Source organism: Bradyrhizobium sp. 155, assembly GCF_023101105.1.
Lineage (GTDB): Bacteria > Pseudomonadota > Alphaproteobacteria > Rhizobiales > Xanthobacteraceae > Bradyrhizobium > Bradyrhizobium canariense_D.
On record NZ_CP064704.1, the window covers coordinates 1 to 224,365 of the forward strand.

Here is a 224,365-nt window from a genome sequence, read left to right on the forward strand (position 1 = left end):
ATGAGCGTGATTGACGAACCGCAGCAAGAACAGACCGCCGCCGTCCCGCAGGGCCATCCGCGCATCCTGGCGCTGGCGAATCAGAAGGGCGGCGTGGGAAAAACAACCACGGCGATCAATCTCGGCACGGCGCTCGCTGCGATCGGCGAGCGCGTCCTGATCGTCGATCTCGATCCGCAGGGCAATGCCTCGACCGGACTCGGCATCGATCGCCGCAACCGCTCCTGCTCGACCTATGACGTTCTGATCGGCGAGGCGAGCCTGCGGGAAGCGGTGGTGTCGACGGCAGTGCCGCGGCTGCATATCGCGCCCTCGACCATGGATCTCTCCGGCCTTGAGCTCGAGCTCGGCACCACGCCGGGTCGTGCGTACAAGCTGCGCGATGCGATCAGCGCGCTCAACAACAACGTCTCGCCCGACGCCGATTACACTTACGTGCTGATCGACTGTCCGCCCTCGCTCAACTTGATCACCGTGAACGCGATGGCGGCTTCCGACGCAATCCTGGTGCCGCTCCAGTGCGAGTTCTTCGCGCTCGAAGGTCTGTCGCAATTGCTGCAGACGGTGGAGCAGGTGCGCTCGACGCTCAATCCGAGCCTGTCGATCCACGGCATCGTGCTGACCATGTTCGACTCGCGCAACAATCTCTCGAACCAGGTCGTTGCCGACGTCCGGCAGTTCATGGGCGAGAAGGTCTACAAGACCATGATCCCGCGCAACGTGCGCATCTCGGAGGCGCCGTCCTACGGCAAGCCGGTGCTCGTCTACGATCTCAAATGCGTCGGCAGCGAAGCTTATCTGCGGCTCGCCACCGAAGTGATCCAGCGCGAGCGCGAGCTGCGGACGACGCATTGAAGCGGCGTTGATGCTACGAGTTACGAGTTTCGACAATTCAGTTCTGGAGTGCAGCGTGAATCCAAGGGAGCTGGCGATGGCCGACGAAGCGCGTTCGCGACTGGGCCGGGGTCTTGCGAGTCTGATCGGTGACGTCGGCGGCGAGGCTCAGCATGTCGATCGGCCGCGCGCGCAACGCAAGGTGCCGATCGAGTTCATCAAGCCCAATCCGCGCAACCCGCGCCGCACCTTTTCGGAGAGCGAGCTCAGGGAGCTCAGCGATTCGATCAGGCAGCATGGCGTGATCCAGCCGATCGTGGTGCGCCCGGTGAAGGGTGCGCAGGACCGCTTCGAGATCATCGCCGGCGAACGGCGCTGGCGCGCCTCGCAAATGGCCGGCCTGCACGAAGTGCCGATCGTCCCCGTCGACATCAGCGACAGCGATGCGCTGGAGTTCGCGATCGTCGAGAACGTGCAACGCGAAGACCTCAACCCGATGGAAGAGGCGCTTGGGTATCACGCGCTCGCCAACGAGTTCAAACGCAGCCAGGACGACATCGCCAAAGTCGTCGGCAAGAGCCGCAGCCACATCGCCAACATGATGCGGCTGACGAAGCTTCCCGCCGAGGTGCAAACCCTGATCACGACCGGCGAGCTGACCGCGGGTCATGCCCGCGCGCTGATCGGCGTGCCTGATCCGCTCGCTGCCGCCAAGCGCATCGTCGAGGAGGGCCTCAACGTCCGCCAGGCCGAGGCGTTGGCGCATGAAGAGGGCGTGCCGGAGCGCAAGCCGCAGAAGGCGCGCACGGGGGCGAAGGAAAAGGACCCTGACACGGTCGACCTCGAAAAGCGCGTCAGCGACGCGCTCGGGCTCAAGGTCACGGTGAGCCACCGCGACCCCGGCGGCTCGGTCCAGATCAACTACCGCAACCTCGATCAGCTCGACGAGGTGATGCGGCGGCTGGCGAAGGGCGCGCTGTAGCCGCTTGGTGTCGTCCTGGCGAAAGCCAGGACCTCATGCCGATCCACACGTCATTGCGAGCGCAGCGAAGCCATCCAGAATCTTTCCGCGGAGAGATTCTGGATTGCTTCGTCGCAAGGGCTCCTCGCAATGACGAGGGGACAGTGCGGGAAGCTCAGCTCCGCCGCTTCGCGTTTGCGGCGATCGCCATCAGCGTGCGCTGGGCGATGGCGGCGGCGAGGGTGGATTGCTTGCGGGTATCGAGCGCGGCGGTCGCGAGCTGCTCGATGATGACGGCGAGCCGCGCCACGCTGAAATTGCGCAATGCGGTTTCGACCGCGGGCTTCCGCGAAAAATGCAGGCGCGGATAGCCGCTGTCGAGCACCGCGGATGCGGGCGTGCCGTCGGCGATTGCGAGCGCCGATTTGTGCAGCCACGCCGCCTGACGCTGCGCCGCGGAGATGATCACGCCGGGGTAGGTGCCGGCGATCATGGCTTTGGCAAACTCGTTCTCGACGATCTCGGGCCGGCCGGCGAAGGCGCCATCGACGATCGGATCGAGTTTCAGTTCCGACGCATCGGCGACGACAGCCATCACGTCATCCAGCGTGATCTCGCCCTTGCCATGGGCATAGAGCGTGAGCTTGCGCAGCTCGTTGCGGGAGGCCTGGCGATCGCCGCCGAGGAACGACATCAGCGCCGCGCGGGCATCTTGCGCGATGCGCAAATTGGCGATGCGGAGCTCGTCTTCCATGAGCTTGGCGAGATCGCGCTCGGTATCGGGATAGCAGGCGATCGCGACGGCCGTCTTGGCGCGTTCGCAGGCCTTGCGCAGTGGCGATTCCGGACGCAGCTCGCCGGCCTCGATCACGATGCGGCAATCCCTGACGCCCATTTCCGCCAGCGTGTCGATAGCACTGGCAAAGCTGCGCGAGCCGGCGCGCACGCGGATGGCGCGGCGGCCGCCGAACAGCGGCACCGTCATGGCCTCGTCGACGAGGCGCGACGGCTCGGCGGAGAGCTCGTCGCCATCGACCTTGACCAGCGAGAAGGGATCATTGGGATCGTCGACGGACGAGGCGATCAGCGCATCCGCGCGTTCGCGGACCAGGCCGGCGTCGGGACCATAGAGCAGGATGATCGGACGGCCCGCATCGGGGCGGGCGAGAAAGGCGTCGATCTCTTTTCCGCGCAGCGCGACCATGTTGCCTGGGACTCGTCATTCCGGGCGAACCGGGGTGACGGGATGAATTAAGTGCCCGCGGTGAAGAACGAGGCGAGTCGAGTCGTGATGTTCTCGGCGATCTCGTTGGCAGCACGATCCTCGGCATCACGTACCGCGCGGTTGCGGCTGAAACGCTGATAGGAGCCGGGCATGTCGTAGGACACGCGGGAGAACGTGGTGCCTGTCATCACCGACTTGCCGCTGACGACCTCGATCAGATTGTACTGGGCGTCGAGGCCGTAGTTTTCGCTGCTGGGCAGGCCGGTGTTGGGATCGACGATCAGCGACGTCTTGCTGCTTGCGAAGCGGATCTCGAGGCGGTGGGTTGGCGGCATGCCAGTGGCGCTGCCATAGAGCTTGAAGGCCAGCGCGTTGCGGACCTCGACGCCGACCCGGGCCTCGCGTGAGGCATTGGCTTTGGCGATCGGGGGTAGATCGACCCCCATCAGCTTCTCGCGCAGACCGGGGGTGCCGTCGGTGTGCTCGGCATACATCGGGTGGAAGCAGCCGGCCGTCATGGCCGCCAGTGCGGCGACCGCCAGCAAGCGGGCTGCGATGCGGATCCTAGCCGACAACATTCACGATCCTCTTGGGGACGATAATCACCTTGCGGACGGGTTTGCCATCCAAGGCCAGTTTTACCGCATCGAGGGCCAAAACGGCAGCCTCGATTTCCGGATTCTCGGCCGCTGTTGCAACTGTGACCTCGCCCCGCTTCTTACCGTTGACCTGGACCACCAGGGTCACACTGTCTTCAACCAGCAAATCGCGTTCGATTTGGGGCCAATTGGCCTCGGAAACCAGCCCGCTATGGCCCAGAACCTGCCAACACTCCTCGGCCAAATGCGGCATCATCGGGGAGAACAGCTGGACCAGGATCTGGCTGGCCTCCCGGATCGCCCAGGCCAAATCTGGAGCCGGCTGGCCGGGACGTTGCAAGATCTCCGCAAACGCATTGGTGAATTCGCGGATATGGGCGAGGCAGACGTTGAAGTGCAGTCGCTCGATTCCGGTGGTGACCTTGTCCAGCGCGCCATGGGCAGCCTTGCGCAAGGCGGTGGCGTCCGGGCCGAAGCTGGCCGGCCGGGCCGTCGGCGCGCCCTTGCCGGGTTCCACAGAATCGTTCACCAGCCGCCACAGCCGCTGCACGAAGCGCGAGGCGCCCTGGACGCGCTCGTCGCTCCAGATCACGTCGCGCTCGGGCGGGGAGTCCGACAGCATGAACCAGCGGGCGACGTCGGCGCCATAGGTCTCGATGATGTCGTCGGGATCGACCGTGTTCTTCTTCGACTTCGACATCTTCTCGATCGGGCCGATCTGGATGTCTTCGCCTGACGTTAGCAGCGTGGCGCGGCGGCCGTTGGCGCCGGTCTCGACCTTCACCTCGACCGGCTGGACGTAGGTGCCGTCGGCCTTCTGGTAGGTCTCGTGCACTACCATGCCCTGCGTGAACATGCCCGCGAACGGCTCGTCCAGGGCGATGTGCCCGGTCGCCTTCATCGCGCGGGTGAAGAAGCGGCTGTAGAGCAGATGCAGGATCGCGTGCTCGACGCCGCCGATATACTGGTCGACCGGCAGCATCCGGTTGGCGACCTCTGGCGTCGTCGGAGCGTTCTCGTTCCAGGGATCGGTGAAACGCGCAAAGTACCAGGACGAATCGACGAAGGTGTCCATGGTGTCAGTTTCGCGGCTAGCCTTGCCGCCGCATTGCGGACAGGTGACGTGCTTCCAGGTCGGATGATGATCGAGCGCGTTGCCCGGCTTGTCGAAGGTCGCATCGTCCGGCAGTTCGACGGGCAGATCGGCATCCGGCACCGGCACGACGTCGCATTTCGGGCAATGGATGACGGGGATCGGGCAGCCCCAATAGCGCTGGCGCGAAATGCCCCAGTCGCGCAGGCGGAAATTGACCTGGCGCTCGCCGACCGGCGCGTTGCCGCGCAGCTCGCTCTCGAGACGCTTCGCCACCTCGTCCTTGGCCTGATCGATGGTCATGCCGTCAAGGAAACGCGAATTGATCATGCGGCCGTCACCGTCATAGGCGGTATCGGTGATGACGAATGATTTCGGATCCTGGCCCTCGGGGCACACCACCGGCGTGTTGCCGAGAGCGTACTTGTTGACGAAGTCGAGGTCGCGCTGGTCGTGTGCGGGACAGCCGAAAATGGCGCCGGTGCCGTATTCCATCAGCACGAAGTTGGCGACATAGACCGGCAGCTTCCAGCTCGGATCGAACGGGTGGACCGCGCGGATGCCGGTATCGAATCCCTGCTTCTCGGCGGTGTCGATGATCTCCTGCGCCGTGCCCATCCGCTTGATCTCGCCGATGAACTCGGCAAGCTTCGGATTCTTAGCCGCGGCTGCCTGCGCCAACGGATGATCGGCCGAGATCGCCATGAACTTCGCGCCGAACAGCGTGTCGGGGCGTGTCGTAAAAATCTTCAGCTCGCTCTCGCCGGCCGGCGTCGTCGTCGCGTCGAGCGCGAAGCGGATCAGCAGGCCCTCGGACCGGCCGATCCAGTTGCGCTGCATCAGCCGCACCTTGTCGGGCCAGCGGTCCAGCGTATCCAGTGCAGACAGCAGCTCCTGCGAGTACTTCGTGATCTTGAAGACCCACTGGTTCATTTCCCGTTGCTCGACAACGGCACCCGAACGCCAGCCCTTCCCGTCGATCACCTGCTCGTTGGCGAGCACGGTCATGTCGACGGGGTCCCAGTTCACCTTGCGCTTCTCGCGCTCGGCGAGGCCTTCGCGCAGGAAGTCCAGAAACATCTTCTGCTGGTGCTTGTAATAGGAGGGATCGCAGGTCGCGATCTCGCGGCTCCAGTCCAGCGACAGTCCGATCGAACGGAGCTGCTTCTTCATCGCGGCGATGTTGGCGTAGGTCCAGGCCTTCGGTGCGACCTTGCGCTCGATCGCGGCGTTCTCGGCCGGCAGGCCGAAAGCGTCCCAGCCCATCGGGTGCAGCACGTTGAAACCCTTGGCTCGCATGAAGCGGGCCAGTACGTCGCCAAGCGTGTAATTGCGGACATGGCCGATATGGATGCGCCCCGACGGGTAGGGGAACATCTCAAGCACATAGTATTTCGGCCGCGGATCGTCGTTTTTGGAGACGAAGATCGCCTGTTGGTCCCAGGCGGCTTGCCAGCGCGGTTCGGCGTCGCGGGCGTTGTAGCGTTCGGAGGTCATGGAATCGTTGGGTTTTCGTGGATCTGGCCGTCTAAAGACGGCGGACTAGGCCATAGAAGTCCTCGGGGGGTCAATGGGTTGCCGCTGGCGGCGCGGCGCCGCAAGGCTGCTCCGCAAAAATACGGAGAGTCCTGTTCGGCTCGCCGGGCCTGGTCACCGAGAGCGAGGTCGATCGCGTCCGGGCTGCGGGTTAGCCCTCAGCCCGCCATCATCATTTCCGCCGCGCCGTTGTCGATCACCGTGATGCCATGCTCGACGACGTTGTTGCGACCGCGGTGCTTGGCGGCGTAGAGCGCGGCGTCGGCGGCTTCGATCAAATCGCCCGGACGCAAGCTCTCGTTGGGCTTGGTCGCGGCAACGCCGATCGAGACGGTGACGATCATGTGGTCGGAGGTGATGTGCGGCAGGCCCAGCTTCAGCACGGCCGCACGCGCCTGTTCGCCAATTTCGACGGCGCGCGCCACGTCGGTGTTCGGCAGCAACAGGCAGAATTCCTCGCCGCCGTAGCGGGCCGCGAAGCCCATCGTGTCGGCGGCGATGCCGGACAGCGATTCGCCGAGCCTGGTCAGGCAAGAATCGCCTTCGAGATGGCCGTAGGTGTCGTTGAACAGCTTGAAATGGTCGACGTCGATCATCAACAGCGCGAGGTCGCTGCCATATTGCTGCGCGCGCATCCATTCGAAATCGAGGCGGCTCTGGAAGCCGCGGCGGTTGGCAAGCCCCGACAACATGTCGATCGAGGCCATCACCGTGAGTCGGTCATTGCTCGCCATCAGCTCGCGTTCGCGCTGGCTGAGCTGTGCGGCCATCGCGTTGAACGCGCGGGCGAGCGGCACGAACTCGGCCGGCAGGCGATTGCGCGCGGCACGCGCCGACAGATCGCCCTCGCCCAGACGCTTGGCCATGTCGGCGAGCATCCTGATCGGCTTGATCACCAGTTTCTCGGCTGCGATCAGCGCGCCGAGCAGCACGAATACGACGACGAAACCGAGCTGGAGATAGGCGGTGCGGATGTCGCGGCTCACGGCCGCGGACACCTTGTCCTCGTCGATGCTGGCGATCAGGCGGGCATTGGTTCCGGCGATGCGGATATAGCTGACCGCGCGGCGGGAGCCGTCGGCAGCGAGGAAAGAGAGTGAACCTTCGTCCTGGTCAGACCTCAGCGCCTTGTCGGCGATCGCGGACATCAGCGGCATGTTGTCGAGCGGACGGCCGATCGCACTATGCTGGTCGGCCGGTGCCGCCAGCACGGTGCCGGTGCTGTCGACCAGCACGGCCGTGATGCCGGCGCGCCCCCCCAGATTGCTCATGACCTTCGACATCCAGTCGAGGTTGACGGTGGCGAGCACGACGGCATCCGCTACGCCGCTGAAGGCGGACACCGGGTAAACCGCCATGACGGTCGGTGTCAGCACCGGGCGCGACAGGATGAAGTCGCTCAGGACGAAGCGGCCGGTTTCCTGCGCCTGCTGGAAATACGGCCGGTCACTGAGGTCCAGGCCGACATACATGTTGTTGGTGGCGCACTGGATGCGCCCGTCCTGGCCGGCGATCAGAAGCGTGCGGATCCAGGGAAGGTTCGACGGCAGGCTCGCGCGCAGCACGTCACAGCTCTTGCTGATGCCGCCGGCGGAGGCGCGGATGAAAGCTTCCGATTTCAGGATGGTCTCGACCGACGAGATCACCTCGCGCTGCGCATCGGCGCTGTGTCTTGCAACGGTGGTGAATTCGGCTGTGGCCTGTGCGATCTGCCGTGTGCGCGTGTCTTCCAGCGATCGGATGCGTTCGAACATCAAAGGCGTCACCAGAATCACCGCGAGCAACGCAAGCCGCGCCCGGATTCCGAGAACCTGCTTGAGTTTCGCTCGTTTGCGGTTGAAACTGACGTTTGACATCTTCGCTGCCCACCCCGCGGCTAAGGTAAAGCGAGGGGTTCAAAAACTCTTTCTTGAACTCGGTAAAATTAGAACTAGCTCCGCAACAACCAGCTCCGATGCGACATCATGACTGAAGCCAACGCCGCGCCGCTAACCGGCCATTCACCAAACGCGCTCGCCGCGGTCGAAGCCGAAATCGCGCGCGCCTGCAAGGATGCGCGGCGCGAGCGTGCCTCCGTGACGCTGATCGCGGTGTCGAAAACTTTCGCCGCGGATGCAATTACCCCGGTCATCGGCGCCGGGCAGCGCGTATTCGGGGAGAATCGCGTGCAGGAGGCCAAAGGCAAGTGGCCCGCGTTAACTTCTGTTTACCCCGATATCGCGCTGCATCTGATCGGCCCGCTGCAATCCAACAAGGCGAAAGAGGCAGTCGCGCTGTTCGATGCCATCCATTCGGTCGATCGCCCGAGCATTTGCCAGGCGTTAGCCAAGGAAATCGAATCCCAGAACAAGCACCCGGAATTGTTCGTGCAGATCAATATCGGTGAGGAGCCGCAGAAGGCGGGCATCGCGCCCGGCGAGGCCGATGCTTTCATCGCGAGCTGCCGCGACACCTACGGGCTGACGATCTCGGGGTTGATGTGCATCCCGCCGGTAGACGAGCCGCCGGCGGCGCATTTCGCGCTGACCGCCAAGGTCGCCGCGCGCAATGGATTGAAGAAGCTCTCGATGGGCATGAGCGCGGATTATGCGACCGCGATCATGCTCGGCGCCACCCATGTGCGCGTGGGCAGTGCGATCTTCGGGCGCCGGTGAGAGCCGTTAGCGACGGCAGAGCGCCATACGAACTCTCGATTTCGTCATTGCGAGCACAGCGAAGCAATCCAGAGTCCCTCCGCGGAAAGATTCTGGATTGCTTCGCTGCGCTCGCAATGACGGTGGTGTATGTGGGGCCTATTCAAACCCCACTGCCACCTTCCCCAGCGCGCCAAAGTCCGCGACAAACCGATCACCCGCCTGGATCGGAAGCGGCGGATGGCACGTGCCCGTGGTCACTACCTCCCCTGCCCGCAAGATGATGCCGAGGCCACGCAGCTCGTTGGCCAGCCAGGCCAGGGCAATGCGGGGATCGCCGAGCACGTTCTTGCCGTGGCCGAGATAGCGCTGGCCGCGTAGCGTGATCTGCGGCCGCTCTTCGACGAGATCCATGGCACGCCAGTTCGCATTCGTCGCTGCGCCCAGCACGAACAGATGCGCACAGGCGTTGTCGGCGATGAGCTGCGCCTCGCCGGCGCTGGCGAAATCGGCAAAGCGCGAATCGGGAATCTCGATCGCGGGATGCAAGCTGTCCACGGCGGCGAGCACCTCGTCGACAGTATATGGCGCCGCGCGCGGCGGCAGATCGCGCCCCATGCCGAAAGCGAACTCCGGTTCGCCGACGCGCATCGCGTTGCCCTTCATCGAGGCGGTGCCGCCATCGGCGATCACGGTGTCGCTCATGATCCGACCGGCCAACGGTCCCGCGACATTGATGTGCTTCTGTCCGGACTCGCTCGTTGCCGCGATCTTCCAGCCGAACAAAGTCCCGCTGAGCGCAGCCTGCACGGCGTAAGCCTCGGTGCGGTTCTGAGGCCGCAACTCTGGCTCCAGCGCGTCAAGCTTGGTGCCGTCGCGCCAATGTTTAACCAGGACCTGCGAAGCGGCGGCGATCTGATCCTTGTCGAGCATGTGTCCTCATCCGATGATGATTTTTGTTTTTGGTCCAAGCCGCCGCAGCAATTGTCGCATCGCCGCTTCGGTCATCGAGACGCAGCCTGCGGTGGGGCCGAAATTGTCGCGGGCCAGATGCAAGAACACCGCGCTGCCCCGGCCGGCGATCCGCGGCCTCGTATTGTGGTCGATTTCGATGATGAAGTCATAGAGATGGTCGGCCCGCTTGAGCCGGTCGCCGCCCTGCCCCTGGCGGAGGCGGATTCCCTGATTGTAATGACGGTCCTTGGGATCCTCGCACCAGGCGTCCTCGCCGGTGATGATCCGGGCCGGCAGGAAGGTCTGCGGGCGGCTGTGCCGGTCGCCCCGCCACCACAATCGCCTCGGACGGAAGCTGCCCCGCGGGGTGCCGCCATCGCCCTCGCGCTTGTTCGCCAGAATGCCGCCGCGTCCGAGCGCCACCGGAATCGTCAGCGCTCCGGCGGTCAGCCAGCCCCGGCGCGGCTTCCCGGCGGCAGGCTTAACGCGGATCACCGAGAGCGGCCCGGCGCTCCGGTTCATGGTGTAACTAGCTGAAGCAGCTTTATTTTTCATGTGAACGTGCGATGTCGAATTCATTACAGGACATTCATCAAAACGGCCTGCTATTCTAGGTTAGAGTGGTTCTGGCTTGTGAATCGGTAACAGCCCACTACTTCAAGACGAACAACAATAATAACGGCGACCCCTAAACTTCCCTCTCGGCTGGGTGCAGCATGGATGCGCGCCGCGCCGGACCCCAAAAGGATGACCCCCTATGGCCAATGCCCGCAAGATCCTGATCGTGGATGACGATACCGATCTGCGCGATACGTTGGTGGAGCAATTGTCGCTGCACGAAGAATTTGAAGCCTCCGCGGTCGATACCGGCGCCAAGGGCGCGAGCGCCGCGAAGGCCAATGCCCCCGATCTCGTCCTGATGGATGTTGGCCTGCCCGACACCGATGGCCGCGAAGTGGTCCGTTCCTTACGCAAGGGCGGGTTCAAGGCTCCGATCATCATGCTCACCGGGCATGACACCGATTCCGACACGATTTTGGGGCTGGAATCCGGCGCCAACGACTATGTCGCAAAACCCTTCCGCTTCGCCGTACTGCTGGCGCGCATCCGCGCCCAGCTCCGGCAGCACGAAGCCAGCGAGGACGCAGTGTTCTCGGTCGGCCCCTACTCTTTCCGGCCCGGCTCCAAGATGCTGACCGCCGCCAATGCGCGCAAGGTCCGGCTGACGGAGAAGGAAACCGCCATCCTCCGCTTCCTCTACCGGGCCGGCCAGATGCCGGTCTCGCGCGAGACCCTGCTCCAGGAGGTCTGGGGCTACAATTCCGGCGTCACCACCCACACGCTGGAAACCCACATTTACCGGCTTCGCCAGAAGATCGAGAAGGACGCCGCGAACCCGGAAATCCTGGTCACGGAAGCCGGTGGCTACAAGCTGGTGCCGTGATACGCTTCAGGGGCGTGCGAATCGTTTTAGATTGCGTGCCCTTGAGCCCCGGACCTGAATGTCAATCGACGATGATGTAGCGCTTCTCGAGCGTGTCCCGACACTGCGCCTGTTGGGAGACGCTTCGTTGCGCATGCTGGCGATCGGCTCCGAGCAGCGTGACTTCGTCCGCGGCGACGTCTTGTTCAATCTCGGCGACGATGCCGATGCCGGCTTCGTGGTCCAGCGCGGCGCCTTCCGGGTCGACGACGGCGCCGGTGCGGAGATGATCGCAAGTCCCGGTGCGTTGATCGGCGAGCTCGCGCTGATCGTGCCGATGAAGCGGCCGTCGAGCGCGATCGCGATCGAGCACGCCTCCGTCATCCGCGTCGCGCGCAGCCTGTTTCAGCGTGTGCTCGAAAGCGACCCCGCCGCCGCCGTCCGCCTGCGCGACGAATTCGCGGTGCGCTCCAGCCAGATCGCCAGCGATATATTGATGGCGGGTGCGAAGCTGACGTCGTGATGTCGTCCTGGCGAAGGCCAGGACCCGTCATCCCAAATGTTTCTGGCTTGGTGCGATTGCCGATGTCCTCGCGCAACAACGAAGATTGGTGTAATGGGCCTGGCTTTCGCCAGAGCGACATTAAACCTCGAGCGTCACCGTCACCGGCACATGATCCGACGGACGCTCCCAGCTCCGCGCATCGCGCAAAATCTTGAAATCACTCACCGCATCTTTCAGCGCGCGCGAGACCCAGATGTGGTCGAGCCTGCGGCCGCGGTCGCCGACAGTCCAATCGGCGGAGCGGTAGCTCCACCACGTGTAGACCTTTTCCGACATCGGAATGCGATCGCGCGCGACATCGACCCATTCGCCGGCGGCGAGCGCGGCTTGCAGCTTCTCGGTTTCGATGGGCGTGTGCGACACCACTTTCAGAAGCTGCTTGTGCGACCAGACGTCATTCTCATGCGGGGCAACGTTGAGATCGCCGACCAGGATGTGGCGATCCTCGCCGCGCGGATGCAACGGCTCGCACGCCTTCATCTCGTCGAGGAAGCGGAGCTTGTGATCGAATTTCTCGTTCAGCGCGGGATCGGGAATGTCGCCGCCGGCGGGCACGTAGAAATTATGCACCACCAGGGGTTTCGCGATCCCGGCCCTCTCACCGAACGACACCGAGATGTGGCGTGAATCCACCTTGTCGCAGAAGGTGCGGATGTCCTTCGACTCGAACGGAATCTTCGAGACGATGGCGACGCCGTGATAACCCTTCTGGCCGTTCAACGCGACATGCTCGTAGCCGAGCCGCTTGAAGCGCTTCAGCGGAAAAGCGTCGTCGATGCACTTGGTCTCCTGGAGACACAGCACGTCCGGCCGCGCGCTCTTGAGAAATTTTGCGACCAGATCGATGCGCAGCCGCACCGAATTGATGTTCCAGGTTGTCAGGGAAAAACGCATGAGATTGATCTAACAAACTCCATCCGTCATGGCCGGGCTTGACCCGGCCATCCACGCCTTTTTGTAGGTCCAGATTGTAGGTCCAGAACGTGGATGCCCGGGACAAGCCCGGGCATGTCGATCATCGCAGCAGCGAGTAAGTCTCAGCCCGGCGACGGGCCGTAATTGGTAAAATCGATCTTGAACATGCCGGGATCGAGCTTCTTGCTCGTATCCAGATTATAGACCGCGATCGTGGTGTCGTAGCCCTGCGGGTCGGTGACGGTCCACTGCTTCAACTGGCCGTCCTTGGCGCCGAACATCAGCAAGAGGCGACTGGTGCCGACCAGCGCCTGCTTCTCCTCGATGGTGACGCTGACGAAGACGTCGTCGGCCGAGACGTTGACGACGTTGGTGTCCTTCATCAGGTCGATGCGGTCGGACAGCAGGAAACGCAGCGGTGTCTGTGACAGCGGATAGACGTCCTGCGTCGCGAGCTTGCGGTCGCGCACCACCAGCGACGATCCGTCGGCGACGATGTCGATCGGGCTCGGCGCGTCATATTCGAAGCGCACCTTGCCCGGCTTCTGGATGTAGAAGTCGCCTTGCGTCTTGCTGCCGTCGGGGCCGACCTGGACGAAATTCCCGACCAGCGTCGACAATGACGACAAATAGGCGCTGACCTTGGCGGCCTGGGCCTTCTGGTTCGCATCGAAGGTCTGGAAGATGCTGCTCGGCACGTTGCGGCGTGGATCCGGAATCACCGGATTGGGCGGCGTCTGGGTCGCGCCGGTGACCGCGGGCCCTCCAACGGCCGGACCGCCGTCGCGGCCCTTCGGTGCAGGCTTCGGCACGGGAACGGTCTGCGCGAACGACGCCGTGATCACCATCGCGGCGGTGACGAGAATTACGCCGGCCATGCGCGCGCTCCGCGCGGCGACAATGGCAGCGAATCGAATGTCCGGATGTCTGATCAACGCGTCGTCCTGTGTGGCTGGGCGCCCTTTTAGCGTGATTTCGGCCAAAAGCAGATAACGTTTTTGCGTGAATGATGGTTTGAGGCGGCTCGCCTCACATATGGCTGTCTTCTTCCTCGACCAGGATCTCGCGCTTGCCGGCGTGGTTGGCGGGTCCGACGATGCCCTCCAGTTCCATGCGCTCCATCAGCGATGCGGCGCGGTTATAGCCGATCTGCAGGCGGCGCTGGATATAGCTGGTAGAGGCCTTACGGTCGCGTTTGACGATCGCAACAGCCTGCGAGAACAAATCGCCGCCGCCATCCGCGCCCATGGCGGACGCGTCGAACACCGCGCCGTCCTCGTCTTCGCTGGGTTCTTCGGCCGTGACGGCTTCGAGATATTCCGGCTGTCCCTGCGTCTTGAGGTGGCGCACCACCTTCTCGACTTCCTCGTCCGACGCGAAAGGTCCGTGCACGCGGCTGATGCGACCGCCCCCGGCCATGTAGAGCATGTCGCCCTGGCCGAGCAGCTGCTCGGCACCCATCTCGCCGAGAATCGTGCGGCTGTCGATCTTGGACGTCACCTGGAAGGCGATGCGGGTTGGGAAGTTCGCCTTGATGGTACCGGTGATGACGTCGACCGATGGACGCTGCGTTGCGAGGATCACGTGCAGGCCGGCGGCGCGCGCCATCTGCGCGAGGCGCTGCACCGCGCCTTCGATGTCCTTGCCGGCAACCATCATCAGGTCGGCCATTTCGTCGACGATGATGACGATGTAGGGCAGCGGGTCGAGCGAGAGCTTCTCTTCCTCGTAGATCGCCTTGCCGGTTTCCTTGTCGAAGCCGGTGTGCACCGTGCGCGTCGGCTCTTCGCCCTTGGCCTTCAATTCGAGCAAGCGCGTGTTGTAACCGTCGATGTTGCGCACACCGAGCTTGGCCATGTTCTTGTAGCGCTCTTCCATCTCGCGCACGGCCCATTTCAGCGCGACCACCGCCTTCTTCGGGTCGGTCACGACGGGCGTGAGCAGATGGGGAATGCCGTCATAGACGGAGAGTTCGAGCATCTTCGGATCGACCATGATCAGGCGGCACTGGTCCGGGCGCAGCCGATAGACCAAGCTGAGGATCATGGTGTTGATGGCGACCGACTTGCCGGAGCCGGTGGTACCGGCGATCAGCATGTGCGGCGTGCGTGCGAGGTCGATGATGACGGGATCACCGCCGATGGTCTTGCCGAGGCAGAGCGGCAGTTTCGCAACCGAATCGACAGTCTCCTTGGCGACCAGCAGCTCGCGCAGATAGACCTTTTCGCGATGCGCGTTCGGCAGCTCGATGCCGATGGCGTTGCGGCCCGGCACGACGGCGACGCGCGCCGAGAGCGCGCTCATCGAACGGGCGATGTCGTCGGAAAGTCCGATCACGCGCGACGATTTGATCCCCGGCGCCGGCTCCAGCTCGTACAGCGTGACCACGGGACCCGGATGGGCCTTCACGATCTCGCCGCGAACGCCGAAATCCTGCAGCACGCCTTCGAGCGCGCGCGAATTGGTTTCCAGCTCGGCCTTGCTGAGCGGCTGGCGATCGCCGGCCTTGGGCGCGGCCAGCACCGACACGGACGGAAGCTCGAACTTGTCGGAAGATTTCTTGGAAGCAGCCTTTGGAGCAGCCTTCTTGCGCGGCGCGCGCGCGGCGGGCTCCTCCTCCTCTTCCTCCTCGTGGTCTTCTTCGTGCTCGTCCTCGTCGTGCTCGTCTTCGGACTGCGGCGAGATCGGCGGCGCGGCGCGGCCGCCACCGAGCTTCGGCTCCTGACGGCTGAAGGCAACGGCCTTGGTCTTCGGTCCGCTCGAGACCAGCGAGCGGTAGGCCGCGCCAAGCAACCAGATCAGTCGTGCCTTCGTGCTCATCAAGGCGTGGAACAGCCAGCCCAGCGATACCGAACCGCGATCGCTCTCCTCGTCCAGGTCGAGCGGCTTGTCATCGTCCTCGATCTCAGCGAGTTCGTCGTCATGCTCGCGTGCGCCGAGGCCGCAGGCGATCAGGAAGGTCGCCGCCATCGCGGCGAACAGGATCGTGCCGAGCACGATGCGATAGATCATGCCCGGCGGTCCGAAGATCACCGCGGGCGCGCGAACCAGGGCATCGCCGACCACGCCGCCGAGGCCTGTCGGCAGCGGCCAGGCGCCGCCATGTGGCCAGCAGCTGACGAAGCCCGCCGCGATCACCGTGCAGAGAATCCAGCAGCCGAGCCGCAGCGCCTCGCGGTCGAACGGGCGATGGGTCAGCATGCGCCAGCCCCAGACCGCGACGGTCAGGACCAGCATGATCGCGCCGAGCCCGAGGATCTGCATCGCAAGGTCGGCGCCGATCGCGCCGGCATAGCCGAGAATATTGCGGATCGGCCGCGACGTTGCGTGGCTGAGGCTGGGATCCTGCACTGACCAGGTCATCAGCGCCGCCGAGGCGGCGCCCGACAATGCGATCAGGCCGAGACCGCTGAGCTCGCGCACGCGCCGCGCCAGCCCCTCGCGGATCGAGGGCGGCAGATGGCTGACCAAGGGAATGACACGTTCGATTGTCGACATGCTCATGGGCCCCGCCTAACCCAGAGTCTCGACCAGGCGGTGCAGCGCCTGCGCCGTGGTCTCGCCATCCTGCACAAGCGCAAGGCGAATGTAGCCTGCGCCGGGATTGAAGCCGTCGGGCTGGAGCCGCGCCAGATAGCTGCCGGGCACCACGCGCACGCCTGCTTCCTTGAAGAGTTTCAGGCACACAGACACATCGTCGCCGATTTCGGACGTGTTGAGCCAGACGCAGAAGCCGGCATCGGGCCGGCGATAGCCGTAACGATTGCCGATGATCTGGTCGGCGAGATCGAACTTGATGCGGTAGAGCCTGCGGTTCTCCTCGACATGCGCCTCGTCGCCGTAAGCAACGGTCGCGACATGCTGCAACGGGACCGGCACCTGCGGCGCCGCGATGTTGCGCAATTCGAGGAACATGCCGATGAGTTTTTTGTCGCCGGCGGCGAAGCCGACGCGCAGGCCCGGCAGGTTCGAGCGCTTGGACAGCGACTGGAACGCGACCACGCGGGTGAAATCAGGGCCAGCGCATTCGAGCGCGCTGCCGGGCGCTTCGCGGGTGTAGATCTCCGAATAGCACTCGTCGCTGAGGATCACGAAGCCGTAGCGGTCGGCGAGCTGCTTCAGGCGAATGAAATAATCGCGCGAGGCCACCGATCCCTGCGGGTTGGCGGGCGAGGCCAGATAGAACGCCACCGTGCGCGCCAGCGTCGCCTCGTCGATGGCGTCGAGATCGGGCAGGAAGCCGTTCTCGGCGGTGGTCGGCAGGTAGACCGGCTCGCAAGCAGCGGCGCGGGCGCCGGCGCCATAGACCGGATAGAACGGGTTCGGCATCAGGATCGCGGGCTTGCCGGGACGCGGGCCGACATAGCGCGCAGCCGCGATGGCGGCGAGGAACAGCCCCTCTCGGCTGCCATTGAGGACGAGAATCTCGCTCTCGGGATTGAGCGGTCGCGGCAGCTTGAAACGCGACGACAGCCAGGCGCCCGCGGCCAAGCGGAACGGGTCGGTGCCCTTGTTCGCGGGGTAACGGCCGAAATCGGCGATGTGCTTGGCCAGTACCGGGCCGACGAAATCAGGCACCGGATGCTGCGGCTCGCCGACGGCAAGCGAAATCAAAGGCTTGCCGGGCTGATGCGGTGCCAGCAGCTCGTTCAGCCGGACGAAGGGAGAGCGTTCGCTATCGGAGCTTCCACTGTCCTGCGGCGCACGGGATGAAGCGGTCATAGCCATTCTGGACGCCAGCACTCTTGGAACAGCCGGTCGCAGCACGGCGCCGACGGGAAGCGGTTCAGTTCACCATAGATAGGGCGAGGTTAAGACGCGATTAACCATCGGTCGCCGCCTCGGTCCAGAGCAGGAATAATGAGGCCACGGGCGGCTCTCGGAGCTGGTCATGCCATTGCGAGGGGGTGGACGTCTTGGCGATGTCATGGCCGGGCCTGTCCCGGCCACCCACGGCCTTTCCGACGGCGTCCAAGAACGTGGATGCCGGGACAAGCCCGGGCATGACGGCTTATGACGGCTTTGGCGGATAGGCGCCCTAATGCCCCGGCAGCTTCTCGAATGTCGCCATGCCCGCGGGGATCGCGTGGAAGTCCTGCTTGTCGCAGGTGTAGATCGCCATCTGCGGATGGAACTGCGCAGGTTCGTCCAGCGTGCCGACCTTCAGGATCGCCGCCGGCAGGCCGGGAACCTTGGTCACCAGATGGGTCCCGCATTGAGCGCAGAATTCGCGCGTGACGGCGCGTTCGAGGTCCTTGCGCGCGAATTGCTTGGGTTGCCCGGTGATGTAGCTGAAGCCAGCCGCCGGCATCGCGATGAAGGTGTTGGGCGCGCCGCCCGAGATGTACTGGCACTCGCGGCAATGACACTGCGCCTGCATCATCGGGTCGCCCTCGGCGACATAGCGCACTTCGCCGCAATAGCATCCGCCTTCCAAACGCATGACGACCTCCCGATTGTTGTTTCTTGTGGTCGATATTTCTGCGCGGGCGGTGTGGAATGGCAATCTTTTTCTTTCGCCTGGACGGACCAAGACAGACCTCCTGCAGCCGGTTCGTGCATCTATCTCTTGGCAAGTCCGCAGCCGTTGAATCCCCGGCCGCGCCAGCACCCGCTGCTCATGCACTCGGCTTCCAGCCGTGGACAAGCGGTTGAAGCGCAATCCGCGCGGCCACCCATACCGACGCATGCCGTGGCGCACCTGCTTCGCATGAACGAACAGCTCATGCCGCTTCCGGTCTGCCGCGGTTGCCCTGCTCCGGCCTGATCTGGCGGCAGCACGGCCGTCTTGTCCTCGCGCTTGGGCGCCCGCTTCGAATCAGGTTGGCCCGGACTTGCAGCGGGGCTCTGTGTCGTCAGCTTGGAGAGTTCCATCCGACACGGTCGGCTGGTATCGGTGCGGACGCCGGCGCCGGTGGTTCCTTTCAGCTCGAGTGCGAGCTTGTACTGATAGGGCGCGCCGGCTGTGCGGCGCAGCGGATCCTTCTCGCCAATCAGCCCGTTGACGGTGACAGTCGCGCTGCCATCCGCTTCGATCTTCCCGTCATAGATTGTGGCACCGGGCTTGCCCTCTTCCCCGGAGAGAGTGTGCAGCACGCCATCCTTGACGCGCAGGGCATACTGGAAATAGGCCTCGGGAAATGGGGGCTTGTTCTCGCAAGTCTCCTTCGCGATCCAGGTTCCATCGAATGCGGTTACGCGCTTGGCGGTGTCTGATGGTTTCGCCAAGGTCTCGACGCGCGATTTCGCCAGATCTGCGAACGCGCAGGCCGGGAAGCGTGCGAGGTGATCCTTGAATGCCGCGAGCGTTCCCAGCGCTTCCGCGCTACGCCAATGGTCTCCGGCCTCCGCGCAGGGATCGACCTGAGGCGTCGCAGGCGACAACGCCGCCGTCTCGGGCTTGCCGTTCAGGTAGAACTCGCCGAAGAACGACAGCGACAGCTCCGGTACTTGCGAGCCTTTGGAGCGCTGGTAGACGCCGGCGCTGATCGTCTGAAATACCGTGTTGACGTTGCCCTTGTCGCCGATGTGCTCCAGGAACGCGCTGGTGTAGGGGCTGTTGCGGCCGCTGCCGTCGTCGGCGGTCCGGCCGGCCTGTGTCGCGTAGGAAATGATGGTGCCCTCGGGACTTTCCATCTTGGCAAGGCCGCGTGAGACGGTGACGCCACGGCCCTGTCCGACGTTTCGCCGCAACTCGTCGGCAAATGGATTGTCGCGGCAGGCGTCGAGCACGAGGATGCGCAGGTTCTTGGCCTGCTGCAGATCCGCCAGGATCTCGTCGGCGCGCACCAGACGGCGCAGATCGACCTCGTCGCGAACGACGGCATCGACAGGCACCAGATAGTTGACGCCGGCGAACTGGAGCGCGTGCCCACTGTAATAGAACAGGGCGACATCGGCGCCGCGGGCCTCACGCGCGAAGCGAAGAATGGTGTCCTGCATGGCGGACTGGTCGAGGTCGGTCGTGACAACAGGATCGAACCCCGATCGCTTGAGGGCCGCGCCGACATCGGCCGCATCGTTGGTCGGATTGGCGAGCGGGGGAACGTTTCGGTAAGCGCCGTTGCCAATCACCAGCGCGACGCGCTTGTCCGCGCGGGCATCGAGGCTCGACAAAGCGAGCAACAGGAAACACCAGACTAGGCAATAGGGCAGACGCATGAAATCCTGCTCCAAACGGGGAGCATGATATTCAGCAAGCTCGCAGCAATGCAATTTAACTTATGACGGCCCAGCGGCACGGGACCAAAAAGAAAGGGGCTCCAACTTGCGCTGGAGCCCCTCAACGGTCGGGACATTGCCGGGTATGTGCCCCAAACCGTAGTTGTGAGCGCGACCTCCGAGGAGGCCGCGCCCGGGAGGAGACTTACATGTTGTAGGCGCGCTCTGTGTGCTCGGTGATGTCGAGGCCTTCACGCTCGCTCTCGACATTGGCGCGGAGGCCAACGATCACATCGACGACCTTGTAGAGAATCGCCGAACCGATGCCCGACCACACCAGCGTGGTGCCGACGCCCCAGACCTGGGAGATCATCTGCGCCGCGAAGTCGTAATCGGCAACCTTCGGCGGGATCGCGGTGTAGTCGATGATGCCCGCACCACCCAGCGCCGGATTGACGAGGATGCCGGTGCCGAGGGCGCCGATGATGCCGCCGACGCAGTGCACGCCGAACACATCGAGGGAGTCGTCGTAGCCGAGCGCGTTCTTCACGACGGTGCAGAAGAACAGGCAGACCACGCCGACCACGAGGCCGAGGACGATCGCACCCATCACGCCGGAGAAGCCGGCGGCAGGCGTGACGGCCACGAGGCCCGCGACAGCGCCGGAGATGACGCCGAGCACCGACGGGTGACCCTTGATGATCCACTCCGCGAACATCCACGACAGCGCGGCGGCTGCGGTGGCGACGAAGGAGTTGGTCATGGCGAGGGCTGCGCCGCCGTTGGCTTCGAGGTTGGAGCCGGCGTTGAAGCCGAACCAGCCGACCCAGAGCAGCGAGGCGCCGATCATCGACATCGTCAGCGAGTGCGGAGCCATCAGCTCCTTGCCGTAGCCGACGCGCTTGCCGATCAGCAGGGCGCCGACGAGGCCTGCGATGCCGGCGTTGATGTGCACCACGGTGCCGCCCGCAAAGTCGATCGCGCCCTTCTTGAAGATCCAGCCTGCGTCGGCGTTGATCTCATCGAGCTTGGCCTGCGCTGCGGTCTTCGCCGCGCCATCAGCCGCAGCAGCCAGAGCCTTGGCTGCGTCCTGGATCATGTCCGGGCCGGGCCAGTACCAGACCATGTGCGCGATCGGGAAGTAGATCAGCGTGACCCAGAGCGGGACGAAGAGCGCGAGCGCCGCGAACTTCATGCGTTCGGCGAAGGCGCCGACGATGAGGGCGGGCGTGATCGCCGCGAAGGTCATCTGGAAGCACATATAGATGAGCTCCGAGATGTTGGCGTCGACCGAGAAGGTCGCGGCCTTCGAGTCGGTGGTGACGCCCATCATGAAGGCCTTGGAGAAGCCGCCGATGAAGTCGGAACCGCCGGTGAAGGTGAGGCTGTAGCCGTACACGGCCCAGATCACGGTGACGACGCAGACGGTGTAGAACACCTGCATCAGGACGGAGAGCATGTTCTTGGAACGGACGAGGCCGCCGTAGAACAGCGCGAGGCCGGGGATCGTCATCAACAGCACGAGCACTGTCGATGTCAGCATCCAGGCGTTGTCTCCCTTGTTGACCGTTGGCTCGGCGTAGGCTGCGGTCGCAGCGAACAGGCCGACTGCGAGAGCCGCCAATCCCGCGCCATAGGGACGCTTAAACGTCATTTCATTTACTCCTGATTGAATTTTGATTGAGCGCGAAATCAAAGGGCCGCAGCATCGGCCTCGCCGGTGCGGATGCGAACCGCATGGTCGAGATTGATGACGAAGATCTTGCCGTCGCCGATCTGTCCGGTTTTCGCGGCGGTCGTGATGGCGTCGATGGTCTTGTCGACCTGGTCGGAGGCGACAGCGACCTCGATCTTGATCTTGGGCAGGAAGCTCACGGCATATTCGGCGCCGCGATAGATTTCCGTATGGCCCTTCTGGCGGCCATATCCCTTGACTTCCGTCACCGTGAGACCGTGAACGCCGATGGCGGTCAGGGCGTCACGGACTTCTTCCAGCTTGAATGGCTTAATAATCGCCATAACAATTTTCATGGGTCCTATCCCCGCTTGGGCCCGGTCCGGACGTGGCCGGGCGCTTCTCGACTGGTTCGCCACGAGGGAGAAAGTTCACTACGCGGGCACAGCCAGGACCCTTAGAATCAAATGCCGTGCCAGATCGGGCGTGTTGCCTAACGGACTATGAAAACGGGTGTTTTCGCGTTTGACGCGTAGTGCCGTGCAGTGCGCCATTACGCCGCGCTCAATACCTGACCATGCCTGATTAAAATACAGGCACGACAGGCTGTCGACACATTGGTGCTCACACGTAGGGCAGCAGAAAGGTATTTCCGTAAGGCGCGCGCCTATTGCAGGGCTTGTCGTGCCGCGAAATATCGGGCCCGTCGCACTTGTGCTCACGGAATGCGCGCAACCGGCCAACCTGCTTGAGCGGGCGAGGCTTGCCGGACGGGTCCCCGGCAGGGACCGTCAGGCGGCGCTGCGTTCCGCGAAGACCCGGTCGATCAGGCCCCAGTCGACCGCCTGCTGCGCGGTCATGAAATGGTCGCGGTCCAAGGTCCGTTCCACGTCCGGTTCGGGGCGCCCGCAATGCTGGGCATAGAGCCGGATGATGCGCCGCTTGGTTTCCTGCATTTCGGTGGCGTGGATCAGGATGTCGGACGCCTGGCCCTGAAAGCCGCCGAGCGGCTGATGCACGTGAAGGCTCGCATTGGGCAGGGCGGCGCGGTGACCGGGCTCGCCGGCCATCAGCAGAAACGAGCCCATCGAGCGCGCGGTGCCCATGCACAGCGTATGCACCGGCGCCTTGATGAATTGCATGGTGTCGTACATCGCAAGGCCGCTGGTGACCACGCCGCCATAGGAATTGATGTAGAGATTGATCGGCTTGTTCGGATTCTCCGCCTCCAGAAACAGGAGCTGCGCGCAGACCAGTCCGGACATCGCATCATTGACCTCGCCATTGAGGAAGATGATGCGCTCGCGCAACAGGCGCGAATAGATGTCGAAGGATCGCTCGCCGCGGGCGGATTGTTCGACGACCATAGGGACGAGCTGAAGCATGTCGCGCATCGGCGACCTCCATTTTCTGCGGGTGATGAAGTGGTGTTGGTGTCAGGCGGCCGCGCGCATCAGGCAGCCATTGCTGTTGGCCGGCTGCGGCAGCTTCATACGGATCTCGCAGGCTTGCTGGATGATGCGAAAGCGGGTGCCGCCATCCTCGTTCGGCTCGATCCGGAAGATGACATGGCTTTCGCGAAACGGCGGTTCGGAATCGCGCAGCCGGTAGCGCACCTCCTGGCCCGGGATCGCTGATTCCGGCTCGGCGCCCGCAAGATCGCAATCCGGCAACCAGCGCTCGCGCAAAGCCGGAATGGTCACCGCGCGCCAGACCTTGGCCGGCGGCGCATCGAATTCATATTCGAGCACCAGGTCTGTTTTGAGCGCCAAGTCTGCGTCGGAGGGATCAGGCTTCACGGCGTCGCTCATTGATCCATCTCCTTCAAGAGATCGGCGAGGGCATCCATGCGTTTCGGCCAATAGGCGCGGTAGCGCGCAAGCCAGGCCCCGATCGCGGAGATTCCTTCGGGATCGACTTCGTAATTCACAAAGCGGCCCTGCCGCTGTTCGCGCACCAGGCCCGCGCCGCGCAGCACCGCGAGATGCTGCGACATCGCCGGTTGGCTGATCTCCAATCCGTCGCGCAAGGCGCTGGCATTCAGGCTTCCGCCGGCAAGCTTCTCAAAGACCTTGCGGCGGGTCGGGTCGGCCAGCGCTTTGAAGATGTCGGCTTCGATCATGGCGACACATAAGCATACGCTTATGTGTTGCGCAAGCCCAATTACTGCAGCGCCTCGCCGTGCTGCGAAATATCCAGCCCCTCGAGTTCGTGCTCGCGGGAGACCCGCAACGGCACGAACAGACCGACCAGCTTGAGCAGGACGAAGCTCATGCCTGCCGACCAGACGAAGGTGACGGCGACCCCGTAGAGCTGGATAAGAAGCTGCTGCGGATGGCCTTCGAGCAGGCCGGCGGTGCCGCCGATCGCGCTCGTTGCGAACACGCCGGCCAGCAGGGTCCCGGTCATCCCGCCGATGCCGTGGACGCCGAACACGTCGAGCGAATCGTCATAGTCGAAGCGGTGCTTCAGCCAGGTGCAGGCCCAGTAGCAGACGAGGCCTGCGATCACGCCGATGACGATGCCGTGCCAGGGCGCCACGAATCCCGAGGCCGGCGTGATGGTGCCGAGGCCGGCCACCGCGCCGGAGATCATGCCGAGCACGGACGGCTTGCGCCGCGTCGACCATTCGATCGCGCCCCAGGTCAGCGCGCCGGAGCAGGCTGCGAGATGGGTCGCGATGATCGCCATCACCGCGCGAGAATTGGCTGCGCCCGCCGAGCCGCCGTTGAAGCCGAACCAGCCGACCCACAACAGGCCGGTGCCCATCACCGCGAGCGACAGATCGAATGGCGAGAGATTTTCCGTGCCGTAGCCATGACGGCGTCCCATCACCTTCGCCGCGACGAGGCCGGCGGTGCCGGCCGACAGATGCACCACGAGGCCGCCGGCGAAATCCAGCACGCCCATTCCGGCGAGGAAGCCGCCGCCCCACACCCAATGCGCGAGTGGAATGTAGACGAAGATGAACCAGGCCACGGAAAAGAGGAGATAAGCGGAGAACCGCATCCGGTCGGCCACCGCGCCCGCGACCAGCGCCACCGTGATGATCGCAAACGTCATCTGGTACAGCATGAACAGCGCTTCCGGGATCGTCTTCGCCGCCGGGTTGACGCTGTCCATGGTCATACCGGAGAGAAACCAGCGGTCGAGCGTGCCGATCCACGGGCCGTCGCCGACGAAGCACAACGAATAGCCGAACGCGACCCAGAGAATGGAGATGATCGTCACTGCGGCGAGGCTCTGCGCCATGGTGGCGAGGACGTTCTTCTTGCGCACCATGCCGGAATAGAACAGCGCGAGCCCCGGGATCGTCATCATCAGCACCAGCGCGGTGGCGACGATCATCCAGGCGGTGTCGGCAGTGTTGATCTCGGAGCCCGCGGCACGCGCCGGCGAAGCCATGATCGACCCAAGCCCGATCGGCGCGGCGATAGCAGCCGCGCGGCGCAACAATCCCGCCATGTCGTTTCCCCCAGCTATTGATTGTGTCGCACGCCGTGGCGCCGTTGCCCGGTGCGATCGAAGAAGAGCGTTGTCGAGCGAAGCGGTTACCGGTTCGCGAAAAGAAAACGCGTCAAAGCAAAAATCTAGAGCGCGTCGCTGTCGGTCTCGCCGGTGCGAATGCGGGTCGCGTGATCGATCGGCGTGACGAAGATCTTGCCGTCGCCGATCTGGCCGGTGCGCGCGGTCGCGGTGATGACCGCGACGGCCTTCTCGGCGATATCGGAGGCAACCGCGATCTCGATCCGCAGCTTCGGCAGGAAATTCACGACATATTCGGCGCCGCGATAGATCTCGGTGTGGCCCTTTTGGCGGCCATAGCCCTTCACTTCGGTCACGGTCATGCCGTGGACGCCGATCGCCGTCAGGGCCTGACGGACCTCATCGAGCTTGAAGGGTTTGATGATCGCGACGACGAGTTTCATGGTCAGGCCTATTCCCCCGGGATGCGCCGCGCCGTATGTCCCCGGCGCAGCGTCAATCTGGCATCTTTCCGGGCAAATGGCATAAAAAACTTGCAGATTGAAGCGGAAAATCGTTGGGCCATGTGAACGGCCGCCTCTGTACAGGGCAGCCGTTCATCCTCCACAATGCGTTTTTGGCATGGATGCGATGAACCCAAGCGTCGCGGCCGGTACAAAACTATGTTCGAGGGGGACGCTTCATGGCGAGTTGGTTCTACGCATCCGAGGGCAAGCAGCAGGGGCCCTATCCGGAAGGGCAATTCCGTGACCTCGTCGACCAGGGAGTCGTGCGTCCGGATACGCTGGTGTGGTCGGACGGCATGGCCGGCTGGCAGAAGGCGGCCGAAATCCCCGGCCTGATCGGCGGGGGCGGTGCGCCCCCGATGATGCCGGCTGGCGGCCCGCCGATGATGGGCTCCGGGGGCTACGGCGGCGGTGGCGCCGGAGGATCGCTGGCGGTCGATTTCGGCATCCTCGAGTTCACCTGGCGCAGCATCGTGATGCTGATCGGCATGTGCTTCATCATCCCGGTGCCGTGGGTGTTCGTCTGGTACACGAAATGGATCGTGTCCTGCGTGAAGGTCCCCGGGCGGCCCAATCTCAGCTTCACCGGCAATGCGATGGCGCTGGTGCCCTGGTATTTCGGCTTCATCGTTCTGGCGGTCGTGATCGGCTACATCGGCGTTCCCTTGCTGAGCAATTTGCTGTTCATCGCCCAGCTCGTTCTGTACTGGCTCCTGATCAAATGGATGGTCGCGAATCTCGCCTCCAATGGGCAGCCGCTCGGCCTGAGCTTCACCGGCACGGTTTGGGCCTATGTCGGCTGGAGCCTGCTGTTCGCGATTTCCATCATCACCATCATCGGCTGGGCCTGGGTCGCCGCGGCTCAGATGCGCTGGTTCTGCCGCAGCATCGAAGGCACGCGGCGCGAGATCGTGTTCAACGGCAGCGGTCTCGGGATTCTCTGGCGGGGCATCGTGGCCGCATTCCTGTGCGGCTTCATCATCCCGATCCCGTGGGTCTATCGCTGGATCATGAACTGGTTCGCGTCGGAGACGGTTCTGGCTCCGCGGGGATCGCTCCGGGCCTGACCTCGAAAGGCACAAGCGCGATCGATCGTGCTTGTGCCTCTTAGGCTCTCCGTTCGCGCACCGAGCCTTCCTGCGCGACGGAGGCCACCAGCGTGCCGTCAGGCTTGAAGATCGAGCCGCGGGTCAAGCCGCGGCCGCTTCGCGCGCTCGGCGAATCCTGTGCGTAGAGCAGCCATTCGTCGGCGCGGAACGGGCGGTGAAACCACATCGCGTGGTCGAGGCTCGCGGGCATCATGCGCTTGTCGAACAGGGTGCGGCCGTAGCGCGCCATAATCGCATCGAGCAGCGAGAAGTCCGACGCATAGGCCAGCGCGCACATGTGCAGCGCCGGATCGTCCGGCAGCGTTGCCGCGGTCTTGATCCAGACATGGATGCGGCCGTCCTCGATCCTCTCACCGAAATAACGGCCGAGCTCGACCGGGCGCAGCTCGATCGGACGGTCGGATTCATAATAGCGGCGGATGAACTCCGGCATCTCCTTGAACATCGGCTGCTTCGCGACTTCCTCCGCCGTCAGCTTTTCCGGCGGCGGCACGTCGGGCATCTTGTCCTGATGATCGAACGCGCTCTCTTCCTCCGCGTGGAACGACACCATGATCGAGAAGATCGCGTTGCCATGCTGGATCGCGGTGACGCGTCGCGTCGAGTAGCTCTTGCCGTCGCGCAGGCGCTCGACCTGATAGATGATCGGGATCTGCGGATCGCCCGGCAGGATGAAATAGCAATGCAGCGAATGCGGCAGCCTGCCCTCGACGGTGCGGCACGCTGCAACCATCGCCTGTCCGATCACCTGGCCGCCGAACACCCGCTGCCAGCTGGTCTTCGGACTGTTGCCGCGGAACAGATTCACCTCGAGTTGTTCGAGGTCGAGGATCGAGATGAGGTCGATCAGGCTCTTGGACATGGATTTCAGCTTTCGCCTTGCCGCCCCGGGGTTCGCTGCTCCGGATCGACACAATGGGGGCTATCCGCCCTTGTTTCACCGCACTGTTTCGCCCACCTCAAGTCTGCTAGCAAGGCCAGGATTTAGCCGGGAATTGGGTATGTCGGTACAGGGTAGCATTGTCATCGGTGGCGGCGCGTTTGCGGGCCTGGCGCTGGCCCTGGCGCTGCGCCAGGGGCTCGGCCCCGAGATCCCCGTCATCGTCGCCGACCCCGCGCTCTCCACACGTCCGAGCCGGGACCCGCGCGCGACCGCGATCGTGGCCGCCTGCCGCCGCCTGTTCGAGGCGATCGGCGCCTGGGACGACGTCAGGGGCGAGGCGCAGCCGATCCTCGACATGATTGTCACCGATTCCAAGCTGGAAGACGCCACCCGTCCGGCGTTCCTCAACTTTGCCGGCGACGTCGCGCCGGGTGAGCCCTTCGCGCATATGGTCGAGAACCGCCGCCTCATTGATGCGCTGGTGGTGCGCGCCGAGGCCGAGGGCATCGATCTCCGCGCGACCACAGTGTCGTCTTACGACGCGCGGGCCGAAGGTATCGACGTGACGCTCGGTGATGGCAGCGTGATTGCAGCGAGCCTCCTGGTTGCGGCCGACGGTGCGAAGTCGAAACTGCGCGAGCGCGCCGGCATCGCCACCCACGGCTGGGAATATGATCAATCCGGCATCGTCGTCACTGTCGGCCATGAGCGCGATCACGAAGGCCGCGCCGAAGAGCATTTTCTGCCGGCGGGTCCGTTTGCTATCCTGCCGCTTTCGGGCAAGCGCTCCTCGCTGGTATGGACCGAGGGCCGCAGCGAAGCCGCGCGTATCGTTGCGTTGAGCGATGGGGAATTTCACGGCGAGCTCGAGCAGCGCTTCGGCCTGCATCTCGGCGAGGTGAAGGCGCTCGACAAGCCGCGCGCGTTTCCGCTGTCCTATTTCGTCGCACGCTCCTTCATTGCCCAGCGCCTCGCGCTGGTCGGCGATTCCGCCCACGTCATCCACCCAATCGCGGGCCAGGGTCTCAACATGGGGCTGAAGGACGTCGCCGCGCTGGCCGAGGTCGTGGTCGATGCCGCGCGGCTCGGCATGGATATCGGCGGCGTCGACGTGCTCGAACGTTATCAGCGCTGGCGCCGCTTCGACACCATGGCCATGGGCGTTGCCACCAACTCGCTGAACTTCCTGTTCTCCAACCAGTCCACCTTGCTGCGCACCGTCCGCGACATCGGCCTCGGCCTCGTCGATCGCGCCCCGCCGCTGAAGAATCTTTTTATCCGCCAAGCCGCGGGTTTGACCGGTGAGATACCGCGGCTGTTGAAGGGCGAGGCGCTGTAGGATTTTCGGTAGCCCGGATGGAGCGCAGCGTATTCCGGGGCCGCTGCGTCATACGAGGAACCCCGGATTTCGCTGCGCTCCATCCGGGCTACAAGTCTCTCATCGGGCCACAAGTCCCTCAATCGATCTTGCGGGCCTCTTCCGGCAGCATGATCGGGATGCCATCGCGGATCGGATAGGCGAGCTTGGCGCTGCGCGAAATCAGCTCCTGCTTTGCAGCATCGAACTCCAGCGGACCCTTGGTCAGCGGGCAGACCAGAATCTCCAGCAATTTGGGATCGACGCTGGCTTCGGGGCGTTCGGTGGGCGCGTTCATGGGGGTCTCCGACGGTCGGTTGCCTCTAGCATAAAAAATCGTAGCAGCCCATCGCGTCGCCTCAAGCGGCAACCATCCGCAGAATCTCGTCGAGCAGGCCCTCAAGCCGCGCGGCCGGCGCTGGCGGGCCCGACAGGGCGAAGCCGAGAAACGTCCAGTACAGGATTTGCGCGCGGGCTCGCGCTGTCGCCGCCTCGAACCCGCGCTTCCTCAGCAGCTCCTCGATATAGTCGAGCCTGCGCCGGTCGATGGCACGCACCGCCGTTTGTGCCGCCGCATCGAAGGCCGCCCAGTTCCGCACCGCGCGCTCGAGGTCGAGCCGCGCGCCAAAAGTCCTGCGCAGCAGCGCTTTCAGCGGCTCGTCGCTGTCCGCCTCGACATCGGCGATGATCTGCTCGGCCGCGATCTCGCGCCAGCGCTTCAAGAGAGCAGCATGGAATGCGCCGAGATCGGCGAAATGCCAATAGAAGCTGCCGCGCGAGACCCCCATGGCTTTTGCCAGCGGATCGGCCTTCAGCGCGGTGAAGCCGTCTCGCGCGAGCGCCTTCAGTCCCTGTTTGATCCAGTCGTCGGCGGTCAGCTGTTCGGCCATGTCGGGTTCCGGATGCAAACATACACTAGTGTATTGACAGCCGGCAGGCCAGCGCCTATCCCACCATACATAACTGTATGGACCATATTTGCAGGGAGCTTTGACGATGCGTGATCTCTTGCTCCAGTGCGCCGGGGTCTTGACCATTGCCGTGGCCCTCATTCATGGCATTCTCGGCGAGACCAAGGTCTTTGCCCGCGCCCGCATCGAGCCGGAGCGGCTCCGCACCCTGATCCGCCTGGTCTGGCAGGCCTCGACCGTCGCCTGGATCGGCGGCGGTGTGCTCCTGATCGCGGCGCCCTGGATGCAATCGGAGCCAGCGCGTCACTGGATCGTCGTCACCATGGCCGGTGTGTTCGGCTTCTCCGCTCTCGCCAACGCATGGGCCACAAGCGGCCGGCATTTTGGATGGATGGCGCTCACCGCCGTCGTCGTCATGGCGGTTGCTGGCTACTGAGCTTGCGCGTCGGGATCAGCCTGCTGTCAAACCGTGAGACGTAAGGCCGCAGTGTCGTCTCAAATGCGCGCTGCATACGGAGAGCGCTGAACTTTTTCGGATCGTTAGAATAACTCTAAAGCGAACTGGCCGCGAACCGCATTGACTTCATCATGTGCTTTGCTTCCTTCGGTCCCGCTTCGCCTGCCGGCGCAGCGCCCACGACAGAAGAGGAGACGTTCGTGAAGGTTATTCGTGTTGTTGCCGTTGCATTGACGATCGGGATTGGCATGGGATCGGCAGCCTTGGCCGATGGTTTCAAGGACTGCACCAAGCTCGACAAGGCGTCGTGGAAGCCGGCGAGCGACGCCGAAGCCAAGGCCAAGGCGCTCGGCTACGAGGTGCGGCGCTCCAAGATCGAAGGCTCGTGCTACGAGGTCTACGGCGTCAAGGAAGGCAAGCTTTACGAGCTGTTCTACAGCCCAGAAGATCTCAGCCTGAAGCACACGATTGCGAAGTAGACCGCGCGAAGTGTCTGCGCAATGCTACGCCTGAGGGTGGTCCTCGCTTGATCGAAGAAACGGTGCCGCACGCTCGCGGGGGGTCCGACCGGACCCCCGCGGATCGAACCGCCGCGCGGACAGTCGCGGTCTGGGACCTCCCGCTGCGGCTCTGGCACTGGGCGCTCGCGGCTTGCGTTCTGGCCGCGTGGTTCACGCCGACCGTCTATGACCGACTTCACCGCATCGTCGGTTATGCCGTACTCGGCCTTCTTGCGTTCCGTCTGGTCTGGGGTTTTTGGGGAAGCCGCTATTCGCGCTTTCGCATGGTCGGCGTCAGGCTTCGGGCCGCGCCGGGTTATCTCTGGAATCTGCGCCGCGGCATCACCGGCCGCTATATCGGTCTCAATCCAGCCGGCACGTTGATGCTGGTGGCGCTGCTGGTCTCGCTGGCGGTCTCGACGATCACGGGCGCGATGTCGGTGACCGTGACCTTTTTCGGTGTCTGGTGGGTCGAGGACACTCACCATTATTCATCCGACGCGGTCATCGTCCTGATCGTGCTGCACGTCTTGGGCGTGCTGATGATGGGGCGTCTTCAGCGCGAGAATCTGATCAGCGCGATGATCACTGGACGTAAGCGCATCCGTCATCACCTCTAGAGCACTATTGGTTCTGATTGTGTCAGAACCGAAGCTTCGGTTCGGCGCGTCTCCTCCCCCGCCAATCGGTGTCGCCTTCCTCCGCTCCAGGCCTCGCTGCCGGTTCCAGAGTGCTCTCGGTTGGCTCTACGACCGGTGGCGCGCATTGTCCTGCGCGGGCGCCCGCCAGATTTCAAATTGCACTGACCACGTTAAGCAACCAATAAGCATGCAATCAGGCGTTGCACAAAATTAACGCGAAGGCGGATTAGCACGGACACTATCGGCAATATCCACGATGGAGCGGCTGGGATGTTTCGGGTTTTCGCTTGCCTTGCCGTCGAGCACGATTGGCGGCTTGTCCTGCTCGCCGGTCTGGTCTGCTTGCTCGCGAGTAGCGTCGCGGTCAGTATCTTTCATCGTGCGATCGTGGCGCCCGCAAGAACGCGGTTGATCTGGATCGGGATTGCCGGCGCTGCCATCGGATATGGGATCTGGGCAACGCATTTCGTCGCGATGCTCGCCTACGAACCCGGCGTTACGACCGGTTACGGCATCGTACTGACGGCGCTTTCGCTTGCTACGGCAATGCTGTTGACGTCGGGCGGCTTCGGCATTGCGGCCGGCTATTCCGGCCGGTGGCGCGCCGCGGCAGGCGGTGTCGTCATTGGCGGCGGCATCGCCAGCATGCACTATCTCGGAATGTGGGCACTTGAAGTGCCGGGCCGCGTCACCTGGTCGCTGGATCTGGTGTTTGCCTCGGTCATTCTGGGCATGTGCCTCGGCTGTGCCGCCCTCGTTGTTGCAGTCAGGTACAAGAACTCCTGGGGCGCACTGTTGGCGGCAGTCCTGCTGACCCTTGCTATCGTCTCGCATCACTTCACGGCGATGGGTGCCGTGCAGATCGTTCCAGATCCGACGCGTTCAACCGACAGTCTGTCGCTTTCGCCGACTTTCCTCGCTCTCGCCATCGCCGGCGTGGCACTATCTGTACTTGGGATGAGCCTGATCGGCGTACTCGCCGACCGCCGCCTGGCAAGTAGAACCAGCAAATTCGAGGAGATCATCAGCCAGCTTTCGATCGCCCGGCAGCAGCTCGAAGGCTCGCAGAGAGAGTTGCAGGATCAGACGCTCAGGCTGGACACCGCGATCAACCACATGGTTGAGGGCCTTTGCATGTTTGACGCCAAGAAGCGGCTTGTCGTCTGCAACGAGCGCTACGCCCGACTCTATCGGCTGCCGCCGGAACTGCTGCGGACGGGGACGTCGCACACCGACATCATCAGGCATCGCATCGTGAACGGAATCCTCAAGGGCGATCTCAGCGAGGGGGCTGCCGAGCAATTCATCTCGAAGCTGGCCGCGCTGCCGTTCGATGCGGTCTCAAGCAGGATCGACGAGTTTGCCGACGGTCGGTTGATCTGCGTGACGCGGCAGCCAATGGCCGGTGGCGGATGGGTTGCCACACATCTCGATGTGACCGAGCAGCGCCGGTCTGAGGCCAAAATCACTCATATGGCGCAACATGACGCGTTGACCGATCTGCCCAACCGCGTGCTGCTCAGGGAGCGGATGGAGCATGCCATCGCAGTTACTCGCAACGGTGGCGTCGACTTGGCCGTGCTCATGCTCGACCTCGACCGCTTCAAGGAAGTCAACGACACGCTTGGACATCCGGCGGGGGATTCCCTGCTCCGCGCCGTCGCCGCGCGCCTGCGCGAATGCACCACCGAAACCGCGTTGATCGCTCGACTGGGCGGCGACGAGTTCGCAGTGATCGATTACGTCACCAATCCAGCCGTGGAGGCTGCCGGCCTGGCCGAGAGCATCGGAAGGGCGCTTTGCGAGCCCTTCGATCTCGGCGATCACCGGGTCACGGTCGGCACCAGCATCGGAATCGCCATCGCGCCGCGCGATGGCAGCGATTCCGACGTGATCATGAAGAGCGCGGATCTCGCCCTCTACTCCGCCAAAAGTGGCGGACGTGGCGCATACCGCTTCTTCGAGCCGGAACTCGACGAGCTCATGCACGCGCGACGCAACCTGGAGCACGATATGCGGGATGCCCTTGCCGATCGTCAGTTCGAGCTCCACTATCAGCCGTTCGTCAGCGCCGCTACCGGCGAGACCCGCGGCTTCGAGGCCCTGCTCCGCTGGCATCACCCACAGCGAGGACTGGTCACGCCGAGCGAATTCATCCCGCTTGCGGAGGAGACAGGCCTTATCGTGCCGCTGGGAGAATGGGTCTTGCGGACCGCCTGTGCGGAAGCCGCCAATTGGCCTGCGCATGTCAGGATCGCTATCAACCTATCTCCCGCTCAATTCAGGAGCAAGGAACTCGTTGCTGTCATTGTCGGCGCGCTGGCGAGTTCGGGAGTGGCGCCACACAGGCTCGAGCTCGAGGTCACCGAGACGGTGATCATGCACGATAGCGAGGCTGCTTTCGCGGTGCTCGGACAATTGCGCGAGCTTGGCGTGCGAGTTGCCCTGGACGATTTCGGCACCGGCTATTCGTCTCTGAGCTTTCTGCAGAGATTCCCGTTCGACAAAATCAAGATCGACCGCAGTTTCGTCAGCGAACTATCCAGCCCGAGCGCAGAGGCGCACCATCTTGCGCGGGCAGTGGTTCGTTTTGCTGTCAGCCTCGGCAAGATAACGACCGCCGAAGGCGTCGAAACGAAAGAGCAGCTGGACATCCTCCGTGAGGAAGGCTGCGTCGAAACACAAGGCTACTATTTCAGCCGGCCGATGCCTGCATCCAGCATCACCAGCATGCTGCGGCGAGGTGCCGAAGCGGCCTACCACGCTGCATGAGCATTCCTACCCTCACTGCAGCGGCGGATCGCCGCTGGTGCGCTTCTTCGCGAGGTCCATCTCGGTCACCGCGATCAAAATTTCGGCGCGGGTCTTCAGGTCGGGCGCTTCCAGCATCGCCTGCTTCTCGGCCACGCCATAGGGCGACATCATCGCCAGCGCGTTGACGAGTGCTTCGTTGGGAGCGGTCTCGACGCCCTCCCAGTCAACCTTGAGGTTGTTGGCCTTCAGAAAGTCCGCCAGCACCGTCAGCAGTGCTTCGCGATCGACCTCCTCCTCGCCCATGCGCGGCGTGAAGTCGTCGACGAAGGCAAAGAAATCCACCTTGCACTGCCGGTAGGCGGTGAGAACCTCAAGCTCCTCGACGACCTTGAAGCGCGAGACACCGGTGAGCTCGAGGATGTAGCGGCCGTCGCCGGATTCCGCGAGCTGGGTGATGCGGCCGACACAGCCGACACGGAACAGCGCCGGCTTGTCGGAATTCTTGGGCGAATGCGCGATGTCGGGCTGGATCATGCCGATCAAGCGATGGCCGTCGCGAAAGGCATCGTCGATCATCGCGAGGTAGCGCGGCTCGAAGATGTTGAGCGGCATCTGCCCGCGCGGCAGCAGCAGCGCGCCCGGCAGCGGAAACACCGGAAGGATCTCCGGAAGGTCGGCCGGCCCGCGATATTCGATGTTGATCGGCATCTGCCGGGTCCCCTGGCCTTGCCAGCGCGCGTCAGGAAAACAGGATGATCGACAAGCGCTTGCGTCCCTCGACGGTTGCATCGTCCGTGCCGCCCCAGGCCTCGAAGAACTGTACCAGCTGCTTGCGGGCGCCGTCGTCGTTCCATTTGCGGTCGCGCTTGACGATCGCGAGCAGCTGCTCGGTGGCCGCTGCCCGGTTGCCTTGCGCGTTGAGCGCGATCGCGAGGTCGAATCGGGCCTGATGATCGAGCGGGTTTGCGGCGACTTTCTGTTCCAGCTCGGCGACGGGCCCGAGCTGTTCCGCCTGCTCGGCCAGATCGATCGCGGTCTGCACGGCTTTCACAGCCGGGTCGTTGCGCTTGGATTCCGGGACCATGGCGAGCGTCTGCTTGGCCTGCTCCATCGCGCCGGAGACGGCGTAGCATTTCGCGAGCCCGGCGAGGGCCGCAATGTTGGTCGATTCGAGCTGCAACACCTCCGCGTAGATCTGGGCGGCCGCGGCGGCATCGCCCTCTGCGAGCACGGCCTCGGCTTCCTGGAGGATCTCCGCGATATTCGGCTCACCCGGCGCGGTCACGCCCTTGGTCAGCTTCTCGATGAAGGCGTTGAGCTGGCTCTCCGGGACCGCACCCATGAAGCCGTCGGCCGGCTGGCCGTTGACGAAGGCGATCACCGCCGGAATCGACTGGATGCCCATCTGGCCCGGGATCGCCGGGTGCTGGTCGATGTTCATCTTGACCAGCTTGACCTTGCCCTTGGCGGCCTTGACCGCTTTTTCCAGCAAGGGCGTGAGCTGCTTGCAGGGGCCACACCACTCCGCCCAGAAGTCGATCAGCACCGGCTGGCGCTTCGATTCCTCGATGACGTCCTTCACGAAGGTCTGGGTAGTCGTGTCCTTGATCAGATCGGCGGCAGCCGGGCCCGCTGCTCCGTTACCCTGGTCGATGATCGTCACGGGATCCCCTCGTCTGATGTCTGGAATTGGCGGGTCTTTAGCACGTCGCCAATTCATATGCTTCGCTGTTGGCCCTAAATTGGGCCGGGACGGCCGAATTTCAATCCGTGTGGGCCGATTCGCCGGTTCCGGAGCCTTTTTTGGGGCATTTGGCCGCGTTCGGGTCCATATCGGGCCTCCGATTGCGCATCTATGCCGCCGGTAGCTGTTGCATTCCCCTCCCGCTTTTGGCATACGACAGCCGTTGCCGGCGCAGTCATGCGACCGACACAGGATGCGGGTGTAGCTCAGTGGTAGAGCACGACCTTGCCAAGGTCGGGGTCGAGGGTTCGAGCCCCTTCGCCCGCTCCAATTTTCTCCCAAAGCATCCAGTGAGCCGGATGGGCACGTGGTTTTCCACGCCTCTGGCGGCCGTTTGGGTCTCGAATGACAATTCTGGTCACAGGCAGCGCGGGCCATCTCGGCGAGGGTCTTCTCCGCACGCTCCGCGGGCGCGATTCGTCTGTGCGTGGGATCGACCTGAAGCCATCGCCCTTCACCGATGCCGTGGGCTCGATCGTCGATTCCGACTTCGTCCGGGCCCAGATGGACGGCGTCACCGCGGTGATCCACACCGCGACCCTGCACAAGCCGCATGTGGCGACCCACAGCAAGCAAGACTTTGTCGACACCAACGTCACCGGCACGCTCAACCTGCTTGAAGCGGCCGTGGCCGCCGGCGTGCGCAGTTTTGTCTTCACCAGTACCACCAGCGCGTTTGGCTCGCAGCTTCGCCCCGAGGCGGGCCAAGCCGCGGTGTGGGTCACCGAGGACCTGCCGCCGATTCCGAAGAACATCTACGGCACGACCAAGCTGATGGCCGAAAATCTCTGCGAGCTGTTCTGTCGCGAGCGCGGCCTGCCTGTCGTGGTCTTGAGGACCTCGCGCTTCTTCCTGGAAGACGATGACGATCCGGCGATGCGGTCGGCTTACGCGCCGGAGAATGCGCAGGCCAACGAGCTGCTCTATCGCCGGCTGGATATCGCGGACGCGGTGAGCGCCCATCTGCTCGCCGCCGAGCGCGCGCCGGACATCGGGTTTGCCCGCTACATCCTGTCGGCCACGAGCCCGTTCGAGCAGCGCCATCTCGCCGCACTGGCGCGTGACGCGGCCGGTGTGGTGCACGAGCTCTGTCCGGATTGTGCGGAGCTCTATGCGGCGCGAGACTGGCGGCTGTTCCCCGCGATTGACCGCGTCTATGTCAACGAGCGCGCGCGGCACGAACTCGGCTGGCGGCCCGAATTCGACTTTGCGCATGTCCTGAAATGCCTTCGCGATGACCGCGATTTTCGCAGCACGCTGGCGCGCGATGTCGGGTCGAAAGGCTATCATGAGACGATTTTCGACGATGGTCCTTACCCCGTCGCCCCGTAGCCGCCACCTTTGCTAATTCGCTCGATTCGTCAGATGTCTACCCGGAGTCACCGGCAGCAAGATGGCCGGAGCCGTTCTACTTTGCATGGGGTTGTTTTCGCGTTTTTTTGTTCCAGACCTCCTGCTGCCTGCAAATTAGCCGCGCATGATCTCGATTCTGCGCTGCAGCGAGAGCGTTGTCGTCGCGGCATTCGCGATCATTGCCTTTCCGTCTCAATTTTTACTGAGCGCTATCGCAGCGCACGCGGCGCGCTTCTCACCGCTCGCAGATGTGCTAACCTTCTGCGTCTGTCCTCTCGACAGAGTCCGAACTTCGCCTCTCGATAGCAAATTAAAATAAATGTGCAGCCCTGATGGCTGCCTTAGGGGAGTGACGCGATGAAATTCCATCGATCCGTCTTTCAATCCGTCCTGGCGCTTGCAGCGGTTGCCCTTCTCGCGGGGACAAGCGTCGGTCACGCGCAGCAGCAGGACAAGAACAAGCCGCTGAAGAAATACGAATCCGGCACCAAGGAGTTCTGGACCCATCCGCCGGACGACTGGTTTCTCGGCGACGAGACCGAGGCGCAGAAGGGCCTGGCGCCGCCGTCGGGTCCGCCCACCGGCGCGTCCGACGCCGAGCTCGCCAATATCGTCAAGAAGGTCAAGCTGCCGCCGGGCTTCAAGATGGAGGTCTACGCCTCCGGCGTGCTGGCCGCGCGGCAGATGGCCTGGGGTGACAAGGGCACGCTGTTCGTCGGCTCATTCGGCCTCGGCAACGTCTATGCGATTAAGGACAACAACGGAAAGAAAGACGTCAAGACGATCCTCAAGGGCCTGAACATGCCCACGGGTCTGGCCGTCAAGGACGGTGCCCTCTACGTCATCGCGGTCGACAAGCTGATCCGCTACGACGACATCGAAAACAAGCTCGACAATCCCGGCGAGGGCAAGGTCGTCTATGACGACATGCCGTCCTATGCCGCGCATGGCTGGAAATACATCGCGGTCGACAAGGAAGGCTGGTTCTACATTCCGTTCGGACCGCCCTTCAACATCGGCATTCCCCCGACCAGCGTGTCGCAGATCCGCCGGGTCGATCCCAAGACCGGCAATGCGGAAATCTATGCGCTCGGCGTTCGCAACTCGGTCGGGGGCGACGTCGATCCGCGCACCGGCAAGTTCTGGTTCACCGAGAATGCCCGCGACTGGATCAGCGACGATCTGCCCTCAGACAAGCTGAACATGATCAGCAAGATCGGCGAGCACTTCGGTTATCCCTACTGTCACCAGGGTGATCTGCCGGATACCAAGTTCGCGATGGGCCACAAATGCTCCGAGTTCACGCCGCCCGTGCTGAACCTCGGCGCTCACGTCGCTCCGCTGGGCATGAAGTTCTATACCGGCGACCAATTCCCGGCCGAGTACAAGAACAACATCTTGATCGCCGAGCACGGCTCCTGGAATCGTCACAAGTACCAGGGCGGCCGCATCATGCGCGTGATCGTCGGTCCCGACGGCAAGAACGCCAAGCAGGAGGTGTTCGCCTCCGGCTGGATCGAGGGCGACCAAGGCTATCTCGGCCGTCCCGACGACATCATTCTCGCCAAGGACGGCTCGATCCTGGTCGCCGACGACTGGGCCGGCGCGATCTACCGCATCAGCTACAGCAAGAAGTAGCGTAAGACGACGCGAGGCTGCGGTGCCGAGAGGGCGCCGCAGCCTTTCTCATTTCAATTTCGCACGCTGTCGTTTCCGATCGCGCACCGCTTGCGCGCAAGTCCGGAACCCTTGGCCACGAACGCGGGTTATCGAATTCTCAGATGCGTCATTGCGCATCATAGCTCGCGCTTCTTCGCCCCGGAATGACGCGTTCGATAGATCGGAATTCCAATCATGCGCCGGCAGTTCATCTCGCACGCAATCAGCGCGGTCGCGCTCCTCGCGCTCGGTTCTCTCCCCACGAGCGCCGCCGACAATGCCGCGATCAAGGAGAAGGCCGCCGTCTGCGCCGGCTGTCACGGCGAGAACGGCATCTCGCAGACCGAGAACATTCCTTCGCTCGCGGGCCAGCCCGATCAATTTCTGCAATGGCAGCTCGTGTTTTTCCGCGCCGGCTCGCGCAAGAACGACCAGATGCAACCCATCGCCGAGGAAATCACCAACGAGGACGTCCGCAATCTCGGCGCCTATTTCGCCGCGCTGACGCCGCCCACAGCGGCGGAGGACAAGGATCCGGACCTGTCGAAAAAGGGCGCCCAAGTTGCCGCCGGCCGCCGCTGCGCCTCATGTCATACGGATAGCTTTGCCGGCACCAAGGCCGTCGCGCGGCTGGCGGGCCAGCGCGAGGAATACCTGGTCAAGGCGCTGCACGACTACAAGAGCAGCCAGCGCGTCGGCGGCGGTGGCGCTGCGATGGCCGATGTCGCCTATCACATGAGCGATGAGGAAATCACCGCCGTCTCGCACTATCTCGCGTATTTCAAATAGCGGAAGCTGCGGCTACCCCACCCGCTGCTTCTCATACGCTTTCAAATGCGTGTAGGCGATGCGCAGCTTCGGCACCGGCACCTTGGCGGCATCGGCGCGAGCGATGAGGTCGCCGATGACGTGATCGGCCTCGACCGGCAGGCCCGCCTTGACGTCGCGGAACATCGAGGCCGTCATCGGTGAACCCTCGGTGGTGAGGTTGCCCTTCACGCGCTCGAAGAACGGCCCGCCCGGCGTGTAGCCCGACGCGGTGGCGATCGCGCTGGTCTCGTCCAGCATGCCGAGCAGGAAATCCCTGCCGCCGGGAGCGGCGAGAATATTGCCGACGGAGGTGCGCATCAGGCTGGTGGACGCGGCCAGCGAGGACAGGAACACCCACTTTTCCCACATGTCTTGCATGATGTTCTGGCTGGCGGTGGCCCCAGCGATGCCGCTCTTGAAGGCCTCGTCGATCGCCTTGACGCGATCCGACAGCTCGCCGTCGCGCTCGCCGTAATTGATCGACTGCATCGGCTGGAGCTGCACCACCTCGCGCTTCTCGTTGAGCGTCGCGGCGATGGCGCAGAGGCCACCGAGCACGCGCTCCTTGCCGAACTTGTCGTCGAGGATATCGAGATGCTTCATGCCGTTGAGCATCGGGATGATCGCCGTATTGGGCCCGACTGCTGCCGCGAACGACTTGATGGCGTCGTCGAGGTCGAAGGCCTTGCAGCTCAGCAGCACGACGTCGAACTTGTCCTTGAGCGCGTCGGCCTGAATGGTCGGCGGATTTTTCAAGGTCACGTCGCCGTTCGGGCTTTTGATGACGAGGCCGGCGCTCGCGAGCTCGCTGGCGCGCCGCGGCCGGACCAGGAAGGTGACGTCGCGGCCGGCCTGCAACAGCCTGCCACCAAAATAGCCGCCGATGGCGCCAGCGCCGACCACGAGGATACGCATGGGATTGTCCTTGTTGTTGGTTCTTTTTCGTCGTCTTGGCGAAAGCCAGGACCCATTACCCCGACTGCCTCTTGTCGGACAAGTCGGAGCCCCCGCCTATCGCCAAACGCGATCCGGTGGTTATGGGTCCTGGCTTTCGCCAAGATGACGTCGAGGACATTGTTCGGTTTCCCTGCTTCGAGAAAATCACTTCCCCGACACCATCTCCTCGACCTCGCGCAACTGCTCCTTGCCGAAGAACATCTCGTTGCCGACGAAGAAGGTCGGCGAGCCGAACGCGCCCCGCGCGACAGCTTCCTCGGTGTTCTTGATCAGTCTGCCCTTCACCTCCGGTTCCCCGGCGCGAGCGAACAGCTTTTGCGCGTCGAGGCCGGAGGACGCCAGCGCCTTCGCGGCGATTTCCGGATCGTCCATCTTCTTCGGCTCGCCCCACATGTGATGGAAGGCGGCTTCGACATATGCTTCGAACACGCCCTCGAGCTGCGCCGCGATCGCTGCGCGCATCAGGTTCAGCGTGTTGACGGGGAAGAACGGATTCATGACATAGGGCTGCACCTGGAAGCGCTTGACGAAGCGCTCGGTCTCGACCGCGTGGAATTCGCGCTTGTTCTTGATGCCGGCAAGCGTCTCGGCGGGGGACTTGTTGTTGGTCGATTTGAAGATGCCGCCGAGCAGGATCGGCACATATTCGAATTTGACGCCGATGCGCTGCTCGATGGCGGGGATCGCGAGATGGCTGAGATAGGCGTTCGGACTGCCGAAATCGAACAGGAATTGCGGGGCTGTGCGGGTCAAAATCATGCTCCCTGACGTCGCTTTTTTCGCATTGTGGCGCAGCGCGCGCCGCGGGTCTACCGTTTAATGACGGTCATAATCTCTTGATGATTTGGTCAGGTCAGGCGCCGGATCGTCCGCTTGCGCCACACCAGAAGGTAATAGCCCATCTGCAAAAGGAACATGGCGCAGAACACGATCGGATAGGCGGCCCACACACCCTGAAGGCCAATCGTGCGGCTCAGGATCACTGCGGATGGCAGCTCGATCGCCATAATGGCGAAGACCGCGAGCAGCATTGGCGTCAGTGCCACGCCGGCAGCGCGCATCGCGCCGGAAAATACCGTCGCCAGGCCGAACGGCACCGAGCTCCACAGTGCGATGTTGAGCAAGCTCTTCGCCAGCTCGAGCACGGTGTCATCAGTGATGAAGATGCCGAGCACGGCGCGCGGCGCGAGATAGATCAGCGCCACCAGTCCGCCCGTCAGGACGATGTTGAACGCAAGTCCGGTGCGCACGATGCCGTCGAGCCCCGCTCTGTCGCCGCGGCCGACCGCTTGGGCGCCGAGGATGGAGACTGCTATCGAAATCGACATCGCCGTGAACTGCGTGTAGCCCATCACCTGGTTGACCGCGCCATAGGCTGCGGTGGCGTTCGAGCCGAAGCCGTTGACGAGGCCGAGCAGCACCAGCTCGGCGATCGCCATCACCACCATGCCGATCGCGCTCGGCAGTCCAATGCCGAGGATCTGTCCCAGCACCACACGATTGAGCCGCAGATGGCGCAGCAGTGCAGCGTCCGGTGCCAAGGCATGTTTTCTCCGCAGCAGATAGGCCGCCAGCGCGACCAGCGTCAGCGCGTTGGCGATCGCTGCCGCCCAGGCCGGGCTGGTGATGCCGGCCGCCGGCAATCCGAACGACCCGCGGATCAGCATCGGCGTCAGGATCAAGCCGATCGCGGTCGACAAGGCCAGCGCCAGCAAAGGCGTCAGCGCGTCACCGACGCCGCGGATCATCGCCGTCATCAGCAGGAAGACGAAGCCGAGCGGCATGGTGAGCAGCATGATGCGGGCATAGGCGCTAGCCTGGTCGAGAATGTCTGCGGGCGTTGCGAGCATCATCATCAATTGCCGGCTGAAGATGCCGCCGATCAGTGCAATTGCAATCGAGAGCAGCAGGCCGATTGCGAGCGTCGTGCCGACGATGAGCTTGATCCGGCCCTGCTCGCCCGCACCATAGGCCTGGCCGATCAGCACCGTGGCGCCGGTGCTCAGCCCCATGACGAAGGCGAAAAGGAAGAACATCACCGGAAAGAACACCGAGACCGATGCAAGCGCGTCGATCCCGATCATCTGGCCGAGATAGACGTTGCTGACGGTGCCGAACAGTGATTGCAGCGCGTTGCTCAGCATCAACGGCGCGAGGAAGCGCAGAAAACTTTTCCAGAGCGGCTTGGCTGCGGACATGGATTGGCCTTTCAGGGCCTGCGAAACCGTCGCCACGCGCAATGCGCGTGGCCTGGCCGTCGATGGGGTTGTGAGAAGGCGCGCACCTAAGCGCGGTCGCTGTAGGCGAGCTTGACAATGTGGTCGCGGATGTCGGCGGGCCAATCTGCGATCAGTCCGGTGAAACGCCGCCGATCATCCGCAAACAGCGCGCGCGATGCTTCCTCGAACTGCGGCAGATTGCCGGCCATGGTCGACATGAAGTGATAGGCCGCATCGCGCGCCTGCCGCTCGCGGTCCTTGTCGCCGCTGGCACGCCGCGCCTCTTCGACAAGTTTCCGTAGTGCGACCGAGGCGCCGCCTGCTTGCGCGCTGAGCCACTCCCAGTGCCGCGGCAGCAGCGTCACCTCGCGCGCGACCACGCCGAGCTTCGGCCGGCCGCGACCGCGCGGCTCGCTCGGCGATGCGGTGTCCTCAACCGGGGGCGGCACAAGCTTCGCCAGCCGCGCCAGCACCTCCCGGTCTCCGCCGCGCAGATCGAAGTCGATCGATCTGCCCGTGGCGTCCTCGAAGATGATGATGGGCTCGTCCGGCCGCTCCGTCATCCTCTTGATGACCAGCGCGACCTCTCCTGCTGGCCCGGAGACCAGACGGCGATGCCCTTGGAAAGCGGTGAAAGTCTTCTGCATTGGAATCATTGCCATATTGGTCGCGATGGCAGCTTTAATACCCGGGTAAATTGCTAAGGTCAATATACCCGGGTTAAAATACTCGACCGGATGGCTCGACATTGCGTTCCCGGGCTGGCACGAACGCGCGGCCGATCGAACCATGCCTAGCCCCGGGGACCACGCGATGCTGACCGTTCATCACCTCAACAATTCCCGCTCGCAGCGCGTGCTGTGGCTGCTCGAAGAGTTGGGCGTGCCTTACGAGATCGTGCGCTATCAGCGCCAGCCGGACATGCGCGCGCCGAAGGAGCTCCGCGCCATCCATCCACTCGGCAAGTCGCCCGTTATCACGGACAACGGCAACACCATCGCCGAATCCGGCGCGATCATCGAATATCTCATCGCCACCTATGGCAACGGCCGGCTGGTCCCGCCGCCGAACACGCCGGAGCGGCTGCGCTTCACCTACTGGCTGCACTATGCGGAAGGCTCGGCGATGCAGCCGCTGCTGCTCAAGCTGCTGTTCACGCTGATGCCGAAGCGCGCGCCGGCGTTGCTCCGCCCGCTGGTGCGCAAGGTCTCGAACCAGGCGCTTACTGCGCTGGTCAATCCGCAGCTGAAGCAGCACATGGACTATTGGGAAGGCGAGCTCGGCAAGAGCGAGTGGTTCGCCGGCAACGAGTTCACCGCCGCCGACATTCAGATGAGCTTTCCGCTTGAGGCAGCCCAGGCGCGCGGCGGGCTGGAGCTCGGCCATCCCAACGCGATGGCGTTCCTGGAGCGCATTCATGCACGGCCGGCGTACAGCCGCGCCCTCGAAAAGGGCGGGCCGTATCAGGTCGGTCGATAGTTAGCTTTCATCAGTCCGCGTGCAGCACGCGCCCGCGCGTCTCCGGGAGCGCGAAGGCGGCGATGAAGAACAGCGCGTAAGCCACCACCGCGAAGATGGCGATCGCATTCGCAAGCGACGTCGTCGCCGATAGCGCTCCGACCAGGAACGGAAACAGCGCGCCGATGCCGCGGCCGAAATTGTAGCAAAAGCCCTGGCCCGAGCCGCGCAGTCGCGTTGGATAAAGCTCGGTCAGGAACGCGCCGACGCCGGAGAAATAGCCCGAGGCGAAAAAGCCGAGCGGGAAGCCGAGCACCCACAGGACCTCGTTGGTGAGCGGCAGCTGCGTGTAGAGCAGCACAACCGCTATCGCGCCGATCGAGAAGGTCAGAAAGAGATTGCGCCGTCCGATCCGGTCGGCGAGCCACGCGCCGGTGAGATAGCCGATGAAGGAGCCGATGATCAGCGTCGAGAGATAGCCGGTCGAGCCGACGATCGACAGATGCCGCTCCTTGGTCAAGAACTGCGGCACCCAGAAGGTGACGGCGTAATAACCGCCCTGGCAGCCCGTGGCCATCAGCGACGCCAGGATCGTGGTCTTCAGGATCGGGCCCGAGAAAATCTCCCAGAGCGCCGGGCGATTGCCGCTCGCGGCCTGCTTGGCGCGGGCCTCAGCCGCGATCTCCGGCTCGGTCACCGAGCGGCGGATGTAGAACACCAGCAGCGCGGGCAACGCGCCGATCACGAACATCCAGCGCCACGCTGTCTCCGCCGGCAAAGCCGAGAACAGGATCGCCTGCGACAGCACCGCGAGGCCCCAGCCGACGGCCCAGCCCGACTGCACCGAGCCGACTGCACGCCCGCGATATTGCGGCCGGATCGCTTCACCCATCAGCACGGCGCCCGCCGCCCACTCCCCGCCGAAGCCGAGGCCCAGCACCGCGCGTGCGATCAGGAGCTGTTCGAAATTCTGCACGACCGCGCAGACCAGCGAGAAGAACGAGAACCAGATGATGGTGATCTGGAGCGTTCTGACCCGGCCGATATGGTCGGAGAGATAGCCGCCGAGCCAGCCGCCGATCGCGGAGGCCAGCAGCGTCACGGTGCCGGCGAGCCCGGCCGACCCCGCATCGACCTTCCACAGCGCGATGATGGTGCCGATCACCAGCGGATAGATCATGAAGTCCATGCCGTCGAGCGCCCAGCCTGCGGCGCACGCCCAGAACGTCCGCCGCTCCGGCGCGTTCATGTCGCGATAGAAGGCAAGAAGGCTGGTGTCCTCGATCTCGGCGCGTTCGATGCGCTGGTTCGGATCAACGGTGGTCATGCGCGATTCCCGACAGTGTTTTCTTTGGCAGTTTCTCTGGCCTGGCGGTGGTAGCACGCGCGGGGGCGCGCGCAAGCCGGCCGCCGGCCTTCGCGCCATGCAAGTACAGAGTTACTGCCCCGCTGCTTCCGCGCCCCGGGTGCGTGGATCGGGCGCGCCGAGCGGCCCGTTGGCGGTCACCGCGATCGAATTCGCCGATGTCTGCCCCATCGGCGTGACGATGAGATGATCCATCGCCTTCAGCTCGAGCAGCACATCATCGGGAAAGCCGCTCTCGACCCGGACCTCGTCGGGCAACCATTGGTGATGCAGCCGCGGCGCGGCCACGGCAGCCGCGACGTCCATCTTGTAATCGAGGACGTTGACGATCACCTGGAGCACGGCCGAGATGATGCGGCTGCCGCCCGGCGAGCCCGTCACCAGCACCGGCTTGCCGCCCTTCAGGACGATGGTCGGCGACATCGAGGACAGCGGCCGCTTGCCCGGCCCGGGCAAATTGGCCTCGAAGCCGACGAGGCCGTAGGCATTGGAAGCGCCGACCGCTGCGGTGAAATCGTCGAGCTCGTTGTTGAGCAGCACGCCGGTGCCGTCGGCGACGAGGCCGACGCCGTAGCTGAAGTTCAGCGTATAGGTGTTGCTGACCGCGTTGCCGCTGCCGTCGACGACGGAAAAATGCGTGGTGTTGCTGCCCTCATGCGGTGAGGTCGCAGTGGAAACGAGCTGTTCCGACGGCGTGGCGCGATCCGCGGAGATGGTTGCCCGCAGCTTGGCCGCATAGTCCTTGCCGGTGAGCGTCCCGATCGGCGCGTTGACGAAGGCGGGATCGCCGAGATAGCGCGCCCGGTCCGCATAGGCGCGCTTCATGGCCTCGATCAACAGATGCAGCGAGGCCGGCGATCCCTGCTTCAGATCGGCGAGCTGAAAACCTTCGAGAATATTGAGCGTCTCCACCAGCACCACGCCGCCCGACGACGGCAGCGGCATCGACACGATGTCATAGCCGCGATAGGTGCCGCGCACCGGCGCGCGGATCACCGCTTGATAGGATTTCAAATCCGCTGGCGTCATGATGCCGCCCGCATCAGTCACGGCCTTGGCGAGTTTTTCCGCGACCGGCCCTTCATAAAAACCGCGCGGGCCCTGTACGGCGACAGTCGACAGCGTTTCGGCGAGATCGCTCTGCACCAGCCTGTCGCCTTGGCTGAGCGGCGTGCCATCAGGCCGCGAGAATATCCGGGCCGAGGAGGGCCAGCGCACCAGCCGCTTGTGCCAGCCCGGCAGCGTGTCGGCAATGTCGTCGCCGACGAGGAAGCCGTCGCGGGCGAGCACGATCGCGGGCTCGAGCAGTTGCGCCAGCGTGAACCGGCCCGAGCCACATTTTTCCAGGGCGAGCGCAAGACCCGCGACGGTGCCGGGCACGCCGACGCCGAGCGCAGAATCCCGCGACTTCGCCGCATCGGGCTTGCCGTCGGCGCCGAGGAAAATCTGCGGCGTGGTCGCAGCCGGCGCGGTCTCGCGATAATCGATCGTGATGTCTTCGTTGCGCTCGGTGGAATGAATCACCATGAAGCCGCCGCCGCCGATATTGCCGGCCCGCGGATAGGTCACGGCCATCGCAAAGCCGGTCGCGACCGCGGCATCGACGGCATTGCCGCCGCGCCGCAGGATATCGGCGCCGACCTGCGCGGAGATTTTCTCCTGCGCTACTACCATGCCGTGTTCGGCGGGAACGGCGTGCACGGTGTCGAGCGCGGGCGGCACATAGGCCCGCCGCGCATCCTGCGCGGTCGCGGTCGGAAGTCCGAACGCCAGAGTGGCAAGGAAGGCGAAAAATGTCCGCCGTGTCGAAAAAGACGACATCATCAAACTTCCGCAATGGCCATGGGCAGTTCACATGCAGCGCTGCAATGCTATACGGTTTGCCCCGACAGAGGCAAAACTGTTCGTGATGAGGATTATGGAGTGACGACGATCGCCCGGGATGCGCGGATCGCCGGCGCGCAGCGGACCTATCCGCCGCGCAGCGCCGTCGTCAGCTGGATCTTCTTCGACTGGGCCGCGCAGCCTTATTTTACGCTGATCACGACCTTCGTGTTCGCGCCCTATTTCGCCACCGGCATTGCGCCGAATCCCGCCACCGGGCAATCGTTGTGGGGCTTTGCGATGGCTGCCGCGGGCCTCGCGATTGCCTTGATGTCGCCGGTGCTGGGGGCTATCGCCGATGCGTCGGGCCGCAGGAAGCCGTGGATCGCCGGATTCGGCGCAGTGCTGGTGCTGGCATCCTGCACGCTGTGGATCGGCAAGCCCGGCGATCCCTCGATCATTCCGCCGCTGCTCACCGCGGTCGCGCTCGCCAGCGTTGGCGCGGAATTCGCCACTCTCTTCAACAATGCGATGATGCCGACGCTGGTGCCGCCGGAGCGCATCGGGCGGCTCTCCGGCACCGGCTGGGCGACGGGGTATGTCGGCGGCATCGTCAGCCTGATCATCGTGCTCGGCCTGCTCGCCGCGAACCCCGAGACCGGTCGCACGCTGCTCGGTCTCACGCCTCTGTTCGGGCTCGATCCCGTCAGTCATCAGGGCGACCGCGCCGCCGGACCGTTGACCGGGCTTTGGTTCATCGTTTTCGTGACGCCGATGTTCCTGTTCACGCCGGACTATCCGGCGAAGCGTCCGGTGCGCGAGGCGCTGCACGAGGGGCTGTCGGAGCTGAAGCAATCGATCAAGGGGCTGCCGCAGCAGAAATCGCTTGCGGCGTTTCTACTCGCCAACATGATCTACACCGACGGTCTGGTGTCGCTGTTTGCCTTCGGCGGCATCTATGCCGCGGGTACGTTCGGCTGGCACACGATCCAGATCGGCACGTTTGGCATCATGCTCGCGATCGCCGGCGCGTTTGGCGCGTGGTTTGGTGGCAAGCTGGACGATCGCTTCGGGCCGAAGCGCGTGATCGCCGGCAGCATGCTGGTCCTGCTGCTGGCGCTGGCGGCGATCCTGCTGGTCGACAAGGATTCGATCCTCTTCATCAAGGTCGCGCCGCCCGCGCCCGGCGGCGGATTGTTCGCCGCCGCGTCAGAGCGCGCTTATCTGGTGCTGGGCTGCCTGATCGGTGCGGCCGGTGGTCCGCTGCAAGCGGCCTCACGTACGCTTCTGATCCGTCTCGCACCGAAGGACCGCATCGCGCAGTATTTCGGTCTGTTCGCACTGACGGGGAAAGTGACGTCCTTCATCGGCCCGCTGCTGATCGGCGTGATCACCGCGGTGACGGCGAGCCAGAAGGCCGGCATGGCCGTGCTGGTGGTGTTCTTCGTCGCGGGTCTGGCGCTGTTGATGCGGGTGCGGGAAAATTAGCGTCGTCCCGGCCTAGTGCGCAATTGCGCACGGGGACCGGGACCCATACCGCGTGATTGCTCGTTGCCGCGACACGGCCAGTACCGCACACCAAACTACTTCCTGGGCTATGGGTCCCGACCTTCGCCGGGACGACCCGTCGAGAGTTTAGTACACGACAGATCTAGTGCCTGAAGTGCCGCGTGCCGGTGAACACCATGGCGATGCCATGCTCGTCGGCGGCCTTGATCACTTCGTCGTCGCGCATGGAGCCGCCGGGCTGCACCACGGCGGTGGCGCCGGCCTCGATGCAGGCGAGCATGCCGTCGGCGAACGGGAAGAACGCATCCGACGCCACCACCGAGCCCTTGGTGAGCGGTTCGGCGAGCTTCAGCTCGGCGGCCGCATCCTGAGCCTTGCGTGCCGCGATCCGCGCTGAATCGACCCGGCTCATCTGGCCGGCGCCGATGCCGACGGTCGCGAGATCCTTGGCGTAGATGATGGTGTTGGACTTGACGTGTTTTGCGACACGGAAAGCAAACTTCAGGTCGCGCATCTCGGCATCAGTGGGCGCGCGCTTCGTGACAACCTTGAAGGTCATGTCGTCGACGACGGCGTTGTCGCGGCTCTGCACGAGGAGACCGCCCGCCACCGTCTTGGCGGTGAGGCCCGGCGCGCGCGGGTCGGGCAGGCTGCCGGCGAGCAGAAGCCGAAGGTTCTTGCGCGCGCCGATGATGGCGATCGCTTCCTCGCTAGCGTCAGGCGCGATGATCACCTCGGTGAAGATTTTCGTGATCTCGCGCGCGGTGTCAGCATCGAGTGCGCGGTTCATCGCGATGATGCCGCCGAACGCCGAGGTGGAATCGCAGGCCAGCGCCTTGCTGTAGGCGCCGACGAGGTCGGAGCCCTCCGCGACGCCGCAGGGATTGGCATGCTTGACGATGACGCAGGCTGCGGTGCGCTTGGCGTCGAACTCGCCGATGCATTCATAGGCCGCATCCGTGTCGTTGATGTTGTTGTAGGAGAGCTCCTTGCCCTGGAGCTGCCGCGCGGTCGAGACGCCCGGCCGCTTGTCGGGCGTCGCATAGAACGCCGCGGTCTGGTGCGGATTCTCGCCATAGCGCAGTGACTGGATCAGCCGGCCGCCGAAGGCACGGAAATCGGGCGCGTCGATCTCGAGCTGGCGATTGAACCAGTTCGAGATCGCGGCGTCATAGGCGGCAGTGCGCGCGTAAGCCTTGGCGGCAAGGCGCCGGCGCAACTTCAGCGTGGTTGCACCGCTGTTGGCGGCGAGCTCATCGAGCACGGCCTGATAGTCCTGCGCCTCGACCACGACGGCGACGTCGTCATGATTCTTCGCGGCGGCGCGGATCATCGCGGGGCCGCCGATGTCGATGTTCTCGATGCAATCCTCGAAGCCCGCGCCTTTGTCGACGGTCGCCTCGAACGGATAGAGATTGACGACGAGGAGATCGATCGGCGCGATCCCATGCGCCGTCATCGCATCCGCATGGTCCTTGTTGTCGCGGATCGCGAGCAGACCGCCGTGCACCTTCGGATGCAGCGTCTTCACGCGGCCATCCATCATCTCGGGGAAGCCGGTCAGCTCGGACACGTCCTTCACCTCGAGGCCGGCCGCGGCGATCGCCTTCGCGGTGCCGCCGGTCGAGATCAGCTCGACATCGTGCGCGGCAAGCGCCTTTGCGAAGTCGATCAGGCCGGTCTTGTCGGAAACGGAGAGAAGTGCGCGGGTGACGCGGCGGGGATGGTCAGTCATGAGCAAGATCCTCTGTCTGAAGGAGTAATGCCCAGGCGCGCGGCAGCTGTGTCCCGCGCTTCCCGATGGTGCTCCATCCAAGGTCGCCAGTCGCGCGAGCGAGGGCTCGATAGCAGTTTTCGGTCGCTATCACAACGACCAGATGGTGCCGAATCGCATGCGTCTACAGCGGAAGTTCCGGCTCCCGCCGTGCATTTCTGCGGGCATTCGTGACCGCCGGCGAGGCGGTGGAGCGCACAAAACTCCAGCGGATCGAGGGCGCCTGCCGCGCGTCCTGGCGGATCACGATCTGCGCGGTGCGGCGCGGGCCGTCATTGCCGGCCAGGGATACGCTGTCCTCCAGCTCCACCTTGTCGTCGAGCGCCTCGAAGGTCCAGACGTCGCGATTCGGGAGCACCAGCATGACGCCGCGGGCGTCGGACAGCCGGCTCGCCTTCACCGCCGGGTGCAGATGGAATCGCAGCGCGAAATCGGCATCCGGACCCTTGAAGCGCCCGCCTTGCGGCGGCGACAACGTGTCCTCGCCGTCGATGCGCGCGCCGTCATTGGCGATCATCAGTACGCGGCGGTGGATCGCGCCGAATTTTGTCAGGTAACCGTCATGCGACGTCGTGAGCAGGGTGCCGTTCTGCACGATTTCGCGATAGCTCTCAACCTCGACGGGGCCGCTGGTGACCGGAGCGCCGTGCAAGAGCCGCTTCATAGCCGACATCTCCACGAACTGGCATGACGAGGTGTCGTGATAGGTCAGCGTCGAATGCGCCGCCGTGCCGCGTGCGAACGGCCGCCAATTGTCGCGGCCCGTGGCCGGCATGCCGCAATTGGTGACGATGCGGCTGATGCCGGAGGAGAGTTCGAACGACAGGCAGCCGGCATGGGCGTCGTGGCTGACGCTGGCCGCCGGCGGCGGGCCCGTGTCGATGATCAAAGTGGTCTGGCCGGCATCGAGGCGCTGGAAACCGGTATGCGGCATGTTCGACATCGGCGCGCCGTGGGTGTCGTCATAGGCAAGCAGCGTCGCGAGCAGGTCCGACGGGGTCGCGCTCATGCCGTTGAACAGCGCGAAATTGCCGTCGCCGTGGCGGAAGAAGCGCAGCATCGGCATCATGCGGTCGATCGCGTTGAGCAGCGCGGGCGGCGGCGCGATGTTGCGCGCGGCAAAGGTCTGCCGCAGCGGCAACAGGTCGATCAAGAGCTCGATCAGCGCGCCCGGGTTGCGCGAGACATGGCCGCCGTCGGGCAGGATCTGCCGCTGCAATTCATCCGAGAGCTTTTTCGAGGTGCTGCGGATGTGACTTGCCTGGTTGGCAAGGCACAACGCCGCATAGCACAGCGCGATCAGCACCTGGAGCTTCGGCACTCCGTCGGGGATGTTGACCATGGTGTAGCGCAGCAAGCGGATTTCGCGCGCCAGCGCGCGCAGATACCGACGATAGAATTTGTTGTCGGTATCGTTCAGCACCAGCGGCGCCTGCGACAGCAGGGAGATCACGCGGCGCGCCAGCACGTCGGCGCGTCGCGCGACGGGACGGCGCTTGCTGGCGGGGTTGCCGATCCAGTCCTCGATCAGCGAGCGCGCATTTGCGCGCGTCAGCGCGGTGTCGGCGGCGCGCAAATGGCGCAGCCAGCCGAAGCCGAGCAGCGCAACTTCCCAATCTTCCGACGGCGGCTCGAGATCGAAGATCGAGCGGCCGTGGCAATTGACGATCTTGCCGGCGAAGACGAAGCGGCCGGCATAGATCTCGGCGGCGCGGGTCGCATCCGCGGTGCGTAGATCATGCGGCGCGATGATCAGCCGGTCGGCGCGGCCGGGCCAAACCCGCGACAGGGCGACGGAACCGCCGCTCGCGCGCGCGAGCATGTTCCGCGCGAAGCGGTTCATCACCAGCGTCGAGATACGTCTGCGTTGAGCGACCGACACGCCTTGCCTTGATGGGGGAGAGGATTCCGACGAATCCTTATTAATCCCAAAATCGGACGGCCGACACCACCTTGAACGACGCGAATCAGTGCCGTGTTTGCAAAATCCAGTGCAAAATCAGGATTTAACGAGCCGGGCCGCGAAAAATCCGTCGAGCCCGCCGAGCTTGGGATCGGCGTTCGGCAGATGGCTGGGCAGGGTGCGCAGATCGCCCTCGGCGGTAATGATCTCGCTGAGCCCCGACACCTCGGACGCATCGATCGGAACCCGGCGAAGACCGGGCTCCGCGGTCAGCAGCGCGGCGACCGCATGCTCGCCCTCTTCAGGTTCCAGCGAACAGGTGCAATAAACTAGCGTCCCACCGGGCTTGAGTAGCGAGACCGATTTTTGCAGCAGCCGCCGCTGGAGCGCGGTCATTGCGGCGATGTCGGATTCCTGCCGGAGCCAGGATACATCGGGGTGGCGGCGGATCGTCCCGGTCGATGTGCAAGGCGCATCAATGAGGATGCCGTCGAAGCCATCGGCAGGGCCGGCCCATTCCGCGGCGTCGGCGACGACGGTCTCGGCCTGCAGCGACAACCGCGTCAGATTCTCGCGCAGCCGTGCCACCCGGGCAGGCGAGCGGTCGATGGCGGTGACGTGCGCGCCGGCCTGCGCCAGTTGCGCGGTCTTGCCGCCGGGAGCGGCGCAGAGATCGGCGATGGATTTGCCCTTGATGTCGCCGAACAGCCGGGCTGGCAACGCAGCGGCGGCGTCCTGCACCCACCATTGTCCTTCGGCGAAGCCGGGAAGCATGGTCACCGCGCCGTGCAGCACCGTGCGCACCGATCCGGTCGGTAGCACTTCGCCATGGAGCCGGCTCGCCCATTGCGCGGCGTCCGACTTCACGGTCAGATCCAGCGACGGATCATGGCTGAGCGCGAGCGCCATGTCCCTTGCGACCGTCTCGCCATAATGCGCGCTCCAGCGCGCGACCATCCAGGGCGGCAGGTCCAGCGACTGCGCGGCAACCTCGTCCACCAGCGCCTTGCCCTCGCGGGCGCAGCGGCGCAGCACGGCGTTGACGAGGCCGGCATAGCGCGCGGCGCGCCGGTCGGATTGCACGAGGCGAACGGAGAGATCGACGGCCGCGTGATCGGGCACGTCCATCCAGAGGATCTGGGCGGCGCCGATCAACAGCGCGCTCTGCGCGCGCGGCGCGTCGGAGGGAATGCCCTTGTCGAGCAGGCGGGACAGCACATGGCCGAGCGTGCCGAGCCGGCGCAGCACGGTGGCGACCAGGCGGCGCATCAGCGCGCGGTCGCGGTCGGGGAGCGTCTTCAGTCCGGGATGGGCGCCGCTGCCGTCGAGCTGCTCGTCAAGTGTGCGGTGCTTGTGCAGCACGCCGTCGACGATGTCGGCGGCAATCCGCCGCGCCGCGAGACCGGGCACTTCGGATGGAGGAGCGAAACGTTGAGAAGGCATGCGGAAACAAGGTTCTGAGCAGCGGCAGTTCGCCGTAATGGGCGCATGCCTTGAGAAGGCGATCTCTGGCACGCGAATATGCCAAATGTAAGAATCGCTTCCGGGTTTTTCAGCCCTTTCGGAGCAATTTCAGGAATGCGTTATTGGGCGTCGCGCCGCGGGCCGTCCCGCGCTAGAAAGCCGCCTATGAGTGACCAGCCTCCCGTTCCCGACCGCAAGCAGCTTACGCCGGCCGCCCAGCGCGCGCTGGCCGAGGCCGAAGCGCGCCGTCAGGCTGCGGCAGCCCGAGCCAAGAACGACGGCGAGGCGGCGCCAAAGGAGTTGCAGGGCCCAAAAGGACCCGAACCGACCCGCTATGGCGATTGGGAGCGCAAGGGCATCGCTTCCGACTTCTGAAGCTTGTCTTTTGAGGCTCGCTTGCCGGACTGCCCGACTCAGCCCTAGCGTGCGCGGATGTCGCGTTTCGATCCAAGCCATCCATATCGGCCTTCATACAGCGGCTCGCCATTTGGTCGCCGGTTCTCAGGGCTGTTGCCGTGGATGTTCGTGGTTGGAATCGTGGTGGCCGTGGTGTTCACGTCCCGGCATGGGATGAACTGGCAGTTCCCTCACGTGACCGACGGTCAATCACGAGACGCCGAGATTGTGCTCCAGCAAGGCGGCCATCCCGATCGTCGCGAGCCGGTCGATGTCGTTCGCACCATTGACGGCGACACCTTTCTCGCACGCGTTCGTCAGCGCGACGGCCGCGATCTCATCGTGCGCGTTCGCCTGCGCGGCATCGACGCACCCGAGATGAAAGCATCCTGCCAGGAGGAACTGGACAAGGCCGAAGCCGCGGCCCGCGCATTGCGCGATCTGCTCGCACAGGGTGGCGTGACGATCACCAACCTCGGTGCCGACAAATATGGTCGCGTTCTCGCCGACGTCGCGACCAAACGCACGACCAATGTCTCGGCGGCGTTGCTCGCGGGCGGTTACGCGCGGAGCTACAATGGCGGCCATCGCGACGGCTGGTGCGCGCGGAGCTGGCGCTTCTGGTGACAAAAAGCCGCGTCGAACGACGCGGCTATTGCCGTGTCGTCCTGATGCCGGCGATCAGCGCGTCACGACCACCGTCGTGCCGACCGAGACGCGGCTGTAGAGATCGGTGATGTCGTCGTTGAGCATGCGGATGCAGCCATAGGAGACGAAGCCGCCGATCGAGCCCGGCACGTTGGTGCCGTGGATCGCGTATTCACCGCCGGACAGCGTCATCGCCGCGACGCCCATCGGATTGCGGGGCGAGCCGCCCGGGATGACGTCCGGGATGCTGGGCTTGTCGCGCTTCACCTCGGCGGGCGGCGCCCAGGCCGGATTGCGGTACTTGCCGTCGATGCGGGTGGTGCCGGCCCACTGCTTGCCGGACTTGCCGACGCCGACCGGGTAGCGCAGGGCGTGGCCGCTATCGAGGACGAGATAGAGCCGACGCTCGTTGGTTTTGACCACGATGGTGCCCGGCGAATAGTCAGCCAGGTTCGTCCCCACCATTTCCGGCCGCGCCTGCGCCGCCGTCAACGTCAAGACCCCAGTCACGACGGTGGCGGCCAGCGCCACAGCAATCCTCATCGACATCGATTTTCCCCTTGCCCCGAACGGACCGTCCAAGATTACGCAAAACCGGCAATCGCCGGCTCGCCAAGTCCTTGTTAGGGGACATTCTTAACCGCGCCTGTTAACCGGATGGTTTCCACGCACGGCCGCCAAGGGCCAGCCAGCAGGGGGAACAAAGGAAATGTTCGAAACAAAGTAAATGACCTGAAAACAACACTTGGCGGGAAAGATGCCCGGGCGCCGGGGCGCGGCCTGACAAGTGCGTGAGGATGTGAACGGCCGTTGTTCGGGGGAGCGCTAACGCGGGGATGCGATCTCGTGTCCCGGACGCGGCGCAGCGCGAAGCGGTGCGACGCAGAGCCGGGATCTAGAAGGCCACAGAGTCTGCCGTTGCATCGGCCCCGACTCTGCAGCGCACCGCGAAGTGCGCGCTACGCTGCGTCCGGGGCACAGGACGATGTGGCTCAGACCGCCTTTTTGTTCTGACGGTTCTTGACGAGGTCGTCGACCACGCCGGGATCGGCCAGGGTCGAGGTGTCGCCCAGGCTGCCCGGTTCGTCCTCGGCGATCTTGCGTAGGATGCGGCGCATGATCTTGCCGGATCGGGTCTTGGGCAGGCCGGGCGAGAACTGGATCTGGTCGGGCGCAGCGATCGGGCCGATCTCCTTGCGCACCCAGGTGACGAGCTCCTTGCGTAGATCCTCGGTTGGCTCGATGCCGGCCATCAGGGTCACATATGCGTAAATGCCCTGACCCTTGATGTCGTGCGGGTAACCGACCACGGCGGCTTCCGAGACCTTCTCATGCGCCACCAGCGCGCTTTCGACTTCGGCGGTACCCATGCGGTGGCCGGAGACGTTGATGACGTCGTCGACGCGGCCGGTGATCCAGTAATAACCGTCCGCATCGCGCCGGCAGCCGTCGCCGGTGAAGTACTTGCCCTTGTAGGTCGAGAAATAAGTCTGCTCGAAGCGGGCGTGGTCGCCATAGACCGTGCGCATCTGGCCCGGCCATGACCGCGTCAGGCACAGATTGCCTGATGTCTCGCCGTCCAGCACGTTGCCGTCGGCGTCGACGATCTCAGGCACCACGCCGAAGAACGGCTGCGTCGCCGAGCCCGGCTTGAGCTTCGTGGCGCCGGGCAGCGGCGTGATCAAAATGCCGCCGGTCTCGGTCTGCCACCACGTATCGACGATCGGGCAGCGGTCGTCGCCGACGACGCGGTGATACCACTCCCAGGCTTCCGGATTGATCGGCTCGCCTACCGAGCCGAGCAGGCGCAGGCTGGCGCGCGAGGTCTTCTTCACGGGCGCGTCGCCGCTCCGCATCAGCGCGCGGATCGCGGTCGGCGCGGTGTAGAAGATGTTGACCTTGTGCTTGTCGATGACGTTCCAGAATCGCGAATTATCCGGGTAATTCGGCACGCCTTCGAACATCAGCGTGGTCGCGCCGTTGGCGAGCGGTCCGTAGAGAATGTAGCTGTGGCCGGTGACCCAGCCGACGTCGGCGGTGCACCAGTAGATGTCGCCGTCGTGATAGTCGAAGACGTATTGATGCGTCATCGCGGCGAACACGAGATAGCCGGCGGAGGTGTGCAGCACGCCCTTGGGTTGGCCGGTCGAGCCCGAGGTGTAGAGGATGAACAGCGGATCCTCGGCGTGCATGTGCTCGACCGGGCACTCGGTCGTCACCATCTTGGCGGCGTCGTGGTACCAGAGGTCGCGCGAGGGATTCATTTCGACCGCGCCGCCGGTGCGCTTGACCACGACGACCCAGTCGACGCCGTCTGCCTTGGCGAGCGCCGCGTCGACATTGGCCTTCAGCGGCACCTTCTTGCCGCCGCGCAGGCCCTCATCGGCGGTGATGATCACCTTGGACTGGCAGTCGTTGATGCGCTGGGCGAGGCTGTCGGGCGAGAAGCCGGCGAACACCACGGAGTGAATCGCGCCGATCCGCGCGCAGGCCAGCATCGCGTAGGCCGCCTCCGGAATCATCGGCAGGTAGATGGTGACGCGGTCGCCCTTCTTGACGTTCCGGGTGCGCAGGATGTTGGCCATCCGGCAGACCTCGTCGTGCAGCTCCTTGTAGGTGATGTGCCGGGATTGGGAGGGATCGTCGCCTTCCCAGATGATCGCGGTCTGGTTGGCGCGATTGTGGAGATGCCGGTCGATGCAATTATGGGCGACGTTGAGAACGCCGTCCTCGAACCATTTGATGGAGATGTTGCCGGGCGCGAAGGAGACGTTCTCGATCCTGGTCGGCGCGTGCATCCAGTCGATGCGCTTGGCCTGCTCCGCCCAGAAACCGTTCGGGTCCGAGATCGAGCGGGCGTACATGTCCTTGTACTTGGCCTGGTCGACCCAGGCGCGCTTCGCCCATTCTGCGGGGACGTCGTAGATCTTCTCGGACATGTTTCCCTCCACATACGGCGAGCCGAGCACGGACCACTGGCGAGCCGACTTGATCGTTGAACCGATTATGCGTCGGGCTAACCGGACCCGACAAGGTGCACAAGCTGGACCTTCGGCGAGCAGCCTGCCATGCGGAGGATCAAGCCGTTTCGTGCGACTGTCGCAGTTTTGAAACAGGGCGACGGGCGGCTTTGGGGTCTTCACCCAGATGCTCGGAATGGGCCCGCGCAGAGCGCCATGCATTCAGCAGAGGTATTTAGAAACCGCCTCTCACTGATTCGGGACTCGCAATGCGGTTCGGAACACCCTAAATGGCCAACCCGGGTCCAACGAGACCCCTTGGAACAAAAATCAGAACAGCGGCATTGACCGACAACAGACAGGGCTAAGGCATAAGACGATGATGGATCAGCAGAATCTCGGGACGATACGGCCCGCTTCAGCCGATCCTGCAGCCATCGCGCTGGCCAAAGCCCTCGGACAATGGCCGAAACCGGCCGGTTCCGGCCGTCCCAGCCCGAAGAAAGTGTTCGACGCGGCGCCGTCGACGACGGTCGAGGCCCTCGCCAAGGAACTGGGCCTGCGGCTCGGCGACCAGAACGAGCTGACCATCCGCCGCGTCAGGCGCGGCAAGGGCTATTCGTTCGTGCGGCCTAACGGCGTCCACATCCGCGATGCCCGCACCATTCGGCGGCTGCATTCGATGGCGGTGCCGCCGGCCTATCGCGAGGTGCGCTACTCGGCCGATCCGAGCACGCATCTCCAGGCAGTGGGACGCGATGCCGCGGGCCGGCTGCAATATCGCTATCACGCCGATTGGGAGAAGGTCCGCGAGCAACGCAAGGCGCATCGCCTGGAAAAGCTCGTCGGCGCGCTGCCCAAGATCCGGCGCAAGGTCTCGGCGTTCCTGTCGGGCGACGAGCCGACCCGCGAGTTCGCGCTCTCCGCCGTCATCGAATTGATCGCGCGCACCGCGATCCGCCCCGGCAACGAATCCTATGCCCGTCTCAACGGCACCCGCGGCGCCACCACGCTGCTGAAGTCCAACGTCTCGCTGGAAGACGACAGCTTCGTGCTGACCTTCAAGGCGAAGGGCGGCAAGGCGGTGCGCAAGGAGTGCGACGCGGCCAAGCTCGTGCGCGCCATCGGGATCTTGCAGGGCGTTCCCGGCAAGCGCATGTTCCAGTATCGCGATCCCTATGGCATCGTGCGCGCGGTCAGCACCACGCAGGTGAACGCGTTTCTGCGCGAGATCGCCGGCATCAAGATCTCGCTGAAGGATTTCCGCACGCTGATGGCCTCTGCCGTCGTCGTGGAATCGCTGTCGCGGATCACGCCGGCGACCAGCCAGCGCGGCCGCAAGAAGCAGGTGCTGGAGGCGATCCGCGGCGCTGCCGACCAGCTCTCCAACACGCCGGCGATCTGCCGCAAGAGCTATGTTCACGATACCATCGTCACCGCGTTCGAGGACGGCATCCTGGAACGCTTCGCCGCGACCATGAAGGGCCAGCGCTCGCAGGCCAGGCGCGAGCAGCTTTTGCAGCAGGTGGTGGCGACCGCGGCGGTCTGACCTCGGCGTCGTTACGCCTTGTTGGAAACGCCGTTGTCGGGACCGGGATCGCCGCCCGCGGCTGCCGCCGTGAGCCGTCCCAGATAGTGCGCCCATCCCGTCGCGTGGGCGGCCGCCTGTTCCTCGGTCGGCAGCCCGCTATGGGTCATGCGCAGCAATGTGCCGCCGTCGCGTTCGATCAGGTCGATCTCGATCAGGCTTGAGCCGGGCGGCACTTCCTGGCCGCCCTCCCATCCAAACGTGTAGGCGAGCCGATGCACCGGCACGACTTCGCGGAATGCGCCGCGGGCAACGCCGCCGCGGGGGCCGATGCCTTTGAGCAGATACAGCCCGCCGGGATGTGGCTCCGTGGTCGCGTCGGAACCCATCCAGCTCAAAATCTTCTCGGGGTCGGTCAGGTAGGCGAAAACGGTGGCGCGTGGGGCCGCGATCTGGGTCTCGCGTCGCACTATGAACGGTTCGGTCATCGACGATCACCCCTGGGCTGACACTGGGACATGGCGGCGCTCGAGCGGCCCGTCAAGGATTGCCCGTGACAAAGACCGCCTGCCTTCGTCATGATCGGGCCATGCACCTCTCGCCGACACTCGCCTGGCTTGTCGATGCCGCCGCCGATAGCGCCGGCGCCGACCGCCTGCTCGCGGACCTTGGCGCACATCTGGTCGCCGATGGCGTGCCGCTTGCGGCGGGCAGCCTGACGCTGGAGGTGCCACATCCGCTGATCGCGAAACGGACCTGGTTGTGGCGCGCGGAGAACGGCCGGGTGATCGAAGCGCTCGGCTTCGCACCAGGCGGCCTCGCGCCCGACCCGCCCAACGATGCCGGCCGCCGCTGGCTGCGCGACATCGCGGAGGGTGAAGTGCACGAAGATTTGGTCGGACGGCCCGACGGGCCGTTGCTCGGCTGGATCGGGCCGCGTCCGTTCACCGCGGACGAGACCGAGCAATTGCGCCAGGCCGCGCGCTTTGCCGCCACACCCCTTGCCGTACTTGCCGCGCGTGCAACGTTGCGCGCGACGCTGGATGCCTATCTCGGCAAGCGCAGTGCGGAGCGGGTGCTGGCGGCACCCCTGCGGCGCGACCTCGGCGAGACCATACAGGCCGCGCTGCTCTATGCCGATTTGCGCAACTTCACGCTCCTGTCGGAAACCAATCCGCCTGCCGACGTCATCGCGGCGCTCGATGCCTGGTTCGATCGCATCGCCGGCGCGGTCCACGCCTTCGGCGGCGAGGTGCTGAAATTCATCGGCGACGGTGTGCTCGCGATCTTTCCGGTGGTCAGGCCGTCACCGCGCCAAGCGTCCGATGCAGCTCTGCGTGCCGCGCGCGCAGCCGAAGCCGGGATGGTGTATCTCAACGCGGAGCGCCGTGCTCAAGGTCTGCCGCCGCTCGCGTTCGGCGCGGCGCTGCATCTCGGCGAGATGCTATGGGGCAATATCGGTGCCGCCAATCGGCTGGATTTCACCGCAATCGGTCCCGCCGTCAATCTCGCCAGCCGGCTCGAAGGATTGTGCAAGCCGCTCGGCAGAACCGTGCTGGTGTCGGGCGCGCTCGCCGCGGAAACCGACATGCCTCTGATCGCGCTCGGATCGCATTCGCTGCGGGGCATCGCCGCGCCATGCGAGATATTTGCGCTGCCGGAGAAACAAGCTCCGATGTCGTAGCCCGGATGAGCGTAGCGACATGCGGGATCGCAGCAGTAGTCCCGGATATCGCTTCGCTCATCCGGGCTACAGCACCCAAGCCTACATCCCGCCCATCTTGCAGACGAGCTTCCATTCCTCGGCCGTCACCGGCTGCACCGAAAGGCGCGAATATTTCACCAGCGCCATGTCGGCGAGTTTCTTCTCGGCCTTGATCGCGGCCATCGTCACCGGAATCTTCAACGGCTTGTCGGCCTTGATGTCGACGCAGACGAATTTCTCGGTCTTGTCGGTCGGATCGGGGTAGGCTTCCTTGATAATCTCCGCGATGCCGACGATCTCCTTGCCCTCGTTGGAATGATAGAAGAACGCCTTGTCGCCCTTCTTCATGGCGACGAGGTTCTGGCGCGCGGTGTAATTGCGCACGCCGGTCCAGGCTTCGCCCTTGGCGCCTTTCGCCACCTGCTGGTCCCAGGACCACACCGATGGTTCGGATTTCACCAGCCAGTACGCCATGTTCATTCCTCCGCCTTGAAAGGTCGCGTCATGAGCCCCGAGATCGCGGCGTCGATCGTGCTTCTGCCGGTCAGGATCGATGCGACGGCTTCCGATACTGGCATTTCGATGTTTTGCGAAGCCGCGAGCTCGATCAGTACCGGCGCGGTGAATTCGCCTTCGGCAAGCTTGCCGGCGGGCGGCTGCTCGCTGCGGCCAAGCGACAGGCCGAGCGCAAAATTGCGCGATTGTGGGCTCGAGCAGGTCAGGATCAGATCGCCGAGGCCAGACAAGCCCGTGAGTGTTTCGCTGCGTGCGCCGAGCGCGCGGCCGAGGCGTGTCAGCTCGGCAAAGGCGCGGGTGGTAAGTGCGGCCTGGGCGGAAGCGCCGAGCTTGCGCCCGACCGCGATGCCGACCGCGATCGCCAGCACGTTCTTGGCGGCGCCGCCGATCTCGACGCCGCGGACATCGGTGGAGTGATAGGGCCGGAACGTCGGCGAGCCCAGCGCCTGCACCAGGTGGCTCGCCAAGGCGTCGTCCTTTGCGGCCAGCGTCACCGCCGTCGGCAGGCCACGCGCGACATCGTCGGCAAAGCTCGGGCCCGACAGGATCGCCGGCTGCGCGTGAGGCGCGGCCTCGGCGATCACGTCGGTCATGAATTTATGGGTGCCGTGCTCGATGCCCTTGGCGCAGGCAATGATCGGCACCGGCTTTTCCAGGTGCGAGGCGAGCATGTTGACAGCACCGCGCAGATGCTGCGCGGGCACTGCGATCAGCAGCATGTCCGCGCGTGCGGCGAGGGCCAGGTCGCTCGTGACGATGATCTCCGGCGCAAGCCGCACGCCCGGCAGCCGCGGATTGTCGCGGCTCGATGCGATTCGCGTCGCGTGCTCGGAATTGCGCGCACACAGCGTCACGTTCCGTCCGGCCCGCGCCGCCACCATCGCCAGCGCCGTGCCCCAGGCGCCCGCGCCGATCACCGCGACAGATCGGAACGCTGTCATTGCTAGAATCCCGCGCGTGTCTTGCCGTATCCGGCCGGTGCCGTCGCGTTCGCATCGAGCAGCCAGCGCGCGCGAGGCTGTGCTTCCATCGTGTCGGTCATGCCGAGCGCGAGACGTTCCGCGCCGGCCCAGGCGATCATTGCACCATTGTCGGTGCAGAGCGCCGGCGGCGGCATGATCAATTGTGTTCCGGCTTTCCTCGCAACGTCATGCAGCGCGCCGCGGATCGCCTGATTGGCGGCGACACCGCCGGCCGCCACCAGCGCACGCGGTGCACCGAACTGCTCGCGGAAGAGTTTCAGGCCGACGCTCAGCCGGTCGGCGGTGGAGTCGAGCACGGCGGCCTGGAAGCTCGCGCAGAGATCGTTGACGTCCTGCGGTGTGATCTCGGCCAACCGGCTTGCTTCGTTGCGCACCGCTGTCTTCAATCCCGAGAGTGAGAAGTTGGCGTCGGGGCGTCCCTGCAGCGGCCGCGGAAACGCAAATCGCGCGGCATCGCCGTTGGCTGCCGCGCGCTCGACCTGCGGGCCGCCCGGATAGGGCAGCCCCAGCATCTTCGCCACCTTGTCGAAGGCTTCGCCGATCGCATCGTCGACGGTGGTGCCGAGCCGCACATACTGTCCGACGCCGGTGACGGCAACGATCTGGGTATGGCCGCCCGAGGCGAGAAACAGGCAATAGGGAAATTCGAGTGCGTCGGTCAGGCGCGGTGTCAGCGCATGCGCTTCCAGATGGTTCACCGCGACCAGCGGCGTGTCGTGCACCATCGCGATCGCCTTCGCGGTGGTGAGCCCGACGATGACGCCGCCGATCAGTCCCGGGCCCGCGGCGGCCGCGACACCGTCGAGCTGGGCGAAGTCGATGCCGGCCTCAGTCATGGCGCGGTCGATGATGCCGTCGAGCAGGTCGACATGGGCGCGGGCCGCGATCTCCGGTACCACGCCGCCGAAACGGGCATGCTCCTCGACCTGCGACCACACGATATTGGACAGGATCTTGCCGCTGCCGTCAGGCGCACGCTCGATCACCGCCGCGGCGGTCTCGTCGCAGGTGGTTTCGATGCCCAGTACCAGCATTGGCGAATTGTTATCCAATTTGCGCCCTTCCCGCCCCCTTGCGCTCATCCGCAAAGCAGAGTTCTGGTACGTCCGGTAGCATTCCGGGGTCGGCCAACGCAATCGTCACGCGCTGCCGTTCCTCGTGAAAGCGCCACCGCCACGTGGTTCGGGAACACAAGCGATGTCCATTCTTGTCACACGGCCGCATCCCGACAATGAGGCGACGTCGGAAAATCTGCGTGCACGGGGTCATGTGGTGCTGCTCGCGCCGGTGCTCAAGTTCGAGCCGGTCGCCTTCCATGACGAGAGTGAAACGAGCTACAGCGCCGTCATTGTCACATCGGCCAATGCGATCCGTGGCGTCGCATCGCAATTACCGGACCTTGGTCTCCTGCAGCTGCCGCTGTTCGCGGTCGGCGAGCACACGGCTGCCGCCGGGCGCGATGCCGGTTTTGCCGAGGTGATCGTCGCCGGTGGCGATGCCGCTGCCCTGCGCGACAAGGTGATGCAGAGCGCGCGCGACAAGCGGCTGAAGAAAAAGAGCACGTTGCTCTATCTCGCGGGCGCGGATCTGTCGCGCGACCTCGGCGGGGAGCTGGGCGCCGAAGGCTTCATCGTCATCACGCAGACGACCTATCGCATGGCGCCAGTCAAGCTGTTGCCGCGCGATGTCTGTGAAGGCTTTGCCGCCCATGGGATCGAGGCGGTGCTGCACTACTCCCGGCGCAGCGCGCGGGCTTTCCTGGAGGCCGCGCGGGCGGAAGGTGTCGAAATCTCGGCTCTGGCGATCCCGCAGTGCTGCCTGTCCGAGCCGGTCGCCGGCGTACTGCGCGAGGCCGGTGCCTCGCAGGTTCTGGTTGCGGCGACGCCGGACGAAAATGCCTTATTTGACACCTTGGAGCGTGCTTTGCGCACCCGTTTGGCGTAAGAGGTCGGGCCGAATCCGACGCAATCGGGTCCGTTCGTTCAGGGCAGGTAAGTGTGAGGAACCGTCACGATGGCCGACGACAAGCCTGAAGACGCAGGATTGGCTCCCGAGTCCGGCCGCGCCAAGCGCATCCCGCCCACCATCGACCTCGAGGCGACGGAAGTCTCGACTCAGCCGCAGCAGGTGACGGGCGAGCCTGAGGCTGGGGCAGCGACCGAACAGGCCGCGCATGAGCAAGCCAAATCTGAAGAGGGCAAGTCTCAAGAGGAAAAGTCTCAAGAGGTAAGGTCCGAAGAAGCTATTGCCGCGCCGCAGCCCGAACCTGCCGAAGAAGAGTCTTCCGTTGCGTCCGCGTCGGTATCGCCGTCGATTTCACCCTGGGTTATCGCTGCGTTCTCCGGCGCCGTCGCAGCCGCAATCGTGATCGCGGTCGGCTGGATGCTGGGCTGGCCTGCCGTGCAGGCGCCGCCGGCTGCTCCGCAAGTGACGGGCGCAACCGTCGAGGCGCTGAGCGGGCGCGTGGCCGCGGTCGAAGCCAAGACGGGCAAGCCGGCCGCCGATCCGGCCATGGTGGCGCGGATCGATGCGCTGGAGAAATCCGCAACGAGCCTGCGCAGCGAGATCGCCAATCTGCGCGCACAATCCGACAAGACTGCCAGCGCCCTAAACGACGCGACATCGGCGCCGCGCGCTGCCGCGCCCGATCTTGCCGCTCTCAACGACCGCCTCGCTCAGCTCGAACGTGCCAGCAAGACCGAACGTGCGGAACTCGCACAGCAAAGCGAGAAGATCGCCGACGCGAAAACGATGGACGACAAGCCGCTGCGCCATGTGGTGGCGGCGGCCCTGCTCGACGTCGCCGTTCGCCATGGCGATGCCTACGAGTCGCAGCTCGCCGCCGCGCGGTCGCTGGCAGCAAAGCCGGAGATGCTGAAGCCGCTCGACACCTTTGCGTCGTCAGGCATTCCGACGCCGGTCGCCTTGAGTCGCGAGCTCCTCAACATCGTGCCAAAATTGTCGCCGCCGGCGGAAGCTCCGGCCAGCGGCACCGGAATCGTCGAGCGCCTTCAGGCGGGGGCGTCGAAACTCGTCCGCATCGAGCGTACCGACGGGGTCGGCAACGATCGCGGCGCGATCGTCGCGCGGGTGACGGCGGCTGCGTTGCGCAACGATTTCGTCGAGGCGCGGCGCGAGTTGAAAACGCTGCCCGAGGCCGATCGTGCACCGGCGCAAGCTTGGCTCGACAAGACCGATGCCCGTGACGCCGCGCTCGCCGCGTCACGCAAATTCGCCGACGCCGCCATGGCGGATCTCGTCAAGCCTGGTCAATAAAGGTTCGCGCAACAATCAGCGCGTATAGGGATCGTCATGCTTCGCATCGTCCTCTTCCTCGTTCTGATCGCACTGGCGGCGGCCGGCGCGGCCTGGGTTGCCGATCAGCCCGGCGACCTCGTCCTGACTGCGGGCGCTTTCCGCGCCACAACGACGCTTCCCCGCTTCGTGTTCTTGCTTGGTCTCTTTGCCGCGGCAGTCGTGCTGGTCTGGAGCCTGCTGACGATGGCCTGGCGCGCTCCGGGGCGTCTGCGCCGCCGTCGTCACGAAAAGCGCCATGCTCGCGGCCGCCACGCCATCACCCACGGCCTGCTTGCGATCGGCCATGGCGACACCGCGCTTGCCCGTCGCCACGCCGATACCGCGCGGCGGCTGGCTGCAAACGATCCGCTCGCGCTTCTCTTGCATGCGCAATCGGCGCAGCTCGAGGGCAATCGCGACGAGGCCCAGCGCGTCTTCCGTGCCATGGCCGAGCGCGAGGACACGCGCCTGCTCGGCCTGCGCGGCCTGTTCATCGAGGCGCAGCGCGCCGACGATGCGGTCGGCGCCGTGATGATCGCCGAGGAAGCGATCAAGCTGTCGCCGTCCTCGACCTGGGCCTCGCATGCGGTGCTCGGCTTCCGCTGCGCGCGCGGCGACTGGAGCGGCGCGCTCGCGATCCTCGATTCGAATCTGTCCGCGGGCCTGATCGACAAGCAGGCCTATCGCCGCCAGCGCGGCGTGCTGCTCGCCGCCCGCGCGCTGGAATTGGAAACAATGGACCGCGACGTCGCGCGCGAGAGCGTGATGCAGGCGGTCAAGCTCGCGCCGACCCTGGTTCCGGCCGCAGTGCTCGCTGCAAAATTCGAGAGCGAGGCGCATCAGGTGCGCCGCGCCATGAAGCTGGTGGAAACCGCCTGGCTCGCCAATCCGCATCCTGATCTTGCGGATGCCTATGCGCATGTGAAGCTCGGCGATTCCGCGCGGCAGCGCCTGCAGCGGGTCGAGACGCTTGCGGCCAAGATTTCTGCCGACAATGCTGGCTATATCGAGGGCCAGCTGGCGATCGCGCGCGCCGCGATCGATGCGTCCGAGTTTGCCCGTGCGCGCGCGGTGCTGGCGCCTTACGTCAACGATCCCACCCAGCGCGTGGCGATGCTGATGGCCGAGATCGAGCGGACCGAGCATGGTGACGGCGGCCGGGCCCGCGCCTGGACCTTGCGCGCGGTGCGCGCCCGCCATGATCCGGCCTGGACTGCGGACGGTTATGTCAGCGACCGCTGGCGTCCGGTTTCCCCGGTCACCGGCCGTCTTGACGCCTTCCAGTGGCAAACGCCAGTCGCGAGTCTTCCTTCCGACAAAGGCGCCATGATCGAATCCTCGGCCTTCGAGGAAGCGATGCTGGCGGCTCCGCCGCCGAAGCGGGTGACGGCGGCCCCGAGCGAGAGCCCGGTGGAACCGGCTGTCATGGCGCCGGATCCGGTGCCCGCTCCGCAGGACAATTCGCCGCCCCTTGAAGCCCAGGAAATCTTAAAGGAAGCCGTCGAGGAGACCGCCAAAGAAACCGTCAAGGAAGAGCCGGTCGTCACGCCTGCCGAGCCGCTCAAACCGGCCCCTGAGATCGCCGAATCATCGTCCGCGGCGGCAACGCCGGTGTTCCGGACCCGCGCCGACCTTGGCAAGCCGGCACCAGCGCCTATTCCCGCCGTCATCCCGATCGTCCGCGCGCCTGATGATCCCGGGATCGATGACGAGGGTCCGAGCGATGAATTTACGGAACAAATCGGCACGCCCAGGGACCACGCAAAGGCCCAGGCCGGCGGCTGGCGCGGATTCTGGTCTCGCTGGGGCGGGTGAGCGGCATTTGGGAGCCGGCGCCACCTTGCCAATTCGGGCCATGCCCGATATCAGGAGCGCGCGTAACGGGACCGGCCTCGCGCGGGCCCCGGCAAGGTTCGCCGCAATAGCTCAGTTGGTAGAGCACGTCATTCGTAATGACGGGGTCGGGGGTTCGAATCCCTCTTGCGGCACCAGCGCCCCAGTGTCCGGCCCGAAGACATGGGTAACGGAACGTACCTAAGACATGGGTGACAGCCTCGCGCCGAACGGGTGTCGAGAGGTTGCAGGCGTCTGCTTCAGGTGCAGCGCGTCTCGCGCGGCGGTTATTAGCTTGCGGTCATCATCCGTCGCCATTGCATCGATCCTCGCTATCACCGCCGGGCATGCACTATCGCTGCGGATGAATTTCAAAGAACGCGTGCAGGCGCTCGGCAGGATCGGCTTTCATTGAGTACGGCCGACGGCCTGCCTTTGATACAGCTTCGTCCAATTGGGCAAACCGTGTTGCCCGCGCTTCAAGGTGATGCTTTTGACTATCTTGGTCGAGATTTGCGGGCAGAGAGATCATGGATCGAACGTTTGCAGCAAACGCTTTTCCGGCTGTCCTTTCACCGGCTCGGGCAATAACTTCTAGATCGACATGTATGTCGGCCAAGTTATAGGCGCTGATCTTTCCCCCGACGTTATCAGCAATTCTTTCGATTGTTTCTGCGCAGGTCTGCGCGATGTCGGGCCAGCCTTTGTCGAGCGCATCGAGTCCAAAGACCGCAAGATTGGCCGTCGCGTCGGACAAGTGGTGTCCCTTTGCAGGACGATCAGCAGGAAAAAATCCTCCCACCCAAGTTATGAGTGGCTTTAGGTCATCCACAACCGTCGAGATAAATTCCTCTGCACCTGAAGGTGGATGCGCGATCTGGCGCATGAGCACTTTCAGAATCGCATCGAGGGAGTCCAGCACCCATTTGGCCAATAGGGTGCCTTGAAAATCGATACTCGACAGGCGTCGGTAATGCCCGCGGACTTCTTCCGCGGCCTCAGATAGATCGGCGAAGGGATCGTTCCATGGCCGCTCTGGATCAACCTTGATCTTTGCCGCGATGCTTTCGACCAGCGCCGGGATGCTAGCTTCAAAGCCGAGTGCGTAAGCCGGGAAAACGTGTAAACGGCGTTTACCTGCGGCGTCAGCCAATATCTCGGACGGAATTAGTTCGGAAATTTGGTCTAACGTCGATTTTAGCGACCCTACTTCGAACAAGTCGTTCTCGATTTCAAAACGGACCGCGAAAAGAATGGCTTCAAACGAGCGGAACACCGAAATCTGATCCGACTACCGTATCCATCCACAGCAATGTCAAAGAGCGCCTCGTTCGCCTCCATTGTTGTTTCCGTAGAGCCCACATCAGTCGAGCGGTTTTGAAGCACGGCTCCGAAACTGGAAATAGCACGCAATTTTGCGTCGGGCATGTTGGCCGCAAGCACCAAACGCGCCGCGCGGTGAAGGTAAAAGCAAGCACTATAGGCCAGCGGCGCTACTCTCTGCTCTGCCGCGCCGGGCGCGACAACAGACATAGCCTGCAATGTCATCCGGCCCATTGACGAGATTGAATGTTGCACAACTCGCTCGTTCTTGGCGGCAATCGCGTCCTCTATGATGTGCAGTATGCTCTCGTAGATGGGATTCAATACGTCCGATACGTCGCTCAGGTATCCAGCAAATGGAAATTTGGGATCTACATGAAGCGTTATGCTCTTCTTTCGTAGGTCTGAGTATTCGGTAGCGATAGTTTCAAGCGCGCCGAGGGTTTCGATGGTCGCATTCGAGTCGCGGCGAGCAATGAAACGGTGCGCAAATTCCTCAAGTTGCGCAATCGAGTGTTGGAGTCCTTGAGGTAAGCGCGTGCGCACAATTGTTTGTGCGTGGAGTGTCTGATCCATCTTACTCGGCGCGCCGTTAGCAACGACTTGAATTGCGACCACCTTCTCAGCAGCTCGTCCTATCCTGCGAATCTGCGCGCTGCTGACCCGTACGATTTGTCGGATGGCCGACTCTGGTGCAAGCAGGTTAAGTGTTGAAACGTAGAAGCGGCGCAGAGCATCGAATGATATTCCAAGAAGAAGGAATTGCAGCACCAGGGACATCTTCGGATCGAGCCGGACGGACCACCGCGTCCCCAGCAAGAGCGAGAGCATCGTAGTCGCCACCAAAATCAAAAAAACGCCGAGAAGAGCACGATCCTTAGCGAACTGCTGCAAAACAGAGATAGAAAATAATTCGGCGGCGCGTTGCGCAGGAATAATTGAAAGAGACAAAACTAGCGCAAGCGCAGCGCCAATTATTTGGGCGGCGGCTAAGTGCATCTCACTTGCTTTGATATCCGTGCTGTCAGCGATGGTGTAGAAGAGCACCGAGATTATCACGGACACAATTGTCGCGAGGAGCGTTGATCCTTTGGAGGCGACTTGCTGGATCGTTCGTTGCAGGCGCAGGTCTGTAGACAGTAGCGCTTTGATGTACGTCGCATGGGCGCGACGGCGGTACCCAAGGGCGACGCGGCCGAATTTGTGCCATCGCGACTCGCTAATTGGGTCGCTCAGCTTTGTGGGTGGTTCAGAGGTTCGCCCTAGCGGACTAGAGCGGGGTGCTTCCGCACGATGACCATCCCGAGCGGCAGTTGACTGCGGGCGAGACGGTGTAGACTCGCCTTCCTTCATATGTGGAAAGACCTTATACATTAGACAATTCGAAGATCAGCGAGGACGGCCAACTATAGTTGTCGTTCGCAGCGTCCACAACTATCGCACAGAGAGCTGCCGTTCCATCGCAACGGACGCGTTCGGGATCGAGCGCCACCCTGAGTGATCGTGATCACATAAACTCGCAATCGGCTCCCCTAGTGTCCAGCTCACGCCAAACACGGGGAGATTTCATATGCGCAAGATCATTTTGGTGACCGCCATGGTGCTGGTCTCTGCCTCTGCCCAGGCCGGAGGCCCGCGCAGCCTGTCGCTGTCCGCGGTGAGCGAGCCGGCTTCGGTTCAGCAAACGACGCCGGCGCTTGCCGCCGCGCCGACGCAGGTGAGCGAAGCAGCGCCTGCCGCCGAAGCTCCGAAATATCTCGATCGCCCGCCGGCGGTGTCGCTCAATGCGCCCGCGGCGGTTGCCACACCCACGACCACGACGGCCTCAGCGCCCGCGACGACGACGCAACCCGCCGCGAAGACAACGGCCAAGGCAGACAAGCCGAAGCACAAGCGCAGCTGGACCGAAGGCCGCATCATCAGCGAGCTGCATCGCCATGGCATCTACTGGTAAGATGCCCGCTCTCAAAAGGATATGGCCGGGACAAGCCCGGCCATCACGCGAGAGTTTTGAATCTGATCGGGCGCGTTACTGCGAAACCGTCTGCACCACGCTCCCGATCGGACGCGCGCTCGAGGTCGGCACCTTTAGGTCCTTCAGCAGCGCCTCGTCATATTCCGGCAGCGACTGGAGGGTCGTCTTGGCCTTCATCTGCACGATCTTGTAGCCGCCGGCCTTCAGCCGCGCGAGCAGCGCGGGCATGGCTTCGCCGGTGTGCTTCTGGAAGTCGTGCATCAGGATGATGCCCTTGCCGAGCTTGTCGAGCCTGGTCATCACGGTCTCGATGATCTTCTCCGGCGTGGCGCCCTTCCTGAAATCGAAGGAGTCGATGTCGGTCGAGAACATCGCGACGTTTCGGGTGCCGAAATAGCTCACGATCGCCGGATTGTGCTGGAGCTGCGGGAAGCGGAAGAACGGCGCCGGGTTGGTGCCGAGCGCGTATTTCACCGCGCTAATGCCCTTTTCGACCTCGTCCTTGGCCATCTGCTCGGTCATCTTCTTGCCGTTCAGATTGACGTGCGACCAGGTGTGCGTGCCGACCGTATGGCCCTGGGCCAGCACCTGGCGCAGGATCTCCGGGTGGTAGGTCGCATGCTTGCCGACCGAGAAGAACAGGCCCTTGGCGCATTCGTCCGCGAGCGCCTTCAGTACGGCGGGCGTGTTGACCGGCCAGGGGCCGTCGTCGAACGTCAGCACGACCTCCTTGTCGGTGAGGAAGTCGAACTGCTTGAAATGATCGAAGCCGAAGCCCGGACCGCCGGTGGTGTCGATCTCGACCACGCGGGAGACGCCGAGCGCGTTGGGATTGGCGCAGGTCGATTTCTGCTGAACCGGCATCGGCGCGGGTGCGGGCGCCGAGGCGGCTGCCGCCGGCTTGGCCGCAATCGCGGCCGTGATCGCGACGTCGTCCTTGGCGGCGAGCTTCGCCTGTGCCGGCAATGGATCGGCGGCACGGGCGGCAATCGTCTTGGGAGCGGCCTGGTCGGCGCGCGAGGAATAATAAAACCAACCGCCGGCGGCAATCACGACCGCCGCAACTACACTGGCCAGCATCAGGCCCAACGCATTACGCATCGCCATTCTTTCCAATTACGCAACCAAACCGGCGGAATTTCCCGCTCGACGAGCCATTAATGCGAAGGAACAGTTAACGTGACACCAACACGACAGCGGATATGGAGGAATTTCAGCGAGGTGCGCCAGCGTGACCGAGGTCACAGAGGGTGAGCCTCCCGTGACCGTCATCACAGTCGGAACTGTTTTGCTGGAGCATGGTCAATCCCATCAACAACGGCGGGCCCGCTTCCGCGGTGCCAATGGGAGCTTCAAATGACCAACTCGCTGAACATCAAGTCCTTAAGTAGCAAGATCCGCGACGTCAGCCTGGCTCTGGGCTTTGCCGCCATCCTCTCGATCGCCTCGACCGGCTCGAGCTTCGCCTTCTCGTCCGAAGCGCAGCAGCAGTGCACCGGCGACGCTTTCCGCCTGTGCTCGTCGGAAATCCCGAACATCCCGAAGATCACGGCGTGCATGATGAAGCATCGTTCGGATCTGAGCGCCGGTTGCCGTGCGGTGATGGACAAGGATCTCGCCAAGGGCGGCGCGTCACGCAAGGTCGCTGACGCCCAGGACAGTCAATAAGAGTCGATCAGTAACAGCAACGATAGCGTCGTTGCGTCGGTTAGCTCCCCTCGGGATGTGCCCCGGCGTGATGCCGGAGCGCCGCGGCGGCGCAAGCCCGTCTGCCAATAAAGCCGTTGCGGCTTCGGGATCGTCGCTCTAGCTTCGCCCGCACATCTTCCGGGTAAGAGGCATTACGCGATGACCAGATTTCTTTGCATCATTCCATTGATCCTGTTTGCATCGACTGCGTCAGCGCAGCAGCCCGGTCACGACGCCTGCGCGCGCGACGTCACGCGCTTCTGCCGTCCGGTGATGAACAATGGCGATGGCGCCGTGCTCGCCTGCCTCAAGCAGAACCGTACGCGGCTCACCAAGGGCTGCGACAAGGTGCTGACGGATCACGGGCAGTAAGACGTCGCTACGGACTCGCAAAACCTAAGTGCTGCTTCCCGCCGCAGTGGCGACCACGGGCAGCACCTCACTTGCTGCCTGGTCCGGCGTCTCCTCTTTCCAGCGCACCGAGCCGAACGGACGCTCGAGCATGCGGCGGATCCGCACCGGATCCGGGCCGATGTGGAAATCGATCGCCTCCTGATGCAGCGCGCGTTCGGACTGGGTCGAGCGGTTGCGCTGGCGCAGATAGTCGAGCCAGGTCGGGCAATGATAGCGCTCGGTCCACAATTCGGGATCGGCGATGTCGCGCGCGATCGACCAGCCATAGGCGCCGTTGCGCTGGCGAGAGAGCTGCACGTCCTGCATCACGTTGTGAAAGGCGCGGGCGTTCTCTTGGGCGACGCGGTATTCGATCTCGACCACCAGCGGCCCGCTGCGCGCCGTGAGCGACAATTTGACTTCCGGATCGGCCAGCAGATCGGCGTCTTCGTTGCGGGCGCCGACGCGCGGCATCGTGAGCCAGATTCCGAGCACCGGCGAGATCAGCATCAGGCCGGCGGCCGTCAGCAGCGCTACCTCGACGCCGGCATAGTCGGTGAGATGGCCCCAGCCCCAGGCGCCGATCGCGATGCCGCCGGAAATCGAAGCCTGAAACGCCGCGAGCGAGCGGCCGGCGACCCAGCGCGGCGCCGAGAGCTGCACGCCGATATTGAACAGCGCGATGGCGGCCATCCAGACCGCGCCGGCGAGCACCAGCGCAGCCGCGGTCAGCACCGGCTCGGTGCTCACGGCGAGAGCGGCCATCGCAAACGCCATCGAGATGGTGCAGGCGCGGATCGCGGCTTCGCCGCTCATGCGCTTGCGCAATTCGTGGATGTTGAGCGCGCCGATCACAGCGCCCATTCCGAAGGCGCCGAGCATGATGCCGTAGGTTTGCGCGCCGCCATGCAGCAGATCACGTGCGACCAGCGGCATCAACGCCATGATGGCACCGCCAATCAGGCCCATCACCAGCGTGCGCAACAGCACGATCTTGATCGGCGGCGAATTGGTGATGTAGCGGAAGCCCGATACCATGGCGCGGTTGAGCTTCTCCCGCGGCAGGCGCGAGGGTTCGGTCTTGCGCCGCCAGAGCAGCAGCACCACCAACAGCGGCAAATAGAGGATCGCGTTACACGCGAACGCCGCGACAGCACCGAGTGCGGCGACGATGACACCGCCGACCGCAGGGCCGAAGCTGCGGGCGATGTTGTAGCTGATGCCGTTCAGCGCGACGGCTGACGGCAGTGCATCGGGCGGCACCTGCTCGCTGACCGAGGACTGCCAGGCCGGACCGAACAGTGCGTTGCCGCTGCCAACCACGAAGCAGAAGGCGAGCAGCGTTTCCGGGGAAATGAAGTTGAGCCAGGCCAGGACCGTGAGTGCGGTCGCGCCAGTCAGCGCGATCATGAGCGCGATCAGGGTGACGATACGGCGGTCATACATGTCGGCGATGGCGCCCGCCGGCATCGAGATCAGCATGATCGGCAGCATCAGGGCGGTCTGTACCAGCGCCACCTTGTCCGCCGAGGCCGCCATCTGCGTCATCGCCCAGGCGGCGCCCACGCCCTGGATCAGCAGGCCGAGATTGGAGAGCAGGCTGGCGAGCCAGATGCGCCGGAACACGGTGTACCGTAGCGGCGCCATGATGCCGTCGGCGTCAATTTTCTGACGGTTCGTCTGCTCGGTCATATCCCCTTCCAAATGGGCTGGCAGAAGTGGCGTCGGCGTGGTCTTTGGGCGATTTCGGCAAGTTCAGTGATGCCCGCGAAAGTCCTTCGCTGTCCAGTGGTTAGGCCGGTATAAGCGGTGCACAGAGATGCTTTTGCCGGGGAGGAACAGATGAAGCTGTCACGACGGATGATCTTGCAAGGTGCCGGCAGCTTGCCCTTCGCAATTGCGAGCTTGCGCACGGGCGCATTGGCTCAATCCGCACCCACTGCGCCGAGCGAGGTGCCGCCAATCCTGTTCGTCCACGGCAATGGCGACTACGACGCGCTCTGGATGACGACCTTGTGGCGGATGGAATCCAACGGCATTGCGCGCGATCGCATGCATGCGATCAATTTCAACGATCCCAATGCGCGAAGTGACGACAAGGTCGAGCAGGCGGGCCGCTCCTCGACCGAGGACCAGCGCCGCGAGCTCGCCGCCGCCATAGCCGAATTGAAGCGCAGCACCGGCGCCGCCCGCGTGGCGCTGGTCGGCAGCTCGCGCGGCGGCTATGCCATCCGCAACGTCATCAAGAACGGCGGCGCCGGCGATGTCAGCCACGCCGTGCTGTGCGGCACGCCCAATCACGGCGTGTTCGCGACTGACGACCAGCCCAACAGCGAGTTCAACGGCCGCGGCGCGTTCCTGCTCGGCCTGAACGAGGGCGAGAGTGAGGTGACGCCGGGTGTTGCCTTCCTGACCTTGCGCAGCGACGGCATGGACAAATACGCGCAGGCCGATGGCCGCTTCATCGGCAAGCCCGGCACGCCGACCGGCGTCAGCGTCGAAGGTCCGGAGTTGAAGGGGGCCACCAACCTCGTGCTGGGCGCACTCGATCATCGCGAGGTGGCGTTTCACCCCCGAGCCTTCCGCGAGATCTATAAGTTCATTGCCGGCCGCGAGCCCGCGCGAATCTCGATTGTGCCGGAGCAGAGCGTCAGGCTGAGCGGCCTCGTGACGGGCACACCGGGCGGTGCGCCGACCAATCGGCCGGTGGCCGGTGCAACCGTCGATATCTTTCGGGTTGATCCTGAAACCGGTGAGCGCAAGGGCAGCGCCGTGCACAGCGCGAAGACCGGTGCCGACGGCCGCTGGGGACCGGCGCAGGTCGAACCTTCCTGGTCGCTCGAATTCGCCCTCGCAGCGCCGGATGCGCCGACGACGCACATCTACCGCTCGCCCTTCCCGCGCTCGTCCGACGTCGTTCACCTGCGCGCCGCGCGCCCGCTCGGTCCCGCGGACAAGGACGCCGGGGCCGTCGTGATCATGTCGCGTCCGCGCGGCTATTTCGGCCTGCCGCGGGACGTGGTGCTGCTCGACGGCAAGGAGCCGGCGGACGTCAAATCGGGTGTGCCCACGGATTCGACAGCAACACTGCGCCTTCCGGCCGGCGAGGTCGGGCGTAACATCGTGGCCGAATTCAACGAAGAACGAATTGTGGCACGCGCCTGGCCTGCCTCCGAGAACAGGATTGCGATTGCCGAGCTGACTTACTAGCTAACTGCCTGCGCCACCCCTCCGGGAGAGAGCCATGAACATCGCCAGCGTGCGTCGGCCCATCGTCCCTCCGACGCCGCCGCGAGCGCCCGACGACATGTCGTTCCTCGGCCGGCTTGCCGTGATCAAGCGGAATATGATCGCGACCTGGGGGCAGCGCGCCTATGAGGAAGACGTCATTGAAGGCCGCTTCTTCTTCCGCAACAGCTTCATCCTGAACCGGCCGGATGCGATCCGGCATGTCCTGCTCAGCAATTACGAGAATTATTCGCGTACTCCGGCGGGCATCCGCATGCTTCGTCCCGTGCTCGGCGACGGTCTTCTGATTGCGGAGGGCCATTCGTGGACGTTTCAGCGCCGCACCCTCGCGCCGGCGTTCACGCCGCGTGCGACAGCAAATCTCGTTCCGCACATGACGGCGGTGCTCGACGAGACCATCGCAAAGCTCGACGGGCGAACGAGCGAGCCGGTCGATCTGCGCGAGATCATGCAGCGCATGACGCTGGAGATCGCCGGCCGCACCATGTTCTCGTTCGGCATGGACCGGCATGGTCTGACCTTGCGCAACTTCGTCATGGAGTATGGAGCCCGACTCGGACGGCCGTACTTGCTCGACATGGTGCTGCCGCTGTCCTGGCCGAGTCCGATGGATTTTGCCCGCGCCCGTTTCCGCAAGCGCTGGACCGAATTCGTCGCGATGCTGATCGCCGAGCGGCGTGAGATGGGCAAGAAAGACGGCGCGCCGCCGCGCGATCTTTTCGATCTCATGGACGAGGCGCGTGACCCTGAAACCGGCAAGGGCTTTTCGGACGAACAACTGGTCGACGAAGTCGCGACTATGATCCTCGCGGGTCACGAGACCACGGCGACCGCGCTGTTCTGGGCGCTCTATCTGCTCGCGCTCGATCCCGATACGCAGGAGGAGATCGCCTCCGAGACCCGCGGCGAGCACCTCGACAGCATGGCCGACATCGATCGGCAGAAGTTCACCCGCGCCGTGATCGAGGAGACCATGCGGCTTTATCCGCCGGCCTTCCTGATCGCCCGGGCCGCGCGCGAGAAGGACAACGCGGCCGGCGTCGCCATCGGCAAGGGCGACATCATCATGATCGCACCGTGGCTGCTGCACCGGCACGAGAAGCTGTGGGATCAGCCGAACGCGTTCATTCCAAAACGCTTCATGTCCACGGAAGCGCCCGATCGATTCGCGTATCTGCCCTTTGGCGCGGGTCCGCGCGTCTGCGTCGGCGCCCCCTTCGCGCAAGCCGAATCCGTGCTGGCGCTGGCCCGGCTGATCGGTGCGTTCCGTGTCGAGCTTGCCGATACCAGCCCTGTCATTCCGCTCGGCGTCGTCACGACCCAGCCGGACCGGTCGCCGCTGTTCCGCATCACGCGTCGGTGACAGGCGTTCGCCTGGCCGACGGCGTGATCCACTCCAGATAGAGTTGCGCCATGAGCGATATCCAGGCCCAGTTTTCCGTTCTGAAGCAGACCGCCGATGCGAAAGTGGTCGACGCGATCGCGCGCCTCATCGAGGACGGCGAAGATCACGAGCTCAACCGCGTCAATGTACTCGATTTCGCGAAGCAGCACGGTCTCGATGAAGAGCACGCGATCTCGGCATTCCTGCATTCGGCGCGGCTCGGCCTGTTCGATCTGGGCTGGAATGTGCTGTGCCCGGGCTGCGGCGGCGTGTTGGGTGCGCACTCGACCCTGAAGGCGCTCAAGCCAGACAATTATCATTGTGCGCTGTGCGCCTGCGGCTACAAGGCCTCCGTCGATGATCAGGTCGAAGTCTCCTTCACCGTCAATTCACGTGTCCGGCGCATTGCGGCGCATGATCCCGATACGCTTCCGGTGTGGGAGTACTTCAAGCAGGTGTTCTGGAGTTCCGGCGTCGACTTCAACAAGGAATCGTTTGCGACGCTCGCCAACGAGGTGACGCTGGACACGATGGAGCTCCCGGCCGGCGAGAAGGCGACCATGTCGCTGCAACTGCCGGACGATTTCATCATCATCTTCGAACCGGTGACGCACGCGGCGCATTTCATCGACGTGCAGGGCGAGCCCACCAAGGACCGTCAGCAGCTCGCCATCATGTACAACAGGGTGCAGGCGCCGACGGGAACCACGACCATGCGGCCGGGCCCGCTGCGGCTGTCGCTGGAGAACCAGGCCGGCGTACGCGTGCTGCCGTCGGTGTTCATCGCGGCCGAGGCGCTCCATCACCTCATCGGCAAGCGCAAGCCGTTCCTGACCGCCAAGCGGATGCTGTCGAACCAGACGTTTCGTGATGTGTTCAAGGCGGACAATCTCAGTCTCGACCAGCGGCTCCAGATCACCTCGCTGACCTTCCTGTTCACCGATCTGAAGGGATCGACCGCGCTCTATGAGCGCGTCGGCGATCTTGCCGCCTTCGACCTCGTGCGCGCGCATTTCCATGCGCTGCTCGAGATCATCTCCTCCGAGAAAGGCGCGGTGGTGAAGACCATCGGCGACGCCGTGATGGCGACCTTCGTCCGTCCCGAGCATGCGATCGCAGCGGGTTTGCGGATGCGCGCGGCGATGGACGAGCTCAACAAAAAGCGCGGTACTGCCGATCTCATCGTCAAGATCGGCATCCACGAAGGTCCGTGCCTCGCGGTGATGCTGAACGAGCGGCAGGATTATTTCGGCCAGACCGTCAACATCGCCGCCCGCGTGCAGAGCCTCTCGACCGCGCAGGAGATTCACATCACCGGCCCGGTGCTGGATGCGCCGGCGGTTGCCGAAGTCCTCAAGCAGCGCGAAATCAGGCCGATCCAGAAGCAGGCCGCACTGCGCGGCATCGCCGACAAGATGGTGGTGTACGAGATACCGTGACTGGTGTCGTCCCGGCGAAGGCCGGGACCATACCGCGTGATTTCCGAAACAGGCTGGATGGTCGTTACCAAAGCCTTCGCCAAACCGCAGCCTGTGGTTATGGGTCCCGGCCTTCGCCGGGACCACATGTGCGCACTTGCCTTGCCCTACTCCAAAATCACAGACTCAGATTGCCGAAACGTAATGCGACGCGCGGAACTGACGCACGTTGCGCCGGTTGAATTTCCTACTCATATAATGCTGGTAGCGGTCGCGCTCCGCGGCTTCATCGATTTCGGTAGGACCTTATGCTCGACGGCCTGCGCCAATTCATCGCCGACATTGTTGCTCCCCATGCCCAGGACCGCGCTTTCGGTGACGGTGATTACCGGCTGGCGGCGACCGCGCTGCTGGTTCACGTGATCTCGCTGGACGGCCAGCCGACGGCTGCCGAGCAGCGCAAATTGCACAGCCTGATCGAAAGCCACTTTGGGCTCGATCGCGGCACCGCGGATCATCTGATCGCGGATGCGACGGAGGTCGAGGGCGAGGCGGTCGACCTCTATCACTTCACCAGCATCATGATGCGCTCGCTCGACGAAGAGGGCCGCAAGCGGGTCGTCCAGATGATGTGGGAGCTGGTCTATGCCGATGGCCAGGTTACCGAGTTCGAGGATAATGTGGTCTGGCGTGCCTCCGACCTGCTCGGGATTTCGCAACGCGACCGGATCGACCTGAAGCACGCGGTCGCAGATCGTGCCGGTGGTCAGGTCAAGGACAGCGCGGTCGGCGGGTGATCACTGCCAATACCGCCAATTGGCGGTTGTGCGGACCACATGACGAAACTTTAATGTAGCCTCGGGGCTGCCCTGGTTCCGGTTTTCCCCTGTAAAAACGGGGTTTTCCTGCTTCCCCCGTTTCCCGCTCAGGTGGCTATGCGGTGGACGCCGCTTGCCTGTCGCGCACGGCCTATGCTCTCGTTCCAGCATTGCGGCGCCAAAAAAACTTCAATTCAAGAGATCTCGATCGTGACTGAGCGGGTAACGTTGATCACCGGTGCCTCGGCGGGCATCGGCACGGAGCTAGCGCGTGTGTTCGCCGCGAACGGACACCGTCTTGCGCTGACGGCGCGACGCGCGGACCGGCTCGAGGCGCTCGCAAACGAGCTCGCTGCCAAGGGTGGCAAAAAGCCGATCGTGATCGCCTGCGATCTTGAGGATGCGGATGCCGGCGAGAAGATCGCCGCCGCACTCGCTGCCGAAGGCGTCGAGCTCGATCATCTCGTCAACAATGCCGGCTTCGGCGTGTTCGGCGACGCAATTGAGCGCGACCGCGTCGAGCAGGTCGGCATAGTGGATGTCAATGTCCGGGCTCTGACGGATCTGTCGCTGCGCTTTGCCGATCAGCTGATCAGGAACAAGGGTGGCCTTCTCAACGTCGGATCGGTCGCCGGCTATCTGCCCGGCCCCGGCATGGCGGTCTATTACGCGTCCAAGGCCTATGTCATTTCCTTCACCGAGGCCTTGCGGGCGGAGCTTGCACCGCACGGCGTTCGCGTCACCGTACTTTGCCCGGGCCCGGTGCCCACCGAATTCCAGGCGCGCGCCGGCGTTGGGTCCGGACATGATACGGCCCTTCTCAATGTTCCTGCCGCTGAGGTCGCACGACAGGCCTATCGCGGCCTGATGGCCAACAAGCGGGCCGTGCTCCCCGGTCTGGGCATCAAGATTGTGCCATTCGCGCTGCGCTTCTTCCCGCGCGGCTTCATCCTGTCCGCCACCAGCCGGTTTCAGAGACAAAGACGCTAGAGGGAGCTCTCGGTCGGTCGTGGCCCGGAGCTTGCTTTCTATCGGGAGTGTGTGTGCGCAAACTCACACGAAATTAACGATCGCTTAGTTATGCTGGCGGTCAGAACCGATAGCAGTCGCAAAGACCATGTCGTTCCGGACGGACAGATTTGGTGGCGCAGATGTGGTGCCCTTCCCCAGAAGGACGCCTGATGTCGCCGCCTTCGAAACCCGGTTGCCGGTTCTGATCATCCTGCATCAGGAATCCTCGACGCCCGGCCGCGTCGGCAATGCGCTGCGCGCCCTTGGCCACCGCCTCGACATCCGCCGTCCCCGCCTCGGCGATCCGCTGCCTGAGACCCTCGACCAGCATGCCGGCGCTGTGGTCTTCGGCGGTCCGATGAGCGCCAATGATCCCGACGACTACATCCGCCGCGAGATCGACTGGATCGAAATTCCGCTCCGCGAACAGCGGCCGTTCCTCGGCATCTGCCTCGGCGCGCAGATGCTCGCGAAGCAGTTAGGAGCCCGCGTCGCGCCGCATGCCGATGCGCTGACCCAGATCGGCTACTACCCGATCCGCCCGACACCCGCGGGACACGGGCTCTGCCCGAATTGGCCGGCACGGGTCTATCACTGGCATCGCGAAGGCTTCGAGCTGCCGGTTGGCGCTGAACTGCTTGCCGAAGGCGATGATTTTCCGGTGCAGGCGTTCCGCACCGGCAACGCTTTCGGCGTGCAGTTTCATCCTGACGTGACCTACGCCATGATGCATTGCTGGACCACGCGCGGCTATGACGGTCTCAGCGCGCCCGGCGCGCGGCAGCGGCATCATCACTTCGCGGACCGTGCCGTCTACGATGCCGCGGAACGGGCCTGGCTTGATCAATTCATCGACGGCTGGCTGGCGCGTCGGCCGTTGCTGGCGCAAGCCGCCGAGTGATCGCGCCCTCCCAGGCCGTTGGCACAAGCCCTTGTCTCATCCCTTGATATGCTAGGCTCATGTCAACGAGCGCGCGCGAAACTGCGCCGGCAAACAAAGGGAGAGCACCATGGCTTACGAACACATTCTCTATGAGGTCAGCGACAAGGTCGCGACCATCACGCTCAACCGTCCCGATCGCATGAATGCGTGGACGCCGATCATGGAGCGCGACGTGCGCCATGCGATGGAAGCATCGAGCGCCGATGACAATGTCCGCGTCATCGTGATCACCGGCGCGGGCCGCGCCTTCTGCGCCGGTGCCGACATGGACGCATTGAAGGGGCTCGACCCCGATGATGTCAGGCGCGCGTCGAACCTGCCGCCCTTCGACATGAACCGGCGGCCGGACTGGCAGACGCGCCATGGCTTCTACCCGTCGATCGGAAAGCCTGTCATCGCCATGCTCAATGGCGCGACCGCCGGCATCGGCCTCGTCCACGCGCTCTATTGCGACCTGCGCTTTGCCGCCGACAACACCGTGTTCACCACCGCCTTCGCCCGGCGTGGTCTGATCGCCGAGCACGGCATCAGCTGGATGCTGCCGCGAATCGTCGGCCACGCCAACGCGATGGATCTGTTGCTCTCGGCGCGCCGCGTTTCGAGTGACGAGGCGCTGCGGATCGGGCTGGTGAACCGGCTCTGCTCGCCCGAGAAGCTGCGCGAGGAGACCTATGCCTATGCGCGCGACCTCGCCGATTTCGTCTCGCCGAGCGCGATGGCCGTGATCAAGCGGCAGCTCTACGAGGTGCCGTTCCAGACGCTGGCGGAGGCGACGATCGAAGCCAACCGGGACATGATGGTGGCGCTGAACGGCAGCGATTTCCGGGAGGGGGTCGCGAGCTTCATGGAGAAGCGGCCGCCGAGGTTTACGGGGAAGTAGGGAAGCTTAAGGGGCAGTCCGTCTTCGCCCTGCGGGCTACGCCGGACACCACGCTTCGCCCCTCGAGCTCCGCGCGGCTGCGCCACGCGTAGCCCGAAGGGCGAAGCGTGGTGGAGCCAGGCGGGATCGAACCGCCGACCTCGTCATTGCGAACGACGCGCTCTCCCAGCTGAGCTATGGCCCCTTTTGTAGGCCGCTCTGGTCAATGCGGCCGACAACCGGGCGCCATTTAAGTCCCCGCCAAGGTCAAGTCAAGGACGGGTGTAACCCGGTTTTAGCCATCCCGGCACCGACTTCCCTTGTTTGGACCGGGGGGAACCGATATCTAGCAGCAGGCGTCAATCCCGACCGCAGCCAGAATTTTCAAAAGTCAGAGTCTTCAAAAGCCATGCGTGCCGTTCTCGACATCGTCATCATCGTGCTCGACCTCTACGTCTGGCTGCTGATCGCGTCCGCGATCCTGTCCTGGCTGATCGCCTTCAACGTCGTGAACACCCGCAACCAGTTCGTTTCGGCGGTGGCGGAGTTCCTGTACCGAATCACCGAGCCGGTCCTGGCTCCGATTCGCAATTTCCTGCCCAGCCTCGGCGGCCTCGACATCTCGCCGATCATCCTGATCCTGCTCATCATGTTCATCGAGCGGGTGATCCTGTATTACATCTACCCGAACGTGATCTAAGCAAGCTGGAGCGCCCTGGGTTGCCAAAGAACCTTGTCATCAAGGAACCTTGGCGTTACGGGGCCGCAGGTATCAGCATCGCGCTGCGGGTGACGCCGCGCGGCGTCCGCGACGACATCGACGGGATCGAGCAGCTCTCCGATGGCCGCAGCGTGCTCAAGGTGCGGGTGCGCGCTATCGCAGATGGCGGCGAGGCCAACAAGGCCGTTCTGGTGCTGCTGGCGAAATCGTTGGGCGTGCCCAAGGCCAGCGTCAAACTCCTGTCGGGAGCGACCTCGCGGCTGAAGCAGATCGCGGTCGACGGCGATCCGGCGCGGCTCGGCGAAGCCCTGCGCCAGCTCGCATCAGCCAAATCGACAGACTGAGGGAACTGACATGACCGCCAAGATCATCGACGGAAAAGTCATCGCCGCAGAACTTCGCGCCCGCGTCGCCGACGAGGTCGCACGCGTCAAGCGCGAGCACAATCTGGTTCCGGGCCTTGCGGTGGTCCTGGTCGGAAGCGACCCGGCGAGCGAGGTCTATGTCCGGTCGAAACACACCCAGACCCAGGCCGCCGGCATGGCCTCGTTCGAGCACAAGCTGCCGGCCGACGTCTCGCAAGCAGATCTCCTGGCGCTGGTCGCAAAACTCAACCGCGATCCCGCCGTGCACGGTATTCTGGTGCAACTACCGCTGCCCAAGGGCCTCAATACCGAGGCGGTCGTCAATGCCATCGACCCCGCCAAGGATGTCGACGGGCTGCATCCGAACAATGCCGGCCGCCTCGCCGGCGGTTTCGAGGCGCTGTCGCCCTGCACGCCGCTCGGCTGCATCATTTTGACCAAGAGCGTGCATGCTTCGCTTGAAGGCATGAACGCCATCGTCATCGGCCGCTCCAACCTCGTCGGCCGACCGCTGGTGCAGCTGTTGCTGAACGAGAACGCCACGGTGACCATCGCGCATTCGCGCTCGCGTGACCTGCCCGGGCTCGTGAGGCGCGCAGACCTCGTCTATGCCGCCGTCGGAAAGTGCGAGATGGTGCGCGGCGACTGGCTGAAGCCGGGGGCGACCGTGATCGACGTCGGCATCAACCGGATTCCGAGGGACGACGGCAAGACGCGTCTCGTCGGCGATGTTGCCTATCAGGAAGCGCTCGCCGTGGCTGGCGCCATCACGCCGGTACCGGGCGGCGTCGGTCAGATGACAGTCGCCTGCCTGCTCGTGAACACGTTGCGCGCGGCCTGCGCGATTGCAGGGCTGCCGAAGCCGGCGGTGTAGTTCACCTCGCCCCGCAAGCGGGGCGAGGGAGCAGAGCTCAGGCCTTCTTCTTTTTCTCGCGATCGATGCCTTCGAGGATCAGCTTGTGCGCATCTTCGGGGCCGCCCCAGCGCAGGATCTTCACCCACTTGCCGGGTTCGAGATCCTTGTAGTGCTCGAAGAAGTGCTGGATCTGCTGGAGCGTGATGTCCGGCAGGTCGGAATACGACTTCACCTTGTCATAGCGCTGCGTCAGCTTCGACGACGGCACCGCAAGAATCTTCTCGTCGCCGCCGGCTTCGTCTTCCATGAACAGCACGCCGACCGGGCGCACGCTCATGACCGCGCCGGGAATGATGGCGCGGGTGTTGATGATGAGGACGTCGCAGGGATCGCCGTCGTCGGACAGCGTGTGCGGAATGAAGCCGTAGTTCCCGGGGTAACGCATCGGCGTGTAGAGGAAGCGGTCAACCACCAGCGTGCCGGCTTCCTTGTCCATCTCGTACTTGATCGGTTCGCCGCCCACGGGGACTTCGATGATGACGTTGACGTCGTGAGGGACGTTTTTCCCGATCGAGACCGCATCGATACGCATTCAAGGCTCCGTTGTTGCCGAGGTTAAATCGCACCCGGCAGCGATTTTGGCGCTGTCATACGCGGGCTTGGCCCGCTGATCCATCGCGTTTTTGTGAAATAATGAATCCGGCGATCACCGGCTCAAGGCAGCGGTATCGACGGAAGGAAAACGCTGCCGGCGGGACTTCAGCAGCTCAATTGGTCCAAGCGAAGGCAACCTTGTCGAGCGACTTCGGCCCGAAACGCTCCGAGGACCGCGCCACCATGCGGCCGCCCAAGGCGCGGTAGAACTCGGTGGCCGGATCGTTGTCCGAGAGCGCCCACACCACCATGCTCTTCAGGCCGCTCTGCATCAGGTCGCGGCGGGCCGCGGTGAACAGGCGGCGACCAAAGCCCAGGCCCTGGAATTCGGGACGCAGATAGAGCTCGTAGACCTCACCGTCGAAATGCAGGCTGCGGGCGCGGTTGCGGCCGTAATTGGCGTAGCCTGCGATCTTGTCGCCGAACACCAGCACGCTGACGCGGCTGCCCTTGCGGATCGCGCTGTCCCACCATTGCGGACCGCGGCGGTTGATCAACTTCTCCAGTTCGGCGCCGGGAATGATGCCCTGATAGGCGGAGCGCCAGGCTTCGTCATGGGTGGACGCCACCGCAGTTGCATCTGCGGCTTTGGCCGGCCGGACCTCGATCAGGGTTGTGCTCATGGACGTGATCAAACCAAGTCGCCGCGCCGGCGGCAAGACCTATCGTTAATTATCGGTTAACGTGTGGACTTTCTGCATCAGTATTTGAACCATGTTGTACCGAAAAAAGACAAGACGCCGATTCGAATGGCACCGGGGTGCTCTGCGCCGGTGCAAAACTGCTTTGCGGCAACGAATGAACGGCAATGGCAACGCAGAAAGTCTGCCGATATTGATTCGTTCCTACTAGTCTAACTGTCGCTGTTCTCGCCTCCGGCAATTCATGCGGATCCCCAACATCCTCGTGCCTTTGGCTCTGCTGGCCTTGCTGGCTGCGCCGCCGGTGTGCGCTCAGGTTTTTGGTTCGTCCGGAGCGGAGGGCGATCCGTTTCGCCGTCAGCAATGGCGCGTGCCGTCGCCGGATACCGACATCGCCGCTCATGCCCGGCTGTTTCGCCCGCCGGGTGCCGGCCCGTTCCGGCTTGCGGTGATCGCGCATGCTTCGACGCAAAATGGCTTGCGGCGCGCGCAAATGTCTCAGCCGGAATACCGCGCACTCACGGCATTCCTCATCGCGCGCGGCTTCGCCGTGCTGGTGCCCGAACGGCTCGGCCATGGTGCGACCGGTGGCCGCTATGTCGAGGACCAGGGTGGCTGCGACGAGGCGGACTACGTGCGCTCGGGCCGCGCAACGGCCGACGAAATCGCGCTCGCGCTGGACTATGTGCGAAAGCAGGATTTTATCCGCAAGGACGCCGCGATCGTGATCGGCCATTCCGCCGGCGGTTGGGGCGCGCTGGCGCTCGCGAATGCCGATCCGAAGGCGATCTCCGCCATCATCGCCATTGCGCCGGGCCGCGGCGGCCATGCCAATGACGAGCCGAACCGGATCTGCGCGCCGCATACGCTTCTCGCCGCGGCGGCTGAATTCGGCAAGGCCGCGCGCATCCCCATCACATGGCTCGTTGCCGCCAATGACAGCTACTTTGCACCGGCATTTTCGCTTGCGTTGGTCGATGCGTTTCGCGGCGGCGGTGGCAAGGTCGACTTCCGAACGACGCCGGCCGTCGGTAGCGAGGGCCACTGGATGATCGAAACCGAGGCAGGCGTCAAAGCCGCGAGTGCCGAGCTTGCGCGTGGGTTGAAGCCGGCGGCTGCCAAAAAGCCATGACGCCGTATTCCTGGTCACGCACCTGATATTGGACAATCGCTAATGCCCAAATGGCCCGACGATGACGTCATCCTGTTCGACGGCGTCTGCATCTTCTGCTCGCGCTGGGTCCGCTTCGTCGCCAAAAGGGACCCGGCGAAGCGGTTTCGCTTCACGCCGATTCAATCTGACTATGGCGCCCGGCTCGCGCGCACGTTCGGCATCGATCCCGCTGATCCCGACACCAATGCCGTGGTTCACGGCGGCGCGGTGTTCATGAAGTCGGACGCTGCGCTGACGGTGCTGTCGCAGCTCCCCGGCTGGGGCTGGGTGCGCGCGTTGTTCGCTGTGCCCAAGCCGCTACGGGAACGTTGATGATGGTCGCGAATGTCCGTCCCTTGTCATGTCGCTGGAGGTTTTTCACATTCTCCAGCAGGAATGCAGAGGGTTGATGATGTGCGATAATTTGCGCGAGATCGAAAAACAACGTGCCTTGCGTGTCGCAGAGAAATCCGTGAGGTCGCCCGAGCGCGTTCTTCTTCGAGACACCTGCAATCGAAAAAGGCTGGCACGGAAAGCCTGCAAGAAGAACATCATGCGCAGGGATCATTGAAGGATCTTTCGAGTATTCCCTGATGTCCCCGGCAATGGGGTGGTCGTTCCCGAAGTTCTCGCGATAGGTAGCTTGCGAATACTTATCCCACTCGGACGTGAAAACGCACTGTCCGCCGATGGCATCGAAGCCAATTCTCAGACCCCCGATACCAGCAAATAAATCGATAAATCGGAAAGCGGCGGGCTTGAGGCGCTTCTCGGGTAATCGGGCCAAATGCTCTTGGAGCCATTTGATAGCAATCGGGGACGGTCGTGAGTCACCGTTCTCATATCGAATGACAGTGCGCTCTGTAACGCCCAGGAGATTGGCAGCTTCGGAGCGCGACAACCCCGTTTTCAGCCGAAGGGCTTCGAATTCGACCGAGTGGGGCGAGCGGGTCATATGCGAACTTTCGCTGGGACAAGAATTGGCAAGTTGTCCTTGATTCTTCCCAGAAAGCATAGTTGTTCATGGTATGTTCCGTCAAGCCAAGTCGCTAGGACGTCGCCGTCCCCAGCACTTCCCTCGCCGCCCGCTCCCCTGAGTCCCGCGCCCCATGCGCCGTCGAGAAAAAGTTCGGCGACGTCGCTTCTCCCGCAAAGAACAGCCGCCCATCGGTCGGTGCCGCCAGCACGGCGCGGTCACCGGCGTGGCCGGGCAGGGCGTGCGAGTAGGAGCCTCTCGCGAAGGGGTCGTGGGCCCAGCGCGACTCGTAGAGCGGCTTCAGCTTTCGCCTGATGTCGTTGCCGAGGAAGCCTGCGATCTCCTCGATGCTTTGGGCGGCAATGGCGCCGTCGCCCGCGTCTTCCAGTTCGCGTGCAAAGCTGCCGCCGAAAAAGCCTTCGATGCAGGGCTGGCCGAACGGGCGGATATGATAGGTGCCCATGTCAGTGCGCATCGTGGCGCCGCGCAAATTACCTTCCTTCGGGAAGGCTTCGGCATCGTCGAGCGCCAGCGTCACCTTGTCATCGACACCGAGCGGCAGGCCGGCCGCGGCGTCGACCTTGGCGGGGAGAGGTGGCGAGAAGCGGATCGCCTCATTGGCGATCAGATTGGTCGGCACGGTGACGATCACCTTGTCCGCGGTCAGCGTGCCCTGCGATGTCTCGATGCGGATGCGCTGGTCGGAATGATCGATCAGCGTGACGTTGCAGTTCAGCGCCACCGGGCATGGCGCGCCATAGGCCGCGATCAGCGCGCCGTAGCCGCGGCGGACGCGCCAGTTGAGGTCGCTGTCCTCATACGCGTCCCAGTCCAGCGTCGACATGTCCTTCAGTTCGCAGCCGTTGATGTAGGTCGAGATCGCGTCGATCATGGGATTCCAGCGATTGCCGGGCTCCAGGCTGAAGCTCGCGGGGACATCCTGGCCCTTCTGGGCGGTCTCCCACAGCCGCTGATAGAAGGCGTCCATGGCGTGCATGAAATCATCGCGCTCGGCTTTCGGAAACGCGTCGCCATAGGCGCGCTCGCGCCAGGGCGGGAGGTCCTTGTTGACCTCGAAATCGAGCTGCTTTGCAATCGCGACGAAGGAGTTGTTGTCCGCCGAATGCAGCCAACCGCAGCCGACGTCGAAGGTGACTTCGGGCGAGGCCTGCACCGTCCAGGCCCGGCCACCGAGCCGGTTACGCGCCTCGAGCACGATCACGGAGAGGCCGGAGCCTGCCAGCGCATGCGCCGCGCCGAGACCGGCGGCGCCCGCACCGATGATCGCGACGTCGACGGAGGAGGGGAGGGACATAGCGGTCAATTTCATCGTCATGCCCGGGCTTGTCCCGGGCATCCACGTCATTGACACCAGTATCGAAGACGTGGATGGCCGGGACAAGCCCGGCCATGACGCATTCGTCGTGTGTCCGAGTGGCCTTAAGCCACCGCTTCCTTGGATTTTTCCGCGCGCTTGCGCTCGTTCGGGTCGAGGTGCCGCTTGCGCAGGCGGATCGACTTCGGCGTGATCTCCACCAGCTCGTCGTCCTCGATATAGGCCAGCGCCTTTTCCAGCGTCATGCGGATCGGCGGGGTCAGGCGCACCGCTTCGTCCTTCGACGTGGTTCGGATGTTGGTGAGCTGCTTGCCCTTGAGCACGTTGATCTCGAGGTCGTTGTCGCGGGTATGCTCGCCGACGATCATGCCCTTGTAGACCTTCCAGCCCGGCTCGATCATCATCGGGCCGCGATCTTCCAGCTTGAACATGGCGTAAGCCACCGCTTCGCCCTGGTCGTTGGAGATCAGCACGCCGTTGCGGCGGCCCTGGATCTCGCCCTTGTACGGCGCGTAGCCGTGGAACAGACGGTTCATGATCGCGGTGCCGCGGGTATCGGTGAGCAGCTCGCCCTGGTAGCCGATCAGGCCGCGGGTCGGCGCGTAGAACACCAGCCGCAGACGGTTGCCGCCGGACGGCTTCATCTCGATCAGCTCGGACTTGCGCTCGCTCATCTTCTGCACGACGACACCGGAATGCTCCTCGTCGACGTCGATGACGACTTCCTCGATCGGCTCGAGGGTGGCGCCGGTGGCCTCGTCCTTCTGAAATACGACACGCGGACGCGACACCGAAAGCTCGAAGCCCTCGCGGCGCATGGTCTCGATCAGGATCGCGAGCTGCAATTCGCCACGGCCTGAAACTTCCATCGCGTCCTTGTCGGAGGCTTCGACGACCCGCAGCGCAACGTTGCCCTCGGACTCGCGCAGCAGGCGGTCGCGGATCATGCGGCTGGTGACCTTGTCGCCTTCGGTGCCGGCGAGCGGCGAGTTGTTGACGATGAAGGACATCGACACGGTCGGGGGGTCGATCGGCTGCGCCACCAGCGGGGTGTCGACCGACGGATCGCAGAAGGTGTCGGCGACGGTGCCCTTGGTCAGGCCGGCGATGGCGACGATGTCGCCTGCCTCGGCTTCGTCGAGAGGAGTGCGCTCGATGCCGCGGAAGGCGAGGATCTTGGTGATGCGGCCCTGCTCGATCGTCTTGCCGTCGGCGCCCAGCACCTTCACGGCCTGGTTCGGCTTGATCGAGCCTGAGGAAATACGGCCGGTGATGATGCGGCCGAGATAGGGGTTGGCTTCCAGAATGGTGCCGATCATGCGGAACGGGCCTTCCTCGACGGTCGGCGGCGCGACATGGCGCACGATCAGGTCGAACAGCGGCTGCATGCCGGCTTCCTGCGACCCGTCCGGGCTCTCGGCCATCCAGCCTTGCTTGGCCGACCCGTAGAGGATCGGGAAGTCGAGCTGCTCCTCGCTGGCGTCGAGCGCCGCGAACAGGTCGAACACCTCGTTGATGACTTCGGTTGCCCGCGCGTCGGGACGGTCAACCTTGTTGATCACGACGATCGGCTTCAAACCGACCTTGAGCGCCTTGGAGACCACGAATTTGGTCTGCGGCAGCGGCCCCTCGGCGGCGTCGACCAGCACCAGCGCGCCGTCCACCATGTTGAGGATGCGCTCGACCTCGCCGCCGAAATCGGCGTGGCCTGGGGTATCGACGATGTTGATGCGGGTGTCCTTCCACTGCACCGAGGCCGCCTTGGCCAGAATGGTGATGCCGCGCTCGCGCTCCAGATCGTTGGAGTCCATGGCGCGCTCAGTCACCTTCTGGTTCTCGCGATAGGTGCCGGATTGCTGGAGGAGGCGGTCGACCAGGGTCGTCTTGCCGTGGTCGACGTGGGCGATGATGGCGATGTTGCGAAGATTCATGAGTGGGCTTCTTTGCGGTCGGACAATGGGTTAAGCGCGATCTCGCCGGTCAGACCGGGACCTCTTCTCGAAACAACGCTTGAAGACTGGAAACGGGGCGCTTTCCGCCCAAAAGGGAAAGCCCGGCATATCGACCGGGCACCCTACGCGTTGCGGCGCAATATAGGCAAAAACCGCCAAAAAACAATGTGTTCTTTGGCCGTTGGTTGATTGAATTTTGTCCGGGAATTCCCGGGGGTTAGGCGAAAAGCCGGGCTCAGCCGCGCCGGCCCTTGATCGCGGCCCAGATCAGGGCGACCCCGCCCAGCCCCACGACCAGGCCTACGAACACCAGCGGTGCCACGTCGGAACCCATCCGGCCGCCCTCGATCACCGACATTCCGCCGAACAGCAATGCGCAGGCACCGGGTAGCAGCATGAGGATCCCGAAGATCGCCATGATCGCGGTCAGGCAGCCGCCGCGCTTGTTCGGCGGGGCAGGAGGCGGTCCCGGAGGGGCTGGCGGCGGCGTGTCGCTGATGCTCATGCCTGCAGGACTCCTGCGGTTGACTGCGCCGCCAGTTCGGCGCGGATGCCGTCGATCTTTCCGTTTCGGTAGAACAGATTGTAGGTGTCGAACGGGATGATCGCGCCGTTCTCGGTGACGAAATGGATGCAGCTGCGCTTGACGTTGCCGACGCAGAAATTGAAGCGATCGAGAAACTGCACGATGGTGACGCGGAATACGTTCTCGTACGTGATTCCCTGCGGCACCTCGAAGCTCGGCAGGCAGCACAGCAATTCGCAGACGCGCTCGCTCGTGTTCAGCGGTCCCGAGGACAGCGAGAACAGATCGATGAATTTCTCCCTCAGCGCCGGATGCTTCTCCGGGCTTATCGTATTGGGCAACAATGCGACGAGTTGCTCCTGCGGGATCAGCGAGGTCAGCGGCAGCACTTTCTTGCCGTTGCGCAGGCCGTAACCGATCGAGATGCTTTCGGGATTGCAGGGCAGCGGGATCATGTCCTTGTCGCCGAACACGCCGGTTTCGACCACGCGCTTGCGGATCTCCGACAGCATGATGCGATCGGTGTTCTTGTCGAAATTTTCGTTGCGGCCGGCGTCCTGCACCGGCTGCAGCGTGACGCCGCGAACGCACTTCCAGGTCAGCGCGTGGCGGACGATGTCGCCGATCTCGGCATCGTTGACACCGCGCTTGATGGTCGCCACCAGCGTGGTCGATACGCCGTAATGCTCGAGATTCTCCAGCGCCTGCTGACGGATCTTGCGCAAATCCGCGCCGCGCAGATTGATCAAAGCGTCGCGTTCGAGCGAGTCGAACTGGAGATAGACCTCGAGCCCGCGCTTGTTCTCGGCGAGCCGCGCCACGAAATCCTTTTCGCGGGCGATACGCAGGCCGTTGGTGTTGATCATGACATGGCGGATCGGGCGGGCGCGCACCGCATCGAGGATCGCGAAGAAGTCGGGATGCAGCGTCGGCTCGCCGCCGGAGATCTGCACCAAATCAGGCTCGCCCTCGCTCGCGACCAGCGCGTCCAGCATTCGCTCGACCTTGGCCAGCGGCGTGAAGCTGGTCCGCGCCGGCGAGGAATCGGCAAAGCACACCGGGCAGGTCAGATTGCAATGCTCGGTGATCTCGATCAGCGCGAGGCAGGAATGCTGCTCGTGGTCGGGGCACAGGCCGCAATCATAGGGGCAGCCGAATTCGGTATGCCGTTGAAAGGCCAGCGGCCGGTCGCCCGGCTTGATGAAATCCTTGCACAGGCGCCAATACGCGGCGTCCGTCGACACGAGCGTGGACTGGACGCCATGCTCCTTGCAGCGCTTCTCGTACCAAACCTCGTTGTCGAGGATCTGGATCTTGGCCGGCACCAGCTTCAGGCAGGTCTCGCAGAGAGATTGGGTCTGGCCCCAGAAGATATAGGGACGCGACTTACGCAACGGCGCGTTCATGCATGGGTCTCGCATTGGGCGCCCTCGCCAGCATGACGACGGCGTAGAGCAGGATGGACAGCGACAGCAGGTGAAACAGCGTGAAGGGGCCGATCAGCGTGCCGTAGGGCTTGAGGAATTCCCACAGGAAGCGCTGTGCTCCATAGTAGACGAGGACGAGGTAGAAACCATTGGTGATCACAAACGCGCTCCGGTTCAAGACCGCCACCACGTAGAGCAGCGCGAACACCCCCATCGCGGCGCTTTCGTAGAGCTGCACGGGATGGCGCGGGATGCCGTCGCCGAAATCATGGCCCCAGGGCCATGCCGTCGGCGTGCCGTAGGTGAAATCGTCGAGGCCCGCGAAAAAGCAGCCGAGCCGGCCGATCGCGATGCCGAGCGCCAGCGGCAGCGCAAAACGGGCGCCGGTTCGGACCGTGATCCCTGCGGACCATTTGTAGAGCTCGATCGCCAAGATGCCGCCGACCAGCGCTCCTTCCACGGAGCGCGCGATGCCGCTCTGGCCCGACAGCCACAGATTGGCGGAGCCGAACAGATAGGCGCCGAGCCCCGCGCCGAACACCAAAGCGGCGAGGTAGGACCGCTCAAAGGATTGCGCCGGAAACCGCAAGCCCTGTCGCGACAGCCCGTAGAGCGCCACGGCCGCAGCCAGCCACGCCGCGATGTCGAAGAGAGTGTGAAGGAAAGCCCCGCTCATGCGGGGACATTAGCCCAGGTTCCCCCGCGGCGGGATAGTGCGGCCGCTTCTTATCCCCGAAGAGGAGCGAGTCAGGCGGCTAGCCGGCCTGCCTCTCCTCGGTCGGATAGACGCCGCGCAGCACCTCCTCGAAGTGCATCTTCACGGCCTCGTTGCACAGGCAGGAGCGCAGGCGCAGGCCCTCGCGGTTGCGGACCAGGATCGATCCGCGTCGCGTGTCGAGCACGCCCTCCGCCTTGAACGACTGGAGCACGCGGCTGGCATAGCTGCGGCCGACGCCGAGCAGTGTCGCGAGTTGCTCGTGCGTCAGAGGCACGCTGCTCTCGTCGCCGGTCCGCTCCATAGCGGCCAGCATCCATTTGGCGGTGCGCTGCTCGATCGAGTGAATGGCGTTGCAGGCGGTGGACTGGAAGATCTGAGCCAGCATGCAGTCGGCGTAACGAGCGAAGACATGGCGCAACGAGGGCGAGCGCTGCTTGGCGGCCTCCAGCTTGCTGACGTGAATTCGCGCAAACGGCCCGCCGAATTTCACGCAGATCCGGGTATAGGCCGGCAGATAACCCTCGCTGACGATGCCGCCCACCGCGCCTTCGCGGCCGACCAGGATGGTCTCGACATCGCGGCCGTCCTCATTGGGAACGAGGAAGGTTGCAAGCGACGGTCCGCAGGGGAAGTGGACGACCTGGACGTCGTCGCCGGGGTTGTAGAGCAGCTCATTCGCTGCGGCGCTTTCGAGCATGACATGCGGCGCAAGCAGGGCGAAGTCGGCCGGGCTCAAGCGCCGCAGCAGATTGTTGGTCGGCCGGCTATCGATCTCGGTGGCGTTGCTGGTCCGCGCGTCCATCTTAAACTCCCATCCGCCTCCACATTTAGCGAGTTCCGACGAGGTCCTGTGTGCACAAGTAGACAGACCTAACAACTGTGATGTGGTGGTTTCGTTCCGGGAACCTCCGCGCCGGGTACAGGCGTCGTGACGCGGTATCCCAGTCAGAGAAACCTCATGCTCCAAGTTACGATGATGGCACCCGCTGTTTCCGATGGTTCAAACTGTCCCGCCGATGTGCTCATTGTCGAGGACGATCCGATCATCGCGATCGACTTCGAAGATCGCCTGCTCGGATTTGGCGTGAAGAGCGTCCGCACGGTAGGTTCAGTGGCGCAGGCGCTGACCGCAATCGCGGCGCACGCCCCCGAATTCGCCTTGCTCGACGTCGGTTTGAGTCGCGAGAACAGCTTTGCGGTCGCCGAACGGCTCGCGGCGCTGAAAATTCCCTTTGTGTTCGTCACCGGCTACGGCGCTGACGCGCGCATCCCGCCCGAATTCGCCGGCCAGCCGCGATTGCAGAAGCCGTGTTCGAGCGACGCGCTGGAGGCGGCGCTCCAGGTCCGCGCGGCGAACTAGCGATACGGCGTCAGGCCGGCTTCGGATCGAGCGTGGTTGACCACAGCGCGACGTCGGCGCGGTCGCGCAAGGTCACCGTCATCTGGCCGGAAGCGCCGTCGATCTTGACGTGACCGAAGAACTGCATGCCGGCGGATGGCGGCAGGTTCTGGTTGTCTTTCCCGGGCGCCTTGACGAAACGCACCTCCGGCCCAAACGTATTGTCGAGCGCGTTCGGACCGAATGTGCCCGCGTGAAGCGGGCCCGACACGAACTCCCAGAACGGCTCGAAATCCTGGAATTGCGCCTTGTTCGGATCGTAATAATGCGCGGCCGCGTAATGCACGTCCGCCGTGAGCCACACGGTGTTGCTGACCGGCGCCATCTTGATGAAACGCAGGATGTCGGCGATCTCGAACTCGCGGCCGCGCACCGGGCCGTCGCCCTGCGCAATGGCTTCCGATCCCCCCTTCGGCGTGTCTGACACGACGAGGCTGAGCGGCATGTCGGAGGCGATCACTTTCCAGGTCGCGCGAGAATTCAACAGGCCGCGCTTGAGCCAGGCGATCTGGTCCGGGCCGAGGAAATAGCTGGCCGGGTCGTAAACGGTTTCGAGGTTGGGGCCGTTCGGGCCGCGATAGCTGCGCTCGTCGAGCACGAACACGTCGAGATGGGGACCATAGGAGATCTGGCGATAGACGCGGCCGGGCTCGACGATGCTCTCGCGCATCGGATACATCTCGTGGAAGGCACGGCTTGCGCGGGCCGCAAGCAGTGCGATGTCGCGCTCCTTGTAGGTCGCCGGCAGCTCCTTCGACAGCGACCAGTTGTTGGTCACCTCATGGTCGTCCCACTGCACGAAGATCGGCACTTCGGCATTGAAGGCGCGAAGATTGTCGTCGGTGAAATTGTATTTGTGCGCGGCGCGGTACTCGTCCAGCGTCTCGGCGACCTTGGCCTTCTCGGGAATCGTGACGTTCTTCCAGATCTTGCCGTCCGCGAGCTTCACCTCGGACTGGATAGGGCCGTCGGCATAGATGGTGTCACCGGAGTGCAGGAAGAAATCCGGACGGTGCTTGCGCATCGCCGAGAAGGTGAACATGCCGCCGTCATCAGGGTTGATGCCCCAGCCTTGTCCTGCGACGTCGCCGCCCCAGACGAAGCTGACGTCGCGACGGTCGGCGGGTGCGGTGCGGAAGCGGCCGGTCACCGGCTCGCCCTCCACCGCGGTGTGCGAAAGATCGCGGAAGCGGACGCGATAAAAAATGTCCTGTCCGCCCGGCAGGTTTTCGATCAGCATCTTCGCGGTGAAGTCGCTGTCGGGCAGCGCCGCGATCGGCGGCAGCGCGCGGGCATCCCTGAACGACTCCGTCGTCGCCACCTCGACCAGCATCTGTGCGGGCCGGTCGGTGCGCGCCCAGACCACGCCGCTGTCGACGGTGACGTCGCCCGACTGCACGCCATGGGTCACCGCCGGCCGGTCGGCCGCGCGGGAGAGATGGGGCATTGCGACCGCGCCGAGCGCGCCGGCGCTGGTCGTCAGGAAACGGCGGCGGGAGAATTTGATGTTCATGAAGACGGTCTCGATATCGCGTGAGGCGATCGCCCAGGGCGGTCGCCATGGTGAAGCAGACGCTATATTGAGACAATGTGACGCGGCGATAACGCGCGAGCGCTTACGCGTTGCCAGCGGCCCGGAATTGGGCACCGGCGCGCTGCAGGTTCTGCGGCAGGCTGAACAGCACCGCCTTGCGGTCGGCAACCGCCGCATGGAACTGGTCGAGCGCGATGTTGAAGGCGGTGAGCGCACCTTCCTCGATCGCGCCGTGGTCGTAGCAGCGCAGCGTATCGCGCAGGATCTCGTCGGCCTCGGTCTGCATCTGATCGAGATCTTCGGTCGTTTCGCTCTTTCGAGCGGCGGTGATCATGTCGAGCAGCCGCTCGCGCAGATGGCTGTTGTTGTCGCGCTCGTCCTTCTTCAGATAGCCCGCAAACCAGGCGCCGATCGAGCCCATGGCCGAGAGCGCCATCAGGGTCCACCAGATGTAATCGCTGTATCTGTCGAGGAAGGTCTTTTCTTCGCCGTCGACGAAAGCGGCGGCGCCGGGATGCACGGGAATCACCGCATCCTTGTCGGTGTCGGGCGTTTCGATCTTCGCCGCCAGCGGGAATTCCGTCACCAATTGCTGGCGTACGGAGAAAAGCTGGCGCGTGAACGCCGCGATGGTGGTTTCGGACACTGCTTTGCGCGCCACGATGTGGTGCGAGAAGCTGATGGTCTTGACCTCGTCATCGGGACGATCGGGCGAGCCGCCGTAAGTGCCCGCGGGAATCTCGGCCGCTTCATAGACCGGATGGTTCTGGGCGATCGCATCCGCGGAATCGATCGCGAGAAAGGTCGGCGTGCCGAAATCCTTGGTGGAAGCGGCGATCGCCTCCGCCGTGATCTTGCTGTTGACGGGACCGGCCGCGAGATAGGCATCAGCCCTCTGCGCCTTGATCGCTTCGACGGCTTCGGTTGCCGGGTATTGCACGATCTCGACCTTGGCGGGATCGACACCGTATTGCTGCAGGATCACCTTGAGCAAATTGACGTTGGCCTGGGTGCGGCCGACCACGCCGACCCGATGTCCGGCGAGCTGCGCGATCTTGGTGATCTTCGCGCCCTTCTTCTTGCCCTTGCCGGACACGGACCATAGCGCCACGACGTTCTTGCGCAGGGTTGCAACCGCTTGCGCGTTCTTCGGTACGTCGACGTCGCCGCGCACAATGGCAAGATCGGCCTTGCCTTCCGCGAGCAGATTGGCGCTGGCGGTGGCGCCGTCGGTCTGGATCGGGCGCAACCGCACAGAACTCTTATGCTGCGCGAAGGCCTGGGTCAGTGCCTGCACGACCTTGACGTCATCGCTGTTGGCGGGGCCGACCGCGATCTTCAGCGTCACCGGCCGCATGGCAAAGTAATAGCCGCCGGCGAGCGCGCCAACGATCGCGAGCACCAGCGCGAGAGTCACGAGCGCCGTCTTCCGCGCCGATGATCGCGGCGAGGGCGGGGTGGGCGCTTCGGCCAGGTCCAATCCCCCGGTCATCGATCTCCCGAACATTCGCTTGAGGCTCAGTTTCATCTTGGCCGGCGGTTTACGCCTGCAAGTGTAGCAAATTTCTTGTCCGGCAGGGTTACATCTCCGTCATGGTTAGCGGATGGGGTCCAATCCCGTATGAACCCGGGGCGTCAGTGCGGTGTTAGGGTAAAGTTCCCCTGAAAGGACGGAGGCGAGGATGACAGAACGGCTCTCGGCGGAGGCACGCAGGCAGGCGCTGGGCGAACTACCTGGCTGGACCGAGGCTCAAGGACGCGAGGCGATCGGGAAAACCTTTGTCTTCAAGGATTTCAACGAGGCGTTCGGCTTCATGACCCGCGCGGCACTGGTCGCCGAGAAGATGGACCACCACCCCGAATGGCGCAATGTCTACAAAACGGTGGAGGTGGTGCTGTCGACCCATGACGCCGGCGGCGTCACCGCGCTCGACATCGAGCTCGCCAAGGCGATGAACGCCATCGCCAAGCTGACACCAGGCTGACGTCTTGCAGGGGAAGGCCGCGTCCCCATCTTGTGATCAGCACGGGATGCGGCGATCTGCCACCCAGGCTGGAACGGGGAGTTTGTCGAACATGGCTGCCGAACACAGCGTCGGTTTCGAGCCCGCCGACCGGCTCGCGGAAGATCGTGAGAGCGTGCGCCGCCGCTTCTGGCGCAAGCTGAAGCGTGTCGCCGCGCATCTGCCGTTCGCGGAGGATCTGCTCGCGGCCTATTACTGCGCGTTCGACCGCCAGACGCCACGCCATGTCCAGGCCTCGCTGCTCGGGGCGATCGCCTATTTCATCCTGCCGTTTGATTTCGTTCCCGACGTGATGCCGATCCTCGGCTTCACCGATGACGCCGCCGTACTCGCCACCGCGATCCGCATGGTTGCCAGCCACATCACGAACGAGCATCGCGAAGCCGCCCGCGCCGCGCTGAAGCGCGGGGTGGATGAGGTGGAGCCGGAAGCCGCGCAATAGCTGTCGCCGCATACTCCGCTGTCATTCCTCGCGATGGTGCGGAATCCAGCACGCCGCGGCCTTCCGATTGAACCATAACCGTCTCGGAATGCTGGATCGCCGCCTTCGCGGGCGATGACAGCTGTATGTGTGGATGACTGCTCGCTACTTCTTCTCCGCCTGCGCCTGGGCCTGGGCCTTTTCGGCGTCCCACGCCTGGAATTGCTTGAACAGCGTTTCCTTGTCCGCGTCGGACACTTTTGCGGCCGAGGGGCTCTGTCGCAGGAACGCCTCGAAGCGTTGCCGCGTCACCGGTTCGACGCCGTGGCGGTCGAGCCATTGCTGCGCCACCGGCAATCTGTTCCAGCCCGCCAGGGGCGCCGCGAGCGAGACCTCCTTCCACTTTGGATGGAAGGGCGGGTTCTGCAGCGTCGGGAATTTCGTGAAGAACGCGTCCACGTACAGTGCAAGCTTGCGGTAGCGCTCGGTGTTGGGCGCCCAGTTGTAGGCCGCGAGCACGGCCGGCACCGCGATGGTGTCCACGCTCTCGCCCTCCTTGACCAGGTTCGGATAGTCCTTGGCGGTCAGCGTCGCCGGCAGATAGTCGCTCTGGAGGGGCTTTGCATAATCCACGGTCGCAAGGTGGAAGCGGCCGTCATTGCCGAAGGTCGAAACGGACTTGTACGGTTTGCCGCCGACCACGATGACGGCGTCGATCTCGCCGGCCTTCAGTTTCTCCATCGCGATGCGCTGCTCGACATAAACGAATTTCGCCTTGATCCCGAGCCGCTCGAACACGGTGAGCGCGGTGACGAAGGTGCCGCCGTTGGGCAGATCGACGCTTACAGTTTTGCCTTCCAGATCCTTGAGTGTCGCGACCGATTTTGGCGCGATCACCTGCATCTCTTCGTTGTAGAGCTTCGTCACATAGGTGAATTGCTTCTTGATGTCCTTGGCAAAACCTTTGCGCTCGAGATAGTCGAGCGTATCCGCGCGGACGATTCCGAGATCGACGCCTTGCAGGAACAGGATGTCGGCAACGCTCTGCACCGAACCTCGGCCGACGATTGGCAACACACGAATCCTGTTGCCGTCGTCGAGCGACGGAGGCGAGGTCGGCGCCGAATTGCACATAGGTGCCGCCGATCGTGCCGGTGATCAACGTCACGGTGTTGGCGTTCAGCGACTGCTTGGTCGAGGTCGAACCGAACTGGAAGATGGCTTTCAGGCTGTCAGAGACCTTGGCCGGATCATATTCGGTCTGCTCCGCGCGTGCCGCGAAGGCATAGATCATCATGATGGCGGCAAGCGCCATTCTCAAAGCATTACGCATGATATCCCCTAAAGAGTTCTAGTTCTGAAGCTGGGCGAGGCGTTGCCGCGCCTCCGCCGATCCAAGGCCTGCGGCCTTTTGGTACCAGTCGCGCGCGGCGGTCGCGTCGGCAGCAACGCGCCGCGCGTCGCTCGTGCCCAGCACCGCCGGGTCATAGGTTTGCGCGAGCAGAAATGCAGCCGTTGCATCCTGTGCATTGGCGGCCCGTTCGAGCAGCAGGCGCGCCGCGGCAATGTCGCCGACCGCCAACAGACCGTTCGCGCGCGCCATCAGCCCAGCCAGTGTGTCGGCATCGAGCGTCTTAGCGGGCGGTGGGGGCGCAGGCGGCGCCGCGACTGGCCCGGGCGCCTGGGCTTGCAGCGCGGTTTGATAGGCAGTCGCAATCGCTTCGCGGCTCGGAGCTGAGGCTGCGGGGAGATCCTGCGCGTCAGCGCTCGCCAGCCTTGTGTTGCTCAAGCGCGCCGGGTCCTTGTACGCGGTCTGAGGCCTGTCCGGCACGTTGGCCGACGCCATGGCCTGGTCCAGCTCGGCACCCGTCGGGCCGGCAGCGTCGGCGGCGAAGAGATTGCGGAGACTGGGCTGATACAGCGCGGCCGCAACGGCCAGCGTGGATGCGATGAGAACCGCCGCGAGAACACGCGGGACAATTCTGAGCCGGGGACCCAACGCCCGCGCCGTATATTCGCCTGACTCCGGCACACCGAGCGGATCGGACAGGAACAGTGGAATTGGATCTTCCGGTGACAGATCGAGCCGCGCGGCGCGCGCACGGATATAGGACGCGACGGCCGGATGTGATGCAGCTTGATCGGAATCGAACGATCTCGATTCCCTGGACGGGCGGTACGCCGTCGTCTCCATGGTGATGCTCCCCACTACTAACGCAACGCTGGGGCATCCCGGCTTCAGTCTTTTTGTTGTTGTCCAGAAATGCCCCGCAAACTGGAGCCGGTAAATCGCCGTCTGAATCAGCCCAAAAAACGTCGGCGGCTTGCGCGAATCGGGAGATATTTGGGTTTGATTGAGGCGAGGCGGAGGAATGCCCCGCAATTTTGTCGACAATGGTTGACGGGGATTGACCCGGCGGCGGCGCGGACACTGCCTGTCCCGCGCTCGCGGTCATTCCCCGCGAAGGCGGGAAACCAGTACGCCGCGGCTTCTCGATTCAATGACTGACGTCTCGGAGTACTGGTCGCCCGGTCAAGCCGGGCGATGACAGTTGAGCTCGTGGCGAGCGGCCGTACCGACACACGTCGTGCCGCATAGCCTCACGGATGCAGGATCACTTTGCCCATCGCCTGGCGTCCGGCGAGCACCTTGAGCGCATCCGCCGTCTGCGCCAGCGGGAAGACGCGATCGACATGCGAGGAGATCTTTCCTTCCGCTGTCCACTTCACGAGCTTCTCGAGATTGGCGCGGTTCTTTTCCGGGTTGAGCCGGGTCCAGGCGCCCCAGAACACGCCGCGGATATCGCAGCCCTTCAGCAGCGCGAGGTTCAGCGGCATCTTCGGAATGTCGCCGGCGGCGAAGCCGATCACGAGGAAGCGGCCTTCCCAGGCAATCGAGCGCAGGGCCTGCTCGGCATAGGTGCCACCAACCGGATCGAAGATGATGTCGACGCCCTTGCCGCCCGTAAGCTTTCGCAGGCCTTCCTTCAAATCTTCCTTGCCGTAATTGAGCGCGAGTTCTGCGCCGTGCGCCTTCGCGAATTCGAGCTTCTCGTCCGACGAGGCGCAGGCGATCACCTTCAGGCCCATCAGCTTGCCGAGCTCGCACGCGGCAAGTCCGGTGCCGCCGGCGGCGCCGAGCACCGCGAGCGTCTCGCCCGGCTTCGGGCTCGCGCGATCTTCCAGCGCATGCAGCGCGGTGCCGTAGATGATGATGATGCCGGCCGCGCGGTCATAATCGAGATTGTCGGGGATCTTCACGATCGATGCCGCCGGCAGCGCGATCTTTTCGCGCGCGCCGTTGTGGCCGCAGGAGGCGACGACGCGATCGCCGATCTTCAGATCAGTCACGCCGGGACCGATGCTCTCGATCACCCCAGCCACTTCGGCGGCCGGCGAGAACGGGAATGGCGGCTTGATCTGGTACTTGCCTTGAATCATCAGGATGTCGAAGAAGTTCAGCGCCGCAGCCTTGATCGCGATCACGGCTTCGCCGGGACCGGCCACCGGATCCGGCACGTCGGCCAGAACGAGATCGTCGGGCTGGCAATATTGCGAGCAGAGGATGGCTTTCATGGCGGCACCTTCTTGAGAAGTGAAGTACTGGGCGTTTCGAGTGGATTTATAGTTTGCCCGTTTCTGCCGGATTTAGGTGCGGGCGACAATCCGGTTTCTTTGTCAGTTGGAACGCAGGAGCCTATCCTCCCGTCATTGGGAGCGTAGCGAAGCCTATTTCCGCGGTACGGTTTCCCGCTGCGCGCGCAACGACGAAACAAGAAGGATTCAAACCATGTTTGAAACAGGCCTGCTCAAGGACAAGCGCATCCTCGTCACCGGCGGCGGTTCGGGCCTCGGTGCTGCAATGGCGCACCGTTTCCTCGCGCTCGGCGCCGAGCTCGTGATCTGCGGCCGCAAGCTCGATCGGCTCGAGGCGGCGGCGAGCAAGATGCGCGAAGAGAACGGCGGCAAGGTCACCACGATCGCCTGCGATATCCGAGACGGCACCGCCGTCGAGAGCATGATGGACGCGATCTGGCGCGGGGCGCCGCTCGATATTCTCGTCAACAATGCGGCTGCGACTTTCATCGCGCAGAGTGAGCATCTCTCATTCCGCGCCGCGGATGCGATTCTCGCGCCGACCCTGCATGGTGCGATGTATTGCACGCTTGCCGCCGGCAAGCGCTGGATCGACGGCAAGCATGGCGGCGTCGTGCTCTCGATCCTCTCGACCTCGACCATCACCGGTCGCGCCTTCACCGTGCCGTCGGCGATGGCGAAGTCGGCCGTGTTGGCGATGACCAAAAGTCTCGCCGTGGAATGGGGCCCGAAGGGAATCCGCACCGTCGCGATCGCGCCGGGACCGTTCCCGACCGCCGGCGCCTCGGGCCAGCTCCGCCCCGAGGGTCGCGACGAAGGGTGGGCCGCGCGCAACCCGATGGGACGAGCCGGCGAGCACCCCGAGCTTGCCGACCTCGCCAGCTTCCTAGTCTCCGACCGTGCCGGCTACATCAACGGCGAGATGGTGGTGATCGACGGTGGCGCGCATTTGCGCAGCTCCGGCGTCGAGGATTTGTTGCGCTGGACCGATGCGCAATGGGCGGAGCAACGCGCGGCGCGATCCAGGGCCTAGTCGCCGCGACCTTCGCTAACTGCCTTCCCAAATTGGACTTTCCCGGCTATCCCTGCCCCGGGGACAATGCGCGACCGGGCCATCTTCCAGTCACAATATTGAGGGAACCACTCCAGCATGTGGCGGGTGCTGATTTTAGCTTTGATGACGGGCGTGGCGGCCTGTGGAATCATCGATTCCGCGCGGGCGCAGACGGCGCAGCCTGCGCCCAAGACTGCACCGAAAGAGGCCGCGCCGAAACCGGCCGCGCCGGCGGCCAATACGACCGGAAAGACGGCTGCAAAGCCCGAGAGCAAGCCGGCGGCCCCGCACGCGGCGGTTGCCGGCGGCGCGGAGCCAACCCTGATCGGTCAGTTCGGCACCTGGGGCGCCTATTCGGCCGCGCCCAACGGCAAAAAGGTCTGCTTCGCGCTGGCCAAGCCGTCGTCGTCGAAGACCAACCCGCCGAATCGGCCGCGCGATCCTGCCTATGCCTTCGTCTCCACCCGCCCGGCGGAGAAGGTCAATAACGAAGTCTCGGTCATGATCGGCTATGCGCTGAAGCCGGGCTCTGAATCCTCGGTCGAGGTGGGCGGCGCCGCTTTCGCCATGTACTCGCAGGGCGACGGTCTCTGGATCAAGAACGCGGCCGAGGAAGAGCGGATGGTCGAGGCCATGCGCAAATCCGCCGATCTCGTGGTCAAGGGCATGTCGTCCAAGGGGACCGAGACCACCGACACCTTTTCGCTGAAGGGCCTTGCCCAGGCGCTCGACAAGATCGCGCAGGATTGCAGGCGTTAAGCCTGCGGTCGATAAGGTCGCAATCGGCCGTTCCGGTTGCTATATAGGGCGCGTTCCAGATTTTCTCCCGTCATTCCGGGGCGATGCGTAGCATCGAACTCGGAATCTCGAGGTTCCGGGTTTAGTCCTTTGGACCATCCCAGAACGACCACCTAAATCAGGCCATTCCATGCAACCGACGACCGAGCCGCACAACGCAACACTGGTGGAGAAGACTCCGCTCGAGACCTATGTGCCGCCGGCGAGGCCCTCGCTGATCGGCCTGTCGCGCACCGAGCTTGCCGATCGCCTCGGCGAGATCGGCGTTGCACCGGCGCAGCGCAAGATGCGCGTGCAGCAGCTGTGGCACTGGATGTATTTCCGTGGCGCCCAGAATTTCGAAGAGATGACGTCGGTCTCGAAGGGCATTCGTGCCGAGCTCGCGCAACATTTCACCGTCGACCGGCCCGAAGTCGTGGCCGAGCAGATCTCCAACGACGGCACCCGCAAATGGCTGCTGCGGCTGCCGAGCGGCGACAATGTCGAGCGGGCGCATGAAGTCGAGTGCGTCTACATCCCCGAAACCGATCGCGGCACGTTGTGTGTGTCCTCCCAGGTCGGCTGCACGCTGAACTGCTCGTTCTGCCACACCGGCACGCAGCGCCTGGTGCGCAATCTCACCGCCGGGGAGATCGTCGGACAGGTGATGGTGGCGCGCGATCGTCTGAATGATTGGGCCGATCGCGAAGACGGTACGCGCCGCGTCACCAACATCGTGATGATGGGCATGGGCGAGCCGCTCTACAATTTCGACGCGGTGCGCGACGCGCTGCTGATCGTCGGCGACAACGAAGGCATCGGCATCTCCCGCCGCCGCATCACGCTGTCGACCTCGGGTGTGGTCCCGAATATCGTGCGCGCGGGCGAGGAGATTGGAGTGATGCTCGCGATCTCGCTGCATGCGGTGCGCGACGAGCTGCGTAACGAGCTGGTGCCGCTCAACCGCAAATATCCGATCAAGGAATTGCTGCAGGCCTGCCGCGACTATCCCGGCGCCTCGAACGCGCGCCGCATCACCTTCGAATATGTGATGCTCAAGGGCGTCAACGATTCGCTCGACGATGCCAAGCTGCTGGTGAAGATGCTCAAGGGCATTCACGCCAAGATCAATCTGATCCCGTTCAACCCCTGGCCCGGCACCGCCTATGAGTGCTCGGACTGGGACCAGATCGAAAAATTCTCCGAATACGTCTTCAACGCCGGCTATTCCTCGCCGGTGCGCACTCCGCGCGGCCGCGACATCCTCGCCGCCTGCGGCCAGCTCAAGTCGGAGACGGAAAAGCTCTCGGCCCGTGAACGCCAGACGCTGCGGGCCATGGCGATGACGGATTGATATTGATGATGGCGACGCTCTCAACGCCCGTCATGGCCGGGCTTGACCCGGCCATCCACGTCGAGCCACGAGAGAGCAAGTCGTGGATGCCCGGGTCAAGCCCGGGCATGACGATTGTGGATGTGGCGACGCCGTCAGTCACCAATTCGTTCCCATCATGTCCCTGATCGGCCGCCTCGTCGTCATCTTCATCGGCTTCCTCGCCGCCTGTTTCGTCGGCGGCATGATCGTTGTCGTCGCGCTGTTGTTTCCGGAGTTCGCCGATCTCGGCGCCGGTCCCGTCGATCAGGGCACGATCGATATCCTGCTCGGGTTCGGCTTCATCTTCGTCTCGGGCTTTGCGCTGGTGCCGGCGGCGGTGATCGTGGCGATCACCGAGGCGCTCTACATCCGCAGCGCGCTCGCCTATGCCGTGGGCGGAGGCGTCGTGGGGCTCGCCTGCTATCTCGGCCTGGTCCCGTTTCATTCCGACACGCTGCAATTCGAAGGCATTGTGCGGCGGCATCTGGAGATCATGACCGGCGCGGGCATCGTCGCCGGCGTCGTCTACTGGCTGATCGCCGGCCGCAATGCCGGCGCTTGGCGCAATCCGCCGCCTGCGCGCCAACCGCCTCCGCCGCTGCCGTCGAATTCGCGGCCGGATGCGCGGTGACTTTCTGACTTGTCACGGGGTTTTCATCCCTTTCCCACTGGGCTAAACCGCGCGCCATGAACCGGACTGGACTCTTCATCGCCCTGGCGCTGTGGCTCGTGATCGGCGTCGTTTTCGGCCTCTATCCCGAGCTTGATCTCAAGCTCGCCGCGCTGTTCTTCGACCCTGAGACGAAAACGTTTCCGCTCAAGCTGAACGGTTGGGCCGGCTTCGCGCGCGACGCCGCGATGTGGGTCGCCTGGGCGTTCGTGCTGCCTGCGCTGATCGCGCTCGTGGTCAAGATGGTCCGGCCCGACCGCCCGCTGATGGTATCCGGTCGCGCGATCGTCTTCCTGCTGGTCACGATCATCATGTCGGCCGGCATCCTCACCAATCTCGCCTTCAAGTCCTATTGGGGCCGGCCGCGCCCGGTGGTGGTGACGCAGTTCGCCGGCGACCAGCAATTCGTGCCGTGGTGGGATCCGCGCGGGGGCTGCGCGCGCAACTGCTCGTTCTTCTCGGGCGAGGGCGCGACCGCGTTCTGGACGCTGGCGCCGGCCGCACTGGCACCGCCGGCGTGGCGACCGCTCGCTTATGCCGGAGCCGTGGTGTTCGGCCTCGTGACCAGCGGGCTGCGGATGGCCTTTGGCGGCCATTTCTTCACCGACGTGTCGATCGCCGGCCTCGTCACCTTCGTCGTGATCTGGTTTGCCTACGCGCTGATTTACCGCTGGCCGCGGACCCGGTTTTCCGACGAGGCGGTCGATGCCGCCCTGACTCGGCTGAACATGCCCGCTTACCGGCTCCGCCAGCGCCTGTTCGGACGCAAGACGGGTGCCGAGCCGTCAGTTTGAGCCATTAAAGGGGTGCCGAGCCCCGCGAAATTTGATATTCGCGCGGTCAACCCGTGAAACGACATCAGCCCTTCGAGACCGATTGGAAGCCCCATGACCACGATCCTGAAAAGCCTGCCCAAGGGGGAGAAAGTCGGCATCGCTTTTTCGGGCGGCCTCGATACCAGCGCGGCGCTGCTCTGGATGAAGCAGAAGGGCGCGCGCTGCTACGCCTATACCGCCAATCTCGGCCAGCCGGATGAGGCCGATTACAACGAGATCCCGCGCAAGGCGATGGAGTTCGGCGCGGAGAAAGCGCTGCTGGTCGATTGCCGCACGCAGCTCGTCCACGAAGGCATCGCCGCTATCCAGTCCGGCGCCTTTCATATCTCGACCGGCGGCATCACCTATTTCAACACCACGCCGCTCGGGCGCGCCGTCACCGGCACGATGCTGGTCGCGGCGATGAAGGAGGACGGCGTCAACATCTGGGGCGACGGCTCGACCTTCAAGGGCAACGACATCGAGCGCTTCTATCGCTACGGCCTCCTGACCAATCCGGGCCTGCGCATCTACAAGCCCTGGCTCGACCAGCAGTTCATTGACGAGCTCGGCGGCCGCGCCGAGATGTCGGCGTTCATGACGGCGCAGGGCTTTGCCTACAAGATGAGCGCCGAGAAGGCGTATTCGACCGACAGCAATCTGCTCGGCGCGACGCACGAGGCCAAGGATCTTGAAAGTCTCGACAGCGGCATCAAGATCGTCAACCCGATCATGGGCGTGCCGTTCTGGCGTGACGACTGCAACGTCAAGGCCGAGAAGGTTGTGGTGCGTTTCGAGGAAGGCCAGCCGGTCGCGCTGAACGGCCAGACCTTCTCTGATCCCGTCGCGCTGTTCCTCGAAGCTAACGCCATCGGCGGCCGCCACGGCCTCGGCATGAGCGACCAGATCGAGAACCGCATCATCGAGGCCAAGAGCCGCGGCATCTATGAAGCGCCCGGTATGGCGCTGCTGCACATCGCCTATGAGCGCCTCGTCACCGGCATCCACAACGAAGACACCATCGAGCAGTACCGCATCAGCGGCATGCGCCTCGGACGCCTGCTCTACCAGGGCCGCTGGTTCGATTCGCAGGCCCTGATGTTGCGCGAGACCGCGCAGCGCTGGGTCGCGCGCGCCGTCACCGGCGAGGTCTCGCTCGAGCTGCGCCGTGGCAACGACTACTCGATCCTCAACACCGAAAGCCCGAACCTCACCTATGCGCCGGAGCGGCTCAGCATGGAGAAGGTCGAGGACGCGGCGTTCACGCCGGCCGATCGCATCGGTCAGCTCACCATGCGCAACCTCGACATCAACGATACCCGCGCCAAGCTGAAGCTCTACAGCGACACGGGCCTGCTCTCGGGCAGCGAAGGCTCGCAGATCTTCCGGCTGGAGAGCGACAAGAGCTGACACGCTCCATCCGGGCTACGAAACAAAACAAAAAATGGCCGGGATTGCTCCCGGCCATTTTGCATTTGTGTGTCGCCTCAGCGCGGCGGCGCGGTGCCGGGCGGGGGCGGCGGCAGCGAGGCCTGGCCGCCGTTGAGCAACGGCGTGATGTTGCGGACGGTGACGCGCCGGTTGATCGCGCTCGGTCCTTGCGTCTGCTCCTTCAGGTACTGCTCGCCATAGCCTTGCGACGTCAGGTTTTCAGACGGCACACCGAATTGCTGGGTCAGCAATTCGGCCGCGGACTGCGCACGACGGTCCGACAATGACAAATTGTCGACGTCGTTGCCGACCGCGTCGGTGTGACCTTCGATCAGGAACACCACGCGCGGGTTGGCCTGGATCGCACGGTTGAGACCGTCCGCGATCGACTGCAGCTTCGCCGCCTGGTCCGGTGGGATGGTCCACGATCCGGTCTCGAAGTTGATCGTGTTGAGGTCGATGCTCGGCATTTGCATGCGAACATTCGGGCTGTAGCGGATCTCGTCGAGCGTGTAGCGACGGTTGATCCGCTGCACCGGCGGCGCCACCATCGTCTCGTAGATCACGTCCGGCGAGGCCTCCTGGGCGTCGACGATATAGCGATCGTAGGGCATGTTGACGACGGGCGGCGGCGCGTCGACATAGAAACCGCCGACCGACTGCGGATCGCGGTAGCTGTTGTCGATGATGACGAGCTCGCGCCCGGCCGGGTCCCTGCGGATTCGCCGCAGCAGCCGACCGTCCTGACCTACAACGGTAATGATCTCGCTGCCGTCGGGACGGATCACCACGGTGCGGGTATCGGCGCCGACAGTTTCGGTGCGGATGTCGCGGGCGCCATAGCGGAAGCGATAGAGATCGTTGCCGCGGACGTAGGTCTGCCCACCCGGATCGCGGATGATGATGCGGTCCGGCTCGGTGTAGACGGTGCGGCCGCCTTCGACCGACTCGCGGCGCTGGTTGCGGTAGTCGGCGATGGTGGCGCCGATCACGGCACCGGCGACGACACCTGCACCGATCGCGAGCGGCGTCAGGTCACGCTGCGGCGGACGCGGCGGTGGCGGCAGGGGCGTGGTCGTCGTGGGCGCGGCGCGGAACGCCGGCGCAACCGTGGGCGCCGCGTATTGCGCCCTGTTGGGCGGCGGGGTCGCAGCCGCCGAGCCCGGCACGGTGCTCGGTGCAGCGGCGCCGGCGGGGGGAGCCGGCGGCCGGGGCGGGGCGCCTGCCTGCGGCTGGGTCGGCGGAGCTCCGGCAGCGGGTGCACCAGCAGGAGGCGCACCACCCTGGCGTCCAGGGGGCGGTGTCACGGCGCCACCGGGGGCCGGCGTCGTTGTCGGAGCCGGAGTTGCACTAGGCGCAGGAGGCGAACCTGGACGGCCGGGCGGCGGCGTCGGAGTGCCACCGGGAGTCGGCGTGGCCGTCGGCGCGGGCGTGGCGCCTGGAGCAGGTGACCCTGCAGCCGGGGGCGCACCAGGACGTCCGCCGGGAGGCGGCGTACCGGGGCGGCCAGTCGGCGGCGTGCCCGGCGTGCTGCCTGGAGCCGGCGTCGCGGTCGGCGCAGGAGTCGCCGTCGGTGACGGTGTGGCTGCAGGTGCAGCCGGAGCACCCGGTCGCGCGGTCGGAGCGGCCGGCGCAGGCGACGGTGTTGCCGTGGGCGCCGGCGCTGGGCGTCCCTGCGGAGTTGCTGCCGCAGGCGGCGTCGGTGCGTGCTGCGGAGCCGCGGCGGACGGCGGTGCTGGCGGCGGGGGAGCCGGGCGCGCGGAAGGCGGTGCCGGAGGCGGCGGTGTCGGCGCGTGCTGTTGCGGAGCCGCAGCCGGGGGCGGCGCAGGTTGCTTCGGGGCGGCGGGCGGCGGTGGGGGCGGCGGCGGTGCCGGACGGGCCACAGGTGGCGGCGGCGGCGGCGGCGGTGCCGGACGGGCCGCAGGTGGTGGCGGGGGCGGTGGCGGCGCTGCTGGGCGCGGCGGTGCCGCAGCCGGCGGAGGCGCTGCCGGCGGATGGGGAGGTGCAGCTGCGGGCGGCGGTGCGGCCGGGCGCGCGGGCGCCGCGGCCGCTGGTGGTCCCTTCGGCGGCTGCTTCGGTTTTCCGTCAGGGCCGGTCTCTTGTGGCTGCGCCTGCGCGACGACAAGCGGCGGCGCGCCTTGTGCATGCGATGCGGAGCTTGCGAATTGCATCGCGGTCAGAGCCGTGGTGGCAAGCAGCACGAAACGAAGGTTGGTCATGTGGTGAACTTCCCCGGAAGGTTCTTTGACGAAGTGTTCGGATGAACAGCTACGCGTTAGGCCGGATTGTGGCGGACGAAGCGGACGCGGCCCGATTTATTTCTGCACGCAAATCACCTCACTATGGTGACGTTCATTGCGCATTCAGACGCAGGTTGCAATTGCCTCGGATCTGATGCGTCGCCTCATGCGCGATCCCGCGGCGGACTTGCATCCGTCGCGGGATTCGGCGTGAGCGGTCCGTTCGGTCCGCGTGATGGAATCTCTTCAGGCATGCGGCCCGGCAATTCGTCGGGCGGCGCTGGCGAGCCGGGCTCGCGCACCGGCGGTGCGATTTCAGGCTGCGGATTGCTCGGCGGAATCCCCGGCGGCGGTTCGGTGGGCGTACCGGGCGTCGACGGCGGTATCTCGGGCGGCTCGATCGGCATTACATAGAGACCTTGCGGTTGTCGCCGAGATCGGGGCGCGTGTTCGTCACCGCCGCGGCCGCCATCTTCACATAGGAAATCACGGTGCCGGGCGAGTCCCAGAACTCGGCATCGTCAGGCGTGACCTTGAGCACGCGGATGTTCGGATCTTCCGCAGAGTCCCACCACGCCTTGGCCGGCGTCGAGAACAGCTCCTTGATCTTGGCACGGTCATTGGAGATCATTGCGGTGCCCGTCAGCGACACGTATTTCTGGCTGCCGGCATCTGCGAACGACAGGTTGATGGACGGATTGCGCGCGATCTCCTCGTCCTTGTGACGCCGCGCGTCGGTGAGGAAATAAATCGTGTTCGCGTTGCGGTCGAGATAGGCGCTCATCGGCCGCGCGCGGAGCTTGTCGCCATCGCGCGTCACCAGCATCGCGAATCCGATCGTCTTCATCAGATCCCATACGCGGTCGACGTCGCGGGCATTGTCGTTGGCCATGTCGTGCTCCTTCTTGCAAGGGACGACAACGGCGCGCGCGGAACGAGGTTCCGGCCGAAGGATGGAACTTATCTATTCCGGCGCGTGGCAAACCGCCTCGATGTTGTGTCCATCAGGGTCGAGCACGAAGGCGCCGTAATAGGTCGGATGGTAATGCGCCCGGATGCCCGGCGGCCCGTTGTCGCGCCCGCCCGCTGCAATCGCCGCCTTGTAGAACGCGTCCACCGTGGCGCGGTCCTTCGCCAGAATCGCGACATGCACCGGCTTGTTCAGCGCGCCCTCGCCGCCGATCCAGAAATCCGGCTTGCCGTCGGCGCCGAAGCCGGCGGCTGGATCGTGTCCGGTCTGCTCCTGCGTGACCTCCATGATCAGGCTGTAGCCGAGCGGCGCCAATGCCTTGGCGTAGAACGCCTTGGCGCGCTCATAGTCGGAGACCGGGAAGCCCATATGGTCGATCATTCGTAACATCCGTTGTTCGTCGTCAGCGCGACAGGAACGTATTGCTCCGCGTCTTGCGCGCAACCACGAAACCGCGCGCGACCATGTCGGCGATACAATCGTCCCGCCATTCCTTTTGCGACAAATGCTCGATTACCACCGCGCGCGGCCATAGCAATTGCGGCGCGTCGCGGAAGAAGCCGATCAAAACGCGATCCTCGAAGCCCTCGACGTCGATCTTCAGCGCGTCCACCTTGGTGACGCCGGCCTCGCCGAGAATGCGCGTCAACCGCAGCGAGGGCACCTTGATCGCCTCGGCGCTGGCCGTGCCGGTGACGACATGCGTGGCACCGAGATTGTCGCCGCCGCTCTCGATCATCAGCTCGCCGTCGCTGTCGCCGGCGGCCGCCTGCACCAGGCGCACCTGCGTCGCTTTCGACGCGGCCTGGTTGAACGACAGCCGTCCAAACGTCATCGGATGCGGCTCGATGGCGATCACTTTGCCTGATGGCCCGACCTGTCGCGCCATCACCAGCGCGAAGGTGCCGACATTGGCGCCGACGTCGACGAACACGCCGCCCTCCGGGGTGTGCTGGCGCAGGAAGTCGAGCTCGTCGAGATTGTAATCGGGATTGAACAGCGCGCCGCGCTCGGTGGCGCTGCCCTGGTGATAGAAGCGGAACGATGCGCCCTGGTATTGCACGTCGATGGGACCACCGCGCAGCAGGTTCACCAATCGCGACAGCCAGGGCCGGAACGCGCCGCGCTTCAGCCCCGATTGTGTCGCGAGGCGAATGATCGCGGCCTGCGCCGCGTTCGGCGCAAACGCGCCGAACGGCGCGGACGAAGGGGCATTATCGGTCGCCAAGTCAAAGTCCTCGTTGCAAGCGGCGCATGCATAGCCGGTTTTGCCGGGGACTCCAACGCTCGATCCGGGCAACAATCTCTGGGTCGTCCCGGCCTTCGCCGGGACGACGAAGAAAAGAGACCGCCCCTCACGCCGCCTTTTTCGGCGCCTTGCGCTGGCGCAGGAAGCGGCCGAGCAGCTTGCGCTTGCCCTTGCGCGGGATCAGGTCGATATCGCTGACGAGTTTTGCGCCGCCCTTGCGGCGCTCCAGCACGATCTTGCGGCTGTGGAAGGCTTCCAGCTCGACACGATGCGCGACGCTGACGATGGTGGCCTTCGGCAGTTCGTCGGTGATCATCTTCATCATCTTGTCCTGGCTCTTCTCGTCGAGCGCCGAGGTCGCCTCGTCGAGCACGACGATATCCGGGTTGTGCAGCAACAACCGCGCGAAGGCGAGGCGCTGCTTCTCGCCGCCGGACAGCGTCTGGTCCCAGGGTGCTTCTTCCTCGATCTTCTCCTTGAGATGGTCGAGGCCGACCTTGTGCAGGGCCTCGCCGATCTCCTCGACCGTCCAGTCGTCTTCCGCGCCGGGATAGGCGACGGCACGACGCAAGGAGCCCGACGGCACGTAGGGTCGCTGTGGCAGCATGAACAGCCGCCGGTCGGGATGGAAATTGACGCTGCCGCCACCCCATGGCCAGAGCCCGGCGATGGCGCGCACCAGCGTGCTCTTGCCGGTGCCGGATTCGCCGGCCACCAGCAGCCGCTCGCCACGCTCGATCACCACCTCGGTCTCGCCGACCACGGCGGTGCCGTCATCGAGCGTGACGGAGAGATCCTTCAGCTCCAGCATGGCGTCATTGCTGGTCTCGCCGCGCTTGATGCGGCCGAAGCCGTCGCCCAGCTCGGCGCGCTCGAGGCCGTCGAGCGACATCATCAGCGAGGCGATGCGGCGAGCGCAGGCATTCCAGTCGGCGAGCCGCGGATAATTGTCGACCAACCAGCCGAACGCGCTCTGCACGATGGTGAAGGCGGAAGCCGCCTGCATCACCTGACCCAGCGTCATGCTGCCGTCGAGGAATTTCGGCGCGCACAGCAGAAGCGGCACGACCGGCGCAACGAGGCTCGATCCCTGCGACACCAGCGTGGTGCGCATGTGCTGACCCGCGAGCCGCGCCCATTGCCGCAGCACGTTGGTGAAATTGCGGTCGATGCCGTCGCGCTCCTCCTCCTCGCCGCCGAGCAGCGCGATGCTCTCGCCGTTCTCGCGCACGCGCGTCAGCGTGTAGCGGAAATCGGCCTCAGCCTGGTTCTTGTCCTCGGAGACCTGCACGAATTGGCGGCCGATCACCAGGATCGAGCCCGATGCGATTCCCGCATAGAGCATCGCGGCGATCACCAGGAAGCCGGGAATGGTCACCGACGATCCCGCAAGGGTGACGGTGAGCGCGCCGCCGATCGTCCAGAGCACGACGATGAAGGTCACGGCCGACAGCAGCGCGGACGTCACGCCGGCGAGAAAATCCACCGGAGAATCGGTCGCGACGCGCAGATCCTCCGCGATCCGGTATTCCGGATTCTTGTGGTCGCCGCTGACGAGATTGAGCTGGTAATAGCGGCCGTTGCCAAGCCAGCGCGTCAGCACGCTTGCCGTCAGCCACGCCCGCCAGCGCCGCTGGATGCCCATGCGCGCGAACACTTGTGCCACGCCGAGCACGATGCTGCCGATCGCGAGCGGGAAGAATACCGCGGTGAGATGGAAGACGGTGGACGCCTCGCGCTTCTCGATCGCGTCGAAGATCGCCCGATTCCAGACATTGATGCCGTATTGGAAGCCGACGGTGAGGACGATCAGCAGGCCGAGGCCGACGGAGTAGAGCCACGCAAGCCGGTCGCCGTTGCCGCCCCAGAAGCCGCGCGCGCTGATCCAGAAGCGGGTGAGGAGATAGTCCTTGCGGGCCTGCTCGGCCTCTTCAGGCGACAGCTCCGGGTCGGGCTCGACCAGCTCGGGCGGCGGCGGAGCCACTTCCCCGCCGGTCTCGCCGATGATTTCGACGATGGGCGGCTTCTTGCCCGATTCGCGTTTTCTGACCGGCTTTTGCATGGCCGGATAACGCAAGCTAAATCAAAAGGTTCCCGTAGGTTCCGGGCGTCAGCTCACTCGGCGGCGCCGTCGCGCACCCGGCGCCGCGCGACCCGGTGCAGCACGCGCGATAGCTGATCGATCGCGTAGGGCTTCTGCACGAGCTCGAAATCGACCTTGCCGTCCTGGGACAGCGCCTCGCTGTAGCCGGTGGTCAGCACGACCGGCACGCCGATGCCGCGGTCGCGGACCGCCTGCGCGAGATCGAGCCCGGTCATGCCGGGCATCACGATGTCCGAGAAAACGACATCGAAGCGATCGGCATCCATGACCAGCTCGGCGAGTGCATCGGTTGCGTTGTCGATCAGCGTGACGCTGTAGCCGAGCTCGGTGAGGCCGTCGGCCGCGAAATTGGCGAGTTCGATATTGTCCTCGACCAGCAGCACCGACATGCCGCTGCCGGCCACGGCCGGGGCCGTATTCGGTGCCTGCCGCTGCGGCAGCAAATCCGGCGCCACGCGCGGCAGGTAGAGCGAGAAGGTGCTGCCGTGGCCGACCTCGCTGGTGACTGTCACCTCGCCGCCGGACTGCCGGGCGAAGCCGAACACCTGCGATAGGCCGAGACCGGTGCCGTGGCCGATCTGCTTGGTGGTGAAGAACGGTTCGAAGATGCGCTCGAGCCGCGTAGCCGGAATGCCGATGCCGGTGTCGCTGACGGCAATGCCGACGAAACCGTGTTTGCCAGCAAGGTCACGGCCGCCTGAAAGATCAGGGTTGCCCGAGACGGGAGCCCGCGTGTCCGCAATGGTCGCCGCGGCCTCGACGTTGAAGACGATCCTGCCCTTGCCGTGCATGGCATCGCGCGCATTGGTCGCCATGTTGATCAACGCCGTCTCGAACTGGCTTGCATCGGCATTGACGAGGCAGGGCTCGGCCGGCAGCCGCATCGCGATTTCGATCGCGGGTCCGAGCAGCGTCGCGAGCATGTCGTGCAGCGACTGCAACCGCGCGCCGACGTCGAACACCTCCGGCTTCAAGGTCTGGCGGCGCGCGAAGGCGAGCAGCTGCGATGTCAGCTTGGCTGCGCGCCCGACCGCGTCTGCGATGGCCGTGATGTAGCGCTGGCGCCGCTCCTCGCTCAGCTGCGGCCGGTTCAGCAGGTCAACGGAGGCGCGAATCACGGTCAGGAGGTTGTTGAAGTCGTGCGCGACGCCGCCGGTGAGCTGGCCGAGCGCCTCAAGGCGCTGGCTGTGCTTGAGCGCCTCCTCGGCTTCGCGCCGCGCGGCGGCCTCGGCCTGGAGATGCTGGGTGCGCCGGAACGCGAACGCCAGCAGCAGAAACAGCAGCGCGGTGGCGGGAATGCCGAACACCAGATGCTGGCCCATGGTGGCGAACCAGCGCGCGCGGATCGCCGAGGTCTCCAACCCCGCGCTGACATAGATCGGGTATTCGGCGATGCGTCGGTAGCCGATGCGGCGCTCGACCTCGTCCCATGGCCAGGCAATGGTGATGAGGCCATGCTCGGGGTGAGCTGCGATGCTGCGGCCGACCGGCCCGTTAGGATCGAGCCTGAGGTCGCGATCCAGCCGCGGAAGATGCGCCAGCACCACGCCGTCGGTGCGTCCCATGGCGAGGAAGCTGCCAGGGTCGGAGCCGATCCGGGCATAAAAGCTCTCGAAATATTCCGGGAGGACAGAGGCCTGGATCACGCCGATGAAGCTGCCGTCGTCGGAGCCGCGGCGGCGGCTGACCCCGAAGAAGCGCGCGCCCTGATAGGGCTGGCGCGGCGTCAGGGGAACACCGATGTAGCTGCCGATGGTCTGGTCGACATGGGCGGCAAAGTAGTCGCGGTCCGCAAAGCTCTGCGCCGGCGGCGGCGAGGCCAGGCTGTTGACCAGCGACTTTCCGTCCGCATCGAAGATCCATGCCGATTTGAGCTGCGGCAGCGAATCGGAGAGTTGCTTCAGGCGGCGGTGCAGGGCCGGCTCGCGCGAGCGGATGATGTCGTCGGGCATGCCGCGCACCACCTCGTTGATCTCGGCGAGGCTGCGGTCGATGGTCTCGAACACCTTGAGCGCATGCTCATGCGCGACATCGAGGGTGCGCTCGATCTCGCGGTCGGCGATATCTTTCGTCGAGGTGTAGGAGATCGAGGCGGCGATCGCGAACAGCGCAATCGGCAGCGCCAGGGACGCAGCCATCATCCACTGCAGCAATCTCAGCGAATTGCGTTGTGCGCCCTGCACGGTCGCTCCGGTCCCACGCCGGAGAGCTTACTTGAATTTCGCGCCGGGAAGGAAGCGGCTTGTGGCGGGAACCAGAGGTTGCAACCCGCCTGCTTGCGCGCGCAGGGGTGCAGGCAAAATCTACTCGAACACCTGCCCGTCGTAGAATGCCCCGGCCGTTCCGGCCGGGGATCGCAGCATGAATGACGCCTAGATCTGGCGCTCGACCATCTTGAGCTTGAGCTCGGCGATGGCTTCCGCCGGGTTGAGGCCCTTCGGGCAGGCCTTGGCGCAGTTCATGATGGTGTGGCAGCGATAGAGGCGGAACGGGTCCTCGAGATTGTCGAGCCGCTCGCCGGTCGCCTCATCCCGCGAATCCGATACCCAGCGGTTGGCCTGGAGCAGCGCGGCGGGACCGAGGTAGCGCTCGCTGTTCCACCAATAGCTCGGGCAAGAGGTCGAGCAGCAGGCGCAGAGGATGCATTCATAGAGGCCGTCGAGCTTCTCGCGGTCTTCGTGGCTCTGCTTCCATTCCTTCTGCGGCGTCGGCGAGGTCGTCTTTAGCCACGGCTCGACCGAAGCGTATTGTGCATAGAAATTGGTGAGGTCGGGGATGAGGTCCTTCACGACAGGCTGGTGCGGCAGCGGATTGATCTTCACCGCGCCGTCCTTCACGTCGTGCATCGAGCGGGTACAGGCCAGGGTGTTCTGGCCGTCGATGTTCATCGCGCAGGAGCCGCAGACGCCTTCGCGGCAGGAGCGGCGGAAGGTCAGCGACGGGTCGATGTTGTTCTTGATCCAGATCAGGCCGTCCAGCACCATCGGCCCGCAATCATGGGTGTCGACGTAATAGGTGTCGACGCTGGGAGTCTTGCCGTCGTCCGGATTCCAGCGATAGACGCGGAATTCACGGACCTCAGTCGCGCCCGCGGGCTTCGGCCAGGTCTTGCCGCCTGATATCTTGGAGTTCTTCGGAAGTGCGAATTCAACCATTTCGATAAAGCTTTCGCTGTTCGCTCAGTACACGCGCGCCGTTTAGTAAACGCGAGCTTTGGGCGGGATGTACTGGACGTCGTTGGTCATGGTGTAGTCGTGAACGGGGCGGTACTCGATCTTGACCTTGCCGGAATCTTCCAGCCAGGCCAGCGTGTGCTTCATCCAGTTCTTGTCGTCGCGCTCGGAGAAGTCCTCGCGGGCATGCGCGCCACGGCTCTCGGTGCGGTTGGCGGCCGAGTTCATCGTCACCACCGCCTGCGAGATCAGATTGTCGAATTCGAGCGTCTCGATCAGGTCGGAATTCCACACCAGCGAGCGGTCGGATACGGCGATGTCGATGATGCCGCTATGGACCTTCTCGATCAGGTTCTGGCCTTCGCTCAGGATGTCGCCGGTGCGGAACACCGCGCAATTGTTCTGCATCACGTGCTGCATGCCTTCGCGCAGCTTCGCGGTCGGCGTGCCGCCGGAGGCGTAGCGGTAGTGGTCGAGCCGGCCGAGCGCCAGGTCGGACGAATTCGCCGGCAATTCCGGCTGGCTGGCGTTCGGCGTGAGCTTCTCGGCGAGGCGCAGCGCCGCGGCGCGTCCGAACACGACGAGGTCGATCAGCGAGTTGGAGCCGAGGCGGTTGGCGCCGTGCACGGAGACGCAGGCGGCCTCGCCGATCGCCATCAGGCCGGGGATGATGGCGTTGTCGTCGCCGTCCTTCTTGGTCAGGACTTCGCCGTGATAGTTCGTCGGGATGCCGCCCATGTTGTAATGCACGGTCGGCACAATTGGGATCGGCTCGCGCGTCACGTCGACATTGGCGAAGATCTTTGCGGATTCCGAGATGCCCGGCAGGCGTTCGGCCAGCACCGCGGGATCGAGATGGTCGAGATGAAGGAAGATGTGGTCCTTCTTCTTGCCGACACCGCGACCTTCGCGAATCTCGATGGTCATCGCGCGCGAGACGACGTCACGCGAGGCCAGATCCTTGGCGGAGGGCGCATAGCGCTCCATGAAGCGCTCGCCCTCGGAGTTGACGAGATAGCCGCCTTCGCCGCGCGCGCCTTCGGTGACGAGACAGCCCGAACCGTAGATGCCGGTCGGGTGGAACTGCACGAACTCCATGTCCTGCATCGGCAGACCGGCGCGCAGCACCATGCCGCCGCCGTCGCCGGTGCAGGTGTGCGCCGAGGTGCAGGATGCATAGGCGCGGCCATAGCCGCCGGTGGCGAGGATCACGGTCTGGGCGCGGAAGCGGTGCAGCGTGCCGTCATCGAGCTTGAGCGCGATAACGCCGCGGCAGGTGCCCTGGTCGTCCATGATCAGGTCGATGGCAAAGAACTCGATGAAGAACTCGGCCGCGTGACGCAGCGACTGGCCGTACATCGTGTGCAGCATGGCGTGGCCGGTGCGGTCGGCGGCGGCGCAGGTGCGCTGCGCCTGGCCCTTGCCGTAGTCCATGGTCATGCCGCCGAACGGGCGCTGGTAGATCTTGCCGTCTTCGGTGCGCGAGAACGGCACGCCCCAATGCTCGAGCTCGTAGACCGCCTCGGGCGCGTTGCGCACCATGTATTCGATCGCGTCCTGGTCGCCCAGCCAGTCCGACCCCTTCACGGTGTCGTACATGTGCCAGCGCCAGTCGTCCTTGTGCATGTTGCCGAGGGACGCCGAGATGCCGCCCTGCGCCGCGACGGTGTGCGAGCGGGTCGGAAACACTTTGGTGATGCAGGCGGTACGAAGACCGGCTTCGCTGCAGCCGACCACGGCGCGCAGGCCTGCGCCGCCGGCGCCGACCACGACGACATCATAGGTGTGATCTTCGATCGGATAGGCTTTGCCGTTGGTGGCGGGAGCGCCGTTGCCCTTGCCATTGGTCTCTGTGGCCATGGGTTTAGACTCCGGAGGAAAGTTTCAGGATCGCGTAGGTCGAGGCGAGCGCCACGGCGAACGAGAAGAAGTTGTTGAGCATGATCGAGATGAGCTTCAGCTTCTCGTTATGGATGTAGTCCTCGATCACGACCTGCATGCCGATCTTCATGTGCCAGGCGCTGGCGAAGATGAAGAGCAGCAGGATCACCGCGATCGGCAGCGAGCCGAGAATCTGTGCGGCGCCGGCCTGGTTGCGGCCGAGCAGCATCATCACGATCACGATCACGGGGATCATCAGCAGCGTCATGGCGACGCCGGTGATGCGCTGGCGCCAGAAATCGGAGGTGCCCGAATGCGCCGCGCCGAGATTGCGCACGCGGCCGAGCGGGGTGCGCATGGAGGAGCCCTTCGGGGCGCCGTGGGATTCGTCGAAACTCATCGTCCGCCTCCGATCGCGTAGGCGATGATCCAAATGAGGACCGTGAGCACGATGCCGCCGATCAGGGCGCCCCAGGTCAACGCTTCGCGCTCATTGGCCTTGAAGCCGTAGCCGAGGTCCCAGACGAAATGCCGGATGCCGCTGAGCATGTGGTGCATCAGCGCCCAGGTGTAGCCGAACACGATCAGGCGGCCGATGATGCTGCCGGTGAAGGCTTGGACGTGGCTATAGGCGGCGGGGCCGGAGGCCGCCGCAATCAGCCACCAGGCCAGCAGCAGCGTTCCGGCGTAGAGGGCAATTCCGGTGGCGCGATGGACGATGGAAAGCGCCATCGTCAGGGTCCAGCGGTAGGTCTGAATGTGCGGCGAAAGCGGTCGTTCGATCCGTGCGGTCATGGGCTTCAATTGCTTTATTGCGGCCCAGCATGGGGCGCGCGGGGATCGCGAAAGGTCGGCTCTATTTACGGAGTCGATTTCACCTGCGCAATCACCAAATCGCCATAAACCGAACTTGAGTTCAGCTCTAGGCCCTTGATGTAACAAGGCCAATCGGAGACTTGGTATACCAGAGGGGTGGCGCACCGGCTAAAGATAGAATATAAATTCACCTCTTGTAATGAGACCCGAGACGCATTGAAATTACTATTGGAACGGCTCCAAGCCGCTGCGGGCCGGCCAGGGTTCGAGCCAGTCAGTTCATGACGTTCGAACCGGTAGGGATGGTCGGCAAGCAATCTCCAAGTTCCGCGAAGCGCGCCGATTTTTCGCGAGACGGGCGGATATGCGCAGTCCGCATCCCACCCCGGACCGGAGATGCGGCGGTCGACCCGACAAATCAGATCGCCTAGAGCATTGCGGGCAGCCGTTTCCGAGCGATGCATCGGAGAAGTTGCGACCCATCGCCGGGGCAGGTCAGGGGTGATTGCAGGACTTGATATCAAGGAGATCGCCGAACTCGCGCTGCTGCTGATCGCAACCGGCGCGCTCTCCGGATTTTTGGCCGGCGTGTTCGGCATCGGCGGCGGCGCGATTCTGGTGCCGGTGTTCTACGAGTGCTTCCGCATCGCCGGTGTGCCGCTCGAGGTGCGCATGCCGCTCTGCATCGGCACTTCGCTCGCTGTCATCATTCCGACCTCGATCCGTTCGTTCCAGGCGCACTACAGGCGCGGCGCCGTCGATCTTGCGATCCTCCGGGTCTGGTGGCTGCCGATCCTGATCGGCGTCGTCGCCGGCAGCGTGGTCGCGCGTTACGCGCCGGAGCGACTGTTCAAGATCGTGTTCGTCGCCGTCGCTTGGTCGGCCGCGGTACGGCTGATCTTCGCGCGCGAGAGCTGGAAGCTCGGCGATGATCTGCCGAAGGGCCCCTTGATGCGAATCTACGGCTTCTGCGTCGGCATTTTGTCGACGTTGATGGGCATCGGCGGTGGCCTGTTCTCGAACCTGCTGATGACGTTCTACGGCCGCCCGATCCACCAGGCAGTGGCGACATCGTCGGCGCTCGCGGTCTTGATCTCGATCCCCGGCGCGCTCGGCTACATCTATGCCGGTTGGCCTGCGGCGGTGAGCTACCCGGCCGTTGCAGCCCTGCAGGTCCCGTTCGCGCTCGGTTACGTCTCGCTGATCGGCGCGGTCCTGGTGATGCCAATGAGCCTTGTGACGGCACCGCTCGGTGTGAAGGCTGCGCATGCAATGTCGAAGCGGACGCTGGAAGTCGCGTTCGGGTGCTATCTGTTCATCGTCGGCAGCAGGTTTGTGATGAGCCTGGTGGGTGGGCACTAATTGACGGACCGGTCCTTCAATCTCACTTCGCTGTGGCCCCACATTTGAAGATTGCCTTGCGCCTCCAGGAGGTCGGCCTCAACCAACGCCTGAATGCGGGCCGCAAAGACCTCAAAATCGACGGGAGCCGCTAGCGCTTCTTCCTTTTCGACCCTCTCAACCGCGCAGTACAGGACCATTGCGAACTTCTGCCATCGCGACTTCATGACAGAGAAAATGACGCGATCCAAATCGGTCTCCAGCACAGAGGACGGAAGTGAAACGTCTTCCCACCGGAGTGTGCTGTCGATGGTGGCAGGCCGTCCCGGCGGTTCAAGATCCGGAAATCGCTTGTAGATCAATCGCAGAAGCTTGAATTGCAAATGGAAAACCGCCGTTACGAGCGGATCTGCAAACAGCTTTCGGCCGTCATCGCCAACATCGACGATCGCGGCCTCCGCTCGCCGGAATGCTGCGGCGGCATCGAGCAGGTGCTTGTGTATCTTCTTAGCTTGCTCTCGGTTCATGTCCCCCCAGCCCGGAGCAGTTGCGCCCCTATTTCTTCGCGTAAAGATCCTTGTACGTATCCCGCAGCACGTTCTTCTGCACCTTGCCCATGGTGTTGCGCGGCAGCTCGTCGACCACGAAGACCCGCTTGGGCATCTTGAACTTGGCCAGCCGGCCGTCGAGCGCCTTCAGCACCGCGGCCTCGGTCACATCGGCGCCCTTGTTGCAGACCAGCACCGCCGTGACGCCCTCGCCGAAATCAGCGTGGGGCACGCCGATCACGGCGGATTCGATCACGCCGGGCATGGCGTCGATCTCGCTCTCGATTTCCTTCGGGTAGACATTGAAGCCGCCGGAGATCACGAGATCCTTGCCGCGGCCGAGAATATGGACGTAACCCTTGGCGTCGATCTTGCCGAGGTCGCCGGTGATGAAGAAGCCGTCGTCGCGGAATTCCGCCTTGGTCTTCTCCGGCATGCGCCAATAGCCCTTGAACACGTTCGGGCCCTTGACCTCGATCATGCCGATTTCGTCACGGGGCAGCTCCTTGCCGGTCTCGGGATCGGTGACGCGTACGGACACGCCGGGGAGCGGAAAGCCGACCGCGCCGGGCACGCGCTCGCCGTCATAGGGATTCGACGTGTTCATGTTGGTCTCGGTCATGCCGTAGCGCTCGAGCACCGCGTGCCCCGTGCGCGCCGACCATTCGCGATGGGTTTCGGCGAGCAGCGGCGCCGAGCCCGAGACGAACAGCCGCATGTGCTTTGTGGTTTCGCGCGACAGCGCAGCGTTCTGGAGCAGACGGGTATAGAACGTCGGCACGCCCATCAGCACCGTGGCACGCGCCATCAGCTTGATGATCAGATCCGGGTCGAGCTTCGGCAGGAAGATCATCGATGCCCGCGCAAACAGCGTCACGTTGGTCGCCACGAACAGGCCGTGGGTGTGGTAGATCGGCAGTGCGTGGATCAGCACGTCCTTGTCGGTGAAGCGCCAGAAGCCGACGAGCGAGAGCGAGTTCGACGCCAGATTGTCGTGGGTCAACATCGCGCCCTTGGAGCGGCCGGTGGTGCCGGACGTGTAGAGGATCGCGGCGAGATCGTCGTTTGCGCGCGCCACCGTGGTGAATTCGCTGCTCGTCTTGTCGGCGGCGTCCGTCAGCGAGCCCTTGCCGTCAGGCCCGAGCGTCTCGACTTTGGCCTTCACCTTGGCGGCGATGGGGGCGAGGCCCTCCGCCTTGGCGGGATCGCAGACCACCAGCGAGGGCTCGGCATCGCCGATGAAGTAGTCGAGCTCGTTGAGCGTATAGGCGGTGTTGAGCGGCAGATAGACTGCGCCGGCCCGCACCGTGGCCAAATACAGCACGATGTTGGTCACGGACTTCTCGACCTGCACCGCAACGCGGTCGCCGGGCTTCACGCCGCGCGCGACCAGCACATTGGCCATCTGTCCGGCCCGGGCGATCAGATCACCATAGCTGATGCGGACCCCGTCATGCGTCTCGATCGCGAGGCGCTTCGGATCGTCGAGGCCGTCGAACAGGCGGGAAAACAGATTGGCGTTGGCAGCTTGGTTCATGCAAGATTTCCTCGACCGCAAGGCTTGACCGCAACGATCGTCAGAGGCCGGTCAAAACCGAGGGCTGGATTAGCAAAAACCGCCCCGATGAAGCAACGGAGACAGTTTGCATGACCAAAAACGGGAAACGCGTGGCCTGGGTGACAGGCGGGGGCAGCGGGATCGGGGAGGCCGGCGCCGAGGCGCTGGCGGCCGACGGCTGGACGGTGGTGGTTTCGGGCCGGCGCAAGGACGCCCTGGATACCGTGGTCGCGAAGATCGCCCAGACGGGCGGGGCCGCCGAGGCCATCGCGCTGGACGTGTCGGTCGCCGCCGCGGCCCAGAAGGCGGCTGATCAAATCGTTGCGAAGCACGGCCGGATCGACCTGCTGGTGAACAATGCCGGCATCAATGTCCCTAAGCGGAGCTGGAAGGACATGGAACTGGAGGGCTGGGACCAGCTGGTCCAGGTCAATCTCAACGGCGTGCTCTATTGCATGCGCGCGGTGCTGCCGACGATGCGCAAGCAGCAGGACGGCTCCATCATCAACGTCTCGTCCTGGGCCGGCCGCCACGTCTCGAAAATGCCGGGCCCGGCCTACACCACGACCAAGCATGCGGTGCTGGCGCTGACGCATTCCTTCAACATGGACGAATGCGTCAACGGCTTGCGCGCCTGCTGCCTGATGCCGGGCGAGGTGGCGACCCCGATCCTGAAGCTGCGCCCGGTGGTACCGAGCGAGGAGGAGCAGGCCAGGATGCTGCAATCCGAAGATCTCGGCCGCACCATCGCGTTCATCGCGAGCATGCCGGCGCGGGTGTGCATCAATGAACTGCTGATCAGCCCGACGCATAATCGCGGGTTTATCCAGACGCCGCACAACAGGGATTGAGCGGCAGGTAGATCGTCGAGGCGCGTCATTGCGAGCGAAGCGAAGCAATCCAGCGGTGCATCCGCGGTGGCAGCCTGGATCGCTTCGTCGCTTCGCTCCTCGCAATGACGCCCCCCACGGAGAACCACGCACTTAGTTTCACCCATCACAAAGAAGTTTTGTTCGAAACCGCTTCGCAAACGCTCCCGTAGTTCGAGCCAACGACGGCGCTGCTGCTTCACACTCGCAGGTCGCAGCCACTGTTGTTGCCCAACTCGAACGCCGGCAATCGCCGGTCACAATCCAATCGGGAGACCCTCCATGTCGAAGCGTATTGCCTATCTCACCGCTGCGGCCTTCAGCGCGCTGGCCATCACCGCGACCGTCGTCGCGCCCGCCCGCGCCGAGGAAAAGACCGTCATGGTCGGCGGCGCCGCGATGTTCCCGTCCAAGAACATCGTCCAGAACGCCGTCAACTCGAAGGACCACACCACGCTGGTGGCGGCGGTGAAGGCGGCCGGCCTGGTGCCGACGCTGGAAGGCAAGGGTCCGTTCACGGTGTTCGCGCCGACCAACGCCGCCTTCGGCAAGCTGCCGGCCGGCACCGTCGACACTCTGGTGAAGCCCGAGAACAAGGCGACGCTGACCAAGATCCTCACCTACCATGTCGTGCCCGGCAAGCTCGAGGCGTCCGACCTCACCGACGGCAAGAAGATGAAGACCGCCGAAGGCGAGGAGCTGACGGTGAAGAAGCAGGACGGCAAGGTCTGGATCCTCGACGCCAAGGGCGGTACCTCGATGGTGACGATCTCCAATGTCAACCAGTCGAACGGTGTAATCCATGTGGTCGACACCGTGCTGATGCCGGCGACGTAAACACCGCGCCGTCCGGCTTCATCCCCGAACCGGATGCGACGAAATGGCGAGCCGGGGGTACCCGGCTCGCTTTATTGTGACCACGATAGCCAGCCGACATGGATTCGATGCCGAACAGGGCGTAACGAAAGCGGAAGCATCGGCGTATAATTGCTGTCAGACGATGTTCAGGACGGAACCGCCATGTCGAGCCTCACAGTCACCGACGAGCAGGTCAGCGCCACCCCGGCCAAAGTGATCCAGCCGGCCTGGGTCCGGGTCATGCACTGGATCAACGCTTTCGCCATGATCCTGATGATCCTGTCGGGTTGGCAGATCTACAACGCCTCGCCGCTGTTCGGTTTCAGCTTTCCGCGCGAGTACACGCTCGGCGGCTGGCTCGGTGGCGGCCTGCTCTGGCACTTTGCGGCGATGTGGCTGTTGATGATCAACGGCCTTGCCTATCTCGTCACCGGCCTTGCCACCGGCCGCTTCCGGAAAAAACTGCTGCCGATCACCCCATCCGGCGTGCTCCACGACGTCAGGGCTGCGCTGACCTTCAAGCTCGGCCATGCCGATCTCTCCGTCTACAATTACGTCCAGCGCGTGCTCTATGCCGGCATCATATTGATCGGCGTGATCATCGTGCTGTCGGGGCTGGGAATGTGGAAACCGGTGCAACTGCACTGGCTCGTGTCCCTGTTCGGCGACTATCCGACCGCGCGCTACATCCATTTCTTCTGCATGGCCGCGATCTGCGCCTTCCTGGTCATTCATGTTTTACTCGCGCTGCTGGTGCCGAAGAGCCTGCGCGCGATGATCATCGGCCGTTGAGTGGAGAGAGAGTCATGGCGAAGCGCTCATTCCTGATCCCGGGCGTCGACAAGCGGCTGCTGATCAAGGATTCCATCAAGACGATGCCAGAGGTCAGCCGCCGCCGCTTCATCGCGGGCGGCGCAAGCCTCGGGGCGCTGACGCTGCTCACCGGCTGCGACGTGATCGACTCGTCCTCCGCGGAGGAGATGCTGAAGTCGGTTTCGAAATTCAACGATGCCGTGCAGGATTTCATCTTCAATCCCGACGCGCTGGCGCCGACGTTTCCCGAGAGCGCGATCACAAAACCGTTTCCGTTCAACGCCTATTACGATCTCGACGACGCGCCCGATGTCGACGGTGCCGACTGGAAGCTCGAAGTCCGCGGTCTCGTCGAGAACAAGAAGTCGTGGACGCTTCCCGAGCTGTACAAGCTGCCGCAGGCTACGCAGATCACCCGTCACATCTGCGTCGAGGGCTGGAGCGCGATCGGCAGCTGGACCGGTACACCCATGCGCGACTTCCTTAAGCTGATCGGCGCCGACACCCGCGCAAAGTATGTCTGGTTCCAGTGCGCCGACAAGGACGGCTACAATTCTCCGCTCGACATGCGCACCGCGCTGCATCCGCAGACCCAGATGACGTTCAAATATGCGGGCGAAATCCTGCCGCGCGCCTACGGCTTCCCGATGAAGATCCGCGTGCCGACCAAGCTCGGCTTCAAGAACCCGAAATACGTGGTGTCGATGGAAGTCACCAACGACTACAAGGGCGGCTATTGGGAAGACCAGGGGTACAATTCGTTCAGCGGAAGCTAGCTGTTGTCGTCCCGGCGAAGGCCGGGGCCCATACCGCGAGGTCTATCGATTTTCGCTAGATGCCAATCCCGAACGACCAGTCTTCCCCAAAATGCTCCCTGTGGTTATGGGTCCCGGCCTTCGCCGGGACGACACTTGTTATGAGGCCGGCTCCACTTTCCGCTGGCACAGCGCGGCAACCGCGCCCAGCGCCAGCAGCGCCGCCGACACATTCAGCGCGTAACTCAAGCTCCCCAGCGCGTCCGTGATCGCGCCGACCACGATCGGGCCCAGCGTCTGGCCGACGCCGAACGAGATCGTCATCGCCGCGATCGCGGTCGGCCACACCTCGGGCGGATAGTTGAAGCGCACGAAGGCGGTGGTCGAGCCGACTACGGCGAAGAAGGCGACGCCGAACACGATCGCCGAGACCGCGAGCCATGCCGGCGAATGCCCGAGCATCGGCAGGGCGGCGCCGAGCGCGTTGGTGCCGAGGATGATGGCGGTGGCAAGACCACCGCGATCGAGCGCGAGCACGCGGCGCCAGGCCCACGGCGTGACGAAGGCGCTCAAGCCAATCAGGCTCCAGAACGCGGCCTGCGCTGCGGCCCCGCCGCCGCCGTCGCGCACATAGGCGATCATGAAGGTCATGTAGGCGATGTAACCCGCGCCAAACAGGAAGTAGCCGGCGAGGTAGATCAGCACCGGAAAAATGGCGAAGGCGCCGTGGCCGCCTTGCGAGAAACGCACGCCGCTCTCGATGCGGACCAGGAACAGCGGCACGGTCATGACGACAGACAGCAGCGTCATCGCCCACCACACGATCCACCACGAGCCCGGCCCGAAATATTGCAGCGTGAACGGGGCGATCAGGCCCGAGGCGAGAATGCCGATGCCGGGTCCGGCATAGAACAGGCTCAGCAGGAAATTGGCCCGCTCCGGGCGCGACTGCGCAATGGAAGCGGCCAGCGCGCCGCCGGCGACGAAACCGGCCGCGGCGCCAACGCCCAGCACGAGACGGGCCAGGCTCAGCGCAACGAAGTTCCCGGTCAGCGCGCAAGTCGCAAGCGCGGCGACGCAGGCCAGGGTTCCGCCACGGATCGCGGCCGACCAGCCGACCCGTTCGATCAACCGGGATGCCACAAGCGCGCCCGCGAGGTAGCCGACGGCGTTGATGGTGTTCATGAAACCGGCCGCCGAGTAGGACCAGCCGAGGTCCTCCCGCATGTCGGGCAGCACCAGCGAATAGGCGAAGCGGCCGATACCCAGCCCAACCGTCGCAGCCAGCGACAGGGTCAGGATCAGCCGCGCGGGATGGGCGTCGGGCGGGGGACGTTCAGGGGCGTGCAAATGGGTACTCCGGCATGCGCAGTGTGGCAGGCCCTGCCCGCGTTGCACAGAACCGAAGCGGCAATGGTGTCTTGCCAAGCACGCAACGCCGCTCTAGCACTCCGGCCGAAATCGACCTCAGAGGAAACGACCATGGCGACCCACAAACTGCTGCTGCTTCCCGGCGACGGTATCGGCCCCGAGGTGATGGGCGAGGTGAAGCGGCTGATCGACTGGCTCAGTTCGGCGGGGATCGCCAAGTTCGAGACCGACACCGGCCTCGTTGGCGGTTCGGCCTATGACGCACACAAGGTGTCGATCTCGGAAGGCGACATGGCCAAGGCCAAGGAGGCCGACGCCATCATCTTCGGTGCGGTCGGCGGTCCCAAATGGGACGCGGTGCCCTACGAGGTGCGCCCCGAAGCCGGCCTACTGCGCCTGCGCAAGGATCTCGGTCTGTTCGCCAACCTCCGTCCCGCGGTCTGCTACCCGGCGCTGGCGGAGGCCTCCAGCCTGAAGCGCGAGGCGGTCGAGGGCCTCGACATCATGATCGTGCGCGAACTCACCGGCGGCGTCTATTTCGGCGAGCCCAAGACCATCACCGATCTCGGCAACGGCCAGAAGCGCGCCATCGATACCCAGGTCTACGACACCTATGAGATCGAGCGCATCGGCCGCGTCGCCTTCGAGCTTGCGAAGAAGCGCAAGAACAAGGTGACGTCGATGGAGAAGCGCAACGTCATGAAGTCGGGCGTGCTCTGGAATGAGGTCATGACCCAGGTCCACAAGCGCGAATATCCCGACGTCACGCTCGAGCATCAGCTCGCCGATTCCGGCGGCATGATGCTGGTGAAATGGCCGAAGCAGTTCGACGTCATCGTCACCGACAATCTGTTCGGCGACATGCTGTCCGACATTGCTGCGATGTTGACGGGATCGCTCGGCATGCTGCCCTCGGCCTCGCTCGGCGAGGTCGACGTCAAGAGCAAGAAGCGCAAGGCGCTGTACGAGCCCGTGCACGGCTCGGCGCCTGATATCGCAGGCCAGGGCCTCGCCAATCCGATCGCGATGATCTCGTCCTTCGGCATGGCGCTGCGCTACTCCTTCGACATGGGCGCGCTCGCCGACAAGGTCGACGCCGCGATCGCCGCGGTGCTGGCCAGCGGCCTGCGCACCGCCGACATCAAGTCGGAAGGCACCACTGCCGCCTCGACCACGCAGATGGGCGAAGCGATCTTGAAGGAATTGCAGAAGCTGCACGCTTAGAGCCGTAGCCCGGATGGAGCGAAGCGAAATCCGGCGTTCTTCCCGCGTGTCGAAAATCCCGGATTGCGCTTCGCTCCATCCGGGCTACACGACAAACAAAAATGGCCGGGCGCGAGCCCGGCCATTTGATTCGGTCGATATGTCCGCCTCAGTACAGCGGGAAATTCTGCGGATAGCCGCCAACATCCTGCGGCGTGCTCAGCGGCTGGCGATCGATCGGGCGGTTGAGATTTTCGCGCGCGAAGGTCGGATAGCCTACCGCCGGCGGGAAGGCGTAGTCGGAGAACTTGCGGTCGCCCGGATTGACCTCGGTGCCGCCGTCGAGCCAGGAGCGCTTGCTCACATAGATGCGGGTGCGGCCCTGCTGATAGCTCGAATTGGGGCCGCTCGGGCCGTAATAGTGACGGCCGCTGTCATAGCGCTGCTTCTTGGTGTCGGCCGAGGCGGGTGTCGCGAAGGCTGAGGACATGGCAATCACGGCGCCGGCCGTAAGCCACATCGCCAGTTTGTTCGCGGCAGAGAAATTCGAGCTCATCACGTCCCCTTCAGGCGGCAAGCCGCCAATCAATTTCACGCTCATACTAACCCGGCCGGGGCGGCTGCAACTAGGTCTATTGGGTCACACCAGCGCTGAATAATCGTGCGCGCCGGCAAAAGTTGCATGGATACAGCCACTTGAGCTTGATGCCGATCAGAGCGCGCCGCGCAACTGCGCATTGGCGGCGCCGAGCAGCCAGTCCGACGCGCCCGGGGGCGCGCAGGGGCGGCGCTTCAGCTCCGCATGGGCGAACAATTCGGCCAGCTTCGGCTCGTTGCCCGAGGTCAGCAGCGTTAGCCGGTTCAGCGTGCAGGCGATCGCGGCGCGCCGCGCAGGCAGGCTGTCGCCCTGGCAGGAGAATCCGGAGATCTGGAGCGCCGGCTCCTCGCTGCGCTTGAGGTAGCCGAGGCAGGCCCGCGCGCCCTCCGCCGGACCGGTCGGCTGGAATAGGGCGACGGGGCCGAATTTCGTGTCGATCAGGCCGGCTTGCTCCAGCGGGGTCGCGGTGCCCAGTCCCATCCGGACGGCCAGATCCATTGTTGCTGGACGCGTCACGTCGAATTCGCCGCCTTCCCGGTAAATCTCGAGCTCGGCCACGGTCCTGTCTGCCTCGCTGGCCCAGCGCATCACGTCCCTGCGGCCGCCTTCGGGATGCCTGAAGATCGCGTAAGAAGCTGTTTTTTCTGACGAATCGAGCCGGCTAAGGGCGAAGGCCGGAGGCGACCGGTCGGCCACGCTCCAATCGGGCTTCAGCGCCGGATCATCGTCGCGCAAGTTGGGCAGCTGGCCGAGTGCGGCAAGGCCGAGGATGGCAAACAGTACCAAAATCCCCACATAGGCGAACAGGCGCGCCAGCGTGCCGACGACCTCGTCGGCGAAGGCTGCAAGCGCCAGATGGATCTGGGTGGGGTTTGCGGCCGTGCTGGCCTCGGGCGAGTGCATCCACGTCCCTAAGGCATGGTCCAACGTTGTCTTGAGGCCGGTTCTCGCATAGAAGCGCTGCTCTTCCTGTTTAAGCCTCAGCTTCAGGAAAGAGCTTTTTCGTCGGAGAGTGAACGATGGGTTACAAAGTCGCAGTCGTCGGCGCGACCGGCAATGTCGGACGGGAAATGCTCAACATCCTCGACGAGCGCAAATTCCCTGCGGACGAGGTGGTGGCCCTGGCGTCACGCCGCAGCATGGGCGTCGAGGTCTCCTACGGCGACCGCACGCTGAAGGTCAAAGCGCTGGAGCATTACGACTTCTCCGACGTCGACATCTGCCTGATGTCGGCCGGCGGAGAGGTGTCGAAGGAATGGTCGCCGAAGATCGGCGCCGCCGGCACGGTCGTGATCGACAATTCCTCGGCCTGGCGCATGGACCCGGACGTGCCGTTGATCGTGCCGGAAGTGAATGCGGACGCGACTGCGGGCTTCAAGAAGAAGAACATCATCGCCAACCCGAACTGCTCGACCGCGCAGCTCGTGGTCGCGCTCAAGCCCCTGCACGACAAGGCGACGATCAAGCGCGTCGTGGTCTCGACCTATCAATCGGTGTCGGGCGCCGGCAAGGACGCGATGGACGAACTGTTCTCGCAGACCAAGGCCGTCTACACCAACCAGGAGCTGATCAATAACAAGTTTCCGGCGCGCATCGCCTTCAACGTCATCCCCCAGATCGACGTCTTCATGGAGGACGGCTACACCAAGGAAGAGTGGAAGATGATGGCGGAGACCAAGAAGATTCTTGATCCCAAGATCAAGCTCTCCGCGACCTGCGTGCGCGTGCCAGTTTTCGTCGGCCATTCCGAGGCCGTCAACATCGAGTTCGAGAACCCGATCAGCGCGGACGAAGCACGCGACATCCTGCGCAAGGCGCCGGGTTGTCTCGTCATCGACAAGCATGAGCCCGGCGGCTACGCCACGCCGTATGAAGCCGCCGGCGAGGACGCCACCTATATCAGCCGTATCCGCGAGGACGCGACGGTGGAGAACGGTCTCGTGCTGTGGTGCGTCTCGGATAATCTACGCAAGGGCGCCGCGCTCAACGCGATCCAGATCGCGGAAGTCCTGATCAACCGCAAGCTGATCAGCGCGAAGAAGAAGGCGGCGTAAGCCGTGCTGCCGTAGGGTGGGCAAAGACGCGAAGCGCCGTGCCCACCATCTTTCCACAATTGCTAGAAAAGTGGTGAGCACGCTTCGCTTTGCCCACCCCACAAGAGCTGCGGACCTACGCCATCTCGCGCGCGTTCCTGAATTCCTTCGCCGCCTTGTCCAGCACGAACAGTGATCCCTCCGCGACGCCGAAATAGGCGCCGTGGGTCTGCATCTGGCCGCTCTCGACCGCCTTCTGCACGAACGGGAAGGTCATCAGGTTTTCCAGGCTGCGGAACACCGCGGCCTTCTCGATGCGCTCGACGAATTGCGCCATGGTCTCGTGGTCGCGCTGCTCCACCACTTCGCCCGGCTTGATGAACATCTGCATCCATTTGCCGATGAAGTCGCCCGGCGTGAGCGGCTCGATCTTGTCGACGAAGGCGCGGATGCCGCCGCACTGGGCGTGCCCGAGCACCACGATGTGCTTCACCTTCAGCACCGTCACGGCATATTCCAGCGCCGCCGAGACGCCATGCGCGTTGCCGTCGGGCTGATACACCGGCACCAGATTGGCGATGTTGCGGACGACGAAGAGTTCGCCCGGCCCGACGTCGAAGATCACTTCGGGCGAGACGCGGCTGTCGCAGCAGCCGATCACCATCACTTCAGGGAACTGCCCCTTCACCGACAGCTCGCGGTAGCGGGTCTGCTCGGTCGGCAGCCGCTGGGTGGCGAAGGCCTTGTAGCCTTCCAGCAAATGCTCTGGGAATGTGGTCATGGCCTATGCCTAATCATATACCGCTGGGACGAACAAGCCTTTCGAATAGGCAGGCCAGATGCTATCGGCTTCGGTCGGAATGAGATGAGGAAACCGGAAGGAACGCTTGCATGACCCGCCCGCGCCGCAGCCATCTGTTCATGCCCGGCTCCAACCCCCGCGCGCTGGAAAAGGCGCGCAATCTCGCCGCCGACGGCCTGATCCTCGACCTGGAAGACTCCGTCGCGCCCGATGCCAAGGCAGTGGCACGCGATGGCATCGCGGCCGCGATCGCGGCCAAAGGGTTCGGCAAGCGCGAGATCCTGATCCGGACCAACGGCCTCGACACGCCCTGGTGGGCCGACGATGTCGCGATGGCGGCGAATGCCTCGCCCGACGGCATCCTGGTTCCAAAGGTTTCACGCGTGGAGGAGCTCGACACGATCGGCCGCCGTCTCGCCGAACTCGGCGCGGCGCCGACCGTAAAGGTCTGGGCCATGATCGAGACCGCGCGCGCGGTACTGCATGCCGAAGAACTCGCTGCCGCCGGGCGCGATCCAGCGCGGCGCCTGTCAGGCTTCGTGTTCGGGCCCAACGACATCTCGCGCGAGACGCGCATCAAGATGCTGCCGGGCCGCGCGGCGATGATCCCGATGATCTCCCATTGCATCCTGGCGACGCGCGCCCATGGCCTCGAAATCCTCGACGGCCCCTATAGCGACATCGCCAACTCCGATGGTTTCGCCACCGAATGCGCGCAAGGCCGCGATCTCGGTTTCGACGGCAAGACGCTGATTCACCCCTCGCAGATCGAAGCCTGCAACGCGATCTTCACCCCGCCGGAGGAGGAAGTCGCGCGCGCGCGAAAGATCATCGCCGCGTTCGAGCTGCCGGAGAACGTCTCGCGCGGCGCGATCCGTCTCGACGGCGCCATGGTGGAGCGGCTGCACGCCGACATGGCGCGGCGCACGATCGAGATCGCGGACGCGATTGCGGCGATGGGGAAGGGCTGAGGGCAGGCGGTTGCGCTCAAGCCGAACGAACATTGACGCGGTTACCGGTATGCTCGGGGAGCCGCGGTTCTCTGAACGACCACGATCCCGGCTTTTCCCGTTGCGGTGGTGAAAGACAATGCTACCCTCACGCTCGATATTGATCCGGGCAAGCATTTGATGCGCATTTTTTTCCTAGCAGTCCTTCTCGTTACGTCATTTCCATTCGCCACGCCGGCGCTTGCGCAGCAGGTTCGGGTTGCGCTCGTCATCGGTAACGGCGCCTATGAGAAGGTAGCCGAGTTGCCGAACCCGACGCGCGATGCGGCCGACATCGGCCGCGCGCTGGAGCGGCTCGACTTCAAAGTCACCCAGGTCAAGAACGCGACTGCGCAAGAGATGAGGAAGTCTGTCGTCGAGTTCGGCCGCTCTGCGGAGGGAGCAGACCTTGCGGTCGTTTTCTATGCCGGACACGGCATGGAGGTCAGCGGCGAGAACTGGCTGATTCCGGTCGGCGCAGAGCTGCGCAGCGATACCGACATCGAAAGCGAGGCCATCAGCCTGCGCTCGGTGAGCCTTCAGGTTTCGAAGGCACGAAAGTTGGGCCTTGTGATACTGGACGCATGCCGCAACAATCCTTTTGCCGCAAAGATGAGACGCTCGCTGAGCACCCGGGCCGTGGCTCGCGGACTCGCTCCGACGGAGCCATCCGATAACGTTCTGATTGCGTACGCCGCCCGGGACGGTACTACGGCAAGCGACGGGGATGGCCGGAACAGCCCATTCACGGCATCGCTCCTTCGCCACATTGAAACGCCGGGGCTGGAGATATCGTTTCTGTTTCGTCGTGTTCGTGACGACGTGATGGCGGCCACCAGACGCGAGCAGCAGCCTTTCGTATACGGCTCTTTGTCGAAGGAAGAGATTTACCTGAGAGCTCCGGTGGCGAGCGCTCAAGCGCCAGTCGCGTCGGCTCCCGCGCCTGCAGATGCCGCGGAGGACGAGAAGTTTTGGCTGGCTATCCAGACGTCCATGGTGGCAGGCCTCTACGAGGAGTTTCTGACCAGGTACCCCCGCAGCAGCCACGCCGCAGAAGCGCGCCAGCGGGTGAAGAATTTCAAGGCCAACGAAGTTGCGGTGCTCTCATCCCCAGCTGCCCCTCCGAAACCGGACGCAAAAACCGTCGTCCGAAATCTATTTGCGCCCGAAGATAACCAGAAAGTTGCAGCCATCGCGGCAGCTCAGCAACTCAAACTGCCAAGCTACGCTATATCGCCTGATCAGAATGATCCGCTCAATGCTAACTCCAGATTTGTCGGCGTGTGGTCCAACAAACGTGGATGGACGAATGGCAAAGGACGGTATGCCATGCTGATCGTTACGGAAGTCTCTGCCACCGGGTTAGCCAAGGGACACTACCTCTGGGGACCGCCGACAAAGGCATCGTGGGTGAAGGATGAGGCGGGGTACCGGTCGTTTGCCGAATACATTGTGAACGACAAATTTTCCATCAGCGGAACACCCGTCACCGTCAGGATGGACAAGAACGTCCTTACGCTGTCGTCCGTCAACAAGGAAAATCCAACTGAGAAGGCGAACATAGAGCTCCGCCCTGTCTGGAAGCTCGTGCCAGCGCCGGAGGATGCTTCAAGCAAGCGCGAGAAAACCTCGCAGCCTCGTGCCGCCAAAAAGGAAAGCGCGGCCGAACCGAGCCCGTCAGGCAATGTCAGTGGGACGAGCATGGAAGAGCGCTATCGTGCTTGCAGAAAACTCGTCAAAGGATTTGCCCGGCGCGAGGCTTGTGCCCGTACGGGCGTGATCTAGCACCGGCGGGACATCCTGCCGCTAAACTAATCCTTTGATAAGGGCAACGCCTTAGCGATGCGCGTGATCCGCACGGTCGAGCGACTCCAGTGTCGAGGCATTGGCGCAGAAGCCGTGATAGTTCTCCGCGGCGGTGCCGTCGGCCAGCTCGCGATCGCACTGGCCCTTGTGGCTGCAAAGCGCGCACACCCGCTCCATGTCGCGCAGCAGCAGCGGATGCGCGCGGCCGAGCCCTTCGGCACTGATGCCGAGCTGCTCCAGCATCTTCGGCAGCTCGTCGGCGGCGTGCTTGCCGTGACGGACCAGATCTTCCAGATCGTCAGGCGCGATCCGCAGGTCTTGCGCGATCCGGTCGAAATCGGCGCGGTCGAGCTGCCGGATCTCGTTCAGCTCGCGGCGATGCTTCAGCCAGCTTGCAAAGGACTCGATGAGGTCCTGGACAATGGGATAAGGCCTGGTTGCGGTGCTCATGCGAAGCTCCATTCGAACGACGGAATTGGAGCGAGATTAGGCACAATGGTGCAGGTGCGCGTTGCGCTGGATCAAATACAGCTCTCGTGTCCCGGACGCGCTGCAGCGTGAAGCGCTGCTCGCAGAGCCGGAGCCATCTCGCCGCATCGCTGGGCCCCGGCTCAGCAACGCACCGCTTCGCGCTGCGCTGCGTCCGGGCGCGAGAGCGCCGCACAGCGGAGAAAATTATGCGAACCGCTCCGCCGCCCACGCATACAGGCTGCCCGGGATCGGCTTCTCACCGCCGCGGCCCTTGGGCGAGATATGCAGGCCGATGATGTCGCGGTCGGTGACGAGGCCGAGATAGCTCGAGGGATCGAAGAACAGTTTTGGCTCGGCATGCACGGCGTAGAACGATTGCTTCGGCAAGGCGCAGTGCAGCTCGCCGGTGCGGCGCGCGAGCGCGGTGAGTGCCGCCGGCCCGAAGATCGCGACGCGGATGTCGGAGAGGCGGTTCGAGCCGCCGCGCAGGCGGCGCATCGCAAACGTGACGCGATGGCGCAGCGACAGCCAGTTCGGCGTCAGCTCCTCCTGCTCCATCAGCTCTTCGAAAGCGGCAACGATGCCGTGTTCAGGTGGAAGGTAAATCACGGAGTTGCCGAGCTGGCGCGGCCGCTCCCACGCGAAATAGGGCTTTGCCGGATCGATCTCGACGGGCCTGAGCAGCAGCACGTCGGCGTCGAGCCAGAGGCCGAGGTCCTTCGCCATCAGCTTCATGCGGAAGAAGTCGCTGAACTGAAGCGTGGTCCAGTCGCGCCAGCTGCCGTCCGGCTGCGGCGGTCGCAATCGTTCGGAGAACGCATGTGGCAGGATAGCTTCGGCATCGGCATTCTCGACGCCTGCGGGCAGGCCGGGAATGGTGTCAAAACTGTAGACCGTGACCTTGTGGCCGGCAGCCAGCTGCGAGCGCAGACAGGTCTGGCGCAAGGCGTCCATCGGGCCGTGCCAGAAGGTGACGATGTCGGGCAGCATGCGCGGAGCTTAGAGCATGATCCGGAAAAGTGTGCAGCGGTTTTCCGACAAGATCATGCTCGAAAGATACGGGATAATCAGAACAAAGAAAAAGCCCCGGCGCTTGTAGCACCGGGGCTTGAACAAAAACTTGAGATCAGGCCCAGGCGCGTTCGCGCTTTAGCTTGTCCTCATAGGTGTCGATCGAGGCCTTCTTCTCCATCGTCAGGCCGATGTCGTCGAGGCCGTTGATCAGGCAGTGCTTGCGGAACGGGTCGATCTCGAACTTGACCTTGCCGCCGTCGGGACCGCGGATCTCCTGGTTCGGCAGGTCGATCGTCAGCGTCGCGTTGGCGCCGCGCTCGGCGTCGTCGAACAGCTTGTCGAGGTCTTCCTGGGCCACGCGGATCGGCAGAATGCCGTTCTTGAAGCAGTTGTTGTAGAAGATGTCGCCGAACGAGGTCGAGATCACGCAGCGGATGCCGAAGTCGAGCAGCGCCCAGGGCGCGTGCTCGCGGCTCGAGCCGCAGCCGAAATTGTCGCCGGCGACCAGCACCTTCGCGTTGCGATAGGCGGGCTGGTTGAGGACGAAATCGGGGTTCTCGCTGCCGTCGTCCTTGTAGCGCTGCTCGGAGAAGAGCCCCTTGCCAAGGCCGGTGCGCTTGATGGTCTTGAGGTACTGCTTCGGAATGATCATGTCGGTGTCGACATTGATGATCTTCAGCGGCGCCGCGACGCCTTCCAGCGTGGTGAACTTGTCCATGGTTGCGCTTTCCCGGGATGGTCTAGGGAACCGGTATTTATCGCGATCGGGGCGGAAATCCTAGGCCGAATTCGGCAGATCTCGTCTGCCTAACCGGGCTCTCTGCTCAACCCGGCTCTTGAGCCTCGATCGCGGACATATCGTCGTCCGACAGGCCGAAATGATGGCCAATCTCGTGGATCAGGACGTGGCGAACGATATGGCCGAGGCTTTCGTCGTGCTCGGCCCAGTAATCCAGGATCGGCCGGCGGTAGAGCCAGACCATGTTGGGCAGCCGCGCCACGTCGGCAAAACTCTGCTGCGGCAGGCCGACGCCCTGGAACAGGCCGAGCAGGTCGAACTCGCTCTCGCATGCCATCTCGTCCAGGACTTCCTCGGTGGGGAAGTCGTCGACGCGGATGATCACGCCCTCGCACAGCCTACGAAACTCCGCCGGCAGGCGTTCGAACACTTCATGCGCCATCGCTTCCATCTCGGCCAGCGAGGGCGCTTTCAATTCCGTCCACATGGGCTTCTCATAGCGTGGGTTTCGCGGCGATGCATCCGGCTTTATAAGCGCGGCGAGGTTGACGAGCGCCGTCAAAACGGGGAGCGTAGGCCTCGAAGTGGACGTTCAGGTGGGCAGAAAAATGCGAGCGAAAACAGCGCTGACGCTACTGTGCATGGGGTTGTTTTCGCAGTTTTGCGTTGGCGCGGAGGCCCAGACCGCGGCTCCCGGGATCAGGCTGGCCCAAGCGGCCTCGCGAGACGATCTGCCGCCGCCGCGCAAGCGGACCCCGGCGCGCCTGCGCGTCACGCCCTATTACAGTCCGGATGGCGTCTATCCCCGCTACAATCCCGGTCCCGATGCGGTCCGCGAGTGCAACGCCACCTATGTGCAGGAATATCGCCCGAGCGGCACGGTGATCGTGCCGCATATGAGCTGCTACTGGCGCCGGGGCTGATACGAGCGCGATGCCGTCGCGCGCCGATGAAGCGCCATGTTGCAGGCAGAGGCCGTCATGATGAGATGGATCGCGTTGGCCGTCGCTGCCGGACTTGCCGCAGGCCTGCCTCACGCTTTTGCAGCGCATAGGGTGACGAAGCTGCCGGATGCCTCGGCAGGGCGCGCGGCGTTCGACGGAGGGCGACATGTGCGGCCCGACATCATGCATTACGCTCCGCGTCCTGATCCGCATTATTACGCGCGGCCGGTCTTCTACCGCCCCTATCCCTATGCCGTGCCGGCGCCATTCGTGTTCGGCTATGGACCGTGGCGGTGATGCACTAGCCTGCAGGCGCTTCCGCGGAATGCCGTTCATTCATGATGGGTTCACGTCGCTGTCCGTAATTTAATCTCGGGAGCGACCGCCAATGAACACGGATGACGCGAGCCGGGAGCGAGCGTCGCAACTCCGCTGTCCAGATTCAGGGAGAAGTCGATGCTGAGGATATTGGGTCTCAAGGCAAGCCGGATGCGCTTGCTCGGAATTGCGGCCGCCGCGACGCTGATGTTGTCGGCCGGCACGACGCGCCGCGCTGAAGCGATGACACCAGTCAATCCGACCGCGTTGCCTGCGGCGAAGGCCGCAAGTGACGACATGATCCAGGTTCGCCACGGCGGCGGCGGTGGTGGTGGACATGGCGGCGGCTTTCATGGCGGCGGCGGTTTCCACGGTGGAGGCGGCTTCCACGGTGGCGGAGGACATATCGGTGGCTTCCGCGGCGGTGGTTTCCACGCTGGTGGCTTCCGGGCCGCACCCGCCTTTCATGGCGGCGGCTATCGTTACGGCGGAGTTCGCCACTATGGCGGAGGCGGATTCCATCGCTACGGCATCTATCGTCCCGCCTATTACGGCCATCGCCATTTCCACCGGCGCTACTATGGCGGCTACTATCCCTATTACAGCCATCCGCGCCGCTGCCGGGTCATCTGGACCTATTACGGCCCGCGCCGCGTCTGCCGCTGGCATCGCTGGCACCATCCGTATCGCTATTGGTAAGCACGACCGAAATGAAAAGGGCGCCTCGACGGCGCCCTTGTTCATCCGGTGGCCTAAAGCCAATCCTTCAGTTTCCACGTCGCCGACGTCCAGCGCGTGAGGTTCTCCAGCTTCCATTGCTTGAACATCGCCGGCGGCCAGCGGCTGAGCTTCGAGGCCTCCTCGACCTCGGGCTTGGCGACCATGCGCAGCGGTGCCGCGCGCCGCCGGTGCTGGGGCGTCGCCGCGCTGATCAGATCGACATATTCAGGCTTGCTGGCCATGAGCTGGTGTCCTCGCGAAACGCTCGCGAGGACACAGTGTCGGCGCTGCCGATTAACGGCGGTTTGCCGCAATCACTCAAATTGCAGGGAGCAGCTTACCGCCACTCCCTGATGTCGACGAAGTGACCCGCGATCGCAGCGGCTGCGGCCATCGCCGGCGACACCAGATGGGTGCGGCCCTTGAAGCCCTGGCGGCCCTCGAAGTTGCGGTTCGAGGTCGAGGCGCAGCGCTCTTCCGGAGCCAGCTTGTCGGGGTTCATCGCGAGGCACATCGAGCAACCGGGCTCGCGCCATTCGAAGCCGGCCTTGATGAAGATCTTGTCCAGACCTTCAGCCTCGGCCTGCTCCTTCACGAGGCCGGAGCCCGGCACGACCATGGCGTTGACGCCGCCTGCGACCTGCTTGCCTTCCGCGATCTTGGCGGCGGCGCGCAGATCCTCGATCCGGCCGTTGGTGCAGGAGCCGATGAAGATGCGGTCGAGCTTGATGTCGGTGATCTTCGTCCCCGCGGTCAGGCCCATGTATTTCAGCGCGCGGTGCTTCGACAGGCGCTTGGCCTCGTCCGCGATCTTGTCGGGATCGGGCACGCTGCCGGTGACCGAGATCACGTCTTCAGGGCTCGTGCCCCAGGTCACGATCGGCGGCAGCTTCGCGGCATCGAGCCGCAGCTCGTGGTCGAAATGCGCGCCCTCGTCCGAGCGCAGCTTCTCCCAGTAACGCATCGCCGCGTCCCAGTCGGCGCCCTTCGGTGCCTTCGGGCGGCCGCGCAGGAAGTCGAACGCCTTCTGGTCCGGCGCGACCAGTCCGGCGCGTGCACCGCCTTCGATCGACATGTTGCAGACCGTCATGCGGCCTTCCATGCTGAGCGCACGGATCGCGTCGCCGGCGTATTCGAGCACGTAGCCGGTACCGCCCGCGGTGCCGATCTCGCCGATGATGGCGAGGATGATGTCCTTGCCCGTCACGCCATCCGGCAATTTGCCGTCGACAGTGACGCGCATGTTCTTCGCCTTCTTCTGGATCAGCGTCTGCGTCGCCAGCACATGTTCGACTTCCGACGTGCCGATGCCGTGCGCGAGCGCGCCGAACGCACCATGCGTCGAGGTGTGGCTGTCACCGCAGACGATGGTGGTGCCGGGCAGCGTAAAGCCCTGCTCGGGGCCGATGACATGGACGACGCCCTGACGCTTGTCGAACTCGTCGTAATATTCGATGCCGAATTCCCGGGCGTTGTCGGCCAGTGCCTTGATCTGCTCGATGCTTTCAGGGTCGGGGTTCGGCTTGGTGCGGTCGGTGGTCGGCACGTTGTGGTCGACGACGGCCAGCGTCTTCTCCGGCGCGCGCACCTTGCGTCCGGTGGCGCGCAAGCCTTCGAACGCCTGCGGTGAAGTGACCTCGTGCACCAGATGGCGATCGATATAGAGCAGGCAGGTGCCGTCCTCGGCTTCGTGCACCAGATGGTCGTTCCAGATCTTGTCGTACAATGTGGTCGGCTTGGACATGAGCGTCAGCTCCAGGAATGTTGTGTAGAGCGGGTTGCGCGGATAGCGCGCGGGCAACAAAATCGTCAGCGCAGCTTTTAGGCTGCGCGCGTAAGCTCTGACGTTGCCGAGGTCGCGAAGCGTCCGAAGAACCGGCCAGGCAGCCGCGAGCGATCGTCGATGACGACGCGCTTGACGGGCGAGAGGCTGGTCAAATCTGGAAACATTCCAAGAATATATAGCAGGCCGAACCGGAATCGCGAGGGCTTTGACGCGCACGGCTGACGCAACAAAAAAGCGCGGGGTTGGCCCCGCGCTTTTGGAAACTCGCCTGTAAGCGGAGCTTACTCGTTGACGGCAGCCGGACGGTCCTGCTTCTTCTCGACGATGCGGGCCGACTTGCCGCGAAGGTTGCGGAGATAATAGAGCTTGGCGCGACGCACCTTGCCGCGGCGCACCACCTTGATCGAGTCGATCATCGGCGACATCACCGGGAACACGCGCTCCACGCCTTCGCCGTACGAAATCTTGCGCACCGTGAAGCTCTCGTTGAGACCGCCGCCGGAACGGCCGATGCAAACGCCTTCATAGGCCTGCACGCGGGTGCGGTCGCCTTCGACGACCTTCACGTTGACGATCACGGTATCGCCGGGGCCGAATTCCGGAATCTCCTTGTTGGCGGAGAGCTTGTCGAATTGCTCTTTTTCGAGCTGTTGGATCAGGTTCATGGGTAAATCTCCATCGGCGCGCCCAGCCTTGGAAAACGGGGGCTGCGCGAAATTCGTTTATCCAGCCATTGCGGATGTGGCCGCTGCTATAAGGCAAGCCGGAGCGTTTGTCACCCGTCTGTCTTGTTTTTTGGCGTTTTTTGGCGTCCGCCCCGATTCGGGACTTTGCTCGGGATCCGGGCCCACAAATCCGGTCGCCGGGCCGCGGTCAGGGCCTCGGATTCCTCCCGCCGCCAGCTGGCGACCTTGGCATGGTCACCGGAGGTCAGGATCTCCGGAATCGGGGTTCCCTCGAACCGCTGCGGCCGGGTGTATTGGGGGTATTCGAGCAGGCCGTCCGAGAAGCTTTCCTCGGTTCCCGAGGCCTCCTTGCCCATCACGCCCGGAAGCAGCCGAACACAGGCGTCGATCAGGGCCAAGGCCGCGATTTCGCCGCCGGAGAGGACGTAATCCCCAATCGAGACCTCCTCCAGGCCCCGCCCGTCGATCACGCGCTGGTCCACCCCCTCGAACCGCCCGCAGACGATCAGAGGACCCGGGCCCTTGGCGAGTTCGAGAACCCGGGCCTGGGTCAATGGCCGACCCCTCGGGCTCATCAGCAGTTTCGGCCGGTCCGGCCCGATCCCGGCGGCATCGATCGCGGCCGCCAGAACATCGGCCCGAAGCACCATGCCCGGTCCGCCGCCGGCCGGGGTGTCATCGACACTGCGGTGGCGGTCGGTGGCCGAGGCCCGGATGTCCCGCGCCTCCAGCTCCCAGAGCCCGCCAGCCAGCGCCCGGCCGGCCAGGCTCACGCCCAGCGGCCCCGGAAACATCTCCGGAAACAGCGTCAGCACCGTCGCGCGCCAGGGTGAGGGGTTGGTCATCGGATCTCAGTTATTGTCGTCCCGGACAAGCGGAGCGCAGATCCGGGACCCAGAACCACCGCACTTCGTTTGGCGACGGCTGGCGCGATCAGCTTAGCTAAAAATTCTGGCACTGTGGTTATGGGTCTCGGCCTTCGCCGGGACGACCCGGGGAGGGATCCTCGCCCGCGATCTCCTGCGGCAGCGCGATCACGACGCGGCCGCCGGCGATGTCGACCTCCGGCACCACCGCATCGGTGAACGGCAGCAGCATCGTGGTGCCTGTGGGCGGCGCAATCTCGATGATGTCACCGGCGCCGAAATTGTGGATCGCGAGCACGCGGCCGAGCGCATCGCCGGCCATGGTGACGGCGGCGAGCCCGATCAGATCGGTGTGGTAATATTCGCCCTCGTCCGTCGCGGGCAGCTTTTCGCGCGCGACGTAGAGCTCGATGCCGTTGAGGCGCTCGGCCTCATCGCGAGTCGTGACGCCCTTGAACGTTGCAACCAGATGATCCTTGGCCGCGCGCGCCGTTGCGACCTCGAACTGGCGCTTGCCGTCCTTGGACGAAAGCAGACCGTAGCTCCGCACGGCAAACGGATCTTCCGTGAAGGTCCACAGTTTGACCGCGCCGCGCACACCATGCGCGGCGCCGATCCGCGCGACGCAGACCAGCGCCGGCATGATCTGGCCTTAACCCTTCGCGGCGGCTTCGGCCTGCGCCTTGCGCTCCTTGCGCGGCACGGCCTTCTCGGGGTTGTTGCGCACTTCGCGCTTCTTGACGCCGGCGGCGTCGAGGAAGCGCGATACACGGTCCGACGGCTGCGCGCCCTTGGCGAGCCAGGCCTTCACCTTGTCCATGTCGAGCTTCAGCCGGGTCTCGTTGTCCTTCGGCAGCAGCGGGTTGAAATAGCCGAGACGCTCGATGAAGCGGCCATCGCGCGGAAAGCGCGAATCGGCGACGACGACGTGATAGACGGGACGCTTCTTGGTGCCAGCGCGGGCGAGACGGATAACGACGGACATCTAAGTTCTCCTTCAAAGTACGTTTTGTTCGGTTGATTGGTATTCCGCGTTGCGCGAGACCGCTGCGATCTCCCGCGACGAATTCCTCATTTCTTCTTGCCAGGGAAACCGCCGAGACCCGGCAGCATCGGCTTGCCGCTCAGCCCGGTCAGGCCCGGAACGTTCGGCAGACCCTGGCGCAGCCCGGCAGGTAGATCCTTCGGCAGGCTGGGCAGACCCTGTCCGCCGCCACCCTGCATCTTCTCCTGCAGCGCCTTCATCTCTTCCGGCGAAGGCGGCTTGATGCCGCCGCCAAAGCCCATCGCCTGCGCTATGCCCGCGAGCGGACCGCGCTTGCCGGAGCCCATGGCCTTCATCATATCGGCCATGTTCCGGTGCATCTTGAGCAGCTTGTTGACCTGCTCGACGCTCTGGCCGGAACCTGCGGCGATGCGCTTCTTGCGGCTGGCCTTGAGCAAATCGGGATGACGGCGCTCGTCGCGCGTCATCGAATCAATCACCGCGACCTGGCGCTTCAAAATCTTGTCGTCGATGCCGGCGGCCGCGATCTGGTTCTTCATCTTGGCGATGCCGGGCATCATGCCCATCAGGCCGCTGATGCCGCCCATATTGGCCATCTGCAACAGCTGCTCGCGCATGTCGTTGAGGTCGAACTGACCCTTGCGCATGCGCTCGGCGGTGCGCGCGGCCTTTTCGGCATCGATGTTGGCGGCAGCGCGTTCGACCAGCGAGACCACGTCGCCCATGCCGAGGATGCGGCCGGCGATACGATCAGGATGGAAATCCTCCAGCGCATCGGTCTTTTCGCCGGTGCCGAGCAGCTTGATCGGCTTGCCGGTGACCGCGCGCATCGACAGCGCGGCGCCGCCGCGGCCGTCGCCGTCCACGCGCGTCAGCACGATACCGGTGAGGCCGACGCGCTCGTCGAAGGCGCGAGCGAGATTGACGGCGTCCTGGCCGGTGAGGCTGTCCGCCACCAGCAGCACTTCATGCGGATTGGCGGCGGCTTTGATCGCTGCCGCTTCCGCCATCATCTCTTCGTCGAGCGTGGTACGGCCGGCAGTGTCGAGCAGCACGACGTCGTAGCCGCCGAGCTTGCCGGCCTCGAGCGCGCGCTTCGCGATCTGCGCCGGCTGCTGGCCGGCGACGATCGGCAGCGTCGGAATGTCGAGATCGCGGCCCAGGACGGCCAGCTGCTCCATCGCCGCGGGACGGTAGATGTCGAGCGACGCCATCAGCACCTTGCGCTTGTCGCGCTGGACCATGCGACGGGCGAGCTTTGCGGTGGTGGTGGTCTTGCCGGAGCCTTGCAGACCGACCATCATGATCGGCACCGGCGGCACGGAATTGATGTCGATGGTCTGGCTTTCGGCGCCGAGCGTGTTGATCAGCTCGTCATGGACGATCTTGACCACCATCTGGCCTGGCGTCACCGACTTGACGACGGTGGCGCCGATCGCCTGCTCGCGGACCCGCTCGGTGAAGCTGCGCACCACCTCTAACGCGACGTCGGCTTCCAGCAGTGCGCGGCGCACTTCGCGCATCGCGGCGTCGACGTCCTTTTCGGTCAGCGCACCGCGCCCCGTCAGACGATCGAGAATGCCGCCAAGCCGTTCCGACAGATTGTCGAACAATGCCGTTGTCCTTTTTTCACCTCTCCCCGCAAGCGCGGGGCGAGGGAGCAGAAATCCAAACACCTTCACGCCCGAGGGCGCATCGCGCTGTCGGGCGTTGGCCTCTGGCCTCTGGGACCAGTCGGCGGGTCGAAAAGAAAGCCTTTCCGAGAAGTGCCGGGGTTAAACGCCGCTGACGCCCGAAAGTCAAGGAAAGTTAGGGTGGCCGGGGCTGCTTTGGAAGGCAAAGCCTTGAAAAGATGAACTTTCCGGCGGCGGGTTCCTTTTCCGCAGACCCCGCCCATATAGCGGTGATGTCCTCCCCCTCCGACCATCTTTGAAGCCAGTTCCGTGCCGATCACCCGCCGCCGCCTTTTCGGACTGCTCGCCGGTGCCGGCGCATTGGTCGGCGTGCCCTCCCTTTGGATGTCCCGCATGAAAACCTATGACGGCCCGGTCTCCGACCATTTCGACGGCCTGAACTTCTTCGATCCGGACGGCGTGCCGCCGAAATCGCTTCGTGAGGTCCTGCGCTGGCAATTCGGCGGCAAGCGGCAGCGCGCGACTTGGCCGGATTGGGCGCCGAGCCCCCATGCCGACGCCCCGCCCGACCGCGTCCACGGCGACAAGGTGCGGCTCTCTTTCGTCGGCCACGCCAGCTGGCTGATCCAGACCGGCGGCCTCAATATTCTCGTCGATCCCGTCTGGTCGACGCGGGTCTCGCCCGTCAGCTTCGCCGGGCCGAAACGGCACAACGATCCCGGCATTGCGTTCGACAAGCTGCCGAAGATCGATGTCGTGCTGGTCTCGCACGGCCATTACGATCATCTCGACATGGCGACGCTGTCGCGGCTCGCCAAGAATTTTGCGCCGCGTGTGGTGACCCCGCTCGGCAATGACGTCACGATGCGCAGCACCGATGCGACGATCAAGGTGGAAGCGTTCGACTGGCATGATCGCGTCGAGCTCGGCGGCGGTATCGCCGTGACCCTGGTGCCGACCCGGCACTGGTCGGCGCGCGGCATGTTCGATCGCAACAAGGCGCTGTGGGCGAGTTTCGTGCTGGAGACGCCTGCGGGGAAAATCTACGTCGTCTGCGATTCCGGCTACGGCGATGGCGGGCATTTCCGCCGCGTCGCCGAGAGGCACGGGCCGCTCCGCCTGGCGATCCTCCCGATCGGCGCCTATGAGCCGCGCTGGTTCATGCACGACCAGCACATGAACCCGGAAGACGCGGTGAAGGCGCTCGCGGATTGCGGCGCGCAAGCCGCACTCGGGCATCACCACGGCACGTTTCAGCTGACCGATGAAGCAATCGATGCGCCGGCGAAAGCGCTGGTCGAGGCGCTCGATGCCGCGAAGGTTCCGCAGGAAAGATTTGTGGCGATGAAGCCGGGGCAGGTGGTGGAGATCTAGCTTCGCCGTCGCTTCGAACCCGCTGTCGTCCCGGCCTAGTGCGCAATTGCGGCCGGGACGACAATGGAGTCTGTAGCGGCAGCTGCCCCTACTGCTCTTTCGCCTTGATCGCCCAGCTCACATTCACCGTCACCGCTAGCGTTTCCTCGCCCGGCGCGACCGCGGCCTGCGGTACGGCCATGGGAGCTGCGGCCATGCGTCCCTTGAACAGCGGCATCGGGGCGCCGCCTTCGGAGACGCTGAGCGGTGCACCCAGCGTGACGCCGGTCGCCTTGGCGTAGATCTCCGCTTTGCGGCGGGCGTCTGCGACAGCTTTCTCGCGGGCATCGTCGAGCAGTTTCGAGGCCTGCGTAACCTCGAAGGAGATGTTGCCGATATCATTGGCGCCGGCGCCGACCAGCGTGTCGATGATGGCGGCGACCTTGGTCACGTCGCGGATCTTCACGGTGACGCGGTTTGAGGCGCGGAAGCCGACCACGGGCGAGGCGCCGGTGGATTTGTTCTGGCCGTATTGCGGCTGCAGCGACAGCCGCGAGGTCTGGTAGTCCTTCTCGTCAATGCCTGCGCCCTTCAGCGCCAGCAGCACCTTGCCCATCGCGGCGTTGTTGGCGTCGGAGGCTTCCTTCGCAGACTTGGCGTCGTTGGCGACGCCGGCGTCGATCTGCGCCAGATCAGGCGCGGCGGAGATCGTGGCTTCGCCGCTCACCGAAATCGCGGACGGAAAATCGTCGGCGAGCGCAGGCGTTGCCAGCATCGTGGCGGCAAAGGACGCAACAAGGGAGGTCAAAAGGATGGCAGGCTTTTTCATCGGTTTCACTTCAGCGGCACGAAAACATTGATCACGAGCTTGTCCTCCGCCGTCTTCAGGGGATCGGTGAGGTATTCCTCGATGAAGGTGTCCTTGGCTTCCAGCTTCTTGTCGTCGAGATGATTGGTGATCGCCTCATAGGTGTTGTCCATGTTGTCGTAGGAGCCGCGATGAACGAATTTCAGCGCCTTGCCCTCCGGCGATTTGCCGACGCTCATGTCCTTGGGCAGGTTCTTCGGGTCCTGCTCGACCGGGATCTCGGCTAGGAAGGTGAAGCCGGTGTCGTCGGTCGAGGTGTAGACGATCATCGAATTGCCGGCGTGCTTGATGCCCTGCTTGTCCAGCAGCGTGTTCAGCGCCTTGAAGGCGTCAATCAGCGTGTCGAAGGCCGAGTCCCAATTGGCAGTGCCCTTGACCATCAAAACCTTCTTGGACTCGAGCGTGGTCTCCTGGCCGAAAGGATCGGCCGTCTGCACGGGAGCCGGCGTCGCGGCGGCAGCCGGGGGCGGAGTGGCCGGGCTGGGTGACGCACTGGCGGCTGGCGAGGGCGAGGTTGCAGGGGACGTTGCAGGGCTTGGCGTGGCGCTGGCCGCCGGCGAGGGCGTGGCGACGGGGGCAGCGCTCGCGGCCGGGGCGGGCGAAGCCGACGGGGCCGGCGAGGGGCTCGCTGATGCGGCCGGTGCCGGGCTCGGCGTTTGGGCCAGCGTGGCGGACAGACTAAACGACAAGGCCGCTGCCGGGATCAGCGCGGCCAAAACGAGACGACGAAACCTGAACATTTTTATTCTCCCCAATAGCTTATCCGCCAAGGCCTTACGTCCCCGAAGCCTTAGCCCGGCCGCATGTCCCGGATCGCGCGAATTGCGCCGTTCTAACACGCGAGCGCCGAATTCGTCCCATGACAGATGCGTCATGGCAGCGTCCTGGCTCTTGTCGGCAAATCACTGGCCAAGAGGGCCAAGGATCGCCATATAAGGCAGGCGAAATTCGGGAATTTTCATGAGCGCGCTGGCCAACCACGCATTTGCCAAGATGAACGGCATCGGCAACGAGATCGTCGTTGTCGACATGCGCGATTCCACCTCAAAGGTCACCCCGGACGATGCCCGCGCGGTGGCATCGCCGCGAGGCGGCGTGCCCTACGACCAACTCATGGTGCTGCAGAAGCCGCGCTTCGACGGCACCGAAGCGTTCATCAGCATTTACAACAGAGACGGCTCCGAGGCCGGCGCCTGCGGCAACGGCATGCGCTGCGTCGTGCGGCGCATCTTCGAAAAGACCGGCCAGAGCACGGCAACGTTCGAGACGGCCGCGGGCCTGCTCAATGCCTGGCAGGGTCCGGCGCCGGATCTTTATACGGTGGACATGGGCGCGCCGAAGTTCGGCTGGCAGGACATTCCGCTCGACCAGGAATTTCGTGACACCCGCTACATCGAATTGCAGATCGGCCCGATCGACAATCCGATCCTGCATTCGCCCTCGGTGGTCAGCATGGGCAATCCGCATGCGATCTTCTGGGTCGATGACGTCAACGCCTACGACCTCGAGCGTTTCGGTCCGCTGCTGGAGAACCATCCGATCTTCCCGGAGCGCGCCAACATCACGCTAGCCCATATCGTCGATCCCCAGCACATCACGATCCGCACCTGGGAGCGCGGCGCCGGCCTGACCAGGGCCTGCGGCTCGGCCGCATGTGCCACGGCGGTCGCGGCGGCGCGGCTGAAGCGCGCCGAGCGCAATGTCGAGATCACGCTGCCCGGCGGCAAGCTCGGGATCGAATGGCGCGAGCGCGACGATCACGTGCTGATGACGGGCACGGCGACCTTCGAATATGAAGGCCGTTTCGATCCGGCGCTGTTCGCGCCGGTCGGGTGATGAGCGTCGACATCGTCACCTTCGGATGCCGCCTCAATGCTTTCGAGGCCGAGGTGATCCGCCGCGAGGCCGAGGGCGCGGGCCTTTCAGATGCCATCGTCATCAACAGCTGCGCCGTCACCAACGAAGCGGTGGCGCAGGCGAGGCAGTCGATCCGCAAATTGAAGCGCGAGCGGCCGGGAGCGCGCATCGTCGTCACCGGTTGCGCGGCGCAGACGCAAAGCGGCATGTTCGCCGAGATGGCCGAGGTCGATCGCGTCGTCGGCAATGACGACAAGATGCGGTCGTCTGCGTGGCGCGAGGCGCGTACGGCGTTCGATCTCGGTACGAGCGAAAAAATCGCCGTCAGCGACATCATGGCGGTGAAGGAGATGGCGCCGCATCTCATCGACGGCTTTGCGAGCGGGCTGCCCCGCGTGTTCGTGCAGGTGCAGAACGGCTGCGACCATCGCTGCACCTTTTGCATCATTCCGTTCGGGCGCGGCAATTCGCGCTCGGTGCCGATGGGCGCCGTGGTCGATCAGGTCCGGGCATTGGCCGAGCGCGGCCATGCCGAGATCGTGCTGACGGGCGTCGACCTCACCAGCTACGGCACTGACCTGCCGGGCACGCCCAAGCTCGGCATGCTGACGAAGCAGATTTTGCGGCATGTGCCGGAGCTGAGGCGCCTGCGCATCTCCTCTATCGATTCGATCGAGGCGGACAGCGATCTGTTGGATGCAATTGCTGAGGATTCGCGGCTGATGCCGCATCTGCACCTGTCGCTGCAGTCCGGCGACGACATGATCTTGAAGCGCATGAAGCGGCGGCATACGCGCGGCGACGCCATCGCGTTCTGCGACCAGGTCCGCCGGCTGCGCCCGGATATCGCGCTGGGGGCCGACATCATCGCGGGCTTTCCGACCGAGACCGAGGAGATGTTCTCGCGCTCGCTCGATCTGGTCGAGCAATGCGGCCTGACGTTCCTCCACGTCTTCCCCTATTCGCCGCGTCCCGGCACGCCGGCCGCGCGGATGCCACAGGTGGCGGGCGGTGCAATCAAGGAGCGTGCGAAGCGGCTGCGCTCGGCCGGTGAGACCGCGCTCCTGCAGCGGCTGCAAGCCGAGATAGGCGCCACGCGTGAGGTGCTGATCGAGAGCGACGGTCAGGGACGGACGGAGCATTATCTGCCGGTGGCGATTGCGGGCGAGCGTGTGGGGAGTGTGGTGTCGCTGCGGATTGCCGGTCGCGATGGCGCGCGGCTGACGGTGTGATGCTTCCTTCCCTTCTCCCCTTGTGGGAGAAGGTGGCGCGAAGCGCCGGATGAGGGGTTGCTTCCGCGTACTCAACTCAATGTGGACTCGCGGAGAGAGACCCCTCACCCGTCTCGCCGCTGCGCGGCGAGCCACCCTCTCCCACAAGGGGAGAGGGAAAAACTACAACGCCCGCACCTGCCAGAAGCGCAGCGTCCGCCGCGCATTCTCCGGGGTCATGCGCGCGTAATGGCTTTGAGCCCTTGCGATATCGGCCGGCTTCATCGCGCCGCTCGCAAAGCGGCTTTCGAGCACGGCGGCGGTGGTTTCCCAGCTGAGCTGCGCTGCCTTGCACGGCACCAGCAGGCCGTCCTCGCGCAGGCTTTGCATCAGCGGGCGGATGACTTCGACAGTCGATCCCGACAATGCCGCCAATGCGGCCACCGCTTCTTCATAACGGCGCTGTGTTGCGAAGCCGAGCAGCGTCGCTTCGCTGAGCTGGCCGGTCGCCCTGAGACCTGCGACGGCGCGCTTGGCGCCTTCGAAATCGCGGACACCCGACATCTCGCGCTCGACACCGACGGTGACTGCGGCGATCGCGCTCTGGATCTCCTCGAACAGATGCGGCGGCGCGCGCGACAACAGGCGGGTCCGCACGGCCTCGCTCGCCGAGCGCAGCAATTGACGGCGCAGGTCTGACGGCAAATCGACGCGGACGCCGACGCTGACAGCGAGCTCGGGATCGGCCTCCGCCTGTCCGACGATGACGGCAAATCCGCTTCCGGAGACGCGCGCGCCGGGATTGGCGGCGAGCCGCCGGCTGACGCTGGGATAACGTCGCGCCAGCAATGCATCGGTGACGATCTCCTTCAGCCACCAGCGTCCGGCGACCGCGAGCAGATGCGGCTCGCCCTTGGATGATGCGATCTGCACCAGCGCGCCGTCGTCGAGGCGCGCGGATTCCTGCAGCACGGGACCAGCGATGCGGATTTCGTCATTGTTGGCGAGGCGGCGAATGACCGATGGCGGCGCCTGCGCGATCGGCGCGCTGATCTCGGCGAGCGCTACGCGCGCGCCCATGTCGGCGATGGCGCGGAGCTCGATGGTGCCGATCAGGCGATCGAGCACGTCGTCAAACGTGCGATCTGCTCGTCGTCGAAACTGCCGGCGGAGGACAGGAACAGGTCGGTGACGCGGCGGGCTGTTGCCAGGCCCTTTTCCGCCGAGCCAGTCCGAAGCGCGGACTCGACCTCGTCGATGATCGATAACTCGGCCGTGGACATGACGCGCAGCTCGTCCTGAGCAGATTGACGGAAGCTTGTTCTAAGCAACCGCTATCATTAGAGACGAGCACTGAACGTTTCGTAAACTATAGGGGGCGCTGCGCGGCCTCCTCACCATGAGGGGCGAGCAGTCGGGCTACTCCCCGTTCCACCCGCAGGCGCGGAGCCGCTCGTGCATGTGGGGCGGGGCAGGCGCCACCACGCGGACCGGCTCCTTGTTGCGGGAGATCGGTACCACGATCTCGCGGGAATGCAGGTGCAGCTTCGGCTCGCCGAAGCGCGGGCCGTTGCCGTAAATGTTGTCGCCGAAGATCGGCCAGCCGGTCGCCGACGAATGCACCCGCAATTGATGGGTCCGCCCGGTCACCGGTTCCATGGCGAGCCAGGTCAGGCCATCGCCCCGGCCCATCACCTTCCAGTTGGTGATGGCCTTCTGGCCCTCGGGATCGGGCTTCTGCCACCAGCCTCGCTCGGCGTTCAGCCGTCCGAGCGGCATGTCGATGGTGCCTTCGTCCTCGGTGGGGCCGCTCTCGACGATGGTCCAGTAGGTCTTGCCGATCTTGCCATGCTTGAACAGCAGGCCGAGCGACGCCGTCGCCTTGCGATGGCGGCCGAGCACGAGGCAACCCGAGGTGTCCTTGTCCAGCCGGTGGGCCAGCACCGGCGGCCGCGGCAGGCCGAAACGAAGCGCCTCGAAGGAGGTTTCCAGATTGGCACCGCCCTTGGGTCCGCGATGCACCGGCAGGCCGGCCGGCTTGTCGATGACCAGCATCAATCCGTCGCGATGGAGCACGCGCGCCAGGATTTCGTCGGCCGTCAATTCGGGAACATCGAGCAATTGCAGGACTTTCGGTCAAGACTTTCGTTTGCGAGCCGGAACGGCTAACACACCGCCACCATGAACGATACCACCCCCGAGACCCCCAAGCTGAGCTGGTGGCGCCGCCTGTCCGACGGGCTGAAGCGCACCTCGTCCTCGCTCGGGACCGCGGTCGCCGACCTCGTCACCAAGCGCAAGCTCGACCGCGCCATGCTCGACGATATCGAGGACGTGCTGCTGCGCGCCGACCTCGGCACCTCGGTCGCGGTGCGGATCGCGGATGCGGTTGGCACGGGACGCTACGACAAGGCGATCTCGGCGGACGAGGTCAAGGACGTCGTCGCGACCGAGGTCGAGAAGGTGCTGGCGGCGGTGGCGAAGCCGCTCGAGATCGACGCCGGCAAGAAGCCGTTCGTCATCCTCGTGGTCGGCGTCAACGGCTCCGGCAAGACCACCACCATCGGAAAACTCTCGCAAAAATTCGCGTCCGAAGGCCGCAAGGTGATGCTGGCCGCCGGCGACACCTTTCGCGCGGCGGCGATCGAACAGCTCAAGGTCTGGGGCGAGCGCACCAGGACGCCCGTCATATCAGGCGCGCAAGGCTCGGATTCGGCGAGCCTCGCCTTCAACGCGCTGACGGCGGCGAAGGAGCAGGCCGTCGACCTGCTCCTGATCGACACCGCCGGGCGGCTTCAGAACAAGGCCGAGCTGATGAACGAGCTCGAAAAGGTCGTGCGCGTCATCCGCAAGGTGGACGCGACTGCACCGCATGCGGTGCTGCTTGTGCTGGACGCCACTGTCGGCCAGAACGCGCTGTCGCAGGTCGAGGCCTTCCATCGCACCGCAGGGGTCACCGGTCTCGTGATGACGAAGCTCGACGGCACCGCCCGCGGCGGCATTCTGGTGGCGCTCGCGGAGAAATTCAAACTGCCGGTGCATTTCATCGGCGTCGGCGAAGGCGTCGACGATCTCGCGCCGTTCACCGCGCGTGATTTCGCCCGCGCCATTGCCGGAATCGAAAGCTGAAGAATGGACAAGACCCAGCCGCATCCGCTGTTCAAGCTTGCGACCGAGCTCGGCCCGCTGCTCGTGTTCTTCTTCGTCAATGCGAAGTTCAATCTGTTCGCAGCGACCGGCGCCTTCATGGTCGCGATCGTCGCGGCGATGATCGCCTCCTATGTGGTGACGCGCCACATTCCGATCATGGCGATCGTGACGGGCGTCATCGTGCTGGTGTTCGGCACGCTGACCTTGGTGCTCCACGACGAGACCTTCATCAAGCTCAAGCCGACCATCATCTACGCTTTGTTCGCCGCGATCCTCGGCGGCGGCCTGTTGTTCGGCCGCTCCTTCATCGCCGTCATGTTCGACCAGATGTTCAATTTGACGCCGCAGGGCTGGCGCATCCTGACGCTGCGCTGGGCGCTGTTCTTCGCCGGCATGGCGGTGTTGAACGAGATCGTCTGGCGCACCCAGAGCACCGACTTCTGGGTCAACTTCAAGGTGTTCGGCGTCACGCCGATCACCATGATCTTCGCCATCGCCCAGATGCCGCTGACCAAGCGCTATCACCTCGAGCCGGCGTCGCTGGAAGCGAGCGAGGCCGAGGCGGGCGATGTGAGGAAGGGTTGAGCTCTCAACTCATCATTGCCGGTTGCGGCCACACACTCAACTGTCATCGCCGGGGCGATCCAGTATTCCAGAGACGGTTGTGAGATACGGAGAGGCCGCGGCGTACTGGATGCCCCGGTCAAGCCGGGGCATGACAGCGGTGTTTGGGGTTGGGTCCTTCGCTCACACTGACGACAGAGCTAGCTCCCCGCCGCCTTCAACGCGTTCTCCATCTGCGGCAACAGCACCGTCCGCAAATTCTCCGGCGTGATCGGTCCCACCAGCTTGTAGACGATGGTGCCTTCGCGACCGACGACAAAGGTCTCCGGCACGCCATAGACACCCCATTCGATCGAGGCGCGGCCGTTGGCATCGACGCCGACGTGGCCGAACGGGTTGCCGTAGCGCCCCAGGAAGCGCCGCGCATTGTCGGCGGCATCCTTGTAGTTGATACCGACGAGCTGGAAGCGCTTGTCTTTTGCCAATTCGGTCAGCAGCGGCGCCTCGTCGTGGCACGGCACGCACCAGGACGCCCAGACATTGACGAGGCTGACCTTGCCCTTGAACGCGGCGGGATCGAGGCCGGGGATCTGCACATTGTCAGCCTGCAATCCCTCGAGCGGCGGCAGCGTGGTTTGCGGCGCGGGGCGTCCGATCAGCGCAGACGGAATTCGCGAGGGATCGCCGCTGCCGAGCCGGAACCAGAACAGCAGCGCCAAGCCGATGAAGGCGATCAGCGGCAGCACCATCAGGAAGGTGCGGCGCTGCGGCGGAGCGGACGTCGATTGCTCGCTCATGATTGATCTCTCATGCTCGATCTCTCATGGCCGATCCGTCGCGCTACGGCCGGAGCGGCGGGTCACGCCGCTGCGCTCGAGCTCGCGCAGGCGCTGTGTCTGGCTACGATGATCGAGCACGATCCAGCCGATCAGGATCACGACCACAAGGGCGGCCGCGGCATAGGATGTCACGATGAAAGACGCATAGGGACCGAGCGACATGATCATGCAGCCCCAGCTTCTTTTGACGTGCTGCCTTCACGCGAGCCGGTGCCGACTTCTGCAAACGCCACACGGCTCGCCTGCATCATCTGCAGGGACCGCACGCGCCGTCGCAAAATCTCGTTGCGCATCGCAGCCAGATGCAGCGTGACGAACAGCAGGGTAAACGCGACCGCCATCACCAGCAACGGAATCAGGAATGATCTGTCGAGCGACGAGCCGCCCATCCGCATCACCGAGGCCGGCTGGTGCAGCGTGTTCCACCAGTCGACCGAGAACTTGATGATGGGCAGGTTGATGGCGCCGACTAGGGTCAGCACGGCGGCGGCGCGCGCCGCGCGGGAGGGCTCGTCGACCGCGCGCCACAGCGCCATCAGGCCGAGATACATCAGGAACAGGATCAGCACCGAGGTCAGCCGCGCGTCCCATTCCCAATAGGTGCCCCACATCGGCCGGCCCCACAGCGAGCCCGTGAGCAGCGCAAGGAAGGTGAAGCTGGCGCCGATCGGGGCGGCCGCTTTGGCGGCGACGTCGGCAAGCGGATGCCGCCACACCAGCGTGCCGAGCGAGGCAATGCTCATCACGCCCCATACGAACATCGACAGCCAGGCATTAGGCACGTGGATGAACATGATCTTTACCGTCGCGCCCTGCTGATAGTCGTCGGGTGCGGTGGCAGACTGATAGAGCCCGATCGCGAGCAGGATGATGGTCGCGGCCGCAAGCCATGGCAGCAGCCGCGCCGTCAGCGCGAGGAACCGTGTGGGGTTGGCGAGGTCGATCAGCGTCATGGTATCCTGATAATCACCGGTAAGCGCTCACGCAATCAGCACGAAAGTCCGCAGCGAAAGTTGATCGGGGTCAAGGTCAGTCCAGCCCATCTCAATCCAGCCCATGCTTCAGGCTCGCCGCAGCCGCGAAGGGGCCGATCACGAGACTGACCAGCGACAGCGCGCACAGGATCGAGAACGGCGCGCCGAACGTCATGGGTCCGACGATCGCCGCCTGCGAGGCTGCGACGCCGAAGATCAGCACCGGTATCGACAGCGGCAGCACCAGGACAGCTATCAGCAAGCCGCCACGATGCAGCGTCACCGCCAGCGCCGCACCGACCATCCCGGTAAATGTCAGCGCCGGGGTGCCGGCGAGCAGTGTCAGCGCCACAGCACCGGTTGCGACCATGTCGAGGTTGAGCAGCAGGCCGAGCACGGGGGTTGCGACGATCAGCGGCAGGCCGGCGGCCAGCCAATGCGCCAGCGCTTTCGACGCGCAGGCGAGTTCCAGCGGGGTCCGGCTCATCGTGATCAGGTCGAGCGAGCCGTCCTCGTGGTCGGCCATGAACAGCCGGTCCAGGGTCAGCAGGCTCGCCAGCAGCGCCCCCAGCCACAGGATGGCGGGTCCGAGCCGCGACAGCAGTGCCAGGTCCGGCCCCACAGCAAACGGCATCAGCACCACCACGGTCAGAAAGAACAGCACGCCAATCAACGCCCCGCCCCCGACGCGGAGCGCGATCCGGATATCCCGGCGGATGAGGGCAGACAGGGCGGTCATGCCACTGCTCCCAGAGGTGAGGAGGCAGCGTCGGCCGGTTGCGCCGGGCGAGCTGCGCTCCCTCCCCCCTTGTGGGGGAGGGCGGGGGAGGGGGGTAGCCCCGAGGAAGATGGTTCTTGGGTGCGGGCTGCTAGCAACGGAGCGCCCGCCTGCCGAACGCGAGAACCGAGAGAGTGCGCCGTGTGGCACCCCCCTCCCTGACCCTCCCCCACAAGGGGGGAGGGAACGGAGAGGGCGGAGTTCGGCCGCTTGGAAACCTGAGGGTCGACCCGAATCACGCCGCACCCCCGATCCGCAGCTCCCGCGAATCGATCCCGAGCGGGGCATGGGTGGCGGCGACGATCAGGCCGCCGCGCGCCAAGTGCCCGCGCATCAATCCGGAAAACATGTCCTGTCCCGCGACATCGAGCGCCGTGGTCGGCTCGTCCAACAGCCAGACGGGGCGGCGGACGGTGAGCAGGCGGGCCAGCGACAGCCGGCGGCGCTGGCCGGCGGACAGGAAGGCGGCGGGCAGATCGGCGGCATGGTCGAGCCCGACGGTGGCGAGTCCCTTGCCGGTGTCGAAACGCTCGCCGCCGAGAAAATCGGCCCAGAACGTCAGATTCTCCGCCACGCTCAGGGCTGGCTTCAGGGCGTCGCGATGACCCAGATAGTGGCATTGCTCCGGCAACGTCAGCTCGGCGTCACCCCCGTCCAGCGCGATCGTGCCGCTCGCCGGAATGAGCAGGCCCGCGATCAGCCTCAGCAGCGAGGTCTTGCCCGATCCGTTGCGGCCGACGACCGCCACGGCTTCGCCGGAGCCGGCCTCGAAATCGAGCGCGGAAAACACCTCGCGCCCGCCCCGCACGCAACTGACCCCGCGCCCGGAAAGCTGCATCTTGCCTCGTATCGATCCGCTCAAAGCCAGGCCTCAGGAAAACTTGGGGTAGCGTATGGGAATTTTTGGCTCGCGGATTGCCGCGGCACGATTGTGGCTGTGGCGGCGCGGTTAGAAAGCTTCTATAAGCCCGGAACTACCTGATGCGGCACTCAACCTGCCCCTGCAAGTGACTCAGCCTGCCTACGCTGACGGTGTTAAAATACCCTGCCGGGTATAACTGACAATTGGGATTTCCTACATGACCTCGCTCGACAGCTTCAAATGCAAAAAGACCCTCAAGGTCGGCGCCAAGACCTATGTCTATTACAGCCTGCCCACGGCCGAGAAGAATGGTCTGAAGGGAATTTCGAAACTCCCCTACTCGATGAAGGTTTTGCTCGAGAACCTGCTCCGCAACGAGGACGGCCGCTCGGTCAAGAAGGAAGACATCGTCGCGGTGTCGAAGTGGCTGCGCAAGAAGTCGCTGGAGCATGAGATCGCCTTCCGCCCGGCGCGCGTGCTGATGCAGGACTTCACCGGCGTGCCCGCCGTGGTCGATCTCGCCGCGATGCGCAACGCGATGCAGAAGCTCGGGGGCGACGCCGAGAAGATCAATCCGCTGGTGCCGGTCGATCTCGTCATCGACCACTCCGTGATCGTGAACTTCTTCGGGGACAACAAGGCCTTCGGCAAGAACGTCACCGAGGAATACAAGCAGAACCAGGAGCGCTACGAGTTCCTGAAATGGGGCCAGAAGGCGTTCTCGAACTTCTCCGTCGTGCCGCCCGGCACCGGCATCTGCCACCAGGTCAATCTCGAATATCTCTCCCAGACGGTGTGGACCAAGAAGGAGAAGATGACGGTCGGCAAGAAGACCGGCACCTTCGAGGTCGCGTATCCCGACTCGCTGGTTGGCACCGATTCCCACACCACCATGGTCAACGGCCTTGCCGTGCTCGGCTGGGGTGTCGGCGGCATCGAGGCGGAAGCCTGCATGCTCGGCCAGCCGCTGTCGATGCTGCTGCCCAACGTCGTCGGCTTCAAGCTGAAGGGCGCGATGAAGGAAGGCGTCACCGCGACCGACCTGGTGCTGACGGTGACGCAGATGCTGCGCAAGCTCGGCGTCGTCGGCAAGTTCGTGGAGTTCTTCGGCCCCGGCCTCGACCATCTCTCGGTCGCAGACAAGGCAACCATCGCCAACATGGCGCCCGAATATGGCGCGACCTGCGGCTTCTTCCCGGTCGATGCCGCCGCACTGGATTATCTCAAGACCTCCGGCCGCGCCTCGGCGCGCGTCGCGCTGGTGCAGGCCTATGCGAAGGCGCAAGGGCTGTTCCGTACCGCCAAGTCGCCCGATCCGGTGTTCACGGAAACGCTGACGCTCGACCTCGGTGATGTCGTGCCCTCGATGGCCGGCCCGAAGCGCCCCGAAGGCCGCATTGCGCTGCCGTCCGTGGCCGAGGGCTTTTCGCTCGCGCTCGCCAGCGAATACAAGAAGGCCGAGGAGCCGGGGAAGCGCTTCGCCGTCGACGGCAAGAACTTCGACATCGGCCATGGCGACGTCGTGATCGCCGCGATCACCTCCTGCACCAACACCTCGAACCCGAGCGTGCTGATCGGCGCCGGTCTTCTGGCGCGCAACGCCGCCGCGAAGGGCCTCAAGGCAAAGCCGTGGGTGAAGACCTCGCTCGCCCCGGGCAGCCAGGTGGTGGCGGCCTATCTTGCCGATTCCGGTCTCCAGGCCGATCTCGACAAGGTCGGCTTCAACCTGGTCGGTTTCGGCTGCACCACCTGCATCGGTAATTCAGGTCCGCTGCCCGAGGAGATCTCGAAGTCGATCAACGACAACGGCATCGTCGCGGCTGCGGTGCTCTCCGGCAATCGCAACTTCGAAGGCCGCGTCTCACCGGACGTGCAGGCGAACTATCTGGCTTCGCCGCCGCTCGTGGTCGCCCACGCGCTCGCGGGCACCGTCACCAAGAACCTCGCCGTCGAGCCGCTCGGTGAAGGCAAGGACGGCAAGCCGGTCTACCTCAAGGACATCTGGCCGACGACCAAGGAGATCAACGCCTTCATGAAGAAGTTCGTGACCGCGTCGATCTTCAAGAAGAAGTATGCCGACGTGTTCAAGGGCGACACCAACTGGCGCAAGATCAAGACGGTCGAGAGCGAAACCTATCGCTGGAACATGAGTTCGACCTATGTGCAGAACCCGCCCTATTTCGAAGGCATGAAGAAGGAGCCGGAGCCGGTCACCGACATCGTCGAGGCCCGCATCCTCGCCATGTTCGGCGACAAGATCACCACCGACCACATCTCGCCGGCCGGTTCGATCAAGCTCACCTCGCCCGCCGGCAAATATCTCAGCGAGCACCAGGTGCGTCCGGCCGACTTCAACCAGTACGGCACGCGGCGCGGCAACCACGAAGTCATGATGCGCGGCACCTTCGCCAATATCCGCATCAAGAACTTCATGCTGAAGGGCGCCGACGGCAATATTCCGGAAGGCGGTCTCACCAAGCACTGGCCCGACGGCGAGCAGATGTCGATCTACGACGCCGCGATGAAGTACCAGCAGGAGCAGGTGCCGCTGGTGGTGTTCGCCGGCGCCGAATACGGCAACGGCTCCTCGCGCGACTGGGCCGCGAAGGGCACCCGTCTGCTCGGCGTGCGCGCCGTGATCTGCCAGAGCTTCGAGCGCATCCACCGCTCCAATTTGGTCGGTATGGGCGTGCTGCCGCTGACCTTCGAGGACGGCACCTCCTGGTCGTCGCTCGGTCTGAAGGGCGACGAGAAGGTCACGCTGCGCGGCCTCGTTGGCGACCTCAAGCCGCGCCAGAAGCTGACCGCGGAGATCGTCTCCGGCGACGGTTCGCTGCAGCGCGTTTCGCTGCTCTGCCGCATCGATACGCTGGACGAACTCGAATACTACCGCAACGGCGGCATCCTGCACTACGTGCTACGCAAGCTCGCGGCGTAAGCGCGGATTTGTGAACGGTGGCTCACTGCGAAGTGAGTAGTAGGTTACACGAAGGCGGCCTATCACAAGGCCGCCTTCACGCGTTTGCGGCAGGCTTCAGATGGGCCCGCCCGGCACAGAACCTCCCCTTGTACGGTTCTTGGACGGACAACAAATGTGTGAGGCCCGTAAGATTACGGTGACCATCCGGCGGTAAGATTTCCCTCTCACGAGCAATGGTGTGCGGCGTTCGACATGACAACAATGACGGCTTCTCATCTGGTTTCACGCTGGTCCGGTGCCCTCTGGTCGGGAGCTCTTGGTCTCTGTGCAATCGTCGCCGTCATCCGCCCTGCCGAGGCTGATCCCCGCGCCGTTGTCGAGTTGTTTACCTCGCAGGGCTGCTCCTCCTGCCCGCCGGCCGACAAGATCATCGGCGACCTCGCCCGCGATCCCTCGATCATCGCGCTGAGCATGCCGATCGACTATTGGGACTATCTCGGCTGGAAGGACACATTGGCCGATTCGCGCTTCTCTGCACGGCAGCGTGCGTATTCGCGCATGCGCGGCGACCGCGAAGTCTACACGCCGCAGGTCGTGGTCAACGGCTCCACGCATGTCGTCGGCAGCGACCGCACCGGCATCGAAAGCGCCATCGGCAAAACCGAGACGGGCACTGGTGTGATGAGCGTGCCGGTGACGATGTCGCTCGCGGGCAAGCAGATCAACGTCTCGGTGGCCGCGAGCAAGGAGCCGACGGCGTCCCACGGCGAGGTCTGGATCTGCTCGATTGCGAGGTCGGTGCCGATCGCGATCAGTCGCGGCGAAAATCGCGGACAGCAAGTGATCTATCACAACGTGGTGCGCAACCTGCTGAAGGTCGGCGACTGGACCGGCCGCCCGGAAAGCTGGACGGTGCCGATCGAGAACCTCACGCGTGACGGCGTCGACGGTGCCGTGGTCTATGTCCAGGACGGCAGCCGGGAGAGACCGGGCCCGATGCTGGGCGCGGCGTACACGTCGCTGCACTGACGCGCACTTCGAATCGTCCGACTCAAGCACACTCTCAATCCTCATGGTGAGGAGGCGCGTCAGCGCCGTCTCGAACCATGCAGGCCCTGCTGAGGCAGCTCGGCCTCGATCCTTCGAGACGCCGCTTCGCGGCTCCTCAGGATGAGGGGAAAGGGTTTTTGCTGAGATGCTGAGATATCCGTCGAGGCAGAAACATCCCGACCCAAACAATTCGACTCAAACAAAAAAGGACCAACTCGCGTTGGCCCTCCTTGTCGTGCGAACAGACCCGATCCTGACGGCCCCGGGGGGCTGGGGGCTGAGGAATCCGGAACCGAAAGGACCGGGTCAACGCACATAGGTCTTTTCGCAACGCAGGGCGGCAGTCGCTTGGCGGAAAAGCGGCGACACTATGATTCCTGCTAACGATCCCGTGACGGTTTGCCGCGACAGAGTTCCACCGCTGCGTGTGGGCGGATTGGCTCCGATTCCAAGGTCCTTCCAAGGGCCCTTGCGGTGGGGAACAGTTGGCGCAATCATGCAACCGTCATGATCCGCGGTCGAGGGACGGTCTTCGCGGACGCGGTCATGCTGATGCGACAGGAGGCGGCCTATGAGTCTGTCGGAGGATACCGATCCGAGCGAACAGCGTGCGGCGGCGCGCCCCGCCGCTTCGAATGCGCAACTGAGCCGCGTGACGTTCAACCGGCTCGAGCTGCACCGTATTCTCAATCTCTACGGCCGGATGGTTGCCGAAGGCGAGTGGCGCGACTATGCCATCGACTTCCTCAGGGATCGCGCTGTGTTCTCGGTCTTTCGCCGCGCCTCGGAAGTGCCGATCTATCGTATCGAGAAGGATCCGCGCCTCGCGCGCAAGCAGGGCATGTACAGCGTGATCTCGGCGACGGGCTTGATCCTGCGCCGCGGCCACGAACTGGAGCGCGTGCTCCTGGTGATCGATCGCAAATTGGCGGTGGTGTAGCAGGGATCCAGTAGCCCGGATGAGCGTAGCGACATCCGGGTCTTTGCTTGCAGCGTTCCCGGGTATCGCTTCGCTCACCCGGGCTACGGGCCTTACTTCCCCGGCACGCTCTTGGCGCCCTCGCCGAGGCTCCGCTGCATCATTACCGTGTCCAGCCAGCGGCCGAATTTCAGCCCGACGCTGGGATGCGTGCCGATCATTTTGAAGCCGGCCCTGGTGTGCACGCCGATCGAGCCGGCATTGGTGGAATCCCCAATTACCGCGATCATCTGACGGAAGCCGCGTGCCTCGCATTCGACGATCAGCCGCTCCAGCAGGAGCGCCCCGATGCCGCGGCGGTGGAAGGATGGATCGAGATAGATCGAGTTCTCGACCGTGAAGCGGTAGGCCGGGCGGGGCCGGTAGGCACCGGCATAGGCGTAGCCGGCGACGCGCCCGTCGAGGATGGCGACGAAATAGGGGTAGCCGCCGTCGATCAGCGTGCGGTAGCGGCGCGTCATCTCGGCAAGGTCGGGCGGCTCCAGCTCGAACGTCGCGGTGCCCTCGCGGACAGCCTGCCGATAGATGGCCGTGATGGCGGGGAGGTCGGCCTCGGTGGTGGGCCTGATATCGGGTGCGGACATGCCGCAAGATTAGAGCCTTCCCGGGGCGGCTGGAAGAGGCAACCGTGCTTCCTCATACTCCGTCCTTGCGAGGAGCCCTTGCGACGAAGCAATCCAGAAATGCACCAGCGGAGGGACTCTGGATTGCTTCGCTGCGCTCGCAATGACGGTGGGTGTTGAGAGGCTCGCCCCAAACAAAAACCCCGGCCTCTCGGCCGGGGGTTGCTGTCGTCCACTCTGGGCTGGCGCTTAGTCGCGCTGGCCGAGGAGCTGCAGGAGCAGCGTGAACAAGTTGATGAAGTTCAGGTACAGCGACAGCGCGCCGGTGATGGCCGCACGCTCTGCGATGTCACCGCCGGCCGAAGCGTAACCGTAGATGTAGTCGTTCTTCAGCCGCTGGGTATCCCAGGCGGTGAGGCCCGCGAACACCAGCACGCCGACCACCGACACGACGAACTGCAGCACCGAGCTCGCCAGGAACAGGTTCACCAGGCTCGCGATGACGATGCCGATCAGGCCCATGAACAGGAACGAACCCATTCCGCTCATGTCACGCTTGGTGGTGTAACCGTAGAGGCTGAGCGCGCCGAAAGTCGCCGCGGTGATGAAGAACACCCGGACGATCGAGGTGTGCGTGAACACCAGGAAGATCGAGGACAGCGAGACGCCCATCAGTGCCGCGAACACCCAGAACAGGATCTGGGCGGTCGAAGGAGCGAGCCGGTTGATGCCTGCCGAGATCACGAACACCATGGCGAGCGGCGCGAGCATGAACAGCCACTTCAGGGGGCTGACGAACATCGCGTAGCCGAACGGCGTCAGGAACAGCTTGCCGACCCGCACGGCTTCCGGGGTCGGAACGTCCGTCACGGCGGCCATGTAGACGCCGAGGGCGGCAAGGCCGGTGATGGCCAGGCCGATGCTCATGTAGTTGTAGATGCGCAGCATGTAGGCGCGCAGGCCGGCATCGACCGTCGCGGCGTCAACACGCCCGGCGGCCCTGCCGAAAGGAGAAGCGTAATTGCGGTCTAGGTCCGACATGGTCGAATTCCCGTTGGTTGGTCCGGTCCGGCATGAGGGTCGCCATGCCGCCGGTTCGTCAAATTCTATCTCGGATACCGATGTCTGCCGACTAAATTTTGGCTAACAATCGGGGCTCCGAACCCATTCGATATGTGGGAAACTAACACATTCGCTGCAACCGTCCACGCGCGGCTGAATGTCGCCCTTACCTGCAATCCAGACGAGCGGACGTGGTTAATCGCTGGAATCGTGCGATTTCGCTCCCGTGCCGCCGCCCGCTACCATTTGTCACAAATTCCGCAACACCGTGGCGGGCTTTTTGTTCAACGCCAGCAGGGTGCCGGCGAGCCCGAGGCCGACCGTGACGACCAAGGCAGCCGCGACCACGCCGGCTGCGCTGCCGCCCTGCCAGACGAAAGTGAGGGTCATCAGCCGGGTCACGATCATCCAGGCCGCGACGCTGCCGGCGAAAACGCCGAAGACCGCGGTGGCAAGCCCGATCAGGAGGTATTCGAGCGCATAGGCGCCGAGCAGCCGCAGCCGGGTCGCGCCCAGGGTCTTGAGGATCACCGCATCGTAGACCCGGTGGCGATGGCCGGCGGCGAGCGCGCCGCCGAGCACCAGGATCGCCGAGATCAGGGTCACCGCGCTGGCGCCGCGGATCGCCAGCGCCAGGTTGGTCACGACCGAGCCGACCGTCTCCATCACCTCGCGCACGCGCACGCTCGTCACCATCGGATAGGCGTCAGCGACCTCCTTGATGATCTTGCCGTCGCCGGCCGCATCGCCGCCGGCTTCCGTCAGCGTCGCGATGTGGGTGTGCGGCGCGCCCTTGAATGCGTTCGGCGAGAACACGAGGACGAAATTGATGCCGAGGCCCTGCCAGTCGATGCTGCGCAGATTGCTGATCTTCGCGGGGATGTCGCGGCCGAGGATATTGACCACGACCTCGTCGCCGACCTTGAGGCCGAGTCCGTCCGCGATCTTCTTCTCCATCGAAACCAGCGGCGGGCCGGAATAATCGGCGCTCCACCACTCGCCCTCGACCACCTTGGAGCCCTTCGGCAGCTCGGCGGTATAGGTCAGGCCGCGGTCGCTCTGCAGCACCCACTCGGAATCGGTGCTGGGCTTGAGCTCCTCGGCGCGGACACCACGGGCTCCGACGATCCGTCCGCGCAGCATCGGCACGTCGTCGACTTTCGCGCCAGGGGCGATCTGGCGCAGGTATGTGTCGAACTGCTCGGCCTGCGTGCTCGGAATGTCGATGAAGAAGAACGATGGCGCGTGCTCGGGCAGCGCCGCCAGGAACTGCCGGCGCAGATTGCCGTCGATCTGGGTGATGGTGACGAGCACGGCGAGCCCGAGCCCGAGCGACAGCACGACCGAGGGCGTCAGCGCGCCCGGCCGGTGGATGTTGGCAATCGCAAGTCGCAGCATCGGCCATCGCGTGCGCGGCAGCCGCCGTGCGATCGTCATCAGCAGGGCGGCAATGCCGCGGAGCAGCGCGAACACGACCACGGAGGAGGCCACGAACACCGCGGCGATGCGCTTGTCGAAGGACAGCCCGATCACGACCGCGATGAGCAGCGCGATCACGACGGCCATGAAGACGAGATAGCTCCAGCGTGGCCGATGCCATTCGGAGCTGATGGTGTCGCGGAACAGCGCCGCCACCGGCACGTCGTGCACTCGCCCGAGCGGCCACAGGCCGAAGGCAAGCGCCGTGAGCAGCCCGTAGACGAACGACAGCGCGAGCTCGTCGGCATGCACCGCCGGCACCACCGGCAGGGGCAGCAGCTTGCCGAATAGGCCGACGATCGCGAACGGCATGGCGGCGCCTAGTGCGAGGCCGATCACTGAGCCGATCGCGGCGAGCAGGAGAACCTGGGCGAGATAGATGCCGAACACGTCGCGCCCGGTGGCGCCGACGGCCTTGAAGGCCGCGATCACCTCGAGCTTGTGGTCGATATGGGCCTTGACGGCATTGGCAACGCCGACGCCGCCGACCAGCAGCGCGGCGAGGCCGACCAGCGTCAGGAACTGCGTGAAGCGGTTGATGTTGCGCTCGAGCTGCGGCGAGGCATTGGAGCGGCTGCGGACCTCCCAGCCGGCCTGCGGCGCGGCGTTGCGGGCGTCCGCGATGAAGGCGTCGGTGGCGCGCTCGTTGTTGGCGATCTCCGGCAGCTTCACACGATAGACCCAGCGCACCAGGCTGCCGGGTTGGACGAGCCCTGTCGCGCGCAGGCCCGCTTCGCTGATCAGGAAGCGCGGGCCGAAGCCGATGCCGCCTGCGAGCTTGTCGGGCTCGGCTTCGACGGCGCTGCGGATCTGGAACGTCGCAGCCCCGACGGTGACGCGATCGCCGGTCTTGAGCGACAGCCGCGCCAGCAGTGTCGGATCGGCGGCCGCGCCGAACGCGCCGTCGCGCTCCGCGAGCAACTCGGACATCGGCAGCGGCGGCGCCAGCGTCAGCTGGCCCAGCATCGGATAGGTGTCGTCGACCGCCTTCATCTCGACCAGGGCCAGCTTGCCCTCGGCCGAGCGCGCCATGCCGCGCAGTGTGGCGGCGCTCGAGACGGTGCCGCGCGAACGCAGGAAGGCGACTTCCTCCGGCTTCGCCTCGCGCTGAAACAGGACGAACGACACGTCGCCGCCGAGCAGCGTACGGCCTTCGCGGGCGAGGCCGTCGCTCAGGCTCGCCGAGACCGAGCCGACGCCAGCGATGGCCATCACGCCGAGCGCGATGCAGGCAATGAAGACGTAGAAGCCGCGCAGGCCGCCGCGCAATTCGCGCAGCGCGTAACGCAGCGACAGCGCGACGCCGTTGGGCTTCGCAAACGGTGCGGCAGCAGCACTCATGCCGGCGCCGACTGCGTGTCGATGCGCCCCGAACGGAGGCGGATCACGCGATCGCAGCGCTGCGCGAGCGAAGAATCGTGCGTGACCAGCACCAGCGTCATGCCGCGCTCGGCATGCTTGCTGAACAGGAGGTCGACGATCTGTTGTCCCGTGGCTTCGTCGAGATTGCCGGTCGGCTCGTCGGCGACGAGGATCGCTGGATCGGGTGCCAGTGCGCGGGCCAGCGCCACGCGCTGCTGCTCGCCGCCGGAGAGTTGGGTCGGATAATGATGCAGACGGTCGCCGAGCCCGACCGATTGCAGCTCCTGCGCCGCGCGCTTTGCGGCGTCGGGATTGCCCGCAAGCTCGAGCGGCACCGCGACATTCTCCAGCGCGGTCATGGTCGGGATCAAATGGAAGGACTGGAAGACGATGCCGACCTGGCGGCCGCGGAAGCGGGCCAGTGCGTCCTCGTCGAGGGCATTGAAAGGCGTGCCGTTGACCACCACCTCTCCGCTATCAGGACACTCCAGCCCCGCCATCACCATCAGCAGCGTGGATTTGCCCGAACCTGACGGGCCGATCAGGCCGATCGTCTCGCTCCGGCCCACGCGCAAGCTGATATCCTTGAGGATGTGAACGCGTGCCGCGCCCGTACCCAATGACAGATTGACGTTGGAGATGGCGATGGTGTCGGCCGAACTGTCGGCGAGCGAAGAGGAAGAGATGCGAGTGTCCATGGTCCGGTCATATGGCAACTCCGCCCGCGCGGTCGAGAGGCGTTACGGATTGTTCATGCACATAGCCGTGTTGATGTTCGCTTTGATGACCGTCGCAAATCCGGCATGGGCTGAGGCGGCGAAACCGATCAAGCTGGTGGTTCTCGGCGATTCCCTGAGCGCGGGTCTTGGCCTCCCGGCCCAGGAAGCGTTCCCCACAAAGCTTCAAAAAGCTTTACAAGACAAAGGCATAGAGGTCGGCATGACCAATGCCGGGGTATCCGGCGACACCTCCTCGGGGGGCCGTGACCGGCTCGACTGGTCGGTCCCTGACGGAACCGACGGTGTGATCATCGAGCTCGGCGCCAATGATGCGTTGCGCGGCATCGATCCCGATTTGACCCGCACCGCGCTGACCGAGATCGTCCAGCGCCTCAAGGCGCGCAAGATCGCGGTGATGCTGTGCGGCATGCTGGCGCCGCCGAATTACGGCGCGGATTATGCTGCGCGCTTCAATTCGATTTATCCGGATCTGGCGAAAAAATTCGGCGTGCCGCTCTATCCGTTTTTTCTCGATGGTGTCGCGGCCGATGCCAAGCTCAACCAGGCCGACGGCATTCATCCGACCGCGGCCGGCGTCGATATCATCGTCAAGAATATCTTGCCTACGGTTGAGGCATTCCTTGGCACCATCGCTGAGCAACGGCGTTGAAAACCAGGCAGCGCTAACCGTAATTCCCAGGGTTTTACCGGAGTAAGGCGCGCGATGCTTCGCAGGGTCACACAACTGCGATAGGAATTAGGGTACCGGTGATTCGTCGCCGGCTCTAAAATTTGGATATGATCTTGCCCTGGGATCATGCCCAAGCATCGGGAGTGCGAAACGATGCCGCGTTTGTTCACTGGTCTGGAAATTCCGGCCGAGATTGGCCAGTCGCTTTCCAATTTGCGGGGCGGCCTTCCCGGCGCCCGCTGGATCGATCCCGAAAATTACCATGTCACCCTGCGCTTCATCGGCAATATCGATGGCATGTCCGCCAACGAAATCGCCTCGATGCTGTTTCGCGTCGACCGTAAGCCGTTCGAGGTGAAGGTGCAGGGTTTGCAGAGTTTCGGCGGACGCAAGCCGCGCGCGGTGGTCGCCACCATCGTGCCGAGCAAGCCGCTGATGGAATTGCAGGCCGAGCTCGAGCGCCTGATGCAGCGGATCGGCCTCGACCCGGAAGGCCGCAAGTTCATCCCGCATGTCACGCTGGCCCGGCTGCACGACGCCACCGACCGTGACGTCGCCGATTATCTCTCGCTGCGTGGCTATTTTCCCAGCAAGGCATTCACGGCCGAACGTTTTGTTTTGTTCTCGTCCCGCGCCTCAACCGGCGGCGGCCCGTATGTGGTCGAGGACGCCTACGAGCTGTGTGAGTAGCGAAGCTCTCGTGCCCCGGACGCTGCGCAGCGCGAAGCGGTGCGCTGCAGAGCCGGGGCCCATTACGCGGCGATAGACGAACGGTCCTGTACGAAACAGTCGGTCCCGGCTCTGCGCAGCGTCACTGCGTGCCGCAGCGCGTCCGGGACACGGAATGCATGGCGCCCCGCCCCAATTCACGGCTTGCAATTTCCGCTCATCTCTGGCGGTAAAGAGCATGCTCTCGACCCCCAGTTCCTCATTCCGCGAGGCCTATCAGGCCCAGATCGCGTCCGGCGCGATCGAGCCCGACGCTGCGCAGGCTGAAATCGCCGACGCCTATGCCGCGCTCGACCAGCGGCTCGCCGATTACAAGCCGCCGCGCAAGCAGGGCCTGCTCAGCCGCCTGTTCAGCAGCGACAAGGACGAGGCGCCGCACGGGCTCTACGTCCATGGCGAGGTCGGCCGCGGCAAGACCATGCTGATGGATCTGTTCTTCCAGCACTCGACAGTCGAGCACAAGAGGCGCGCCCATTTCCACGAATTCATGGCCGAGGTGCACGAGCGCATCTACGATTATCGCCAGGGCATCGCGCGCGGCGAGATTGGCGACGGCGACGTCATCGCGCTGACCGCGCATGCGATTTTCGAGGAGAGCTGGCTGCTCTGTTTCGACGAATTCCACGTCACCGACATCGCGGACGCGATGATCTTGGGCCGCCTGTTCGCAAAGCTGCTGGAGCTCGGCACCGTGGTGGTCGCGACCTCCAACGTCGCGCCTGACGACCTCTACAAGGGCGGCCTGAACCGTTCGCTGTTTCTGCCCTTCATCAGGCAGATCACCGACCACATGGACGTGCTGCGGCTCGACGCGCGCACCGACTTCCGGCTGGAAAAACTTCAGGGCGTACCGATGTGGCTGACGCCGGCAGACACCGAGGCGGACGCCGCGCTCGACCGCGCCTGGTCGAAGATGTCAGGCGGCGCCAAATGCAAGTCGCGCGATATTTCGATCAAGGGCCGCATCCTGCACGTGCCGTGCTCGGCCCACGGCGTGGCGCGCTTCACGTTCGCCGATCTCTGCGACAAGCCGCTCGGGGCATCCGACTATCTCAGGCTGGCGCACGACTATCACACCATCCTGGTCGACCATATTCCAGTGATGGATTTCTCCCAGCGCAACGCCGCCAAGCGTTTCATTACGTTGATCGACACGCTGTATGACAATGCCGTGAAGCTGATGGCCTCCGCCGATGCCAACCCGATCTCGCTCTATCTTGCCAATGAGGGCAACGAGGCCAACGAGTTCAAGCGCACCGCGTCGCGCCTGATCGAAATGAGCTCGGAATCCTATCTGGCGCTGCCTCACGGCCGCAAGGATTCCACCGCCAGCGGCTCGACCAAGGGCTTGGTCGAGACTTAAGTCCTATTTGCCAGCGCTGTCATTCCGGACTCGGCGCTTCCCCAAGCCCCGGAATGACAAGGTTGCGCTTGAATACGCGGCAAGCCCGACAATTGGGCAACCCGTGACTTGAACGGGGGAGGCGAAAGGGATAACCACCCGTCTCAGTTTTCCCCTCCTTACGTGTCTAAAGGACAGGCTCACATGGCGCGCGACAAGATTGCTTTGATTGGCTCCGGTCAGATCGGCGGAACGCTGGCTCATCTCATCGGCCTGAAAGAGCTGGGCGACGTGGTGATGTTCGACATCGCCGAGGGCGTGCCGCAGGGCAAGGCGCTCGACATCGCGCAGTCCTCGCCGGTCGACGGCTTTGACGCGCACTACACCGGCGCGAACTCCTACGAGGCGCTCGACAACGCAAAGGTCTGCATCGTCACCGCCGGCGTGCCGCGCAAGCCCGGCATGAGCCGCGACGACCTCCTCTCCATCAACCTCAAGGTCATGGAACAGGTCGGCGCCGGCATCAAGAAGTACGCTCCCGACGCCTTCGTCATCTGCATCACCAACCCGCTCGACGCGATGGTCTGGGCCCTGCAGAAGGCCAGCGGCCTGCCGCACAAGAAGGTCGTCGGCATGGCCGGCGTGCTGGATTCGTCGCGCTTCCGCTACTTCCTGGCCGACGAGTTCAACGTTTCGGTCGAAGACGTCACCGCCTTCGTGCTGGGCGGCCATGGCGACACCATGGTGCCGCTGGTAAAATACTCCACCGTCGCCGGCATCCCGTTGCCCGATCTCGTCAAGATGGGCTGGACCTCGCAGGCGCGCCTCGACGAGATCGTCGACCGCACCCGCAACGGCGGCGCCGAGATCGTCAATCTGCTCAAGACCGGCTCGGCCTTCTATGCTCCGGCGGCTTCCGCGATCGCGATGGCCGAGAGCTATCTGCGTGACAAGAAGCGCGTGCTGGCCTCGGCCGCCTACCTGAACGGCGAATACGGCGTGAAGGACATGTATGTCGGCGTGCCCGTCGTGATCGGCTCCAAGGGCGTCGAGCGCGTCGTCGAGATCGAGCTCGTCGGCAAGGACCGCGAAGCCTTCGACAAGTCGGTCGGCGCAGTGCAGGGTCTGGTTGACGCCTGCAAGAAGATCGCGCCCGATCTTCTGGGCCGCTAAACCCAACATTCCCCGCCGAAGATCGAAAAACCGGTCTTCGGCGGTTTCACTTCCGGGCCCCCGCTGCAACTCTTGTAGAGGACGGGGCGGGCTCCGGATCGGCAGTCCAGAGATCGATGTCAGAGAATCCGGGTTGCAGTTCCTGTGGTATATGGTATGCCAGCCACAAGACTGAGGTGGGCCTACGAGGTCACCGCCCGCGGGTTCAGGGAGCGACTAAATGAATATCCATGAATATCAGGCCAAAGCGCTGCTGAACGAGTTCGGTGTCGCGATCTCGAAGGGCGTTCCGGTCCTGAAGGCAACCGATGCGGACGCGGCGGCAAAGGCACTCCCGGGCCCGGTCTGGGTCGTGAAGAGCCAGATCCACGCCGGCGGCCGCGGCAAGGGCAAGTTCAAGGAAGCGTCGGCCGGCGACAAGGGCGGCGTCCGCATCGCCAAGTCGGCCGCGGAAGTTTCCGAATTCGCCAAGCAGATGCTCGGCGCAACGCTCGTCACCATCCAGACCGGACCCGCCGGCAAGCAGGTCAACCGCCTCTACATCGAGGACGGCTCAGACATCGACAAGGAATTCTACCTCTCGATCCTGGTCGACCGCGAGACCTCCCGCGTCTCCTTCGTGGTGTCGACTGAGGGCGGCGTCAACATCGAGGACGTCGCGCACAACACGCCTGAGAAGATCGTGACCTTCTCGATCGATCCCGCGACCGGCATCATGGGCCATCACGGCCGCACCGTCGCGAACGCGCTGAAACTCTCCGGCGATCTCGCCAAGCAGGCCGAGAAGCTCACCGCGCAGCTCTACGCGGCCTTCGTCGCGAAGGACATGTCGATGCTGGAGATCAACCCGCTCGTCGTGACCAAGCAGGGCCAGCTCCGCGTGCTCGACGCCAAGGTGTCGTTCGACGACAACGCCCTGTTTCGTCACCCCGAGGTGCTCGCGCTGCGCGACGAGACCGAGGAAGACGCCAAGGAAATCGAGGCGTCCAAATACGACCTCAACTACGTCACCCTCGACGGCAATATCGGCTGCATGGTCAACGGCGCCGGTCTCGCGATGGCGACGATGGACATCATCAAGCTCTACGGCATGGCGCCGGCGAACTTCCTCGACGTCGGCGGCAGCGCCAGCAAGGAAAAGGTCGCGGCCGCCTTCAAGATCATCACCGCGGATCCCAACGTGAAGGGCATCCTGGTCAACATCTTCGGTGGCATCATGAAGTGCGACGTGATCGCCGAGGGCGTCACGGCCGCCGTGCGTGAAGTCGGCCTCAGCGTGCCGCTGGTGGTTCGCCTCGAAGGCACCAATGTCGAGCTGGGCAAAAAGATCATTCGTGAATCCGGCCTGAACGTGGTGCCGGCCGACAATCTCGACGACGCCGCGCAGAAGATCGTGAAGGCCGTCAAGGGAGGCTGAGGCCATGACTCAGGACCATCTCGCTGCATCATCCCCGCTGCCGGAGCACGCGCGTCTTGCCGCGTTCGCCGGTGAATGGAATGGCGAAGAGGTGGTCTTTCCGTCGCGCTGGACGGAGGGTGGAACGGCGACTTCTCGCGTCGTGGCCCACATGGATCTCAATGGCTTCTATCTGATCCAGGACTCGGTCCAGACCCGCGACGGCAAGCAGAGCTTCGCCACCCACGGCATCTTCACCTTCGACCGCGAAGACCGGACCTACAAATTGTTCTGGTACGACTCGCTCGGCTACACGCCGCCTTCGCCCGCCTCCGGCGGGTGGGTCGGCAAGACCCTGACGCTGGTGCGCGGCTCGCTCCGCGGCAATGCGCGCCACGTCTATGAAATCATCGACGACGATTCCTATTCGTTGAAGATCCAGTTCTCGCCGGACGCAGAAGGCTGGGCCGACGTGCTCACCGGCGTCTACCGCCGCATCCACTGACCTCTCACTCGTTAGTTTCGCGAAAGCAGACCTCATGTCCATCCTGATCGACAAGAACACCAAGGTCATCTGCCAGGGCTTTACCGGCAAGAACGGCACCTTCCATTCGGAGGCCGCGATTGCCTATGGCACCAAGATGGTCGGCGGCACCTCGCCCGGCAAAGGCGGCGCGACGCATCTGGGGCTGCCGGTGTTCGACACCGTGCGCGAGGCGCGTGAGAAGACCGGTGCCGATGCATCGGTGATCTATGTGCCGCCGCCGGGCGCGGCCGATGCGATCTGCGAAGCCATCGACGCCGAGATCCCGCTGATCGTCTGCATCACGGAAGGTATCCCGGTCATCGACATGGTCAGGGTGAAGCGTTCGCTGGCCGGCTCCAAGTCGCGCCTGATCGGGCCGAACTGCCCGGGCGTCATGACCGCCGGCGAGTGCAAGATCGGCATCATGCCAGCCAACATCTTCAAGACCGGCAGCGTCGGCATCGTCTCCCGCTCCGGCACGCTGACCTACGAAGCCGTGTTCCAGACCACCCAGGAAGGCCTCGGCCAGACCACCGCGGTCGGCATCGGCGGCGACCCGGTCAAGGGAACCGAGTTTATCGACGTGCTGGAAATGCTGCTCGGCGACCCCAAGACCGAGTCGATCATCATGATCGGCGAGATCGGCGGTTCCGCCGAGGAGGACGCCGCCCAGTTCCTCAAGGACGAGGCCAAGCGCGGCCGCAAGAAGCCGATGGTCGGTTTCATCGCCGGTGTCACGGCCCCTCCCGGCCGTCGCATGGGCCACGCCGGTGCGATCATTTCGGGCGGCAAGGGCGACGCCGGTTCCAAGACCGACGCGATGAAATCGGCTGGAATTACAGTGTCGCCATCTCCCGCGCGCCTCGGCCACACGCTTGCCGAAAAATTGAAATCTTGATTCACACCTTCGTAATTTTCCGGGCGAAGTTTCGCAGCAAATAGGGTAAATGGTGCCTGTCGCGCTGGTCCTCTGCCGGGGAGCCCAGCGCCAGCGCCGTTTGTTATGCGCGAACCGAAATCGCCAGGAACTCAAGTATGTCTCGCCAAGACGCGAACGCAGCCTTTGCCCTCTCCTCCTTTTTGCAGGGCACCAACGCCACCTACATCGACGAAATCTACGCCCGCTACGAGAAGGACCCGTCCTCGGTGGATGCCGAGTGGCAGGACTTCTTCAAGAGCCTCAACGACCAGCCGGGTGACATCAGCAAGAACGCCCAAGGCCCGTCCTGGGAGCGCGCCAACTGGCCGCTGACCCCGCAGGATGATCTGACCTCCGCGCTCGACGGCAATTGGGCGGAAGTCGAGAAGACGGTCGGAGCCAAGATCGCTGCCAAGGCGCAGGCCAAGGGTGGCGATAAGAGCGGCGGCCTCTCCTCCGCCGACCTTCTCCAGGCCACCCGCGACTCGGTCCGGGCCCTGATGCTGATCCGGTCCTACCGCATGCGCGGTCACTTCCACGCCAAGCTCGATCCGCTCGGCATCGAAGCCCAGCGCAATCGCGAAGAGCTCGACCCGCGGACCTACGGCTTCAGCGAAGCCGATTTCGACCGCAAGATCTTCCTCGACCATGTGCTCGGTCTCGAATACGCCAGCTTGCGCGAAATCACCGCGATCTGCGAGCGCACCTACTGCCAGACGCTCGGCGTCGAGTTCATGCACATCACCAACGCGGCGCAGAAGGCGTGGATCCAGGAGCGGATCGAGGGGCCGGACAAGGAAATCTCGTTCACCCGCGAAGGTCGCCGTGCCATCCTGATGAAGTTGGTCGAAGCCGAAGGTTTCGAGAAATTCTGCGACACCAAGTTCACCGGCACCAAGCGCTTCGGCCTGGACGGTGCTGAATCGCTGATCCCCGCGCTCGAGCAGATCATCAAGCGCGGCGGCAATCTCGGCGTGAAGGAGGTCGTGCTGGGCATGCCGCACCGCGGCCGCCTCAACGTCCTGACCCAGGTGATGGGCAAGCCGCATCGCGCGCTGTTCCACGAGTTCAAGGGCGGTTCGGCCAATCCTGATGCGGTCGAAGGCTCGGGCGACGTCAAATATCACCTCGGCGCGTCTTCGGATCGCGAGTTCGACGGCAACCGCATCCATCTGTCGCTGACCGCCAACCCCTCGCATCTGGAGATCGTCGATCCCGTGGTGCTCGGAAAAGTCCGCGCCAAGCAGGATCAGCACGGCGATCCGCCGGATATGCGCATCTCGGTGATGCCGCTGCTGATGCACGGTGACGCCGCGTTCGCCGGCCAGGGCGTGGTCGCGGAATGTTTCGGCCTGTCGGACCTGAAGGGCTACCGCACCGGCGGCTCCGTGCACTTCATCGTCAACAACCAGATCGGCTTCACCACCTATCCGCGTTATTCCCGTTCGTCGCCTTACCCGTCCGACGTGGCGAAGATGATCGACGCGCCGATCTTCCACGTCAACGGCGACGATCCGGAAGCCGTCGTGTTCGCGGCCAAGGTTGCGACCGAGTTCCGGCAGAAATTCCACAAGCCCGTCGTCATCGACATGTTCTGCTACCGCAGGCATGGCCATAACGAGGGCGACGAGCCGGCTTTCACCCAGCCGGTGATGTACAAGAAGATCGCGGCCCATCCGTCGACGCTCGAACTCTACGCCCGCCGCCTCATCAGCGAAGGCGTGTTGACCGAGGGCGAGGTCGAGAAGGCCAAGGCCGACTGGCGCGCGCGGCTCGATGCCGAACTCGAAGCCGGCTCCGGCTACAAGCCCAACAAGGCCGATTGGCTCGACGGCAAATGGGCCGGCTTCAAGATCGCCGATCAGGAAGAAGATGCGCGGCGTGGCGTCACCGGCGTCGACATCGCCGCCCTGAAGGACATCGGTCGCAAGATCACCAAGGTGCCGGACGGTTTCCGCGTCCACCGCACGATCCAGCGCTTCCTAGAAAACCGCGCCAAGGCGATCGACGGCGGCACGGGCATCGACTGGGCGACCGGCGAAGCGCTGGCGTTCTGCACGCTGCTCAACGAGAACCACCATGTCCGCCTGTCCGGACAGGATTCGGAGCGCGGCACTTTCTCGCAGCGCCACTCGGTCCTGATCGACCAGGAAGACGAGAGCCGCTACACGCCGTTCAACCATCTCGGTCACGAGCAGGGCCATTACGAGGTCATCAACTCGCTGCTGTCGGAAGAAGCCGTGCTCGGCTTCGAATACGGCTATTCGCTCGCCGAGCCGAACACGCTCACCCTGTGGGAAGCGCAGTTCGGCGACTTCGCCAACGGCGCGCAGGTCGTGTTCGACCAGTTCATCTCCTCGGGTGAGCGCAAATGGCTGCGCATGTCCGGCCTCGTCTGCCTCCTGCCGCACGGCTATGAAGGCCAGGGACCGGAGCACTCCTCGGCGCGTCTGGAGCGCTATCTGCAGATGTGCGCGGAAGACAACATGCAGGTGGTCTATCCGACCACGCCGGCGAACTACTTCCACGTGCTGCGCCGGCAGCTTCATCGCGAGATCCGCAAGCCGCTGATCGTGATGACGCCGAAGTCCCTGCTGCGTCACAAGCGGGCGGTGTCGCGTCTCGAGGAGCTCGCGAAGGGAACGACCTTCCACCGCATCCTCTATGACGACGCCCAGATGCTGCCGAGCGAAGCGATCAAGCTCGTTCCCGACGAGAAGATCCGCCGCATCGTGCTCTGCTCGGGCAAGGTCTATTACGACCTCTACGAGGAGCGCGAGAAGCGCGGCATGGACGACATCTATCTGATGCGCGTCGAGCAGCTCTATCCGGTGCCGCTCAAGGCGCTGGTGGCCGAACTGTCGCGCTTCAAGAAGGCCGAAGTGGTGTGGTGCCAGGAAGAGCCGCGCAACATGGGTGCCTGGCACTTCATCGAGCCCTATCTGGAGTGGGTGCTGAACCAGGTGAACGGTGCGAGCCGGCGTCCGCGTTATGTCGGCCGCGCCGCCTCCGCTGCGACCGCCACGGGTCTGATGTCGAAGCATCAGGCGCAGCTGAAGGCGTTCCTGGACGAAGCATTGAGCTGAGAAGTTTTTACACCTCGTCATGCCCCGCCTTGTGCGCAATTGCGCACCGGGGCGGGGGATCCAGTATTCCGCGCCGCCCGTCTCTATCACGACTGTCACGGCGTACTGGATCGCCCGCATCCGCGGGCGCTGACATCTGCACCTATGTCCGCATTGGCGATCTCCTTAAGGAAAAGACCATGACTGAAATTCGTGTGCCGACCCTCGGCGAATCCGTCACCGAGGCCACCATCGGCCGCTGGTTCAAGAAGGCCGGCGATCCCGTCGCCGTCGACGAGCCCTTGGTGGAGCTCGAGACCGACAAGGTCACCATCGAAGTCCCGGCGCCCTCAGCCGGCACGCTGAGCGAGATCATCGCCGCCGATGGTGCCACCGTCGCCGTCGGCGCGCTGCTCGGCCAGATTACCGAAGGCGCCGCCGGCGCTGCCAAGCCGGCAGCTGCGCCCGCGAAGCCCGCGGCTGCCGCTCCTGCGGCCGCTGCTGCTCCCGCCGCGGCGAAGGCGCCACCGGCCGATGCGCCGCTCGCTCCCTCCGTGCGAAAGCTCTCGGCCGAGACCGGCGTCGATGCCTCGACCGTTCCCGGCTCCGGCAAGGACGGGCGCGTCACCAAGGGCGACATGCTCGCCGCGATCGAGCGTGCGGCCTCGGCGCCGACCCCCGTCAACCAGCCGGCCGCAGCGGTTCAGGTCCGCGCACCGTCGCCGGCCGATGACGCCGCCCGCGAAGAGCGCGTCAAGATGACCCGGCTGCGCCAGACAATCGCGCGCCGCCTCAAGGACGTGCAGAACACCGCCGCGATGCTCACGACCTTCAACGAGGTCGACATGACCAACGTCATGGCGCTGCGTGCCCACTACAAGGATGCGTTCGAGAAGAAGCATGGCTCGAAGCTCGGCTTCATGGGCTTCTTCACCAAGGCCGTCGTCCAGGGGCTGAAGGACATCCCGGCCGTCAACGCCGAGATCGACGGCACCGATCTGATCTACAAGAACTACTATCACATCGGCGTCGCCGTCGGCACCGACAAGGGCCTCGTCGTGCCCGTGGTGCGCGACTGCGACAACAAGTCGATCGCCGACATCGAGAAGGGCATCGCCGATTTCGGCCGCCGCGCCCGCGACGGCCAGCTCAAGATCGACGAGATGCAGGGCGGCACCTTCACCATCACCAATGGCGGCATCTACGGCTCGCTGATGTCGACCCCGATCCTGAACGCGCCGCAGTCCGGCATCCTCGGCATGCACAAGATCCAGGAGCGGCCGATGGTCGTCGGCGGCAAGATCGAGGTCCGCCCGATGATGTATCTGGCGCTGTCCTACGATCACCGCGTCATCGACGGCAAGGAAGCCGTGACCTTCCTTGTCCGCGTCAAGGAGAGCCTGGAAGATCCGGCGCGCCTGGTGCTCGATCTCTGATCGCTGATGCTCTGCGAGCGCCGTCGCCTTTCGCGACGGCGCGTGTCGAACTATGGAGGCGCGCGTGACGGATAAAGTCGTTGTCATCACCGGCGGCAGCCGCGGCATCGGCCGTGCGACCGCAATTGCCGCCGCGGCACGCGGCTTCCGGATCGTTGTCGGCTATGCCAGCAACAAGACGGCCGCCGATGAGGTGGTCGCCGAGATCGCGGCCAGCAACGGCAAGGCCATCGCGGTGAAATGCGACGTCGCCGAGGAAAGCGACATCCTGGCGCTGTTCAAGGCCGCGGACGCGTTCGGCACGCTCGGCGCGCTCGTCAACAATGGCGGTATTGTCGGGACCAGCGGCGTGCGCGTCGACGAGATGTCGGCCGAGCGCATCCAGCGTGTGATGGCGGTCAACGTCACCGGCTCCATCCTCTGCGCGCGCGAAGCCGTGAAGCGGATGTCGACCAGGCATGGCGGCCAGGGCGGCGTCATCGTCAATCTGTCGTCGGTTGCGGCCAAGCTCGGCGCGCCGAACACCTATGTCGACTATGCCGCGTCCAAGGGCGCGATCGATTCCTTCACCATCGGCCTCGGCTATGAGGTTGCCGGCGAGGGCATTCGCGTCGCGGGCATCCGCCCCGGCCTGATCGACACCGAAATCCACGCTGCCGGCGGTGAGCCCGACCGCGCCCATCGCTTGGCCCATATGGTGCCGATGAAGCGCGTCGGTACGGCCGATGAAGTCGCCAATGCCATCGTCTGGCTGATGTCGGACGATGCCTCCTACGTTACCTCAGCCATTCTCGATGTGTCCGGCGGACGCTGACGCGCCGCGCGGACGCTGACACATCCTTCAACGCTAAACTTACGGGACTTTCTCTCATGGCTACCTACGATCTCGTCGTCATCGGCACCGGACCGGGCGGTTATGTCTGCGCGGTGCGTGCAGCGCAGCTCGGCATGAAAGTCGCCGTGGTGGAAAAGAACGCGACGCTCGGCGGCACCTGCCTCAATGTCGGCTGCATGCCGTCGAAGGCGCTGCTGCATGCCTCCGAAATGTTCGAGGAGGCCGGGCATTCCTTCGCCAAGATGGGCGTCAGCGTCTCCGCGCCGAAGCTCGATTTGCCTGCGATGATGAACTTCAAGCAGCAGGGCATCGACGGCAACGTCAAGGGCGTCGAGTTCCTGATGAAGAAGAACAAGATCGACGTGCTCAAGGGCGCCGGCAAGATTCTCGGCACCGGCAAGGTCGAGATCTCCGCCGACGGCAAGTCGCAGGTCGTCGAAACCAAGAGCATCGTGATCGCCACCGGCTCGGACATCGCGCGGCTCAAGGGCATCGAGATCGACGAGACCCGCATCGTGTCGTCGACCGGTGCGCTGTCGCTGGACAAGGTCCCCGGCAAGTTGCTGATCGTCGGCGCCGGCGTGATCGGCCTCGAGCTCGGCTCGGTCTGGCACCGTCTCGGCGCCGAAGTGGTCGTCGTCGAATTCCTCGACCGCATCCTGCCCGGCATGGACGGCGAGATCGCCAAGCAATTCCAGCGCATCCTGGAGAAGCAGGGCTTTGCCTTCAAGCTCAGTGCCAAGGTCACGGGCGTGGACACCTCCGGCAAGACGCTGAAGGCGACGATCGAGCCCGCCGCGGGGGGCGCTGCCGAGACGCTGGAGGCCGACGTCGTTCTCGTCTGTATCGGCCGTGTGCCGTACACGGAGGGGCTCGGCCTGAAGGAAGCCGGTGTTGCACTCGACAATCGCGGCCGCGTGCAGATCGACCCGCATTTCGCCACCAGCGTGAAGGGCGTCTATGCCATCGGCGACGTCGTCGCGGGCCCGATGCTCGCGCACAAGGCCGAGGATGAAGGCGTCGCGGTTGCCGAGATCATCGCCGGGCAGGCCGGCCACGTGAACTACGATGTTATCCCAGGCGTCGTGTATACCACGCCGGAAGTATCCTCCGTCGGCAAGACCGAGGAGGAGCTGAAGCAGGCGGGCGTGGCTTATACGGTCGGAAAGTTTCCCTTTACCGCCAACGGGCGCTCCAAGGTCAACCAGACCACCGACGGCTTTGTGAAGATTCTCGCAGATGCGAAGACCGATCGCGTCCTCGGCGTGCACATTATCGGCCGCGAAGCCGGCGAAATGATCCATGAGGCAGCCGTTCTCATGGAGTTTGGCGGCAGCGCGGAGGATCTCGCGCGCACGTGCCACGCGCACCCGACGCGCTCCGAGGCCATCAAGGAAGCCGCGCTTGCAGTCGGCAAGCGGGCCATCCATATGTAGGTCGCGCCCAGCGCCGAATCGGGCGGGAAACACATGCTACGCCGCCTGCTTCAACCGGTCTGGGTCCTGCTTGCGATCATCTTCCTGATCGAAGCCTGGCTGTGGGACCATCTCGAACCGATCGTCGCGCGGGTTGTCGCAATCGTCCCGCTTGCGCGGTTCAAGCAATGGCTGTCGGACCGCGTCGATGCGCTGTCGCCAGCGATGACGCTGATCGTGTTCGCTGTACCGATCGTCCCGCTGTTTCCGCTCAAGCTGGTTGGCCTGTGGCTGCTCACGCACGAATACTGGACCAGCGCGGTCTTCACCATCGTGTTCGCAAAGCTGCTCGGGGTCGGCGTCACCGCCTTCGTGTTCGACGTGACGCGCGACAAGCTGATGGAGATGGCGTGGTTCGAGCGGCTCTATGATCTGGTGCTGAAGCTGCGTGCCAAGGCCGCCGAGCTGGTCGATCCGGTCAAGCGACGCATCAAGGAGCTGATCGCCGGCAACGGCGAAGGCTGGTCCTCCCGCACGCTCCGCCTGATCCAGCGCTTTCGCAAGAGCGTGCACGAAGCGCGGTGAAGCCTCACCGCAGACTCGCTGTCATCGCCCGGCTTGACCGGGCGATCCAGTATTCCAGAGACGGCAATGGCTACGGAGAAGCCGCGGCGTACTGGATGCCCCGGTCAAGCCGGGGCATGACAGCGCGCATGTCGCTGCGCTCATGCGGGCTACGAGCCTCAATGCAGATGCAGCAGATGCGGCGACCATGCGCCGAGCATGGTCATCCCAAGTCCGGCAAGCGACAGCAGGCCCGCGATCCAGGCGAGCGGCAGCATGCCGGTGATGATGGTGGCTGAGGCCAGCACGATGCCGATCTGGAAGGCGGCGGACGCCAGCTCGAAGTGATGATATTTCGCAGTCGCCTCGTCGCGCTCATGCTCGGCGTGCTTGGCCTTTTCGGCCAGCTGCTCGGTGCCTTCGCCGGTCTCCGGCTCGGAGCGGTAGCGCTGCGCGGTCTTCTGCCAGTCCTCGATCTGCTTCTGCACGGCCACCTTGTTGGCCTCGTCGCTCGCCGCGCCGAGGATGAGCTTGCCCTGGTCGGCCATGGTCTGCACCACGGTGCGGCGGATGCTCTTGGCCTGGAAGAACGCCCAGAGGTTGGAGGCCTCGACGTTCTTGCTGATCGATTCGGTCTGGGCGCCCTTGCCGAGCGTCTCGGAGATCGCCAGGAACAGCGCCAGAACCGCGATCAGGAGCGCGATCTTCTTGTTCGAGCCGGACGCGTGTTCGGCGTGCTCGGCATGCTCCATGCTTTCATGTGCGCTCATAAATCCCTCCTGCCTGTTTACCAACGATTGACCGAACTGCGCGACGGGCGCAAGTGGCAAGCCGCGATGGCCGTTGCAATTAAGGGTTTCGCGTCGGGGCTGATCTAGTCCTGTCCCATGACCACAGCGGAATTCATCGCAGCCTGCGTCTGGCCTTCCATCCTCGCATCCGCGCTTGCGCTGCTGAAGGCCCGCAACACCGCGGCCTTTCCGTTCGTCGGCAAGATTGTCCTCGCGCTTGGCCTGACCTACATCGGCCTGTTGCGGTTTTATGACAAGAGCTCGATCATCGCAGTCAACGACGTCCATGTCGGCCTCGTTGTTCTGGGCCTGATTATCGTCGGCTCGCAGCTGCGACAACCTCCGCTGTACGGCTCATGGCGTGACCAGGCGAAGGCGTTCGCCTCGATGATCCTGATCGTGCTGCTCGGCAGCGGTCTTGCATGGTATGCCGGACGAATGCTGTTTCTCGATCACCTGACGTCCCGCCTTGTGATCGAAGGCCGTGTCGATCGTGCGTGGAGGTCAGGTAGCCGCCGCAAAGCGGACTATCTCGTTCGCATCGCGGGCCAACCGGTGAAGGTCACGGCGCCGCTGTACGAGCGGCTGGAGACGTTCAGGCCGATGGTCCGCGTCGAGGTCGGGCGCGGCTCGAACTACGTCTACGATATCGAGTATCTCGCCAACTGAGCCGCTATCGGCGCGGATGCGCGCTGGCATAGACTTCCAGCAGCCGCTCGGCATCGATGCCGGTATAGATCTGCGTGGTCGAGAGCGAGGCATGGCCGAGCAATTCCTGGATCGCGCGCAAATCGCCGCCGCGTGACAACAGGTGCGTGGCGAAGGAATGCCGGAGCGCGTGCGGCGTGGCGCTGTCGGGCAGGCCGAGCGCGCCGCGCAGCCGCTCCATCGCGAGCTGGATGATGCGCGGGCTCAAGGGCCCGCCGCGTGCGCCGACGAAGATCGGCCCCTCCGCCGGCAGCGGATACGGGCACATGGAAACGTATTCTTGCACCAGTGCGAGCACGTTCTGGAGCACCGGCACCATGCGGGTCTTGTTGCCTTTGCCCGTCACGATCAGCACGTCGCCTTCACCGGGACGCGGGACCTCGCGGCGCGTCAGCCCCAGCGCTTCGGAGATGCGCAGGCCTGAGCCGTAGAGGAGAGCCATCACGGCGGCGTCGCGCGCAAGAATCCAGGTCTCGCGGTCCTCGCCGGCGCGCTCGTCGGCGTCCGCAAGACGTTTGGCCGACGCCATCGGCAGCGGCTTGGGCAGGCTCTTTGCGACTTTCGGCGCGCGGATCGCCGAGAGCGCCCCGACCTTGCCCTTGCCTTCGCGCTCGAGAAAGCGGCCGAACGAGCGCAGGCCCGCGAGCGCGCGCATCAGGCTGCGGCCGGCAATATCGTCGGCGCGGCGCATCGCCATGAAGGCTCTGATATCGGTGGCCTCCAGCGCGGCGAAACGCTTTAGCGTCACTCGCTCGCCCCAATGGCCGCAGAGGAAAATCAGGCACTGCCGCAAATCGCGGGCATAGGCTTCCAGCGTCTTCGGCGACAGCCGCCGCTCCGCGCCGAGATGCGACAGCCAGCGCGTCATCTCCCGCGCGATGTCAGGATCGGCGCTGGCGAGCTCGATTTGTGGGGCGGCCGCTTTGCTCATGCGCTCTGGACGTGGTGATTCCACTCAGTATATCGCATCACACTCGTTTATCGTTCGCTAAGGCCGCCTCAGGGCGCTAGCCTTGAAGCCCCCGGGTTCCGATTCCCCCTCCATGGATCACACGTCGCGCAGCAACGCCGTCTCCGCCAACGCGACCCGCATGGTCGACGTGCTGGTGCCGGTCGCGCTCGACCAGACCTATTCCTACAAGGTGCCGCGCGGAATGGAGCTGAAGGCGGGCGATATTATTGGCGTGCCGCTCGGCCCGCGCGAGGTGCTCGCCGTGGTCTGGGCCGAAAACGCCAATCCTGATCCGCGCCTGCACAACCGCCTCAAGGAGGTCAGCGAAAAGCTCGACATCCCGCCGTTGAAGCCCGAGCTGCGTGCGATCGTGGACTGGATCGCCAATTACACGTTGAGCCCGCGCGGCATGGTGCTGCGCATGTGCCTGCGGATGGGCGAAAACCTCGGCCCCGAGCGGGTGCGCGCCGGCGTGCGCCTGGTCGGCGATCCGCCAAAACGTCTGACGCCGGCGCGGCAGCGCCTGATCGAGGTGCTGTCGGACCGGCTGCTGCACGGCAAGTCCGAGGCGGCCAGAGAGGCCGGGGTTTCGGCCGGCGTGATCGACGGCCTCGTCGACGAAGGAACGCTCTCGGTCGAGCCGATGCCCCCGCCTCCGCCGCCGCCGGCCCCAGATCCGGATTTCAGCCGGCCGGATTTTTCGCCGCTTCAGCGCGCCGGGGTCGATGCCATGCGCGCACTCGCCGCCAACGGCAGCTTTCACGTCGCGCTGCTCGACGGTGTCACCGGCTCGGGCAAGACCGAGGTTTACTTCGAAGCCGTCGCCGAGGCGATCCGCCGCGGAAAACAGTCGCTCATCCTGATGCCGGAGATCGCGCTCACCGGCCAGTTCCTCGATCGCTTCGCGCAGCGCTTTGGCGTGCGCCCTCTGGAATGGCATTCCGAGCTGACGCCGCGCACCCGCGCGCGCAATTGGGCGGCGATCTCCGAGGGCAGCGCGCCGGTTGTGGTCGGCGCGCGCTCGGCGCTCTTTCTGCCCTACGCCAATCTCGGCCTCATCGTGGTCGATGAAGAGCACGACCAAGCCTACAAGCAGGACGAGGGCGTGCATTATCACGCCCGTGACATGGCGGTGGTGCGCGCGCATATCGCAAAGGTTCCGATCGTGCTGGCGTCGGCGACGCCGTCGGTCGAATCCGAGGTCAATGCGCGCAAGAACCGCTATCAGCGCATCGCTCTGCCGTCGCGCTTCGGCGGCCAGCACATGCCACATATCGAGGCCATTGACATGCGCCGCGAGCCGCCGGCGCGCGGCCGCTTCATCTCGCCGCGGCTGGCGTCCGAGATCAGGACCGCGATCGAGCGGCGCGAGCAGGCGCTACTGTTCCTCAATCGCCGCGGTTATGCGCCGTTGACGCTGTGCCGCGCCTGCGGCCATCGCTTCGCCTGCACCATCTGCGATGCCTGGCTGGTCGATCACCGCTTCCGCCAGCGCCTCGTCTGTCACCATTGCGGCTTCTCGATGCCGCGCCCGCAAACCTGTCCGCATTGCGCGGCGGAGGAATCGCTGGTCGCGGTCGGGCCCGGCGTCGAGCGCTTGCAGGAGGAGGCGGCGGCGCTGTTCCCGGAGGCCCGCACCATGGTGCTGTCGAGCGATCTCATCACCTCGATCGAGACGATGCGCTCCGAGCTGAACGACATCGCGGAGGGCCGCGTCGACGTCATCATCGGCACCCAGCTCGTCGCCAAGGGCCACAATTTTCCGCGGCTCAATCTGGTGGGCGTGGTCGATGCGGATCTCGGCCTGTCCAATGGCGATCCGCGCGCCTCCGAGCGCACCTGGCAGTTGCTCAACCAGGTGATCGGCCGCGCCGGGCGCGAGCAGGGCCGTGGCATCGGTTATCTCCAGACCCACCAGCCCGATCATCCCGTGATGAAGGCGCTGATCGCCTGCGACCGCGAAGCGTTCTACGATAGCGAGATCGATTTGCGCGAACGCACGCTCTATCCGCCGTTCGGGCGGCTCGCGAGCCTGATCATTTCCGCCGGCGACCGGCCGAGCGCCGAAGGCTTTGGCCGCCACCTCGTTGCGCTCGCGCCGCGCGACGAACGCGTTGTGGTGCTGGGCCCGGCGGAAGCCCCGCTCGCGGTCATCAAGGGCCGCTACCGCTTCCGCATCCTGGTGAAATCGGCGCGCGGCTTCGACCTGTCGGATTATCTGCGCAACTGGCTTGCCGCATGCCCGAAGCCGAAGGGCAATCAAAAGCTCGAAGTCGACGTCGATCCGCAGAGCTTTTTGTAAGGAGCTGCAAAACTCCCCGTCATTGCGAGCGCAGCGACTTGTCCGCCGAAGCTTTAGCGAAGGCGGAAGCAATCCAGAATCCCTCCACGGAGGCAGTCTGGATTGCTTCGTCTCTCCGCTCCTCGCAATAACGGCGGAAGAACAAACAAAAAGCCCGCCGTCCCCCAAGACGGCGAGCTTGTTTCAGGCGTCGCGCTTTAGGAGACGACTTCGGCAGTGACGCGGCCGACGCCGGCGCCGGTGAGGCCGATGGCACGGGCAGCGCCCGTGGAGAGGTCGAGGACACGGCCGCGGATGAACGGGCCACGGTCGTTGATGGTGACGATGACGCTCGAGCCGCCATGGGTGACACGCAGCTTGGTGCCGAACGGCAGTGAACGGTGCGCCGCGGTCATGGCGTTCTGGTTGAAGCGCTGGCCGGAGGCGGTCCTGCTGCCGGACTCGTTCCCGTAAAAGGAAGCCATGCCGGAGAAGGAACGTCCGGTGCCCTGCGACGGCGTCATCGATGCATTGGCGTTACGCCAATCGGAGGTCGTGTTGGCATCGGTCTGGGCGTGGTGGCGGTGATGATGGTGGGAATAGCGATGGTGATGGCGGGATTTGGCGGAAGCTTCGGTGGCAGTTCCCCCGATGAGAAGAGTTGCGGCAACAAAGGCGATCGCCTTACGCGGCCGGGTCACTGAGCCCAGCGTCTTCAAACAAAGCATATATTGGTCCCTAAGCTAGTATTGCCACATATGTGGCAAGTGGAGCCCCCGTAAGTTTGCGAGCGGGATCGCGTTTCGATTCCTAATGAGGCGTGAATTGGGCAGTAAATCCGTTCTGTGTCGCTGTGTAATATCTTGTTACCGGCAGGGATATTCGGCCGACATTCCGTAATATTGGAATTTAGCAGTTTGTTAACCTCTATATTACTCGCGAATACTGTAAAACGAAGTCATCGCTTTCCGCATTTAGAATTCAGAAAGTATTCGGCGAGTGGAGCCGTGAGGGCTGAAATCACGCCTCAGCGATCCGTGTTCATGGCGGCTATGCGCTGAGGGCAGGAACCAATCGCCGGCCTCGGCTCAGGGTTGGGCTTAAGCGCTGTGGCAATTCCGCGGCATGGCAAGGTCGTCGTCGCGTCGTCGTGGAGTGCGACGAACTGGCGACAGAACGTCATGCCTTTAATTTGGCGTCATGTTGCACGTGCGCGCCTGCTATGTTAGCAAAGCCGCGATTTTAACGAGCCCGGCACTTCCGTGCGGGGTCGAAAATCGAAGTCCCGCTTGAATTCCAAGGGCTTGGATCGCTAGGCGCCGCTTCGTGGCGACGGTTTTTCCCTTGCGAGTTTGACAGCAAAAAGAGCACGTCTGTGGCTGCAGAAGATACGTCCGTTTCCGGTGTGTCGGGCCGTTATGCAACGGCCTTGTTTGAACTGGCCCGCGACCAGAAAGTGGTCGACGAGGTCAAAGCCGATCTCGAAAAATTCGAGGGCATGCTGAACGAAAGCGCCGATCTGAAGCGCCTCGTCCGCAGCCCCGTGTTCGCGGCCGATGCCCAGTCCAGAGCCCTCTCGGCCGTGCTGGACAAGGCCGGCATCGCCGGCATCTCCGCCAATTTCCTGAAAGTGCTGACCGCCAACCGCCGCCTGTTCGCGGTGGCTGACGTCATCCGCGCCTATCGCGCCCTGGTCGCCAAGTTCAAGGGCGAGGCGACGGCCGACGTCACCGTGGCGGAGGCGCTCTCGGACAAGAATCTCGACGCCCTCAAGGTTGCCCTGAAGTCGGTGACCGGCAAGGACGTCGCGCTCAACGTGAAGGTCGATCCCTCGATCATCGGTGGCCTCGTGGTCAAGCTTGGCAGCCGAATGGTCGATAGCTCGCTTCGCACCAAACTCAATTCGATCAAGCACGCGATGAAAGAGGCAGGCTGATGGACATCCGCGCCGCGGAAATTTCCGCGATCCTCAAGGACCAGATCAAGAATTTCGGCCAGGAAGCTGAAGTCTCCGAAGTCGGACAGGTGCTGTCCGTCGGCGACGGTATCGCTCGCGTTTTCGGTCTGGATAACGTCCAGGCCGGTGAAATGGTCGAATTCGAGAACGGCACCCGCGGCATGGCGCTGAACCTCGAAACCGACAACGTCGGTATCGTTATTTTCGGCGCTGACCGCGAGATCAAGGAAGGTCAGACCGTCAAGCGCACCCGCGCCATCGTGGACGCGCCGGTCGGCAAGGGCCTGCTCGGCCGCGTCGTCGACGCGCTCGGCAACCCCATCGACGGCAAGGGCCCGATCCAGGCCGACAAGCGCATGCGCGTCGACGTCAAGGCGCCCGGCATCATTCCGCGCAAGTCGGTGAACGAGCCGATGGCGACCGGCCTCAAGGCGATCGATGCCCTGATCCCGATCGGCCGCGGCCAGCGCGAGCTGATCATCGGCGACCGTCAGACCGGCAAGACCGCGATCGCGCTCGACACCATCCTCAACCAGAAGCCGCTCAACGCGCAGCCGGACGAGAACATCAAGCTGTATTGCGTCTACGTCGCGATCGGCCAGAAGCGCTCGACGGTTGCCCAGTTCGTGAAGGTGCTGGAAGAGCAGGGCGCGCTCGAATATTCGATCATCGTCGCCGCCACCGCGTCGGATCCGGCACCGATGCAGTACATCGCGCCGTTCACCGGCTGCACCATGGGCGAGTACTTCCGCGACAACGGCATGCACGCCGTCATCATCTATGACGATTTGTCCAAGCAGGCCGTCGCCTACCGCCAGATGTCGCTCCTGCTGCGCCGCCCGCCGGGCCGCGAAGCCTATCCGGGCGACGTATTCTATCTGCATTCCCGCCTGCTCGAGCGCGCGGCGAAGCTGAACAAGGACCAGGGTTCGGGCTCGCTGACGGCGCTGCCGGTCATCGAAACCCAGGCCAACGACGTGTCGGCCTACATTCCGACCAACGTCATCTCGATCACCGACGGCCAGATCTTCCTGGAAACCGACCTGTTCTTCCAGGGCATTCGCCCCGCGGTGAACGTCGGTCTGTCGGTGTCGCGCGTCGGCTCCTCGGCACAGACGAAGGCCACCAAGAAGGTCGCCGGCAAGATCAAGGGCGAGCTCGCGCAGTACCGCGAAATGGCGGCGTTCGCGCAGTTCGGCTCCGACCTCGACGCCTCGACCCAGCGCCTGCTCAATCGCGGCTCGCGTCTGACCGAGCTCCTGAAGCAGCCGCAGTTCGCGCCGCTGAAGATGGAAGAGCAGGTCTGCGTGATCTGGGCCGGCACCAACGGCTATCTCGACCCGCTGCCGGTCAACAAGGTGCGCGCGTTCGAGGACGGTCTGTTGTCGCTGCTGCGCGGCAAGAACGTCGAGATCCTCAACGCGATCCGCGACAGCCGCGATCTCTCCGACGACACCGCCGCCAAGCTGAAGTCGGTGGTCGAAGGTTTCGCCAAGAGCTTCGCATAAGAGAACGGTCGCAAGGCCGGGCTTCTTGTCCCGGCCTTCCGTGCCTCACTGCATGGAAACGAAGACGTGGATGCCCGGGACACGCCCGGGCATGACGACTGGGATAGGCTAGCGGCTTGATCCAAGGGGTCGAACCGCCGGGGTGAACGAAGAATGGCGTCACTTAAAGACATGCGCGTCCGCATCGCCTCCACCAAGGCGACGCAGAAGATCACCAAGGCCATGCAGATGGTCGCGGCGTCCCGGTTGCGCCGCGCCCAGCAAGCGGCCGAGGCGGCGCGGCCCTATGCCGACAAGATGAGCGCGGTGATCTCCAACATCGCCAGCGCTGCCGCCGGTTCGCCCGGCGCCCCGGTGCTGCTGGCCGGCACCGGCAAGGATCAGGTTCACCTACTGCTGGTCTGCACCGGCGAGCGTGGTCTGTCCGGCGCGTTCAACTCCTCGATCGTGCGCCTCGCGCGCGAGCGCGCCCAGGCGCTGTTGGCGCAGGGCAAGGAAGTCAAATTCTTCTGCGTCGGCCGCAAGGGCTACGAGCAGCTCCGCCGCCTGTACGACAAGCAGATCGTCGAGCATCTCGACCTGCGCGGCGTTCGTCAGCTCGGCTTCGTCAACGCGGACGACATCGCCAAGAAGGTGCTGGCCCGCTTCGATAACGGCGAATTCGACGTCTGCACGCTGTTCTACGCGCAGTTCAAGTCGGTGATCGCCCAGGTCCCGACCGCGCAGCAGATCATTCCGCTGACCGTGGAAGAAAAGGCGGCGACCGCGCCGTCGACGTCCTACGACTATGAGCCGGAGGAAGACGAACTCCTCTCCGGCCTGTTGCCGCGGAACATCGCGGTGCAGATTTTCCGTGCGCTGCTGGAAAACAACGCCTCGTTCTATGGCGCGCAGATGAGCTCCATGGACAACGCCACCCGCAACGCCGGCGAAATGATCCGCAAGCAAACCCAGATCTACAACCGAACCCGTCAAGCCCAGATCACCAAGGAGCTGATCGAGATCATCTCCGGCGCCGAGGCGGTCTGACGCACGAACCAAACGACGGTCGTTCAAGTAAAGAATTTCGAAGGAGAGCTTCATGGCTACAGCAGCTACCCAGGTCGGTCGCGTCACCCAGGTCATGGGCGCCGTCGTCGACGTTCAGTTCGAAGGCCATCTGCCGGCCATTCTGAATTCGTTGGAAACCAGGAACGGCAACATCCGCCTCGTGCTGGAAGTTGCACAGCATCTCGGTGAGTCCACCGTGCGCACGATCGCGATGGACGTGACCGAAGGTCTGGTCCGCGGCCAGGAAGTGACCGACACCGGTCAGCCGATCTCGGTTCCGGTGGGTGCAGGCACGCTCGGGCGCATCATGAACGTGATCGGCGAGCCGATCGACGAAGCCGGTCCGATCCAGTCCGAAGGCATGCGCGCCATCCACCAGGAAGCGCCGAGCTACACCGACCAGTCGACCGAAGCTGAAATTCTCGTCACCGGCATCAAGGTCGTCGACTTGCTCGCGCCCTACGCCAAGGGCGGCAAGATCGGCCTGTTCGGCGGCGCCGGCGTCGGCAAGACCGTGCTGATTCAGGAGCTGATCAACAACGTCGCGAAGGCGCACGGTGGTTACTCCGTGTTCGCCGGCGTCGGCGAGCGTACCCGCGAGGGCAACGACCTCTATCACGAGTTCATCGAGTCCAAGGTCAACGCCGATCCGCATAATCCGGATCCGAGCGTCAAGTCGAAGTGCGCGCTGGTGTTCGGCCAGATGAACGAGCCGCCCGGCGCTCGCGCCCGCGTCGGCCTCACCGGTCTGACCGTCGCCGAGCACTTCCGCGACCAGGGCCAGGACGTGCTGTTCTTCGTCGACAACATCTTCCGCTTCACCCAAGCCGGCTCTGAAGTGTCGGCGCTGCTCGGTCGTATCCCGAGCGCCGTGGGTTACCAGCCGACGCTCGCCACCGACATGGGCGCGCTGCAGGAGCGCATCACCACCACGCAGAAGGGTTCGATCACCTCGGTGCAGGCCATTTACGTTCCGGCCGACGACTTGACCGACCCGGCGCCCGCGACCTCGTTCGCGCATTTGGACGCCACCACGGTGTTGAACCGCGCGATCTCGGAAAAGGGCATCTATCCGGCGGTGGACCCGCTCGACTCGACCTCGCGCATGCTCTCGCCGCTCGTCGTCGGCCAGGAGCACTACGACACCGCGCGTCAGGTCCAGCAGGTGCTGCAGCGCTACAAGTCGCTGCAGGACATCATCGCCATTCTCGGCATGGACGAGCTTTCGGAAGAGGACAAGCTGACGGTGGCCCGCGCCCGCAAGATTGAGCGCTTCCTGTCGCAGCCGTTCCACGTCGCCGAAATCTTCACCGGCTCGCCCGGCAAGTTCGTCGACCTCGCGGACACCATCAAGGGCTTCCGCGGCCTCTGCGAAGGCAAGTACGACCACCTGCCGGAAGCCGCCTTCTACATGGTCGGCACCATCGAAGAGGCGATCGAGAAGGGCAAGAAGCTGGCGGCCGAGGCGGCCTAAGCTGCGAAGGGCGAGCAGGGAGTAGCGAATAGTCGCGCCGCTCCCGCTCCATTCGCAATTCGCTACTCACCATTCGCAGGTTTCCAATGGCCACCTTCCACTTCGATCTCGTCTCGCCGGAAAAGCTCGCCTTCTCGGGCGAGGTCGACCAGGTCGATATCCCCGGCGTCGAAGGTGACTTCGGCGTGCTGGCGGGACACGCGCCGGTCGTGGCCGCGATCCGGCCCGGCATTCTCACCGTGACCACCGGCGGCAAGCACGAGAAGATCATCGTGCTCGGCGGTATCGCCGAAGTCTCCGAGAAGGGCCTGACCGTACTCGCCGACGTCGCGACCTCGCTGGCCGAGCTCGACCGCGCGCAGTTCGCCGCGACCATCTCGGAGATGGAAGAGGGCTTGAAGGAGCACGAAGGCAACGAGCTCGATCAAGCCATCGCCCGGCTCGACCACTTCAAGAGCATCCAGCAGCAGCTCAGCAGCACGGCGATGCACTAAGCCCCGGTGCACTGCGCCGGGGCCCGAACTGAAAATTCCTGAATAAGTTCAGCGCTCGTCACGGGAGTGGCGGGCGCTGAAACTTTGTTGCACGGCGCCGCCGATAGCGCCATTCTGCGCCCGCGAACTTTGTTCCGGGGGCCGACCGCAGATGAAACGCAAGATCGCAGCGATTTTCGCGGCCGATATTGCCGGTTACTCGCGACTGGTTGCGGAAGACGAAGAGGAGACGCTGCGGCGTCTCGCCGCCTATCGCGAGGTCGTCGATGATTTCATTGCCAGGGCGGGCGGACGCATCTTCAACACCGCGGGCGATGCCGTGCTTGCGGAATTTCCAAGCGCAGTCGATGCGGTGCGCTGCGCGATCGACATTCAGGAATCCCTGCGAACCCGCAACATGGCCTATCCGCCGAGCCGGCAGATGTCGTTCCGCATCGGTATCACCATCGGTGACGTGGTCGAGCGCGACGGCGATCTGCTCGGTGACGGCGTCAATATCGCCGCCCGGCTCGAGGGCCTCGCCGAGGTCGGGGGCATCTGCGTCTCCCGCGCCGTGCACGAGCAGGTCGCCAACAAGCTGTCGGTGCAGTTCGCCGATATCGGCGCGCAGGAGGTCAAGAACATCCCGACGCCGGTGCACGCCTACATGGTGGCGATGCGGCGCGGGGACGGTAGCTACGCGACGCCGCAGATCAAGAAGGTGACGAAGGCTGAGGCCGCGCCGAACTGGATGTGGCCGCTGGTGGTCGGTGTCGTCTCCGTCGTCGCCATCGGCGTCGGCGGCTTCCTCTATTTCACCAAGCTCGAGACGACCAGGGCGCCGGCGGTTGCAGTGACCGCGCCAAGCCCAGCATCAAGTCCGATGCCCAACGCGGCTGCGGCAGCAGCGCCAAGCCCGTCATCCACCATGGCGGCGAAAGCGCCGATGCCCATGCCGGCACCATCGGCTTCACCGATGGCCGGCAAGTTTCCTGCCGACAGCGTCCCCTTCATCAACGAGCGCATCCGCAACTACCTGGCCGGCGACTATTCCGCTGCCGGCGACTACAAGGCGTTCGCACTCAATGTCGGCGGGTTCACCGGCGCGTCGTTGAATCAGCCGAACGAGGAAGCCGCGCGCAACGCCGCACTCGATCAGTGCCAGAAGCGCGCCGATGCCGCGCAGTCGCCGCGGCGTTGCGAGCTCTATGCAGTCGGCAACAATGTGGTCTACACGCACGGCAAACCGCCGATGCCGCCGCAACCGTTCGTCCGGCATGATGCCATGACCGAGCGCGCCTTCGCCTCGAAAGACTTTCCGATGGTGCGCGATCCCGCCAAGGTCCGGCTCGAGAACATGTTCGTGCCCGCGGCAAAATCCCGCGCGGTCGCGCTCGGCCCCGGCGGCCAATATTTCATGGTGATGGGCGCATCGTCCACCGACGATGCCGCGCGGCGTTCACTGGAATCGTGCGGTGCGATCGCCGGCGTCGCCTGCCTGGTCGTTGCGGTCGACGAGAATTTCGTCGTGCCGATCCCGACCCTGCTCCGGATCACCGGCTTCTTCCATGCGGCGTCGAACGCCTCGATCATCGCAGATGCGCGCGACGAGGTCGTGCGCAAGCTCGCCGACGGCATGGGCTGGAACGCCGTCGCGGTCGGCACCGCGGGCCGGCCGGGCCTCGGCCTCAAGGCCGCGGACGAGCAGACCGCCGTCAATTCCGCGCTCGCCGACTGCGCCAAGCGCGACAGCGACTGCCACCTCATCGCAATCGGCCCGTTCACGGTGGGACCGATCAACTAGGCTCACGCAAATTTCCGGGCAAAGTTCTCTAATGATTTCAACCCCGTTCTACTGTGCATGGGGTTGTTTTTCGCGTTTTTAGTTCGCGAACGGCGCAAACTGCTGCGCCACTGCGCTGTAGACGTGGCGGCGGAACGGCACCACGACATCGGGGACGCGGTCGAGCCGCTCCCAGCGCCAGGCGTCGAACTCGGCGGGCTGCCCGTTGCGCGGCGTCAGCGGATCGATCTCGTCATCCTTGCCGGTGAAGCGTAACGCGAACCATTTCTGGCGCTGGCCGCGGAATTTCGCCAGTCGATGTGTCTGCGGCCCGTCATATGGCGGGAATTCGTAAGTCAACCAGTCGGTCTCGCCGAGATAGGATGCGCTCTTGACGCTGGTCTCTTCCCAGAGCTCGCGCAGCGCGGCATCGCGCAAATCCTCGCCCTCGTCGACGCCGCCCTGCGGCATCTGCCAGTCCAGACCCGGCAGGATGATCTCGGGTCCGTCGCCCTTGAAGCGGTGCCCGATCAGCACGCGGCCATCGGCATTGAACAGCGCGATTCCGACATTGGGACGGTAGGGTTTTTCAGTGCTCACGCGTGGATCTCTCGTCGTCATTTCAGGCTGTGCATTAGAGCGTTTTCGAGCGAAGTGGATACCGGTTCGCGTCAAGAAAACGCGTCAAAATAAAAAACTAGAGCCCCGTCCCGATTCTATCGGAACGGAACTGGCTCTAGCATCAACCTGGAATGGCGACTTGAACTAATCCTGCGCCAGCGCGGAAAATTCCTTCACCACGCGCTCGTAGACCGGGCGCTTGAACGGGACGATCAGCCCGGTCAGGTTCTTCATCGGCTCCCAGCGCCAGCTCACGAACTCGGCCTTGTGACCGCCGCCGGGCTTTTCGACGTTGATCTCGCTATCCTTGCCGGTGAAGCGGACCGCGAACCATTTCTGGCGCTGACCGCGGTAGCGGCCCTTCCAGGTGCGCCCGGCGACCGTGCGCGGAATGTCGTAAGTGAGCCAGTCCGGAACTTCGCCGAGCCGCTCAACCGAACGCACGCTGGTCTCCTCATAGAGCTCGCGCTTGGCGGCCTCCCAATTGTCCTCGCCGGGATCGACGCCGCCCTGCGGCATCTGCCAGACATGGGTGTCGTCGACATGCTCGATGCCGCCAGCGCGGCGGCCGATGAACACCAGTCCGTCCTTGTTGAGCAACATCACGCCGACGCAGGTCCGGTAGGGCAGATCCTCGTAACGCGCCATTCCGCCAGACCTCTCGCATGCTGTCGGTAAGGCTTAAGCAGGCCCCGCGGGCCTGTACCATACCAATCCGTTGATTTAGCTGGATTTTGATTTCAGCATCGCGGTTGTCAATGGCACCAAAAGGATACCTCGGTCGCCCAATGTCTTGGTCCAGGCGCCGATGCGCTCGATCGAGACCGGGAGGGCGGAGGCGGTGCCCACGGCCACGCCGCGCTCGCGCGCCGCCGCTTCGAGCTTGGTCAGGGCGCGGTCGATCTCGGCCGGGGTCGGCACCGCGTCAATCGCGATATCGCCCTTGCCGAACGGCATCGCCTGGCTGCCGGCCGCTTGCGGCGCGATGCTGCGCGGCGAGGAGCCGTCGTCGAAGAAGCCGAGCCCGCGCTTGGCCGCCTCGCGGATGATCGGCTGCATCGCCGGCTCCGTCGCGATGAAGCGGGCGCCCATGAAATTGGTGAGGCCGGCATAGCCCTGCATCCGGCTCAAATGCCAGTACAGGCGGTCCATGTTCTGGTCGGCACTCAGCGAGGTCAGCAGCGTCTGCGGTCCCGGATCGTTGTCGGGGAAGTCATAGGGCTCCATCGGGATCTGGAGGAAGATCTCGTGGCGCTGGGCGCGGGCGCGCTCGGCGAGTTTTCCTGGATCGGACCCATAGGGCGTGAAGGCCAGCGTCACCGCCGCTGGCAACCGCATGATGGCATCGGTGGTCTTGGCGGCGCCGACGCCGAGGCCGCCGATCAGGATCGCGACCACCGGCATCTTGGCGGCCTTGGCGCGGTCGGCATCCGCCGCATAGACGTTGAACGGCTTCAGATCCCCGGAAACCGCGGGGATCATGCCATAGCGCGATTTCTCAAGAAGTTTTGGGTCGATCCCGGCCATGACGGGCGGCGGTGCGGAGGCCGCCGCCGTCTCGCTTTTGCCGGCGGCATCGCCGCCGATCACCACGTCGTGGCGCATGCCGGTGGAACCGTCGATCATGGTGACGGTCTTCTGCTCGCCCGCCTGCTTCGGTGCGTCCTTGGTCTCTTGCTTGCTTTCCTGCTTGCTGTCCTGGCCATGGCCGGCCGCGGCCGGCTTGTCGTCGCCAGCCTTGTCTGCGGCATTGGGTTCGCGGATCGCGAGCCGTGTCATTGGCTCGCCGCCGAGCGGATCCTTGTTGAAGATGGCGAAGCCGGCAAAGGTGACCAGGAACAGTCCGAGCAGGACCGCGAGCAGCTGCATGGCCGTGAACGGCAGCCGCAGCCGACGTTTCCGGCGCGGCTTGTCCCGTCCGAGCGGGGCGCTCAGATCATCGGCCGTTTCAGTCATGCGCGATCCCGAATCACTCAGCAATGACGATACCACGCCGGGGTCAAGCGGCGGCAGGCCGGGATAGGCCGGGGGATATCAGGAGTTCCAAGCAAAAAGGGCGGCTCCGGGAGCCGCCCTTTTCGTCAGATCGCGATGCGCCGACCTAGTTCGCCGCTTTGGGCTTGTCGGTCGTGGCCTTGTCGCCGCCCGGCGTGGGCGCCGCGGACGCGCTGTTCTTGATGCCGTGGAGCAGATCGTCGGCGAGCTTGAGCGCCTTGTCGTCCTTGGCGTCCGGCGGAACGTAGGACTGCGAGCCGGTCTTCTCGTCGCCGTCGTTCTTGAGATGGCCGCGCAGCGAAGCTTCGCCCTTGGTGTCGGTACGCGACTTCAGCTCGTCCGGCACGTCCTGCAGCACTTCGATGTCGGGCACGATGCCCTTGGCCTGGATCGACTTGCCCGACGGCGTGTAATAGCGCGCCGTGGTCAGACGCAGCGCGCCGTTGCCGGAGCCGAGCGGAATGATGGTCTGCACCGAGCCCTTGCCGAACGAGCGTGTGCCGACGATGGTCGCACGCTTGTGGTCCTGCAGCGCGCCGGCGACGATCTCCGACGCCGAAGCCGAGCCGCCGTTGACCAGCACGATGACCGGCTTGCCCTTGGTGAGGTCGCCCGTATGCGCGGTACGGCGCTGGGTCTCCTCGGCATTGCGGCCGCGGGTCGAGACGATCTCGCCCTTCTCCAGGAAGGAGTCGGAGACGGTGACCGCTTCCTCGAGCAGGCCGCCCGGGTTGTTGCGGAGGTCGATGACGTAGCCCTTCAGCTTGTCGCCGATCTGATTCGAGAGGTTGGCGACCTCGCGCTTCAGGCCTTCGGTGGTTTGCTCGTTGAAGGTGGTGATGCGGATATAGGCGATGTCGTCGGCCTCGACGCGGGCGCGCACCGAACGGACGCGGATGTTGTCGCGCACCAGCGTGACGTCGATCGGATTGTCCTGGCCCTTGCGGATGATCTTCAGCTTGATCTTGGTGTTGACCGGGCCGCGCATCTTCTCGACCGCCTGGTTCAGGGTCAGGCCCTGCACCGCCTCGTCGTCGAGATTGGTGATGATGTCGTTGGCCATGACACCGGCGCGCGAGGCCGGGGTGTCGTCGATCGGCGAGACCACCTTGATCAGGCCGTCTTCCATCGTGACTTCGATGCCGAGGCCGCCGAACTCACCGCGGGTCTGCACCTGCATGTCGCGGAAGCTCTTGGCGTCCATGTAGCTCGAATGCGGATCGAGACCGGTAAGCATGCCGCTGATCGCGGATTCGATCAGCTTGGTGTCGTCGGGCTTCTCGACATAGTCCGAGCGCACGCGCTCGAACACGTCGCCGAACAAATTGAGCTGGCGATAGGTGTCCGCAGTGGCGGCTCGCGCGCTGGAGCCCATGAAGACCGCGCGCGGTTGCGTCACGAACAGCGTCAGCGCCGCACCGGTGGCCGCGCTGAGGAGGATAACTGAAGTCTTGCGCATCATCCGCGAACCTTCTCGCCTTCATTTGCGGCCCACCATGGGCCTGGATCGATTGGAGTGCCGTCTTTGCGGAACTCGACATAGAGCACAGGTTGACTCGCGTTCGTGGCGAGAATGGAGGCGACTTGAGAGGTCGACCCCATGGTCGCGACAGGCTCCCCCGTGAGCACGAATTGTCCGATGTTGACCGAAATGCGCTCCATCCCGGCGATCAGCACATGATACCCGCCCCCGGCATTGAGGATCAAGAGTTGTCCATAGCTGCGGAACGGGCCGGCATAGACCACCCAGCCATCACACGGCGTCGTGACCTGGGAGCCGGGCCGCGTCGCCAGCGAAATGCCCTTCTGGACCCCGCCGAGCCCGTCCGAACCGCCGAAATCCCTGATCTTGTTACCGTTAACCGGCAGAGGCAGGAGGCCCTTGGCCGCGGCGAAGGCCATCGCAGGGGTGGTGCGGGAACGATCCTTGAATGTGCCGGGGCCGGTCTTGGCGCTGGCGGCCGCGTTTGCAGCCGCCTTGGCCTCGGCCTGCTTGGCGGCCTCAGCTGCTTTCTCGGCCGCCTTGGCGGCGCTTTGCAGATCCTGCTCCATCTTGGCGATCAGCCCCTGGAGATCGCCGACCTGTCTTGAGAGCGCAACGGCGCGCGCGTTCTCGGCGTCGAGGTCCTTTTCGCGCGACGCCTGCTGACGCTGCCGTTCGTCGACCAGAGCCGCGAGCCGGGTCTGGTCGTTGCGCACCTTGTCGCGGTCGGAGGCAAGCTGGTCGCGCTCGGTCGCGATGGTCTTGCGCAAGGCCACGAGCTCGCCGAGCTCGCCCGCGATCTTCTCGGCACGGCCGCGCAACTCCGGCACCACGGCACCGAGCAGCATCGCCGTGCGCAGCGATTGCAGGGCATCCTCGGGCCGTACCAGAAGTGCCGGCGGCGTCCGCCTTCCGGCGCGCTGCAAGGCCGCCAGCACCTCGACGATGTCGGCGCGGCGTGAATCGAGCGAGCTGCGCATCGCCTGTTCGCGGCCGTTCAGCGATCGCAGCCGCGCTTCGGCCTCGTCGATCTTGGTCTCGACGGTGCGCACATTGGCGGCGGTGTCGATCAACTGTTGATTGAGCTGGGTGCGGTCCTGGCCGAGCGAGGTGATCTCGGCCTTGAGCTTGGCCTGCGCTTCCTCAGCGCTCTTCTTGCTGGCGCGCGCGGCTTCGAGCTCCTGCTCGCGCTGCTTGATCGCATCGGGCGCTACGGCCGCAGTCTGCGGTGCAGGCGTCTGAGCTTGCGCGAGGCTTGCGCCGGCAACGCCGGCGATCAGCAGCAGGTTGAAAATCGGCGCTCGCATCGCTTTAAGCAAAGGTGCTCGTTGTGGCGCGGATCACGCGCGGTGATAGGGGTGGCCCGCCAGAATGGTGGCGGCCCGATAAAGCTGTTCCAGAAGCATGACGCGGACCATTTGATGCGGCCAGGTCGCAGAGCCGAACGCGATCACGAGCTTGGCCTTACGGCGCAATTCGGGCGAAAGTCCGTCCGCCCCTCCGATCATGAAGATAGTATGACCGGCACCCTCGTCGCGCCAGCGCCCGAGATGCCGTGCGAATACGGTCGAATCCAGATTCTGGCCGCGCTCGTCCAGCGCCACCAGCACCGACTTTTCGGGAATATGGGCGGAGATCGCCGCGGCCTCTTCGGCCATCCGCGTCGCCGTATCGCGCGCGCGGCTTTCGGGCAATTCGTGGATGGCGAGCTCGCGGAATCCGAGCTTGCGGCCGGCCTCGTCGAACCGCTCGAAATAGCGCTCGGCAAGCTCCCGTTCGGGGCCCTGCTTCAGCCGGCCCACCGCAATGACGGCTATGCGCATGATATGTTCAGGGTCGCGTTTTCTGGACCGCGCGCGATCTGCGCGCGCACGACGCTAGCATGCGCGTCAGCCGATTCGAAATCGGCCAGCAGCCTCTCAGATCGCCTTCGCCGCCCCTGGGCCCTGCGTGTACAATCTCTCGAGACTGTAGAACTCGCGGACCTCGGGTCTGAACACGTGCACGATCACATCGCCGGAATCGATCAGCACCCAGTCGCAATTGGGCAAGCCCTCGACGTGGATGTTCTTGATGCCGTTTTCCTTGAGGCCTTTGGCGACGTTCTCCGCGATCGCGCCGACGTGCCGGTTCACCCGGCCGGTGGTGACGATCATGTAGTCGGAGTAGGCCGATTTGCCGCGAAGGTCGATGGTCACAGTCTCTTCCGCCTTCATGTCGTCGAGGCGGGAGAGGATCAGGCTCAGCGTCTTGTCGGCGTCGGGTTGCGCCTTCAAGGCCGCAGCTTTGGTCGATGTTTTACGCGTCGGCTTGGCAACCTTGGGTAAAACAGACTTCGGTGAAGCCGTCTTGGGTGAGGCTGTCTTGGACAATACAGATGTGGTCAGGGACCATTCCTTTCACTGTATCGCGAACGCCGAATCCGGCGCCCACTGGTTACACTACATCATGTGGGGTTAAGGGTTTCAATATGCCAGAGAGCCCGAAGACCGCATGGCGTTCGCACAATCTGACTCACTTCGTACCTTTCCAGCTTCCGTCCGGGTTCCGTAAGCCGGTCGACGAGAGATTCAGCTTCATTCCGGTCAGGAACACCCAGGCTGGCGCGGGCCGGTCCGCGAGCAAGGCGGCCTCATTCTCCGGCATCCGATAGCGCCTGAGCGCCTGGGCGGCGGGAGAGGCGAGGGCGCGAAAACTCTGCGGCGGACGGTCGATGACCGCGATCGGCACCTGGTCGGCGATGCGCCGCCAGTGCTGCCAACGATGGAATTGAGCGAGGTTGTCGGCGCCCATGATCCAGACAAAGCGCAAGCCCGAGAGGCGGCGGCGCAAGGTGTTGATCGTATCGATGGTATAGCGCGTGCGAATGACGGATTCGAGACAGCTCACCTCGATCCTGGGATCGTCGGCCATTTCGCGCGCCGCCTGCATGCGCGCGCCGAGCTCATGCAGCGCGCCGTTCTCCTTCAGCGGATTGCCTGGCGTCACCAGCCACCACACGCGATCGAGCTGGAGTCGTTTCAGCGCGAACTGGCTGATCGCGCGATGGGCCTGGTGCGGCGGGTTGAACGAGCCGCCGAGCAGGCCGATGCGCATGCCCGAGGTATGGGTCGGTATGGCCTGCGCGAAGAAACGTGGCGCGACGAAATTGTTGCTCAATGCCCCGCGCCCTGCGTCGTCTACGGCCGCGTCTGCCCGGTGCCGTGAACGCGATATTTGAAGCTCGTCAGCTGCTCGGCGCCAACCGGGCCGCGGGCGTGGAATCTGCCGGTGGCAATGCCGATCTCGGCACCGAAGCCGAACTCGCCGCCGTCGGCGAACTGCGTCGAGGCGTTGTGCAGCACGATCGCGGAATCGACCTCGCTCAGGAATTTTTTCGCAGCGGTCTCGTCGGCGCTCACGATCGCATCGGTATGGTGCGAACCGTGATTTTGGATATGCGCGATCGCGCCGTCGACGCCGTTCACCACCTTCGCTGCGATGATCGCATCGAGATATTCGGTGTCCCAATCGTCCGCGCTCGCGGGTTTGACGCGCGCATCGATCTTTTGCACGGCGTCGTCGCCACGCACTTCGCAGCCGGCCTCGATTAGCATCTCAACCAGCGGCTTGAGGTTTTTACCGGCTGCGGCGCGATCGACCAGCAGCGTCTCGGCGGCGCCGCAGACGCCGGTGCGGCGCATCTTGGCGTTGAGCACGATCGATTTCGCCATGGCGAGGTCGGCGCTGCCGTCGACGTAAATGTGGTTGACGCCTTCGAGATGCGCGAACACCGGCACGCGCGCTTCCTGCTCGACGCGCGCGACGAGGCTCTTGCCTCCGCGCGGCACGATCACGTCGATGGCGCCATTCAATCCCGACAGCATCTGGCCTACCGCCGCGCGGTCGCGCGTCGGCACCAGCGTGATGGCAGCCTCGGGAAGGCCCGCTTCGCGCAGGCCCTGCACCAGGCAGTCATGGATCGCGCGGCAGGAGCGGAAACTGTCGGAGCCGCCGCGGAGGATCACGGCATTGCCCGACTTCAGGCACAGCACACCGGCGTCCGCCGCAACGTTCGGCCGGCTCTCGAAGATCACGCCGACGACGCCGAGCGGCACGCGCACGCGCTCGATGGTCATGCCGTTCGGCCGTTGCCAGCTCTCGGTGACGATGCCGACGGGATCGGCAATGCCGCGCACGATGCCGATGCCCTCGGCCATGCCCTCCACCCGCGCCGGCGTCAGCGTCAGGCGGTCGATGAAGGACGAGGTGGCGTTGCCGGAGGCGCGGGCCTCGGTGACGTCCTCGGCATTGGCGGCGAGGATCGCGGCGGCATTGTTGCGGATCGCCCGCGCCATGGCCTCGAGCGCCCGGTTCTTCTGCTCCGGCGGCGCCAGCGCCAGCACGCGCGCGGCAGCGCGGGCACGGGTACCGAGATCGGTCATCAGCGCCTGAAGATCGGCATTGCCGTCGACGGCTTTGAGGGGGGCGGCCATGGGAGTTTCAACCTTCTGCTAAGGCAGTGTCCTAGCACGGAAATCCCGCTTTTGCGAAGGGTCGGCAGGGTATGGCAGGGCTTCACGTGCCGGACGGCAGCTCGATCAATGGCCCAGCTCCGGCGTCATGGCCGGGCTTGACCGGCCATCCACGCCTCGGCCGGCGCCTACTCGGATGCCCTAGCGGCTACCCGCCCACCACCAGATCATCCCGGTGGATCATCTCGGACCGCCCGCTGATGCCGAGGATGGCCATGACATCCGGGGAGGAGCGGCCCTTGATCCGCTCGGCATCGTCGGCGTCGTAGGCGATCAGGCCGCGGCCGACCTCGCTGGTGTCGGGGCCGCGCACGATCACGGCGTCGCCGCGGGCGAACTGGCCCTCGACCTTGATCACGCCGGCCGGCAGCAGGCTGGCGCCGGCGCGCAGGGCCGCGACCGCGCCGGCGTCGATCGTCAGCGTACCCTTCGGCTCAAGCGAGCCCGCGATCCAGCGTTTTCGCGAGGTGATGGGATTGGCCGGCGTCAGGAACCAGGTGCAGCGGCCGCCATCGGCGATCGCCTGCAACGGATGCTCGATCTTGCCCGAGGCGATCAGCATATGCGTGCCGCCGGTGGTCGCGATCTTGGCAGCTTCGACCTTGGTGCGCATGCCGCCGCGCGACAGCTCGGACTCGGCGTCGCCTGCCACAGCCTCGATCTCGGAGGAGATGCTGTCGACGACGGGAATGAGCCTGGCGTTCGGGTTGTTCTTCGGCGGGGCGTCGTAGAGCCCGTCGATGTCGGACAGCAGCACCAGCAGGTCGGCGCTGGCCATGGTGGCGACGCGCGCGGCGAGGCGGTCGTTGTCGCCGTAGCGGATCTCGTTGGTGGCGACCGTGTCGTTCTCGTTGATCACGGGGATCGCGCGCCACTCCAGCAGCTTGCCGATAGTGGAGCGCGCGTTGAGATAGCGGCGGCGCTCCTCGGTGTCCTGCAGCGTCACCAGGATCTGGCCGGCGCCGATGCCGTGGGCGCCAAGCACCTCCGACCAGATGCGGGCGAGCGCGATCTGACCGACGGCGGCGGCTGCCTGACTCTCCTCCAGCTTCAGCGGGCCGCGCGGCAATTTCAGGCGGCTGCGGCCGAGCGCGATCGAGCCGGAGGAGACGACGAGCACGTCACGCCCCTCGCGATGCAGCTTGGCCATGTCGTCGGCGAGCGCGGCAAGCCAGGACGCGCGCACCTCGCCCTTGTCGGAATCGACCAGCAGCGCGGAGCCGACCTTGACGACGATGCGGCGGAATTGACTGAGTTCGGGGCTGGCCATGTGTGCAAGTGCTGGCGCGTGTGACGGATTGCTCTGCATCGGACACGGCGGAGCGAGAGCGGCGCCGATGAGGCCCTGCTTTTGCAGCAGGACGATGGCCCGCGCAAGGCGCCGGCATGCTAAAGGATGAACGCCGGGTTGCCCCGGGCGGCCGTCCGGCTCTCATGCTGCCAACCATAACGGTGGAGGAAACCCATGGATCGCCGCAAATTCATGGTCCGGTGTCTGAGCCTGCCGCTGCTGGCGCAGGTGGGAGCGACGCGCGCACAGGCTGGGCTCACCAAGATCATCTTCCCGTTCGCGGCCGGCGCGGGCGGCGACACGCTGTGCCGGCTGATCGCGCAGGAGATGGCGCCGGCACTGCAGCGGACCATCGTGGTCGAGAACCGCACCGGCGGTGACGGCCTGATCGGCATCAAGGCGGTGAAGGGGGGAAGCCCCGACGGCAGCATGGTGCTGGTGACGACCGGACCCACGATGTACCTGCTGCCGATGGTCGAGACGATTCCGAGCTTCGATGCTGCAAAGGATTTCGTCCCGGTCTCGCTGCTGGCGCGCTTTGAATTTGCGCTGGTGATCAGCCCGGCGGTCGACGCTGTGGATTTCAAGTCGTTCGCGGCCTGGCTGAAGGCACATCCGGACAGGACCTCGTTCGGCGTACCCAGCAGCGGCACCATTCCGCATTTCATGGGCTCGAAGCTGGAGAAGGACCTCGGCATTCCCTTGAGCCGCGTGCCCTATCGCGGCAGCGCAGCTATCCTCAACGACCTCGTCGGCGGCCATGTTCCGTTCGGGATCACCACGCTGGCCGACGCGCTTGCGCAGCATCGCGCCAAGGGCGTGAAGATCATCGCGGTGAGCAGCGCGGAACGTTCGCCCTTTGCCTCAGAGGTGCCGACCTTGAAAGAGAGCGGCATCGATCTCGTCGCCGACGCCTGGTACGGCATGTGGCTTCCCGCCGGCAGCTCGCCGGAATTCGCAAGCAAGCTCGGCGCGGCCGCAAGCGCCGCGCTCGCCAAGCCCGAGGTGAAGGAGAAGCTCACCGCGATCGGTCTGATCCCGGTGGGCAGCAGCGCGGAAGGTCTGACCAAGGAGCTCGCCGCCAACACCGCGTTCTGGCAGCCGGTCGTGAAGGCGACGGGGTACAAGATCGAGAATTAGTTTCTGTTTGCGCTCCGCTCTCCGCCGTCATGGCCGGGCTTGTCCCGGCCATCCACGTGCACCGCCACCTAACGCAAGACGTGGATGCCCGGGTCAAGCCCGGGCATGACGAGCTGAGAGAGGCTCTTTCCGCTCACTCACAGCTTCGCGCGCTGCGCGATCCCGTCCTTGATCGACGCCAGCTCCGCTTCGTCCCAAACACCGATCAAAATCCCGCCCTTCACCTGGAGCTGGTTGTCGGCATAGGCGGCGATTTTCTCGCGCGGCGTCGTGATGTGGTCGTTGGGATGCAGCGCCCAGTCGAACAGCTCGGCCTGCAGTCGAGCGATGACGCCGGCGCACTCGGGATCGTCGCCGCGATCCAGAAACTCTTCCGGATCGGTTTCGAGGTCGTACAGCATCGGGAGGAAGCCTGAGGCGTGGATGTATTTCCAGCGGCCGTCGAACACCATGAACAGGCGACAGCGTTCGATCGGCTGATTCAGCTTCAGCCGCACGTCCTGCATGACATAGTCGTATTCGGAGAACGCCACCTTGCGCCAATCCGGCGGACTCTCGCCGCGCAGCAGCGGCAGCAGCGAGCGTCCCTCGAGGATATGGCCCGGCACCTTGCCGCCGAAATAGTCGACGAAGGTCGGCGCGAGATCGATGGCTTCGACCAGCGCATCGTTGCGCGTGCCACGCGTCGCATCCGCCTCCTTCGAGGGATCGATGATGATGAGCGGGATCTTCGCCGACTGCTCGTGGAACAGATCCTTCTCGCCCATCCAGTGATCGCCGAGATAGTCGCCGTGATCGGAGGTGAACACGATCATGGTGGTGTCCAGCAGGTCGCGCTCCTCCAGGAACTTCATCAGCACGCCCATCTGGGCGTCGATCTGGGTGATCAGGCCCATATAGGTCGGGATCACCTTCTCGCGGGCATCGTCGCGCGCCATGTTGCGGGAGTAGCGCATGTCCATATAGGCGCCGAACACCGGATGCGGGTTCTGCCGCTCGCGCTCGGAGCGGATCACCGGGATCATGTCCGATGTCGAATACATGCTGGCGTAGGGTTCGGGCGCGATGTAGGGCCAGTGCGGCTTGATGTAGGACAGATGCAGGCACCACGGCCTGCCGTCGGTCTCGGCCTCGCCGATGAAATCCATGGCGCGTCGCGTCATGTAGGGCGTCTCGGAATGCTCGTCCGGCACGCGCGCGGCCTTGTCGGCATGCACGAGCAGCCAGCCGTTCTGGAGCGAGCCGTCCTCGGCCGCGCCTGAATTGGCCCAATGCTCCCAGGGATTGGGCGCATCAAAGCCCTGCTGGCGCAGATATTCGTCGTATTTCGGACGCGGCCGCCCCGTGGGATGCAGGCCGTCGTCACGCTCATAGGGCTCAAACCCGCATTCGGCGACGTGCACGCCGATCATCGATTCCGGCGGGATGCCGAGCGCCTTCATGCCTTCGAGATCGGGCGCCATGTGGGTCTTGCCGACCAGCACGTAGCGCACGCCGAGCTTCTTGAGGTGATCGCCGAGGGTGGGCTCGCCGACCCGCAACGGCCAGCCGTTCCAGTGCGAGCCGTGCGAGCGCATGTAGCGCCCGGTGTAGAACGACATCCGCGAGGGGCCGCAGATCGGCGACTGCACATAGGCCTTGCTGAAGAGCACGCCGCGCTTCGCCATGGCGTCGATGTTCGGTGTCTTCAGCGTGGGATGGCCGGTGCAGCCGAGATAGTCATAGCGAAGCTGGTCGCACATGATCCAGAGAACGTTCTTCGCGCGCGCCATGCGTGATCCCTGCCGTTTCTTGATTGTGGGATGCTGCGCTATCGAGGGCGCGAAGACAAGCTATCAGCGATGCACGCGTCTGCGGCCGTACACTCCAGCGTCGTCCCGGCCTTCGCCGGGACGACGAAAAATCAAACCGACCACGGCTCCGCTTCGGCCGCGCTCTTCGCTTTCGCAGACACCGGGCTCTCGCCGATCACATCCGCAAGAGAGCGCAACGCTTCCTGCACGCCGTCACCGGTGACGGCGGAGAGCAGCAGCGGCGTCTTCTTGGCGGCGCGCTTCAGCCGCTCCTTCTGCTTCTTCAACTCGTCCGGCTCGATCGCGTCGATCTTGTTCAGCGCGACGATCTCGATCTTGTCGGTGAGCTGCCCGGCATAGGCGTCCAGCTCCGTTCGCACCGTCTTGTAGGCCTTGCCGGCGTGCTCGCAGGTCGCATCGATGAGATGCAGCAGCACGCGGCAGCGCTCGACATGGGCGAGGAAGCGGTCGCCGAGACCGACGCCTTCATGCGCGCCTTCGATCAGGCCGGGGATGTCCGCCAACACGAATTCGCGGCCGTCGGCATTCACGACGCCGAGCTGCGGATGCAGCGTGGTGAAGGGATAGTCGGCGATCTTCGGCTTGGCCGCGCTGACCTTGGCAAGGAAGGTCGATTTGCCGGCATTGGGCAGGCCGACGAGGCCGGCATCCGCGATCAGCTTCAACCGCAGCCAGATCCAGCGCTCCTCCCCGGGCTGGCCGGGATTGGCATTGCGCGGCGCGCGATTGGTCGAGGTCTTGAAATGCGCGTTGCCGAAGCCGCCATTGCCGCCCTCGGCCAGCACGAACTTTTCGCCGACAGTGGTGAAATCGTGGATCATGGTCTCGCGATCTTCATCGAAGATCTGCGTGCCGATGGGGACCTTCAGCACGATCGACTTGCCATTGGCGCCGTGGCGGTCCGAGCCCGAGCCGTTCTCGCCCTTCTGGGCCTTGAAGTGCTGCTGGTAGCGATAGTCGATCAGCGTGTTCAGCCCGTCGGCGACCTCGATGATCACATTGCCGCCGCGGCCACCATTGCCGCCGGAGGGGCCGCCGAATTCAATGAATTTTTCGCGGCGGAACGCCACGCAGCCGTTTCCGCCGTCGCCGGAGCGGATATAGACCTTTGCTTCGTCTAGGAATTTCATGGGCCATAGGTAGGCCAGCCGGTCCCGCGCGGCAACCCGGATGGACCCGCAAATCGGCCGAAACCCGGCGATTTGTGGCCTTGCTTAACCAGCTGGCCGGCGCCGGATCAGGAATTTCTGCGTGCCCTCCAGCACCAGCTCCTTGCGCTGGTTGAACACGGTGCTTTTGAGCGTCACCACGCCGGTCGAGCGTCCCGGCACCAGCTCGGTGACCTCGAGCGCGGGATAGATTGTGTCGTCGGCGAAGACAGGTTTGAGGAACCGGCTGGATTGCTCGAGGAAGCCGACCAGGGAGTCCTCGACCATGAACGGAAACAGGCCGGCGCCGGGCGCGGTGTGGATCAGCGTCTGGAAACCGTGGGCGAGCAGATGCGGCATGCCGCGGCTGCGGCAATACTCCACGTCGTAATGCACCGGATGCGTGTCGCCGCTCGCGGTCTGGAACGCCGCGAACACCGCCGTCGTCTGCGTGCGGCTCGGCAGCACGAAGCGCTCGCCGACCACGAAATCCTCAAACCAGCGTTGCGCGGGGATCATGCGATGCCGGGCCGGGTCGAAGTCGGTCATGGCTAAGCTCTTTCCTGGCTCTCTTGTGAGACACCTGTCGCTACCGCGACGCGGAGAGTGCGACAATCCGTTCAATTCGTCCAACGCGGGCTTGTCGTGACGGCCTGCGTCATTACAACGGCGCTCGATGCCCCTGTTCAAGAATCTATCGGCCTATGACGAACGCTCGGCGCGCCTTGCCGGGATTGCGCTCATGGTGCTGTCGATCTTCATGTTCTCGTTTGGCGATGCCATGGGCAAGTTCCTGGTCGGGACTTATTCGGTGGGGCAGCTGCTGTTCCTGCGCGCCTGCGCGGCGCTGCTGCTGCTGTCGCCGTTGGTCTGGCGGCAGCGTCACCAGTTCCTGCATCTGGAGCGGCCGGGTCTCCAGCTCTTTCGCGTCGTGCTGTCGACGCTGGAAGTGGCGGCCTTCTTCCTTGCGACGGTCTACCTGCCGCTCGCCGACGTCATCACCTATTATCTCGCCGGGCCCATTTTCGTCACCGCGATGTCGGCGATCTTTCTCGGCGAGAAGGTCGGCTGGCGGCGCTGGACGGCGATCCTGATCGGCTTCTGCGGCGTCCTGATCGCGCTGCGGCCCTCGGCACAGACGGTGAGCCTGCCGGCGCTGATCGCGCTTGGCGGCAGTCTTTCTTTCGCAACGCTGATGTTGATCACGCGCAGCCTGCGCAAGACGCCCGATATCGTGATGGCGTCGTCGCAATTCGTCGGCACGTTCTTGCTGGGCGCTGTGCTGTCGGCGTTCCACTGGGTGCCGCCGACATCGGGCAGCCTCGTGATCTTCGCGCTGGCGGGATGCGTCTCGGTCACGGCGCTGTTCTGCGTCAACCGCTCGCTCAAGCTCGCGCCGGCCAGCGTCGTCGTGCCCTATCAATATTCGATGATCGTCTGGGCGGTGATCTTCGGCTTCGTCGTGTTCGGCGACGTGCCCGAAATCGCCACCATCGTCGGCGCCGCCATCATCATCGCCGCCGGGTTCTATATTTATCTGCGTGAGCGCGATCTCGGACGCAGGGACGCGGATGTGAATCCGCCAGCGTGATTACAGCGGAATAAATTCGAGCGTCGTCCTGGCTTTCACCAGGACGACAGTTTGAGCCGCCTCCGCCCTACCTCACCCTTCGCGCGCTGCTCCAGCTCTTCAGCGACGCCCACACGCCGCGCGAGAGACGGAAGCAGTCGACGGGCGTGGACGAGCCCAGCGCCAGGAAGCGATGCAGCTGGACGCCGCTCCACTGGAAGCCGCACTTCTCCAGCACGTTGCGCGAGGCCGGGTTGGTGACGCGCGCGCCTGCATAGAGATGATCGTCCTCGAACTCCTCGAAGAAGAAGTCGATCGCGCCGCGTGCGGCCTCGGTGGCAAAGCCCCGGCCCCAATGCTCGACGCCGAGCCAATAGCCGAGCTCGGCGTTGTCGGGCGTCGAGCGGTCGATGCCGACCATGCCGATGGGGCCGCTGTCATGCTCGATCAGGAACACCGTCTCGCTGCCGGGCAGGGCGCTGGCGCGGATGAAGGCGATGGCGTCGTCCTGCGAATAGGGATGCGGGAGGCGCCTTGTGTTTTCGGCGACGCGACGGTCGTTGGCGAGGAGGGCGATGGTCCTGACATCGGCGAGGGTCGGCCGCCGCAAGGTCAGCCGCTCGGTGGCGACGACGCTGGGTCTCGCCTCCCGCAAGGTCACGCTCGAAAAATCCTGCAACATGTCCGGCTCCGTCGAAGTCACTAAAGTGAAAAGTGAGCACGCAAACGAAAGGGGAGGCCGGTTTCCCGCCTCCCCTGGAGCCTTCGATCTGTGATCTCAAGGACTCCGCCGGTTCGGTCTGGGACCCGGCGGACTCCAAATTTGATCCACCGTCTATTCAGCCGCCTCTGCGAGCGGGAGCACCGAGATGAAGGTGCGGCCGTTGGCTTTGGCCTGGAACGTTACGCGGCCCTCGATCTTGGCGAACAAGGTGTGGTCCGTGCCCATGCCGACATTAAGGCCGGGATGCCAGGTGGTGCCGCGCTGACGCGCAATGATGTTGCCGGGAATCACAACTTCCCCGCCGAACGCCTTGATACCGAGGCGCTTGCCCTTGGAATCGCGACCGTTGCGCGATGAACCGCCTGCTTTTTTGTGAGCCATGGCTCGTCTCCGAAATTCTACGTATTTCTAGATCAATTCCTTGACGGAATCATTTCACAATTTCTCACGCATCACTTCGTGACGGCGCGTGATCAAATTATGCGGCGGCCTCTTCGGTCGTGGTCTCTGGCTTGGCGACCTTCTCCCGCTTCGGACGCGGCCCCTTGGTGGGCTTGGCGCCGTCCGTCAGGATCTCCGAGATGCGCAGCACGGTGATCTCGTCGCGATAGCCGCGCTTGCGGCGCGAATTCTTGCGGCGGCGCTTCTTGAAAGCGATGACCTTGGGACCGCGCTTGTGGTCGAGCACCTCGACCGCAACGGACGCGCCGGCGACCGTGGGCAGACCCAGGATCGGCGTGTCGCCGCCGACCAGGAGAACTTCATTGAGCTGCACGATCGAGCCGACTTCGCCTTCGATCTTGCCTACTTCCAGGACATCATCCGGAACGACGCGGTACTGCCGGCCGCCGGTTTTGATGACTGCGAACATCGTTGTTTTCCTTCGTGTTCATTCCCGGCCTCGCGACATATTGTCGGGGCCGGCTTTTTGTCAGTCGTTATGGGTTTATGCGAGTTTTGTGCGGGCGGGAGTTATCCCTTTGAAAACCCACGTAAAAACAAGCGGCGCGAGAAACGCCCCGCGCCGGTTGCGGGATTTATAGCCGCTGATCCCCCGGAGTCAAGGAAAAGCCGGCGAAAACGGCCGGATTTGAAGCATTTGGGCCCGATCCGGCCCGCAGGCGAATTTCGGACCGCGCCGCAACCAACAGGTTCCCCCGCCGTTGTCCCGGCGAATTCAGTCACACGGGCAAGGGGCTTACCATGGCAACAGACGAGCTGGTCAAGACGACGACGGGCATCGCTCATCACGGCGCGGAGCGGCTGCCGTCGGTGGATATCGACAGCTTCAACATCGAGATGAAGGACGAGGATGGCTTCATCGGCGACCGCGCCAGCAAGGGCGCGTTCCGCGAGATCCTCGAGCGCTGGCGCAAGCCGCTGCGCAAGTCCGGCGAGGACCCGTTCGGCAAGGAGCCGTCGGACGAGATCAGCAAGAAGACGCTGGACGCCATCCTGGTCGGCGACGACACCGAGGCCTGGGCGGTGGTGCATAGCGCCATCGAGGACTTCGCCCAGGAGCTCGCTTACGTCACCCGCCGCTTCCTCAAGTCCAAGGCCTGGGCCAAGACCGAGCGCATCGTGGTCGGCGGCGGTTTTCGCGATTCCCGGCTCGGCGAGCTCGCGATCGCGCGCACCGAGATTATCCTCATCGCCGAGGGCTTCAAGATCGACATGCTGCCGATCCGCCATCATCCCGACGAGGCCGGCCTGATCGGCGCGCTGCATTTGGCGCCGTCGTGGATCTTCGAGGCCCATGACAGCATCCTCGCCGTCGATATCGGCGGCACCAACATCCGCTGCGGCCTGGTTGAGACCAGCTGGAAAAAGGCAAAAGACCTGTCGAAAGCCAAGGTCGTGAAGTCCGAGCTGTGGCGTCATGCCGACGACGAGCCGACGCGCGAAGGCGCGGTGAAGCGGCTGACGAAGATGCTGAAGGGGCTGATCACCGAGGCCGAGAAGGAAGGCTACAAGCTGGCGCCGTTCATCGGCATCGCCTGTCCCGGCGTGATCAACGCGGACGGCTCCATCGAGAAAGGCGCACAGAACCTGCCGGGCAATTGGGAGAGCAGCAAGTTCAACCTGCCGGCGAGCCTGCTCGAGGGCATTCCGCAGATCGGCGAGCACGACACCGCGATCCTGATGCACAATGACGGCGTGGTTCAGGGCCTCTCCGAGGTGCCGTTCATGCAGGACGTCGATCGCTGGGGCGTGCTCACCATCGGCACCGGCCTCGGCAATGCCCGCTTCACCAACCGCCGCAAGGACAACGGCAAGGACAAAGACAAAGACCGCGATTCTACGGAGAACGGGAAGAAAAAGGCCAAGTCCGACAAGGAGTAACCTTGACTGGTTAGGTTAAGGACCGGATTGCGTTGCGGTGCACCGCCCGCACGCTACGGTCGAAACCGTCGCCTCACCTGGCCGGCGAAGCCGCCCTTCCCAGCCAGTATTTCAATGAGCGGCACCGGGACCGCCAGTGTTTACCGCGTCTGGCGGTCCCACCCCGCCTTTTGCGGGTACCAGTGATTCGGCACCGACGTGCCGCATCGGGCTCGCGCCGGGTCAGTGGCGAACGGCTCAGGCCCATTCCCGCGCAAACCGCCGCCGAAATCCGCGATCGCCCCCGATCATCACCGTGACATCGTGGGTCCAGCCGGAAAACCGGCCCGATTTTCGCCCTCGCAAGCCTTGTCTGGCCCGCCATCCTCGCCTATTAACGCCCGAACCACAGGGGCCATGCTCCTTACTTGGCGCCTTCAGGAGAGGTGGCAGAGTGGTCGAATGCACCGCACTCGAAATGCGGCATAGGTGCAAGCCTATCGGGGGTTCGAATCCCTCCCTCTCCGCCAACATCATCCGCCACAATAAAACGGCTTTCCAGAAAGCTCGGCAGATCAGTCTGATCTTGCCGGCTCTCGCTCCGCCAGCACCGTCCGCGCCGTCGCCACGAACGCCTGCGCGGCCGGCGACAGCGTCCGACCCTGGCGCTGCAGCAGCGACACCGGGCGGGTGATGGCAGGGCGTATCAGCGGCTTTGCGATCAGAGTTGGAAATTGATCGGCCGGCAGCATCGTCGCAGGAAGGATAGCAAGGCCGAGGCCCTGCGCCGTCATGGCGAGCGCGGTGTTGATCAGCGTCACTTCATAGGTCGGGTTGAGGTGCTTGCCCTGGCTCCCCAGCGCCTGATCGATCTGCATGCGTATCCGCGTCTCGCGCCGCATCGCGATCGTCGGCATCTGATCCAATTCGTCCCATGTCAGTGAGCGCCGTGCCGCGAAGTCGGGGGTGCGCCGGCCGATGGCGCTCAGGCGGCCGCGGGTCAGCGTCTCGATCGTCAGCTCCGCGAATTCTCCCTCGACGCTGCCGATCGCGAACTCCGCATCCGTCGCGATCAGACGTGGAACGAGATCGTCGGCGGCGACGTCGCGCATGTCGATTTCGATGTCGGGATAGCCTGCCCGGAATTTTGCCAGCACCGAGGGCAGCAGTGCCGATGCGGTACCGGCTGAGGCGAGAAACGCGACTCGGCCGGCGCGCGCCTGCGCGAGGTCACGCATGCGCCGCGACAGGCCCAGCGCATCGCCCAGCATCCGTTCGGCGGCATGAACTGCCTCGTCAGCGGCCCGCGTCGGCTGCACCGAACGAGTGGAGCGATCGAACAGTTTGACGCCGAGCTGCGCTTCGAGCTGTTGGATCAACAGGCTCGCCGCCGATTGCGTGATCCCCAGCTCGCGCGCAGCCCGCGTGATGCTGCGCGTACGGTACACGCCGGTGAAGGCCTGCAATTGCCGTAAGGTGACGTTCATAGGCAAAGCTCATGAATTGATGAGTTCTTTCCGGCTTATCACATAAGCGAGCATGCAATAAAATGCATGCCGTGGTCGGTGAAGCGGCGATCGCCAAGGGATTGGAAACGAACATGAGGACACAGGTGCTGGTGGTGGGCGCCGGGCCCGTCGGATTGACCGCGGCGATGGATCTGGCTTCCCGTGGGATCGACGTCGTGGTCGCGGAGATCCGCCATGCCGGCGATCCGCCCAGCGTCAAATGCAATCACGTCTCGGCGCGTTCGATGGAGATCTTCCGCCGGCTCGGCGTCGCCGCAAAGCTGCGCGACGCAGGCCTGCCCGCAGATTTCCCGAACGACTGCTCCTACCGGACCACGGCGACCGGCATCGAGCTGTGCCGCATCGACATTCCCTCGCGCGCACGCCGCTACAGCGCCACCGGCGGCCCCGACACCTGGTGGCCGACGCCGGAGCCGCCGCACCGGATCAACCAAGTCTATCTCGAGCCGATCCTGTTCAGCCATGCCGCCGCTCAGTCGCGCATCACCATTCTGGCGCGCACGGAAATCACGGACATCGAGCAGAATGACGACCATGTGGTCGCATTGGCGCGCGACCTCGACAGCGGAAGCTCGCTCCGCATCGAGGCTTCCTTTGTGATCGGTTGCGATGGCAGCCGTTCCCTGGTTCGCAGATCGATCGGCGCCAACCTGTCCGGCACGCCGGTGATCCAGCGCGTGCAATCGACCTTCATCGAAGCGCCGCAGCTCAAGGAGCTGATGGGCGCGCACAAGCCGGCCTGGATGGTGCTCTCGCTCAACCCGCGACGCTCAGGCACGACGGTGGCGATCGACGGTCAGGACCGCTGGCTGATCCATAATCACCTGAAGCCAGACGAGCCCGAATTTGATTCGGTCGATCGGGACTGGGCGATCCGCGCCATTCTCGGCGTCGACGAGCGCTTCGAATACCGCGTCCTCAGCAAGGAGGACTGGGTCGGCCGCCGGCTTGTCGCCGATCGCTTCCGCGACCGCAGAGTCTTCATCTGCGGCGACGCCGCGCATCTGTGGATGCCGTATGCGGGCTACGGCATGAATGCGGGGATTGCGGACGCCGTCGACCTGTGCTGGCAGGTGGCGGCGCATCTGAACGGGTGGGCGCCGGCTTCGATCCTGGATGCCTACGAGGCGGAGCGTCAGCCCATCACCGAACAGGTGTCGCGCTTTGCCATGGACCATGCGATGAAGATGATGGCGCAGCGTGGTGGAGTCTCCGCGGAGATCGAGGACGACACGCCGCGCGGCCACGCCGCGCGCGCAGCGCTGGCCAGGGCGGCCTACGATCTCAACGTGCAGCAATATTGCTGTGCCGGATTGAACTTCGGCTACTATTACGATGCCTCGCCGATCATCGCCTATGACGGCGAGACGCCGCCCGCTTACGCGATGGGCAGCTTCACCCCCTCCACCGTGCCGGGCGCTCGCGCGCCGCACCTGTTTCTGCGGGACGGGCGATCGCTCTACGATGCCTTCGGCGTCGGCTACACTTTGCTGCGGTTCGATCCGGCGATCGATGTAGCGCCATTGAAGTCTGCCGCAGAGCAGCGCGGCATTCCGCTCGCGCTGCTCGACATTGCGCCGGACGAAGCGAACGGCGCGTATGCCGAGAAGCTGGTGCTGGCGCGGCCCGATCAGCACATCGCCTGGCGCGGGCAGGCCGCGCCAGCGGACCCACAAGGCTTGCTGACGCGCATCACCGGCGCTTCGGCGTAAGGCGATTTGAAGCGGACGGTCTCGCGGCGAAGTCCGCCGGCAGGTGATTTACAAAGTCGTGGTTCACAAAACAAAAAAAGACTCGCACCAGGAGGGAAACGTGTTTCACGTTGCAAGCCGCCGCATTTTGGCCGTGCTGACGGCCGCGAGTTTCGCCGTGCTGCCGCTGGAGGCGGTCCGAGCGGTCTATCCCGAGCAATTGATCAAGATCATCGTGACCTTTCCGCCCGGCGGCAGCGCCGATACCGTCATCCGCGCGCTCGAACCGCTGGTCACTGCCGAGCTCAAACAGGGTCTCGTGATCGAGAACCGCGCGGGTGCTGGAGGCAACATCGGCATGGCCGCGGTCGCGCAGGGCAAGCCTGACGGCTATACGCTCGGCATTGCGCCGGCAGGCAGCCTGACGGTCAATCCGCATCTCAATTCGTCGATGCCGTTCGATCCGAAGTATCTTGCGCCGATCACCCTGCTCGCGAAAATTCCCTTCGTGCTGGTTGCGTCAGCGAACGTGCCGGCGCATACGGTCGCGGAATCGATCGCGCTCGCCAAGGCCAAGCCGGGCGCGTTGTCGATCGGGCATGGCGGCAATTCGACCGCCATGCACTTGACCGCGGCACTGTTCACGCAGAAGACCGGGATCGCCATGGAGCTGGTCCCCTATCGCGGGACCGCGCCGGCGACGGTCGATGTTCTCGCAGGCCATGTCCCCTTCGCGGTACTGGATATCCCCGCATCGAGGCAACTGATCCTCGAAGGTAAGCTCAACGCCATCGGTGTGTCGTCTGCGCAGCGTCTGTCGTCCTTGCCTGATGTGCCGACACTCGCCGAGAGCGGTATTGCGGGTTTCGAATCCGTTGGCTGGTTCGGGCTGGTTGCTCCGGCCGGCACGCCAGCCGATATCGTCGGCCGGTTGAACGAAGCCTTCGGAAAGGCCCTGAAGGATCCATCGGTGGTCGAGAAGATCCGGACGCTTGGCGCAGAGCCTGCACCGACCTCGCCGGAGGAGTTCAGCCGCTTCATCCAAAGCGAAAGCTCGAAATGGGGCAAGCTGATCAGTGAAGCGGGCATCAAGGCGAATTAAGTGTCCCACGCAGCCCTGCTGCTCGTCGGCAATCATCCCCGGCTCGCCTTCAGCGCCCGCCGCATCACGATCGCGGTCTAGAAACACGATTCCGCCCCGGCGTAAGTCATTGATCTTGCAGCTCCGGCTACTGTGCATGGGGTTGTTTTCGCGCTTTTTGTTGTTGGGCCTTGGGAGGCTTACAGGTAATCGTCGCGACACCGGCTGGCCTCGCCAGTTCGGATCACCACCGACAAGGCGAGATGGGCATGCACTCTTCCGGCAGCGGCTTGGGCAACGGGCTTCTTGGCGTCATCATCTTCAGCGCATCGCTGCCGGCGACCCGCGTGGCGGTCGGCGGGTTTTCCGCGCTGTTCCTGACCTCGGCGCGCGCGGTCATCGCGGCGCTGATCGGTGTGGCCGTGCTCGGCCTGCTCCGTCAGGCGCGGCCGCAGCGCAAGGATCTCGTCTCGCTCGCGATCGTCGCCATCGGCGTCGTGGTCGGCTTTCCCTTGCTGACGGCGCTTGCGCTCCAGCACATCACCTCGGCGCATTCGATCGTCTTCATCGGGCTCTTGCCGCTGTCGACCGCGATCTTCGGCGTGCTGCGCGGCGGCGAGCGGCCGCAGCCGATGTTCTGGCTCTTTGCAATTCTGGGCAGCGCCACTGTCGCCGGCTTTGCGCTGTCCAACGACGGCACCGCATCGCTCACCGGCGATCTCCTGATGGTCGCGGCGATCGTGCTGTGCGGGCTCGGCTATGCCGAAGGCGCCGCGCTGTCGCGCCGGCTCGGCGGCTGGCAGGTGATCTCCTGGGCGCTGCTGCTGTCGCTGCCGCTGATGGTGCCGGTCGCGATTCTAACCTGGCCGTCGACATGGAGCGGCGTCGGTGTGCCCGCCTGGATCGGGCTCGCCTACGTCTCGGTCTTCAGCATGTTCGTCGGTTTCATCTTCTGGTACCGCGGGCTTGCGATCGGCGGCATCGCCCGCGTCGGCCAGTTGCAGCAGCTCCAGCCGTTCTTCGGCCTTGCGCTTGCAGGCCTGCTCCTGCACGAACCTGTGGCCTGGAGCATGATCGTCGCGACCGCGCTGGTGGTCGCCTGCGTCTTCTTCGCACGGCGGTTTGCCTGAGGCCGAATTGATGCGGCCTTACCTCTTGCCCGGTTGCGGCTTTTCAATCCCCGGCAGCTGTGCGATTCCCTCGGCAAGAAAATCGACCAGCAGCCGTACCCGCGCGATGCCGGACCGCTCCGGCACGATCAGCATGTTGAGCGGAACGGACGGCGGCGCGTAGTCTTCAAGCACGCGCTCGAGTTGGCCGGAGGCAAGCAGGTCGTCGACGAGCCAAAGATGCGCCGGCGCAATGCCACGACCGGCCGCGAGCGCCTCGCGTGCGGCAAGCCCGTGATCCACCCGCAGCCGCCCTGCGAAGGGGACCACATGACGGCCGCCGCGGCGCCCGTGCAGCACGAGCACGTCGCTGCCGGCGATGTTCGACATCCTGACACCCTCGTGGCTGGCGAGGTCTTGCGGGCGCGCGGGCCTGCCGCGCGACGCCAGATAGTCCGGTGCGGCCACAAGCACCCGCCGCGACTGACCAAGCAGCCTGAGCTTCATCGAGCTGTCGGGGAGCGGCCCCAGACGCAAAGCGATATCGACACCTTCCCGCACGAGGTCGATCCGCTCGTCGGTCAGGCTGAGATCCACCGCCACGTCCGGATAGCGGTCCTGGAACGCGAAAACCAGACGGCTGACGTGGAGCACGCCGAAGGCGGCGGTGCAGGAGACGCGCACCGTTCCGGCAGGCGCGCCGCGCGTGCTGCGCGCCTCGTCGCCGGCGAGTTCGACCAGGCGCAGGATCTGCACGCAGTAATAGCGGCGCCCCTCCTCGGTCATCGTCACGCTGCGCGTGGTCCGCGTGAGCAGCGGCACGCCGACGGCCTGCTCCAGTTCCCGAAGGTGCCGCGTCACTGTCGATTGGCCGAGACCAAGCTCGCGCGCGACCGCGGACAGGCTTCCGCGCTCGGCGACCCGCACGAAGCTGCGCATGCGTTCGAGCGTCACGTCCGATTTATCCATATTTCGGCATGATCCTATCCATCGGCGACAACTACCGGATTGCAGTCGGAGGCGCTACCTGCTGCTCGCAATCGTCAACCAAGGTGCTGATCATGAAAGTGTTGATCCTCTTCGCTCACCCCGAGCCGCGCTCCCTCAATGGCTCGCTCCGCGACGTTGCCGTCAGAGAACTCGAGGCTGAGGGACACGAGGTGCGGGTGTCAGACCTTTACGCGCAGGGATGGACATCCGAGGTCGGCCGCGCCGATTTTCCGCTGCTGCCGCCGGACGGGCGGCTGGCGCCGGCCGCCGCCTCCAAGCAGGCGTTCGAGTCGGGTACACTCACCGCGGACGTCAAGGCCGAGATCGAGAAGCTGCTGTGGGCGGACGTCCTGATCCTGCAATTCCCGCTATGGTGGTTCAGCATGCCGGCCATCCTCAAGGGCTGGGTCGACCGCGTGTTCGCCTACGGTTTCGCCTATGGCGTCGGCGAGCACAGCGACAAGCGGTGGGGCGACCGTTACGGCGAAGGCAGGCTGGCGGGCAAACGCGCGATGCTGATCGTGACCGCCGGCGGCTGGCAGGAGCATTATTCGGCGCGCGGGATCAACGGGCCGATCGACGACCTGCTGTTCCCGATCAATCACGGCATCCTCTATTATCCCGGCTATGACGTGCTTCCGCCGTTCGTCGTCTACAAGGCCGACAAACTGGACGAAGCGGGTTTCCAAGCGACTGCCGAACGTTTGCGCGAGAGGATGCGAACGCTTGCGACGACATCCCCGATTCCCTACCGGCGCCAGAATGGCGGCGATTACCTGATTCCGAGCATGCGGCTCCGCGCAGGACTCGAGCATTCCGGCGCGACCAGCTTCGCGCTTCACGTCGAACAGGTCGAGGCACGCAGCCCAATGGGTGAAACGAGCTCCGTGCACTCGACGGCTGAGGGGTGCGCGGCAACAGCGTAATCCGCCGCTCGCGCAAGGACTCACCCCATCACCGTCCGCGTCAGCGTGCTCCGCGCAAACTTCTTCAGCGGCATCGGCTTGCCGAACAGAAAACCCTGCACGAGGTCGAAGCCGAGCTCGTTGGCGGCGACGAGGTCGGCGCGGCTCTCGACGCCCTCGGCGATGGCGCGCACGCCATAGCCATGCGAAAGCTCGACGATGTGGCGGCACACCGTGCGCTTGAGGCGATCAGTGCCGCTGCCGGTGACGAAGTGCCGGTCGGCCTTCAGCTTGATGAAGGGAATTTTTCCAAGGTCCATCAGCGACGGCCAGTTGGCGCCGAGATTGTCGACCGACAGGCCGATATTGTGCAGACGCAGTTCGCGGGCGACCTCGGCCAGGAGATCGAGATCGCGGATCGCCTCCTCGCTGTCGATTTCGATCGTCAGCCCGCCGAACGCCGGATGCGTCGGCATGCGCCGGCAGAGATCACGCACGGCTTGCGGCTCCTTCAGATAGGACGCCGGCAAATTGATCGCGAGATCGACCGGGCTCTGCTGCTCCAGTAGATAGTGCCAGTCCTGCATGGCGCGCTCGATCACGAATTCGGAGAGGTCGCGCATATTCGGGTCGTGCTCTTCGGGGATGAAATAGGCGGGCGGCACCACGCCCCAGGTCGGATGCCGCATCCGCACCAGCGCCTCGGCGCTATTGCGAATCAGCGTGCGCGCGTCGATCTTGGGTTGGTACCAGAGCTCGAGCCAGCCGGCGTGCAGGGCCTCGCCGACGTGCACGGCGGGGCTCGGCGCCGGCTCCTCGGGCAACAGCATCGCGACACGGTCGCGCAGCGTCTCCGCGGCAAACGGCGTCGTCAGCGGCGGCAGCATCTTGAGGCCGTATTCCTCGCCGACCTGCTGCACGGCCCTGACGATGATCGACTCGCGGGCGCCCACAGTCAGAACCCTGCCGTCGAAGGCCTCGCGCACCAGCGTCTCCAAAAATTTGCCGGGCTCGATGCCGTCGGCGGCGATGCCGAGCAGGATCAGGTCGG

211 protein-coding genes, 4 tRNA genes, 3 pseudogenes and 1 riboswitch (1 of these 219 cut by a window edge) are annotated in these 224,365 nt (G+C 64.4%); of the genes and pseudogenes, 97 read left to right on the plus strand and 121 right to left on the minus strand.

Annotated features, from left to right (window positions below):
* Both IVA93_RS00005 and IVA93_RS00010 read left to right on the plus strand, forming a co-directional pair.
* Positions 1-855 carry a ParA family protein gene (locus IVA93_RS00005; RefSeq protein ID WP_018459645.1) on the plus strand — a complete coding sequence of 285 codons (855 nt, stop codon included), beginning with the start codon at positions 1-3 and terminating at the stop codon, positions 853-855.
* Positions 856-931: 76 nt separating this feature from the next.
* Positions 932-1,816: a ParB/RepB/Spo0J family partition protein gene (locus tag IVA93_RS00010; RefSeq protein ID WP_018459646.1), complete on the plus strand. Its 885-nt coding sequence runs from the start codon at positions 932-934 to the stop codon at positions 1,814-1,816.
* A 154-nt stretch (positions 1,817-1,970) separates the two neighbouring features.
* Here IVA93_RS00010 and holA read toward each other — a convergent pair whose 3' ends face one another.
* The 4 genes from holA to IVA93_RS00030 all read right to left on the minus strand — a co-directional run bounded on the left by holA (position 1,971) and on the right by IVA93_RS00030 (position 8,104).
* Positions 1,971-2,999 (minus strand): DNA polymerase III subunit delta, encoded by a 1,029-nt coding sequence (holA, locus tag IVA93_RS00015; protein ID WP_018459647.1) that lies wholly within the window; start codon positions 2,997-2,999, stop codon positions 1,971-1,973.
* Between the two features lie 47 nt (positions 3,000-3,046).
* Positions 3,047-3,598, minus strand: a complete 552-nt coding sequence (gene lptE / locus IVA93_RS00020; protein ID WP_018459648.1) for an LPS assembly lipoprotein LptE — start codon at positions 3,596-3,598, stop codon at positions 3,047-3,049.
* Positions 3,585-6,209 carry a leucine--tRNA ligase gene (gene leuS, locus IVA93_RS00025; RefSeq protein ID WP_018459649.1) on the minus strand — a complete coding sequence of 875 codons (2,625 nt, stop codon included), beginning with the start codon at positions 6,207-6,209 and terminating at the stop codon, positions 3,585-3,587. Before leuS ends, lptE begins: the two co-directional genes overlap by 14 nt.
* A 197-nt stretch (positions 6,210-6,406) precedes the next feature.
* Positions 6,407-8,104: a diguanylate cyclase domain-containing protein gene (locus tag IVA93_RS00030; protein WP_018459650.1), complete on the minus strand. Its 1,698-nt coding sequence runs from the start codon at positions 8,102-8,104 to the stop codon at positions 6,407-6,409.
* Between the two features lie 108 nt (positions 8,105-8,212).
* Here IVA93_RS00030 and IVA93_RS00035 point away from each other — a divergent pair, with 108 nt between their 5' ends.
* Entirely contained in the window at positions 8,213-8,902 is a 690-nt protein-coding gene (locus tag IVA93_RS00035) for a YggS family pyridoxal phosphate-dependent enzyme (protein ID WP_018459651.1), read from the plus strand.
* A gap of 138 nt (positions 8,903-9,040) precedes the next feature.
* Here the strand turns inward: IVA93_RS00035 and IVA93_RS00040 are convergent, their stop codons facing one another.
* Positions 9,041-9,814: a 2-keto-4-pentenoate hydratase gene (locus IVA93_RS00040; protein WP_018459652.1), complete on the minus strand. Its 774-nt coding sequence runs from the start codon at positions 9,812-9,814 to the stop codon at positions 9,041-9,043.
* A 6-nt stretch (positions 9,815-9,820) separates the two neighbouring features.
* A complete protein-coding gene (locus IVA93_RS00045) occupies positions 9,821-10,390 on the minus strand; it encodes a L,D-transpeptidase family protein (protein ID WP_026233855.1) in 570 nt (189 codons plus the stop codon).
* Positions 10,391-10,592: 202 nt separating this feature from the next.
* On the opposite strand from IVA93_RS00045, the gene IVA93_RS00050 reads away from it, so the two are divergent.
* On the plus strand, positions 10,593-11,279 hold the full coding sequence (locus tag IVA93_RS00050; protein WP_007598630.1) for a response regulator transcription factor: 687 nt from the start codon (positions 10,593-10,595) through the stop codon (positions 11,277-11,279).
* 58 nt (positions 11,280-11,337) lie between these two features.
* Positions 11,338-11,781: a cyclic nucleotide-binding domain-containing protein gene (locus IVA93_RS00055; protein WP_007598631.1), complete on the plus strand. Its 444-nt coding sequence runs from the start codon at positions 11,338-11,340 to the stop codon at positions 11,779-11,781.
* Between the two features lie 120 nt (positions 11,782-11,901).
* Here the strand turns inward: IVA93_RS00055 and xth are convergent, their stop codons facing one another.
* The 13 genes from xth to IVA93_RS00120 all read right to left on the minus strand — a co-directional run bounded on the left by xth (position 11,902) and on the right by IVA93_RS00120 (position 25,503).
* Complete coding sequence (xth, locus tag IVA93_RS00060) at positions 11,902-12,717, minus strand: exodeoxyribonuclease III (protein ID WP_018459654.1); 816 nt, start codon at positions 12,715-12,717, stop codon at positions 11,902-11,904.
* 143 nt (positions 12,718-12,860) lie between these two features.
* Positions 12,861-13,616 (minus strand): outer membrane lipoprotein carrier protein LolA, encoded by a 756-nt coding sequence (locus tag IVA93_RS00065; RefSeq protein WP_018459655.1) that lies wholly within the window; start codon positions 13,614-13,616, stop codon positions 12,861-12,863.
* Between the two features lie 151 nt (positions 13,617-13,767).
* A complete protein-coding gene (locus tag IVA93_RS00070; protein ID WP_026233856.1) occupies positions 13,768-16,242 on the minus strand; it encodes a DNA translocase FtsK in 2,475 nt (824 codons plus the stop codon).
* Positions 16,243-16,251: 9 nt separating this feature from the next.
* Positions 16,252-17,466: an aminotransferase class I/II-fold pyridoxal phosphate-dependent enzyme gene (locus IVA93_RS00075; RefSeq protein WP_026233857.1), complete on the minus strand. Its 1,215-nt coding sequence runs from the start codon at positions 17,464-17,466 to the stop codon at positions 16,252-16,254.
* Between the two features lie 310 nt (positions 17,467-17,776).
* On the minus strand, positions 17,777-18,181 hold the full coding sequence (locus IVA93_RS00080; protein ID WP_018459659.1) for a GFA family protein: 405 nt from the start codon (positions 18,179-18,181) through the stop codon (positions 17,777-17,779).
* A 119-nt stretch (positions 18,182-18,300) separates the two neighbouring features.
* Positions 18,301-19,899 (minus strand): caspase family protein, encoded by a 1,599-nt coding sequence (locus IVA93_RS00085; RefSeq protein ID WP_039801002.1) that lies wholly within the window; start codon positions 19,897-19,899, stop codon positions 18,301-18,303.
* A 205-nt stretch (positions 19,900-20,104) separates the two neighbouring features.
* Positions 20,105-21,553: an ammonium transporter gene (locus tag IVA93_RS00090; RefSeq protein ID WP_018459661.1), complete on the minus strand. Its 1,449-nt coding sequence runs from the start codon at positions 21,551-21,553 to the stop codon at positions 20,105-20,107.
* 38 nt (positions 21,554-21,591) lie between these two features.
* Entirely contained in the window at positions 21,592-21,930 is a 339-nt protein-coding gene (locus IVA93_RS00095; RefSeq protein WP_007598642.1) for a P-II family nitrogen regulator, read from the minus strand.
* A gap of 435 nt (positions 21,931-22,365) precedes the next feature.
* Positions 22,366-22,968, minus strand: a complete 603-nt coding sequence (locus IVA93_RS00100; protein ID WP_018459663.1) for an ATP-dependent Clp protease proteolytic subunit — start codon at positions 22,966-22,968, stop codon at positions 22,366-22,368.
* Positions 22,969-23,010: 42 nt separating this feature from the next.
* Positions 23,011-23,385 (minus strand): SRPBCC family protein, encoded by a 375-nt coding sequence (locus IVA93_RS00105; protein ID WP_018459664.1) that lies wholly within the window; start codon positions 23,383-23,385, stop codon positions 23,011-23,013.
* Positions 23,382-23,696, minus strand: coding sequence for an ArsR/SmtB family transcription factor (locus tag IVA93_RS00110; RefSeq protein WP_018459665.1), 315 nt, complete (start codon positions 23,694-23,696; stop codon positions 23,382-23,384). The genes IVA93_RS00105 and IVA93_RS00110 overlap by 4 nt, the downstream gene beginning before the upstream one ends.
* Positions 23,697-23,737: 41 nt before the next feature.
* Positions 23,738-25,039, minus strand: coding sequence for an ammonium transporter (locus IVA93_RS00115; RefSeq protein WP_018459666.1), 1,302 nt, complete (start codon positions 25,037-25,039; stop codon positions 23,738-23,740).
* A gap of 125 nt (positions 25,040-25,164) precedes the next feature.
* Positions 25,165-25,503, minus strand: a complete 339-nt coding sequence (locus IVA93_RS00120; protein ID WP_007598647.1) for a P-II family nitrogen regulator — start codon at positions 25,501-25,503, stop codon at positions 25,165-25,167.
* A 239-nt stretch (positions 25,504-25,742) separates the two neighbouring features.
* Between IVA93_RS00120 and IVA93_RS00125 the strand changes: the two genes are divergently transcribed.
* Positions 25,743-26,633 (plus strand): DUF4339 domain-containing protein, encoded by an 891-nt coding sequence (locus IVA93_RS00125; RefSeq protein WP_247789602.1) that lies wholly within the window; start codon positions 25,743-25,745, stop codon positions 26,631-26,633.
* A 40-nt stretch (positions 26,634-26,673) separates the two neighbouring features.
* Here the strand turns inward: IVA93_RS00125 and tesB are convergent, their stop codons facing one another.
* Positions 26,674-27,537: an acyl-CoA thioesterase II gene (gene tesB / locus IVA93_RS00130; protein ID WP_018459668.1), complete on the minus strand. Its 864-nt coding sequence runs from the start codon at positions 27,535-27,537 to the stop codon at positions 26,674-26,676.
* A gap of 139 nt (positions 27,538-27,676) precedes the next feature.
* Here tesB and IVA93_RS00135 point away from each other — a divergent pair, with 139 nt between their 5' ends.
* The gene (locus tag IVA93_RS00135; RefSeq protein ID WP_247789604.1) at positions 27,677-28,897 is read left to right on the plus strand and encodes a ubiquinone biosynthesis hydroxylase; all 1,221 of its coding nucleotides are present in this window, start codon (positions 27,677-27,679) and stop codon (positions 28,895-28,897) included.
* Between the two features lie 118 nt (positions 28,898-29,015).
* Here IVA93_RS00135 and IVA93_RS00140 read toward each other — a convergent pair whose 3' ends face one another.
* Together IVA93_RS00140 and IVA93_RS00145 are read right to left on the minus strand one after the other, a co-directional pair.
* On the minus strand, positions 29,016-29,213 hold the full coding sequence (locus IVA93_RS00140; RefSeq protein WP_018459670.1) for a Trm112 family protein: 198 nt from the start codon (positions 29,211-29,213) through the stop codon (positions 29,016-29,018).
* A 61-nt stretch (positions 29,214-29,274) separates the two neighbouring features.
* Positions 29,275-29,805 (minus strand): TetR/AcrR family transcriptional regulator, encoded by a 531-nt coding sequence (locus IVA93_RS00145; protein WP_018459671.1) that lies wholly within the window; start codon positions 29,803-29,805, stop codon positions 29,275-29,277.
* Between the two features lie 106 nt (positions 29,806-29,911).
* Between IVA93_RS00145 and IVA93_RS00150 the strand changes: the two genes are divergently transcribed.
* The 4 genes from IVA93_RS00150 to IVA93_RS00165 all read left to right on the plus strand — a co-directional run bounded on the left by IVA93_RS00150 (position 29,912) and on the right by IVA93_RS00165 (position 34,196).
* Positions 29,912-30,262: a hypothetical protein gene (locus IVA93_RS00150; protein ID WP_018459672.1), complete on the plus strand. Its 351-nt coding sequence runs from the start codon at positions 29,912-29,914 to the stop codon at positions 30,260-30,262.
* A gap of 221 nt (positions 30,263-30,483) precedes the next feature.
* A complete protein-coding gene (locus IVA93_RS00155) occupies positions 30,484-30,762 on the plus strand; it encodes a PepSY domain-containing protein (protein ID WP_007598654.1) in 279 nt (92 codons plus the stop codon).
* Positions 30,763-30,809: 47 nt separating this feature from the next.
* Complete coding sequence (locus tag IVA93_RS00160) at positions 30,810-31,403, plus strand: cytochrome b/b6 domain-containing protein (RefSeq protein WP_018459674.1); 594 nt, start codon at positions 30,810-30,812, stop codon at positions 31,401-31,403.
* A gap of 291 nt (positions 31,404-31,694) precedes the next feature.
* Positions 31,695-34,196, plus strand: coding sequence for an EAL domain-containing protein (locus IVA93_RS00165; RefSeq protein ID WP_018459675.1), 2,502 nt, complete (start codon positions 31,695-31,697; stop codon positions 34,194-34,196).
* 12 nt (positions 34,197-34,208) lie between these two features.
* On the opposite strand, the gene IVA93_RS00170 is transcribed toward IVA93_RS00165, so the two are convergent.
* Positions 34,209-34,886: an LON peptidase substrate-binding domain-containing protein gene (locus IVA93_RS00170; RefSeq protein WP_018459676.1), complete on the minus strand. Its 678-nt coding sequence runs from the start codon at positions 34,884-34,886 to the stop codon at positions 34,209-34,211.
* A gap of 31 nt (positions 34,887-34,917) precedes the next feature.
* Positions 34,918-35,841 carry a thioredoxin gene (gene trxA, locus IVA93_RS00175; protein WP_007598659.1) on the minus strand — a complete coding sequence of 308 codons (924 nt, stop codon included), beginning with the start codon at positions 35,839-35,841 and terminating at the stop codon, positions 34,918-34,920.
* Between the two features lie 276 nt (positions 35,842-36,117).
* Between trxA and IVA93_RS00180 the strand changes: the two genes are divergently transcribed.
* The 4 genes from IVA93_RS00180 (at position 36,118) to IVA93_RS00195 (ending at position 39,723) form a co-directional block, all read left to right on the plus strand.
* A tRNA-Gly gene (locus tag IVA93_RS00180) sits at positions 36,118-36,192 on the plus strand.
* A 75-nt stretch (positions 36,193-36,267) separates the two neighbouring features.
* Positions 36,268-37,254 carry an NAD-dependent epimerase/dehydratase family protein gene (locus tag IVA93_RS00185; RefSeq protein ID WP_018459677.1) on the plus strand — a complete coding sequence of 329 codons (987 nt, stop codon included), beginning with the start codon at positions 36,268-36,270 and terminating at the stop codon, positions 37,252-37,254.
* Between the two features lie 378 nt (positions 37,255-37,632).
* Positions 37,633-38,913, plus strand: coding sequence for a PQQ-dependent sugar dehydrogenase (locus IVA93_RS00190; RefSeq protein ID WP_247541460.1), 1,281 nt, complete (start codon positions 37,633-37,635; stop codon positions 38,911-38,913).
* A gap of 216 nt (positions 38,914-39,129) precedes the next feature.
* Positions 39,130-39,723 (plus strand): c-type cytochrome, encoded by a 594-nt coding sequence (locus IVA93_RS00195; protein ID WP_018459679.1) that lies wholly within the window; start codon positions 39,130-39,132, stop codon positions 39,721-39,723.
* 12 nt (positions 39,724-39,735) lie between these two features.
* On the opposite strand, the gene panE is transcribed toward IVA93_RS00195, so the two are convergent.
* From panE to IVA93_RS00215, 4 genes are all read right to left on the minus strand, one after another.
* On the minus strand, positions 39,736-40,659 hold the full coding sequence (gene panE, locus IVA93_RS00200; protein ID WP_018459680.1) for a 2-dehydropantoate 2-reductase: 924 nt from the start codon (positions 40,657-40,659) through the stop codon (positions 39,736-39,738).
* A gap of 186 nt (positions 40,660-40,845) precedes the next feature.
* The gene (locus IVA93_RS00205; RefSeq protein ID WP_018459681.1) at positions 40,846-41,460 is read right to left on the minus strand and encodes a 2-hydroxychromene-2-carboxylate isomerase; all 615 of its coding nucleotides are present in this window, start codon (positions 41,458-41,460) and stop codon (positions 40,846-40,848) included.
* Between the two features lie 89 nt (positions 41,461-41,549).
* Positions 41,550-42,899, minus strand: coding sequence for an MATE family efflux transporter (locus tag IVA93_RS00210; protein ID WP_026233859.1), 1,350 nt, complete (start codon positions 42,897-42,899; stop codon positions 41,550-41,552).
* Positions 42,900-42,985: 86 nt separating this feature from the next.
* Entirely contained in the window at positions 42,986-43,582 is a 597-nt protein-coding gene (locus IVA93_RS00215) for a DUF2239 family protein (protein WP_018459683.1), read from the minus strand.
* Positions 43,583-43,733: 151 nt separating this feature from the next.
* On the opposite strand from IVA93_RS00215, the gene IVA93_RS00220 reads away from it, so the two are divergent.
* On the plus strand, positions 43,734-44,399 hold the full coding sequence (locus tag IVA93_RS00220) for a glutathione S-transferase family protein (protein WP_018459684.1): 666 nt from the start codon (positions 43,734-43,736) through the stop codon (positions 44,397-44,399).
* Between the two features lie 10 nt (positions 44,400-44,409).
* Here the strand turns inward: IVA93_RS00220 and IVA93_RS00225 are convergent, their stop codons facing one another.
* Both IVA93_RS00225 and ggt read right to left on the minus strand, forming a co-directional pair.
* Positions 44,410-45,705: an MFS transporter gene (locus IVA93_RS00225; protein WP_018459685.1), complete on the minus strand. Its 1,296-nt coding sequence runs from the start codon at positions 45,703-45,705 to the stop codon at positions 44,410-44,412.
* Between the two features lie 111 nt (positions 45,706-45,816).
* Positions 45,817-47,568 (minus strand): gamma-glutamyltransferase, encoded by a 1,752-nt coding sequence (gene ggt / locus IVA93_RS00230; RefSeq protein ID WP_018459686.1) that lies wholly within the window; start codon positions 47,566-47,568, stop codon positions 45,817-45,819.
* Positions 47,569-47,667: 99 nt separating this feature from the next.
* Between ggt and IVA93_RS00235 the strand changes: the two genes are divergently transcribed.
* Positions 47,668-49,056 carry an MFS transporter gene (locus IVA93_RS00235; protein ID WP_018459687.1) on the plus strand — a complete coding sequence of 463 codons (1,389 nt, stop codon included), beginning with the start codon at positions 47,668-47,670 and terminating at the stop codon, positions 49,054-49,056.
* A 163-nt stretch (positions 49,057-49,219) separates the two neighbouring features.
* On the opposite strand, the gene purH is transcribed toward IVA93_RS00235, so the two are convergent.
* From purH to IVA93_RS00250, 3 genes are all read right to left on the minus strand, one after another.
* Positions 49,220-50,812: a bifunctional phosphoribosylaminoimidazolecarboxamide formyltransferase/IMP cyclohydrolase gene (gene purH / locus IVA93_RS00240; RefSeq protein ID WP_018459688.1), complete on the minus strand. Its 1,593-nt coding sequence runs from the start codon at positions 50,810-50,812 to the stop codon at positions 49,220-49,222.
* A gap of 22 nt (positions 50,813-50,834) precedes the next feature.
* Positions 50,835-50,916: riboswitch (ZMP/ZTP riboswitch) on the minus strand.
* 59 nt (positions 50,917-50,975) lie between these two features.
* Positions 50,976-52,694: a heparinase II/III family protein gene (locus tag IVA93_RS00245; protein WP_026233860.1), complete on the minus strand. Its 1,719-nt coding sequence runs from the start codon at positions 52,692-52,694 to the stop codon at positions 50,976-50,978.
* A gap of 156 nt (positions 52,695-52,850) precedes the next feature.
* Positions 52,851-54,197: an RsmB/NOP family class I SAM-dependent RNA methyltransferase gene (locus tag IVA93_RS00250; protein ID WP_026233861.1), complete on the minus strand. Its 1,347-nt coding sequence runs from the start codon at positions 54,195-54,197 to the stop codon at positions 52,851-52,853.
* Between the two features lie 186 nt (positions 54,198-54,383).
* Here IVA93_RS00250 and IVA93_RS00255 point away from each other — a divergent pair, with 186 nt between their 5' ends.
* Entirely contained in the window at positions 54,384-54,593 is a 210-nt protein-coding gene (locus IVA93_RS00255) for a DUF1674 domain-containing protein (protein WP_018459691.1), read from the plus strand.
* Positions 54,594-54,650: 57 nt separating this feature from the next.
* Entirely contained in the window at positions 54,651-55,241 is a 591-nt protein-coding gene (locus IVA93_RS00260; RefSeq protein WP_026233862.1) for a thermonuclease family protein, read from the plus strand.
* A 54-nt stretch (positions 55,242-55,295) separates the two neighbouring features.
* Here IVA93_RS00260 and IVA93_RS00265 read toward each other — a convergent pair whose 3' ends face one another.
* On the minus strand, positions 55,296-55,811 hold the full coding sequence (locus tag IVA93_RS00265; protein ID WP_247789606.1) for a L,D-transpeptidase: 516 nt from the start codon (positions 55,809-55,811) through the stop codon (positions 55,296-55,298).
* Positions 55,812-56,254: 443 nt separating this feature from the next.
* On the minus strand, positions 56,255-58,201 hold the full coding sequence (gene acs / locus IVA93_RS00270) for an acetate--CoA ligase (protein ID WP_247295805.1): 1,947 nt from the start codon (positions 58,199-58,201) through the stop codon (positions 56,255-56,257).
* Positions 58,202-58,601: 400 nt separating this feature from the next.
* Here acs and IVA93_RS00275 point away from each other — a divergent pair, with 400 nt between their 5' ends.
* Positions 58,602-59,771 (plus strand): DNA topoisomerase IB, encoded by a 1,170-nt coding sequence (locus tag IVA93_RS00275; RefSeq protein ID WP_018459695.1) that lies wholly within the window; start codon positions 58,602-58,604, stop codon positions 59,769-59,771.
* 11 nt (positions 59,772-59,782) lie between these two features.
* Here IVA93_RS00275 and IVA93_RS00280 read toward each other — a convergent pair whose 3' ends face one another.
* Positions 59,783-60,238 carry an SRPBCC family protein gene (locus tag IVA93_RS00280; protein WP_018459696.1) on the minus strand — a complete coding sequence of 152 codons (456 nt, stop codon included), beginning with the start codon at positions 60,236-60,238 and terminating at the stop codon, positions 59,783-59,785.
* A gap of 101 nt (positions 60,239-60,339) precedes the next feature.
* On the opposite strand from IVA93_RS00280, the gene IVA93_RS00285 reads away from it, so the two are divergent.
* Positions 60,340-61,434 carry an adenylate/guanylate cyclase domain-containing protein gene (locus IVA93_RS00285; protein ID WP_247454085.1) on the plus strand — a complete coding sequence of 365 codons (1,095 nt, stop codon included), beginning with the start codon at positions 60,340-60,342 and terminating at the stop codon, positions 61,432-61,434.
* 81 nt (positions 61,435-61,515) lie between these two features.
* On the opposite strand, the gene IVA93_RS00290 is transcribed toward IVA93_RS00285, so the two are convergent.
* From IVA93_RS00290 to tsaD, 3 genes are read right to left on the minus strand one after another with little or no spacing between them, the layout of a single operon-like run.
* A complete protein-coding gene (locus IVA93_RS00290) occupies positions 61,516-61,929 on the minus strand; it encodes an EVE domain-containing protein (RefSeq protein ID WP_026233864.1) in 414 nt (137 codons plus the stop codon).
* A gap of 2 nt (positions 61,930-61,931) precedes the next feature.
* Positions 61,932-62,912 carry an NAD(P)H-dependent glycerol-3-phosphate dehydrogenase gene (locus IVA93_RS00295; RefSeq protein ID WP_018459699.1) on the minus strand — a complete coding sequence of 327 codons (981 nt, stop codon included), beginning with the start codon at positions 62,910-62,912 and terminating at the stop codon, positions 61,932-61,934.
* A 2-nt stretch (positions 62,913-62,914) separates the two neighbouring features.
* Positions 62,915-63,988, minus strand: a complete 1,074-nt coding sequence (gene tsaD, locus IVA93_RS00300; RefSeq protein WP_018459700.1) for a tRNA (adenosine(37)-N6)-threonylcarbamoyltransferase complex transferase subunit TsaD — start codon at positions 63,986-63,988, stop codon at positions 62,915-62,917.
* Between the two features lie 163 nt (positions 63,989-64,151).
* On the opposite strand from tsaD, the gene IVA93_RS00305 reads away from it, so the two are divergent.
* The 4 genes from IVA93_RS00305 to IVA93_RS00320 all read left to right on the plus strand — a co-directional run bounded on the left by IVA93_RS00305 (position 64,152) and on the right by IVA93_RS00320 (position 68,242).
* Complete coding sequence (locus IVA93_RS00305; protein WP_018459701.1) at positions 64,152-64,898, plus strand: uroporphyrinogen-III synthase; 747 nt, start codon at positions 64,152-64,154, stop codon at positions 64,896-64,898.
* 69 nt (positions 64,899-64,967) lie between these two features.
* Positions 64,968-66,230, plus strand: a complete 1,263-nt coding sequence (locus tag IVA93_RS00310) for a COG4223 family protein (protein WP_018459702.1) — start codon at positions 64,968-64,970, stop codon at positions 66,228-66,230.
* A gap of 36 nt (positions 66,231-66,266) precedes the next feature.
* Positions 66,267-68,066: a heme biosynthesis HemY N-terminal domain-containing protein gene (locus IVA93_RS00315; RefSeq protein ID WP_018459703.1), complete on the plus strand. Its 1,800-nt coding sequence runs from the start codon at positions 66,267-66,269 to the stop codon at positions 68,064-68,066.
* A 100-nt stretch (positions 68,067-68,166) separates the two neighbouring features.
* Positions 68,167-68,242, plus strand: a tRNA-Thr gene (locus IVA93_RS00320).
* Between the two features lie 194 nt (positions 68,243-68,436).
* Here the strand turns inward: IVA93_RS00320 and IVA93_RS00325 are convergent.
* Positions 68,437-69,360 (minus strand): hypothetical protein, encoded by a 924-nt coding sequence (locus tag IVA93_RS00325; protein WP_247789607.1) that lies wholly within the window; start codon positions 69,358-69,360, stop codon positions 68,437-68,439.
* On the minus strand, positions 69,291-70,454 hold the full coding sequence (locus tag IVA93_RS00330; protein WP_247789609.1) for a hypothetical protein: 1,164 nt from the start codon (positions 70,452-70,454) through the stop codon (positions 69,291-69,293). Before IVA93_RS00330 ends, IVA93_RS00325 begins: the two co-directional genes overlap by 70 nt.
* Before the next feature lie 523 nt (positions 70,455-70,977).
* Here IVA93_RS00330 and IVA93_RS00335 point away from each other — a divergent pair.
* Positions 70,978-71,361 carry a hypothetical protein gene (locus tag IVA93_RS00335; RefSeq protein WP_018459732.1) on the plus strand — a complete coding sequence of 128 codons (384 nt, stop codon included), beginning with the start codon at positions 70,978-70,980 and terminating at the stop codon, positions 71,359-71,361.
* A 75-nt stretch (positions 71,362-71,436) separates the two neighbouring features.
* Here IVA93_RS00335 and IVA93_RS00340 read toward each other — a convergent pair whose 3' ends face one another.
* Positions 71,437-72,483, minus strand: coding sequence for a polysaccharide deacetylase family protein (locus IVA93_RS00340; RefSeq protein ID WP_247295801.1), 1,047 nt, complete (start codon positions 72,481-72,483; stop codon positions 71,437-71,439).
* 255 nt (positions 72,484-72,738) lie between these two features.
* Between IVA93_RS00340 and IVA93_RS00345 the strand changes: the two genes are divergently transcribed.
* Together IVA93_RS00345 and IVA93_RS00350 are read left to right on the plus strand one after the other, a co-directional pair.
* The gene (locus IVA93_RS00345) at positions 72,739-73,050 is read left to right on the plus strand and encodes a hypothetical protein (RefSeq protein WP_018459734.1); all 312 of its coding nucleotides are present in this window, start codon (positions 72,739-72,741) and stop codon (positions 73,048-73,050) included.
* Positions 73,051-73,230: 180 nt separating this feature from the next.
* The gene (locus IVA93_RS00350) at positions 73,231-73,443 is read left to right on the plus strand and encodes a hypothetical protein (RefSeq protein ID WP_018459735.1); all 213 of its coding nucleotides are present in this window, start codon (positions 73,231-73,233) and stop codon (positions 73,441-73,443) included.
* Between the two features lie 24 nt (positions 73,444-73,467).
* On the opposite strand, the gene IVA93_RS00355 is transcribed toward IVA93_RS00350, so the two are convergent.
* Positions 73,468-75,156, minus strand: coding sequence for an MFS transporter (locus IVA93_RS00355; RefSeq protein WP_247789611.1), 1,689 nt, complete (start codon positions 75,154-75,156; stop codon positions 73,468-73,470).
* 150 nt (positions 75,157-75,306) lie between these two features.
* Between IVA93_RS00355 and IVA93_RS00360 the strand changes: the two genes are divergently transcribed.
* The 7 genes from IVA93_RS00360 to IVA93_RS00390 all read left to right on the plus strand — a co-directional run bounded on the left by IVA93_RS00360 (position 75,307) and on the right by IVA93_RS00390 (position 83,167).
* Complete coding sequence (locus tag IVA93_RS00360) at positions 75,307-76,674, plus strand: twin-arginine translocation pathway signal (protein ID WP_018459737.1); 1,368 nt, start codon at positions 75,307-75,309, stop codon at positions 76,672-76,674.
* A gap of 34 nt (positions 76,675-76,708) precedes the next feature.
* Positions 76,709-78,076 (plus strand): cytochrome P450, encoded by a 1,368-nt coding sequence (locus tag IVA93_RS00365; protein WP_018459738.1) that lies wholly within the window; start codon positions 76,709-76,711, stop codon positions 78,074-78,076.
* 50 nt (positions 78,077-78,126) lie between these two features.
* Positions 78,127-79,536, plus strand: a complete 1,410-nt coding sequence (locus IVA93_RS00370; RefSeq protein ID WP_018459739.1) for an adenylate/guanylate cyclase domain-containing protein — start codon at positions 78,127-78,129, stop codon at positions 79,534-79,536.
* Positions 79,537-79,823: 287 nt separating this feature from the next.
* A complete protein-coding gene (locus IVA93_RS00375) occupies positions 79,824-80,312 on the plus strand; it encodes a tellurite resistance TerB family protein (RefSeq protein ID WP_018459740.1) in 489 nt (162 codons plus the stop codon).
* 231 nt (positions 80,313-80,543) lie between these two features.
* A complete protein-coding gene (locus IVA93_RS00380; RefSeq protein WP_026233870.1) occupies positions 80,544-81,323 on the plus strand; it encodes an SDR family NAD(P)-dependent oxidoreductase in 780 nt (259 codons plus the stop codon).
* Between the two features lie 127 nt (positions 81,324-81,450).
* Positions 81,451-82,245, plus strand: coding sequence for a glutamine amidotransferase (locus tag IVA93_RS00385; RefSeq protein ID WP_026233871.1), 795 nt, complete (start codon positions 81,451-81,453; stop codon positions 82,243-82,245).
* Positions 82,246-82,354: 109 nt separating this feature from the next.
* Complete coding sequence (locus IVA93_RS00390) at positions 82,355-83,167, plus strand: enoyl-CoA hydratase (RefSeq protein WP_018459743.1); 813 nt, start codon at positions 82,355-82,357, stop codon at positions 83,165-83,167.
* A 108-nt stretch (positions 83,168-83,275) separates the two neighbouring features.
* Here IVA93_RS00390 and IVA93_RS00395 read toward each other — a convergent pair.
* Positions 83,276-83,351, minus strand: a tRNA-Ala gene (locus tag IVA93_RS00395).
* A gap of 204 nt (positions 83,352-83,555) precedes the next feature.
* On the opposite strand from IVA93_RS00395, the gene IVA93_RS00400 reads away from it, so the two are divergent.
* The 3 genes from IVA93_RS00400 to folD are packed head-to-tail and all read left to right on the plus strand — an operon-like array spanning position 83,556 to position 85,106.
* On the plus strand, positions 83,556-83,846 hold the full coding sequence (locus tag IVA93_RS00400) for a YggT family protein (RefSeq protein WP_007598721.1): 291 nt from the start codon (positions 83,556-83,558) through the stop codon (positions 83,844-83,846).
* Positions 83,847-83,866: 20 nt separating this feature from the next.
* Positions 83,867-84,211, plus strand: coding sequence for a DUF167 domain-containing protein (locus tag IVA93_RS00405; protein ID WP_018459744.1), 345 nt, complete (start codon positions 83,867-83,869; stop codon positions 84,209-84,211).
* A gap of 10 nt (positions 84,212-84,221) precedes the next feature.
* Positions 84,222-85,106, plus strand: coding sequence for a bifunctional methylenetetrahydrofolate dehydrogenase/methenyltetrahydrofolate cyclohydrolase FolD (gene folD, locus IVA93_RS00410; RefSeq protein WP_018459745.1), 885 nt, complete (start codon positions 84,222-84,224; stop codon positions 85,104-85,106).
* Between the two features lie 37 nt (positions 85,107-85,143).
* On the opposite strand, the gene ppa is transcribed toward folD, so the two are convergent.
* Together ppa and IVA93_RS00420 are read right to left on the minus strand one after the other, a co-directional pair.
* A complete protein-coding gene (gene ppa / locus IVA93_RS00415) occupies positions 85,144-85,680 on the minus strand; it encodes an inorganic diphosphatase (RefSeq protein WP_007604168.1) in 537 nt (178 codons plus the stop codon).
* Between the two features lie 175 nt (positions 85,681-85,855).
* Entirely contained in the window at positions 85,856-86,365 is a 510-nt protein-coding gene (locus IVA93_RS00420; protein WP_007598725.1) for a GNAT family N-acetyltransferase, read from the minus strand.
* Positions 86,366-86,627: 262 nt separating this feature from the next.
* Here IVA93_RS00420 and IVA93_RS00425 point away from each other — a divergent pair, with 262 nt between their 5' ends.
* Both IVA93_RS00425 and IVA93_RS00430 read left to right on the plus strand, forming a co-directional pair.
* On the plus strand, positions 86,628-87,515 hold the full coding sequence (locus tag IVA93_RS00425; RefSeq protein ID WP_018459747.1) for a dienelactone hydrolase family protein: 888 nt from the start codon (positions 86,628-86,630) through the stop codon (positions 87,513-87,515).
* Between the two features lie 42 nt (positions 87,516-87,557).
* Positions 87,558-87,863: pseudogene (locus IVA93_RS00430) on the plus strand (thiol-disulfide oxidoreductase DCC family protein); the annotation flags it as partial.
* Here the strand turns inward: IVA93_RS00430 and IVA93_RS00435 are convergent.
* From IVA93_RS00435 to IVA93_RS00465, 7 genes are all read right to left on the minus strand, one after another.
* Complete coding sequence (locus tag IVA93_RS00435) at positions 87,769-88,551, minus strand: DNA (cytosine-5-)-methyltransferase (protein ID WP_346016068.1); 783 nt, start codon at positions 88,549-88,551, stop codon at positions 87,769-87,771. The pseudogene IVA93_RS00430 and the gene IVA93_RS00435 overlap by 95 nt on opposite strands.
* 34 nt (positions 88,552-88,585) lie before the next feature.
* Positions 88,586-89,827 (minus strand): flavin monoamine oxidase family protein, encoded by a 1,242-nt coding sequence (locus IVA93_RS00440; protein WP_247364509.1) that lies wholly within the window; start codon positions 89,825-89,827, stop codon positions 88,586-88,588.
* A gap of 125 nt (positions 89,828-89,952) precedes the next feature.
* Positions 89,953-91,779, minus strand: a complete 1,827-nt coding sequence (gene typA, locus IVA93_RS00445; RefSeq protein WP_018459751.1) for a translational GTPase TypA — start codon at positions 91,777-91,779, stop codon at positions 89,953-89,955.
* A gap of 256 nt (positions 91,780-92,035) precedes the next feature.
* Complete coding sequence (locus IVA93_RS00450) at positions 92,036-92,305, minus strand: hypothetical protein (protein ID WP_018459752.1); 270 nt, start codon at positions 92,303-92,305, stop codon at positions 92,036-92,038.
* Positions 92,302-93,732 carry a radical SAM protein gene (locus IVA93_RS00455; RefSeq protein ID WP_018459753.1) on the minus strand — a complete coding sequence of 477 codons (1,431 nt, stop codon included), beginning with the start codon at positions 93,730-93,732 and terminating at the stop codon, positions 92,302-92,304. Before IVA93_RS00455 ends, IVA93_RS00450 begins: the two co-directional genes overlap by 4 nt.
* Positions 93,713-94,429, minus strand: coding sequence for a prolipoprotein diacylglyceryl transferase (locus IVA93_RS00460; protein ID WP_018459754.1), 717 nt, complete (start codon positions 94,427-94,429; stop codon positions 93,713-93,715). Before IVA93_RS00460 ends, IVA93_RS00455 begins: the two co-directional genes overlap by 20 nt.
* 79 nt (positions 94,430-94,508) lie before the next feature.
* On the minus strand, positions 94,509-95,273 hold the full coding sequence (locus IVA93_RS00465) for a Crp/Fnr family transcriptional regulator (RefSeq protein ID WP_018459755.1): 765 nt from the start codon (positions 95,271-95,273) through the stop codon (positions 94,509-94,511).
* A 156-nt stretch (positions 95,274-95,429) separates the two neighbouring features.
* On the opposite strand from IVA93_RS00465, the gene IVA93_RS00470 reads away from it, so the two are divergent.
* Positions 95,430-95,831 carry a response regulator gene (locus tag IVA93_RS00470; protein ID WP_026233873.1) on the plus strand — a complete coding sequence of 134 codons (402 nt, stop codon included), beginning with the start codon at positions 95,430-95,432 and terminating at the stop codon, positions 95,829-95,831.
* A 10-nt stretch (positions 95,832-95,841) separates the two neighbouring features.
* Here the strand turns inward: IVA93_RS00470 and IVA93_RS00475 are convergent, their stop codons facing one another.
* Entirely contained in the window at positions 95,842-97,383 is a 1,542-nt protein-coding gene (locus tag IVA93_RS00475; RefSeq protein ID WP_018459757.1) for an alkaline phosphatase D family protein, read from the minus strand.
* Between the two features lie 103 nt (positions 97,384-97,486).
* Positions 97,487-98,932, minus strand: a complete 1,446-nt coding sequence (locus tag IVA93_RS00480) for a TAXI family TRAP transporter solute-binding subunit (protein ID WP_018459758.1) — start codon at positions 98,930-98,932, stop codon at positions 97,487-97,489.
* Between the two features lie 154 nt (positions 98,933-99,086).
* Here IVA93_RS00480 and IVA93_RS00485 point away from each other — a divergent pair, with 154 nt between their 5' ends.
* On the plus strand, positions 99,087-99,389 hold the full coding sequence (locus IVA93_RS00485; RefSeq protein WP_018459759.1) for a 4a-hydroxytetrahydrobiopterin dehydratase: 303 nt from the start codon (positions 99,087-99,089) through the stop codon (positions 99,387-99,389).
* A 91-nt stretch (positions 99,390-99,480) separates the two neighbouring features.
* Positions 99,481-99,870, plus strand: a complete 390-nt coding sequence (locus tag IVA93_RS00490; protein ID WP_018459760.1) for a YkvA family protein — start codon at positions 99,481-99,483, stop codon at positions 99,868-99,870.
* 144 nt (positions 99,871-100,014) lie between these two features.
* On the opposite strand, the pseudogene IVA93_RS00495 reads toward IVA93_RS00490, so the two are convergent.
* The 3 genes and pseudogenes from IVA93_RS00495 to IVA93_RS00505 all read right to left on the minus strand — a co-directional run bounded on the left by IVA93_RS00495 (position 100,015) and on the right by IVA93_RS00505 (position 103,425).
* Positions 100,015-101,182 (minus strand): annotated as a pseudogene (locus tag IVA93_RS00495) (TAXI family TRAP transporter solute-binding subunit).
* A gap of 18 nt (positions 101,183-101,200) precedes the next feature.
* On the minus strand, positions 101,201-102,043 hold the full coding sequence (locus IVA93_RS00500) for a hypothetical protein (RefSeq protein ID WP_247368305.1): 843 nt from the start codon (positions 102,041-102,043) through the stop codon (positions 101,201-101,203).
* 407 nt (positions 102,044-102,450) lie between these two features.
* Entirely contained in the window at positions 102,451-103,425 is a 975-nt protein-coding gene (locus tag IVA93_RS00505) for an NADPH:quinone oxidoreductase family protein (protein WP_018459762.1), read from the minus strand.
* A gap of 214 nt (positions 103,426-103,639) precedes the next feature.
* On the opposite strand from IVA93_RS00505, the gene IVA93_RS00510 reads away from it, so the two are divergent.
* The 6 genes from IVA93_RS00510 (at position 103,640) to argG (ending at position 109,547) form a co-directional block, all read left to right on the plus strand.
* Positions 103,640-104,479, plus strand: coding sequence for an SDR family oxidoreductase (locus IVA93_RS00510; RefSeq protein WP_018459763.1), 840 nt, complete (start codon positions 103,640-103,642; stop codon positions 104,477-104,479).
* A gap of 117 nt (positions 104,480-104,596) precedes the next feature.
* On the plus strand, positions 104,597-105,259 hold the full coding sequence (locus IVA93_RS00515; RefSeq protein ID WP_018459765.1) for an invasion associated locus B family protein: 663 nt from the start codon (positions 104,597-104,599) through the stop codon (positions 105,257-105,259).
* Positions 105,260-105,428: 169 nt separating this feature from the next.
* Positions 105,429-106,631 (plus strand): dual-specificity RNA methyltransferase RlmN, encoded by a 1,203-nt coding sequence (gene rlmN, locus IVA93_RS00520; protein WP_018459766.1) that lies wholly within the window; start codon positions 105,429-105,431, stop codon positions 106,629-106,631.
* A gap of 157 nt (positions 106,632-106,788) precedes the next feature.
* The gene (locus IVA93_RS00525; RefSeq protein ID WP_018459767.1) at positions 106,789-107,283 is read left to right on the plus strand and encodes a hypothetical protein; all 495 of its coding nucleotides are present in this window, start codon (positions 106,789-106,791) and stop codon (positions 107,281-107,283) included.
* Positions 107,284-107,339: 56 nt separating this feature from the next.
* Positions 107,340-108,116: a phosphatase PAP2 family protein gene (locus IVA93_RS00530; protein WP_018459768.1), complete on the plus strand. Its 777-nt coding sequence runs from the start codon at positions 107,340-107,342 to the stop codon at positions 108,114-108,116.
* Positions 108,117-108,209: 93 nt separating this feature from the next.
* Positions 108,210-109,547: an argininosuccinate synthase gene (gene argG, locus IVA93_RS00535; protein ID WP_018459769.1), complete on the plus strand. Its 1,338-nt coding sequence runs from the start codon at positions 108,210-108,212 to the stop codon at positions 109,545-109,547.
* A 77-nt stretch (positions 109,548-109,624) separates the two neighbouring features.
* Here the strand turns inward: argG and IVA93_RS00540 are convergent, their stop codons facing one another.
* The 11 genes from IVA93_RS00540 to sdhC form a co-directional block, all read right to left on the minus strand.
* On the minus strand, positions 109,625-111,787 hold the full coding sequence (locus tag IVA93_RS00540; protein WP_026233874.1) for an OmpA family protein: 2,163 nt from the start codon (positions 111,785-111,787) through the stop codon (positions 109,625-109,627).
* Positions 111,788-111,972: 185 nt separating this feature from the next.
* Positions 111,973-112,215, minus strand: coding sequence for a hypothetical protein (locus IVA93_RS00545; protein ID WP_018459772.1), 243 nt, complete (start codon positions 112,213-112,215; stop codon positions 111,973-111,975).
* On the minus strand, positions 112,215-112,700 hold the full coding sequence (locus IVA93_RS00550; protein WP_018459773.1) for a pyridoxamine 5'-phosphate oxidase family protein: 486 nt from the start codon (positions 112,698-112,700) through the stop codon (positions 112,215-112,217). The genes IVA93_RS00545 and IVA93_RS00550 overlap by 1 nt, the downstream gene beginning before the upstream one ends.
* A gap of 72 nt (positions 112,701-112,772) precedes the next feature.
* Positions 112,773-113,159, minus strand: a complete 387-nt coding sequence (locus tag IVA93_RS00555; protein WP_007598770.1) for a VOC family protein — start codon at positions 113,157-113,159, stop codon at positions 112,773-112,775.
* Between the two features lie 22 nt (positions 113,160-113,181).
* Positions 113,182-114,006 (minus strand): FkbM family methyltransferase, encoded by an 825-nt coding sequence (locus IVA93_RS00560; RefSeq protein WP_018459774.1) that lies wholly within the window; start codon positions 114,004-114,006, stop codon positions 113,182-113,184.
* Between the two features lie 127 nt (positions 114,007-114,133).
* Positions 114,134-116,089 carry an ABC transporter ATP-binding protein/permease gene (locus tag IVA93_RS00565; protein ID WP_026233875.1) on the minus strand — a complete coding sequence of 652 codons (1,956 nt, stop codon included), beginning with the start codon at positions 116,087-116,089 and terminating at the stop codon, positions 114,134-114,136.
* Positions 116,090-116,142: 53 nt separating this feature from the next.
* Positions 116,143-118,314 carry a hybrid sensor histidine kinase/response regulator family protein gene (locus IVA93_RS00570; protein ID WP_247295784.1) on the minus strand — a complete coding sequence of 724 codons (2,172 nt, stop codon included), beginning with the start codon at positions 118,312-118,314 and terminating at the stop codon, positions 116,143-116,145.
* Between the two features lie 189 nt (positions 118,315-118,503).
* Positions 118,504-119,286 (minus strand): succinate dehydrogenase iron-sulfur subunit, encoded by a 783-nt coding sequence (gene sdhB / locus IVA93_RS00575; RefSeq protein WP_018459776.1) that lies wholly within the window; start codon positions 119,284-119,286, stop codon positions 118,504-118,506.
* A 42-nt stretch (positions 119,287-119,328) separates the two neighbouring features.
* A complete protein-coding gene (gene sdhA / locus IVA93_RS00580) occupies positions 119,329-121,164 on the minus strand; it encodes a succinate dehydrogenase flavoprotein subunit (RefSeq protein ID WP_018459777.1) in 1,836 nt (611 codons plus the stop codon).
* Between the two features lie 4 nt (positions 121,165-121,168).
* Positions 121,169-121,585, minus strand: a complete 417-nt coding sequence (gene sdhD, locus IVA93_RS00585) for a succinate dehydrogenase, hydrophobic membrane anchor protein (RefSeq protein WP_007598776.1) — start codon at positions 121,583-121,585, stop codon at positions 121,169-121,171.
* Positions 121,582-121,980, minus strand: coding sequence for a succinate dehydrogenase, cytochrome b556 subunit (gene sdhC, locus IVA93_RS00590; protein WP_018459778.1), 399 nt, complete (start codon positions 121,978-121,980; stop codon positions 121,582-121,584). Before sdhC ends, sdhD begins: the two co-directional genes overlap by 4 nt.
* Before the next feature lie 522 nt (positions 121,981-122,502).
* On the opposite strand from sdhC, the gene IVA93_RS00595 reads away from it, so the two are divergent.
* Positions 122,503-123,363: a sulfite exporter TauE/SafE family protein gene (locus IVA93_RS00595; RefSeq protein WP_018459779.1), complete on the plus strand. Its 861-nt coding sequence runs from the start codon at positions 122,503-122,505 to the stop codon at positions 123,361-123,363.
* Here IVA93_RS00595 and IVA93_RS00600 read toward each other — a convergent pair.
* On the minus strand, positions 123,360-123,869 hold the full coding sequence (locus IVA93_RS00600) for a hypothetical protein (protein WP_204512880.1): 510 nt from the start codon (positions 123,867-123,869) through the stop codon (positions 123,360-123,362). The two genes, IVA93_RS00595 and IVA93_RS00600, sit on opposite strands and share 4 nt — an antisense overlap.
* A 28-nt stretch (positions 123,870-123,897) precedes the next feature.
* Positions 123,898-125,427: a malonate--CoA ligase gene (locus tag IVA93_RS00605; RefSeq protein WP_018459781.1), complete on the minus strand. Its 1,530-nt coding sequence runs from the start codon at positions 125,425-125,427 to the stop codon at positions 123,898-123,900.
* Between the two features lie 110 nt (positions 125,428-125,537).
* Between IVA93_RS00605 and IVA93_RS00610 the strand changes: the two genes are divergently transcribed.
* From IVA93_RS00610 to IVA93_RS00625, 4 genes are all read left to right on the plus strand, one after another.
* Positions 125,538-126,299 (plus strand): SDR family oxidoreductase, encoded by a 762-nt coding sequence (locus tag IVA93_RS00610; protein WP_018459782.1) that lies wholly within the window; start codon positions 125,538-125,540, stop codon positions 126,297-126,299.
* 300 nt (positions 126,300-126,599) lie between these two features.
* Complete coding sequence (locus IVA93_RS00615) at positions 126,600-127,154, plus strand: fasciclin domain-containing protein (RefSeq protein WP_018459783.1); 555 nt, start codon at positions 126,600-126,602, stop codon at positions 127,152-127,154.
* A 183-nt stretch (positions 127,155-127,337) separates the two neighbouring features.
* Positions 127,338-127,967 (plus strand): cytochrome b/b6 domain-containing protein, encoded by a 630-nt coding sequence (locus tag IVA93_RS00620; RefSeq protein WP_018459784.1) that lies wholly within the window; start codon positions 127,338-127,340, stop codon positions 127,965-127,967.
* 14 nt (positions 127,968-127,981) lie between these two features.
* Positions 127,982-128,764, plus strand: a complete 783-nt coding sequence (locus IVA93_RS00625) for a molybdopterin-dependent oxidoreductase (protein WP_204512876.1) — start codon at positions 127,982-127,984, stop codon at positions 128,762-128,764.
* A gap of 138 nt (positions 128,765-128,902) precedes the next feature.
* Here the strand turns inward: IVA93_RS00625 and IVA93_RS00630 are convergent, their stop codons facing one another.
* Complete coding sequence (locus IVA93_RS00630; RefSeq protein ID WP_018459786.1) at positions 128,903-130,093, minus strand: YbfB/YjiJ family MFS transporter; 1,191 nt, start codon at positions 130,091-130,093, stop codon at positions 128,903-128,905.
* Positions 130,094-130,225: 132 nt separating this feature from the next.
* Here IVA93_RS00630 and leuB point away from each other — a divergent pair, with 132 nt between their 5' ends.
* Complete coding sequence (gene leuB / locus IVA93_RS00635; RefSeq protein WP_018459787.1) at positions 130,226-131,338, plus strand: 3-isopropylmalate dehydrogenase; 1,113 nt, start codon at positions 130,226-130,228, stop codon at positions 131,336-131,338.
* A gap of 148 nt (positions 131,339-131,486) precedes the next feature.
* Here leuB and IVA93_RS00640 read toward each other — a convergent pair whose 3' ends face one another.
* Positions 131,487-131,873 (minus strand): hypothetical protein, encoded by a 387-nt coding sequence (locus IVA93_RS00640; RefSeq protein ID WP_018459788.1) that lies wholly within the window; start codon positions 131,871-131,873, stop codon positions 131,487-131,489.
* Between the two features lie 156 nt (positions 131,874-132,029).
* Positions 132,030-132,818, minus strand: a complete 789-nt coding sequence (locus tag IVA93_RS00645; RefSeq protein ID WP_018459789.1) for a hypothetical protein — start codon at positions 132,816-132,818, stop codon at positions 132,030-132,032.
* Between the two features lie 116 nt (positions 132,819-132,934).
* Between IVA93_RS00645 and IVA93_RS00650 the strand changes: the two genes are divergently transcribed.
* Entirely contained in the window at positions 132,935-133,969 is a 1,035-nt protein-coding gene (locus IVA93_RS00650; RefSeq protein WP_018459790.1) for an aspartate-semialdehyde dehydrogenase, read from the plus strand.
* A gap of 115 nt (positions 133,970-134,084) precedes the next feature.
* On the opposite strand, the gene IVA93_RS00655 is transcribed toward IVA93_RS00650, so the two are convergent.
* Positions 134,085-134,729 (minus strand): carbonic anhydrase, encoded by a 645-nt coding sequence (locus IVA93_RS00655; RefSeq protein WP_018459791.1) that lies wholly within the window; start codon positions 134,727-134,729, stop codon positions 134,085-134,087.
* 110 nt (positions 134,730-134,839) lie between these two features.
* Between IVA93_RS00655 and IVA93_RS00660 the strand changes: the two genes are divergently transcribed.
* Positions 134,840-135,721 (plus strand): HpcH/HpaI aldolase/citrate lyase family protein, encoded by an 882-nt coding sequence (locus IVA93_RS00660; RefSeq protein ID WP_018459792.1) that lies wholly within the window; start codon positions 134,840-134,842, stop codon positions 135,719-135,721.
* 108 nt (positions 135,722-135,829) lie between these two features.
* Positions 135,830-137,524, plus strand: coding sequence for a caspase family protein (locus tag IVA93_RS00665; protein ID WP_247789614.1), 1,695 nt, complete (start codon positions 135,830-135,832; stop codon positions 137,522-137,524).
* Positions 137,525-137,575: 51 nt separating this feature from the next.
* Here the strand turns inward: IVA93_RS00665 and IVA93_RS00670 are convergent, their stop codons facing one another.
* The 4 genes from IVA93_RS00670 to IVA93_RS00685 all read right to left on the minus strand — a co-directional run bounded on the left by IVA93_RS00670 (position 137,576) and on the right by IVA93_RS00685 (position 140,256).
* Positions 137,576-137,995: a hypothetical protein gene (locus IVA93_RS00670; RefSeq protein ID WP_026233876.1), complete on the minus strand. Its 420-nt coding sequence runs from the start codon at positions 137,993-137,995 to the stop codon at positions 137,576-137,578.
* 225 nt (positions 137,996-138,220) lie between these two features.
* Positions 138,221-139,006: a glycosyltransferase family 32 protein gene (locus IVA93_RS00675; protein ID WP_018459794.1), complete on the minus strand. Its 786-nt coding sequence runs from the start codon at positions 139,004-139,006 to the stop codon at positions 138,221-138,223.
* Positions 139,007-139,142: 136 nt separating this feature from the next.
* Entirely contained in the window at positions 139,143-139,748 is a 606-nt protein-coding gene (gene leuD / locus IVA93_RS00680; protein ID WP_018459795.1) for a 3-isopropylmalate dehydratase small subunit, read from the minus strand.
* A gap of 106 nt (positions 139,749-139,854) precedes the next feature.
* Entirely contained in the window at positions 139,855-140,256 is a 402-nt protein-coding gene (locus IVA93_RS00685; RefSeq protein WP_026233877.1) for a metallopeptidase family protein, read from the minus strand.
* A gap of 154 nt (positions 140,257-140,410) precedes the next feature.
* Here IVA93_RS00685 and IVA93_RS00690 point away from each other — a divergent pair, with 154 nt between their 5' ends.
* From IVA93_RS00690 to IVA93_RS00700, 3 genes are all read left to right on the plus strand, one after another.
* Positions 140,411-140,692: a hypothetical protein gene (locus IVA93_RS00690; RefSeq protein ID WP_018459797.1), complete on the plus strand. Its 282-nt coding sequence runs from the start codon at positions 140,411-140,413 to the stop codon at positions 140,690-140,692.
* Positions 140,693-140,749: 57 nt separating this feature from the next.
* Positions 140,750-141,010, plus strand: a complete 261-nt coding sequence (locus tag IVA93_RS00695; RefSeq protein WP_026233878.1) for a hypothetical protein — start codon at positions 140,750-140,752, stop codon at positions 141,008-141,010.
* A 159-nt stretch (positions 141,011-141,169) separates the two neighbouring features.
* Positions 141,170-141,730 (plus strand): hypothetical protein, encoded by a 561-nt coding sequence (locus tag IVA93_RS00700; RefSeq protein WP_026233879.1) that lies wholly within the window; start codon positions 141,170-141,172, stop codon positions 141,728-141,730.
* Between the two features lie 53 nt (positions 141,731-141,783).
* Here IVA93_RS00700 and IVA93_RS00705 read toward each other — a convergent pair whose 3' ends face one another.
* The 7 genes from IVA93_RS00705 to ffh all read right to left on the minus strand — a co-directional run bounded on the left by IVA93_RS00705 (position 141,784) and on the right by ffh (position 147,708).
* The gene (locus IVA93_RS00705; RefSeq protein WP_018459800.1) at positions 141,784-141,993 is read right to left on the minus strand and encodes a hypothetical protein; all 210 of its coding nucleotides are present in this window, start codon (positions 141,991-141,993) and stop codon (positions 141,784-141,786) included.
* A 95-nt stretch (positions 141,994-142,088) separates the two neighbouring features.
* Positions 142,089-143,495, minus strand: a complete 1,407-nt coding sequence (gene leuC, locus IVA93_RS00710; protein ID WP_026233880.1) for a 3-isopropylmalate dehydratase large subunit — start codon at positions 143,493-143,495, stop codon at positions 142,089-142,091.
* A 323-nt stretch (positions 143,496-143,818) separates the two neighbouring features.
* The gene (gene rplS, locus IVA93_RS00715; protein ID WP_018459803.1) at positions 143,819-144,202 is read right to left on the minus strand and encodes a 50S ribosomal protein L19; all 384 of its coding nucleotides are present in this window, start codon (positions 144,200-144,202) and stop codon (positions 143,819-143,821) included.
* A gap of 110 nt (positions 144,203-144,312) precedes the next feature.
* Positions 144,313-145,068 carry a tRNA (guanosine(37)-N1)-methyltransferase TrmD gene (gene trmD / locus IVA93_RS00720; RefSeq protein ID WP_018459804.1) on the minus strand — a complete coding sequence of 252 codons (756 nt, stop codon included), beginning with the start codon at positions 145,066-145,068 and terminating at the stop codon, positions 144,313-144,315.
* A gap of 118 nt (positions 145,069-145,186) precedes the next feature.
* Positions 145,187-145,732 (minus strand): ribosome maturation factor RimM, encoded by a 546-nt coding sequence (rimM, locus tag IVA93_RS00725; RefSeq protein ID WP_018459805.1) that lies wholly within the window; start codon positions 145,730-145,732, stop codon positions 145,187-145,189.
* A 9-nt stretch (positions 145,733-145,741) separates the two neighbouring features.
* Positions 145,742-146,074 (minus strand): 30S ribosomal protein S16, encoded by a 333-nt coding sequence (gene rpsP, locus IVA93_RS00730; RefSeq protein WP_007598827.1) that lies wholly within the window; start codon positions 146,072-146,074, stop codon positions 145,742-145,744.
* Positions 146,075-146,160: 86 nt separating this feature from the next.
* Positions 146,161-147,708, minus strand: coding sequence for a signal recognition particle protein (gene ffh / locus IVA93_RS00735; RefSeq protein ID WP_247789615.1), 1,548 nt, complete (start codon positions 147,706-147,708; stop codon positions 146,161-146,163).
* A 330-nt stretch (positions 147,709-148,038) separates the two neighbouring features.
* Between ffh and IVA93_RS00740 the strand changes: the two genes are divergently transcribed.
* Positions 148,039-149,103: an MBL fold metallo-hydrolase gene (locus tag IVA93_RS00740; RefSeq protein WP_018459807.1), complete on the plus strand. Its 1,065-nt coding sequence runs from the start codon at positions 148,039-148,041 to the stop codon at positions 149,101-149,103.
* Positions 149,104-149,191: 88 nt separating this feature from the next.
* Here the strand turns inward: IVA93_RS00740 and IVA93_RS00745 are convergent, their stop codons facing one another.
* Positions 149,192-149,911: an SIMPL domain-containing protein gene (locus tag IVA93_RS00745; protein ID WP_018459808.1), complete on the minus strand. Its 720-nt coding sequence runs from the start codon at positions 149,909-149,911 to the stop codon at positions 149,192-149,194.
* Positions 149,912-149,916: 5 nt separating this feature from the next.
* Positions 149,917-150,690, minus strand: coding sequence for a GyrI-like domain-containing protein (locus tag IVA93_RS00750; RefSeq protein ID WP_026233881.1), 774 nt, complete (start codon positions 150,688-150,690; stop codon positions 149,917-149,919).
* Between the two features lie 220 nt (positions 150,691-150,910).
* Between IVA93_RS00750 and dapF the strand changes: the two genes are divergently transcribed.
* A complete protein-coding gene (gene dapF / locus IVA93_RS00755) occupies positions 150,911-151,786 on the plus strand; it encodes a diaminopimelate epimerase (RefSeq protein ID WP_018459810.1) in 876 nt (291 codons plus the stop codon).
* Complete coding sequence (gene mtaB / locus IVA93_RS00760; RefSeq protein WP_018459811.1) at positions 151,786-153,039, plus strand: tRNA (N(6)-L-threonylcarbamoyladenosine(37)-C(2))-methylthiotransferase MtaB; 1,254 nt, start codon at positions 151,786-151,788, stop codon at positions 153,037-153,039. The genes dapF and mtaB overlap by 1 nt, the downstream gene beginning before the upstream one ends.
* Before the next feature lie 162 nt (positions 153,040-153,201).
* On the opposite strand, the pseudogene IVA93_RS00765 reads toward mtaB, so the two are convergent.
* A pseudogene (locus tag IVA93_RS00765) lies at positions 153,202-154,301 on the minus strand (DUF2336 domain-containing protein).
* A 136-nt stretch (positions 154,302-154,437) separates the two neighbouring features.
* The gene (locus tag IVA93_RS00770; RefSeq protein ID WP_026233882.1) at positions 154,438-155,139 is read right to left on the minus strand and encodes an RluA family pseudouridine synthase; all 702 of its coding nucleotides are present in this window, start codon (positions 155,137-155,139) and stop codon (positions 154,438-154,440) included.
* A 60-nt stretch (positions 155,140-155,199) separates the two neighbouring features.
* Here IVA93_RS00770 and ftsY point away from each other — a divergent pair, with 60 nt between their 5' ends.
* Positions 155,200-156,147 carry a signal recognition particle-docking protein FtsY gene (gene ftsY, locus IVA93_RS00775; RefSeq protein ID WP_018459814.1) on the plus strand — a complete coding sequence of 316 codons (948 nt, stop codon included), beginning with the start codon at positions 155,200-155,202 and terminating at the stop codon, positions 156,145-156,147.
* 3 nt (positions 156,148-156,150) lie between these two features.
* Positions 156,151-156,753, plus strand: coding sequence for a septation protein A (locus IVA93_RS00780; protein WP_007598838.1), 603 nt, complete (start codon positions 156,151-156,153; stop codon positions 156,751-156,753).
* 179 nt (positions 156,754-156,932) lie between these two features.
* Here the strand turns inward: IVA93_RS00780 and IVA93_RS00785 are convergent, their stop codons facing one another.
* The 5 genes from IVA93_RS00785 to ccmA form a co-directional block, all read right to left on the minus strand.
* On the minus strand, positions 156,933-157,529 hold the full coding sequence (locus IVA93_RS00785; protein WP_018459815.1) for a DsbE family thiol:disulfide interchange protein: 597 nt from the start codon (positions 157,527-157,529) through the stop codon (positions 156,933-156,935).
* 24 nt (positions 157,530-157,553) lie between these two features.
* Positions 157,554-157,739 (minus strand): heme exporter protein CcmD, encoded by a 186-nt coding sequence (gene ccmD, locus IVA93_RS00790; protein ID WP_018459816.1) that lies wholly within the window; start codon positions 157,737-157,739, stop codon positions 157,554-157,556.
* Positions 157,736-158,524 carry a heme ABC transporter permease gene (locus IVA93_RS00795; protein ID WP_018459817.1) on the minus strand — a complete coding sequence of 263 codons (789 nt, stop codon included), beginning with the start codon at positions 158,522-158,524 and terminating at the stop codon, positions 157,736-157,738. The genes ccmD and IVA93_RS00795 overlap by 4 nt, the downstream gene beginning before the upstream one ends.
* Before the next feature lie 91 nt (positions 158,525-158,615).
* Positions 158,616-159,284, minus strand: coding sequence for a heme exporter protein CcmB (gene ccmB, locus IVA93_RS00800; protein ID WP_018459818.1), 669 nt, complete (start codon positions 159,282-159,284; stop codon positions 158,616-158,618).
* Between the two features lie 274 nt (positions 159,285-159,558).
* Positions 159,559-160,161, minus strand: coding sequence for a heme ABC exporter ATP-binding protein CcmA (gene ccmA, locus IVA93_RS00805; RefSeq protein ID WP_026233883.1), 603 nt, complete (start codon positions 160,159-160,161; stop codon positions 159,559-159,561).
* Positions 160,162-160,402: 241 nt separating this feature from the next.
* Here ccmA and acnA point away from each other — a divergent pair, with 241 nt between their 5' ends.
* From acnA to IVA93_RS00820, 3 genes are all read left to right on the plus strand, one after another.
* Entirely contained in the window at positions 160,403-163,123 is a 2,721-nt protein-coding gene (acnA, locus tag IVA93_RS00810; protein WP_018459820.1) for an aconitate hydratase AcnA, read from the plus strand.
* A gap of 234 nt (positions 163,124-163,357) precedes the next feature.
* The gene (locus tag IVA93_RS00815; protein WP_026233884.1) at positions 163,358-164,134 is read left to right on the plus strand and encodes a DUF1223 domain-containing protein; all 777 of its coding nucleotides are present in this window, start codon (positions 163,358-163,360) and stop codon (positions 164,132-164,134) included.
* 592 nt (positions 164,135-164,726) lie between these two features.
* Positions 164,727-165,095: a DUF2794 domain-containing protein gene (locus IVA93_RS00820; protein ID WP_018459822.1), complete on the plus strand. Its 369-nt coding sequence runs from the start codon at positions 164,727-164,729 to the stop codon at positions 165,093-165,095.
* Between the two features lie 92 nt (positions 165,096-165,187).
* Here the strand turns inward: IVA93_RS00820 and IVA93_RS00825 are convergent, their stop codons facing one another.
* The 4 genes from IVA93_RS00825 to IVA93_RS00840 all read right to left on the minus strand — a co-directional run bounded on the left by IVA93_RS00825 (position 165,188) and on the right by IVA93_RS00840 (position 170,298).
* A complete protein-coding gene (locus tag IVA93_RS00825) occupies positions 165,188-165,718 on the minus strand; it encodes a GNAT family N-acetyltransferase (RefSeq protein WP_018459823.1) in 531 nt (176 codons plus the stop codon).
* A 228-nt stretch (positions 165,719-165,946) separates the two neighbouring features.
* Positions 165,947-166,738: a Bax inhibitor-1/YccA family protein gene (locus IVA93_RS00830; RefSeq protein WP_007598855.1), complete on the minus strand. Its 792-nt coding sequence runs from the start codon at positions 166,736-166,738 to the stop codon at positions 165,947-165,949.
* Positions 166,739-167,008: 270 nt separating this feature from the next.
* Positions 167,009-169,579 carry an ABC transporter permease gene (locus IVA93_RS00835; RefSeq protein ID WP_018459824.1) on the minus strand — a complete coding sequence of 857 codons (2,571 nt, stop codon included), beginning with the start codon at positions 169,577-169,579 and terminating at the stop codon, positions 167,009-167,011.
* On the minus strand, positions 169,576-170,298 hold the full coding sequence (locus IVA93_RS00840; protein ID WP_247789617.1) for an ABC transporter ATP-binding protein: 723 nt from the start codon (positions 170,296-170,298) through the stop codon (positions 169,576-169,578). Before IVA93_RS00840 ends, IVA93_RS00835 begins: the two co-directional genes overlap by 4 nt.
* A gap of 55 nt (positions 170,299-170,353) precedes the next feature.
* Here IVA93_RS00840 and IVA93_RS00845 point away from each other — a divergent pair, with 55 nt between their 5' ends.
* The 12 genes from IVA93_RS00845 (at position 170,354) to IVA93_RS00900 (ending at position 184,431) form a co-directional block, all read left to right on the plus strand.
* Positions 170,354-170,989: an arylesterase gene (locus tag IVA93_RS00845; protein WP_026233885.1), complete on the plus strand. Its 636-nt coding sequence runs from the start codon at positions 170,354-170,356 to the stop codon at positions 170,987-170,989.
* A gap of 174 nt (positions 170,990-171,163) precedes the next feature.
* A complete protein-coding gene (thpR, locus tag IVA93_RS00850; protein ID WP_007598862.1) occupies positions 171,164-171,700 on the plus strand; it encodes an RNA 2',3'-cyclic phosphodiesterase in 537 nt (178 codons plus the stop codon).
* A 217-nt stretch (positions 171,701-171,917) separates the two neighbouring features.
* Positions 171,918-173,102, plus strand: coding sequence for a cell division protein ZapE (gene zapE / locus IVA93_RS00855; protein WP_085348694.1), 1,185 nt, complete (start codon positions 171,918-171,920; stop codon positions 173,100-173,102).
* Between the two features lie 183 nt (positions 173,103-173,285).
* Entirely contained in the window at positions 173,286-174,254 is a 969-nt protein-coding gene (gene mdh, locus IVA93_RS00860) for a malate dehydrogenase (RefSeq protein WP_007598869.1), read from the plus strand.
* A gap of 220 nt (positions 174,255-174,474) precedes the next feature.
* The gene (gene sucC, locus IVA93_RS00865) at positions 174,475-175,671 is read left to right on the plus strand and encodes an ADP-forming succinate--CoA ligase subunit beta (RefSeq protein WP_018459829.1); all 1,197 of its coding nucleotides are present in this window, start codon (positions 174,475-174,477) and stop codon (positions 175,669-175,671) included.
* Between the two features lie 4 nt (positions 175,672-175,675).
* Positions 175,676-176,155 carry a DUF1579 family protein gene (locus tag IVA93_RS00870; protein ID WP_007604324.1) on the plus strand — a complete coding sequence of 160 codons (480 nt, stop codon included), beginning with the start codon at positions 175,676-175,678 and terminating at the stop codon, positions 176,153-176,155.
* 34 nt (positions 176,156-176,189) lie between these two features.
* Positions 176,190-177,074, plus strand: coding sequence for a succinate--CoA ligase subunit alpha (sucD, locus tag IVA93_RS00875; protein ID WP_018459831.1), 885 nt, complete (start codon positions 176,190-176,192; stop codon positions 177,072-177,074).
* A gap of 137 nt (positions 177,075-177,211) precedes the next feature.
* Positions 177,212-180,181, plus strand: coding sequence for a 2-oxoglutarate dehydrogenase E1 component (locus IVA93_RS00880; RefSeq protein WP_018459832.1), 2,970 nt, complete (start codon positions 177,212-177,214; stop codon positions 180,179-180,181).
* 179 nt (positions 180,182-180,360) lie between these two features.
* On the plus strand, positions 180,361-181,596 hold the full coding sequence (gene odhB / locus IVA93_RS00885; RefSeq protein WP_026233886.1) for a 2-oxoglutarate dehydrogenase complex dihydrolipoyllysine-residue succinyltransferase: 1,236 nt from the start codon (positions 180,361-180,363) through the stop codon (positions 181,594-181,596).
* A 52-nt stretch (positions 181,597-181,648) separates the two neighbouring features.
* On the plus strand, positions 181,649-182,410 hold the full coding sequence (locus tag IVA93_RS00890) for an SDR family oxidoreductase (RefSeq protein WP_018459834.1): 762 nt from the start codon (positions 181,649-181,651) through the stop codon (positions 182,408-182,410).
* Positions 182,411-182,466: 56 nt separating this feature from the next.
* On the plus strand, positions 182,467-183,867 hold the full coding sequence (gene lpdA / locus IVA93_RS00895) for a dihydrolipoyl dehydrogenase (protein WP_018459835.1): 1,401 nt from the start codon (positions 182,467-182,469) through the stop codon (positions 183,865-183,867).
* Positions 183,868-183,900: 33 nt separating this feature from the next.
* The gene (locus IVA93_RS00900) at positions 183,901-184,431 is read left to right on the plus strand and encodes a hypothetical protein (protein ID WP_018459836.1); all 531 of its coding nucleotides are present in this window, start codon (positions 183,901-183,903) and stop codon (positions 184,429-184,431) included.
* A 158-nt stretch (positions 184,432-184,589) separates the two neighbouring features.
* Here the strand turns inward: IVA93_RS00900 and IVA93_RS00905 are convergent, their stop codons facing one another.
* Positions 184,590-185,180, minus strand: coding sequence for a DUF4337 domain-containing protein (locus IVA93_RS00905; RefSeq protein WP_026233888.1), 591 nt, complete (start codon positions 185,178-185,180; stop codon positions 184,590-184,592).
* 117 nt (positions 185,181-185,297) lie between these two features.
* On the opposite strand from IVA93_RS00905, the gene IVA93_RS00910 reads away from it, so the two are divergent.
* A complete protein-coding gene (locus IVA93_RS00910) occupies positions 185,298-185,870 on the plus strand; it encodes a hypothetical protein (protein WP_018459838.1) in 573 nt (190 codons plus the stop codon).
* A gap of 4 nt (positions 185,871-185,874) precedes the next feature.
* Here IVA93_RS00910 and IVA93_RS00915 read toward each other — a convergent pair whose 3' ends face one another.
* Positions 185,875-186,840 (minus strand): tyrosine recombinase XerC, encoded by a 966-nt coding sequence (locus IVA93_RS00915; protein ID WP_018459839.1) that lies wholly within the window; start codon positions 186,838-186,840, stop codon positions 185,875-185,877.
* A gap of 112 nt (positions 186,841-186,952) precedes the next feature.
* Between IVA93_RS00915 and IVA93_RS00920 the strand changes: the two genes are divergently transcribed.
* A complete protein-coding gene (locus IVA93_RS00920; protein ID WP_247789619.1) occupies positions 186,953-189,163 on the plus strand; it encodes a primosomal protein N' in 2,211 nt (736 codons plus the stop codon).
* A 197-nt stretch (positions 189,164-189,360) separates the two neighbouring features.
* Here the strand turns inward: IVA93_RS00920 and IVA93_RS00925 are convergent, their stop codons facing one another.
* On the minus strand, positions 189,361-189,870 hold the full coding sequence (locus IVA93_RS00925; protein ID WP_026233889.1) for a septal ring lytic transglycosylase RlpA family protein: 510 nt from the start codon (positions 189,868-189,870) through the stop codon (positions 189,361-189,363).
* A 647-nt stretch (positions 189,871-190,517) separates the two neighbouring features.
* On the opposite strand from IVA93_RS00925, the gene IVA93_RS00930 reads away from it, so the two are divergent.
* From IVA93_RS00930 to IVA93_RS00955, 6 genes are all read left to right on the plus strand, one after another.
* Positions 190,518-191,078: a F0F1 ATP synthase subunit delta gene (locus IVA93_RS00930; RefSeq protein ID WP_026233890.1), complete on the plus strand. Its 561-nt coding sequence runs from the start codon at positions 190,518-190,520 to the stop codon at positions 191,076-191,078.
* Positions 191,078-192,607: a F0F1 ATP synthase subunit alpha gene (atpA, locus tag IVA93_RS00935; RefSeq protein WP_018459843.1), complete on the plus strand. Its 1,530-nt coding sequence runs from the start codon at positions 191,078-191,080 to the stop codon at positions 192,605-192,607. The genes IVA93_RS00930 and atpA overlap by 1 nt, the downstream gene beginning before the upstream one ends.
* A 153-nt stretch (positions 192,608-192,760) precedes the next feature.
* The gene (locus IVA93_RS00940) at positions 192,761-193,636 is read left to right on the plus strand and encodes a F0F1 ATP synthase subunit gamma (protein ID WP_026233891.1); all 876 of its coding nucleotides are present in this window, start codon (positions 192,761-192,763) and stop codon (positions 193,634-193,636) included.
* 52 nt (positions 193,637-193,688) lie between these two features.
* Complete coding sequence (atpD, locus tag IVA93_RS00945) at positions 193,689-195,131, plus strand: F0F1 ATP synthase subunit beta (protein ID WP_007598896.1); 1,443 nt, start codon at positions 193,689-193,691, stop codon at positions 195,129-195,131.
* 86 nt (positions 195,132-195,217) lie between these two features.
* Complete coding sequence (locus tag IVA93_RS00950; protein ID WP_018459845.1) at positions 195,218-195,625, plus strand: F0F1 ATP synthase subunit epsilon; 408 nt, start codon at positions 195,218-195,220, stop codon at positions 195,623-195,625.
* 151 nt (positions 195,626-195,776) lie between these two features.
* A complete protein-coding gene (locus IVA93_RS00955) occupies positions 195,777-197,408 on the plus strand; it encodes an adenylate/guanylate cyclase domain-containing protein (protein WP_018459846.1) in 1,632 nt (543 codons plus the stop codon).
* Between the two features lie 78 nt (positions 197,409-197,486).
* Here IVA93_RS00955 and IVA93_RS00960 read toward each other — a convergent pair whose 3' ends face one another.
* The 10 genes from IVA93_RS00960 to proB form a co-directional block, all read right to left on the minus strand.
* Positions 197,487-197,987 (minus strand): RNA pyrophosphohydrolase, encoded by a 501-nt coding sequence (locus IVA93_RS00960; RefSeq protein ID WP_018459847.1) that lies wholly within the window; start codon positions 197,985-197,987, stop codon positions 197,487-197,489.
* Between the two features lie 165 nt (positions 197,988-198,152).
* A complete protein-coding gene (locus tag IVA93_RS00965) occupies positions 198,153-198,656 on the minus strand; it encodes an RNA pyrophosphohydrolase (RefSeq protein WP_018459848.1) in 504 nt (167 codons plus the stop codon).
* A 75-nt stretch (positions 198,657-198,731) separates the two neighbouring features.
* Positions 198,732-199,964, minus strand: coding sequence for a divergent polysaccharide deacetylase family protein (locus IVA93_RS00970; protein ID WP_018459849.1), 1,233 nt, complete (start codon positions 199,962-199,964; stop codon positions 198,732-198,734).
* Positions 199,965-200,109: 145 nt separating this feature from the next.
* On the minus strand, positions 200,110-201,465 hold the full coding sequence (locus tag IVA93_RS00975; RefSeq protein ID WP_018459850.1) for a S41 family peptidase: 1,356 nt from the start codon (positions 201,463-201,465) through the stop codon (positions 200,110-200,112).
* The gene (locus IVA93_RS00980) at positions 201,462-202,793 is read right to left on the minus strand and encodes a murein hydrolase activator EnvC family protein (protein WP_018459851.1); all 1,332 of its coding nucleotides are present in this window, start codon (positions 202,791-202,793) and stop codon (positions 201,462-201,464) included. The genes IVA93_RS00975 and IVA93_RS00980 overlap by 4 nt, the downstream gene beginning before the upstream one ends.
* A 33-nt stretch (positions 202,794-202,826) precedes the next feature.
* Positions 202,827-203,309: a 23S rRNA (pseudouridine(1915)-N(3))-methyltransferase RlmH gene (gene rlmH / locus IVA93_RS00985; protein ID WP_018459852.1), complete on the minus strand. Its 483-nt coding sequence runs from the start codon at positions 203,307-203,309 to the stop codon at positions 202,827-202,829.
* Positions 203,310-203,405: 96 nt separating this feature from the next.
* Complete coding sequence (rsfS, locus tag IVA93_RS00990; RefSeq protein ID WP_007598906.1) at positions 203,406-203,762, minus strand: ribosome silencing factor; 357 nt, start codon at positions 203,760-203,762, stop codon at positions 203,406-203,408.
* Positions 203,763-204,000: 238 nt separating this feature from the next.
* Positions 204,001-204,645 (minus strand): nicotinate-nucleotide adenylyltransferase, encoded by a 645-nt coding sequence (locus IVA93_RS00995; RefSeq protein WP_026233892.1) that lies wholly within the window; start codon positions 204,643-204,645, stop codon positions 204,001-204,003.
* Positions 204,646-204,665: 20 nt separating this feature from the next.
* Positions 204,666-205,961: a glutamate-5-semialdehyde dehydrogenase gene (locus tag IVA93_RS01000; protein ID WP_018459855.1), complete on the minus strand. Its 1,296-nt coding sequence runs from the start codon at positions 205,959-205,961 to the stop codon at positions 204,666-204,668.
* A gap of 187 nt (positions 205,962-206,148) precedes the next feature.
* Entirely contained in the window at positions 206,149-207,270 is a 1,122-nt protein-coding gene (proB, locus tag IVA93_RS01005) for a glutamate 5-kinase (protein ID WP_018459856.1), read from the minus strand.
* Positions 207,271-207,465: 195 nt separating this feature from the next.
* Between proB and IVA93_RS01010 the strand changes: the two genes are divergently transcribed.
* Positions 207,466-208,431 carry a Bug family tripartite tricarboxylate transporter substrate binding protein gene (locus IVA93_RS01010; protein ID WP_018459857.1) on the plus strand — a complete coding sequence of 322 codons (966 nt, stop codon included), beginning with the start codon at positions 207,466-207,468 and terminating at the stop codon, positions 208,429-208,431.
* 137 nt (positions 208,432-208,568) lie between these two features.
* On the opposite strand, the gene IVA93_RS01015 is transcribed toward IVA93_RS01010, so the two are convergent.
* The 3 genes from IVA93_RS01015 to IVA93_RS01025 form a co-directional block, all read right to left on the minus strand.
* Positions 208,569-210,203 (minus strand): alkaline phosphatase family protein, encoded by a 1,635-nt coding sequence (locus IVA93_RS01015; protein ID WP_018459858.1) that lies wholly within the window; start codon positions 210,201-210,203, stop codon positions 208,569-208,571.
* Between the two features lie 131 nt (positions 210,204-210,334).
* The gene (gene obgE / locus IVA93_RS01020; RefSeq protein WP_018459859.1) at positions 210,335-211,375 is read right to left on the minus strand and encodes a GTPase ObgE; all 1,041 of its coding nucleotides are present in this window, start codon (positions 211,373-211,375) and stop codon (positions 210,335-210,337) included.
* Between the two features lie 84 nt (positions 211,376-211,459).
* Entirely contained in the window at positions 211,460-211,942 is a 483-nt protein-coding gene (locus IVA93_RS01025) for a MaoC family dehydratase (protein WP_018459860.1), read from the minus strand.
* A 127-nt stretch (positions 211,943-212,069) separates the two neighbouring features.
* Here IVA93_RS01025 and IVA93_RS01030 point away from each other — a divergent pair, with 127 nt between their 5' ends.
* Positions 212,070-212,984: a DMT family transporter gene (locus IVA93_RS01030; protein ID WP_018459861.1), complete on the plus strand. Its 915-nt coding sequence runs from the start codon at positions 212,070-212,072 to the stop codon at positions 212,982-212,984.
* 67 nt (positions 212,985-213,051) lie between these two features.
* Here the strand turns inward: IVA93_RS01030 and IVA93_RS01035 are convergent, their stop codons facing one another.
* From IVA93_RS01035 to rplU, 3 genes are all read right to left on the minus strand, one after another.
* A complete protein-coding gene (locus IVA93_RS01035) occupies positions 213,052-213,645 on the minus strand; it encodes a GNAT family N-acetyltransferase (protein WP_018459862.1) in 594 nt (197 codons plus the stop codon).
* A 153-nt stretch (positions 213,646-213,798) separates the two neighbouring features.
* Positions 213,799-214,068 carry a 50S ribosomal protein L27 gene (gene rpmA, locus IVA93_RS01040; RefSeq protein ID WP_018459863.1) on the minus strand — a complete coding sequence of 90 codons (270 nt, stop codon included), beginning with the start codon at positions 214,066-214,068 and terminating at the stop codon, positions 213,799-213,801.
* A gap of 97 nt (positions 214,069-214,165) precedes the next feature.
* Positions 214,166-214,558, minus strand: a complete 393-nt coding sequence (rplU, locus tag IVA93_RS01045; protein ID WP_007604396.1) for a 50S ribosomal protein L21 — start codon at positions 214,556-214,558, stop codon at positions 214,166-214,168.
* A gap of 332 nt (positions 214,559-214,890) precedes the next feature.
* On the opposite strand from rplU, the gene IVA93_RS01050 reads away from it, so the two are divergent.
* Both IVA93_RS01050 and IVA93_RS01055 read left to right on the plus strand, forming a co-directional pair.
* Positions 214,891-216,030 carry an ROK family protein gene (locus tag IVA93_RS01050; RefSeq protein ID WP_018459864.1) on the plus strand — a complete coding sequence of 380 codons (1,140 nt, stop codon included), beginning with the start codon at positions 214,891-214,893 and terminating at the stop codon, positions 216,028-216,030.
* A gap of 419 nt (positions 216,031-216,449) precedes the next feature.
* A tRNA-Ser gene (locus IVA93_RS01055) sits at positions 216,450-216,539 on the plus strand.
* 45 nt (positions 216,540-216,584) lie between these two features.
* Here IVA93_RS01055 and IVA93_RS01060 read toward each other — a convergent pair.
* Positions 216,585-217,496, minus strand: a complete 912-nt coding sequence (locus IVA93_RS01060; RefSeq protein WP_018459865.1) for a LysR family transcriptional regulator — start codon at positions 217,494-217,496, stop codon at positions 216,585-216,587.
* A gap of 113 nt (positions 217,497-217,609) precedes the next feature.
* Between IVA93_RS01060 and IVA93_RS01065 the strand changes: the two genes are divergently transcribed.
* The 3 genes from IVA93_RS01065 (at position 217,610) to IVA93_RS01075 (ending at position 221,440) form a co-directional block, all read left to right on the plus strand.
* The gene (locus IVA93_RS01065; RefSeq protein WP_162496289.1) at positions 217,610-219,250 is read left to right on the plus strand and encodes an FAD-dependent oxidoreductase; all 1,641 of its coding nucleotides are present in this window, start codon (positions 217,610-217,612) and stop codon (positions 219,248-219,250) included.
* Positions 219,251-219,350: 100 nt separating this feature from the next.
* Positions 219,351-220,331, plus strand: coding sequence for a Bug family tripartite tricarboxylate transporter substrate binding protein (locus IVA93_RS01070; RefSeq protein ID WP_026233894.1), 981 nt, complete (start codon positions 219,351-219,353; stop codon positions 220,329-220,331).
* 248 nt (positions 220,332-220,579) lie between these two features.
* A complete protein-coding gene (locus tag IVA93_RS01075) occupies positions 220,580-221,440 on the plus strand; it encodes a DMT family transporter (RefSeq protein ID WP_026233895.1) in 861 nt (286 codons plus the stop codon).
* An 18-nt stretch (positions 221,441-221,458) separates the two neighbouring features.
* On the opposite strand, the gene IVA93_RS01080 is transcribed toward IVA93_RS01075, so the two are convergent.
* A complete protein-coding gene (locus tag IVA93_RS01080) occupies positions 221,459-222,388 on the minus strand; it encodes a LysR family transcriptional regulator (RefSeq protein ID WP_247789621.1) in 930 nt (309 codons plus the stop codon).
* A gap of 92 nt (positions 222,389-222,480) precedes the next feature.
* Here IVA93_RS01080 and IVA93_RS01085 point away from each other — a divergent pair, with 92 nt between their 5' ends.
* The gene (locus tag IVA93_RS01085; protein WP_039801040.1) at positions 222,481-223,335 is read left to right on the plus strand and encodes an NAD(P)H-dependent oxidoreductase; all 855 of its coding nucleotides are present in this window, start codon (positions 222,481-222,483) and stop codon (positions 223,333-223,335) included.
* 20 nt (positions 223,336-223,355) lie between these two features.
* Here the strand turns inward: IVA93_RS01085 and IVA93_RS01090 are convergent, their stop codons facing one another.
* Positions 223,356-224,365, minus strand: partial view of an EAL domain-containing response regulator gene (locus IVA93_RS01090; protein WP_026233896.1) — the 3' portion only. The gene runs 199 nt beyond the window's last position; only the last 1,010 of its 1,209 coding nucleotides appear in the window; its start codon lies beyond the right edge, outside the window; its stop codon occupies positions 223,356-223,358.

What these genes read in the sequence shown, in the direction of transcription:
- IVA93_RS00005 (WP_018459645.1), top strand. Translation starts at nt 1, where the DNA reads ATGAGCGTGATTGACGAACCGCAGCAAGAACAGACCGCCGCCGTCCCG.
- IVA93_RS00010 (WP_018459646.1), top strand. Translation starts at nt 932, where the DNA reads ATGGCCGACGAAGCGCGTTCGCGACTGGGCCGGGGTCTTGCGAGTCTG.
- holA (WP_018459647.1), bottom strand. Translation starts at nt 2,999, where the DNA reads ATGGTCGCGCTGCGCGGAAAAGAGATCGACGCCTTTCTCGCCCGCCCC.
- lptE (WP_018459648.1), bottom strand. Translation starts at nt 3,598, where the DNA reads ATGTTGTCGGCTAGGATCCGCATCGCAGCCCGCTTGCTGGCGGTCGCC.
- leuS (WP_018459649.1), bottom strand. Translation starts at nt 6,209, where the DNA reads ATGACCTCCGAACGCTACAACGCCCGCGACGCCGAACCGCGCTGGCAA.
- IVA93_RS00030 (WP_018459650.1), bottom strand. Translation starts at nt 8,104, where the DNA reads ATGTCAAACGTCAGTTTCAACCGCAAACGAGCGAAACTCAAGCAGGTT.
- IVA93_RS00035 (WP_018459651.1), top strand. Translation starts at nt 8,213, where the DNA reads ATGACTGAAGCCAACGCCGCGCCGCTAACCGGCCATTCACCAAACGCG.
- IVA93_RS00040 (WP_018459652.1), bottom strand. Translation starts at nt 9,814, where the DNA reads ATGCTCGACAAGGATCAGATCGCCGCCGCTTCGCAGGTCCTGGTTAAA.
- IVA93_RS00045 (WP_026233855.1), bottom strand. Translation starts at nt 10,390, where the DNA reads ATGAAAAATAAAGCTGCTTCAGCTAGTTACACCATGAACCGGAGCGCC.
- IVA93_RS00050 (WP_007598630.1), top strand. Translation starts at nt 10,593, where the DNA reads ATGGCCAATGCCCGCAAGATCCTGATCGTGGATGACGATACCGATCTG.
- IVA93_RS00055 (WP_007598631.1), top strand. Translation starts at nt 11,338, where the DNA reads ATGTCAATCGACGATGATGTAGCGCTTCTCGAGCGTGTCCCGACACTG.
- xth (WP_018459654.1), bottom strand. Translation starts at nt 12,717, where the DNA reads ATGCGTTTTTCCCTGACAACCTGGAACATCAATTCGGTGCGGCTGCGC.
- IVA93_RS00065 (WP_018459655.1), bottom strand. Translation starts at nt 13,616, where the DNA reads ATGGCCGGCGTAATTCTCGTCACCGCCGCGATGGTGATCACGGCGTCG.
- IVA93_RS00070 (WP_026233856.1), bottom strand. Translation starts at nt 16,242, where the DNA reads ATGAGCATGTCGACAATCGAACGTGTCATTCCCTTGGTCAGCCATCTG.
- IVA93_RS00075 (WP_026233857.1), bottom strand. Translation starts at nt 17,466, where the DNA reads ATGGCTATGACCGCTTCATCCCGTGCGCCGCAGGACAGTGGAAGCTCC.
- IVA93_RS00080 (WP_018459659.1), bottom strand. Translation starts at nt 18,181, where the DNA reads ATGCGTTTGGAAGGCGGATGCTATTGCGGCGAAGTGCGCTATGTCGCC.
- IVA93_RS00085 (WP_039801002.1), bottom strand. Translation starts at nt 19,899, where the DNA reads ATGCGTCTGCCCTATTGCCTAGTCTGGTGTTTCCTGTTGCTCGCTTTG.
- IVA93_RS00090 (WP_018459661.1), bottom strand. Translation starts at nt 21,553, where the DNA reads ATGACGTTTAAGCGTCCCTATGGCGCGGGATTGGCGGCTCTCGCAGTC.
- IVA93_RS00095 (WP_007598642.1), bottom strand. Translation starts at nt 21,930, where the DNA reads ATGAAAATTGTTATGGCGATTATTAAGCCATTCAAGCTGGAAGAAGTC.
- IVA93_RS00100 (WP_018459663.1), bottom strand. Translation starts at nt 22,968, where the DNA reads ATGCGCGACATGCTTCAGCTCGTCCCTATGGTCGTCGAACAATCCGCC.
- IVA93_RS00105 (WP_018459664.1), bottom strand. Translation starts at nt 23,385, where the DNA reads ATGAGCGACGCCGTGAAGCCTGATCCCTCCGACGCAGACTTGGCGCTC.
- IVA93_RS00110 (WP_018459665.1), bottom strand. Translation starts at nt 23,696, where the DNA reads ATGATCGAAGCCGACATCTTCAAAGCGCTGGCCGACCCGACCCGCCGC.
- IVA93_RS00115 (WP_018459666.1), bottom strand. Translation starts at nt 25,039, where the DNA reads ATGGCGGGATTGTTGCGCCGCGCGGCTGCTATCGCCGCGCCGATCGGG.
- IVA93_RS00120 (WP_007598647.1), bottom strand. Translation starts at nt 25,503, where the DNA reads ATGAAACTCGTCGTCGCGATCATCAAACCCTTCAAGCTCGATGAGGTC.
- IVA93_RS00125 (WP_247789602.1), top strand. Translation starts at nt 25,743, where the DNA reads ATGGCGAGTTGGTTCTACGCATCCGAGGGCAAGCAGCAGGGGCCCTAT.
- tesB (WP_018459668.1), bottom strand. Translation starts at nt 27,537, where the DNA reads ATGTCCAAGAGCCTGATCGACCTCATCTCGATCCTCGACCTCGAACAA.
- IVA93_RS00135 (WP_247789604.1), top strand. Translation starts at nt 27,677, where the DNA reads ATGTCGGTACAGGGTAGCATTGTCATCGGTGGCGGCGCGTTTGCGGGC.
- IVA93_RS00140 (WP_018459670.1), bottom strand. Translation starts at nt 29,213, where the DNA reads ATGAACGCGCCCACCGAACGCCCCGAAGCCAGCGTCGATCCCAAATTG.
- IVA93_RS00145 (WP_018459671.1), bottom strand. Translation starts at nt 29,805, where the DNA reads ATGGCCGAACAGCTGACCGCCGACGACTGGATCAAACAGGGACTGAAG.
- IVA93_RS00150 (WP_018459672.1), top strand. Translation starts at nt 29,912, where the DNA reads ATGCGTGATCTCTTGCTCCAGTGCGCCGGGGTCTTGACCATTGCCGTG.
- IVA93_RS00165 (WP_018459675.1), top strand. Translation starts at nt 31,695, where the DNA reads ATGTTTCGGGTTTTCGCTTGCCTTGCCGTCGAGCACGATTGGCGGCTT.
- IVA93_RS00170 (WP_018459676.1), bottom strand. Translation starts at nt 34,886, where the DNA reads ATGCCGATCAACATCGAATATCGCGGGCCGGCCGACCTTCCGGAGATC.
- IVA93_RS00185 (WP_018459677.1), top strand. Translation starts at nt 36,268, where the DNA reads ATGACAATTCTGGTCACAGGCAGCGCGGGCCATCTCGGCGAGGGTCTT.
- IVA93_RS00190 (WP_247541460.1), top strand. Translation starts at nt 37,633, where the DNA reads ATGAAATTCCATCGATCCGTCTTTCAATCCGTCCTGGCGCTTGCAGCG.
- IVA93_RS00195 (WP_018459679.1), top strand. Translation starts at nt 39,130, where the DNA reads ATGCGCCGGCAGTTCATCTCGCACGCAATCAGCGCGGTCGCGCTCCTC.
- panE (WP_018459680.1), bottom strand. Translation starts at nt 40,659, where the DNA reads ATGCGTATCCTCGTGGTCGGCGCTGGCGCCATCGGCGGCTATTTTGGT.
- IVA93_RS00205 (WP_018459681.1), bottom strand. Translation starts at nt 41,460, where the DNA reads ATGATTTTGACCCGCACAGCCCCGCAATTCCTGTTCGATTTCGGCAGT.
- IVA93_RS00210 (WP_026233859.1), bottom strand. Translation starts at nt 42,899, where the DNA reads ATGTCCGCAGCCAAGCCGCTCTGGAAAAGTTTTCTGCGCTTCCTCGCG.
- IVA93_RS00215 (WP_018459683.1), bottom strand. Translation starts at nt 43,582, where the DNA reads ATGGCAATGATTCCAATGCAGAAGACTTTCACCGCTTTCCAAGGGCAT.
- IVA93_RS00220 (WP_018459684.1), top strand. Translation starts at nt 43,734, where the DNA reads ATGCTGACCGTTCATCACCTCAACAATTCCCGCTCGCAGCGCGTGCTG.
- IVA93_RS00225 (WP_018459685.1), bottom strand. Translation starts at nt 45,705, where the DNA reads ATGACCACCGTTGATCCGAACCAGCGCATCGAACGCGCCGAGATCGAG.
- ggt (WP_018459686.1), bottom strand. Translation starts at nt 47,568, where the DNA reads ATGATGTCGTCTTTTTCGACACGGCGGACATTTTTCGCCTTCCTTGCC.
- purH (WP_018459688.1), bottom strand. Translation starts at nt 50,812, where the DNA reads ATGACTGACCATCCCCGCCGCGTCACCCGCGCACTTCTCTCCGTTTCC.
- IVA93_RS00245 (WP_026233860.1), bottom strand. Translation starts at nt 52,694, where the DNA reads ATGAACCGCTTCGCGCGGAACATGCTCGCGCGCGCGAGCGGCGGTTCC.
- IVA93_RS00250 (WP_026233861.1), bottom strand. Translation starts at nt 54,197, where the DNA reads ATGCCTTCTCAACGTTTCGCTCCTCCATCCGAAGTGCCCGGTCTCGCG.
- IVA93_RS00255 (WP_018459691.1), top strand. Translation starts at nt 54,384, where the DNA reads ATGAGTGACCAGCCTCCCGTTCCCGACCGCAAGCAGCTTACGCCGGCC.
- IVA93_RS00260 (WP_026233862.1), top strand. Translation starts at nt 54,651, where the DNA reads ATGTCGCGTTTCGATCCAAGCCATCCATATCGGCCTTCATACAGCGGC.
- IVA93_RS00265 (WP_247789606.1), bottom strand. Translation starts at nt 55,811, where the DNA reads ATGTCGATGAGGATTGCTGTGGCGCTGGCCGCCACCGTCGTGACTGGG.
- acs (WP_247295805.1), bottom strand. Translation starts at nt 58,201, where the DNA reads ATGTCCGAGAAGATCTACGACGTCCCCGCAGAATGGGCGAAGCGCGCC.
- IVA93_RS00275 (WP_018459695.1), top strand. Translation starts at nt 58,602, where the DNA reads ATGATGGATCAGCAGAATCTCGGGACGATACGGCCCGCTTCAGCCGAT.
- IVA93_RS00280 (WP_018459696.1), bottom strand. Translation starts at nt 60,238, where the DNA reads ATGACCGAACCGTTCATAGTGCGACGCGAGACCCAGATCGCGGCCCCA.
- IVA93_RS00285 (WP_247454085.1), top strand. Translation starts at nt 60,340, where the DNA reads ATGCACCTCTCGCCGACACTCGCCTGGCTTGTCGATGCCGCCGCCGAT.
- IVA93_RS00290 (WP_026233864.1), bottom strand. Translation starts at nt 61,929, where the DNA reads ATGGCGTACTGGCTGGTGAAATCCGAACCATCGGTGTGGTCCTGGGAC.
- IVA93_RS00295 (WP_018459699.1), bottom strand. Translation starts at nt 62,912, where the DNA reads ATGACAGCGTTCCGATCTGTCGCGGTGATCGGCGCGGGCGCCTGGGGC.
- tsaD (WP_018459700.1), bottom strand. Translation starts at nt 63,988, where the DNA reads ATGCTGGTACTGGGCATCGAAACCACCTGCGACGAGACCGCCGCGGCG.
- IVA93_RS00305 (WP_018459701.1), top strand. Translation starts at nt 64,152, where the DNA reads ATGTCCATTCTTGTCACACGGCCGCATCCCGACAATGAGGCGACGTCG.
- IVA93_RS00310 (WP_018459702.1), top strand. Translation starts at nt 64,968, where the DNA reads ATGGCCGACGACAAGCCTGAAGACGCAGGATTGGCTCCCGAGTCCGGC.
- IVA93_RS00315 (WP_018459703.1), top strand. Translation starts at nt 66,267, where the DNA reads ATGCTTCGCATCGTCCTCTTCCTCGTTCTGATCGCACTGGCGGCGGCC.
- IVA93_RS00335 (WP_018459732.1), top strand. Translation starts at nt 70,978, where the DNA reads ATGCGCAAGATCATTTTGGTGACCGCCATGGTGCTGGTCTCTGCCTCT.
- IVA93_RS00340 (WP_247295801.1), bottom strand. Translation starts at nt 72,483, where the DNA reads ATGCGTAATGCGTTGGGCCTGATGCTGGCCAGTGTAGTTGCGGCGGTC.
- IVA93_RS00345 (WP_018459734.1), top strand. Translation starts at nt 72,739, where the DNA reads ATGACCAACTCGCTGAACATCAAGTCCTTAAGTAGCAAGATCCGCGAC.
- IVA93_RS00350 (WP_018459735.1), top strand. Translation starts at nt 73,231, where the DNA reads ATGACCAGATTTCTTTGCATCATTCCATTGATCCTGTTTGCATCGACT.
- IVA93_RS00355 (WP_247789611.1), bottom strand. Translation starts at nt 75,156, where the DNA reads ATGACCGAGCAGACGAACCGTCAGAAAATTGACGCCGACGGCATCATG.
- IVA93_RS00360 (WP_018459737.1), top strand. Translation starts at nt 75,307, where the DNA reads ATGAAGCTGTCACGACGGATGATCTTGCAAGGTGCCGGCAGCTTGCCC.
- IVA93_RS00365 (WP_018459738.1), top strand. Translation starts at nt 76,709, where the DNA reads ATGAACATCGCCAGCGTGCGTCGGCCCATCGTCCCTCCGACGCCGCCG.
- IVA93_RS00370 (WP_018459739.1), top strand. Translation starts at nt 78,127, where the DNA reads ATGAGCGATATCCAGGCCCAGTTTTCCGTTCTGAAGCAGACCGCCGAT.
- IVA93_RS00375 (WP_018459740.1), top strand. Translation starts at nt 79,824, where the DNA reads ATGCTCGACGGCCTGCGCCAATTCATCGCCGACATTGTTGCTCCCCAT.
- IVA93_RS00385 (WP_026233871.1), top strand. Translation starts at nt 81,451, where the DNA reads ATGTCGTTCCGGACGGACAGATTTGGTGGCGCAGATGTGGTGCCCTTC.
- IVA93_RS00390 (WP_018459743.1), top strand. Translation starts at nt 82,355, where the DNA reads ATGGCTTACGAACACATTCTCTATGAGGTCAGCGACAAGGTCGCGACC.
- IVA93_RS00400 (WP_007598721.1), top strand. Translation starts at nt 83,556, where the DNA reads ATGCGTGCCGTTCTCGACATCGTCATCATCGTGCTCGACCTCTACGTC.
- folD (WP_018459745.1), top strand. Translation starts at nt 84,222, where the DNA reads ATGACCGCCAAGATCATCGACGGAAAAGTCATCGCCGCAGAACTTCGC.
- ppa (WP_007604168.1), bottom strand. Translation starts at nt 85,680, where the DNA reads ATGCGTATCGATGCGGTCTCGATCGGGAAAAACGTCCCTCACGACGTC.
- IVA93_RS00420 (WP_007598725.1), bottom strand. Translation starts at nt 86,365, where the DNA reads ATGAGCACAACCCTGATCGAGGTCCGGCCGGCCAAAGCCGCAGATGCA.
- IVA93_RS00425 (WP_018459747.1), top strand. Translation starts at nt 86,628, where the DNA reads ATGCGGATCCCCAACATCCTCGTGCCTTTGGCTCTGCTGGCCTTGCTG.
- IVA93_RS00435 (WP_346016068.1), bottom strand. Translation starts at nt 88,551, where the DNA reads ATGCTTTCTGGGAAGAATCAAGGACAACTTGCCAATTCTTGTCCCAGC.
- IVA93_RS00440 (WP_247364509.1), bottom strand. Translation starts at nt 89,827, where the DNA reads ATGTCCCTCCCCTCCTCCGTCGACGTCGCGATCATCGGTGCGGGCGCC.
- typA (WP_018459751.1), bottom strand. Translation starts at nt 91,779, where the DNA reads ATGAATCTTCGCAACATCGCCATCATCGCCCACGTCGACCACGGCAAG.
- IVA93_RS00450 (WP_018459752.1), bottom strand. Translation starts at nt 92,305, where the DNA reads ATGAGCATCAGCGACACGCCGCCGCCAGCCCCTCCGGGACCGCCTCCT.
- IVA93_RS00455 (WP_018459753.1), bottom strand. Translation starts at nt 93,732, where the DNA reads ATGAACGCGCCGTTGCGTAAGTCGCGTCCCTATATCTTCTGGGGCCAG.
- IVA93_RS00460 (WP_018459754.1), bottom strand. Translation starts at nt 94,429, where the DNA reads ATGAGCGGGGCTTTCCTTCACACTCTCTTCGACATCGCGGCGTGGCTG.
- IVA93_RS00465 (WP_018459755.1), bottom strand. Translation starts at nt 95,273, where the DNA reads ATGGACGCGCGGACCAGCAACGCCACCGAGATCGATAGCCGGCCGACC.
- IVA93_RS00470 (WP_026233873.1), top strand. Translation starts at nt 95,430, where the DNA reads ATGCTCCAAGTTACGATGATGGCACCCGCTGTTTCCGATGGTTCAAAC.
- IVA93_RS00475 (WP_018459757.1), bottom strand. Translation starts at nt 97,383, where the DNA reads ATGAACATCAAATTCTCCCGCCGCCGTTTCCTGACGACCAGCGCCGGC.
- IVA93_RS00480 (WP_018459758.1), bottom strand. Translation starts at nt 98,932, where the DNA reads ATGAAACTGAGCCTCAAGCGAATGTTCGGGAGATCGATGACCGGGGGA.
- IVA93_RS00485 (WP_018459759.1), top strand. Translation starts at nt 99,087, where the DNA reads ATGACAGAACGGCTCTCGGCGGAGGCACGCAGGCAGGCGCTGGGCGAA.
- IVA93_RS00490 (WP_018459760.1), top strand. Translation starts at nt 99,481, where the DNA reads ATGGCTGCCGAACACAGCGTCGGTTTCGAGCCCGCCGACCGGCTCGCG.
- IVA93_RS00500 (WP_247368305.1), bottom strand. Translation starts at nt 102,043, where the DNA reads ATGGAGACGACGGCGTACCGCCCGTCCAGGGAATCGAGATCGTTCGAT.
- IVA93_RS00505 (WP_018459762.1), bottom strand. Translation starts at nt 103,425, where the DNA reads ATGAAAGCCATCCTCTGCTCGCAATATTGCCAGCCCGACGATCTCGTT.
- IVA93_RS00510 (WP_018459763.1), top strand. Translation starts at nt 103,640, where the DNA reads ATGTTTGAAACAGGCCTGCTCAAGGACAAGCGCATCCTCGTCACCGGC.
- IVA93_RS00515 (WP_018459765.1), top strand. Translation starts at nt 104,597, where the DNA reads ATGTGGCGGGTGCTGATTTTAGCTTTGATGACGGGCGTGGCGGCCTGT.
- rlmN (WP_018459766.1), top strand. Translation starts at nt 105,429, where the DNA reads ATGCAACCGACGACCGAGCCGCACAACGCAACACTGGTGGAGAAGACT.
- IVA93_RS00525 (WP_018459767.1), top strand. Translation starts at nt 106,789, where the DNA reads ATGTCCCTGATCGGCCGCCTCGTCGTCATCTTCATCGGCTTCCTCGCC.
- IVA93_RS00530 (WP_018459768.1), top strand. Translation starts at nt 107,340, where the DNA reads ATGAACCGGACTGGACTCTTCATCGCCCTGGCGCTGTGGCTCGTGATC.
- argG (WP_018459769.1), top strand. Translation starts at nt 108,210, where the DNA reads ATGACCACGATCCTGAAAAGCCTGCCCAAGGGGGAGAAAGTCGGCATC.
- IVA93_RS00540 (WP_026233874.1), bottom strand. Translation starts at nt 111,787, where the DNA reads ATGACCAACCTTCGTTTCGTGCTGCTTGCCACCACGGCTCTGACCGCG.
- IVA93_RS00545 (WP_018459772.1), bottom strand. Translation starts at nt 112,215, where the DNA reads ATGCCGATCGAGCCGCCCGAGATACCGCCGTCGACGCCCGGTACGCCC.
- IVA93_RS00550 (WP_018459773.1), bottom strand. Translation starts at nt 112,700, where the DNA reads ATGGCCAACGACAATGCCCGCGACGTCGACCGCGTATGGGATCTGATG.
- IVA93_RS00555 (WP_007598770.1), bottom strand. Translation starts at nt 113,159, where the DNA reads ATGATCGACCATATGGGCTTCCCGGTCTCCGACTATGAGCGCGCCAAG.
- IVA93_RS00565 (WP_026233875.1), bottom strand. Translation starts at nt 116,089, where the DNA reads ATGCAAAAGCCGGTCAGAAAACGCGAATCGGGCAAGAAGCCGCCCATC.
- sdhB (WP_018459776.1), bottom strand. Translation starts at nt 119,286, where the DNA reads ATGGTTGAATTCGCACTTCCGAAGAACTCCAAGATATCAGGCGGCAAG.
- sdhA (WP_018459777.1), bottom strand. Translation starts at nt 121,164, where the DNA reads ATGGCCACAGAGACCAATGGCAAGGGCAACGGCGCTCCCGCCACCAAC.
- sdhD (WP_007598776.1), bottom strand. Translation starts at nt 121,585, where the DNA reads ATGAGTTTCGACGAATCCCACGGCGCCCCGAAGGGCTCCTCCATGCGC.
- sdhC (WP_018459778.1), bottom strand. Translation starts at nt 121,980, where the DNA reads ATGACCGCACGGATCGAACGACCGCTTTCGCCGCACATTCAGACCTAC.
- IVA93_RS00600 (WP_204512880.1), bottom strand. Translation starts at nt 123,869, where the DNA reads ATGAACCGAGAGCAAGCTAAGAAGATACACAAGCACCTGCTCGATGCC.
- IVA93_RS00605 (WP_018459781.1), bottom strand. Translation starts at nt 125,427, where the DNA reads ATGAACCAAGCTGCCAACGCCAATCTGTTTTCCCGCCTGTTCGACGGC.
- IVA93_RS00610 (WP_018459782.1), top strand. Translation starts at nt 125,538, where the DNA reads ATGACCAAAAACGGGAAACGCGTGGCCTGGGTGACAGGCGGGGGCAGC.
- IVA93_RS00615 (WP_018459783.1), top strand. Translation starts at nt 126,600, where the DNA reads ATGTCGAAGCGTATTGCCTATCTCACCGCTGCGGCCTTCAGCGCGCTG.
- IVA93_RS00620 (WP_018459784.1), top strand. Translation starts at nt 127,338, where the DNA reads ATGTCGAGCCTCACAGTCACCGACGAGCAGGTCAGCGCCACCCCGGCC.
- IVA93_RS00625 (WP_204512876.1), top strand. Translation starts at nt 127,982, where the DNA reads ATGGCGAAGCGCTCATTCCTGATCCCGGGCGTCGACAAGCGGCTGCTG.
- leuB (WP_018459787.1), top strand. Translation starts at nt 130,226, where the DNA reads ATGGCGACCCACAAACTGCTGCTGCTTCCCGGCGACGGTATCGGCCCC.
- IVA93_RS00640 (WP_018459788.1), bottom strand. Translation starts at nt 131,873, where the DNA reads ATGAGCTCGAATTTCTCTGCCGCGAACAAACTGGCGATGTGGCTTACG.
- IVA93_RS00645 (WP_018459789.1), bottom strand. Translation starts at nt 132,818, where the DNA reads ATGCACTCGCCCGAGGCCAGCACGGCCGCAAACCCCACCCAGATCCAT.
- IVA93_RS00650 (WP_018459790.1), top strand. Translation starts at nt 132,935, where the DNA reads ATGGGTTACAAAGTCGCAGTCGTCGGCGCGACCGGCAATGTCGGACGG.
- IVA93_RS00655 (WP_018459791.1), bottom strand. Translation starts at nt 134,729, where the DNA reads ATGACCACATTCCCAGAGCATTTGCTGGAAGGCTACAAGGCCTTCGCC.
- IVA93_RS00660 (WP_018459792.1), top strand. Translation starts at nt 134,840, where the DNA reads ATGACCCGCCCGCGCCGCAGCCATCTGTTCATGCCCGGCTCCAACCCC.
- IVA93_RS00670 (WP_026233876.1), bottom strand. Translation starts at nt 137,995, where the DNA reads ATGAGCACCGCAACCAGGCCTTATCCCATTGTCCAGGACCTCATCGAG.
- IVA93_RS00675 (WP_018459794.1), bottom strand. Translation starts at nt 139,006, where the DNA reads ATGCTGCCCGACATCGTCACCTTCTGGCACGGCCCGATGGACGCCTTG.
- leuD (WP_018459795.1), bottom strand. Translation starts at nt 139,748, where the DNA reads ATGGACAAGTTCACCACGCTGGAAGGCGTCGCGGCGCCGCTGAAGATC.
- IVA93_RS00685 (WP_026233877.1), bottom strand. Translation starts at nt 140,256, where the DNA reads ATGTGGACGGAATTGAAAGCGCCCTCGCTGGCCGAGATGGAAGCGATG.
- IVA93_RS00690 (WP_018459797.1), top strand. Translation starts at nt 140,411, where the DNA reads ATGGGGTTGTTTTCGCAGTTTTGCGTTGGCGCGGAGGCCCAGACCGCG.
- IVA93_RS00695 (WP_026233878.1), top strand. Translation starts at nt 140,750, where the DNA reads ATGATGAGATGGATCGCGTTGGCCGTCGCTGCCGGACTTGCCGCAGGC.
- IVA93_RS00700 (WP_026233879.1), top strand. Translation starts at nt 141,170, where the DNA reads ATGCTGAGGATATTGGGTCTCAAGGCAAGCCGGATGCGCTTGCTCGGA.
- IVA93_RS00705 (WP_018459800.1), bottom strand. Translation starts at nt 141,993, where the DNA reads ATGGCCAGCAAGCCTGAATATGTCGATCTGATCAGCGCGGCGACGCCC.
- leuC (WP_026233880.1), bottom strand. Translation starts at nt 143,495, where the DNA reads ATGTCCAAGCCGACCACATTGTACGACAAGATCTGGAACGACCATCTG.
- rplS (WP_018459803.1), bottom strand. Translation starts at nt 144,202, where the DNA reads ATGAACCTGATCCAACAGCTCGAAAAAGAGCAATTCGACAAGCTCTCC.
- trmD (WP_018459804.1), bottom strand. Translation starts at nt 145,068, where the DNA reads ATGACCAACCCCTCACCCTGGCGCGCGACGGTGCTGACGCTGTTTCCG.
- rimM (WP_018459805.1), bottom strand. Translation starts at nt 145,732, where the DNA reads ATGCCGGCGCTGGTCTGCGTCGCGCGGATCGGCGCCGCGCATGGTGTG.
- rpsP (WP_007598827.1), bottom strand. Translation starts at nt 146,074, where the DNA reads ATGTCCGTCGTTATCCGTCTCGCCCGCGCTGGCACCAAGAAGCGTCCC.
- IVA93_RS00745 (WP_018459808.1), bottom strand. Translation starts at nt 149,911, where the DNA reads ATGAAAAAGCCTGCCATCCTTTTGACCTCCCTTGTTGCGTCCTTTGCC.
- IVA93_RS00750 (WP_026233881.1), bottom strand. Translation starts at nt 150,690, where the DNA reads ATGTTCAGGTTTCGTCGTCTCGTTTTGGCCGCGCTGATCCCGGCAGCG.
- dapF (WP_018459810.1), top strand. Translation starts at nt 150,911, where the DNA reads ATGAGCGCGCTGGCCAACCACGCATTTGCCAAGATGAACGGCATCGGC.
- mtaB (WP_018459811.1), top strand. Translation starts at nt 151,786, where the DNA reads ATGAGCGTCGACATCGTCACCTTCGGATGCCGCCTCAATGCTTTCGAG.
- ftsY (WP_018459814.1), top strand. Translation starts at nt 155,200, where the DNA reads ATGAACGATACCACCCCCGAGACCCCCAAGCTGAGCTGGTGGCGCCGC.
- IVA93_RS00780 (WP_007598838.1), top strand. Translation starts at nt 156,151, where the DNA reads ATGGACAAGACCCAGCCGCATCCGCTGTTCAAGCTTGCGACCGAGCTC.
- IVA93_RS00785 (WP_018459815.1), bottom strand. Translation starts at nt 157,529, where the DNA reads ATGAGCGAGCAATCGACGTCCGCTCCGCCGCAGCGCCGCACCTTCCTG.
- ccmD (WP_018459816.1), bottom strand. Translation starts at nt 157,739, where the DNA reads ATGATCATGTCGCTCGGTCCCTATGCGTCTTTCATCGTGACATCCTAT.
- IVA93_RS00795 (WP_018459817.1), bottom strand. Translation starts at nt 158,524, where the DNA reads ATGACGCTGATCGACCTCGCCAACCCCACACGGTTCCTCGCGCTGACG.
- ccmB (WP_018459818.1), bottom strand. Translation starts at nt 159,284, where the DNA reads ATGACCGCCCTGTCTGCCCTCATCCGCCGGGATATCCGGATCGCGCTC.
- ccmA (WP_026233883.1), bottom strand. Translation starts at nt 160,161, where the DNA reads ATGCAGCTTTCCGGGCGCGGGGTCAGTTGCGTGCGGGGCGGGCGCGAG.
- acnA (WP_018459820.1), top strand. Translation starts at nt 160,403, where the DNA reads ATGACCTCGCTCGACAGCTTCAAATGCAAAAAGACCCTCAAGGTCGGC.
- IVA93_RS00815 (WP_026233884.1), top strand. Translation starts at nt 163,358, where the DNA reads ATGACAACAATGACGGCTTCTCATCTGGTTTCACGCTGGTCCGGTGCC.
- IVA93_RS00820 (WP_018459822.1), top strand. Translation starts at nt 164,727, where the DNA reads ATGAGTCTGTCGGAGGATACCGATCCGAGCGAACAGCGTGCGGCGGCG.
- IVA93_RS00825 (WP_018459823.1), bottom strand. Translation starts at nt 165,718, where the DNA reads ATGTCCGCACCCGATATCAGGCCCACCACCGAGGCCGACCTCCCCGCC.
- IVA93_RS00830 (WP_007598855.1), bottom strand. Translation starts at nt 166,738, where the DNA reads ATGTCGGACCTAGACCGCAATTACGCTTCTCCTTTCGGCAGGGCCGCC.
- IVA93_RS00835 (WP_018459824.1), bottom strand. Translation starts at nt 169,579, where the DNA reads ATGAGTGCTGCTGCCGCACCGTTTGCGAAGCCCAACGGCGTCGCGCTG.
- IVA93_RS00840 (WP_247789617.1), bottom strand. Translation starts at nt 170,298, where the DNA reads ATGGACACTCGCATCTCTTCCTCTTCGCTCGCCGACAGTTCGGCCGAC.
- IVA93_RS00845 (WP_026233885.1), top strand. Translation starts at nt 170,354, where the DNA reads ATGCACATAGCCGTGTTGATGTTCGCTTTGATGACCGTCGCAAATCCG.
- thpR (WP_007598862.1), top strand. Translation starts at nt 171,164, where the DNA reads ATGCCGCGTTTGTTCACTGGTCTGGAAATTCCGGCCGAGATTGGCCAG.
- zapE (WP_085348694.1), top strand. Translation starts at nt 171,918, where the DNA reads ATGCTCTCGACCCCCAGTTCCTCATTCCGCGAGGCCTATCAGGCCCAG.
- mdh (WP_007598869.1), top strand. Translation starts at nt 173,286, where the DNA reads ATGGCGCGCGACAAGATTGCTTTGATTGGCTCCGGTCAGATCGGCGGA.
- sucC (WP_018459829.1), top strand. Translation starts at nt 174,475, where the DNA reads ATGAATATCCATGAATATCAGGCCAAAGCGCTGCTGAACGAGTTCGGT.
- IVA93_RS00870 (WP_007604324.1), top strand. Translation starts at nt 175,676, where the DNA reads ATGACTCAGGACCATCTCGCTGCATCATCCCCGCTGCCGGAGCACGCG.
- sucD (WP_018459831.1), top strand. Translation starts at nt 176,190, where the DNA reads ATGTCCATCCTGATCGACAAGAACACCAAGGTCATCTGCCAGGGCTTT.
- IVA93_RS00880 (WP_018459832.1), top strand. Translation starts at nt 177,212, where the DNA reads ATGTCTCGCCAAGACGCGAACGCAGCCTTTGCCCTCTCCTCCTTTTTG.
- odhB (WP_026233886.1), top strand. Translation starts at nt 180,361, where the DNA reads ATGACTGAAATTCGTGTGCCGACCCTCGGCGAATCCGTCACCGAGGCC.
- IVA93_RS00890 (WP_018459834.1), top strand. Translation starts at nt 181,649, where the DNA reads ATGGAGGCGCGCGTGACGGATAAAGTCGTTGTCATCACCGGCGGCAGC.
- lpdA (WP_018459835.1), top strand. Translation starts at nt 182,467, where the DNA reads ATGGCTACCTACGATCTCGTCGTCATCGGCACCGGACCGGGCGGTTAT.
- IVA93_RS00900 (WP_018459836.1), top strand. Translation starts at nt 183,901, where the DNA reads ATGCTACGCCGCCTGCTTCAACCGGTCTGGGTCCTGCTTGCGATCATC.
- IVA93_RS00905 (WP_026233888.1), bottom strand. Translation starts at nt 185,180, where the DNA reads ATGAGCGCACATGAAAGCATGGAGCATGCCGAGCACGCCGAACACGCG.
- IVA93_RS00910 (WP_018459838.1), top strand. Translation starts at nt 185,298, where the DNA reads ATGACCACAGCGGAATTCATCGCAGCCTGCGTCTGGCCTTCCATCCTC.
- IVA93_RS00915 (WP_018459839.1), bottom strand. Translation starts at nt 186,840, where the DNA reads ATGAGCAAAGCGGCCGCCCCACAAATCGAGCTCGCCAGCGCCGATCCT.
- IVA93_RS00920 (WP_247789619.1), top strand. Translation starts at nt 186,953, where the DNA reads ATGGATCACACGTCGCGCAGCAACGCCGTCTCCGCCAACGCGACCCGC.
- IVA93_RS00925 (WP_026233889.1), bottom strand. Translation starts at nt 189,870, where the DNA reads ATGCTTTGTTTGAAGACGCTGGGCTCAGTGACCCGGCCGCGTAAGGCG.
- atpA (WP_018459843.1), top strand. Translation starts at nt 191,078, where the DNA reads ATGGACATCCGCGCCGCGGAAATTTCCGCGATCCTCAAGGACCAGATC.
- IVA93_RS00940 (WP_026233891.1), top strand. Translation starts at nt 192,761, where the DNA reads ATGGCGTCACTTAAAGACATGCGCGTCCGCATCGCCTCCACCAAGGCG.
- atpD (WP_007598896.1), top strand. Translation starts at nt 193,689, where the DNA reads ATGGCTACAGCAGCTACCCAGGTCGGTCGCGTCACCCAGGTCATGGGC.
- IVA93_RS00950 (WP_018459845.1), top strand. Translation starts at nt 195,218, where the DNA reads ATGGCCACCTTCCACTTCGATCTCGTCTCGCCGGAAAAGCTCGCCTTC.
- IVA93_RS00955 (WP_018459846.1), top strand. Translation starts at nt 195,777, where the DNA reads ATGAAACGCAAGATCGCAGCGATTTTCGCGGCCGATATTGCCGGTTAC.
- IVA93_RS00965 (WP_018459848.1), bottom strand. Translation starts at nt 198,656, where the DNA reads ATGGCGCGTTACGAGGATCTGCCCTACCGGACCTGCGTCGGCGTGATG.
- IVA93_RS00970 (WP_018459849.1), bottom strand. Translation starts at nt 199,964, where the DNA reads ATGACTGAAACGGCCGATGATCTGAGCGCCCCGCTCGGACGGGACAAG.
- IVA93_RS00975 (WP_018459850.1), bottom strand. Translation starts at nt 201,465, where the DNA reads ATGATGCGCAAGACTTCAGTTATCCTCCTCAGCGCGGCCACCGGTGCG.
- IVA93_RS00980 (WP_018459851.1), bottom strand. Translation starts at nt 202,793, where the DNA reads ATGCGAGCGCCGATTTTCAACCTGCTGCTGATCGCCGGCGTTGCCGGC.
- rlmH (WP_018459852.1), bottom strand. Translation starts at nt 203,309, where the DNA reads ATGCGCATAGCCGTCATTGCGGTGGGCCGGCTGAAGCAGGGCCCCGAA.
- IVA93_RS01000 (WP_018459855.1), bottom strand. Translation starts at nt 205,961, where the DNA reads ATGGCCGCCCCCCTCAAAGCCGTCGACGGCAATGCCGATCTTCAGGCG.
- proB (WP_018459856.1), bottom strand. Translation starts at nt 207,270, where the DNA reads ATGGCCAGCCCCGAACTCAGTCAATTCCGCCGCATCGTCGTCAAGGTC.
- IVA93_RS01010 (WP_018459857.1), top strand. Translation starts at nt 207,466, where the DNA reads ATGGATCGCCGCAAATTCATGGTCCGGTGTCTGAGCCTGCCGCTGCTG.
- IVA93_RS01015 (WP_018459858.1), bottom strand. Translation starts at nt 210,203, where the DNA reads ATGGCGCGCGCGAAGAACGTTCTCTGGATCATGTGCGACCAGCTTCGC.
- obgE (WP_018459859.1), bottom strand. Translation starts at nt 211,375, where the DNA reads ATGAAATTCCTAGACGAAGCAAAGGTCTATATCCGCTCCGGCGACGGC.
- IVA93_RS01025 (WP_018459860.1), bottom strand. Translation starts at nt 211,942, where the DNA reads ATGACCGACTTCGACCCGGCCCGGCATCGCATGATCCCCGCGCAACGC.
- IVA93_RS01030 (WP_018459861.1), top strand. Translation starts at nt 212,070, where the DNA reads ATGCCCCTGTTCAAGAATCTATCGGCCTATGACGAACGCTCGGCGCGC.
- IVA93_RS01035 (WP_018459862.1), bottom strand. Translation starts at nt 213,645, where the DNA reads ATGTTGCAGGATTTTTCGAGCGTGACCTTGCGGGAGGCGAGACCCAGC.
- rpmA (WP_018459863.1), bottom strand. Translation starts at nt 214,068, where the DNA reads ATGGCTCACAAAAAAGCAGGCGGTTCATCGCGCAACGGTCGCGATTCC.
- rplU (WP_007604396.1), bottom strand. Translation starts at nt 214,558, where the DNA reads ATGTTCGCAGTCATCAAAACCGGCGGCCGGCAGTACCGCGTCGTTCCG.
- IVA93_RS01050 (WP_018459864.1), top strand. Translation starts at nt 214,891, where the DNA reads ATGGCAACAGACGAGCTGGTCAAGACGACGACGGGCATCGCTCATCAC.
- IVA93_RS01060 (WP_018459865.1), bottom strand. Translation starts at nt 217,496, where the DNA reads ATGAACGTCACCTTACGGCAATTGCAGGCCTTCACCGGCGTGTACCGT.
- IVA93_RS01065 (WP_162496289.1), top strand. Translation starts at nt 217,610, where the DNA reads ATGAGGACACAGGTGCTGGTGGTGGGCGCCGGGCCCGTCGGATTGACC.
- IVA93_RS01075 (WP_026233895.1), top strand. Translation starts at nt 220,580, where the DNA reads ATGCACTCTTCCGGCAGCGGCTTGGGCAACGGGCTTCTTGGCGTCATC.
- IVA93_RS01080 (WP_247789621.1), bottom strand. Translation starts at nt 222,388, where the DNA reads ATGGATAAATCGGACGTGACGCTCGAACGCATGCGCAGCTTCGTGCGG.
- IVA93_RS01085 (WP_039801040.1), top strand. Translation starts at nt 222,481, where the DNA reads ATGAAAGTGTTGATCCTCTTCGCTCACCCCGAGCCGCGCTCCCTCAAT.